General features: G+C 38.6%; 194 protein-coding genes, 1 other RNA gene, 2 pseudogenes and 2 riboswitches (2 of these 199 running past the window's edge). Of the genes and pseudogenes, 94 read left to right on the top strand and 103 right to left on the bottom strand.

All coding sequences use genetic code 11. The features are described 5' to 3' along the window. The 5 genes from ACMUMK_RS05305 to ACMUMK_RS05285 form a co-directional block, all read left to right on the top strand. Positions 1–505, top strand: the 3' portion of a protein-coding gene (locus tag ACMUMK_RS05305; protein WP_414700078.1) for a glycosyltransferase family 2 protein. Its footprint begins 434 nt before the window's first position; 505 of the gene's 939 nt are visible here — the last part of the coding sequence; its start codon lies off the left edge, out of view; its stop codon occupies positions 503–505. A 1-nt stretch (position 506) separates the two neighbouring features. Then, the gene (locus ACMUMK_RS05300; protein WP_414700077.1) at positions 507–1478 is read left to right on the top strand and encodes a glycosyltransferase family 2 protein; all 972 of its coding nucleotides are present in this window, start codon (positions 507–509) and stop codon (positions 1476–1478) included. Between the two features lie 122 nt (positions 1479–1600). Continuing rightward, positions 1601–2509, top strand: coding sequence for a sulfotransferase (locus ACMUMK_RS05295; RefSeq protein ID WP_414700076.1), 909 nt, complete (start codon positions 1601–1603; stop codon positions 2507–2509). 155 nt (positions 2510–2664) lie between these two features. Continuing rightward, positions 2665–3438 (top strand): hypothetical protein, encoded by a 774-nt coding sequence (locus tag ACMUMK_RS05290; RefSeq protein WP_414700075.1) that lies wholly within the window; start codon positions 2665–2667, stop codon positions 3436–3438. A gap of 72 nt (positions 3439–3510) precedes the next feature. Then, entirely contained in the window at positions 3511–4428 is a 918-nt protein-coding gene (locus tag ACMUMK_RS05285; protein ID WP_414700074.1) for a hypothetical protein, read from the top strand. A gap of 544 nt (positions 4429–4972) precedes the next feature. Here ACMUMK_RS05285 and ACMUMK_RS05280 read toward each other — a convergent pair. The 5 genes from ACMUMK_RS05280 to ACMUMK_RS05260 form a co-directional block, all read right to left on the bottom strand. Continuing rightward, a complete protein-coding gene (locus ACMUMK_RS05280) occupies positions 4973–6934 on the bottom strand; it encodes an acyltransferase family protein (RefSeq protein ID WP_414700073.1) in 1962 nt (653 codons plus the stop codon). A gap of 13 nt (positions 6935–6947) precedes the next feature. Next, entirely contained in the window at positions 6948–8003 is a 1056-nt protein-coding gene (locus tag ACMUMK_RS05275) for an acyltransferase family protein (RefSeq protein ID WP_414700072.1), read from the bottom strand. Positions 8004–8125: 122 nt separating this feature from the next. Then, complete coding sequence (locus ACMUMK_RS05270; protein WP_414700071.1) at positions 8126–9445, bottom strand: O-antigen ligase family protein; 1320 nt, start codon at positions 9443–9445, stop codon at positions 8126–8128. A 40-nt stretch (positions 9446–9485) separates the two neighbouring features. Then, positions 9486–10766, bottom strand: a complete 1281-nt coding sequence (locus ACMUMK_RS05265) for a hypothetical protein (RefSeq protein ID WP_414700070.1) — start codon at positions 10764–10766, stop codon at positions 9486–9488. Beyond that, positions 10766–13273 carry a PHP domain-containing protein gene (locus ACMUMK_RS05260; protein ID WP_414700069.1) on the bottom strand — a complete coding sequence of 836 codons (2508 nt, stop codon included), beginning with the start codon at positions 13271–13273 and terminating at the stop codon, positions 10766–10768. Before ACMUMK_RS05260 ends, ACMUMK_RS05265 begins: the two co-directional genes overlap by 1 nt. A gap of 106 nt (positions 13274–13379) precedes the next feature. Here ACMUMK_RS05260 and ACMUMK_RS05255 point away from each other — a divergent pair, with 106 nt between their 5' ends. Both ACMUMK_RS05255 and ACMUMK_RS05250 read left to right on the top strand, forming a co-directional pair. Beyond that, positions 13380–14594, top strand: a complete 1215-nt coding sequence (locus ACMUMK_RS05255) for a TIGR03087 family PEP-CTERM/XrtA system glycosyltransferase (RefSeq protein ID WP_414700068.1) — start codon at positions 13380–13382, stop codon at positions 14592–14594. 5 nt (positions 14595–14599) lie between these two features. Next, positions 14600–15169 carry an acyltransferase gene (locus ACMUMK_RS05250; protein WP_414700067.1) on the top strand — a complete coding sequence of 190 codons (570 nt, stop codon included), beginning with the start codon at positions 14600–14602 and terminating at the stop codon, positions 15167–15169. A gap of 20 nt (positions 15170–15189) precedes the next feature. Here ACMUMK_RS05250 and ACMUMK_RS05245 read toward each other — a convergent pair whose 3' ends face one another. From ACMUMK_RS05245 to ACMUMK_RS05225, 5 genes are all read right to left on the bottom strand, one after another. After that, positions 15190–16620 (bottom strand): oligosaccharide flippase family protein, encoded by a 1431-nt coding sequence (locus ACMUMK_RS05245; RefSeq protein WP_414700066.1) that lies wholly within the window; start codon positions 16618–16620, stop codon positions 15190–15192. Continuing rightward, on the bottom strand, positions 16617–17288 hold the full coding sequence (locus ACMUMK_RS05240) for an FkbM family methyltransferase (protein WP_414700065.1): 672 nt from the start codon (positions 17286–17288) through the stop codon (positions 16617–16619). Before ACMUMK_RS05240 ends, ACMUMK_RS05245 begins: the two co-directional genes overlap by 4 nt. Before the next feature lie 213 nt (positions 17289–17501). Beyond that, positions 17502–19028: an exosortase A gene (gene xrtA, locus ACMUMK_RS05235; protein ID WP_414700064.1), complete on the bottom strand. Its 1527-nt coding sequence runs from the start codon at positions 19026–19028 to the stop codon at positions 17502–17504. 11 nt (positions 19029–19039) lie between these two features. Further along, positions 19040–19882, bottom strand: a complete 843-nt coding sequence (locus ACMUMK_RS05230) for an XrtA system polysaccharide deacetylase (protein ID WP_414700063.1) — start codon at positions 19880–19882, stop codon at positions 19040–19042. 2 nt (positions 19883–19884) lie between these two features. Further along, entirely contained in the window at positions 19885–21303 is a 1419-nt protein-coding gene (locus ACMUMK_RS05225) for a TIGR03013 family XrtA/PEP-CTERM system glycosyltransferase (protein ID WP_414700062.1), read from the bottom strand. Positions 21304–21474: 171 nt separating this feature from the next. Between ACMUMK_RS05225 and ACMUMK_RS05220 the strand changes: the two genes are divergently transcribed. From ACMUMK_RS05220 to ACMUMK_RS05205, 4 genes are read left to right on the top strand one after another with little or no spacing between them, the layout of a single operon-like run. Further along, positions 21475–22110 carry an XrtA/PEP-CTERM system exopolysaccharide export protein gene (locus tag ACMUMK_RS05220; protein ID WP_414700061.1) on the top strand — a complete coding sequence of 212 codons (636 nt, stop codon included), beginning with the start codon at positions 21475–21477 and terminating at the stop codon, positions 22108–22110. A gap of 29 nt (positions 22111–22139) precedes the next feature. Continuing rightward, complete coding sequence (locus tag ACMUMK_RS05215) at positions 22140–23717, top strand: XrtA system polysaccharide chain length determinant (RefSeq protein WP_414700060.1); 1578 nt, start codon at positions 22140–22142, stop codon at positions 23715–23717. Then, on the top strand, positions 23714–24604 hold the full coding sequence (locus tag ACMUMK_RS05210) for an XrtA-associated tyrosine autokinase (protein ID WP_414700059.1): 891 nt from the start codon (positions 23714–23716) through the stop codon (positions 24602–24604). The genes ACMUMK_RS05215 and ACMUMK_RS05210 overlap by 4 nt, the downstream gene beginning before the upstream one ends. Beyond that, positions 24604–26208 (top strand): hypothetical protein, encoded by a 1605-nt coding sequence (locus ACMUMK_RS05205; RefSeq protein WP_414700058.1) that lies wholly within the window; start codon positions 24604–24606, stop codon positions 26206–26208. The genes ACMUMK_RS05210 and ACMUMK_RS05205 overlap by 1 nt, the downstream gene beginning before the upstream one ends. Positions 26209–26268: 60 nt before the next feature. Here the strand turns inward: ACMUMK_RS05205 and ACMUMK_RS05200 are convergent, their stop codons facing one another. The 4 genes from ACMUMK_RS05200 to ACMUMK_RS05185 are packed head-to-tail and all read right to left on the bottom strand — an operon-like array spanning position 26269 to position 32733. Then, entirely contained in the window at positions 26269–27153 is an 885-nt protein-coding gene (locus ACMUMK_RS05200) for a hypothetical protein (RefSeq protein ID WP_414700057.1), read from the bottom strand. Positions 27154–27158: 5 nt separating this feature from the next. After that, on the bottom strand, positions 27159–28433 hold the full coding sequence (locus ACMUMK_RS05195; RefSeq protein ID WP_414700056.1) for a hypothetical protein: 1275 nt from the start codon (positions 28431–28433) through the stop codon (positions 27159–27161). Further along, complete coding sequence (locus ACMUMK_RS05190; protein ID WP_289030427.1) at positions 28430–29050, bottom strand: hypothetical protein; 621 nt, start codon at positions 29048–29050, stop codon at positions 28430–28432. Before ACMUMK_RS05190 ends, ACMUMK_RS05195 begins: the two co-directional genes overlap by 4 nt. Then, positions 29047–32733, bottom strand: a complete 3687-nt coding sequence (locus ACMUMK_RS05185; protein WP_414700055.1) for an ATP-binding protein — start codon at positions 32731–32733, stop codon at positions 29047–29049. Before ACMUMK_RS05185 ends, ACMUMK_RS05190 begins: the two co-directional genes overlap by 4 nt. Positions 32734–32955: 222 nt before the next feature. Between ACMUMK_RS05185 and ACMUMK_RS05180 the strand changes: the two genes are divergently transcribed. Continuing rightward, positions 32956–33597: a peptidylprolyl isomerase gene (locus tag ACMUMK_RS05180; RefSeq protein WP_414700054.1), complete on the top strand. Its 642-nt coding sequence runs from the start codon at positions 32956–32958 to the stop codon at positions 33595–33597. A 56-nt stretch (positions 33598–33653) separates the two neighbouring features. Here ACMUMK_RS05180 and ACMUMK_RS05175 read toward each other — a convergent pair whose 3' ends face one another. The 3 genes from ACMUMK_RS05175 to ACMUMK_RS05165 form a co-directional block, all read right to left on the bottom strand. Further along, positions 33654–36011, bottom strand: coding sequence for a TonB-dependent receptor domain-containing protein (locus ACMUMK_RS05175; protein WP_414700053.1), 2358 nt, complete (start codon positions 36009–36011; stop codon positions 33654–33656). A gap of 169 nt (positions 36012–36180) precedes the next feature. Next, the gene (gene rraB / locus ACMUMK_RS05170) at positions 36181–36537 is read right to left on the bottom strand and encodes a ribonuclease E inhibitor RraB (protein WP_414700052.1); all 357 of its coding nucleotides are present in this window, start codon (positions 36535–36537) and stop codon (positions 36181–36183) included. Between the two features lie 28 nt (positions 36538–36565). After that, positions 36566–37285, bottom strand: coding sequence for a 1-acylglycerol-3-phosphate O-acyltransferase (locus ACMUMK_RS05165; RefSeq protein ID WP_414700051.1), 720 nt, complete (start codon positions 37283–37285; stop codon positions 36566–36568). A gap of 192 nt (positions 37286–37477) precedes the next feature. Between ACMUMK_RS05165 and ACMUMK_RS05160 the strand changes: the two genes are divergently transcribed. Then, positions 37478–38623: an HD domain-containing phosphohydrolase gene (locus ACMUMK_RS05160; RefSeq protein ID WP_414700050.1), complete on the top strand. Its 1146-nt coding sequence runs from the start codon at positions 37478–37480 to the stop codon at positions 38621–38623. A 69-nt stretch (positions 38624–38692) separates the two neighbouring features. Here the strand turns inward: ACMUMK_RS05160 and glnG are convergent, their stop codons facing one another. The 4 genes from glnG to glnA all read right to left on the bottom strand — a co-directional run bounded on the left by glnG (position 38693) and on the right by glnA (position 43330). Then, positions 38693–40099 (bottom strand): nitrogen regulation protein NR(I), encoded by a 1407-nt coding sequence (gene glnG / locus ACMUMK_RS05155; protein WP_414700049.1) that lies wholly within the window; start codon positions 40097–40099, stop codon positions 38693–38695. Continuing rightward, a complete protein-coding gene (gene glnL, locus ACMUMK_RS05150) occupies positions 40096–41175 on the bottom strand; it encodes a nitrogen regulation protein NR(II) (RefSeq protein WP_414700048.1) in 1080 nt (359 codons plus the stop codon). The genes glnG and glnL overlap by 4 nt, the downstream gene beginning before the upstream one ends. 93 nt (positions 41176–41268) lie before the next feature. Further along, positions 41269–41793, bottom strand: coding sequence for a DUF4124 domain-containing protein (locus tag ACMUMK_RS05145; RefSeq protein WP_414700047.1), 525 nt, complete (start codon positions 41791–41793; stop codon positions 41269–41271). 127 nt (positions 41794–41920) lie between these two features. Then, positions 41921–43330: a glutamate--ammonia ligase gene (glnA, locus tag ACMUMK_RS05140; RefSeq protein ID WP_414700046.1), complete on the bottom strand. Its 1410-nt coding sequence runs from the start codon at positions 43328–43330 to the stop codon at positions 41921–41923. 423 nt (positions 43331–43753) lie between these two features. On the opposite strand from glnA, the gene typA reads away from it, so the two are divergent. The 3 genes from typA to ACMUMK_RS05125 all read left to right on the top strand — a co-directional run bounded on the left by typA (position 43754) and on the right by ACMUMK_RS05125 (position 46835). Next, positions 43754–45592, top strand: coding sequence for a translational GTPase TypA (gene typA, locus ACMUMK_RS05135; RefSeq protein WP_414700045.1), 1839 nt, complete (start codon positions 43754–43756; stop codon positions 45590–45592). 254 nt (positions 45593–45846) lie between these two features. After that, a complete protein-coding gene (locus ACMUMK_RS05130; RefSeq protein WP_414700044.1) occupies positions 45847–46461 on the top strand; it encodes a MarC family protein in 615 nt (204 codons plus the stop codon). 206 nt (positions 46462–46667) lie between these two features. Further along, positions 46668–46835 (top strand): hypothetical protein, encoded by a 168-nt coding sequence (locus tag ACMUMK_RS05125; protein WP_414700043.1) that lies wholly within the window; start codon positions 46668–46670, stop codon positions 46833–46835. A gap of 233 nt (positions 46836–47068) precedes the next feature. Here ACMUMK_RS05125 and ACMUMK_RS05120 read toward each other — a convergent pair whose 3' ends face one another. The 6 genes from ACMUMK_RS05120 to ACMUMK_RS05095 form a co-directional block, all read right to left on the bottom strand. After that, on the bottom strand, positions 47069–47335 hold the full coding sequence (locus tag ACMUMK_RS05120; protein ID WP_414700329.1) for a hypothetical protein: 267 nt from the start codon (positions 47333–47335) through the stop codon (positions 47069–47071). 23 nt (positions 47336–47358) lie between these two features. Beyond that, complete coding sequence (sodN, locus tag ACMUMK_RS05115) at positions 47359–47859, bottom strand: superoxide dismutase, Ni (protein ID WP_414700042.1); 501 nt, start codon at positions 47857–47859, stop codon at positions 47359–47361. Beyond that, the gene (locus ACMUMK_RS05110) at positions 47859–48074 is read right to left on the bottom strand and encodes a hypothetical protein (protein WP_414700041.1); all 216 of its coding nucleotides are present in this window, start codon (positions 48072–48074) and stop codon (positions 47859–47861) included. The genes sodN and ACMUMK_RS05110 overlap by 1 nt, the downstream gene beginning before the upstream one ends. Positions 48075–48085: 11 nt before the next feature. Further along, entirely contained in the window at positions 48086–48526 is a 441-nt protein-coding gene (locus ACMUMK_RS05105) for a hypothetical protein (RefSeq protein ID WP_414700040.1), read from the bottom strand. Positions 48527–48587: 61 nt separating this feature from the next. Further along, positions 48588–48926, bottom strand: a complete 339-nt coding sequence (locus tag ACMUMK_RS05100) for a hypothetical protein (RefSeq protein WP_414700039.1) — start codon at positions 48924–48926, stop codon at positions 48588–48590. 374 nt (positions 48927–49300) lie between these two features. Next, positions 49301–49939 carry a LysE family translocator gene (locus ACMUMK_RS05095; protein ID WP_414700038.1) on the bottom strand — a complete coding sequence of 213 codons (639 nt, stop codon included), beginning with the start codon at positions 49937–49939 and terminating at the stop codon, positions 49301–49303. A gap of 162 nt (positions 49940–50101) precedes the next feature. Next, positions 50102–50272: riboswitch (cobalamin riboswitch) on the top strand. A 158-nt stretch (positions 50273–50430) separates the two neighbouring features. On the opposite strand from ACMUMK_RS05095, the gene ACMUMK_RS05090 reads away from it, so the two are divergent. From ACMUMK_RS05090 to ACMUMK_RS05020, 15 genes are all read left to right on the top strand, one after another. Further along, the gene (locus ACMUMK_RS05090; RefSeq protein WP_414700037.1) at positions 50431–51249 is read left to right on the top strand and encodes an ABC transporter ATP-binding protein; all 819 of its coding nucleotides are present in this window, start codon (positions 50431–50433) and stop codon (positions 51247–51249) included. Further along, complete coding sequence (locus ACMUMK_RS05085) at positions 51249–52271, top strand: FecCD family ABC transporter permease (RefSeq protein WP_414700036.1); 1023 nt, start codon at positions 51249–51251, stop codon at positions 52269–52271. The genes ACMUMK_RS05090 and ACMUMK_RS05085 overlap by 1 nt, the downstream gene beginning before the upstream one ends. Positions 52272–52317: 46 nt before the next feature. Next, positions 52318–53400 (top strand): nicotinate-nucleotide--dimethylbenzimidazole phosphoribosyltransferase, encoded by a 1083-nt coding sequence (cobT, locus tag ACMUMK_RS05080; protein ID WP_414700035.1) that lies wholly within the window; start codon positions 52318–52320, stop codon positions 53398–53400. A 10-nt stretch (positions 53401–53410) separates the two neighbouring features. Beyond that, positions 53411–54190, top strand: a complete 780-nt coding sequence (locus ACMUMK_RS05075) for an adenosylcobinamide-GDP ribazoletransferase (protein WP_414700034.1) — start codon at positions 53411–53413, stop codon at positions 54188–54190. A 41-nt stretch (positions 54191–54231) separates the two neighbouring features. Next, a complete protein-coding gene (cobU, locus tag ACMUMK_RS05070; protein WP_414700033.1) occupies positions 54232–54768 on the top strand; it encodes a bifunctional adenosylcobinamide kinase/adenosylcobinamide-phosphate guanylyltransferase in 537 nt (178 codons plus the stop codon). Continuing rightward, positions 54765–55415: a histidine phosphatase family protein gene (locus ACMUMK_RS05065; RefSeq protein WP_414700032.1), complete on the top strand. Its 651-nt coding sequence runs from the start codon at positions 54765–54767 to the stop codon at positions 55413–55415. The genes cobU and ACMUMK_RS05065 overlap by 4 nt, the downstream gene beginning before the upstream one ends. Continuing rightward, positions 55399–56934 carry a cobyric acid synthase gene (locus ACMUMK_RS05060; RefSeq protein WP_414700031.1) on the top strand — a complete coding sequence of 512 codons (1536 nt, stop codon included), beginning with the start codon at positions 55399–55401 and terminating at the stop codon, positions 56932–56934. The genes ACMUMK_RS05065 and ACMUMK_RS05060 overlap by 17 nt, the downstream gene beginning before the upstream one ends. Before the next feature lies 1 nt (position 56935). After that, on the top strand, positions 56936–57538 hold the full coding sequence (gene cobO / locus ACMUMK_RS05055) for a cob(I)yrinic acid a,c-diamide adenosyltransferase (protein WP_414700030.1): 603 nt from the start codon (positions 56936–56938) through the stop codon (positions 57536–57538). Then, positions 57535–58407, top strand: a complete 873-nt coding sequence (locus tag ACMUMK_RS05050) for a cobalamin-binding protein (RefSeq protein ID WP_414700029.1) — start codon at positions 57535–57537, stop codon at positions 58405–58407. The genes cobO and ACMUMK_RS05050 overlap by 4 nt, the downstream gene beginning before the upstream one ends. 242 nt (positions 58408–58649) lie before the next feature. Further along, on the top strand, positions 58650–59246 hold the full coding sequence (locus ACMUMK_RS05045; protein WP_414700028.1) for a PEP-CTERM sorting domain-containing protein: 597 nt from the start codon (positions 58650–58652) through the stop codon (positions 59244–59246). Between the two features lie 144 nt (positions 59247–59390). Next, a riboswitch (cobalamin riboswitch) is annotated at positions 59391–59551 on the top strand. Positions 59552–59702: 151 nt separating this feature from the next. Next, positions 59703–61583 carry a TonB-dependent receptor plug domain-containing protein gene (locus tag ACMUMK_RS05040; protein ID WP_414700027.1) on the top strand — a complete coding sequence of 627 codons (1881 nt, stop codon included), beginning with the start codon at positions 59703–59705 and terminating at the stop codon, positions 61581–61583. A gap of 123 nt (positions 61584–61706) precedes the next feature. Next, a complete protein-coding gene (locus tag ACMUMK_RS05035) occupies positions 61707–62354 on the top strand; it encodes an energy transducer TonB (protein ID WP_414700026.1) in 648 nt (215 codons plus the stop codon). Between the two features lie 68 nt (positions 62355–62422). After that, entirely contained in the window at positions 62423–63001 is a 579-nt protein-coding gene (locus ACMUMK_RS05030) for a sigma-70 family RNA polymerase sigma factor (RefSeq protein ID WP_414700025.1), read from the top strand. Then, positions 62994–63578, top strand: a complete 585-nt coding sequence (locus ACMUMK_RS05025; RefSeq protein ID WP_414700024.1) for a hypothetical protein — start codon at positions 62994–62996, stop codon at positions 63576–63578. The genes ACMUMK_RS05030 and ACMUMK_RS05025 overlap by 8 nt, the downstream gene beginning before the upstream one ends. A 330-nt stretch (positions 63579–63908) precedes the next feature. Next, complete coding sequence (locus ACMUMK_RS05020) at positions 63909–65339, top strand: TonB-dependent receptor (protein ID WP_414700023.1); 1431 nt, start codon at positions 63909–63911, stop codon at positions 65337–65339. Between the two features lie 66 nt (positions 65340–65405). Here the strand turns inward: ACMUMK_RS05020 and ACMUMK_RS05015 are convergent, their stop codons facing one another. The 3 genes from ACMUMK_RS05015 to ACMUMK_RS05005 all read right to left on the bottom strand — a co-directional run bounded on the left by ACMUMK_RS05015 (position 65406) and on the right by ACMUMK_RS05005 (position 69199). Further along, the gene (locus ACMUMK_RS05015; protein ID WP_414700022.1) at positions 65406–65927 is read right to left on the bottom strand and encodes an NUDIX hydrolase; all 522 of its coding nucleotides are present in this window, start codon (positions 65925–65927) and stop codon (positions 65406–65408) included. Between the two features lie 5 nt (positions 65928–65932). After that, positions 65933–68344 (bottom strand): zinc-dependent metalloprotease, encoded by a 2412-nt coding sequence (locus ACMUMK_RS05010; RefSeq protein WP_414700021.1) that lies wholly within the window; start codon positions 68342–68344, stop codon positions 65933–65935. 267 nt (positions 68345–68611) lie between these two features. Continuing rightward, positions 68612–69199, bottom strand: coding sequence for a chorismate--pyruvate lyase family protein (locus ACMUMK_RS05005; RefSeq protein WP_414700020.1), 588 nt, complete (start codon positions 69197–69199; stop codon positions 68612–68614). Positions 69200–69948: 749 nt separating this feature from the next. On the opposite strand from ACMUMK_RS05005, the gene ACMUMK_RS05000 reads away from it, so the two are divergent. The 5 genes and pseudogenes from ACMUMK_RS05000 to ACMUMK_RS04980 all read left to right on the top strand — a co-directional run. Beyond that, on the top strand, positions 69949–71352 hold the full coding sequence (locus ACMUMK_RS05000; protein ID WP_414700019.1) for an undecaprenyl-phosphate glucose phosphotransferase: 1404 nt from the start codon (positions 69949–69951) through the stop codon (positions 71350–71352). 96 nt (positions 71353–71448) lie between these two features. After that, a complete protein-coding gene (gene hppD, locus ACMUMK_RS04995; protein ID WP_414700018.1) occupies positions 71449–72474 on the top strand; it encodes a 4-hydroxyphenylpyruvate dioxygenase in 1026 nt (341 codons plus the stop codon). Between the two features lie 76 nt (positions 72475–72550). Then, positions 72551–73249, top strand: a complete 699-nt coding sequence (locus tag ACMUMK_RS04990) for a hypothetical protein (protein WP_414700017.1) — start codon at positions 72551–72553, stop codon at positions 73247–73249. A gap of 737 nt (positions 73250–73986) precedes the next feature. Continuing rightward, positions 73987–75537 carry a flavin-containing monooxygenase gene (locus tag ACMUMK_RS04985; protein ID WP_414700016.1) on the top strand — a complete coding sequence of 517 codons (1551 nt, stop codon included), beginning with the start codon at positions 73987–73989 and terminating at the stop codon, positions 75535–75537. 102 nt (positions 75538–75639) lie between these two features. Next, positions 75640–75872, top strand: a pseudogene (locus tag ACMUMK_RS04980) (integrase core domain-containing protein); the annotation flags it as partial. Positions 75873–76022: 150 nt separating this feature from the next. On the opposite strand, the gene ACMUMK_RS04975 reads toward ACMUMK_RS04980, so the two are convergent. From ACMUMK_RS04975 to ACMUMK_RS04960, 4 genes are all read right to left on the bottom strand, one after another. Further along, entirely contained in the window at positions 76023–78701 is a 2679-nt protein-coding gene (locus ACMUMK_RS04975) for an AMP-binding protein (protein WP_414700015.1), read from the bottom strand. A gap of 364 nt (positions 78702–79065) precedes the next feature. Continuing rightward, complete coding sequence (locus tag ACMUMK_RS04970) at positions 79066–80547, bottom strand: glycoside hydrolase family 71 protein (protein ID WP_414700014.1); 1482 nt, start codon at positions 80545–80547, stop codon at positions 79066–79068. Positions 80548–80728: 181 nt separating this feature from the next. After that, positions 80729–82780, bottom strand: coding sequence for a glycoside hydrolase family 71 protein (locus tag ACMUMK_RS04965; protein WP_414700013.1), 2052 nt, complete (start codon positions 82778–82780; stop codon positions 80729–80731). A 659-nt stretch (positions 82781–83439) separates the two neighbouring features. Further along, complete coding sequence (locus ACMUMK_RS04960; RefSeq protein ID WP_414700012.1) at positions 83440–86787, bottom strand: endo-1,3-alpha-glucanase family glycosylhydrolase; 3348 nt, start codon at positions 86785–86787, stop codon at positions 83440–83442. Between the two features lie 446 nt (positions 86788–87233). Between ACMUMK_RS04960 and ACMUMK_RS04955 the strand changes: the two are divergent. Beyond that, positions 87234–87377, top strand: a pseudogene (locus tag ACMUMK_RS04955) (IS3 family transposase); the annotation flags it as partial. Between the two features lie 174 nt (positions 87378–87551). Here ACMUMK_RS04955 and ACMUMK_RS04950 read toward each other — a convergent pair. From ACMUMK_RS04950 to phoB, 16 genes are all read right to left on the bottom strand, one after another. After that, a complete protein-coding gene (locus tag ACMUMK_RS04950) occupies positions 87552–88952 on the bottom strand; it encodes a hypothetical protein (protein ID WP_414700011.1) in 1401 nt (466 codons plus the stop codon). A 46-nt stretch (positions 88953–88998) separates the two neighbouring features. Then, the gene (locus ACMUMK_RS04945; protein WP_414700010.1) at positions 88999–89463 is read right to left on the bottom strand and encodes a GDP-mannose mannosyl hydrolase; all 465 of its coding nucleotides are present in this window, start codon (positions 89461–89463) and stop codon (positions 88999–89001) included. Between the two features lie 25 nt (positions 89464–89488). After that, positions 89489–90448: a GDP-L-fucose synthase gene (gene fcl / locus ACMUMK_RS04940; protein WP_414700009.1), complete on the bottom strand. Its 960-nt coding sequence runs from the start codon at positions 90446–90448 to the stop codon at positions 89489–89491. Between the two features lie 6 nt (positions 90449–90454). Further along, a complete protein-coding gene (gene gmd / locus ACMUMK_RS04935; RefSeq protein ID WP_414700008.1) occupies positions 90455–91570 on the bottom strand; it encodes a GDP-mannose 4,6-dehydratase in 1116 nt (371 codons plus the stop codon). A gap of 42 nt (positions 91571–91612) precedes the next feature. Continuing rightward, a complete protein-coding gene (locus ACMUMK_RS04930; RefSeq protein ID WP_414700007.1) occupies positions 91613–92842 on the bottom strand; it encodes a WcaI family glycosyltransferase in 1230 nt (409 codons plus the stop codon). Positions 92843–92845: 3 nt separating this feature from the next. After that, the gene (locus ACMUMK_RS04925; RefSeq protein WP_414700006.1) at positions 92846–93394 is read right to left on the bottom strand and encodes a putative colanic acid biosynthesis acetyltransferase; all 549 of its coding nucleotides are present in this window, start codon (positions 93392–93394) and stop codon (positions 92846–92848) included. After that, positions 93372–94472 (bottom strand): glycosyltransferase family 4 protein, encoded by a 1101-nt coding sequence (locus ACMUMK_RS04920; RefSeq protein WP_414700005.1) that lies wholly within the window; start codon positions 94470–94472, stop codon positions 93372–93374. The genes ACMUMK_RS04925 and ACMUMK_RS04920 overlap by 23 nt, the downstream gene beginning before the upstream one ends. Further along, complete coding sequence (locus tag ACMUMK_RS04915) at positions 94472–95527, bottom strand: glycosyltransferase (protein ID WP_414700004.1); 1056 nt, start codon at positions 95525–95527, stop codon at positions 94472–94474. Before ACMUMK_RS04915 ends, ACMUMK_RS04920 begins: the two co-directional genes overlap by 1 nt. 103 nt (positions 95528–95630) lie before the next feature. Further along, on the bottom strand, positions 95631–96497 hold the full coding sequence (locus ACMUMK_RS04910) for a glycosyltransferase family 8 protein (protein WP_414700003.1): 867 nt from the start codon (positions 96495–96497) through the stop codon (positions 95631–95633). Between the two features lie 5 nt (positions 96498–96502). After that, a complete protein-coding gene (locus ACMUMK_RS04905) occupies positions 96503–97960 on the bottom strand; it encodes an oligosaccharide flippase family protein (protein WP_414700002.1) in 1458 nt (485 codons plus the stop codon). Position 97961: 1 nt separating this feature from the next. Further along, positions 97962–99038 (bottom strand): polysaccharide pyruvyl transferase family protein, encoded by a 1077-nt coding sequence (locus ACMUMK_RS04900; protein WP_414700001.1) that lies wholly within the window; start codon positions 99036–99038, stop codon positions 97962–97964. Between the two features lie 465 nt (positions 99039–99503). Then, the gene (locus tag ACMUMK_RS04895; protein WP_414700000.1) at positions 99504–101714 is read right to left on the bottom strand and encodes a GumC family protein; all 2211 of its coding nucleotides are present in this window, start codon (positions 101712–101714) and stop codon (positions 99504–99506) included. 12 nt (positions 101715–101726) lie between these two features. Continuing rightward, positions 101727–102257, bottom strand: a complete 531-nt coding sequence (locus ACMUMK_RS04890; RefSeq protein WP_414699999.1) for a polysaccharide biosynthesis/export family protein — start codon at positions 102255–102257, stop codon at positions 101727–101729. A 29-nt stretch (positions 102258–102286) separates the two neighbouring features. Beyond that, complete coding sequence (locus tag ACMUMK_RS04885) at positions 102287–103381, bottom strand: outer membrane beta-barrel protein (protein ID WP_414699998.1); 1095 nt, start codon at positions 103379–103381, stop codon at positions 102287–102289. A 543-nt stretch (positions 103382–103924) separates the two neighbouring features. After that, positions 103925–105247, bottom strand: a complete 1323-nt coding sequence (gene phoR, locus ACMUMK_RS04880) for a phosphate regulon sensor histidine kinase PhoR (protein WP_414699997.1) — start codon at positions 105245–105247, stop codon at positions 103925–103927. A gap of 64 nt (positions 105248–105311) precedes the next feature. Beyond that, positions 105312–106001, bottom strand: coding sequence for a phosphate regulon transcriptional regulator PhoB (phoB, locus tag ACMUMK_RS04875; protein WP_414699996.1), 690 nt, complete (start codon positions 105999–106001; stop codon positions 105312–105314). Between the two features lie 218 nt (positions 106002–106219). Between phoB and ACMUMK_RS04870 the strand changes: the two genes are divergently transcribed. Together ACMUMK_RS04870 and rdgC are read left to right on the top strand one after the other, a co-directional pair. Then, the gene (locus tag ACMUMK_RS04870; RefSeq protein ID WP_414699995.1) at positions 106220–107941 is read left to right on the top strand and encodes a sensor histidine kinase; all 1722 of its coding nucleotides are present in this window, start codon (positions 106220–106222) and stop codon (positions 107939–107941) included. Positions 107942–108072: 131 nt separating this feature from the next. Next, the gene (gene rdgC, locus ACMUMK_RS04865; RefSeq protein ID WP_414699994.1) at positions 108073–108975 is read left to right on the top strand and encodes a recombination-associated protein RdgC; all 903 of its coding nucleotides are present in this window, start codon (positions 108073–108075) and stop codon (positions 108973–108975) included. 67 nt (positions 108976–109042) lie between these two features. On the opposite strand, the gene ACMUMK_RS04860 is transcribed toward rdgC, so the two are convergent. Next, on the bottom strand, positions 109043–109879 hold the full coding sequence (locus tag ACMUMK_RS04860; protein WP_414699993.1) for an HDOD domain-containing protein: 837 nt from the start codon (positions 109877–109879) through the stop codon (positions 109043–109045). A 270-nt stretch (positions 109880–110149) separates the two neighbouring features. Between ACMUMK_RS04860 and ACMUMK_RS04855 the strand changes: the two genes are divergently transcribed. Then, positions 110150–111832 carry a dipeptidyl-peptidase 3 family protein gene (locus ACMUMK_RS04855; RefSeq protein ID WP_414699992.1) on the top strand — a complete coding sequence of 561 codons (1683 nt, stop codon included), beginning with the start codon at positions 110150–110152 and terminating at the stop codon, positions 111830–111832. A 47-nt stretch (positions 111833–111879) separates the two neighbouring features. On the opposite strand, the gene ACMUMK_RS04850 is transcribed toward ACMUMK_RS04855, so the two are convergent. Genes ACMUMK_RS04850 through folB form a run of 4 tightly spaced genes read right to left on the bottom strand, consistent with a single transcriptional unit; the run spans position 111880 to position 113929 of the window. Then, positions 111880–112245: a histidine triad nucleotide-binding protein gene (locus tag ACMUMK_RS04850; RefSeq protein ID WP_414699991.1), complete on the bottom strand. Its 366-nt coding sequence runs from the start codon at positions 112243–112245 to the stop codon at positions 111880–111882. Between the two features lie 9 nt (positions 112246–112254). Beyond that, positions 112255–113055 (bottom strand): undecaprenyl-diphosphate phosphatase, encoded by an 801-nt coding sequence (locus tag ACMUMK_RS04845; RefSeq protein ID WP_414699990.1) that lies wholly within the window; start codon positions 113053–113055, stop codon positions 112255–112257. After that, positions 113052–113570 (bottom strand): 2-amino-4-hydroxy-6-hydroxymethyldihydropteridine diphosphokinase, encoded by a 519-nt coding sequence (folK, locus tag ACMUMK_RS04840; protein ID WP_414700328.1) that lies wholly within the window; start codon positions 113568–113570, stop codon positions 113052–113054. The genes ACMUMK_RS04845 and folK overlap by 4 nt, the downstream gene beginning before the upstream one ends. Further along, on the bottom strand, positions 113570–113929 hold the full coding sequence (gene folB / locus ACMUMK_RS04835) for a dihydroneopterin aldolase (protein WP_414699989.1): 360 nt from the start codon (positions 113927–113929) through the stop codon (positions 113570–113572). Before folB ends, folK begins: the two co-directional genes overlap by 1 nt. 76 nt (positions 113930–114005) lie before the next feature. On the opposite strand from folB, the gene plsY reads away from it, so the two are divergent. Next, the gene (plsY, locus tag ACMUMK_RS04830) at positions 114006–114608 is read left to right on the top strand and encodes a glycerol-3-phosphate 1-O-acyltransferase PlsY (RefSeq protein ID WP_414699988.1); all 603 of its coding nucleotides are present in this window, start codon (positions 114006–114008) and stop codon (positions 114606–114608) included. 20 nt (positions 114609–114628) lie between these two features. On the opposite strand, the gene ACMUMK_RS04825 is transcribed toward plsY, so the two are convergent. Next, a complete protein-coding gene (locus ACMUMK_RS04825; RefSeq protein WP_414699987.1) occupies positions 114629–116074 on the bottom strand; it encodes a hypothetical protein in 1446 nt (481 codons plus the stop codon). A gap of 135 nt (positions 116075–116209) precedes the next feature. Next, entirely contained in the window at positions 116210–117223 is a 1014-nt protein-coding gene (gene tsaD, locus ACMUMK_RS04820; RefSeq protein WP_414699986.1) for a tRNA (adenosine(37)-N6)-threonylcarbamoyltransferase complex transferase subunit TsaD, read from the bottom strand. A gap of 220 nt (positions 117224–117443) precedes the next feature. On the opposite strand from tsaD, the gene rpsU reads away from it, so the two are divergent. From rpsU to ACMUMK_RS04795, 5 genes are all read left to right on the top strand, one after another. Next, positions 117444–117659, top strand: coding sequence for a 30S ribosomal protein S21 (gene rpsU / locus ACMUMK_RS04815; protein WP_006991319.1), 216 nt, complete (start codon positions 117444–117446; stop codon positions 117657–117659). Between the two features lie 79 nt (positions 117660–117738). Further along, positions 117739–118200 (top strand): GatB/YqeY domain-containing protein, encoded by a 462-nt coding sequence (locus ACMUMK_RS04810; protein ID WP_414699985.1) that lies wholly within the window; start codon positions 117739–117741, stop codon positions 118198–118200. Between the two features lie 133 nt (positions 118201–118333). After that, a complete protein-coding gene (gene dnaG, locus ACMUMK_RS04805) occupies positions 118334–120100 on the top strand; it encodes a DNA primase (RefSeq protein WP_414699984.1) in 1767 nt (588 codons plus the stop codon). Positions 120101–120230: 130 nt separating this feature from the next. Continuing rightward, complete coding sequence (gene rpoD, locus ACMUMK_RS04800) at positions 120231–122096, top strand: RNA polymerase sigma factor RpoD (RefSeq protein ID WP_414700327.1); 1866 nt, start codon at positions 120231–120233, stop codon at positions 122094–122096. A 103-nt stretch (positions 122097–122199) separates the two neighbouring features. Next, complete coding sequence (locus tag ACMUMK_RS04795; protein WP_414699983.1) at positions 122200–123765, top strand: sodium:solute symporter family transporter; 1566 nt, start codon at positions 122200–122202, stop codon at positions 123763–123765. 23 nt (positions 123766–123788) lie between these two features. Here ACMUMK_RS04795 and ACMUMK_RS04790 read toward each other — a convergent pair whose 3' ends face one another. Both ACMUMK_RS04790 and ACMUMK_RS04785 read right to left on the bottom strand, forming a co-directional pair. Continuing rightward, entirely contained in the window at positions 123789–126899 is a 3111-nt protein-coding gene (locus ACMUMK_RS04790; RefSeq protein WP_414699982.1) for an efflux RND transporter permease subunit, read from the bottom strand. A 2-nt stretch (positions 126900–126901) separates the two neighbouring features. Then, the gene (locus tag ACMUMK_RS04785; RefSeq protein ID WP_414699981.1) at positions 126902–127960 is read right to left on the bottom strand and encodes an efflux RND transporter periplasmic adaptor subunit; all 1059 of its coding nucleotides are present in this window, start codon (positions 127958–127960) and stop codon (positions 126902–126904) included. 133 nt (positions 127961–128093) lie between these two features. Here ACMUMK_RS04785 and ACMUMK_RS04780 point away from each other — a divergent pair, with 133 nt between their 5' ends. Then, positions 128094–128627 carry an NUDIX domain-containing protein gene (locus tag ACMUMK_RS04780; RefSeq protein ID WP_414699980.1) on the top strand — a complete coding sequence of 178 codons (534 nt, stop codon included), beginning with the start codon at positions 128094–128096 and terminating at the stop codon, positions 128625–128627. Positions 128628–128759: 132 nt separating this feature from the next. Beyond that, on the top strand, positions 128760–130520 hold the full coding sequence (locus ACMUMK_RS04775; protein WP_414699979.1) for an acyl-CoA dehydrogenase family protein: 1761 nt from the start codon (positions 128760–128762) through the stop codon (positions 130518–130520). A 90-nt stretch (positions 130521–130610) separates the two neighbouring features. On the opposite strand, the gene ACMUMK_RS04770 is transcribed toward ACMUMK_RS04775, so the two are convergent. Together ACMUMK_RS04770 and ACMUMK_RS04765 are read right to left on the bottom strand one after the other, a co-directional pair. Further along, on the bottom strand, positions 130611–131135 hold the full coding sequence (locus ACMUMK_RS04770; protein ID WP_414699978.1) for a hypothetical protein: 525 nt from the start codon (positions 131133–131135) through the stop codon (positions 130611–130613). A 22-nt stretch (positions 131136–131157) separates the two neighbouring features. Next, positions 131158–135603, bottom strand: coding sequence for an ExeM/NucH family extracellular endonuclease (locus ACMUMK_RS04765; RefSeq protein ID WP_414699977.1), 4446 nt, complete (start codon positions 135601–135603; stop codon positions 131158–131160). A gap of 404 nt (positions 135604–136007) precedes the next feature. On the opposite strand from ACMUMK_RS04765, the gene ACMUMK_RS04760 reads away from it, so the two are divergent. From ACMUMK_RS04760 to ACMUMK_RS04750, 3 genes are read left to right on the top strand one after another with little or no spacing between them, the layout of a single operon-like run. Further along, positions 136008–136865 carry an SPFH domain-containing protein gene (locus tag ACMUMK_RS04760; protein WP_414699976.1) on the top strand — a complete coding sequence of 286 codons (858 nt, stop codon included), beginning with the start codon at positions 136008–136010 and terminating at the stop codon, positions 136863–136865. An 11-nt stretch (positions 136866–136876) separates the two neighbouring features. Further along, positions 136877–137074: a DUF4177 domain-containing protein gene (locus ACMUMK_RS04755; protein WP_414699975.1), complete on the top strand. Its 198-nt coding sequence runs from the start codon at positions 136877–136879 to the stop codon at positions 137072–137074. A gap of 5 nt (positions 137075–137079) precedes the next feature. Then, entirely contained in the window at positions 137080–137289 is a 210-nt protein-coding gene (locus tag ACMUMK_RS04750) for a hypothetical protein (protein WP_414700338.1), read from the top strand. 14 nt (positions 137290–137303) lie between these two features. Here the strand turns inward: ACMUMK_RS04750 and ACMUMK_RS04745 are convergent, their stop codons facing one another. The 6 genes from ACMUMK_RS04745 to ACMUMK_RS04720 all read right to left on the bottom strand — a co-directional run bounded on the left by ACMUMK_RS04745 (position 137304) and on the right by ACMUMK_RS04720 (position 143052). Continuing rightward, positions 137304–138041, bottom strand: a complete 738-nt coding sequence (locus ACMUMK_RS04745; protein WP_414699974.1) for a choice-of-anchor H family protein — start codon at positions 138039–138041, stop codon at positions 137304–137306. A gap of 84 nt (positions 138042–138125) precedes the next feature. Continuing rightward, entirely contained in the window at positions 138126–139391 is a 1266-nt protein-coding gene (locus ACMUMK_RS04740) for a serine hydrolase domain-containing protein (RefSeq protein ID WP_414699973.1), read from the bottom strand. Between the two features lie 74 nt (positions 139392–139465). Then, a complete protein-coding gene (locus tag ACMUMK_RS04735) occupies positions 139466–140428 on the bottom strand; it encodes a helix-turn-helix domain-containing protein (RefSeq protein ID WP_414699972.1) in 963 nt (320 codons plus the stop codon). Between the two features lie 108 nt (positions 140429–140536). Further along, entirely contained in the window at positions 140537–141370 is an 834-nt protein-coding gene (djlA, locus tag ACMUMK_RS04730) for a co-chaperone DjlA (RefSeq protein ID WP_414699971.1), read from the bottom strand. 13 nt (positions 141371–141383) lie between these two features. Next, positions 141384–142052 carry an N-acetylmuramate alpha-1-phosphate uridylyltransferase MurU gene (murU, locus tag ACMUMK_RS04725; RefSeq protein WP_414699970.1) on the bottom strand — a complete coding sequence of 223 codons (669 nt, stop codon included), beginning with the start codon at positions 142050–142052 and terminating at the stop codon, positions 141384–141386. Further along, positions 142045–143052: an aminoglycoside phosphotransferase family protein gene (locus ACMUMK_RS04720; protein WP_414699969.1), complete on the bottom strand. Its 1008-nt coding sequence runs from the start codon at positions 143050–143052 to the stop codon at positions 142045–142047. The genes murU and ACMUMK_RS04720 overlap by 8 nt, the downstream gene beginning before the upstream one ends. Positions 143053–143313: 261 nt before the next feature. Here ACMUMK_RS04720 and ACMUMK_RS04715 point away from each other — a divergent pair, with 261 nt between their 5' ends. The 10 genes from ACMUMK_RS04715 to ACMUMK_RS04670 all read left to right on the top strand — a co-directional run bounded on the left by ACMUMK_RS04715 (position 143314) and on the right by ACMUMK_RS04670 (position 154954). After that, positions 143314–145395 (top strand): LPS-assembly protein LptD, encoded by a 2082-nt coding sequence (locus ACMUMK_RS04715; RefSeq protein ID WP_414699968.1) that lies wholly within the window; start codon positions 143314–143316, stop codon positions 145393–145395. Positions 145396–145462: 67 nt separating this feature from the next. Beyond that, positions 145463–146779 carry a peptidylprolyl isomerase SurA gene (gene surA / locus ACMUMK_RS04710; protein WP_414700326.1) on the top strand — a complete coding sequence of 439 codons (1317 nt, stop codon included), beginning with the start codon at positions 145463–145465 and terminating at the stop codon, positions 146777–146779. 1 nt (position 146780) lies between these two features. Further along, a complete protein-coding gene (gene pdxA / locus ACMUMK_RS04705; protein WP_414699967.1) occupies positions 146781–147764 on the top strand; it encodes a 4-hydroxythreonine-4-phosphate dehydrogenase PdxA in 984 nt (327 codons plus the stop codon). Further along, on the top strand, positions 147761–148576 hold the full coding sequence (gene rsmA, locus ACMUMK_RS04700) for a 16S rRNA (adenine(1518)-N(6)/adenine(1519)-N(6))-dimethyltransferase RsmA (RefSeq protein ID WP_414699966.1): 816 nt from the start codon (positions 147761–147763) through the stop codon (positions 148574–148576). Before pdxA ends, rsmA begins: the two co-directional genes overlap by 4 nt. A gap of 34 nt (positions 148577–148610) precedes the next feature. After that, entirely contained in the window at positions 148611–148985 is a 375-nt protein-coding gene (gene apaG / locus ACMUMK_RS04695; RefSeq protein ID WP_414699965.1) for a Co2+/Mg2+ efflux protein ApaG, read from the top strand. A 3-nt stretch (positions 148986–148988) separates the two neighbouring features. Continuing rightward, positions 148989–149822, top strand: coding sequence for a symmetrical bis(5'-nucleosyl)-tetraphosphatase (locus ACMUMK_RS04690; RefSeq protein WP_414699964.1), 834 nt, complete (start codon positions 148989–148991; stop codon positions 149820–149822). A gap of 134 nt (positions 149823–149956) precedes the next feature. Beyond that, on the top strand, positions 149957–151981 hold the full coding sequence (locus tag ACMUMK_RS04685; protein ID WP_414699963.1) for a methyl-accepting chemotaxis protein: 2025 nt from the start codon (positions 149957–149959) through the stop codon (positions 151979–151981). 171 nt (positions 151982–152152) lie between these two features. Next, positions 152153–153400 (top strand): hypothetical protein, encoded by a 1248-nt coding sequence (locus ACMUMK_RS04680; protein ID WP_414699962.1) that lies wholly within the window; start codon positions 152153–152155, stop codon positions 153398–153400. A gap of 1 nt (position 153401) precedes the next feature. Then, positions 153402–154400, top strand: a complete 999-nt coding sequence (locus ACMUMK_RS04675) for a substrate-binding periplasmic protein (RefSeq protein WP_414699961.1) — start codon at positions 153402–153404, stop codon at positions 154398–154400. Continuing rightward, complete coding sequence (locus tag ACMUMK_RS04670) at positions 154397–154954, top strand: CBU_0592 family membrane protein (protein WP_414699960.1); 558 nt, start codon at positions 154397–154399, stop codon at positions 154952–154954. The genes ACMUMK_RS04675 and ACMUMK_RS04670 overlap by 4 nt, the downstream gene beginning before the upstream one ends. 86 nt (positions 154955–155040) lie before the next feature. Here the strand turns inward: ACMUMK_RS04670 and lysC are convergent, their stop codons facing one another. The 3 genes from lysC to ACMUMK_RS04655 form a co-directional block, all read right to left on the bottom strand. Beyond that, positions 155041–156402 (bottom strand): lysine-sensitive aspartokinase 3, encoded by a 1362-nt coding sequence (gene lysC / locus ACMUMK_RS04665; RefSeq protein WP_414699959.1) that lies wholly within the window; start codon positions 156400–156402, stop codon positions 155041–155043. Between the two features lie 219 nt (positions 156403–156621). After that, positions 156622–157515, bottom strand: coding sequence for a GGDEF domain-containing protein (locus ACMUMK_RS04660; protein ID WP_414699958.1), 894 nt, complete (start codon positions 157513–157515; stop codon positions 156622–156624). Further along, entirely contained in the window at positions 157508–158317 is an 810-nt protein-coding gene (locus ACMUMK_RS04655; protein WP_414699957.1) for an alpha/beta fold hydrolase, read from the bottom strand. The genes ACMUMK_RS04660 and ACMUMK_RS04655 overlap by 8 nt, the downstream gene beginning before the upstream one ends. A gap of 365 nt (positions 158318–158682) precedes the next feature. Here ACMUMK_RS04655 and mutS point away from each other — a divergent pair, with 365 nt between their 5' ends. The 10 genes from mutS (at position 158683) to ACMUMK_RS04605 (ending at position 172550) form a co-directional block, all read left to right on the top strand. Continuing rightward, positions 158683–161268 (top strand): DNA mismatch repair protein MutS, encoded by a 2586-nt coding sequence (mutS, locus tag ACMUMK_RS04650; protein ID WP_414699956.1) that lies wholly within the window; start codon positions 158683–158685, stop codon positions 161266–161268. Positions 161269–161292: 24 nt separating this feature from the next. Further along, a complete protein-coding gene (locus ACMUMK_RS04645) occupies positions 161293–161679 on the top strand; it encodes an MAPEG family protein (protein WP_414699955.1) in 387 nt (128 codons plus the stop codon). A gap of 197 nt (positions 161680–161876) precedes the next feature. Beyond that, on the top strand, positions 161877–163508 hold the full coding sequence (locus ACMUMK_RS04640) for a CTP synthase (RefSeq protein ID WP_414699954.1): 1632 nt from the start codon (positions 161877–161879) through the stop codon (positions 163506–163508). Positions 163509–163560: 52 nt separating this feature from the next. Beyond that, on the top strand, positions 163561–164853 hold the full coding sequence (gene eno, locus ACMUMK_RS04635) for a phosphopyruvate hydratase (protein WP_414699953.1): 1293 nt from the start codon (positions 163561–163563) through the stop codon (positions 164851–164853). Positions 164854–164956: 103 nt separating this feature from the next. Next, positions 164957–165601, top strand: a complete 645-nt coding sequence (locus tag ACMUMK_RS04630; RefSeq protein ID WP_414699952.1) for a hypothetical protein — start codon at positions 164957–164959, stop codon at positions 165599–165601. Between the two features lie 611 nt (positions 165602–166212). Continuing rightward, the gene (locus ACMUMK_RS04625; RefSeq protein WP_414699951.1) at positions 166213–168525 is read left to right on the top strand and encodes a TonB-dependent receptor; all 2313 of its coding nucleotides are present in this window, start codon (positions 166213–166215) and stop codon (positions 168523–168525) included. Between the two features lie 109 nt (positions 168526–168634). Further along, on the top strand, positions 168635–170104 hold the full coding sequence (locus ACMUMK_RS04620; protein ID WP_414699950.1) for an NCS1 family nucleobase:cation symporter-1: 1470 nt from the start codon (positions 168635–168637) through the stop codon (positions 170102–170104). Between the two features lie 94 nt (positions 170105–170198). After that, positions 170199–170801 carry a DUF4202 domain-containing protein gene (locus ACMUMK_RS04615; protein WP_414699949.1) on the top strand — a complete coding sequence of 201 codons (603 nt, stop codon included), beginning with the start codon at positions 170199–170201 and terminating at the stop codon, positions 170799–170801. A 175-nt stretch (positions 170802–170976) separates the two neighbouring features. Beyond that, a complete protein-coding gene (locus tag ACMUMK_RS04610) occupies positions 170977–172134 on the top strand; it encodes a hypothetical protein (protein ID WP_414699948.1) in 1158 nt (385 codons plus the stop codon). Then, positions 172134–172550, top strand: coding sequence for a hypothetical protein (locus ACMUMK_RS04605; protein WP_414699947.1), 417 nt, complete (start codon positions 172134–172136; stop codon positions 172548–172550). The genes ACMUMK_RS04610 and ACMUMK_RS04605 overlap by 1 nt, the downstream gene beginning before the upstream one ends. Before the next feature lie 66 nt (positions 172551–172616). On the opposite strand, the gene rlmD is transcribed toward ACMUMK_RS04605, so the two are convergent. Both rlmD and ACMUMK_RS04595 read right to left on the bottom strand, forming a co-directional pair. Further along, on the bottom strand, positions 172617–173996 hold the full coding sequence (gene rlmD / locus ACMUMK_RS04600) for a 23S rRNA (uracil(1939)-C(5))-methyltransferase RlmD (RefSeq protein ID WP_414699946.1): 1380 nt from the start codon (positions 173994–173996) through the stop codon (positions 172617–172619). Positions 173997–174125: 129 nt separating this feature from the next. After that, the gene (locus tag ACMUMK_RS04595; RefSeq protein ID WP_414699945.1) at positions 174126–175073 is read right to left on the bottom strand and encodes a beta-1,6-N-acetylglucosaminyltransferase; all 948 of its coding nucleotides are present in this window, start codon (positions 175071–175073) and stop codon (positions 174126–174128) included. Positions 175074–175483: 410 nt separating this feature from the next. Here ACMUMK_RS04595 and ACMUMK_RS04590 point away from each other — a divergent pair, with 410 nt between their 5' ends. From ACMUMK_RS04590 to ACMUMK_RS04555, 8 genes are all read left to right on the top strand, one after another. Further along, entirely contained in the window at positions 175484–177112 is a 1629-nt protein-coding gene (locus ACMUMK_RS04590; RefSeq protein WP_414699944.1) for a TldD/PmbA family protein, read from the top strand. Positions 177113–177140: 28 nt separating this feature from the next. Next, positions 177141–178484: a TldD/PmbA family protein gene (locus ACMUMK_RS04585; protein WP_414699943.1), complete on the top strand. Its 1344-nt coding sequence runs from the start codon at positions 177141–177143 to the stop codon at positions 178482–178484. A gap of 72 nt (positions 178485–178556) precedes the next feature. After that, positions 178557–179261 (top strand): DUF4159 domain-containing protein, encoded by a 705-nt coding sequence (locus ACMUMK_RS04580; RefSeq protein WP_414699942.1) that lies wholly within the window; start codon positions 178557–178559, stop codon positions 179259–179261. 58 nt (positions 179262–179319) lie between these two features. Further along, positions 179320–180342, top strand: a complete 1023-nt coding sequence (locus ACMUMK_RS04575; protein WP_414700325.1) for an AAA family ATPase — start codon at positions 179320–179322, stop codon at positions 180340–180342. A 3-nt stretch (positions 180343–180345) separates the two neighbouring features. Further along, positions 180346–181242: a DUF58 domain-containing protein gene (locus ACMUMK_RS04570; RefSeq protein ID WP_414699941.1), complete on the top strand. Its 897-nt coding sequence runs from the start codon at positions 180346–180348 to the stop codon at positions 181240–181242. Positions 181243–181272: 30 nt separating this feature from the next. Beyond that, a complete protein-coding gene (locus ACMUMK_RS04565; protein ID WP_414699940.1) occupies positions 181273–182460 on the top strand; it encodes a BatA domain-containing protein in 1188 nt (395 codons plus the stop codon). A 1-nt stretch (position 182461) separates the two neighbouring features. Then, positions 182462–184810: a hypothetical protein gene (locus ACMUMK_RS04560; protein ID WP_414699939.1), complete on the top strand. Its 2349-nt coding sequence runs from the start codon at positions 182462–182464 to the stop codon at positions 184808–184810. Continuing rightward, positions 184807–186729 (top strand): hypothetical protein, encoded by a 1923-nt coding sequence (locus ACMUMK_RS04555; protein WP_414699938.1) that lies wholly within the window; start codon positions 184807–184809, stop codon positions 186727–186729. Before ACMUMK_RS04560 ends, ACMUMK_RS04555 begins: the two co-directional genes overlap by 4 nt. Positions 186730–186763: 34 nt before the next feature. Here the strand turns inward: ACMUMK_RS04555 and ACMUMK_RS04550 are convergent, their stop codons facing one another. From ACMUMK_RS04550 to ACMUMK_RS04520, 7 genes are read right to left on the bottom strand one after another with little or no spacing between them, the layout of a single operon-like run. Beyond that, positions 186764–187516, bottom strand: a complete 753-nt coding sequence (locus tag ACMUMK_RS04550) for a sulfite exporter TauE/SafE family protein (protein ID WP_414699937.1) — start codon at positions 187514–187516, stop codon at positions 186764–186766. Positions 187517–187546: 30 nt separating this feature from the next. Next, a complete protein-coding gene (locus ACMUMK_RS04545; RefSeq protein WP_414699936.1) occupies positions 187547–188029 on the bottom strand; it encodes a GNAT family N-acetyltransferase in 483 nt (160 codons plus the stop codon). 35 nt (positions 188030–188064) lie between these two features. Next, complete coding sequence (ybaK, locus tag ACMUMK_RS04540) at positions 188065–188532, bottom strand: Cys-tRNA(Pro) deacylase (RefSeq protein ID WP_414699935.1); 468 nt, start codon at positions 188530–188532, stop codon at positions 188065–188067. A 6-nt stretch (positions 188533–188538) separates the two neighbouring features. Continuing rightward, positions 188539–188826: a hypothetical protein gene (locus ACMUMK_RS04535; protein ID WP_414699934.1), complete on the bottom strand. Its 288-nt coding sequence runs from the start codon at positions 188824–188826 to the stop codon at positions 188539–188541. Between the two features lie 41 nt (positions 188827–188867). Continuing rightward, positions 188868–190088, bottom strand: coding sequence for an FAD-dependent oxidoreductase (locus tag ACMUMK_RS04530; RefSeq protein WP_414699933.1), 1221 nt, complete (start codon positions 190086–190088; stop codon positions 188868–188870). A 23-nt stretch (positions 190089–190111) separates the two neighbouring features. Next, the gene (gene pepP / locus ACMUMK_RS04525; protein ID WP_414699932.1) at positions 190112–191428 is read right to left on the bottom strand and encodes a Xaa-Pro aminopeptidase; all 1317 of its coding nucleotides are present in this window, start codon (positions 191426–191428) and stop codon (positions 190112–190114) included. 46 nt (positions 191429–191474) lie between these two features. Continuing rightward, positions 191475–192044 (bottom strand): UPF0149 family protein, encoded by a 570-nt coding sequence (locus ACMUMK_RS04520; RefSeq protein ID WP_414699931.1) that lies wholly within the window; start codon positions 192042–192044, stop codon positions 191475–191477. 260 nt (positions 192045–192304) lie between these two features. Here ACMUMK_RS04520 and ssrS point away from each other — a divergent pair. The 7 genes from ssrS to ACMUMK_RS04485 all read left to right on the top strand — a co-directional run bounded on the left by ssrS (position 192305) and on the right by ACMUMK_RS04485 (position 197423). After that, positions 192305–192486: non-coding RNA, 6S RNA (gene ssrS, locus ACMUMK_RS04515), on the top strand. Between the two features lie 36 nt (positions 192487–192522). Beyond that, on the top strand, positions 192523–192933 hold the full coding sequence (locus ACMUMK_RS04510) for a hypothetical protein (RefSeq protein WP_414699930.1): 411 nt from the start codon (positions 192523–192525) through the stop codon (positions 192931–192933). A 147-nt stretch (positions 192934–193080) separates the two neighbouring features. Next, positions 193081–193971: a ribokinase gene (locus tag ACMUMK_RS04505; RefSeq protein WP_414699929.1), complete on the top strand. Its 891-nt coding sequence runs from the start codon at positions 193081–193083 to the stop codon at positions 193969–193971. Between the two features lie 44 nt (positions 193972–194015). After that, positions 194016–194957 (top strand): nucleoside hydrolase, encoded by a 942-nt coding sequence (locus tag ACMUMK_RS04500; RefSeq protein ID WP_414699928.1) that lies wholly within the window; start codon positions 194016–194018, stop codon positions 194955–194957. A gap of 44 nt (positions 194958–195001) precedes the next feature. Then, on the top strand, positions 195002–195628 hold the full coding sequence (locus ACMUMK_RS04495) for a 5-formyltetrahydrofolate cyclo-ligase (protein ID WP_414699927.1): 627 nt from the start codon (positions 195002–195004) through the stop codon (positions 195626–195628). A gap of 41 nt (positions 195629–195669) precedes the next feature. Next, the gene (gene rpiA / locus ACMUMK_RS04490) at positions 195670–196326 is read left to right on the top strand and encodes a ribose-5-phosphate isomerase RpiA (RefSeq protein ID WP_414699926.1); all 657 of its coding nucleotides are present in this window, start codon (positions 195670–195672) and stop codon (positions 196324–196326) included. Between the two features lie 209 nt (positions 196327–196535). Further along, on the top strand, positions 196536–197423 hold the full coding sequence (locus tag ACMUMK_RS04485; RefSeq protein ID WP_414699925.1) for an SDR family NAD(P)-dependent oxidoreductase: 888 nt from the start codon (positions 196536–196538) through the stop codon (positions 197421–197423). Between the two features lie 9 nt (positions 197424–197432). Here ACMUMK_RS04485 and mtnK read toward each other — a convergent pair whose 3' ends face one another. The 8 genes from mtnK to ACMUMK_RS04445 all read right to left on the bottom strand — a co-directional run bounded on the left by mtnK (position 197433) and on the right by ACMUMK_RS04445 (position 207523). After that, a complete protein-coding gene (mtnK, locus tag ACMUMK_RS04480) occupies positions 197433–198683 on the bottom strand; it encodes an S-methyl-5-thioribose kinase (protein WP_414699924.1) in 1251 nt (416 codons plus the stop codon). Positions 198684–198754: 71 nt separating this feature from the next. Continuing rightward, on the bottom strand, positions 198755–199201 hold the full coding sequence (locus tag ACMUMK_RS04475) for a DUF192 domain-containing protein (RefSeq protein WP_414699923.1): 447 nt from the start codon (positions 199199–199201) through the stop codon (positions 198755–198757). 35 nt (positions 199202–199236) lie between these two features. Next, positions 199237–199470 carry a hypothetical protein gene (locus tag ACMUMK_RS04470; protein ID WP_414699922.1) on the bottom strand — a complete coding sequence of 78 codons (234 nt, stop codon included), beginning with the start codon at positions 199468–199470 and terminating at the stop codon, positions 199237–199239. A 133-nt stretch (positions 199471–199603) separates the two neighbouring features. Beyond that, a complete protein-coding gene (locus ACMUMK_RS04465) occupies positions 199604–202417 on the bottom strand; it encodes a bifunctional aconitate hydratase 2/2-methylisocitrate dehydratase (protein WP_414699921.1) in 2814 nt (937 codons plus the stop codon). A gap of 212 nt (positions 202418–202629) precedes the next feature. After that, positions 202630–203424, bottom strand: coding sequence for a phytanoyl-CoA dioxygenase family protein (locus ACMUMK_RS04460; protein WP_414699920.1), 795 nt, complete (start codon positions 203422–203424; stop codon positions 202630–202632). A gap of 71 nt (positions 203425–203495) precedes the next feature. After that, on the bottom strand, positions 203496–205172 hold the full coding sequence (locus ACMUMK_RS04455) for a DUF3466 family protein (protein WP_414699919.1): 1677 nt from the start codon (positions 205170–205172) through the stop codon (positions 203496–203498). Positions 205173–205352: 180 nt separating this feature from the next. After that, a complete protein-coding gene (locus ACMUMK_RS04450; RefSeq protein ID WP_414699918.1) occupies positions 205353–206867 on the bottom strand; it encodes a hypothetical protein in 1515 nt (504 codons plus the stop codon). A gap of 362 nt (positions 206868–207229) precedes the next feature. Further along, positions 207230–207523, bottom strand: coding sequence for a high-potential iron-sulfur protein (locus ACMUMK_RS04445; RefSeq protein WP_414699917.1), 294 nt, complete (start codon positions 207521–207523; stop codon positions 207230–207232). A gap of 208 nt (positions 207524–207731) precedes the next feature. Here ACMUMK_RS04445 and ACMUMK_RS04440 point away from each other — a divergent pair, with 208 nt between their 5' ends. Continuing rightward, on the top strand, positions 207732–208553 hold the full coding sequence (locus ACMUMK_RS04440) for an HAD family hydrolase (RefSeq protein ID WP_414699916.1): 822 nt from the start codon (positions 207732–207734) through the stop codon (positions 208551–208553). 9 nt (positions 208554–208562) lie between these two features. On the opposite strand, the gene ACMUMK_RS04435 is transcribed toward ACMUMK_RS04440, so the two are convergent. The 6 genes from ACMUMK_RS04435 to ACMUMK_RS04410 all read right to left on the bottom strand — a co-directional run bounded on the left by ACMUMK_RS04435 (position 208563) and on the right by ACMUMK_RS04410 (position 216545). Beyond that, positions 208563–210845: a YgiQ family radical SAM protein gene (locus tag ACMUMK_RS04435; protein WP_414699915.1), complete on the bottom strand. Its 2283-nt coding sequence runs from the start codon at positions 210843–210845 to the stop codon at positions 208563–208565. Positions 210846–210994: 149 nt separating this feature from the next. Continuing rightward, positions 210995–211903 (bottom strand): DMT family transporter, encoded by a 909-nt coding sequence (locus ACMUMK_RS04430; protein WP_414699914.1) that lies wholly within the window; start codon positions 211901–211903, stop codon positions 210995–210997. A 428-nt stretch (positions 211904–212331) separates the two neighbouring features. Then, complete coding sequence (locus tag ACMUMK_RS04425) at positions 212332–212736, bottom strand: universal stress protein (protein WP_289029301.1); 405 nt, start codon at positions 212734–212736, stop codon at positions 212332–212334. 172 nt (positions 212737–212908) lie between these two features. After that, complete coding sequence (locus ACMUMK_RS04420) at positions 212909–214156, bottom strand: lytic murein transglycosylase (RefSeq protein WP_414699913.1); 1248 nt, start codon at positions 214154–214156, stop codon at positions 212909–212911. 69 nt (positions 214157–214225) lie between these two features. Next, the gene (def, locus tag ACMUMK_RS04415; RefSeq protein ID WP_414699912.1) at positions 214226–214744 is read right to left on the bottom strand and encodes a peptide deformylase; all 519 of its coding nucleotides are present in this window, start codon (positions 214742–214744) and stop codon (positions 214226–214228) included. A gap of 52 nt (positions 214745–214796) precedes the next feature. After that, the gene (locus tag ACMUMK_RS04410; protein ID WP_414699911.1) at positions 214797–216545 is read right to left on the bottom strand and encodes an ABC transporter transmembrane domain-containing protein; all 1749 of its coding nucleotides are present in this window, start codon (positions 216543–216545) and stop codon (positions 214797–214799) included. Between the two features lie 127 nt (positions 216546–216672). On the opposite strand from ACMUMK_RS04410, the gene ACMUMK_RS04405 reads away from it, so the two are divergent. Then, on the top strand, positions 216673–217383 hold the full coding sequence (locus ACMUMK_RS04405; protein WP_414699910.1) for an amino acid ABC transporter substrate-binding protein: 711 nt from the start codon (positions 216673–216675) through the stop codon (positions 217381–217383). A gap of 7 nt (positions 217384–217390) precedes the next feature. Here the strand turns inward: ACMUMK_RS04405 and ACMUMK_RS04400 are convergent, their stop codons facing one another. From ACMUMK_RS04400 to hpf, 3 genes are all read right to left on the bottom strand, one after another. After that, a complete protein-coding gene (locus ACMUMK_RS04400; protein WP_414699909.1) occupies positions 217391–218374 on the bottom strand; it encodes an oxidoreductase family protein in 984 nt (327 codons plus the stop codon). A gap of 117 nt (positions 218375–218491) precedes the next feature. Further along, positions 218492–218785 carry an EF-hand domain-containing protein gene (locus tag ACMUMK_RS04395; protein WP_414699908.1) on the bottom strand — a complete coding sequence of 98 codons (294 nt, stop codon included), beginning with the start codon at positions 218783–218785 and terminating at the stop codon, positions 218492–218494. 157 nt (positions 218786–218942) lie between these two features. After that, positions 218943–219299: a ribosome hibernation-promoting factor, HPF/YfiA family gene (gene hpf / locus ACMUMK_RS04390; RefSeq protein WP_414699907.1), complete on the bottom strand. Its 357-nt coding sequence runs from the start codon at positions 219297–219299 to the stop codon at positions 218943–218945. 180 nt (positions 219300–219479) lie between these two features. On the opposite strand from hpf, the gene ACMUMK_RS04385 reads away from it, so the two are divergent. Continuing rightward, positions 219480–220316, top strand: a complete 837-nt coding sequence (locus tag ACMUMK_RS04385) for a DUF2797 domain-containing protein (protein WP_414699906.1) — start codon at positions 219480–219482, stop codon at positions 220314–220316. Positions 220317–220455: 139 nt separating this feature from the next. Continuing rightward, positions 220456–221271, top strand: a complete 816-nt coding sequence (locus ACMUMK_RS04380) for a glycosyl transferase (protein WP_414699905.1) — start codon at positions 220456–220458, stop codon at positions 221269–221271. A 15-nt stretch (positions 221272–221286) separates the two neighbouring features. Here the strand turns inward: ACMUMK_RS04380 and ACMUMK_RS04375 are convergent, their stop codons facing one another. Beyond that, entirely contained in the window at positions 221287–221949 is a 663-nt protein-coding gene (locus ACMUMK_RS04375; RefSeq protein WP_414699904.1) for a sulfotransferase family 2 domain-containing protein, read from the bottom strand. Positions 221950–222247: 298 nt separating this feature from the next. Here ACMUMK_RS04375 and ACMUMK_RS04370 point away from each other — a divergent pair, with 298 nt between their 5' ends. Both ACMUMK_RS04370 and waaA read left to right on the top strand, forming a co-directional pair. Then, on the top strand, positions 222248–222979 hold the full coding sequence (locus ACMUMK_RS04370; protein ID WP_414699903.1) for a glycosyltransferase: 732 nt from the start codon (positions 222248–222250) through the stop codon (positions 222977–222979). Positions 222980–222995: 16 nt separating this feature from the next. After that, the gene (gene waaA, locus ACMUMK_RS04365; RefSeq protein ID WP_414699902.1) at positions 222996–224279 is read left to right on the top strand and encodes a lipid IV(A) 3-deoxy-D-manno-octulosonic acid transferase; all 1284 of its coding nucleotides are present in this window, start codon (positions 222996–222998) and stop codon (positions 224277–224279) included. Here the strand turns inward: waaA and lepB are convergent. From lepB to ACMUMK_RS04335, 6 genes are all read right to left on the bottom strand, one after another. After that, entirely contained in the window at positions 224276–224926 is a 651-nt protein-coding gene (gene lepB / locus ACMUMK_RS04360) for a signal peptidase I (RefSeq protein ID WP_414699901.1), read from the bottom strand. The two genes, waaA and lepB, sit on opposite strands and share 4 nt — an antisense overlap. Positions 224927–225069: 143 nt before the next feature. Further along, a complete protein-coding gene (locus ACMUMK_RS04355) occupies positions 225070–225285 on the bottom strand; it encodes a hypothetical protein (protein WP_414699900.1) in 216 nt (71 codons plus the stop codon). Between the two features lie 75 nt (positions 225286–225360). After that, positions 225361–225879, bottom strand: a complete 519-nt coding sequence (locus ACMUMK_RS04350) for a hypothetical protein (protein WP_414699899.1) — start codon at positions 225877–225879, stop codon at positions 225361–225363. Between the two features lie 71 nt (positions 225880–225950). After that, a complete protein-coding gene (locus ACMUMK_RS04345) occupies positions 225951–226865 on the bottom strand; it encodes a M14 family metallocarboxypeptidase (RefSeq protein WP_414699898.1) in 915 nt (304 codons plus the stop codon). Positions 226866–226933: 68 nt separating this feature from the next. Then, positions 226934–227425, bottom strand: coding sequence for a hypothetical protein (locus tag ACMUMK_RS04340; RefSeq protein ID WP_414699897.1), 492 nt, complete (start codon positions 227423–227425; stop codon positions 226934–226936). Positions 227426–227677: 252 nt separating this feature from the next. Continuing rightward, positions 227678–228364 (bottom strand): DNRLRE domain-containing protein, encoded by a 687-nt coding sequence (locus ACMUMK_RS04335; RefSeq protein WP_414699896.1) that lies wholly within the window; start codon positions 228362–228364, stop codon positions 227678–227680. Positions 228365–228679: 315 nt separating this feature from the next. Between ACMUMK_RS04335 and ACMUMK_RS04330 the strand changes: the two genes are divergently transcribed. Next, a complete protein-coding gene (locus tag ACMUMK_RS04330) occupies positions 228680–229621 on the top strand; it encodes an alpha/beta fold hydrolase (protein ID WP_414699895.1) in 942 nt (313 codons plus the stop codon). 168 nt (positions 229622–229789) lie between these two features. After that, on the top strand, positions 229790–230686 hold the start of the coding sequence (locus ACMUMK_RS04325) for a S41 family peptidase (RefSeq protein ID WP_414699894.1). The gene runs 2352 nt beyond the window's last position; 897 of the gene's 3249 nt are visible here — the first part of the coding sequence; it begins with the start codon at positions 229790–229792; the stop codon falls past the right edge of the window.

Genomic DNA, 230686 nt, shown 5'->3' with positions numbered 1-230686 from the left:
TGTTGTATTTGACAATCCATTAGAACACTTTTTTGGCAACTACTACCCATTAGCAAATGCAATGAATATTGCCATCAGACGCGATGTGGCACTATTCTCTGGGGCAGAGATGGAACATTTTAAAGCTGCAAATGACTACCAACTCCAGTTTAAAGCAGCAACTAAAGGAAAGTTTGTATGTGTTCCAGTAGTAACTCATGAATATCATGTTGGAGAGGGTATTAGTTCTAACTTTGGACAATATGTTCAAGAGGCTTTTTCATTAATCTCAATGTGGGATAATTTTGCTCTATTAAGCTCACCTGAAGAATTTAAACATCATGTTCAGCGACGTTCAGAAAATGACGGGCCGAGGATTATTCTAATGTTACTGACTAAAAAAAAGTTCTCTTTAGCTTGGCAAGTAATGATTAAGACCGTGAAATATGGAAGAACCCAAAAATTTCCAAGTAGAATATACTGGGCTCTTGAATATTATTTAAAAACAAAAAAAGCTCGAGGCTAACATGGCAACTTTAGTATCAGTCATTATCCCAACTTATAATCGCGTTTCATTACTTGCAAGAGCTTTAGAATCTGTAGTTGCTCAAACCATAGATAATATTGAAGTAATTGTTATCGATGATAATAGTACAGACGAAACCCAAACATTATTGATTGATTTTACCACTAAGTACCCATTTATAACGTCTTACATAAACCCGAATGAGCGTGGTGCATCATCCGCAAGAAATTATGGTATTTCTAAAGCTCAAGGGAAATACATCGCCTTTTTAGATAGTGACGATGAATGGATGGCTCATCACCTTAAGACATCCCTACACTACCTTGAAACCTACCCAGAACAAGTAGACTTAGTCACCGCAAATCCTCTCCGTGTAAATCAGTTAACCAATGAGGTTTATAGGTATGATGAAATCGAACTAGGTCTGTATGATTATTCAATATTAGAAAAAGGCTACCTTTTTAAGCGAGAAACACTACTTAATACAGCGTTATCTCGCCGCATAATGACAACTCAAACAATAGTAGCAAAGCGTCAATTGCTCCAACAAACTTCATTTAATACCGACATTATTTGGGGAGAAGATAACATGTACATTTTGGACCTTGCTGCGTTAAAACCCAATGTGCTGCATCTGCAAGATTACCATGTAAAATATTGGGCCCACGAAGACAATATCACCAATAACATTGGCCAAAAAGATCAAGACTATATAGATGAAGCCACTATTGGTATGAGTAAATTCTACTTTACTGTATTAGAAAAATTTTCAGCTGAAATTAAACACAACCAAGAAGCGAAAGATAGAATTGCTAATTTCATCTTTTGGCAACTCGGATACAGTGTTTACTGTCGCAGAAATGAATTTGAGTCAGCGATATCGTGCTTTCATAAAGCTATGCAGCTTTCTCCCTATAAACTTAGGTTTTATAAAACTTATATAGCAACTCAATTAAAGAGGCTCTTTAAATAAATCTAATAGGGTTTATTTAGAATCGGCATATGGTAATTGTTACCGTATAAGTATTAAAATTTTAATAGCCTCATTTGGGCGTTCCCTATAGAGTCATCGGGGCTTAGTAAAAGGAATATGCAGTGTCATTTTTATATTCAATTCGAAAAAGTCTATTTGGTAGTCACAATAGTAAAGTACTAAAAAATGAGGCCAAAGCTAAATTTTACAATCCTGTTTTGAGTTACCAAACCCTAGTTTCAAAAATTAAAGAAAAAGGTTACACCCAGAGTACAGAGGCACCAATTTTTATATTTTCGGCTGGATGGCGCTCTGGCTCAACACTTCTGCAGAGGTTAATAACCTCAGAAAACAAGCTGCTTATTTGGGGCGAACCATATGATAGATGTAATTTAATTCAAAATATGGCCAAAAGTATGAACGCTTTTGATAACTCTTGGCCCCCTGAAGGCTATTATATAAAAAATGAAACAAACGATTTGGCAAATCAATGGATCGCTAATTTATACCCATCTCTCGATAAATATCTGTCAGCTCAAACCTCTGTACTGTTAGAAATGTTTTCTATTCCAGCCCAAAGGATGGGTGCTAAAAATTGGGGAATAAAAGAAGTAAGATTCGGTTTATCAGAAGCCCTTTTTTTAAAGTTGTTGTTTCCAAATGCTAAGTTTTTATATTTAGAAAGAGAGCTACATACTGCGTTTTCTTCTTACAAATCATTCAATTCAGAAATGCCATGGTTCGCTGAATATCCAACAAAGCATGTATTTACTCCTTATAAGTTTGCATCCCACAGAAGAAAGATGATCACAGAAATGAAAGAAGCCCAAAAGATAGTTGGAGGGATACACATAAAATACGAAGAACTCATATCAAATCAAAGTGTTGTTTCTTCTATAGAAAACTATTGTGACTTAACGATAAGTAACGGCGTGTTAAATAATAAAGTGGGCTCTGGCGATCAAAAGTCGTCAATTAACATTTTAGATAAAGTTTTGCTTCATATGGGCAATAGATATCGAACAGCTTAAAAATTCGGCTACTTCACATGAAGAGTTGCAGCAATAAACTTAACGATCTGTATTCAATCTAAGCCTTCGATGGTTTATTATTATGATTAAAAGAACACCTCCTTAATCACATTGATATTATTTTGAAACCACTTTCTATTCTTGCATCAATTTTTATGACAACAGGCCTTATATTACTATCAATTAATATTTGGGGGCAGTTTCAAACTATAAGAAGCGAAGAGTTAGTTGATTTACAGACACGTTTTAAAAACGAAAAAAAAATAACCTTTGAAGATGCATTAGAACAAATACAAAAAGCCCCCAAAGAGTCAAATGAAGAGTTCACTAAAAGACTCACCCACGTAGTATCTGACAGCTTAGTTCATATTCATTGGTATAGAGAACCAGACAATAGTCGCTTTAATCAACTGGTGCCTATCTGGGAGAATTACTTTCTTTACTTTATGGGGCGCTTTTCAGGTATTCCTGAGTTTGAAAAATACCACTATACAGACTATCGTCGAAGTATTAAGCGAGGAATAGGAATTTGCGGTGATGCTTCCATAGTAATGTCACAAATTCTTAGTGATAATAATATAGAGAACAAGATAATATCTTTTCCAGAGCATGTGGTCGTTGCAGCACAAATATCATCTCAAGAAGCCTTGATATACGACCCTGATTACGGCGTCGTATTACAGCGCTCACTAAGTGAAATACGCGCACAACCAGAAATAATCAAAGACTTATACTTGAAAGCAGGTCATAGAATAGAAGACGCTGCATTATTACAACAACTCTATGATTCCCCTTCAAAAGAATGGGATGGCCCACAGCACTTCATGACTAAAAAGTACTATTTTGAAAGGGTGTCCTATGCACTAAAGTGGCCCCTGCCGATAGTGTTTATATTTATAGGGTTGTTAATAATAAAACGTAAAACTTAAAAAATAGTTATTTGTAAATAATCAATTACATATACAGGTTGTAAATTATGGATGAGACAAAAGGCTGTGAACATGAAGATAATTGAACAATTGCAAGGTAAATTAAACAAGAAGCGGTTTTCTATTGCTGCTCAAAAAATACGTAATACCGCTCCAATTGAACTACCAAGTGATGCAGCAGTGGTAGTAGTATCACAGGTGTATCACCGTGCTTTAGACATGACTTTGTTAGCCCTAAAGTCATTTGTAAAATATTTTAGTGAGGCAACGGTCGAACTTATAGACGACGGCAGCTTAACTAAAGAAGATTATGACTTACTTAAAGAACATTTACCTGGGGTAATTATTGTTCATATTAATAGTATTGAACTAGGTCAGCTCCCAAGTGGTGGCACCTGGGAAAGACTAACGTATATTATGAATCGAACTCAAGATAAGTATGTTATTCAAGTGGATACCGACACCATTACATGCGGACCAATAGATGATGTGTTTAACGCCGTGAAACATAATCAAGGGTTCTCTATTGGTAATCCTAGGTGGATTAATCGAGTCCCTACCGAATACACGTCTGCTTATGCAAAAAAGTTTGGTAATGATCACGTCCAGTTTTTAGGTGAGCAACATTTGCATTCGTTAAATTGTTTTGATTTACCAGAATACTTAAGAGTCTGTTCAGCTTTTACCGGTTTTCCTAGGGGGATGTTTTCAATGCAAGACTTGGTGAGTTTTTCAACCGAAATGATAGAAAAGCTAGGTAACGAAAAATGGAATGAGTGGGGATCAGAGCAGTTTTCTTCTAATGTTATGATATCTAAGCTCAGTAACTCATTTGCTTTGCCTTGGCCTAAATACCAAAACTTTATGCAACCCTCATATACAGGACCCGTTAAAGGAATTGTGTCGGTTTTTCACTTTATCGGATCTCATCGATACCATAAACGAATATATGAAAAACTAGCAGCACAAACTATAAAAAAGCTTTTGTAATATTATCACCTGTTTAAAATGCTTTACTTACAGAAGGTCTTTCCACATTTACACGCTTGTTCTTAAATATGTTTAAATGAACATAATTGAACGATCATCAGGGGACACTTCGATGAAACAGTGTTCAAATCCAATTCCCAGTCCACTTGACGTTTACTAGTCGTTTTTCAATTGTCGGGAAATAAGGTATTAATTATCTCGCAATGCTAAGCAAGTATTACCAAGAAACGGAAGCTGTAAAATAGAAAATGACGATATTGATTGGGCTATGTATGTAGTGACTTAGAGGAAAATGCTTTATGAAAATTAAGAAATATCGAACCATAGCAATACGATATGGAAAGTTAGCTTAAAATTACCATAGTACGGTGCCACAAGCTTTCATATTTATGTGATTACCTATGTAGATTAATTAAAATATACACAATCAAGATAAGCACGGTCTAGTTAAAACACAATTGACTCATTTGATTTACCCTATGTTATAGAAGTTGGCACTAAATGTGATTTTTTTACAATTAACTTTCTAAAATTAGGTAGTTCATCATTTTAGCTTTTCAAATAAATCCAATTGATGTTTTTTTAAATAATCTAACAAACGTTTACCCATAACCCTTTCCCCAAATTGATTTAAGTGCCGTTTATCAGAATAAATAAGTTGTCCATCGACCATAACACCATGAGGATAACGTATATCAAAAGCTTCCATTTTTGATACAAAACTAATATCTGTATGCTCTATTTTAGACTTGAATCTATCCTCAAGTAACTCAGACATTTTGATTGCGTTTATTGATACAAAACTCTCTACCTGTTCTTCTAATCCAATGGAGTAATCAAAAAACTCTGGGTCTGCCGTTAAAGGAGGGAACATCCCAATAATGTAAACAGGCAAATTAAACTTACTCTGTACATTAGCAAAATAAAGTACTATCTGATCAATTGCAGGCTCATGTAAATCAGCCTCTGTCGCAACATAAATAGCTCTAGTAAACAAGCGATCTGGTGTTTGTGTATACACTACACTCTCTATTGAATCTGAATGTGTATCCAAAAAAGTTAAAAAATCTTCATATTGACAACGATGAGGTGGCTGGCTACCGTTTATCATATTGTGAGCACGACAAAAGCCCCGTGAAACACTGACTACAAAATCCTTCTCTGTATTTTTAACTATTGAATTATATAAATCCATCCCATGACTACCACCAAGTACAATAGAAGCTTTACCATAAACCTGAGCACAATCCTCAAAACGCTGAATGAATGAAGGGCTAAATGTTTCATCCCAAATATGACATTCACTATTTATCATATTTTTAGGAGAATCATCATTCAATTTTTTTAGATGCATATATCTCGTCATATTTTCGGGAGAAACGATACTTTGAAATATTATATTAGCACTAAAACATGCACCAATTATCACAGTAGATATGGTACCAATTATGCTCAATTTAAATATTTTCGCTCGTGAAAATGCAGTTTTATCTCTGAGTGGGTTCTCAATAAATCTCCAACTCAAATAACTTAAAGTTCCAATTATAGGTAAAACAAAAGCTACATATAATAATGAAAGGTCTTCACCGAGCAGTATCCTCGACAAAGCCAAAACAGGTTGATGCCATAAATACAGACTGTAACTAATTAACCCAACACCTACAAAAGCCTTATTAGATAGAATACGTCCAGTTATGTTGTTCTGATCTGCAAATAAGATAATGAAAACAACTCCTATCACAGGTACAACTGTTAACAAACTAGGGTGAGGAGTATTGCTATCAAAAACAACATTACTAATAAGCACAAGAAGCAGGCCAGCTATGGACAATATACTTTTGCTTTCCCTTCTAAAAGAAGCAAGCCTACCACGCTGAAAAATCAAAGCTGACAAAGCTCCGAAAAGTAACTCCCACGCCCTAGTAAATATTAAATAGAAATTTGCAATACTTGAATTACGCCACCCCCACTCTGCAATAGCTAAACTAATTAATATACTTATAACAATGAGAACAATGAATGTTTTTCGGCCATACCGAAAAAACATAGCAACACAAAGTGGAAATACAATATAAAACTGCTCTTCTAAAGATAAACTCCAAGTATGTAGCATTGGGGTAGTTTCAGAAACACTTCCAAAATAACCTGATTGACTCCAAAACCAAAAATTTGACATAAAGACAGACACAGAAAGCAGGCTGTTGCCATAACGGCTTAAGATATCAGGATGCGATGTAATTAAAGGAATAACCGCTGATGTAACACCAATAACAACAAATAATGCGGGTAAAATTCTTCTAGCTCGTCTTTCATAAAAATTAATAATTGAAAATTTTTGCTGGTTAACATCCTCAATTAAAAGTGTTGTAATCAAATAACCGCTAATAACAAAGAATACGTCAACACCAATATACCCCCCACTTACCCCTGGTACACCAGCATGGAAAAACAAAACTGGTAATATCGCCAACGCTCTCAATCCATCAATTTCTGGTCTATATTGCATAATATATTAATCCTTATTTTGAACGGGTTGATGCTCTCAATGCCTTCAATTGAAATCGGTCAGCAAAATGTTGTAGACGAAAACTATTTTTATAAATATTACGACAATATCTAGAACCAGGAACCTCAATAAATTTGTTCAGCAAACTTGCAACAGTAATACAAAATAACAGAATAAAAGGAATGGCTATTATCATAGGAATATTCATCGAATATGCATAATTCAATAAAATATAACCAACATTTTGATGGATAAGATACAAAGAATATGAAATGGCACCTAAATAGGTAAATAGCTTAGAAGATAAAATCGTTAAGCGAGAAGTTACAGAAAAATAAAACAAGCAATATAAAACCAACAACCCTGTAGCGATATCACTTGGATACTCAGCAAACACAGCAATTATAGTTAAACTAATCAAAATATAGGTAATAAATTTAGCTTCTTTATTCCAAATTTTATAAAAACAAATACCGGCAACGAACATCTCTATATATTTCAATAAAAAGAAATTCGATACAAAGCTAGGGATAGTCAAACCTAATTTATAATAAGTCAATACCGTAGCTGTTCCGACCCACAACACTAACCAGTACTCGACTCTCTTGAGTTGACCTGTTATTAAAAAAATAAACATCCAAAAATAAAATGCCAGTTCTAGAGTAAGAGTCCAATAAACGCCATCAACATGGGGGACTCCAAAGAAACCTTGAAGCATTGTGAAATTAATTATTACATCACTCCAATAACTTTCTCTACCTTCTAACCCAAAAGCACTTACAAAAAAGAATGTAAACAAAACAGCGGACCAATAGACAGGGTAAAGACGGCTAAATCTAGACCATATAAAATCAAAAGGTCGCCCACAGTTACTCAATGACCAAAAAATGACAAAGCCACTCACCATGAAAAACAAATGGACACCGTAATAGCCATATTTAAAAAAATCGGGAATTAAAAACTCATGCTCATAAATTCGGTTGTACTGAAATAAAAAGTGAAAAAAGACAACAACAAGAGCTGCTATCCCACGAATTCCATCTAATTCAAGTAATCTAGACTTTGACATTTTTAGTTTTAAAACGCAGTCACTGCGCTCACCTTGCTGTTAATTTTTAGGTTTATCTAATCTAATAACACTCAATGTTCCTAATAACTTGCTATTAATTACTACACTTATTTATTGTACTTTTAACTATTTAATTCTTCCTGTTTTTCATTTATGGGTTTCATTACATAAACATTGTATATACACGCCGTATACAATAAGAGCCAATAGAGCACTTCACCACGCAACCTGTTCAGAAAAGTCATCGCCACTAAAAAAGAGACCAAAGCACATTGAATTGCAATAATTTTAAAATATACTTCAACATTTTTAGCTTCTTTGACTTTCTTTTTCGCTAGGTTAGTAGTTCTAAACGCTGCCCACAACATCATTATAAAAGCAAAAATTCCTGGATACCCTATTTCACTTAAGGTCTCAAACCAAGTGGAGTGAACAGAGCGATTTCGGCTACCACCAGTGTTAATATATGAAGGGATATAGACAGGAGAGTAGTAATTAAAGCCTGCAGCGCCTGCTCCAAAAGGATAATCTTTAGACATTTCATAAGCGGCAGCCCAATAAGCCATACGGGTAGCGCCTGACTCACTTTCTTCATTAACCTGGGTTTCAGTTTTCAACGTTTCCATCCGCTCTAGAAAACTCTTATCAACTAAAACTAGCGCCCCGGATAACCCACAGATTATTATGACTATAACCGTTAGTTTTTGGTTCTTCTTTTGAAATGAAGAAAAATACAAATTCCAGATGAAGATTGCCACACCTACTGCAGCCCCTAGAAAAGCCCCTCGACTATTAATTAAAACCAAAGCATTTGCGACAAACACTCCTGCAACAGCAAATATAAACTTATGAGTGATTTTAATTTTCGACCAAAAATAATAAAGGCATAGTACCAAAGAAGGGGCTAAAGCGGCTGCAACACCGTTAGAATCAGGGGCATCAACCATACCAACTCCTTCAACCCGATTCCCTTGATTACGGCCAAATTGAAAAATATAAAAGGACAAATAGAATGCACCATAAAGATATCCGTAAACTAAATAATCAATATCTTCTTCAGTTTCACAAAGAATATACCCAAGTGATACAACTACTGCTACAGTCAAGAAAGCATCCAAAGCAACTTGATGTGGTAAAGGTAATACAGCGTAAAATGAAGCGATAGAGTATAAGGCTACAACAATGTATAACCACCTTATTTGAGGCACCTTTAGTGGGTTATTAGTCTTAACCTTATCAAGTTTAAGCACTACGACTATAATCAAGGTTAATACGATGTAAAAAGAGTAACTTAAGTCAACAATACTGTATCGCCACCACTTAGTGGCGGGGTTGAAAAAGTATACACCTTGATAAAGTACAAATAATAATATTGCAGACTTTCTTACTGCTAAAATGCTGCAAGCAACAAAAGTCCCATAAAACATTAAAACACTAATCATTTAGTAATCATCTTTATTTACGTTAAAGAAAGAACCACACTTAATACTGTACTCTATATACTGTTGGATAATATTCGTTTCTATTACTAACATCAGTGCCCACCACATATAAATCACCATTATTATCTCGAGTAACACTGCCGTACAACAAGTAACCATTTGCTTTCAATTGAGGTAAAGAATAAGTTGCCGTTACACCCGATATATTTTCTCTAACAAACCACTCATAAGTATCATTTGTATTTCGCTTTGATAGCCCCATTAAAAACTCCTTTCCGTCAACCGAAAAAAGGCTAGGGATATAAGCATTGCCTTCTGGATATAATAACCCATGGGACTTAAGTTTCTCTGGACCTATCACATTGTTAACAAGCTGGTAAAGAGCCCCTTCACTTGTAATAAAAAAAATATCACCATTGCCCATGCCTGTATAACTAACTATTCCATGATGGCGCCACATTTCATGGTCACTATATGTAGGCAAACTATAGCGATTCACTTCAGTAAGGCGAGTGTCGTATTCTACTAAGAAGGTTTCAACTCCCCCCGACTCATCGAAACTAACCTTAGGAATGTAAACATGTTCATTTAAATCAACTAAAAAATTTCTTGATACATGCCCCTTCACAGACCCTACTGTTATTTTATCAAAATTACCTGACACCGTATCATACTGGTATAAAACATGCTCCCAATAGCCTAATGTATACACATACCGCCCAGTTGTATTTACTGCAATTAAAGCTTCTTCACTCGATAAAAGATGCTCCCATTCATCGCCACTAGGCAATTTACGCCATAGATGTCCTCCCCACTCTGGGTTGGTTTCACTAGTTTCTCCTGCTTCATCAAAACTACTGAAATACACGTAGCCATCGGCAGCTTGGTAAAATTTACTATGTAATTTGTTTTGCCCCATTCCTTGTTGAAATAAATTTAACCTTTTAAGTTGTGACAATACATCGCCCTGCAGCATAAATTTATCGGTATTAGGATTGTACTGGTACAAGTAGGCTGTACTATTAGCCTGTTGACCGGTAGTAGACACACCAAAATATATATTTCCTAGATCATCTCGACCTGTTGCCCCCCAGACTGATGCTCCTTTAAGCGTTTTTTCAAGGGCTAAAGGCTTAAACTCTGGTGCTTTAAAGTGCTTACGTGTCACATCCGAATATCGAGTACCAAACTTCTGAGCGGGAGAAACCTCAGCCTGACTTTTTACAACAACACTTTGCTCTGGTGTACAACCCAACATCAGGCTTAATATAGTGCATAAAAAGGTAGAATATCCCAAAGAAACACTGCTGCTGTTACTCATCAAGAACTTCCTTTTAAATTAAGATATATAGGATTTGTATAGAACATATAATGATGAAGTTCTGGTTGAATACTCTCTCCTCTAACCCTAATAGCTGTCAAATTTGCTCTTAGTATTTTAGGAATTTCAACTTTCAAAGTTTTATCATGCATATTTGATGATACATCAACAGGCACAATTGTAATCAAATTTTGCGCAATTAAAATGACCTCCAACTTGTCTAGGCTAGTTGAGCCTCCTCTCCAGTCACTATCACGTAAATTTACAGATAAGTTAATCTTACTAGGAGTATTTGCAAAGCTATCGCGTAACGTATCGCCAATTTCATATTCTTTTCCATTATGGATGATTGAAAATGATAGTGATTCAATAAAATTTCCATGCTGAGCCCACATTTTTCCGGCTTTGAGGGCCGTTAAGACGTCGTTTTGATAGTTACTTTTGCTAAATAGATGTGTTGACGAAAACTCACAGGGCCAATAATCCATTTTTAGATTATGAAAATCTGACGCAGCTCTAGCAGCAGTGACTCTATATCCTTTTTGCAATAGTCGATCCCATTCACCACCAATAGTTGCTACTGACGGATCCCAACCGTTAATGGTATAAAGTTTCGACTCGTACGAGCCATTATTCTTTTTCCTTTTACGTTGATGACCGGGAGCTCCAGAAAACCCTATAACAAGATCAGTTTTTTGTGACCAGCTCTCAAAGTCATATTGATTTTCCTGCATTTGAAAGTTTTTTCGGCTTGGGTGATTATAAATTAGTATCGGCTTCACATCAGCGCTTTCACTCAAATTGTTGAGCCACTCAAAAGCAGGTATAGCAGACAGGAATTGCTTTTTGTATTCTCTAAAGTGATCAAATTTTTCCTTGAAAGCACGCAAATCATGTTGCATAGAAACAGTTTTAGGAAAAAGGACAGTTACATGCTCCCTCCCACCAAATGGGGGGATATTCCATTCAAAACCAGGGATAACTGTCATATGCTTATGAAAAGAATTAACGTTTTCTATATCTGTAAAATAACTGTCCGATAATACTTTCTTAAAATCTTTATCACCATGATCTGTTATAGCTATAAAGTCACAACCAAACTCCGCTGCTTTGTTAGCGATTTCATGAACCGTTTTTTGACCGTCAGAGTACTTAGAATGTATGTGGGTATCAATTTTAAGCCACTCTCCGTTTGTAACTTTTGGCTGAAGTCGACTCTGCTCCGACTGATAAGTTACATCAAAGTTATTATAGCTTTCATTGTAAAGCTCAAGTAAAGCAATTCTTCGGCTAATCTTAGCCTCTAAATTTAAATACTCTTTTGAACCTACACCTCCAATAACATTTATAAAATTACGTTCACTAAAGCCTTCGGGAAGATCATGAGTAAAAGGAAAAAATGTTAACTCAGTACTCTTACCATACAAGACTTCTTGCGCTCTCAAGGCACTATTATTTCCTCGTGTAAGATAATCAGCAAACATAATTCCAGCTTTATCCGCAGCTAAATCTGCAAAACTAAAACCACTTCCTCCTTTTCCACTATCTAAAATCTCTTTAACCTCACCAATTTTAAATCCGATGTGCTCTCTACCTAATTGCTGAAGCATGGTTGAATACAAGAAATGCAAGGCTAAATCTTGTCTCCCTCTTAATGTAGTAGCAATACGCTTAGTATCCGTTCGAAAACCAGCTAAACGAGCAAAGCGTAGACTTCCAAATTTAATAGCAAGTGCCCATATTATCGCCGTATTTTCTTCTACCGCATTACCTTCAATAGAATTATTGATTGCGAATTTCATTAAAAAATTTACATAATTTGCCAAGGAGCTACTAGGAGGCTCGTACTCTTCGAGTTTTGAAAGATAAAACTGAACTTTATCAGAATCAACATTTTGATTTTGACTTACTGAAATTGCAATATCAGCAATATCCGCAATATGACTATTAACTCGACTTTTAAAATCAGTATTTTTTGTCGCTGTTAATATTATTTCTTGATCTGTGACTTCAATATGAGTCAATAACTCCTGTACAGTCTCACTTATCTCACTATCAAATATAAGCCAAGTTAATAGGTTTATTGAAGAATTAACAATTATACCTGGTACATATAAATCACCGATATGACACCCATCAAGCTTATAGAAGGTATTATCTAGGCTAAGGGTACAATGCACATTCAAATATACTGTTTTAAACTTAGAAGTAGATGCAAGTGTGACACCGTACTGATTAAACCCAATCGAGACTTCAGTATTGTCAAATATGAATGATGCTACTTGAGCTATCGAATCAACATCATCTGTCCCTAGCTTAATTGACACAAGAGTTTGTGAAGAGGAAAACTGCTTCCATATATGTTTCGCGTTATCTCTAGCCACTGCGACCTTTTTAGCATCAACTTGACTATCACTTATTACTAAAGGACTGAGCTGAAAAATAAAAAACGTCAAAATAATAAGCGTTAACGAAAACCAACTTAGCTTCCTAATAACTTTTTTCATAAATAACGCCTTATTTAAGGATTGTATTCAGCAGATCGTTTTATTAATAATCGATATGTTAACATACTGATTATTAATAAAGACATTAAACTCTGTGGCTACTTCTGTGAACATTTTACTACTTTCTCATCGCGTTCCTTTCCCCCCTAATAAAGGTGAAAAAATAAGAACATTTCACCAAGTGCAACATCTAAATGAACTTGGTCACCAAGTACACCTTATTGCACCATATGAAGACGAAACAGAATTAGTATACTTTAAGGCACTAGAAGACTCATTATGCAGTACCGTCACCACATCATTATTATCAAAAAAACTAGTACGCCTTCTAAAAGGCTTAATTAAAGGCAAAGCGTTAAGTGTGGCCAATTTTTATAACCTTAAATTACAAAAACAATTTGATGACTTTGTTACGAAAAATAATATAGATGCAATTATTTGCAGTGCATCCTCTGTGGCTGAATATGTTTTTAAGAGTGAAGCACTTGAGGCCATGAAACGTGCCCCTCTACTCATTATGGATTTTATGGATGTTGATTCAGATAAGTGGGGGCAGTACAAAGAAAGCAGTTCATTTCCTATGAGTTTAATCTACTCGAGAGAGCAACGTCTTTTAAAGGCTTACGAAAAGCAAATAGTAGAGCAGTTTGATACCTGCTATTTGATTGCAGAAGCAGAAGTAAACTTATTTAATGAAAAGGTTATTAAAAGTGACAAAGTTCAGGTTATGGGAAATGGCTTAGACACATCAGCTTACTACCCTAACCCATTAAAAAAGCAAAGTGGCGGTTCAACCTTTTTGTTTACTGGGGTTATGAACTACAAACCAAATGAAGATGCTGTTTTATGGTTTGTAAAAGAATGCTGGCCCTCAATACTGAAGACACACCCAGAAAGTAGGTTTATCATTGCGGGAATGAGCCCTAGCTCAGATATTCTGCAACTCAAAAATGAAGAAAGTATAGAAGTTACAGGTTTTGTCGATGATATTTTACCCTATTACCATCAAGCAGATATTTTTGTAGCGCCATTTCGTTTAGCTCGAGGAGTTCAAAATAAAGTACTACAAGCCTTTTCATGTGCCTTACCTGTTATATCTACGCCTATGGGAGCTGAAGGCATATTATGTACTCCAGGTAAAGATATACTCATTGCATCTACGCCAGCTGAGTTTATTCAACAAGCTAAAAAGTTAATTTCAAACACAAAGCTTGCTGAGTCTATTGCCCAAAATAGTGAAGAAATTATTAAACAAAATTATTCATGGCAAAGCCAATTAAAACCATTAGTTAGTTTACTTAGTAGAGAGACATCACATTGAAAAAAATGCTAAAAACAATACTATTTTCTTTATCAGCACTACTAATTAGCCCTATAACATTAGTTTACTTTGTGCTTACTTTGGTTTTAAACAAAGATTCAGTATTAACCAGCTTTAGCCAGCTATTAAGTTTAATACCGGGTAAACTAGGAGTGTATTTAAGAGCAGGATTTTATCGCTTCACTTTTACTCATTGTCATCCTAATGCTGTTATTTCTTTTATGGTTTTGTTTTCACAGGCTGATACTGAAATAGCTGAGGGGGTTTACCTCGGGCCGCAATGTAATATAGGGCGTTGCAGTATTGGTAAAAATACCCTGATCGGTAGTGCTGTAAATATTATGAGTGGTAAAGGCCAACATAACTTTAGCGACCTTGATACTCCCATAAAAGACCAAGGTGGAGTATTTGAAAAAGTATCAATTGGTGAAAATTGTTGGCTAGGTAACGGAGCTATGATAATGGCCAACATTGGCAAAGGATGTGTTATTGGCGCTGGTTCAGTAGTAATTAACGATATACCAGATTATGCGATAGTTGCAGGTAATCCCGCTAAAGTGATAAAAGGCAGATAATTCTATGCAGAAAGCACCACTTAGCGAAACTCTGCTAATATGCTCTTTGCAGTGGTGCCCATTAGTTTTGGCAATAAAGCAACCATAATGACTGCGTATAGAGTGCAAAACACTCCTCCAGAAACTAGGAACATCATAATATGACCCAACTCAAGTTTCATAGTTAGCCAATCACTTAAAAACAAAGAGGTAGCAGACAGACTAGCCGACAATAGCAGAGCACCACCCACTTGCATAAGTTTTAGTGGCACCAAATTATGTAAAGTTATAGTGATTAACAACGTAGAAATGATTCCAATCGATACCCTTAACCAAACAGCAAGACTTAAAACATTATATATTTGTAAATAGCTCAACAATGTAACCACCACCACAATCAAGCTGAAAATATCAAACCAAAATATAGTTTTTACCTTACCTATAGCCGTCAAGGCACTTTCAATCACCAACAAAAAGCAATAGTAAAAAAATAACAGGGACATAACACCAAGAAGATCGCCAGCTATTAACCATTGATCACCTAACAATACGTTAATAATCAATTTTGGATAAAAAGCTAAGTAGGCAGTAAGTGGAACAACAATAAATGCAACAACGCTTAATACCTTGCTTACTCTGTGACCTAATTTAACCGGATCGTTTTTATAATCCTTTAAATCGGCCAAGAGAGGCTCTATCGCTGGCCCAAGGATATTATGTCCAGGCAACATAGCCACATCTCTTGCCATATGGTAATTACCTAGTTGAATATTTCCGAAGAACTTAGCAACAAGGATAGTGTCAACTTGGGCACGTAAGTAACCAATAATACTCTTACCCAAAAGCCATTTAGAAAATAGCCATTGCTCACTTACTTTTAGTAAACTAAAAGAAGGGCGAAATACCTGTACTTTATAACTAGCAATCGTAAAAACAATTGCCCCAACTATATCAGCAATAACAAATGCCCAATAACTGCGAAAATTGACAGCCACTACAATCACTACAAAAAAGCTAACTATTCGCTGAATTAATGATAAGTAAAATATTTTCTTGTAATCTAAATCCCTCTTTAGCACTAATAAACCTGGATTTCTCAATGCATTGATAACTAAAGTAATAGAAGCTACTTGCATAGCACTAATGAGATTGTTTTTGTCAAAAAAGTTAGCTATGAGCGGAGCTAGAAAGATTAAGAATAAACACACCAAGCTCTTTAACAAAAGATCCAGAGACCAGGCGGTATTTAAGTCGTCTTTAACTAAGTGAGACTTCTGAACTATGTATTGCTCAGCTCCTGTATGAGACAAAATATCGAATAAGTGTATTACAATTGCAATAATGGCAATCATAGCGAAGTCTGAAGGAGTAAGAACTCTAGCTAGTATAAGTGTACTGGCTAAACCAATTATACGGCTTGTAAACTTAGCACCGCTAGAAAAGGCAGCACTAGTAATCAATTTGCGTTTCAAACATCACCACTTTGAGAAATACCAATCACATCATACTGTTTTAACTCAAATTGAGTGTAGAAAGGAATACTTCGTATTACTGGCAAGTTTCCTAATTCGGGTACATACCATTTGAAAGATGCTAATTTCTCTGCTGAAGTAAACAAATCTTCAGGTGTTTGGCCGACTCTATCGAGTACTTCGGGATGAATTTCTAATAGCACTATGCAAGACTCTGCATTTAAAATTAAACTTGAAGCACCTTCGAATGCAGCCAACTCTTGCCCCTCCACATCAATCTTAAAAACAAGGGTGCCTTCTAAACAACAGTTAGTTTGTTTTGAGTGCCATGTGTCTAATGTAAGTACCTCTGTTGAACCTTTCGCTTTTTCATCAATGTAGCCTTCGTGGTCATTTGCGCGTTTATGATTAAAGTGAAACTTAGCAGAACCGTCAAAATTAGAAACCGCAGCGTTTATACATACAACAGACTTATTTATTTGTTCTAAATTTGCTCTTAAAGTTTCAAATGAATGCGGGTTAGGTTCGAACGCTATAAAGTTATGAACTTTAGGACAGTGAGAAGCTATTAATGAAGACACGACTCCTATATCAGCCCCTAAATCAAAAAAAGTAAAAGAGCGGTTTAATTGATTAAGCACTTCACAAAAAGGTAAAAATTCATTCAAATAGTAATTTTCAGGTCCTTTTTCTAACCAGAAACACCATTCGCCCACGGGAACAACAAAATACCGACTGCTAATCTTATGTTCTATAACTTTATGGGGGTATTTATTAGATAACCATAAATAAAATTTGTGTTTGCCCCGCCAATCATGCTTCTGAAGAAAGACCAATATTTTGTTAATTACGCGTGGAAACTTTATATTAGATGTCACTTACTAATCATCACTAAAATCAAAATATTGACTTAGTGGTTGCATGTTTTCTTGAACCACTATTTTCATATTTACCTTATCTTCTAAAATAGAGACATTGTCTGTTTTTAGGGATACAGCTACTAACCCACTCCCCACATAGCTTCCCATTAAGATACGATAAATTTCATATAACTTTGCGTTGCGCTTATTTGTGAATATCTTGCCATCGATAAGATACCAATGCACTAACAAGCGTTTCGAGTCTGGGTTAACTATAGTATCGAGGGCGAGGTTTTGAACAGCTCCAGAATTAAAGTATTGAGCATTCTCTAATGACCACGACTTTTCTGAATACAACCGATTTAAAGAACTAATCAGCTCACCGTGCCCCTTGGGGTACCAAACTAAGTAGATTTCATAATGCCGTTCGTCAATAACGGATATAAATTGAGTTTCTTGAAACGGCTCTATAAATTCAGGCTGCCAATCAGCCCCGCCTATCCGTTTTACACCGACATTTTCTTGTGTAAAGTTTAACTTAGTCGGTGCAGACTCACCTTCAAGTTGAGATGTAATGCCTTTGTACCAGAACCAAAATAGAAACATAACCAGAACTATAGCGAGAGCTGAAGTGTAAACACTTTTACTTTTAAATACAGGAGTGCTTTTCACTTCACCTGCATCTAAATGAGTTTCTTTGTCATCTTTTTGCTTCTCTCTTATTAGCTCACCTATCGACAGCAAACAAACAATAACCAAAGAAAAGAATACCCAACCATAAACCAAATGATCCGCTCCTACAGCATGTTCCATATCGGTTAGATAGCCAGTTAAAATAATTCCAAACACCCGAATAGCGTTGGCAATGATTGGAAATACAATAGAGATACACATAAACACAATACGTCTTTTCGTACCGCGAATATTCAGATAAGAATACAGAGAGCCAATTACGATAGAAGCAATAAAGAAACTAATTCCTGAACATGCCTCTGCAACTAAAAATCGACCTTGGGGGATTTCGATATATAGGCCGCTTCTATAAACTGGAATATTAGTCCAGTTTAACATTACCATTGAGTAATCAGCTGTAACTTCTTGTAAGGTAGGAATTAATTCTTCCCCGACGGGAATACAAAACAAAATGAAGAATAGCGGGAACAATAACTGTAAAGCTATTTTATTACCTAGATATGCCCACAAGGCAAAGGGTAAAAATGTAAAGGTTGCTACATGCATGAACAGTTGCACATCACCCGCTAGGCCAATGGCATATAAAAACAAACTACCAAAGCACAATAGCAAAACCAGATAGTTTGGTTTTACTTGGTGTAAACTCAGCTTGTCTCTTTTCAGATAAATAAGGAAAACGGTGCCAGGTAAAACAAATAAGCAATGATTAAAAATCTCAGAGACTAACCATATATCAACCGCAGTTTTAATGCCTTCCCAATAAACAAAAACCCAGCAACCAATAATTAAGGCTAACCCAAAAAACATACTCTTAACTTGGGAAGCTTCAATATTACTTGCTACGCTACCATTCAAAATAAATATCCTTATTTTGAAGGTATGTTATAAACATCTTTCATAGTTCCCCATGAAAAATCTTGTAATAACCTATCTAACTTTCCATAGGTCTTATCCAAGTTAACATAGTGTCTGAATCTAGACTTAAGAGGCGCATTTTCGAACCTAGGTTGCTCACTGTCAATTTCCCAAGGGTGGAAATAAAATGAGTACGGCTGCCTTTCTTTTTTAAGGTAGCTAGATATAAGATATTTAGACAACGCATAGGGGTAAAGTCGAAAATATCCACCGCCGCCGATAGGAGTTTGCTTACCCATCAATTTTAAAGTGGGGATGGGGATTTCGATAATTCCTTCTTTACGTTTGTATGTGAACCTTGGCCAATCAGGGGTACCGTATAAATCATGTTTAACAGGGTAAGTACTTGAACTGTAGCCAAAATCTAGCTCAGATAACACTTCAAACGCCCATTCATTATCATACCCAATAGAAAAGCTTGGCGCTCTATAGCCAGTGACTTTTTCACCAAGAAGGTCTTCCAAATGTTCCTTTGAACGAACCACATCTTGCTTAAACTCCTCAAGAGTTTGAGAGGTAGCTCTTCTATGAGCATACCCATGACTGGCTATTTCATGACCTTGGGCATGGATCTCTTTGATTAACTCAGGAAAACGCTCAGCAACCCAACCAAGCACAAAAAATGTCGACTTAACATCATGCTTGGCGAATAAATCTAATAACCTGCGCGTACTTACATCAACTCTCGGTTGATAGTCTTTCCACTGAGATGGGTCTACAACTGACTCAAATGCAGACACATGAAAAAAGTCTTCAACATCAACAGTCATAGCGTTAAGAATAGGTATAGACACTATTATCTTCCTTTGCCGAACAGAACTACTTCAACAGTTCTTATTAAAATCAGAATATCTAACATCACACTTTGATGTTTAACATAGTAAAGGTCAAATTTAAGTTTCTCCATAGAGTCTTCAACGCTAGCTCCATATGGATAATTAAGTTGTGCCCACCCGGCAAGTCCCGGCTTAACATTGTGTCTTTGATTATAATAAGGGATCTCTCTGATTAGCTGCTCAACAAAGTGAGGTCGTTCAGGGCGAGGTCCAATAAATGACATTTCTCCGCGATAAACATTTAATAACTGGGGCAGCTCATCGATTCGATATTTACGGATGAAAGCACCGGTTTTTGTTACTCGTGAGTCATTAGTAGATGCCCACTTGGCGCCATCTTTTTCAGCATCTGGTCGCATACTTCTAAACTTAATGATTTTAAATAATTTGCCATTAAGCCCGACTCTCTCTTGCTTATAAAATACTGAAGCACCCTTTACTTTTATATCTTCAAAGTAAATGATAAGTGCAGTTATCAACATAAAAGGCCAAGTCATAGCTAAAATTATGGTAGCTAATATACAATTAACCGTGTAGTCCAAAGCATCTCTTAAGTAATTTTGAGAGTTAAAGCCATTTGAATAGATAACCCAGCTCGGATACATTAAATTGACTACTATTTGTCCCGTTTCTCGTTCCATAAAATCTAAGAGGTCTGTAACTTCAACGCCTCTTAATCGGCAATCAAACAAAATCTCAACGGGTAATGTTCCCCGCCTTTGGTCACAGGCAATTATGACTTCATCTATATCGTTATCAGTAATAAAGTTTCTGAAATTTTCATCAATTCTCACATGTATGAGTTTTTCATTCTGTATTCCTTCTTCCCTGTTATCACCGGGAATAGGTATAAATCCAACCAGTTCAAAGCCAAACCTATCAACTTCTCGCCTCATTCGCTTTTCTATAATTGACGCTCGTTCACCGGCACCAATAATAATAATTTTTGACTGACCAAGACCGAGTACGCCTAACCTATTTATAAAATACCGGAGTAATACCATAGCGACTATGGTAAAGCCTGCGTATATGGGTAAATAATACTGGCTCAACTCAGCACTTTTAAAAACACTGCTACTAACTACTGCGGTAACAAAATATCCAATTGCTACACTTACAAATATACGTCTAATTATCCCTCTAAAGGTTTCTCTAAGCTTTGATTCGTATAAACCGACCGAAAGTGCAGCAACAATAACTAAGATAGAAAAGAAGCCTATTTGTATAAAAAAGTCAGCTGTAGGAATGATGTTATAAGAATCTTCTAAAAAATATTTTATGAATAAAGAAGACAAATAGCCTATGTAGCCAATCATTAGAACTTCTAACGCCATCAATACATTTGAACGTCTTATTTCTTTTTTACTTCCAAAACTCATTTATCATTTCCAACTTTGTATTAAGATTCGCACATTTGTATATTGGGGGATAACCAAGACATTAATATTCAACTTTTTTTTGGCATATAATGTCATATTAAAGTTGTCTAGCAAGAGATAAACTTGTTACATTGCTCACTTTGATTCTAAACTAACGGGACAGTAATTTACATGAAGACTTGCCAAATAGCATTCTCAAAATTAATATTTTTAGTAATAATATTTATGCTGGGTTGTGCTAATAACTTAAGCAAATTACCCAGTGCTACCCAGTATTCTTCGGTTACCACCTCTGTAGATGACTACCAATACTTGATTGGCCCAGGCGATAATTTATCTATTTTTGTTTGGCGAAATCCTGACATATCTGGTTCTTTTATTGTTCGCCCTGACGGCAAAGTCACCACGTCTTTAGTTGAAGATATAGAAGTATCTGGAAAAACAGCCACTATGTTAGCCAGAGAAATAGAAGAACAACTTGGAAAATATATTAACAACCCAAGGGTGACTGTTAGCGTTACAAACTTTAAAGGTCCATTAAGTGAGCAAGTTAGAGTAATTGGTGAAGCCACCAATCCCAGCGCTATAAATTATACCGAAAGAATGACCCTGTTAGATTTAATGATTGCAGTTGGAGGATTAACCGAATTTGCGGATGGAAATAATGCTAAATTAGTAAGGATAATTGCAGGCGAACAGAAAAGTTTTAGTTTGCGAATTGGAGACCTTATTAAAAACGGAGATATAGAAGAAAATATTGATATGCTGCCAGGCGATATCATCATCATTCCTGAAGCTTGGTTTTAAACCTTAATTACATTTGGACTTTTAATTAAATGCAAGATCTTCAAAAAACACTCGAGCTTTTATTAGGTTATATAAAAGGGGTTTGGGTAAAAAAACGGTACATCATAATTTTTAGTTGGTTAATATGCCCTGTAGGCTTTTTTTACGTAGCCTCAATGCCAGATGTATATGAATCTCAAGCTCGTGTTTATGTTGATACACGTTCGGTTTTACAGCCTTTACTGCGAGGATTAGCTATTCAAACTAATCCTCAACAAGAAATTGCTATGATGGTGAAGACTCTATTAAGTAGACCTAACTTAGAAATCATTGCTAGAGAGTCAGATTTAGATATTACTACTTCCACCCCAACTCAATATGAAAATCTGATTAAGTCTCTATCAAATAACATCAAGTTAAGAGCTGCAGGAAGAGATAATTTATATACTATTGCATTCAGTCATAGAAGCCCTGAGATGGCGAAAACAGTTGTTCAAGAGACATTGGACTTATTTGTAGAAGGAACAAAGGGCAATAGTCGAAAAGATTCAGACTCAGCCAGCCAATTTATCGATGAGCAAATCGACGAATATGAAAGTCGACTAGCGTCAGCCGAACAGAGACTAGCAAATTTTAAAAGAAAGTATTCAACTCTATTACCTAACCAAGGAAGCTTCTACCAAAATTATTCACAGTTAGAATCTGAATTGGAAGAGATTAAGTTAAAAATAAAAGAAACTGAACAACAGATAGCGTCGTTATCGACACAAATTAATGTATCTAATAACACACTAGATGAATTTTCAGTAAGGCCTTCAGATAGAGAAACACAACTAACTACAAGATATGACGAAAGAATTAAAAGTCTCGAAGAAAAACTTGATCAACTATCGCTTAAGTATACTAAGCTGCACCCTGATGTCATTGAAGCAAACAGCTTGTTGAAGTCATTACAAGAGCTTAGAGAAAAAGAAATATCTGAGTATCTTTCAGGAAATGACGGTGAAGGCTCTGATCAAATAGGCTCAATTGCCAGCGAATTAAAATTAGAAATGACCCGACTTGAAAGCCAAATTGCATCAATGAAAGTCCGAGAATCGGATTATTCGAGTAAGATAGAAGCTCTCAAGCAAAAAATTGATTTGGTACCCCAAGTTGAAGCAGAAAGAACAGCTCTAAATAGAGATTACCAAATCACTAAGAAAAAGTATGAAGAATTACTAAGTAGGAAAGAATCAGCTGAGCTATCCCAAAAAGCAGATGTTTCTAATGAAAATGTGCAATTTAGGGTAATAGATCCCCCCATAGCGCCTAAAAATGCTGCTGGTCCAAATAGAGCACTATATTACACGTTTGTACTAGTTTTGGGGTTTGCCTCAGGGCTCGGCGTGGCATTCCTAGTAAGTCAAATAACCCCAGTGGTTATTAGAGCTAGTCAATTAACTGCTTTAACAAACTATCCTGTACTTGGAACAGTGAGCCATTTAAATAAGAGCCATATAAAGAAAGTTAATCGCTCGCGTTTATTGGTGTTTTTAGTCTCATCTTTATTAATTGTTGGCTTATATGGCTCATTAGTTATGGCTGATATAATGCAACTTGATTTATACGGGAGGGTTTTCTCTTGAACTCTATTGAAAAAGCGTTACAAAAGAAAAACCAACAAGTATCAGAGCAACCACAAAAAGAAAGTTCAGTTACAGCAAACAATGCTAACGATCTAAAGGAAAGCTCAGTCGAATCACCATCTGTTGTCGTTCCCCCCCCACCTAGTGGGAATAAGGTAAACATAGAGATTGATTTTCAATCTCTAGAAGCCAAAGGATTTGTTTCTACCAACTCTCAACGACAACTCATTAATGAAGAATATAGAGCAATAAAACGTAAACTTTTAGATAACGCTTTTGGGCCGCTATCAAAATCATTGAAGAATGGAAATATTATCATGGTTAGTAGCTCTAGGCCTGGAGAGGGTAAGACTTTCACGGCAATAAACCTAGCCTTAAGCATTGCCTTAGAGCAGGACAAAACTGTATTACTTGTCGACGCTGATGTACTCAAGCCAAATGTAATGAGAACTTTAGAGCAAAAAAACACAGTTGGTTTAATGGAATATTTGTTAGGCGAAAAAGACAATATTTCTGACGTTATGTGTACCACAAACTTAGACAACCTTCGAATTATACCAGCGGGTAAATCACACCACTTATCAACTGAGTTGCTAGCTAGTGAGAAAATGCAAGAGGCTATGCAAGAATTTGCGACCAGATATCCAGATCGTGTTGTTATTGTTGATACCCCCCCTCTTTTGGGCATTAACGAAACCGCAATATTAGCAAACCTTGCAGGTCAAGCATTAGTGGTGGTTGAAGAATCAAAAACCAAGTTAGCGGATGTATCTAAAGCTGTAGAGCAACTCAACCCTGAAATGGCCATAGGTTTTGTTGTGAACAAATCAGAAAAAGCCAACTCTGATGGTGCTGGTTATGGTTACTATTATGCGGGCGCTAATTAGTGTTAATTCGATATTTGCCTAAACTTGATAACATATTCAAAGTATACTTTTTTACGTTAATTTTCACCTCTATCCAATTAGAATCCAAAGAATTGGAAATTAAAGGTGAATTAACGACTACAGGATATGTTTATCAAACTGAAACAGATACTCAAAAATCAGAAGTTAACCAAGTTGCTGCTATCACTCCATCTGCCACAGCAATTTATTCTAGTAAACATATAAATATGTCAGCTACTGCTGAGCATGTAAAAGTTGAAAGATTTAGCGGTGATGTAGGTGTAAACGAAAGCTATACTGAGTTTTCATATAACGGCTCTTCCGCTTTTATAGACAATGCTTTAACGCTTTCTATTCGTGGTCAAGAAAGCTACCGAGTAATTAATCAAGAACAAGACTATGTAAGTGATAAAGTTTTAGCATCTGGTGATTTAACTAAGTTTAACAATACTGTGGCCACTCTAAATTTTATCACTCCAAACCCTGAATATATAGGCCTATCAACACAAACTAGGTACTCAGAAACAACATCCGAACAATCACTAGAAAGTGAGCTCGGCTTAGACAGCTCAAACAGATCAGTCACAGCTACCATATTTCAGGGTACAAAAGTTGAGAATATCAACTGGAATTTATCCACAATTTACAATGATATCTCCAGATCTAGCTTTCAAGACTACTCTTCCACTTTAATGAACGGATTCATAGGAATTCCAGTTAGTCAAAACATGAGCGTCATCTTTCAAGGAAGCTCATCTACATATGATGTTGATACTGATAGTTTAGTCGCGAGAACAAATTTAGATACAACTAGTTACGGTGCAGGCCTTGAATGGCAACCTATGGAAGATCGCAGTGTTTCTATAACCTACAATCAACTAAAAGAAGGTGACAATAATATAAGCTATTTAGGGTTAGGGCTGGACTGGGCATTTTCATCTAGAACTGCTCTTAACTTTAATTACGATAAAAAATTCTATGGTGACGCATACTCTATAGATTTTAGCCATAACTTAAAATTTTTTAGAAGTTCATTAGCATACTCAGAACAAGTTACCTCATTTTCACTCCTATCTACTGATGAAGGAACTACTGCACTATTTGTATGCCCATTTGGAAGTGTCGACTTAAGTGAGTGCTTTCAGCCAGACTCCCTCAATTACGAACTTCAGGCAGGAGAAGAGTTTATTTCTTCAACAGATATAGAAACGGACATTAGTGAGGAAATTATATTACGCAAGGCCGGAAGTTTTAAAATAGGCTATGACAAGCGTAGATTAAAAACTGCACTAACCCTTTCCTTTGGAGAGACAGAGTACCTTGAATCTGGACAGTTTCAAACAACACGTAGGGCACGACTTATTATTGCTTACGAACTTAGCCAAAAGACTGATGTAACCTTAAATACCCTCTATTCGATTAGTGATTTAAGATCATCAGATAATACGAATACAACTGTAACTTCGAGTATAGATATTACTCGAAAAGTTTCTCAACACTTAGAGTCTAACTTTGGTATGCGCTTGTTAGATAGAAACTCTAGCTCAGCTAACAATGATGTTAATGATAAACGTATCACTCTTGGTTTGACTTATATTTTTTGATTAATAACAGCAAGTGTGCTCCTCCTCCTTCCTGCTCTAAACTGAAGCTTTTTAGTAACGCTATCTAGAATGCAGTTTAAGTGGCGTATCATACATTCTCTGCTGCCGCAGCCCGGCTGTAGTTGATGACATCAAATTGAATAAACTTAACCACCCACTGGGGCACTTTTGTTCTACCCCATAGAAGTACTTTAATTGCTCATCAGGATAGTGCTGAGTGACTAACTGCTGTTGCAACCAGGTATTCTTTGGCAATAGAAGATGGGTACAGTTTCCTGCTAGGGCAAGCATTAAGCCTGATAAGTCAAAATCTCCAAAATACACAAGTGCTTTATCATGACAACTTGTTCCCCAGTTTTTAATGAGCAAGTTAGCCGCTTTTGAGTAGTGAGAATCACCTCGATAAATAGCTAGAACATTGCCTAAATGGTTTTCAACCATTCCTTGAAACTTATGCCAGTCGTTAAAACTATCTCTGTTTTCAATAAGTATCAAAGTATCGTAACTAGAGTAATTTATCCTTTTAATATCAAGCTCTACATTCACCTGTTCGCAAGAATAAAGTTGCTCTTGAAACCCTTCTAATACTCTATTATTAGTTAATGCTGCCAAAACCAGATGCTCTGTAGGCTTGATTTTCCCTTGTTTTTCGTCGGCACTTTTAAAAGCCGCGGTTTGATGAGTATCTGAACTAAAATCTTCGAAGATATCCTCACCCATGATTTGTAAATAGGCCTGTTGTATTTTATCTATGCCTTGTCGATTGAAACGGTATTTTTTGCCCTTTACCACCCACTTACCAGGAACAATATCTTCATTTTCACACCATTTAAGTATCTCTTTAACCGCTGCAACAGCAGTAGTGGCCGCCCTATCATCAAACATAAGCTTAGTACTTTGCTCTAACAACAAGACCTTAGCTTTTGGCGTGAGCGAGGCTACCATAGAGGTTATCCGACCGCCTGAAAGTCACCAAAAAAGCGCATCCCTACCCTTACGTCTTTAATAATATACAACTGATTAAACCGGCTTTTAGGAGTTCGCTCTTTTTCAAGCATAAAACTTTGTTTACTTTGCTGCGGTAAGCCTTCATATTCGGCTACCACTTGGAATAACCAAATTTCAGCATCCCAAGTTAGCCCCTGCTCAGCAAGATAATCAACACCGCTTAATGGCTCTGGGCTTTCTATTACCCTAATAAAGAAATCTTCAACATCTTTAGCAAGTTGCTTTTGCTCTGTTGCCACTAAGCTTTGTACTGCCACAGCAAACCCTTCGGTTTGGGTTTCTGATTGTGAGCCTTGCTCTGGCTCTCTGGGTACCGCTCTGGCGAGCTCAGCTAAAGCATAGCCATCTTGAGCTCTGTCTAAAGCAACAAAGGCTTGGGCTTTGATACTATGGGCTTGATTAACTACTGCGGGCACCTGACTGCGGTTTGGATAATCTCCCACTTGAAAATTCGGACGTTGCCGTAAAAAGGCACTCATGCGATTAATTAACAAGGCTCTGTCTTGTTGATGGCGAAAACGCGCCATTAAAAGTACTAAACGCTTTTGAACCTCTAGCAAGGAGCCAGAGTGTTCCGAAATACGGGCTTGTAACTGACTCACCAGTAACTTTCGCAAGGCACCGTCACTGCCTGCTAACTGAATTAAGTCATCAAAATTAATGATGCTAAACCCATCAAGTATGCGCCTTAACTGACGCTGGGCGAGTTCAATTTCTAGAATTTTGTCATCTAAACTGCTTACAAAGCCAAACTCAGTATTTAACCTATGCCACAAGCTTTCAATGGCATCACCAAATTGCCCTGTCATGTCGTATACACGTTCAGTTAACAGTTGCATATGATGCTCGGTGGCAGCGTAATCCCCTTTTTGCCGGGCCGCTTGTAATGACTGCACCCGAGTGTGAATTTGATCTAGATGCTCACCCACGTCAGAGTTAATTTGGCGCTTACGCTCATCTTGGGTCAAGCTAGCTATTAAATCATTTACATTAGGCCTTAAAGCTAAAGGCTGCTGCTCGTCTGGGCGCCATAAAATGCGCCCATTAATTAATCTATCTAATGCCTGCGCAGTAAATGCAGCTTCGTCTACATGACCTTGTAAATAGCCCTGCATTAAAGCATCAGCATGTTTACCAATAAGCTCTAACCGCTCTTTTCCTAATTCAAAAAGCGGGTTACTTTGTAAGGTATTGTTTAATTTTGAAGCTTGATTCAAAACATCGCCTCTTGCTCAGGTACATCATCAATGGGCAGGTTTTCTTCATCTTTGATAAAACGCACTAGCTCTATAAGATGCTCTATTTTCCCAGTCACAATATAAAACAGCCTATCTTTATGGGGTTGATGCAAGTAGCCCAATTCTTTAATACGTTTAAACACTTGTTTAATTTGCATATCAGCTTTATCACTGCTGGATTTAAATACCTTGTCTGCAGCAAGATGGGCTAAGCGCTGCATTAAAGATTGGTTGTCTACCACTTTAGACTCAAAGTCTTGTAGTTTAATAGTATCACCTGCACTTAAAGCCCCATCACGACCAAGGGCCTCTTGCACTAGTTGCATCCATTCAAGCATTGGCAACAAGGACTGTACCGTACTCGCAAACTGCCCGCTGAGGTGATGCCGCGCATTTTGATTTAAATCACAGTAAGCCAGAAAATAAACCGAGCCATCTTCACTTTTTGCCACGCGCCTATTTAAGGGCCGTAAAAAATGATTAAACTCTTCCACCAGCGCTTCATTTTGTAACTTATGAAAACTGTGTTCGTCTGTCACAGTACATATAAACTCACCTTCAAGTAGGCGTTCTAATAGTGGGCCGTGTTCGATCATGCTTTCACCTCTGTGGTTGCGGCTTTGTTTTGCTGTAAACGCTCAGCGATTCGACTCAATTTAGGTTCAATTTTTTCTAATTGCTGCTTTTGCTTATCAATCAAATATCTATGTTTAAACAACATTAAGACTTCAGACTCTGGATTCGGAAATGCCCCTAAAATATGAATATTATTGGTATCACAAGCTTTAAATAGTTTTTCAACATTGTGATAAGCCAAGGTACCAATTTCATCTATGGGCCAGTGGATATGAATATCAGCGTGATTTCGTAATAACCGAGTAAAAGCTAGTAAGAACTTACATAATATTAAGTAGGCCATCCCATGACTTGAAGACTCAAGTAATTGCCTGTCATTTTTAATAACTAAGTCAGAACCACCTTCATTTAGATGTAACTCTAAACGTAGTAAGGACTCGATACTGTAATTAGCATCATTGGGTAATACTTCAACCACATCAGCCAAGTTATCTAAGTAAGCTTCACTTGGAAGGTAATCATCAGATTTATTCCAATTATCGTATTGCTGTGCAAAGCGTTTTAATGGAGTCCAGAAATTCAGTTCATCCACTGTAGAAATAATTTTCACTTCAGAGCGAGCAATACCGTCCAAACTTAAATCATCAGACACTTCTTCAGTAAGGCGTTTACTTTGTTGCGCAATTTTTCGGTTAATATCACTAAACACAGTAAAGAAGCGATTTAAGTCGCCACCTATGGTTTCACCCTGCTCCACAATTTGACGCTGGCGAGACTCTAAAATACTCAATAAACGCTGTAAAATCGGCAAACGTTCACGAATATTAGCGTCTTCGTCTAGAACAGAAAAAGCTTGATGCATAGTATCAAGGAAGTCTTTACCTGCATCTTTCCCAAGTACTCCCTCAAATTCAGTGAGTGATTCCTTTAACTTTTTCTCACCGCGACTACGACTTTCCAACGCTTCATTAGCTCGGCTTATTCGCTCAGCCTGATCACCGAAGTTAATGTTTGCTTGTTCTGTTGGCTCAAATGAAAACACAATATGGTTTAATTGACGCACCATAGGTTCAATTTCAGTAATCAAAGAGCCACAACTAGAGAGTGTTTTTTCTGTCGTAGATAAGGCCGCCGATAATTCAGCACGTTTACTTTGATACTGGCTTACCAAACTAGACTGTTGCTGTTGCAACTGCTGACTCAAAGACTTTAATTCGGCTTCTTGCTCTAGAAGCTCAGGGCGCTGCTTTAACCAATCAGTTTGCACAAAAGTTTTGTATTCATTTAGCTCATCACGCCTTACCACAACACTTTGAATATGACTTTTTAGCCCCTCAATTTGTTGTTTTAGTTCTCGCAATGTATTGGGATCAATATCTTGATCAGCTAGCTCTTGGTTAAATGCGTGTTCTAGCTGTTTGATTTGCTCACGGTTTTGCTGCCTTTTAGCTTCAACCTGACTTTCCAACTCTTCAATTTGTTCATCTAAAATAGCTAGCTCATCTTGCCAACCACTTTTAAACTCCAGTAACTGCTCTTCATAATCAGACTTTAACAAATCAATAGCTGCTTGCTTTTGCTCAAGTATCTGAGTCTTATCATCTAAAAGTTTTTGAAGGGCTTGCTGCGCCTGTTGTTTACGTTTCGCCAAGGCGGCTTTTAATTCATCTGCAAAACGTTGCTTAGCGCTTTGAGCGTAGGCCACTTCTTGCTCAGCTTGTTCAAATAAACGATTCTGCTCAGCTACAGCTTCTCGCTTCAGCTCTGCTTCTTGGTGGGCTTGGTCTAATTCAGTCTCATGTTGTTTTTGCTGTTTTTCGGCAGCCAATAAATGCTTTTGAGCCTGCTCTAACGCCAAACTTAACGCAGCTTCGTCTTGGGCATAATCAGGTGCGTCAATTACACTAAGATTTAACTGCACACCTAATAAACTATTTAGTTCAGCTTCATTACTCTTGCTTGACGCTAGAAGCTGAGGTGACAAGTCTTTACGATCAAGTAAAGGCTCATTGATCAAGCGACCAATATCTTGTTCCCAGCCAGGCTTATTATCTCGCAGATATTGCCTTAAGCTGTCTTGTTCGGGTGAAACTTGTTTATTTATTTGACCTAAGCGCTCTTTAGCTTGCCTAGTAGTTTGTCTGGCTTGCTGCAGGGCTTTATCAGCCTTATCACGTATGCTGCGCTGCTGTTGGTATACACTCTCGGCTTGCTGTTTGGCGCTAGATGTTTGCTGCCAAACTCGCTGCGCTAGCTCTAAACGTTTATCCGCCAACGAGCCGTTTTCAACTTCTAGTTCAGTTGGAGTAGCCAGTTTCGCTTGGTGTTCTTGACGGACAATACTGCGTTCTAGCTCTAATAATTCTGAATCAAACTCAGCAGATTGTAGCTCTTTACGTTGTTCAAACTGGCCTCTTAATTCCAGCTCTTTTTCGTTATGGCTTTGCCGTTTCGCTTCTTTTTGTTGGCCAATGACTTTAACTTGCGCTTGGTTTTTACGAGACAAACGCTCTAATGATTCAGATAGCTTAAGCTTTTGCTGTTCAAGCTGACTCTGTAAATCCTTATGCTGTTCAATAAGTAAGTTATATTGCTCTAACTTTTGCTCGTACTCCTCTCGCTTCAGAGGTAAGGCATCAGTATCTTTTTGAAGCTGCTCAATATCTGAATCTTGATATTTTTCATATTGTTGCTGAATATGATCAAGCCTAGAAGATTTTGCTTTAAGGTTTTCAACGGTTTCGCTCACGCGACTATTTAGCGCACCTTCAGCAAGCTCAAAAGCACTTTTTTCACTACTTTGCTGACTTTTGATTTTGTTACGCTGTTCTTGGCTATCCGCTTTTTGAGTAATTAGAGCTTGTAAGTCTTTCTCTAAAACAGGCTTAAGCTGCAACAACTGAGTTTCAATTGCATTCAATTTATCGGTTTGAGCCTGAATGTTTTGATATTCACTCTGCATAGCCTGTAAGCGCATGGTTTGGCGCATTTGGGTGATCCATTCCCGGGCTTTGGTATTTTTAACTGTAGTAGTAGGTTGTACTAAACCATCTTCTTCAAAAATAGCAGCAAGCATAGTACGTAAGGTATCCATCTTGCCTTCTTTAGCATGAACCGCACTGACTAGCTTTTCCATATGCCGAATACGATGCTGGCTAGATACCAAACTATAACGGCTGGCCAACTGTCTAAGCTTAGTGTTTTCACGCCCAACCGCCCTGCCCACACTAGCATCATTTTGAATGATGCTACGAAACTCGCTAGTAGATTGAATTTTATGAGAAAAATCGATCCCCAATTGACGCAGCTGCTTGATCCACTGCTCAGGTAACATAGCTTGTACATTACCTTCTTCTGTATCGACTAACAGCTGCTCTTGATGATAAGGAGCCGCCACTAAACGATATTGGACACCGTCAGAGCCTTTACGAGTCAAAACAACTTGGCAGTCTTGTCCATCTTCTCTTTGATATTCATAAATTAGATAACTGTTAGCATGAGGTAAGTAAAAATCGTCAAACTTTTTACGGGTTTTAGGTACGACTTTACTAGGTAGTTCACCGTAAAAAACAGGGATCAAACGCTGTAAGGTGGTTTTCCCAGACGCGTTAGTACCACAAATATTGCTGTGTCCAGACACATCAAGTTCAACAAAACCAGGAAGGTGACAATTTATAAGAATAATGCGATGTAACCCAGGCATAGACTTCCTTTTTAAGGGTAAAAATACAATGAAGATATTGCGCAAAGAATAACAGATATTTATATGGGCATTACACAGTTAAACAATAGCTAAATACGCCATTTTTTATCATTCAAATAAGTAGCATCAAAACGCTTAGCAAACCTCAAATTTCAATTCCCTTTAACGGGAAATTATTATCTGGCAAACTCAAATACTAGCTAACAACTTACCGAGAAGAACATGGAAGCAATAAGACAATACTTACAACTACAACCCTGGCTGTTACGTGCGTATCTACTGTTCTTATTACCAACAGCAATAGCTCAAGACGCCACTTTAGATACCTCTCCAATAAAAAGTGCAACTATCATGACTACCCTAGGAAACATTGAGATTGAATTATACCCAGAACAAGCTCCCATCACTGTGGCTAATTTTAGTCGCTATATAAAAGCTGGTGCCTATAACAAAGGGAGGTTCTATAGAGTTGTGCGCTTTGACAATGATAACGGCTCGCCAAAGATTCAAGTCATACAAGGTGGGGCGGCCACGAATTTTACTGACTTTGAGCCTATTCCCCTAGAGAACACTGAAGCCACAAAAGTTAGACATCTAGACGGGGTATTATCAATGGCAAGAGGCACACCAAACTCTGCCACTTCAGAGTTTTTCATTTGTGTAGGAGCACAGCCCTCATTAGATTTTGGAGGTTCGCGTAATCCTGATGGTTTGGGGTTTGCAGCTTTTGGGCGAGTAACACTAGGAATGGATATAGTAAAAGCGATATTAAATATTACAGATACCTTGGCTGTTGAAGATGAATATGTAAAAGATCAAATGCTAACCCAGCCAATATCCATAACTCAGATAGTCACGAAATAATAAAAAAGACGAGCCTAAGCTCGTCCTAAAGTGACACACAGGGGAACTTTTACTATTTAGAAAGCCGCTTTTATATTAATCGCAGCTGTTCGTGGTGCTCCCAACCATGCTGCGTTTGTCGCTACCGTTCCTAGGTAGCTTTCATCAAATAAGTTATTTACCGTAAAGTTTATTTCTATGGACTCTACAGACTTACCTAAATCATCAATTTGAGTACTAAAATACAAATCGCTGACTGTGTAAGCATCTACTGCTGAGGTGTTCTCTTGATTCAACCAGCGCTCCCCAACATATTTAGTGCTTAAACCTGCAGAGTGATTACCACGTACCCAATCAAGGCTTAACACTCCCATTTGTTCAGCAGCACCAATCACACCATTGCCTAGTATTGATGTTTCACCTTCAGCAGCCTCATCTGTATATTCAGAGTTATTATTGGTGTAAGACACAAACACACTAAAGTTATCAGATACTTGATAGGTTAAAGAGGCTTCAATACCAGTAGATTCGATACCACCGTCATTAATGTAGCCACCGGCGGTCGACTCCAAGAAATCAATACCGTCTTCGCCATCTTCAACACTAACAAAAGTAATACGATTATCGAACTTAGTGGCATAGTAAGTCAGGTTAGCACTCAAGTTTTCTGAGGAGTAACGTAACCCCATATCAAAGTTATCAGCGGTTTCTGGCTCGACTAGCGTTAAATCTGCATCGTCTCGCTCCAATACAGCATCTTTAATGGCAGCGTAGTTTTGTGCAAAACCAGCAAACACCTCTAAACCATCAACTGGCAAGGGGGCAACAAAGCCCGCTGATAACAGCAGATCAGAGTCAGAAGATACCCCTTGGTCATTGGCTGAGTTAAACCTGTCATTTTTAGATACATCAACCAAGAATTGTTTGACACCCAGATGAGCTTTGGCAAAACCTAAGTCCAACTCATCTTCAAGGTAGAACATAGTGGTCTCTACTGGGAATTCACGGTCATATTGCACCCAGTAAGGGGTTTCATCAAAATAAAAACTAGTCGCTGAATCAATTATTTTGTGCCAATCACGGCTTTCGTCGCGGGTGTAATCTTCATACCAGAAACCACCTCGCAAGGTATTGTCCATATCTGCTATACGGGCATCCCAAATAAAATCACCATTAATACCTACACGTGTTTTTTCATAGTGAGTGTGACGATAAGAGCCTACAGGTATTGCACCTTGTTCATAACAACCCGGGTCATATTCTGCACCGGCACCACCGTATGGGAAGCTGATAGAGCTTTCACATCCATCAATTGGGCTCAATTGCACACCTGCACTATTAACAAAGTAAATCTGTCCCAGAATATCACCACCATAAACTGTAGTTCCTGACACCACTTCTGAATGACCAACACCTTCACCATCAGCAGTTACATCCACCAAATACGGTGGTACCCAATCACCACGGCCTTCATTGTTGTGGTAATAAACATTAGTACTAAAGGCGACATCCCCTATATCAAAATCTGCTTTTAAGTAAGTGAAAAAGTTTTCTCTTAAGGTAGACCAACCGCGGCGATAGGCTTGATCTTGATATGGAATACCAGTCCACTCACTGGTTAGTTGATCCCACTCTGAGTTTTGTTCAAATTGCGCTATGCCATAAATACGTTGGTAATTATCTTCATGGGTGTCGTCGTATGAGGCATATGCGGTTAAATCAACACTTCCAACAGTACTTATTACTTTAGCTGCAAAATGGTCACGTACATTCTCAGCAGCTTGATCCATCCAATCACTGCTTTCTTGGTTAGACATGCTAAACCAAGCAAAGGTGTCTTTAGCAATTTCACCTGTTTCGTAACGAGCAAAGAATTTTCTACCATCGAATTCAGCAAAAGTGGTACTTACAACTAAGCGCTCTTCTAGCCCAGGATCAATAGTGACAAAATTGAGTGTTCCGCCTAAGGCTTCATGGGAGCGAGAAGCTATGTCAGCAGTACCTTGTGACACATCTACTCTGGCTAAGTTTTCAGTGTCGATATAACGATTAGCTTTTGCGCCACCACCATAATTTGAATTACCGTTTGCGATGCCATCCACTGTCATCCCTATTTGTTGCTGCGATAAATCCACTTGAAAACCACGTATCGAAATACTCGTAGACCAATCATCGGCACCAAAAGTGTCGCCTTCATTTATTAGAACACCGGGCAAGTTATCAATAGTAGCTAGCACACTAGTCATTGCTGTTTGCTGCTTTATCATCTCTTCAGATGTTTGGTTGTTTGCGTAAGACACGCTTTTACCAATCACGGTAATGGCTTCAACTTCTTGTGCTTCGTTATCTTGAGCAAAAACGCTTTGTGACAGAGCGTATGAACTTAATGCTAATGCAATAGATAAAGCTAATTTCGTGGGGCTAGTAGTTTTCATGGTATCTCCCAATATGTTTTTTATAGTGGGCGATAATTTGAAGGGGTTACGTGAAGTTAAGATGTATATCTGATGACACTTGGATGACGTTTTAACTAGATATTTGCAATCTTAGTGACTCATTTATTTCACTAAGACTGCAGATGTAAGTATGAAAAGGGCAAATGACCTATTTTTCAATGAAGTATGTACCCCAGCCATCAAAGTCCACATGATGCTTTTGTGCTATTGCAAATAGCTTTTCGGTATCTTGGTTTATTAGATCTAGGTCTAACATACGCTCTACTACAGCATCAAAACAAAAAACTTCTTCACCGTCATCAAGCTCTAATTCTTCAGCATCGCCGACTTCAAAACCGGCTTTGAAAGCATCAACTGCTGCTTTTTCAAGGGCTTCAAAATCTGCACTGGCAAAATGATACTCAATAGTATGAGCCTGACTATCATCACTGCCATCTTCTACTAAAGCAGCAACAGTTTCTTGGTTAAACTCATACCATTCAGTTAATTCTTCTTCTAAATTCATACTAATGCCTTATATATGGAGTGATGTACTAAAGGTTTTGATTTTCAATTTCTGTATCTAAGGCTTGTATCATATCAGCCATTTTATTATGAAAGTATGTCATATTTTCTTTTAAAGATTTCTGCTCATCCATAAACTCGGGTTCTGATAAAGACATTAAAACGGTTCCATTGTTCCAACGGTTTAATCGAATTTTCTGATGTAAATTACTGGCGGCGACAACTACTATGGGCTCCTTGGTTTCATCAGCAATACGAAACGCTCCTGATTTAAAAGGTAACAAGCCTCGACCGTAACTTCTTGTACCTTCAGGAAAAAACCAAACAGACAGACCTTTATCTTTAATTTTTTCCACAGTACTTTGTAAAGTCCCTCTAGCCTTTCCAGAGTCTTTCCGGTCAATCATAATATTGCCAGTTAACCAATAAACCTGCCCAAAAATGGGGATCCATTTAAGACTTTTTTTACCAACTGTCACAGTGCCTTTCTGCGCTGCTTTGCAAATAGTCACCAAGTCATAGCTATTTTGATGATTAGCTATATACACAAAAGCACCGCCTTGCTTAAGTGTATCTGGCACTCTAACTTCTAGCTTCACCCCTAAAATAACAGAAATGGAGCTATACAGCTTACCTGCAATGTAAACGTTATCCCGATGAAAAGGTCTCACGAGACAAACAAGTAACAGCACAATATTTAGCAAAACAAAATAACAAAGTAACAGGACTATTCTAAGCAGAGCTAACATTCGCATATCCAGAAACAAAAATGGCTGCCGAGTATACGCATTTTTTACTTATACCCAAACCTCTAAACAGAGGTTTTTAATAATATTCAGAATTAGTTTAATGACACTATTTACTGTAAAAGAATGAAATAATTCACTATTCAGCCGATACTAAAATTAACGGCAAAATTTTACTGGAAGGTTACTGCTTACATGCAAATATTCAAACATGAAGATCTAGACGAAGATATTTTGACAGACCTATTAGAAGAGATAAATGAGCTCTATGAAGCGAGTGAACAAACTCTCATCGAGCTAGAGCTAAAGCCAACCGATAATGAATTACAACGATCTTTATTTCGCTCAATCCATACTATTAAAGGAGACTTAGGACTCGTTAACTTCACACCTCTGATCCCGTTACTACAGCATGGTGAAGATCTTTTAGACTATCTAAGAAAAGGCCAAATACACTACACCAGTAACATGAGTGATTTAGTTTTACTAATCATGGATAGAGTAAAAATGTTTGTGCAAAGTTGTATTCAAACAGGACAAGCAGAATACAATAAAACCATGTTTGATAAGCTTGTTACTGCAATCATTTGTATAAAACCAGAAAATAGTGCCGACCACGAACAACTGCTGGCGAAAGCAGTTCAAATATTGGATCCAAGTTTAGATCTTGGGGTCGACATAGCCAATGACACTAAAACTACCACAGCCGCCTCAGCTACACCCGCTAGTATTGCCACAACAGGTATCCCAAAGTCAGCTACAGAAAGCGAGCGAGAGGACTTACTATTTTTTAGGGAGGTAATGAAGCCAATCGAAAAACGTTCTAAATATTGGGAAGGAAGAGGCGATAGAATAGCCAAGTTGGCTGGCTATATAAACAAAATAGCAGGCTCACCTATAGATGAAGTACAACTAGCAGTAGCCTGTTATATGCATGATTTTGGCATGGCATTTATGCCAGTTGAGGTACTGCATAAACAAGAAAAGTTAGAAGAAGTAGAGTTCAATCTGATGCGTTCTCACGTATATAAAAGTGCTCGCCTGTTAGAAAATCTAAATCAATGGAACGAAGCTCGTAAAATAGTTATGCAACATCACGAACGAATTGATGGCAGTGGCTATCCGCTAGGAATAAAAGAAGACGACATTTGTGATGGTGCAAAGTTGCTCGGTATACTCGACACCTTTGATGCTATAACTCACGCCAGAGCCCATGAGTCTCATTTACAACGTCCTAAGAAAAAGGCAGTGATAGAAATCAACCGCATAGCTAAAGGGCAATTTTCTACCAAATGGATGCAAGCCTTTAATTCAGGTATGGCGGCGTTACTAACTAAGTAATTATGTTAGGCAATACAAAAAAACGCTAGGTTTTACCCTGGCGTTTTTATTTAGTATTTAGTTTAAGTGTTACATATTTAATTCTTTTAACTTACGGGTTAGCGTATTTCTCCCCCACCCTAAACGTTTAGCAGCATCTTGTTTGTGCCCATGGGTATAGTGTAGTGCCCGCTCGAGTAATATTTTTTCGAAACTAATAATAGCCTCATCTAGAATATTATTTTGTCCTGCTTGTAATTGGGCATCAGCCCAGCTTGCTAAAAGCGTTTGCCAATCACCAGACTGTGAACTTTTCTCAATAGAAACCGGCTGTTGATGGATTTCTGGTGGTAAATCATGGGGTAGCACTTCTTGTCCACTCGCCATAACAGTTAACCAACGACACATATTCTCCAACTGTCGAACATTACCAGGCCAAGGTAAGTTAGAGAGGATTTTTTTAGTTTCTTTAGATAACACCTTTACTTCAACATCTAACTCGTTTCCTGCTGTTTGCAGAAAATGGGCAGCTAATAAAGGAATGTCCTCTCGCCTTTCACTTAACTTAGGAATATGAATCCGAATAACATTCAAGCGGTGATATAAGTCTTCTCGAAACTTCCCTTGTGAAACACGCTCTTCTAAATTTTGGTGGGTTGCAGCAATAATACGTACATCCACACTAACAGGGTTATGTCCGCCTACTCGATAAAACTGCCCATCTGCTAATACCCTCAGCAAACGAGTTTGCACATCAAGAGGCATATCACCTATTTCATCTAAAAATAAGGTTCCACCATTAGCCTGCTCAAAGCGACCTTGCCTAGCTGCCTGAGCACCGGTAAAGGCTCCTTTTTCGTGACCAAACAATTCTGACTCAATCAAATCAGCTGGTATGGCTGCCATATTTAAGGCAATAAAGGTTTTGTCGGCTCGAGGGCTGTGTCTATGTAAAGCATGGGCAACTAATTCTTTACCTGTACCTGATTGGCCATTTATCAAGACACTTATACTGGAGCGAGATAATCGACCTACGGCTCTGAAAACCTCCTGCATAGCAGGCGCTTCACCTATTATTTCTGTAGCTTTTGCCACTTCAGGCACCTGACTTTGCTTAAGTTGTTCACGTGCATGAACTAAAGCCCTTTGTACCAGCCCCACGGCCTCATCAATGTCAAAAGGCTTAGGCAGATACTCAAAGGCCCCACTTTGATAGGCATTTACTGCACTGTCTAAGTCTGAATGGGCAGTCATAATAATGACAGGAATATTCGCAAAGCGTTTATGGACTTCCTCGAGTAATTTCATGCCATCCATTTGCGGCATACGTATATCAGAAACGATCACTTCTGGTGGCTGACCTGTTTCAAGTTGTAATAATAAATCTTCAGGATTTTCAAAACTGAAACAAGGAATATTGGCGGTTTGTAACGCCTTTTGTAATACCCAGCGAATCGAGCTATCGTCATCGACTATCCAAACTGGTTCTGCACTCATTTCTGGGTTTCCTTTTTATCAATGGGTAAATATATGGTGAATGCGGTTCTTCCGTGCCAACTCTCTACTTCAATTTTACCTCTGTGATGACCAATAAGGGTTTGTGATATCGAAAGTCCTAAACCACTCCCATCTTTCTTACTAGTTACCATAGGGTAGAACAAGGTGTTCTGAAGTTCGGCAGGAATACCAGGACCATTATCGATTATCTGTATTTTGGCGCATAATGGGAAGCAAGCCCCATGTACGATCACTTGTCGTTCAATGCGTGTAACAATCCTAATTTTACCAGGTATTTCTGGGAATTCAGATAAAGCCTGCAAGCTATTGCGGACGATATTGAGGGTCGCCTGCTGTATCATATCTTGGTCTATGTATACGTCAGGGATACTCGGGTCATAATCACGGGTTATAGCCACATTATGACTTAAATCTAAATCCACCAAAGCACATACTTTTTCTAAAATTTTATGAATATTATGAGAACTAAAGGTAGGCCTTAAATTTGGACCAAGTAACCTATCCACTAAATTAGTTAAGCGATCAGATTGCTCAACAATAATAGAGGTAAATTCTATTAACTCCGCCGACACTAACTGTTTAGACAACAATTGAGCGGCTCCTCTAATGCCCCCTAGAGGATTTTTAATTTCATGAGCTAAACCTCGCACCAACTCTCGCGCTGCTCTTTGCTGTGCTCGTTGCTGGTTTTCTTGACTTATTTTTTTCTGTTGCTCAACAGAGCGTATCTCTACCAAAAGTTGACTTTTGTTTTCATCTGCCATGTTAGTCACTGACACATCAGCCTGAGTGTACCTGCCGTCGGTAAACTTAAAGGTAACTTCGCTGTCAGAATAGACCTCTCCATAGTGACTGGAGTTTTTAAAACGACCAAAATCCAAACTTGAGGTGGCAACAACTTGATGAATTGGACAATTTACTAACAAATTTAAACTACGTTCAAATAAGGTTTGTGCATTATGGTTGGCATATTGAATGCGCAACTTATCATCAAGTAAAATGACTGCGGTAGACAAATTGTCTAACAAAATTTCAGGAGTGGTAAGTTCAGACATAAGCTCAGTATATTCACGCACAAATATAGTGCAAGGTAATTATTCGCTAGTCTGCAATTACTACTAACTTATATAAAATATACCTAATTGGCATTAGTTAGGAGTGATAAGTACAGATGTTTTGTGCAAATAAAATGTTTGTACTTCTGACGATGCAAGGATCTTGCCTGACTTGTTGAAAAACTTAACTTCAATATTATGAGCTCCTCGGTTAAGGTTTTCTAATGTAAATGCACCATTACTATTTGAGCTAACAAATTGATTATTAAGAAATAATTTAAACATGCCTGTGATTTTAGGTGTGACTTGAGCTTTAACAGAAACTTCACCGGCATTGTTGCGAATGGTTTGTTCTGCTGAAGGCTTGAGTATATTAACTAGGTACTTGATTTTTTTTTCTGGCTTGTTGATTGGCTGAACTGTTTGTGCACTTTGGTTCGAGTTGCCTAATGTTGGGATCACTGCACTATTAACGGCAGATAGGTTGACTGACGTTGCACCGTTTGTGGGTACATCCGTATAAACCACTGTTCCATCTTCTTTTACCGTTTTGTAGATCACATTAGCTGACGCTGTGATACACAAGAGCAATATCCCTAAAACAAATAATAATTTCACAACCCACCTCTATCAATTACTGCATCTGTTTAATAGCCTTTACTAGTGTAGCTTTATCGAGAACAAAAAAAAGCCCGTAAATACGGGCTTTGTTATCAAATGATATAACTATCAAATATTCTTAGCATTAAACACTGTAATACATATCAAACTCAACTGGGTGAGTTGTCATGTTAAGTGTTTGAACTTCTTCACGTTTTAATTCGATATATGCATCAATCATATCGTCTGACATTACGCCGCCAGCCGTTAAGAATTCACGGTCATTATCCAAAGCATCCAAAGCTTGTTCGAATGAACTTGCAACTTGAGGAATTGCAGCTGCTTCTTCAGCTGGTAAGTCGTATAAATCCTTATCCATAGAATCGCCAGGGTGAATTTTGTTTTTGATACCGTCAAGGCCAGCCATTAACATAGCTGAGAACGCTAGGTAAGGGTTACAAGTCGGGTCAGGGAAACGAACTTCAATACGACGAGCTCTATCGCTTGTTACAAACGGAATACGGATAGAAGCAGAACGGTTACGAGCTGAGTAAGCCAGCATAACAGGCGCTTCGAAGCCAGGTACTAAACGCTTGTAAGAGTTAGTAGAAGCGTTAGTGAAAGCATTGATTGCTTTAGCATGCTTAATGATACCGCCAATGTAGAATAAAGCTTCTTCAGACATACCTGCGTACTTATCACCAGCAAAGATATTTTTACCATCTTTGGCAATAGATTGGTGAACATGCATACCAGAACCATTGTCGCCAACTAGAGGCTTAGGCATAAAGGTAGCAGTTTGACCATAAGCGTGAGCAACGTTATGAACTACATACTTATAGATTTGAACTTCATCAGCTTTTTTAACTAAAGTATTGAAAAGGCAAGCGATTTCATTTTGTCCAGCAGTAGCAACTTCATGGTGATGTGCTTCTACTGTTAAGCCCATTTCTTCCATAACCATACACATAGCTGCACGTGTATCATTTGAAGAATCGACTGGAGGAACTGGGAAGTATCCGCCTTTAACACCTGGACGATGACCCATGTTGCCTTCTTCAAACTCAGCGCCTGAATTCCACTTAGCTTCAGCAGCATCTATCTTGTAGAAAGAGCCAGCCATGTCAGTGTGGAAACGTACATCGTCAAACAAGAAAAACTCTGGCTCAGGACCAAAGTAAGCTGTATCACCAATACCCGTTGATTGCATGTAAGCTTCAGCGCGATGAGCAACTGAACGAGGGTCACGGTCGTAACCTAGCATTGTGCTTGGCTCTAAAATATCGCAACGAATGTTAATTTGCGTCTCTTCAGCAAAAGGGTCAAGAACAGCTGTTTCTGCATCAGGCATCAATACCATGTCAGACTCATTTATGCCTTTCCAACCCGCAATTGACGAGCCATCAAACATTTTACCTTCTTCAAAGAACTCATCGTTCACTTGGTGGGTAGGGATAGCAACATGTTGCTCTTTACCTTTGGTATCTGTGAAACGTAAATCAATAAATTTAGCTTCGCTTTCTTTTATTAGGTCAAAAACCTTTTGTGCTGACATGAATGTCCTCCAGATTAAAAATACAATATTTGCTTATTAAGACTAAAATCCAAACAAACAATTGTGTTGCTCTCTAAAACCATCATCATGCCATATACTGGACATTTTGGAATGCCTAATATTTAGGTTTTATTGTTAAATTTAATGCTTAGTAAGTTATAACTAGCGCCCCAACTAAGTGCCAAGACGCACCAAAACAAAGCATTGGGTATTTTACGACATCAAAATCAGCTAAATTTGTTAATGCTAAGTTACTTAAATGCACAATCTATTTTTATTTATCCCAATATGCATTTGATGTTCGCTTAATGTCGGATAAAACTGTACAATCCGCGCCCATTAAATTTCAGTTAATTTTAGCCGTGTATTGCACTTTAATGTTTAGTCATACGACGCATACTTGGCCCCAACAGAGAAAAGACAATGAGCGCATCAGATACCTCTATACAAAACTTGAGGAACATAGCCATTATTGCCCACGTCGACCACGGCAAAACCACACTAGTTGATAAGTTGTTACAACAATCAGGAACCCTAGAGAATCGTGGTGAAGCTGAAGAGCGAGTAATGGATTCGAACGATATTGAAAAAGAACGTGGTATTACCATTCTTGCTAAAAACACAGCAATTAAATGGAACGACTACCGTATCAACATCGTAGATACTCCTGGACACGCCGACTTCGGTGGTGAAGTAGAACGTGTAATGTCTATGGCTGATTCAGTTCTATTATTAGTTGATGCACAAGAAGGCCCTATGCCACAAACACGTTTTGTGACACAAAAGGCATTTGCTCAAGGTTTAAAACCAATTGTTGTTATTAACAAAATAGACAAGCCTGGCGCGCGCCCTGATTGGGTAATGGATCAAGTATTTGATTTGTTTGACAACTTAGGTGCTACAGACGACCAGCTAGATTTTGAAGTTGTTTATGCCTCTGCATTAAATGGTTGGGCAACAACAGACGTTGACACGCCAAGTGAAGATATGACTCCTTTGTTTGAGACAATTGTTAAGCACGTAAGTGCGCCAGACGCTGATGCAGATGGCACATTCCAAATGCAAATATCTCAACTTGATTACAACTCTTATGTAGGTGTTATCGGCATAGGCCGAATCACACGTGGTTCTGTTAAACCTAACCAACAAGTAACAGTTGTTGGTGCTGATGGTAAAACTCGTAACGGTAAAGTAGGTCAAGTACAAGGTTACTTAGGTCTAGAGCGTCACGAAGTTCCTGCAGCTAACGCTGGTGACATTATTGCTATCACAGGTTTAGGTGAACTTAAAATCTCTGACACTATATGTGATCCAAATGCGGTTGAAGCACTTCCTCCACTTTCTGTTGACGAACCAACAGTAACTATGACCTTCCAAGTAAACAACTCACCGTTTGCAGGTAAAGAAGGTAAATACGTTACTTCACGTAACATTCTTGAACGTCTTGAAAACGAACTAGTGCACAACGTTGCCCTTAAAGTTGAAGAAATGCCTGATCCAGATAAGTTCCGTGTATCTGGTCGTGGTGAGCTTCACTTAGGTATATTGATTGAAAACATGCGTCGTGAAGGTTACGAACTTGCAGTATCTCGTCCAGAAGTAATTCTTCGTGACGTTGACGGCGTAACCCATGAACCTTTCGAAACAGTGACGATTGATGTTGAAGAAGCTCATCAAGGTTCAATCATGGAGCAACTTGGTACACGTAAAGGTGAACTAACAGATATGTCTCCAGATGGAAAAGGCCGTATTCGTATGGACTTTATCATTCCAAGCCGTGGCTTGATTGGTTTCCAAACAGACTTTATGACCATGACCTCAGGTTCTGGTTTGATGTACCACACATTCGATCATTATGGCCCTCATAAAGGTGGCGAAATTGGTCAACGTAAAAATGGTGTTTTGATTGCAAACGCAACTGGTAAAGCGCTAACTAACGCCTTATTTAACCTACAAGAACGTGGACGTTTATTTATTGGTCACGGTGTAGAAGTTTACGAAGGTATGGTTATCGGTATTCATAGCCGTGAAAACGACTTAACAGTTAATGCCCTTAAAGGTAAGCAGTTAACTAACGTTCGTGCATCAGGAACAGACGAAGCACAAACGCTAGTACCACCTGTAAAAATGTCTTTGGAACAAGCTTTAGAATTTATTGATAACGATGAATTAGTAGAAGTAACGCCTGAAAACATCCGTATACGTAAGAAGTTACTTACTGAAAACTTACGTAAACAAGCTGGCCGTGCGCCTAAATCATAAGGTGACTTGCTAGCTAAGCTAGCGGCTAACTCAGCAGTACTTAAAAAACCGGCGAAAGCCGGTTTTTTATTGAGCCCCTTTACATGCTCAGTATTCCACTCTCGGCTAAATATAAATCACTAGAGATAGCCCGACCGCCAATTGATTTTTGCAATATTTGTAAAGTCCCAAGTTAAAATGAGAAGTTACTTAACCCAAGTTTTCTTGATACTCTTATCATACAAAACCATTTTATATGACTAACTTGATGACTAATGACAGATAAAATATTGCATGATTTTTTAATTATTTGGGCCACGATTGATCCAATCGGAACTATGGCACTTTTTACAGCTTTAACGGCTAGCCTAAGCCCTAAAGATCGTCGTAAAACAGCATTTAAAACAATTGCTTATGCAGCATTAATTTTAGTAGGTTCTATTCTAGTCGGGCAGCTATTACTTGGTGCAATGGGGATTAGTTTGCTTTCTTTTCAAGTCTCAGGAGGCGTGATTCTTTTCTTATTTGGTTTAATGATGATTTTTTCAAAAGACTCTCCAGAAGGAACAGCAGAGCCACGCCATGATATTTCAGTGTTCCCCCTTGCGATCCCAGCTACAGCTTCTCCCGGCGCGATTTTAGCGGTGATCTTGATAACCGACAATCATGTTTACTCCATCGAAGAGCAACTGATAACCACGCTAAATATGCTCGCTGTTTTATGTATTACATTAATTCTACTTCTGTTTTCTGGCGGGATTATCAGAGTAATAGGCATAGGTGGAGCGTCACTCTTAACACGCTTGATGGGAATGATACTAGCAGCCTTATCTGTAGAGTTTATTATGGAAGCCTTAGGTATCGAAAAATGGGTAAATGCCATACATTAAAGACATCTACAAAGACCAAATCTTTTGTATTACAGCAATCACTAGCACTCTTACTGAATAAAGGTCTTATATATTATTTTCATTTAAAACAGAAAGATATCAATTAGATAGTCAATGCATATACATTTGCTATCTAATTGATATCTGCTATATTAGTGCCAACCGTGAATATTAGTCTGGTCTTTCGTTATTTTTTGGATGCTGAATTGGAAAATACAAAATCGAAGAAAAAAAACAGCCAGCTTATCGTTCGTATAAACGATATGGAACGTACTGAATTTGTAGAGCTCTGTGAAGAGTTAGACACTAGCGCAGCTAGAGAAGTACGACGCTTTATTCGCTGTTTTATTGCAGAGAACAAAAAACAAATCTAACTTGTTCACTCTGCTGACGATATTGAATATTACTAATTTTGGAGATGGCCCATGGCTAAAGCAAAAAAACTTAAAAAACAAATTAAAGTTAGCAAAGCTAAAATCGCAAAACAAAAAAGCAAACTTGTAAAACTTAAAAAGCAGCTTAAAAAAGCTAAGTAAGCTTTAACGTAAACACATAATAAAAATGGGACCTAGGTCCCATTTTTCATTTTATGCCAATAGAGCCAGGCTTAAGCAGAAATTCTAAATACGACTCTGCCCACTAAACACTCCTTGTCAATCCAGCCCATACTCTGTGAATCAACACTTAAAAGATTATCACCAGACAACTTTAACCGCCCTAGCTCATCAATAGCTTGAACACGCTTCACTATCACTTGGTAATAAGGGTGTGCCACTACCACTAAACAGCCTTCAACTGGCCGGTAGCCAGGCCATCGACCACAAATAACATAGTCATTATTTTCCAAAGTAGGGCTCATACTCTGCCCTACCACTCTATGGATTTTTAAATAAAACACTAAGCTAGTTTTGGATAAACAACCGTTTCACTTGGTGGATAAGGACAAGTAGCAGTATATACAGCCACACCTTTAGTAGACCAAAATGCTTCAGCAAACTCATTCACTAAGCTTAATAACAAAATAGCCTTGTCACGACTAATATGCTGCTTACATGCCGATCCTGTTAACATGATGTTGTGAACTAACTGACTAATATCTGGAAAGGCTTCAAACTGTGGTTGCTTAAAGTAATCTCCCCAAATCACTACTATCTCGTCTTTTACTTTTTTAGCATGTATCTCTTTCTCTCGTACTAAACGAGATAACTGAGCTTTCTCTGCTAAGCTCAAGCTGTCTTTTTCACCTAACTCATTAATTAAGTCTATAAAACGAATCACACTTAAAGCAGCAACTTGTGCGGTGCATGGATCATAGATTTTACAAGGAATATCACAGTGGGCAGAAGCTTGTTCAAATCCAAAAATATCATCTAATTTGGCGGTAAGAGAGTGAATCATTATAGCTCCTTATTCTTGCTGTTAGCTTTTGTACTTTTTAATTGCTTTACAACTAAAAAACTTATCGCAGCGGCAACCGCAGCAAGTGAGCTATAAAACAAAATGTGTAGCGCATCACTGCTCCAGTGAGAGTGATCGTGCCCTTCATGGGCTAAGACTGTGGCACTGATACTAGATAATGCTACGGCTGTAATAATAGATTTAATTGTACGCATTGATTTTCCTATTAATTGAGGGTGTTTTTAAATTTTGTTGCAAACATACTGGGCATGTCTGGCGGTGTAGTAATCACTTGGCTTGGATGATTTTTATGATGATGAATCAAGGCAATGTAAGTTTGACTTACTCCCCATATTAAAGCACTAGCTCTATAGGAGTTTGGCCTAGCATCACTCAAGCACATAGCTATTTTTTGATGCACTTTAGTTAACATTTGTTCAGCTAATAAAGGTTTGTTTTCTTTTAAATAAAGATCCGCTAGGTTGTGATAACTAATAACCACTGAAGCAACAGCAGCTTTAGGATCAAACCAATCCTGTAACAAGATTTCGGCTTGTGTAACTGCATTATTGTAATGGGCTAATGCTGATAATATTTGACACTTGTTAAAGCATTCATTACCTGCACAAATTTGCATTTTCCAGTTAGACATTTTATTCGATTGCATTATCCCTCCCCTGCTCAAGTTCAAACCTAACTTTCTACATCTATACCTTCTGAACAAAAACCTATAAAAAATATTGGGCTAGAGCGACAAACTGATTACGAAAACGTAAATTTTCAATCTTGTCATGCTCACTTTGACAATGGCGCTCTAAACAGAGCTGTAACTTACTCATATTATCAACGCATCCTCTACGCCAATGCTGGGCTATGTATGTATCACAAATGGTTTCTAGTAACAGATACATCGCATTTTCAAGTACTTGACGCTTCGCCATATTATTAGGCTGTTGCTCGACAAGCCCTTGAGTCATTTCAATATAAGTTTTAAGTAAGGGTGGATTATCTGGCTGAATGCCATTTCTAATACATTTTTCCACTTCAAAGTAATCAGTAACCAACACTTTAATGCAAATAGTAATTATTCTTATTTTTAATAATGACTTAAAAACAGACTTTGTCAATGGAGAAATAAAAAATGAATAAAACTTACAAAATACTATTGATAATAATTATCATTTAGATTAATGTGTAGTTGCTCTCGAGTTAAGTTTATTGGTCTTTACTTAACTCTATCTCGAACGGGGAAGTGAATAGGCGCTTTCCCGTTTTCCTTTTCTGGGGTTAGCGTTTCATCAAAAGTGCCCAATTAATGCTGTAGTTACATTAGCACTTGGCACTGATATTGGCGGTGTTATCCCTTTATAGGTTGATATTTAACTGTTTAATACTATTTATGCTTTGGTTTACAGAGCGTAATTAGATATTAACTTAAAGGTTAATTACGCTGCTCATCAAGTAACAGTTTTAAGCCTAGTAAAATCAAAACACTCCCAGTGATACCTTCCATGTACCTTAAGGTTGTACCTTGACTAAAAAAGCGTTTGGCCGAGCCCACCGCCCCAGCTATACCAGACTGCCATATCATGGCGATGATAAAGTGTATTGCCGCCATTGCCATAGCTTGTAAAAAGGGAGAGTAATCAGGGTTAATAAACTGGGGTAGAAATGCCAAATAAAACACAACTGTTTTAGGGTTCAAGACATTAGATAAAAAACCTTCTGTCAAAGAGCGTTTAATATTCATAGTGCTACTTTTACTAGTATTAACTGTGATGCCTATGTGCCCTTTGTAGGCAGCCTTAATTCCTGTAAAGCCCAACCAAATAAGATACGCGGCCCCTAAGTACTTAATAAAGCTAAAAAGCGCTGCAGACTGTAATAATATTGCTGATATACCAATCGCCGAAAGAGTAGCATGTACAAAAAGCCCCATGCATATTCCAAAACTTGTCACCACTCCATCTGCAACCCCAGAACGACTAGCGTTTTTAATCACCAATACTGTATCTATGCCAGGTGTAATAGTTAACAAGGTAATAGCGATTAAAAAAGCTTCGAAATTAAGAAGGTGCATAGGTTTAAGCTCAACGTTAAATACAAGAGTGTGGGTAAATACATATCATATTGTTCAGTAGGAGCAACTTAAAAAATACAAAAAGTACCTTGGCATAAACAAAATAAATGTTACATCATCTTGCTAATTAACCCTCGAATATCCATCACTTACTTGCTATATTTCGCGACTTCATTATAAGGTTTTGTTTTACATGTATTTATTATCGTAAGTACATAACTAAATGGGAAGTTGGTGAGAGTCCAACACTGTACCCGCAACTGTAAGCGTACTTAATCCTACAAAGGGGTTAACCACGTAAGTCAGATACCAGCCTTATGCATAACTACTTTTTATGGCTTTTTATTTCAATGCCTATTTGATTTTCGTGCGGGAATACACGGATAACATACCTTTTAATAGCTTTTGCTATTTTTCGATATGCTCTCCTGCTCGCTATTTTTAACATTATTCATTTAGATTAATCATATATTTCACGGGCTAAAAACCTTATGTCTCAGCAAGCGTCACTCATCGCAAAACAAGTTAGCTATAAGGTTGGCACCAAGCCGATTTTATCTAATATAGACCTAACTGTTTATCAAGGTGAAGTTCTCGGAGTACTAGGACCAAATGGCGCCGGTAAAACAAGCTTGCTAAAAATAGTATCCGGTCAGGTGGCGTGTCAAGGTGACGTACATTGGCAGCAAAAAACGCTAAAAGAATATGGCGCTATGGAGCGAGCACGGCAAATTGCTGTTGTTAATCAAATCAATGAATATGTATTTTCACTAGACTTACAACAAATCGTGCGTATGGGCTTACTCCCCCACTCTTCGTTACTTAGTAAGGAAGGTCCCGAAGACGCTCAGAATATAATTCAAGCAATGAAAAAAGTAGGCCTAGCAGATAAGGCCAAACAAACCTTTAGTTCGCTATCAGGGGGGGAACAACAACGTGGCCTGATTGCCAGAGCTTTAGTCCAAAAAGCAAAATTGATAGTACTGGATGAGCCAGTTAACCACCTTGATGTTTTCTATCAACATCAAGTGCTACAGCTACTAACCTCTTTAGCAAAAGATCTCAACGTGACCGTGATAATGAGCTTACATGATGTCAATCTAGCAGCTCATTACTGTGACAAAATTGCCTTATTAGAACAAGGTAAGTTAATTGCCAAAGGTACGCCAGAAACCGTACTGACTCCCAAATTGCTGACCCAAGTATTTCAATTACCCTGTGAGATTTCTAAAGGATTAGGAGCAGAAAACTTCCATATTAATTTTTATCCACCAGCACAAACAGCTAATGCTCAAAGTGGTGATTTTTGATGAACAAAAAACTTTGGCTCCTAGGCTTATTTGCCCTTATCTCCCCCTTTGCAGCCTTATTCTTTGGAGCTGCCAATTTAAGTGCAATAGAGCTAATGTCCTGTTTAACAGTAGGCTGCAGTTCAGATGTAAACCAAATGATATTTTGGGAAATTAGAGCCCCTAGAGTCTTTGTAGGCTTTTTAGTAGGGTCTGGATTAGCAGTGGCAGGTGCCACTTTACAAAACGTAACACGCAACGGGTTAGCAGACCCATACTTATTCGGGGTGGTGTCAGGAGCTGGCTTAGGTGCAAGTGTAGCCACCCTATTGTTTGACAGTAACTTAGCTGAAAACCTAGGGTTGCAACAAGTATTGCCTGAGATCAGCTTTTCTTTAGCTTTACCATTTGCCGCTTTTTTAGGCGCACTGTTTTCTGTCATCTTAGTGCAAATACTGGTTGCTCGTACTTTTGGCAGTAAAACCGAACATATGTTGCTGGCGGGTATAGCCGTGTCATTTATGTTAAGTGCCCTAAGTCACTTTATCTTATTCATGGCCGAGCCATTTGCTGCCAATAAAGTTATTTTTTGGCTTATGGGTAGCCTTGCCAGAATCGAAATTTGGTATGCATGGGTAATATTACCCGTACTCCTAGTAAGTGTCGCTTTGTTATATCTGTATGGTCGTCATTTAGATGCTTTATTAATAGGCGATGACAATGCTAAAACCTTAGGTGTACACGTACCGCAATTACGCATTTTATCACTGGCTATATGCGCAGCACTTACCGCATGTATCGTGGCCTATTGCGGAGGTATTGGCTTTGTTGGCCTGATGATACCCCATATCATTCGAAACTGGCTTGGGGTTACAAGCCGTATATTAATAACTGGTTGCATACTATTAGGAGGTTCATTTCTAGTATGGGTAGATGTCATGGCCCGTGTAACCCTTGCCAATCAAGAAATTCCAATTGGTATTATTACATCGGCTATCGGCAGTGTTTTTTTCCTGATAGCAATGCGCCAAAGAACCCCTTAAGTATTACCTATTATTCCATGACTCATTAACCATAAGCCTATTGTATATGACACAAACCACAGCTGCTGTTTTTACTGACCAATACTGGAATATCCCCATAGTGGATAATTCGAACATGGTAAAAATACAACAAAATATAGACAATAAAACCAAACCTGTAGGAGCCTTAGGGCAACTTGAGTCTTTGGCCGCGCAACTGGCTCTAATTCAAAGCCAAGAGCATAACGACTACCAAAAAATATCGGTCACATCACCAAGTATTATGGTCTTTGCGGGGGATCACGGCATAGCCAAACATGGTGTCAGCATTGCCCCTAGCGAAGTCACCAGCCAAATGGTAAGTAATTTTTTAGCAGGTGGCGCGGCTATAAACTGCCTATGTAATAGCTTTAATATCCAGTTAAAGATTATTGATGCGGGAGTGTTATTACCGGTACAAACTAGTCACCCTAATTTTATTGAACAGCGACTTGGTGATACAACTGCAGATTTATCCGAACACCCAGCCATGTCTCTTACTCAAGTAGAACAAGGTCTACTTTTCGGAGAAACAGCTGCAAAAAAACAGCTTGCAACTGGCACGAATATCATTGGCTTTGGTGAGATGGGTATAGGTAATAGTAGCGCAGCCGCTGCCCTTCTCTGCTTATTAGCAGTAAAGCCCGCCACAGAAACAGTAGGAATGGGTACAGGAATAAATCCTGAGCAACTGAAAACTAAAGTCAATTTAATTGAAAAAGCCCTATTACGTATCCCAAGCCATAAAATCACGCCCCATGATGCACTAGCAGAAGTTGGTGGGTTTGAAATTGTTCAAATTGTCGGCGCTATGTTGGCAACGGCCGCCGCGGGTAAAGTGATACTGGTAGACGGCTTCATTATTTCTGTTGCTGCACTAGTGGCAGTAAAAATTTCCCCTAAATCAAGACAGTTTATGATTTTTGCCCATTGTTCAGCAGAAAAAGGCCACCAGCTAGCATTGAATGAACTAGCAGCCCAGCCGCTGATAAATCTGGGGCTACGACTCGGAGAAGGCACAGGGGCCGCACTCGCCATACCACTGTTACAAGCAGCAGCCAGTTTTTACAACGATATGGCTACCTTCGACAGTGCCCAAATAAAGGTTTAATTCGCTCATAATGATTAAATGGTTACAGTATCAACTTAATTTATTCTTATTAGCACTAAGCTTTTTTAGCCGCTTGCCTATGGCTAAAAGCATTCAATACAGTCCGAGTAAAATGCGCCGCTCTAGCCGCTATTTTCCTATGGTAGGTTGGCTCTTGGCCTTAATGTTAAGTATCACTTATTGGCTACTGGTTCCCTATTTAGGTTCAGCACCAAGTTTATGCTTCATTATGGTACTGAGCCTATTGAGCACCGGAGCTCTCCATGAAGATGGTCTAGCCGATACCTGCGATGGCATATGGGGAGGACACACAACTGAACGAAAACTTGCCATCATGAAAGATAGCCGCATAGGAACCTATGGCAGCTGCGGCCTGATTATGGCTTTACTGAGTAAATTCACCTTACTCAGTTCACTTGCAGGGCACAATATACTGGAAATAGGTTTACTCATTGCCTATCCGTTATCACGCGCGATGGCCATTACCCTTGTCCAAGATATGCAATATGTATCTAACCAAATACCCACAACGGGCAGTAAAAGTGAACCTCTAGCTAAACCTTTTTCCTTTAAAACCTTATGTTTTGTCTTAGCGTCAGGGGCATTAGCCTGCTTATTTTTACCATTAACCACTAGCTTTTACATAATGTGTGGCTGCCTAGTTTTACGGTATTGGCTCAAGTACTGGCTGAACAAACACATTCAAGGGTATACAGGCGACAGCCTGGGAACGGCTCAACAATTACAAGAGCTTCTAATTTACACCATCATTTTGGCAAACGCCCACTGATGCAAATACCTATTCATAAATCTAGCAAACAAGGATAAACATTGATCCATTTAATACTGGGGGGAGCTCGTAGTGGAAAGTCTCGATTTGCTTTAAATGAAGCACTCAAGCTGAGTAATGCGTCTAACTTAGCCGTGACCTATGTGGCCACAGCCACAGCATTTGATACTGAAATGCAAACACGAATAGCACACCACAAAGCAGAACGCCCAAAAAAATGGGGCTTAGCCGAAGTACCTTTAGATTTAGAGGGGTTTCTTGCAAAAACCACTGAAGCTCCACCACAAGTATTACTTATAGATTGCTTAACATTATGGCTAAACAATCAACTATTTTCTAACCCAGAGCAGGACTTTAACGCCTTATTTAGCAACCTAATCATTGCTCTAAAAGCCAACCCAAGTGACATATTTTTAGTAGCAAATGAAGTTGGCTTAGGGGTTATTCCTATGGGAGAAGTTAGCCGTCAGTTTGTTGATCAAGCAGGCTGGTTAAACCAAGAATTAGCAAAGAAAGCCGACAAGGTGACCTTTGTCGCAGCAGGACTACCCATGGTACTTAAAGGAGCAGCACAATGACAGAACAGGCTAAGTCTGAACAGCCAACCCAAATCAACCTTTTACGCCATGGTGAAATTGACGGACCAGCCGCCTTATACGGCCGTACTGATGTGTTATTGAGTGAAAATGGCCAAAGGCAAATGCGACAACAAACAAGAAAACTGCTGTACCTAGACAACATAATTAGCTCACCACTGAGACGTTGCAGTGACTTTGCCACAGAAATAGCTCGTATCCATGAATTGGATGTAAAAATTGAACCAGACTTTCAGGAATGTGATTTTGGTGAATGGGATGGTATTCAATTTGATGATCAATCGCAGCACTGGCCCTTGATGACATCGTTCTGGCAAAGCCCTGAACAACACCCACCTCCTAAAGGAGAATCATTAGAAGGCTTCCATTCTCGAGTAATCAAGGCTTGGTCATCACTGCTACAGAGCGGCCAAAATCAATGTAACTTAGTGGTGTGCCATGGCGGAGTGATACGGCAAATTTTAGGTCATGTATTACCCGCTGATTGGCAAGATGGTGCTTGGTACAGCCAATTGCAAATAGGTTATGGCAGTTTAACAAGAATCACCATACCCGCTTATGAAGGAGCCCTACCAAGAGTAGACTTTATAGGCTTACCCGCAGACGTAGGACATGAAAACTTTGCCTAGTTCTAATCTAAAGCAAAATAGCAAAGGCGCAGCTGCCACCTTAATGATCCAAGGCACCACAACAGATGCAGGTAAAAGCCTACTCGTAGCGGGATTTTGTCGTTGTTTAAAACGCTTAGGTTATAAAGTGGCACCTTTTAAACCTCAGAATATGGCACTCAATAGTGCAGTTACAGCTGATGGCGGCGAGATAGGACGAGCTCAAGCCCTGCAAGCTCAGGCTGCAGGAGTTCTGCCCAATGTTGATATGAATCCAGTTTTACTCAAACCCAGTAGTGATACAGGCGCACAGGTAATCATTCACGGTAAAGCCATTAGTAATATGCAAGCCAAGGCATATCACGATTACAAAAAAGTGGCGATGCAAGCCGTTTTAGAATCTCATGAACGCTTGTCAAATGATTACCAAGTTATCATGGTTGAGGGGGCTGGCAGCCCAGCAGAAATAAATCTACGTGAAGGTGACATAGCCAACATGGGCTTCGCAGAAGCGGTAGACTGCCCTGTGATAATTGTGGCTGATATTGACAAAGGCGGGGTATTTGCTCACCTAGTCGGTACATTAGAATTATTATCAAAAAGTGAACAAAACCGTGTTGTAGGTTTTGTTATCAATAAATTCAGAGGGGACATAGCCTTATTACAAACAGGCTTAGACTGGCTAGAAAAATACACCAATAAACCAGTGTTAGGTGTTTTACCCTATTTGATGGACTTACAACTAGCTGAAGAAGATGCCATTCAAGCAAATCAAAATGTCCACAACCATGATATTCGCCTACGTATAGCTGTGCCTGTATTTGCACGAATTAGTAATCACACTGACTTTGATATGCTAAGGCTCCATCCACAGGTAGAATTACTATTCGTCCCACAGGGACAAGCCATCCCTAGCTGTGATCTAATTATTTTACCTGGCAGTAAAAATGTCAGAGGTGACTTAGCTTTACTCAAACAGCAAAAGTGGGACTGCGACATAGCAAAACACCTGCGGTACTCAGGCAAACTACTGGGGATATGCGGCGGCTACCAAATGCTGGGCGAGACCATTGACGATCCAAATGGTATCGAAGGTAAAAAAGGCGCATCACAGGCTTTAGGGTATTTACCTATAAACACCAAACTACAACCAGAAAAACAACTCGTTCAGAGTACCGGGGAGTTGTTACTAAATGCCCAAGCAGAGAAAAGGCTGACCATTAGAGGTTACCAAATCCATGTGGGCGAAAGTACCAGAGCAGCCGATGCTGCAGGATTTTGTCGCTTAGATAACGGCCAACTTGAAGGTTGTGTTAGCGACGACAATCAAGTGGCAGGAAGCTATTTACATGGCATGTTCGATAGCCCTGAAGTTCTCCAGCAAATACTGGCATGGGCTGGTGCGACAACAGATAAATTAGAAAGTTATGACATTCAACAAGACAATGAATTAGATCGCTTAGCAGACGCCTGTGAAGCCCATTTAGATTGGTCTAAAATCACAACTATTATCACATCACAAATGAAGAAGAATCACTAACATGAGTCAAGAAGAAGATAAATCTCGCCACAAAAAACGTATGCAACAGCAAAAAGCCAAAGTCGATGAACGTATTGCCGCTGCACAGCAAGATAAAGGGTTACTACTGGTTTTAACCGGTAATGGTAAAGGTAAGTCAACCTCTGGATTTGGCACTATTACCCGGGCAGTAGGACATGGTTTACATGCTAAAGTAGTGCAGTACGTAAAAGGTGGCTGGGAGTGCGGAGAGCGCGATCTACTAGAAAAAAATGGCGTAGAATTTCATGTAATGGGCACAGGCTTCACCTGGGAAACCCAAGACAAAGAAACTGACATTAAAGCCGCGCAAGCAGCTTGGAGCTATAGTAAAACTCTACTTCAAGACCCAAGTGTAGATGTGATTTTATTAGATGAAATCACCTATATGATCACCTACAAATACATAGACTTAGATGAGGTAATAGCGGCATTAACTGCAAGGCCAAAAGACCAGCATGTGGTAATCACTGGTCGAGCTTGTCATAGGGCGATTATCGAAATAGCCGATACAGTAAGCGAAGTACGCCCAGTTAAACATGCCTTCGACAAGGGTATAAAAGCCCAAAAGGGGATCGACTGGTGAAGTTACCCCAAGCTTTATTAGTGGTTTTATTTGTCATTATCAGCTTACCTAGCTTAGCTGAAACAAATTCCCCTTTAACTGATGAGCAAAAACAGCAAAGACGGATCATTGCACTGGCCCCACATTTGGTTGAATCTCTGTATGCCATTGGTGCAGCAGAGCAAATTATAGGTACCACTGCCCATGCAGATTACCCAGAGGATGCTAACAATATTCTGCGGGTAGGAAATTACGCTCGTTTGCAAATAGAGAAAATACTACAGCTTAATCCCGATGTTATTATTGCTTGGAAAACCGGTAACCCCTCAGATGACTTGGCCCGTTTAGAAAAATATAATCTCAAGGTCGTGTACACTGCCCCCACTCAACTTGAAGATGTGGCAGCTGAAATTCTCATGCTAGGTGAATTAACCGGACGTAATGAGGCCGCAAAAGCACTAGCAGCCAAATATTTAACAAGATTAACGTCCCTCAAAAAAACCTATAGCCAACTGACTCCCGTCAAAATATTTTACGAAATGTGGTCGCGACCACTTCGTACAGTGGCAAATAACGCCTTGTTACAACAGCAAGTAGAATTATGTGGGGGCTTCAACCCATTTGCTGACGCATTAGACGACTACCCCATTGTTGGGTTAGAACAAGTGCTCACCACACTCCCTGAAGTGGTAATACAACCCAATCCACACAGCAGTGATAGTCCAGACGGCTTGGATTGGCAGCAGTGGCAACATATTCCGGCGGCCAAAAACAACTTTATTTTACATCCTGATCCTGACAAAACTCACAGACTTACCACCCGAATGCTGGATGAAGTTAAAATTTTGTGTGAACAAATAGACTCAGCCCGTCAGTTTTACCAAGACTAAGAAAATAGAAAAGCGTTATTGACGAATGAACTGACTGCAAAGAAACAATTAGATTTGAACTAAATGCTAACGCCTTTATGTCAATTTATTTTACAAGCCCTTAGAATAAAAACCCAAAAAATCCATAACCAATTGAAAGAAAACAAATAAAAAATCTTGGCTCGAAAATCGCTTTATAAAATTGCTTTATATGGAGTGTAATAATAATTTAGTACCAACTAATTTAAACATAGGAATTCAATATGAACGTAAGAATGTTAAAAATGGCAGTTGCAGGTATAGCGTTATCAATTAGTAGTTTTGCCAATGCAGTACTCGTTTTACAAGTTGACCTTAGTGTTGAAAACTCTATTACCATTAGTGCTACATCAGGTACCTCACTTGCAACTGTCAGTGGCAGTGACTTTACAGGATTTTTACTAACTGATTTTTTTGACTCGTCGTTTGAAGTATTAGGTGGTACATATTTAACATCCGGCAATCTTAGCAGTGCAAACAATACAAGTAATGGCATCCCCTTGATTTATAGCCACCTTGCTGATACCGGCTTAAATATTTGGACATTTACTGATGACCCTTCAATGACATTTACCGCAGGAGAACTCGCCTTTAGTGGGCAAGGAAACTGGGCTGTTACGTCAGCTATGTATGTTAGTGCCCTTAACGGTGCACAAAGCGGAAACGTTTACGCCCCAGCAGACAGCATTGACGATATAGGAGGTGCTGGATTGATTGGTACTTGGGCAGTAGTTGGAGCAGAGGAAGTACCCGCACCTTCTACCCCCGCTATTTTAGGCTTAGCTTTGATGGGCCTAGCATTGCGTAGACTTAAAAAATAAGAACCAGTTTAGTCATCTCATTGGCTTGGCTTGGCTTGGCTTGGCTAGTTTAAAAAAGCTTATTAAACACCTGTCATTCGACAGGTGTTTTTTTATATATCAATGGTGTAAACCCCGTTGACAATATCCTTAACTAAACGTATCTTGCACGCCACTATTCTAGGTGCCTATCGCTTATTTACTTATTGACAAATAAACTGGATAGGGTAAACGGGAAGTGTGGTGAAATTCCACTGCTGCCCCCGCAACGGTAATATGCAAATTCGCATTAAAGCCCGACACCGGCCTAAGTAAATAGCTATTTTTACGTATGGAGCGGCGGGCTTCATTAGAATGCACATATTCTTAGGTGACCTTGTTTGATTACCTAAACATGGCGTTTGTTATACATCACAAACCACGCAATTCTTTACCCACCCCTCTCAATCGTTTTTTAAAGATAAGATTGAGGATTTTATGAAACTTACATCACTCGCGTTATCGGTCAGCGCAGCCCTAATTGCCAGCCCATTATTTGCACAAGAAAATATACAGCAGAATAACGAAGAACAAGACATAGAAAAAATGGTTGTGGTGTCTAGTCGTATTGCTATGCCACTTAGAGAAATTGCCACGTCTGTATCTGTCGTCACCAAAGAAGACATTGAACTTAGAGGTTACAACAACCTTGCCGATGTATTAAAAGTCCAACCAGCAATTGGCGTTACTGACACAGGTGGGGCTGGTTCTACCACCTCGTTACGTATTCGTGGTGAAGAAGGTTATCGTACATTAGTACGTATTGATGGGGTGGATATTTCCGATCCTACCGGTACTCAAGTTGGCCCTAAGCTTACCCATTTACAAAGTAGTAATATCGAGCGAGTAGAAATTTTACGAGGCTCACAAGGGCTAGCCTATGGCGCTGACGCAGGTGGCGTAATCAATATCTTAAGTGGCGCAGGAAGCGAAGATTTGTCTGGCAATATTAATGCTGAGTTTGGCCGTTACGGCACTAGCAACCTAGCTGCTGATGTAGGTGGTAGTACCGACACTGTTGATTATTACCTGTCAGCTTCTAACTATCAAACCGATGGTTTTAACTCTCGTACCGATGATGCCACTCTTGATGAAGACGGCTACGACAATACCAGTATACATTCTCGTTTAGGTTGGCAAGTCAAAGACAATCTAAAACTAGGAGTGGTACTGCGTAACACCACAGGCGACGGAGAGTTTGATAATTGTTTTTCAGCCATTGGGACAAACGATTGTGAAACCGAGTTCACTCAAAGTAATTTAAGACTGACAGCTAATTACACTACAAACCTTAGCTCCCATGAATTTGCATATGCTAAAACCATAGTAGAGCGAGAAAACTTCACTGATGGCCTTTCAAGCTTCTTTACAAAAGGTAACGTAGAACGTTTGGAGTATATTGGAAATACCGACTTTAACGATGACAATGGACTTGTTTATGGTCTAGATTGGGAAAAAGAGGTCATTAGCTCATCTGATCTTAGCCGTATAAGCAAAGGCTACTATTTAGAGTATCAAGGCCAATGGATTAATAACTTATATGTCACAGCAGGCGTGCGTCATGATGACAATGAAGATTTTGGTGAACATACCAGTGTTAGGTTAAGTGGTGCTTATATCTGGGAGTTTGGTGAAGATGAGCTAAAACTACGAACTGCCTATGGAACAGGTTTCCGGGCACCAAGTTTATCGGAAATTGACTACAATAATGGCCCCTTTGCCTTCTCGCCGGCTACTGATAGCCCGCTAAAAGAAGAGACAACTAAGGGTTATGAAGTCGCACTTGAGTACAATCTACAAAATGGCTCTCACTATGAAGTGGTGTATTTCGACCAAACTATTACCGACAGCTTAGAGTTTGATTTAGCTGGTTTTTCTGGTTACATACAAGAAACAGGAAAAGTGTTTTCTAAAGGTGTAGAAATCATTGCAGATCTTCCTTTAACAGAATCTTTGCGCCTTACCAGTAACTATACCTATAACGATACTGAGGACACGACTGGCGAGCAACGTATCAGGCGTCCCAAGCACTTAGCTAACATTGGACTTAATTACCAAATCGAAAAATTGATTGTCTCTGCCAATGTACGCTTTGTGAAAGATTTCACAGACTCTGTATATGACAGTACGATATTTCAATCGGTACGCGTACCTATGGATGATTACCAAGTTGTCGATTTAAGTGCTCGTTACGGAATTAACTCAGATCTTACTGTGTTTGCACGTGTTGAAAACTTGCTTGACGAAGACTATCAAGACTTAGCGACCTACTACACCAAAGGCCAAGCCTTGAGTGTAGGCGTTCAATATCAGTTTTAAGTAAAATACATCACAGCTTATAGAAAATGGAGTTTCTGTAAGCTGTGATAAATTTTTTTAAAATACTTTAACCCCTTTTCTGTTGCTGCTTCGTTACTCCAATGAAACCAACGGAGAAACACTATGCAAACAATCGCTTCATTTCATCCTAGTCAATCTAAAGTTGAACTTCCTAAATTAACCGCTGCCATAGCCCTTGCTGCGGGCCTTACCTTTGGAACATTTGCAGTCATGCACCTACTTATTTCCAATGACGAGATCACCCGGCCACCAGAGACCAAAACAACCATAGTAAATTTAAACCACAACTTTGATGATGAGCCTATAACCACTAAACCAAGAGAGCTACCTAAACCCAAAGTCAAACCAAAACCCGAACCTATCCCTAAGGTAGTAGAAACAATAACGCAGCAAAACCTCAACCCTGGGCTGTATGTAAATACCTTTAAAGGGCCAACAATTAACACGGCTATAACTCCCAACTTAGGTATGGACAATGGCGCCGCCAGACCTATTGTTAGGGTTGAGCCTAAATACCCTGCAGCCGCTGCTAGAGACGGCAAAGAAGGCTGGGTAAGACTTAGCTTTTCGATAACAAGCCAAGGCACAGTGGACAACATAAGTGTGTTAGATTCAGAGCCAAGAAGAGTATTTGACCAAGCCGCAAGACGCGCATTAGCAAAATGGAAATATAAGCCAAACATGGTGCAAGGCAAGCCACAAGCGCAAGATGGCATGGAAGTAATGTTAGACTTTAAATTAGATAGTTAAATCATTACTTTTCTGTGTATGGCTGTTACATTTCAGGTAGCAGCTATTTTATTCATTGAGGAACGTCTATGAGTATTGCGTTAACCTTAAAATCTTATATATCAAGCCGGCACAGCAATGAGCAAGTAATGTTACGCTATGCAGAGTCTGGTAATAAGGCGCTGTTAACTAAGCTGTACACTGCCTGTGGTAATGATCTGTATCATTTTATCTTAACCTTATCCGACCCAATTACAGCCCAAGATATCAGCCAAAAAACATGGTTAAAGGTTATTGAGAAAAAACACCTTTTTAAGGACTCTGGGCAATTTAAAGCTTGGCTATTTACCTTAGCTCGAAACCAATTAATAGACGAGTTACGACAAGGTAAATCAAGTTCGGGGGATATTGAGTCTTTAATTGATAACAAACCAACACTTGATAACAAGCATGAACGAGCAGATATGGATACCCTGTTTAATAACGCCTTACTCTCCTTGCCCTTTGAACAAAGAGAAGCATTTTGTTTACAGCAAGAGGGCTTTAGCTTAACGGATATAGCTAGAATTACTCACTGTGGCACTGAAACTGTCAAAAGTAGACTCAGATACGCCAAGCAGAGTCTTAGTAAACAACTAGAAACATGCCTAGAGATACCCCATGACTGACCATAAAGAACCAACAGAAGACACCCTATCAAAACTGTATAGTAAGCGTAAGTCCCAACACCCTGCGCCTGCTTCAATTAAACACAAGCTATTAAACGCACAAGCGGCTGATAAAAGTAATACGGCCATTTTTAATCGAATTAGCTATGTGGCAGTGGCAGCAAGTACCTTATTGTTAATAGGTGTTATGTTGCTTCGCAATCAACAATTCAACACACCAGCAGTGGCTTACCAAACCATAGAAATTCACTCATTAGAAACAGAAGCCTCTAACCCATTGTCTTCTGAGAGTATAAAAAATCGCTATGCACAGCATTATGAAGACTACTTAATGCAGCAGAAAACCTATGCACAGCACCATCAAAAACATGCAAAATTGACAGTGGCCGGAAATACTTGGGAATTAACAACCTGTGATAATCAAGTCATGCAAGTATCTGAAGAGCTCATCACTGCTTTAACAGAGATTCACCAAATTGGTAGCCAAGTAAACTCAGGTGACATAGTAGAAATCGCCTTCGACCAAAACGGTATAATTTTAGGGATACAAAGCACAAGTGTGCCGCTAACTTGCTAGCTTTGAACAAGCTAGTGGCAAAGGGTTAAAGCTGACGACCACTTTACTATCTCGGGCCCAGTAAACGTTTAGCCCGTTCCTAATTATGCTTATGATTGGGCGCAGTTTGAGGCCCGTAAAAATTACTATCTAAATAAGCTCTTGTAGACTAATGCCCCTTACCCCAACATGAACTCTCTCCCATCTTGGCTATTGTTTCTCAAAAATATTAATTATTGATAGGATTCAATGAATTAAGCACCTTTGAAGTCAAATTTTGATTTATCGGAAAGGATAAAAAAGGCTACAATAACCTAGAATATTTCATCTACGCCCTGTACTGGAGATCTCATGGAAAAAAATATAGCAACGAAGACAGGTGTGAGCAGTCGCACCACTAGCCAAAAAGCTTTACGCTTAAATTTAGATGAAAAAAAGTACGGTACCATAGTTGAAATTGGTGCAGGACAAGAAGTTGCCAGACAGTTTTTCTTAGCAGGTGCAGCAGCAGGTACCATAGCGAAAACCATGTCAGCTTACGATATGAAATTTTCTGATGCCATTTACGGCGTACAAGAAAATAGAAGGTACGTAAGTAAAGCTCGTGTACAAGCCATGATGGAACAAGAGTTTGATCTAGTCATAGATCGTGTTGCGAATATCCGTTCTAGATCATCTAGATTCTTTGCTTACGCGGCAACAGTGGCAGCAAAAAGTTTTAACAGAAATAATGAATGCCATGCTTGGTGTGGTGTGAGAGTGCAAATGTATCCTGGTGCTAAGCCATCTAACATTATCGTTCACGTAAGAATGCTAGATGATAACGCAGAGGCACAACAACAAGCTTTAGGAGTAATTGGTGTTAACTTGATATACGCAGCCTATCACTACTTTGAAGAGCCGAAAAAAATTATCGATTCGTTAACGGACGGTATGAAGGCAGGTAGAGTTGAAATCGATGCCATCGATTTTGAAGGCCCTTATTTTGAAGACTCTGATAACCGCGCCCAAAATATACATTTGATTCGAAGCTGGAAAACCCGTGCGGTTATGTTTAGGCCTGACGGTAGCGTTACTGTACCTGCAGAAATGCTCTACAAAAAGAATGTTATGACCATTAGGGGCTCATTTAGGCCAGTAACTAAACTCAATGTTGATATGATTGAGCAGGGGCAGCGATCATTCGCAAACCTACCTGGAGTCAACCCAGAAAACACCATAGCTATTGCAGAAATATCTCTAAATGATGCCCATGGCCATGATGCTAAAGTTCCCGAAAAAGACATAGTTGAAAGAGTTCAGCTGCTTAACTCTTTGGGCTATAACGTGATGATCTCCGATTACACCCGTTATTTCTCACTAAGAGCCTACTTTAGACAATTTACCAAATTACAAATAGGTATTGTGGTAGGAATGGTAAACCTTAAACAAATTTTTAATGAAGATTTTTACCGTGGGGTTGAAGGTGGAATATTAGAAGGTTTCGGAAAGTTATTTCCAGATAACACTCGCTTATTTGTCTACCCAGAACTAGATGAAAATGGGGAACTGAGTGAGTTTACCGACGTAAAAGTAGCGGAGCATTTACGCTTTTTGTATCGCCATTTGCTAGAAAATGGCTTTTTACATGGTATTGAATGCAGTGACTCAGAACTCTTCAGCATTTACTCAAGAGAAATATTAAAACAAATATCTAGCGGCAAAGACGGTTGGCAACAGAGCTTGCCTGACGGCATAGCAGAAGAGATTATGGAAAATAAGCTTTTTGGTTATAGGGGTTAACAGTCATTACCAAATCAGTTAGTTAATAAAAAAGGAGCTTAGGCTCCTTTTTTGTTGGCTCGGTAATCATCGCTTATTATAGTTTGTAAGTGCCTGCTTACATGAGTTGAAGGCTAAATCCTCTAAATTGAGGGTTTTAGGATCAACCCAACAATAATTACTAACTTCACTTTGCTGCAAGATCAGTTTAGGAGCCGTATCTAAGCAGACTTCAAAGAAGCAATCTAAGGTGTTATAGACTACATCCTTATACAAATATTGATTAGGAAAAGAGTATAGATAAGACATCTGTGACTCTTTAACAACTATCTGAAGCTCTTCATACAGTTCTCGGCTGAGGGCTTGCTCATTAGACTCTCCATAATCCACAAACCCACCGGGAATATCTAGCTTGCCTTTGGCGGGATCTAATGCTCGCTCTAACAAAAGTATTTTATTATTAAACTTAATAAAAGCCCCAGACGCCGCCGCAACATTATGAAAATAAGTGAACTCACAATGATTACAGCGGTAAGACTTTTCGTCATTTTTAGTTAAGCTGGCTTTGCCACACTTAACACAATATAAAGTTTCAGTAGAATTACTCATAAGTGCTAAATCGGTGAGCCAGGAGGCAAAGGTTTCACACTAAATTGCGATTTCCACTCTCCTAAATGCCAATACTGATCTAGCTGCCTAGCCATTACAGCATTGTCTGGATTGCGGGTATTATTTTTTAGCCACTTGTGAAGTATCACCAACTCAGCTTCTATAGCACCTCTTACCTCTGGGGCTAAACTTTCCTGAGAAAGCGCGTTAACCGTTTGATCAAGCACTAAGTAATTTATACGCTTACTAAGCTGTACATGTTTTTTATTCACTCCATTCTTAATAGTGTGTTTAAAAATGGTGGTAAATAAACCTTTTATATCTGGTGCACCTTTAGCGACTTCACTTTGAACTGACACTCGATTCAAACGCTCTGCTTTTAGCATTAGGCCTAGACTATATCCAGCCGCCGACTCCGCTGCTGAAATAGGATCGAATGTAATGCCAGTACGACCTTTAAAACTCTCTCTGTTGCGCCTATCGCCATAGGCCTTAGGGGTAATTAACTGGGTAATATGCTCAGGTATACTGAGAAAATCACTACTTAGGGTGGTGAGCATTGCTTCAATAGCATCCTCTTGGATACTAGGCATGACAATCTCGACTCCCTTAGCTTTGTTGTAATCGCCCTTAGTTTCATATTCGTAATTAATGCCACCAATTAGCTTAGCCACGGCGTCTAGCTGGTAACGATGTAGTAAATAGATAGGAGCTAAGGTTTCTTCTAAAGAAGATAATGTACTACCAGCCTCAATACTTTTGAGGCCAAAATTATTAAGAGCAAGCTTTCTAACCTCACTGAGTCTTGCAAGTTCTTTGATAGATGAACTACCACTATCCCAAAGATGACCTTGTGCATTAGCTGCATGTGAAGGTCGAGCATCGGGATCAGATTGATATTTAAACCCTTTACTACGAGCCTCTGCAACTAAGGATTTAAGTCCCTCTTGCTCTGCATCTTTAGAAAGGTATTGCTGATAACCATAGGCCACAACATATTTGTCCCACTCCCCTATGTCTACATCATAGGCATCAGATAAATCTATCTTGCCGTTTTTGATAGTCACAAAAGGATGGGGATAATCCATGACAGAAGCACGGCCATATTCACTGGCAGCAAAGTTATGGGATATTCCTAGGGTATGACCAACCTCGTGGGCAGATAACTGACGGATACGGGCTAATGCCATTTCCTTTTGTTTACTGATATCAGCGCTAGCATCGGATGAAGGGTCTTCACTAAATGGGCTAGTTAACCCTATAGCAATTAGAAAATCTTGCCTGACTCTCAAAGAACCTAGAGTCACGTGGCCTTTGATAATTTCTCCGCTACGAGGGTCAATCACTGAAGAGCCATATGACCAGCCTCTTGTTGCCCTATGTACCCATTGGATCACGTTATAACGCACATCCATTGAATCAGCCCCTTCAGGTAATACCTTAACTTGAAATGCATTTTTATATCCGATAGCAGAAAAAGCCTGATCCCACCACAGAGCGCCATCTTTAAGGGCGCTCATCACCGGCTCCGGAATACCTGGGTCTAGATAATAAATAATAGGCTCAACCGCCTCACTCACTGGAGCCTCTGGATACTTCTTAAATAACCTATGTCTGGGTATAAATTTCTGGGACATACTCTTTTCAATAGGCACAGAGTAATCCTGATACTCCATTGACCAAAATCCCGAAAAAGGTACAAACCTGCGAGCTTGATATTGATTATCCGGAAGCTCAATTAGTGAGTGATGAAGATGAACAGAAATACTTATAGGGTCTGGGGTAACCTGCTTAACGTACTGACCAGGATTAGTGCCACCAAAGGTTACAAGGGCTTCTAGCTCAGTGTTTTTAGGAAAAGCTTTACTCTTTTTAAGATAGACACCACTGCGGCTAGCATCAGCCTTGTAGTTACCCTGTTTTCTGGCAGATAAACGCTGCGATATTTGATGAATATCAGATAACAAAAATGCTGTATAATCGACTAATACAGACTTATTTGAAGCCGCTGCTATTTTAAATCCAGCTATCACTGAATCAGCAAATGCCTCATCTATACTGGCATTTTCTGCAGCGTTAGTTGAACTTGCACGGTATTCAGTATTCAACTGCTTTAACAAAACTTTATTGCCAAAGCGTTCAAATTTAACTAATCGAGTATCACCGAGTTGGCCCCGGTCTAAACCTATATCATTTGAACCTATTCCTTGAGGAAGGCTACTTTGAAACAGAAACTCCTTGTCGAGTTTATCTACTTCTAAATAAACCTTATCGGCTTTAGCATCATAATAGAAATCAAAAAATCCAGCTTGGTGCTTCATGTTTTCGGTGAAGTCACTGATTTCATCAAAACCATCATCAGCAAATGAAGGAAAAGCCAGCGAAATAAAAAATAAACTAACAACTAAAATACGCATTTTTACATCTCAAAAGTTAATGAACACCTGTTACTAACTGGCGACAGCTTTAAATTAAACGCCGTGAGTTATAACACCTTTGTTGATGCTGTAAATGTTTGAACATCAAAGACAATAAACCATCATTCTATAATATGAATTTACAAAATGAATGCTTATTCTTAAATTACTAACGGCTAACTGAACCTCTAGGCTAAATTAGCAATAAAACCCATTAGCTGTGTATTATTGCTCAATCTTACCCCTCTCTTTATAAACTTCAATAAACTATTTAGCTTTACTTTGAAATAAATGAATGGGGAAACGTTCGGTAATTTGCATCGCGGGCTTACCGCCAATATGAATGATATAAGTACGATAGATGGTTTCCACATACTCTGGTTCGCCATTTAATCTATTGTATGCTTGGAACGCTTCCTTCCCAAAATCGACAATCTCGCGGTAGGTTTCAAGGCCAATTTCTCGCAATAACTCTCCTATACCAATTTTCCCCTCTAGCATCTGGGTCTTGATATTTTCATCTAACAACTCTGTGCGTAAATATGAGGTTGCATAGGCGTATATATCATTAGTTGAAATACCTCTTAGTATTACTTCTCTTTTTAGGGCTAAATCTTCCTTCTTCGCCTGAATAAAAGGTAAATTTGTTGTAAGAACAACCTCTTCTTGCCAACGTTTTTCAACTTTAATATTTTCCCAAAAAAATGCTTCTAAGCTTTTAGTTACCGTACCATCAGTAACTAGCAATGTTCTTAAAAAAGGTGGGAGTGCCTCCATATCCATAGCATCTTCATTAATATTACGAACTATGCCGCCTTCAATAAATCCTCGACTTCTAAAATGCTCTTTTAACATAACTGTCTTTTATAAATCTCTCGTTGTTCTTGACCAATTACCTACTCCCTACAGTGGTACATATACTCTGTACTCCATTAGATTAAGGGGGTCAATCATGATAGTAGACAGGTTATAATATACGATTCCCCCTTAGAGTAATCAGCTCTAATACAACACAATTTATTTACTCAGGCCTTAACATAAACCACTCAAACAGTTTCGTTTTGCTAATGCCTCCTAACCATCCTATAAGTGTCGCAAAATGGTTACATATTTTTAAAGTACAATACTTTAAAAAGCACGAATTATTAATTTTGATAAAGGCAAGTAAAAAAACAAAGTCGCCATCTTGGTGCATCAATTTAGAGCATGCCCTAAATTAAAACAATAGTTTAAAATAATATTGAAAATAAAATACAATTGACAGTAACTGACAGGGGCCGATTTGGTTGTGGACTAAACAACTCTCGGATAGATATATTACATTAGTTTTAAGATTTTAAAGAGGCGTAGTAATAGAAAATTCATTTAAAATAAAACATCAAAGTACTTACTATAAATTCAGCATGGCGTAGTATATGCTTGAGCAAATCGGATAAAATTTTACTTTACTAAATACCTAGATCAGTTTTAGGAAGCATTGTAAATAAATGTAATAGTTATATAAACCTAAAGACTTGTAATTGAGTTTATTAGGGACAATATTTAGATAGTTGAAATAGTATTTGTTTCGCTAGTTTAAATTAGAGTTGGTAAGGAATAGAAGTATGGCTACTCAACATGGCATGGTAAAAAATAATATAAACAGATTGGCAGCAGCGTATAGGTTAGTTGATGTTATTGTCATTCAAGCTTTGTTGTATTTAGTTGTGATAGCATTCCAACAAGACTATGACGAGCATTATTTCACCGTATCGCTTATTAGTTCGGTTGGGTATGCATTAGCTGCTGAATCTTTTGCTCTATATCGTTCATGGAGAGCAGGCTTTTTTAAACAAATTATATTCTATACTGTTTGTTGTTGGTTATGCTCTGGAACATTAGCGCTAGCCTACGTTTTCTTCTCTAAAAGTGGGGCAGATATATCAAGAGTATCCCTAAGTGTATGGATGATACTCACATTAATGACACTTATCGCTTGGCGTTACGGCTTTCAGCTTTTCCTCAGAAGCATGCGCCGTAAAGGATACAACACTCGAAACATTGCAATCTTTGGCTTATCAGAAAAAGGTGGGCGTCTTGCAAATGAAGTTATTAACAACCCAGAAACAGGCTACAGGTTAAGTGCTTTTTACGACGATAGAAGCAAAGAAAGACTAGATAAAAATTACCATTATTACCTTAGAGGTAGCATTTCTGAAGGAATTGAAAATGCAAAAAATGGCAAATACGACGTGGTTTATATCTCTCTTCCCATGATTGCCAAAGCTAGAATCCAAGATATTCTACATGAATTAGGTGACTCAACGGCCAATGTACACGTTGTGCCAGACCTATTCATATACACCTTAATGCATGGCGAAATGGCACATGTGGGTAACATACAAACCATTAGCGTGTACGATAACCCCATGCAAGGAAGCTTAGGTGCATTGAAGCGCCTCGAAGATATGTTTTTAGCCTCGATAATTATGAGCATAATTGCACTACCTATGTTGTTTATCGCTATTGCAATAAAGTTAACTTCGAAGGGCCCAGTAATATTTAAACAAGATAGATATGGACTCAATGGTCGCAAAATAAAGATGTGGAAATTTAGATCCATGACGGTAACTGAAAACGCTGACGTTGTAACACAAGCAACTAAAGGCGATTCACGTATTACTAAGGTAGGTGGTTTTTTAAGACGCACTTCATTAGATGAACTACCTCAGTTCATCAATGTTTTGAAAGGTGACATGTCTGTTATTGGTCCTAGGCCTCATGCTGTTGCCCACAATGAGGAATACCGTAAGCTTGTTGACTTTTATATGTTAAGGCACAAGGTCAAACCTGGTATAACAGGGTGGGCGCAAGTTAACGGTGCACGGGGTGAAACAGATACCTTAGAGAAAATGCAAAAGCGTATTGAATTAGATTTAGAGTACATTAGAACTTGGTCTCTTTGGTTAGACTTTAAAATTATAATCTTTACTTTTTTAAGAAGCTTTAACGACAAAAATGCTTATTGATTTAGGTCAAGGCTCTTAATCGTAAATTACCATATAATTTATAGAAAAATAGCAACCTAATTAGGCGAGTCAATATTTATTATAGGGAAAATAAGTGTGGAAAATAGTTTTATAAATGTTGAAGGCATTAGCTTTATTGAGTTTACTGGCAGCAAACCAAATTTATTAATTGAACTGTTTGAGAGTATGGGATTAAAACTATCTCATCATAAAGAAGATAGTAAAATAACCCTGCACCAACATGGAAACATTAATTTTATCTCCAATCCATCTGATAGTGGTAATGTTAAAAAATTTAGAGCTGTGCACAATAGAGGCGCATCAGCCCTAGGCTTTAAAGTTGAAAACAGCGAAGTCGCTTTCAAACAAGCCATCGAATTAGGAGCTGAAGCGGCAGAGCTTGCAAATTATGATATTCCAGCTATCAAAGGGATCGGAACATCAATTGTTTACCTAGTAGACAAAGACTCTGAAGCACAACTTTTAGGACAATTTGAAAAAAGTACAGTTGAACCTTTATTTGATAACTGTCTTTGTGAAGTAGACCACTTAACTCACAACCTTTATTCTGGTGGTATAGAAAAACAAAAAGCCTTTTATGGCAAGATATTTGGTTTTGCCAGCCTCAGAACCTTTGATATAGAAGGTAAAAAAACAGGTCTTCTAAGTGAAGTCATCGCCAGCCCTAACGGCAAAGTTATTATTCCACTTAACGAAACTAAAGACGACAAATCTCAAATTGCTGAGTATTTACAAGAATATAACGGTGAAGGCATTCAGCATATTGCACTGCGCTCAACCAACCTGTTCAACACTGTAGATAACTTACATTCAGCTGGCATAGAGTTTCAAGATACTCCCGACACTTACTACGACTTATTGAATGATAGGCTTCCTGGCCATGGTGAATCAGTTGAAAAATTAAAAGAACGCCGAATACTTGTAGATGGCGGCGAAAAACAAGGTGGTGGATATCTACTACAAATCTTTACTAAAAATAGTATTGGCCCAATTTTCTTTGAATATATTCAACGTAAAGGTAACAAAGGATTTGGAGAAGGAAACTTTCAAGCACTATTTGAGTCGATTGAACTTGATCAAGAACAACGAGGTGTTATTTAACACCTACCTATCTATACGCGCAAAGGTATCTATAGCGTAATTTAAACCAAGTCAAGATGTCACTTAGGGCTAGCAAATGAAAAAAATTAGAAACCAACACAAAGTAAAATTTTACGTTTTTATATCTACCTTAATTTCAATTATTATTGTCTTAGGTTTTTCACAATACTTTTCTAGTTTATTTCGTCATGATCTTAAAAGTCCGTTATTTATACACATGCATGTTTTACTTTTCTTTTTCTGGGTGTTTTTTTATACCACCCAAGCTTTACTCCCCGCTTTTGGGCGAGTGGACCTTCATAAGAAGCTTGGGAAGTTTAGTATTCCAATTACGTTACTGATTGTAATTGATGGACTGTATGTAACTTTTGAGCGATTAAATATACGTGTAGAAAACGGCAATATTGAAGGTGCTAGACTCTTTTTGCTACAGCCTCTCACCGATATGATCATATTTCCGATGATTGTATTTACAGCTCTTTTGTATAGAAAGAAAAGAGAAATTCATAAACGTTTAATGCTTCTGGCTACATTATTCATTTCAATAGCCGCTGTAGTTCGGTTAGATTTTGGAATTCCTGGGCTAAATTTATTAACTTGGATATCACCAATAATGATCGCTATTATTTATGACTACTATACAAAAAAAGTAATTCATCCAGTATATATTATAGGGGCTGTTTTATTTGTTGCTGTATATTTAAGAACAAAACTTTTATGGCATACTCCCTTATGGAATAACATATCTAATTCAATTATAGAAATGACATCTTAATTTCAGTGCTGAATCCCAAGTAAGAAATGGAACTAAAAATCTCATTTAGCTCCATTTCTTTCAACATAAAAAACAGTTTACTATTGTATATAACTAGTTTTCGCAAGATATTGATTCATCAGACGCCTCTGGTTGAGTAGCATTTCTAATAGATGTCATAGGGAAGAACATAAAATAATCTGTAAAATTGTGATATTTGTCAAAAGAAAGTCCCATATTAGTGTGGTTTCAAATTTTTTAGACGATAATCGTATAGAAAGTGGTTACTACTGTAATAATGGCATAATTAAGACTCATAGCCTTGCTTTTAAAGCGGTAGATAATTGAAACGATAAACAATCAACTTAATAAAGTTATATCGAACATTTGAGGCATGGCGACCTTAGCCTAACCTAATGTCAGGTTATCCATTATAGAAGTGCTGCTATAAACACCCCCCTATCAAAGTACAACTATTTAACTATAAAATGAAATAAATCCGCTATTAGTTGGTTCTACTAGGTAACTTCTATTTATCTAATTTAGTGAGCCTGGTTAATATCAACCCCAACTACGTATAGCTTTTTTTACTAACATTAATCTAGACTGAAGTCGATAAGCGATAGCTATTGCAGAAAATGTTAGGACACGCTAAATTCCTTGAAGTTTATAATTACAAGTATTTTAAATTACCATTTAGCCTTGTATGATTTTTGTCTGAATTAAGATACACAAGTTCATTAGGAGCTATAGAACAAATGACTAGAAAAATCGGTGTAATAGGAGCTGGGTTATCCGGATTAGTTGCTATTAAGGAGTTACTTGAAGAAGGACATGACGTTATATGTTTTGAGAAAAACAACGATATAGGTGGTGTATTTTCAGAGCTAGGTTCTTATGACTCCGTAGAGTTGACTGTTTCAAATTATTTTATGGCATACTCTGATTTTATGCCGCACAACGAGCCTGTGAAATTTTGGACAAGACAAGAATACAAAAAATATCTAGACGACTATGCTAAACATTTTAATTTACATAAACATATTAAATTCAATTGCAAAGTAAATCATATTGAGGACACTAAAGATACGTTTGTAGTTACGGGCATCGATGAAAGCAATACTTCTTTTTCAGAAACAGTAGAAAAACTTGCTATTTGCTCAGGTCAATTTCAGGCTCCTAATATTCCAGTCATAAAAGGACTTGAATCTTTTGCTGGCCAAATAATGCACTCCTCTGCTTATAAGAATGCTGAAAGTTGTAAACATCTACATGGGAAAAAAGTTTTATGTTTAGGTGCAGGAGAATCTGCTGCTGACGTAGTAACTGAGATTAGTGAAGTAGCAGGAAAAACACTACTATCTTTACGAAGAAATCACTTATTTAGCCAAAAATATGTGGGAGATAACATTACTATAGATATGGTTCAAACAAGGTTTTGGCACAGTATTCCTTCAAGCAATAAAGCAAAAGCAGTAAGAAAAATATGGCAAGGGGTTAGTAAGTCAACAAAAAGCAAAGCTATGGCTCTACTAGCTGACCATGTTATTAATGCCCCCGATGAGCCAGGATCAGTGGCAACCAAAACTGAAAGAATCTTCGAAGCAGCTGCCAATGGAATGGAAATTGATATTGGTGGGATTAAGCAGATAATTGGCAATGAAGTAGAATTCGAATCAGGAAGGATTGAAAAATTTGATGCTATCGTCTTTTGTACAGGATTCAAATTTTCACTACCATTCATGGAAGAAATAAATCAATTTTCCGATATAAGAGATTGTTATTTACAAATCTTTCATGAAAATTACAGAGAAAGAGTTGGATTCATCGGATTTGCTCGCCCCCAACAAGGTGGAGTTCCCCTGATAGCAGAACTGCAGTCGAGGTATTTTGCACAATTAGCCTCAGAAAAAATAGAGTTACCACACAACTTATCTGAGCTTGCTCAAAAGGATAAGAAAATGTGGCAAGAAGAGTTTTATGAAACGCCCCACGTATTTGGACTTGTAAATGGGCAAAGATTCAATGAAAAAATAGCAGACCTTATAGGTTGTAGACTTCCAATGCCGAGCTTATTTCTCTCTCCCAAAGCTTTTCATGTTTATTGGTTTCATCATGTTTGGCCTTGTCAATTCAGAGTTGTAGGACCTGGCTCAAGAGACTTAGCAAAAAAACAATGGCTAACATCACCATCAATTTATAGCTGGAAAAAAAAGTATTTACTAACACTATCATTAATTTACAAATGGACCGTAGCTAAATTATCTAGGCATCAAGATAAAAAATGGCGACCTACCTTCAAAAGCTAATGAGTGAGCTGTTAACATTAATTAAGGATAATAAAGAGCTAAGGATGGCAAAAGAAATATTAGAAAGGCCGCTACCCTCCAACTAAAGAAAACCAAGTAACGTTAGCCAACTATGGCATTTTGGCTAGTATAGGCAATGTAGGTGCATGTGGGGATAACGCTGTTGTAAAACAATTATTTGGCAGGTTAAAGCATGATTATTTGTTTCAAGTACCACAACCAACGTGCAAACACATTAGAGCTAATGTAACTGCATACATGGTTATTACAACTTAGAGCGAATTCATACAGCTAATCATGAACTGTTACCAGTAGAGTATGAGCATACTCCTTAAGAAAAGTGTCCTGATTTAATTGAGAATAGTATTAGTTCCCTCGCCCCTAACACTACGAGCAACCTGATTTGATATAGAGGCCAAATTTTTAAATAAAAAAGAGAACTCCCTCGTTGCATACTAGTTTAACTAGCAATACTAACTAAGAGTCTACTCAACTTTTGATAAACCACTTTCAATTACATTTACTAATTCTCGATGATTATGCTTATTCATAACGATACTTACATGATCACCTGTAGACTCCAGAATAGTAACTAAATTTACATACTCACCAAGCCCATAATCATGCGGCCATTGGCGTAGCGCATCCCACCAAATACTATCCTTACTTTTAATTAACATAGCTTGAACATTACAGTGAGTAGTTCGATACTTTTGTAGTTGTTTTTTATTGAGGGTAAATGCACCTTTCAGTTTTTCTAACGTTAAGGACTCTTTGTGTTTAGCTCTTGTATCTTGGTGTAAGGAGTTTGCAAGGTACCGTTTGGTTTTTCGATTTAAAATATTATTTAGAATAATTTTAGGCTTATGCTTTAGGTATACCATTAAAATGTCTTTCAAAGGCTTGCGAGGAGCTTTCTCATAAAGCCTCGCTTCAACAAACACTAATACAGCCTTTTTGCCCATTTGAACCAACAGCCTAGCAATTTCAAGGCTAACAATTCCACCAGAAGAGTGACCACACAAGTAATAGGTACCTTGTTTTTGCACTTTTAATATTTCATTTAGCAATCTTTTAGCGATATCCTCAATTGTTTCATATACTTCACCTTCAAAATTAGGATAAAGGAGACCGAATACTTGCCACTTATCTGAGAACAACTCACCAAAATTATGAAAAGATACTATGTGCCCATCCATACCTGGTGTCACGTAAATTGATTCTGACGCATTTGGCCTAGTTTCATTTAAAGGGACAATTAATGTTTCTGGTAATATTGTATTATTAACTTTACCTGTTTTAATCGCTTCAACTTGTGTCGAAAAGCCTGGATTTGCATAAATAAACTCAAAATCACAATTTAAGTTAAACGTATTATTTATTGCATACACAAGTTGTACTGCACCTAGACTATCTCCACCTAAATCAAAAAAGTTACTATTGTCATAAATAGTTCCAGATGCACCACTATTGAACCAAATTTCCATTAGTTCTTTAGAGGTCTCATCATTGACAGAAATAGCCGAATGATTTTCTTTAAGTTTAGCTTCTGCAAGCTGAATTAATCTATTTCTGTCAAGTTTTCCATTTGTATTCAATGGTAGCTCTTCAATAAAGTAGATTTTACTAGGTACCATATAATCTGGTAACGTTTTATTTAATAGGCTCTTTACTATATTTTCATCTTGACGCACTGCATTTATCGTAGTCGTTACAAAAGCTACAATTTTAAGGTCCTCTTTTAAATCTCGAGCCCCAATGACACTTCCTTTATCTATACCCTCTAGTTTATTTAGCCAATACTCGATCTCTTCTGTTTCTATACGTATACCATTAATCTTTATTTGAAAATCCTTGCGCCCCTTTAGTTGTAATTCCCCTCTCTCATTCAAAACACCGAAATCACCAGTAGCATAATAACGCTCTTGACCAATTAAAATAAACTTTTCTTTATTTAAGTCTGGCCTATTCAAGTACCCAGAGCTAACCCCATCCCCACTAAAGAAAACCTCACCCAGCTCACCTTGCTTAACGGGAGTATAACCATCATCTAATAATAATAAAGAGGAGTGCTTAAATGTCTCCCCAACTAAAGTTTTTGTCGTTACTTCATTTCGATCCACTTGCCAAGTTGTACCCATACATGCCACTTCTGTACAACCGTAAATTACCCAAAGTTCTGCCTTTGGAAATAGTTTTTTAGCACGCTCCAATAACGTCGCAGGAATCATATCTCCACCACTAGAAACATGGGAGATATTAGGAAATACTAAATTATGGTCTTCAGCATATTTCACTAACGACTCAAGTAAAGCCGGCCCCATATGGAAACATGTTGAGGTATTAATAAATTGAACAAGTGTCTCACTATTTAAAAGGTGTTGACGCGGTTCTATTTTAAGGGTTCCACCACAGTAGAAAGGAAGTAGGAGATCAAACAAACTAATACTAAAAGAGTATTTAGCAATTGACAAATGAATGTCTGAGGGCGTGAACTTATAAGTTTCGGATGCACTCTCTAGGTAACTTAGAATATTTCCATACGTCAACTTTACCCCTTTAGGCTCACCAGTAGAACCTGAAGTATAAAAGATAATAGCAGTATCAGACAGACTAGTGGGAGTTAATTGGGAGAGTCCAGCTTTACTGTTATTTTTCTTGTGCTCTTCAATATCTATGACCAAAACATCTTGCAAATGTAAAAAATTACCAGTGTATTCAAGCTGTGTAAGTATAACCTTAGGTGTTATATCATTTATAATTGACTCTATTCGTTGTTGCGGCCATGAGGTATCGACAGGTACATATACTGCACTACTCATTAATATTGATAAAAGTGCTATTGGGATATTCTCAGATTGGTCTAAGAAAACTAAAACCTTATCTTCGGGCAATACATTATATAAACTTAAAGCCTGAGATAAATTAGATGCATAGTCAAAATACCCTCTGTAGGATATAGTTCTCCCTTCGAATTGAATTGCAATTTTTTCCGCATATTCCTTTGCAATAATTTCAATTTTTTTAAGAATTTTATCCCTTTCCTTCATCTTATGAGAATTCCAACTGCTGACTTTTTCTTTTTTTAATCGTGACATTATACGAATTGAATCACGATCAATCTCAGCTTGTATTAATTTAGATACAGAGGTATTGCTACTCATGTGCTTGCTCCATTTTACAAAAACACATCAAGAAATTATGAATTAAAAAAAATAGAACAGTTAGGTGACAATACCCTAAACTAAAGGAGTTTGGCAAGAAAATATCTAAATTTAGAGGGAGGTTAGGTAAAGTATTTTTTAACATTGCACGCTCTTTAATAGGAGTTAAGAGTAAAAGATTTCAAACTAATTGAAATGCTATCTTGTATTTAATGTTAAAAATAGTGGGGGCAATAATACATGTGTACCTAAATTGATACTAAATTAAAATTAAGACTAAAGTATGAATTTATTGGACTGGCGATTAATACTATATTTTGCTTTGTTAAATTGAGCATATATGCTTGCAAAAACTGTAGCTTGTCTAATTCAAAGGTTTAGGCTGCCTTAAACTACTTACTCCATGATATGTGAAGTCTTGAATGTCGATTGAGTTATCTATTTTTTGTTGGCCATTAGCAACTGCTACTAACTCTTTGTTCCTTATAATTTTAAATATTGGAATTCCTTCTTGCAAAGGAATTTTAAAACTTGTTACACCATAAGTTGCTTCTTGACGATATTGTTTGCCGTTAATTTCTATTTCTAAAATTCCGGGGGATGTTAGGAATGCCAATAACTCAATCTCGTTTTTGGGGCTGTTTCCGCCAACAACTTTGAATTCTTTAGTTTGCACCTTGCCAGATAAAACAGCCTCTGTATGGTGTTCTCGATAAAAACCAAATACGATATCTTTCTCAATTTTGGGAGGGCTCCCTGATTTAAACCAATTGATATAATATGATGTTAAATCATAAAAAGAATAACCAGTTTGTGTAGCCGGAGCTACTTGGCTAGATTCAGAATAATCATTCCAAGTAATAATTTGTACCCAATCAGCCTTTCCTTGAATTGCACTTTCCCACATTGACCTGTATGCATCACTATTACCAGCCTCAGTATAGATCGCAGATTTAGGCCTACTATCTTGAGGGGCAACTGGAGCCATCCAAATCAAGTTCTCCCCGTGAGCTTTATTTGGCTCAAACTTCTGACTAAAACCATATTGAGGGGTTCTATTTCCCCACTCAGAAGTACCGATTACGTATTTTTTAAAAGCTTCGGGTTCTTGGCTCTTAAATTTCTCAATATTTAGAGCCCAGCGATGATACAAAGGTAGTAAAGCTACTTCTATCCCTAAGCTACTTAATTCATCTAATGTTTCCCTCCACCACTTTGGAGATTGGTTTTCGGCAAGGTAAGGAGAAATAACTAAACGCCCATCCGGTAACCTATATGAAGCTTTTCTTTTAGCAAGCTCCTGAATCACAGGAACAAACCTCTCTGGGTAATTTTTAAAAACAGCATTCATGTCAGGCATAACCAAGATTTTAAAACCGCCTTGGTCTTCAGCCGCATCATACATTCGCAACACACGGTTCCAATTATAACCAGTTGTGCTTAATAAATTCATTGAAAAGCCATCAAGGCCAATTGCTAACGCCTGTAAAACCTCACTTCTAGCATCTTCTAATTTCCAATCTACATCTCTATCAATTGGTGGGCGATAAAGTGGACGAGAACGTAACAATCCACCTTTACTAAGAAATTTTTTTTTCTCACCTAAAGGGTTAAGATAATTAGCATCGTAATAGCTTTGCTTTTTTACCTTATTATTTATGGATCTTGGATATGGAGTAAAATAGTGAGCAAAAACCAATTTGGGGATCTGCATAGGTAGTTCTGTGCGATTCATATCCCTTTCGCTGGTTAAGGTGTTATTTTCTGTACTGTGAGCTATAGCTACTTCCAAGCAGCCTGTTAACACTGCACAATAAACTAACATTAATAAAGTTTGTTTTTTCACATCCAAGCCCGCAATTCTTCATGAAACTCTAAGTTTTAATACTATCGTAAAAATTTGTTGCTGTTTATTTAAACGTACTCGACATTCTTAACAAATGACAAAGTACGCTATAAATAAAAGCAACTAATGTAATATTAATTGTTAACTTCGCGATAAAGACAATAACTATTATACACGTTAACTAAAACGTGTGAGACGATGCAGATACAGTAATATTATCTATTACTATAGAAACAGATGCCCGTTGGGCGTAAGCCAAGTCAAATTTGATTGTATTGAATTCTTCTATTTTAGCTTTAGTAATTAATCCCTTATAGCCGACCGATGTTCCTTCTTCATTTAAAACTAAAACTTCATATTCATTTTTATATTGGCCCATAGGACTTAAAATTATTCTAATTTGTCGCCATGCATTTGAACTCATCGAAGTATTTGGTATTTGGAAATCTTTATTTATCTCTCGATTTTGCAGCTCTGTACTATTTTTATCATGATTACATAACTCTATTTCAACCCCGCTGACATCACCATCCCCAAGCTTCAACACTAATGTAGACTGCCCTACACAATAGCTTTTTAAATTAACATCAAAACTAATTATTGTTGGGGAATCACTAGAGACAGGCAAAAATTCATAGGTAAAACCATTATGAGCATATCCGTTTACAAAATTTAACTGTTCAGCAAACATATCACTATTTCTGCTAAATGGAGATTTTATATCAGCGTTTACAGCGTAACTACCACTTTGACTATTTGTTTTACGCGGCCATGACAGATATTGTTTATTTTGAAACAGTGAACTCCTAGCACTACTCTTACCCCAATATGTCATATCTTGCACATCAACTATACCGTCATTTTGTATAGAAGTTGGCCCTGTCATTTCTTGCAATATCTGGTCATCTCTGATAATTCTAAATACTGGTGTACCGTTTTCTAGTGGAACTTTAAAGCTAACAACCCCTTGTTCTGCACTTAATCTGTGTATTGAGTTATTGATTTCAATTTCTAAATTGGCAGACTCTTTTAAAAAAGCTAAAAGTTCAATTTCATTTCTGGGAACTTCACCATTAACTGATGACATCCCTTTACTTTGTACATCTCCTGAAATTGAAACCTCAGTATTTTGTTCCCTATAAAACGCATACATAACATCATCATCTATAACTGGTTGTTTACCACTTTTAAACCAATCTACATAGTACGCAGTTAAATCATAAAAAGAATAACCAACCTGTGTAGATGGCGCTATTTGACTAGATTCGGAATAATCATTCCAAGTGATTATTTTGACCCAATCAGCATTACCATTAATAGCACTTTCCCATAACGCCCTATATGCTTCACTGTTCCCTGACTCTGTATATATATAAGATCTAGGCCTGCTATCTTGTGGAGCGACAGGGGCCATCCACAACAAACCTTCTTTGTGAACTGATTCAGCGACACTAAGCATATTATAACCACCACTTGGAGACCTCGGGCCCCACTCAGAAACCCCAACAATGTATTCGGAGTATGTTTCAGGTTCTTGCTCTCTAAATTCAGTTAAATTTGAGTACCAGCCTTGATAAAGAGGGATAACAGCTACAGTAACTCCTTCTTTTTTTAATGCATCAAGTGCTTTTTTCCACCAACTAGGAGACTGTCTATCAAATAAATACGGGGATATAACTAAACGACCATCGTCTAATCTTAGTGAGGCTGATTGCTTTGATAATGCTAAAATTGTGGGGACAAAAGTATCGTAAGGGTCGTCAGACCGGAATGATGAAGACATATCTGTCACAATGAGAATGTTAAAATCTCTTACCGTCTTTGCGGCTTCAAAAATGTTTAATGCTCTAATCCAGGTATCACCTGTATTTCCAAACAAGTTTATAGCAAATCCGTCTAAACCGATGGCAGCGGCTTGTCTAACTTGAAATTTGGCATCTGCCATTAACCAGTCAGAGCTGTTATCAACATCCAAAGTAGTTCTTGCAATTGGTCGTTCTCTTAACAACCCCCCGACTTTAAAGTATTTGCCACTTTCACCATAAGGGTTTAGATAGCTAGTAGTATAATAGTCCTCTCCCGGTAATTTATTATTTATTTTTTGAGGAAAAGACGGTAAGTAATGGGCGAACACTTTTTTCGAACTTCCAATTAGTTCATTTCCAATACTAACTTTTGTTAAAAATAAAAATTGTGTAGTACATATTAAGCACATTAAAAGCAGGCGTTTCATTTTTTCTCTCTGTGTTGAGTGTTTTTTTGAGACAACAAGTTTCGAAAGAAATCTTTCTAATAAATTGATGTCGCTAGGCTAATTGCAATCCTGCTTATATGTTTGACCGGTTAATCAAACTTTAATCCATTTGAACTGTATGTTGACTAGGGCGTTTGTTTTAAAATAAACAAGCTATTTTATTAAAAACCACAGCAACGACCACCTTAAGCACGTACTGTGCCACAAACATTTAACCATATATATCAAAAGGTTAGAATAAAGATTGCAAAAGCAAATGTATTTTTGTTACTTATTAGAAACAGTAACACTGCTCTCCTCCTATATACGTCGACATTTATTAGTTAGTAATCAAAGTAAGATAAAAGATGTTTTGAGTTAAAAAATATTCTTATAAATTGAAACAAGAAACTATTACTTTAGTAACCGAGCATGGCTACTTATTGCATAAGGCAGCGGAGTCTTTAGGTATTACAGTTAGATAACTGTAACGCTTGGTTAAGATACGACAAAGTCGCTTAATGGTAACAAGCTTAGATTTACTAATTTTGGCTTGATCTGACAGTTACCCGTTTTTCAATCGGTAACTGTCAGTTTAGATTTGAGCTAAATTTTTCTTAGCTGTTAACTTAAAAGGCTAAACTCTAACAGAAACTTTATCAGAGTTTACTCACGCTAACATTGTCAACTAATATATTAAAAGTAGGGGTTACTACATTTTCTAACTTGAACTCAATTGCTCGTAATGTCTCTAAGCTATTTTGGAGTGGCAGATCATAATGAGTACTAGTTGAACCATCAGGCATTGTTAGAACTAAATTATATGAACTGTAATTATTTCCAATATAATTAGTCGTTATATCTATTTTATACCAGGTATTTGCTAGTAACTGAGTGCCAAATAGTACTTCTTCATTATTTCCGATGTTCACAAGTTCGGATGTATCGTAAGTACCGTTGCATAGTTGCAATACAATACCTGGTATATTTTCACTATCTGTCAGATTCATAGTCAAGTTGGATGTTTTTATGCAAGTATCCTCTAGGTTTATATCAAAACTAATTGTAGTTTGAGAGCCATCGTTAATCTCGATAAACTCATAGGTAAAGCCATCATCAGTATATTGATTGTCAAATGTAAACATCGATGCTGCAGCATTCCCATTGCGAACATATGGTGATGTAGACTCAGCATTCTTTATTTGACTACTACTCTCTGGAATAATTTTAGTTGGCCAGCTTAAATGTAGACTGTTTGACTCCAGTGCCGGTCGCAAACTACTACTACCTCTATAGGATAAGTCCTGAATGTCAATATTGTTATTGATTTCAAATTCTCCGAACATATGCTTGACAACAATGTCATTACGGATAATTTTAAACTCTGGAGTTCCTTCACTAAGTGGAACTTTGTAGCTGGCCATGCCAGCATTAAATGATTGTTGATAAACCTCACCAGCTATTGTTATTTCTAATGTGGCTTGTTCCTTTAAAAATGCTAATAACTCAATTTCATTTCTTGGGGTTTCACCATTGACAGATGTAAGTGTTCTGGTTTGAACCTCACCTGATAAAAGAGCTTCGGTACTATGCTCTCTATAAAAAGCATACATGGCATCTTGATTTACATCTGGTATTTCTTCTGTTTTAAACCATTCGATATAGAATGCAGTTAAATCATAGAATGCATACCCTGATTGTGTTGAAGGTTTTATTTCGGTAGTTTCTGAATAGTCATTCCAAGTAATTATCTGTACCCAATCTGAGTTTCCATTTATAGCACTTTCCCACATGGTCCTATATGTTTCACTATTACCTGCTTCTGTATAAATTAATGATTTTGGGCGGTGATCTTGTGGGGAAACAGGAGCCATCCAAATTTTACTCTCTTCGTGAGCTTTGTCTGCAACTGCTTCTAGGCCATAAGCTGACGTTGGCGACCTACTTCCCCAGTCAGACACGCCGTATACATACTCTTCATATGCTTCTGGTTCTTCTTCTTTAAAAGTAGCCAGATCACTAGACCAGCCTTGGTATAAGGGAACAAGAGCAACTTGAATACCTAGACCTTTCAATTCATCCAAGACCTCTTTCCACCACGTTGGTGATTGCTTCTCCGCTAAATATGGTGATATAACTAAACGTCCGTCATCCAACCTATATGAAGCGCTTCTTTCTGCAAGTAGCTGTATCATTGGAACAAATTCTTCAGGGTAATTTGAAAACCTTGCGCTCATATCTGGCATAATTAGCAGCTTAAAGTCACCTAACTCCTCAGCAGCATTATAAATTCTCTCAATTCGATCCCAATGAAAACCCGATGTAGCAAGAATATTCATTGAAAACCCATCAATACCTATCGCCGCTGCTTGTCTTACTTCATGAGTGGCGTCTGCTACTTTCCAATCTAGGTCGTCTGTAAACGGAGCCCGAGCAATAGGTCTTTCTCTTAATAACCCACCTTTTTCTAAAAACTTACTACTCTCACCATATGGGTTTAAGTAATGAAGATCATAGTAATCTTCGCCTGGAAGGCGGTTATTTATCATTGGTACATATGGCGTGAAGTAATGTGCAAATACTAACTTTTCATTACCTGCATTTGTAGTGCTTTGTATAGGAGTAAAACCTTTAAAATCGGCACTTTTTGTTGTAAAAGTTATCTCTTGAGTAGTGGCAATAGAATCAACAATAAAAGTCACATTATAAGTTGTATCAAATTGTAAAAAAGTATCAGTATTAACGAATAGACTTGTACCTGAAGTAGAAACCTTGTTAGAAATCACTTCTCCTAAGTTACTTTCAATTTTCACTGTAAATGTATAGCTTGATACATCTCTATCAAAGGTAAACATTAACTCCCGCCCATTGCTGTTGTCTAAACTATCATGTTGAGGAGTAGAAGATATTATTAACGGAAAGCCTTCTGTCTGCTCAGCGTCTTCAACTACATCATTCTCAGCGTCTTCAACTACATCATTCTCAGCGTCTTCAACTACATCACTCTCAGCGTCTTCAACTACATCATTCTCAGCGTCTTCAACTACATCATTCTCAGCGTCTTCAACTACATCATTCTCAGCGTCTTCAACTACATCATTCTCAGCGTTTTCAACTACACCACTCTCAGCGTCTTCAACTACATCATTCTCAGCGTCTTCAACTACACCACTCTCAGCGTCTTCAACTACATCATTCTCAGCGTCTTCAACTACATCATTCTCAGCGTCTTCAACTACATCATTCTCAGCGTCTTCAACTACATCACTCTCAGCGTCTTCAACTACATCACTCTCAGCGTCTTCAACTACATCACTCTCAGCATCTTCAACTACACCACTCTCAGCATCTTCAACTACATCACTGTCAGCGTCTTCAACTTCAGCATTCTCAGCATCTTCAACTACACCACTCTCAGCATCTTCAACTACATCACTCTCAGCGTCTTCAACTTCAGCATTCTCAGCGTCTTCAACTACAGCATTCTCAGCGTCTTCAACTACATCACTCTCAGCGTCTTCAACTACACCACTCTCAGCGTCTTCGACTACAGCATTCTCAGCGTCTTCGACTACAGCATTCTCAGCGTCTTCGACTACAGCATTCTCAGCGTCTTCGACCACATCATTGTCAGAAGAACCTTCTGTGCTATTATTAACAGAACCAATTACATCAGTAGAATCACGTTCTTCAATCGTTGCTTCTGTTTTTGGCACTTCAGGTGTTGCAACTATAACTGGGACCTGAGTTGTCGGTGATTCTAACTCTTGGCTTAAAGTATCATCGCTGACAGTAAGCTCTTCTGATTGTATATTTTCAACCTCTTCGATTTTTGATTCTGATTCAACAATAACTACTGGCTCAGCAACCCCACTGTCTTCGGCTAAAGAGTCTGCCCCCCCACCACAAGCACTAAACACAATTGTTGTTAAAATAAGACTCACAAGCTTAACTAAAGGCTTACAGAGTTTCGTATTGTGTACCTGATAAAAATCTAATAATTTCATTGCCGTCAACCTTTTATCTTCGAAAGTCCTTCGAAGTGAGAAACTTAATTAAGGTCATTAAATACGGGAATACGAGCTGGTTAAATATATAAGTAAATACCCTAGTATGTTGAAGCTGTGTATAGACAATTACTGTTACTAGTAAAGATAAAAGAATCGGTCGCAAGCGAGCAAGCTTAAAACAACCCCAACTGTTTGGCATGTTGTTCTTTGCGATCAAGCTCCACTAGTTGGTTCTGCACATACTTTCTTACTGTCTTTTCATGAATCGGCCAGACATTTCTAGACACTTATTTACTTTATATAATTATGTGTACTAAGTAGAAAAGAGGTCTCAGCGATTTACAGAAGAGTTTAAAATGTAAGCCGTAAGACAAGTTACCGAGCACGGCTATGCAGCGGCAAGTGTCATTGAGAGGCTGCTACTTAAAATGGGGGGATTACAAGATCAGGTAGGTCAATTCACAATTTATGAATGGAGTGACTTTTTAAATTAACATAATCTTAAGGCCAGTATGGGCCACCAAAGAAACGGCCACGATAATGCTGTAGCAGAGCGCTTCTTCCAGTTACTGAAACAAGAGCGAATAACATACCTCCATTGGCTTACGAAAAGCTAGAGGAATTTAAACGAAATTCTGTCTAGTAAAGTCTGGTCAATTCATGCCTTTCTCTTTACTAATTTAGATAGGTTTTAGTGAAAATATCCTACCTGGCAAAACTATTCAGTTCACATTGATTAAGCGATGTTTACATTAACCAAATTATATAGGTTTATAAAACAGCCTTTTAAATATATTAATTGCACTAAAAAGCAAAATAGCTACAAACAGAAAGCCCACAACAGCCATCAAACTGCCTCTTAAAAAATAGACTTGATAAGCACAAAAGAAACAATAAAAAATAGCAGGTAATGGAGTTTTTCGGTAAATATGCATAGTCTGCACCTTCCTGTAGAGTGCACCTAAAAGAAACATTCCCATACACACTCCAAAAAACCAACCATCCAAATAAAATTCAGTAAATAGCGGAGCTGATAGATTTTTAAAGTCGTATTCCATTAATTCAGCGATTACAACACCTGAAGCTAGAGATTTGTTACTCCAGACAGCTCTAGGTACGAAAAAAAATAATGACGATAATGTTTGATTACCCATAGAAAAATCACTGATATCTCTAACAACAATTGAATTAACCTGTTGCTGAAACGCATCAAAATCAGGACTGTCTGCCAATTCTCCCTCAGGATTTATATTGCTAACAGCTTCAATAAAGCTACTGTCTAAGCTTTTTCTATACACATCCATAATTGGAAATACCGCAACTAAAATAGCAACGTTCAACATAAACCAAGAGGCTGCTTTTAATTTGTTACAAGCTAATAAATAAAGAAGCACGGAACTAAGAAAAATAGCTCCCACCCAAAACCTAGGTGTTGATATAGGGTTATTTATAATAGCTATAATTAAAAATATAAATACCAACAACCATAAACTGAACTTAATATTTTTGGGATGGTCCTTGTACTTTATTTGAGAAATAAGATCATAAAGAAATAGTAAAAATATAATAACAGCAGGAACTCTAAAAATAGCACTTATGATTGGCCCTATACTAGTATTTGTAAATGTAGCACCTTCCACCACGGCATTTCTAGGTAGGAATAATTGTGCCCCCCCAAAAACAGCAAGGCCTACAATTGTACATACCACTGCCACCCCAACTAGAATGATTTTTCCTCTATTTGATAACAATGGCTCAATAACGTTTCCACTCTCTTTATTCTGAAATTTTCGAAAAAGCACGTATCCTACTTCAAAAAACAACAATGATAAAAACGTCATCCACCATGCTTCAACTATGTAAATGGTACTGTAAGGGCCTGCCCAGGGAGTCCCCCAAGGAAATGAACCATTACTGATTTGTATTAAAGGCGCGAGGAGTAAAAAAACGTAAAAGAAAACAAGTAAGGAAGCATATAAGAAGTCCTTTGCTCTAAGCCAAAACAATAAACCTAATAAGTATGTAAATAAAAAAAGGGATAACCAAGCAGGTAAAATGAAATCTTCTAACTTAACTAAAATATTTAATGGTATTAGCACAACTATTAAAAAAGATATCAAATACAAAATATTGAACTTTTCTATTGTAACTTGAATTTTCAATTTCTATTCCATTTTGACGAACATAAAAAATAAGTTTCAAACATGATCATCCGTTTAAATTAGATACATAGTTTTTAGTATAACTATGGACACTCTCATCTTGTAAAAGTGAATCTATATCACACCACCGATAACCTCCATGTTGAACTCCTTGAGGTAACTTAGTCAGTATTTTATTTACACGAAATTTGTAACCAATAGCTACATAATGAGTGGAAAAGTTGCTTCCAAAAACATTATCACTATAGAAGTGGTCATAAGCGCCAAGTAAATCCGCATTCTGGATATCAAACGCTTCACCAAGCTCAACAAAGGTAAGTCTCTTAAATGCTGAACTTAAGCTTTCATTCTTGAGTACCCTACCTCCTGGCACAAACCAACTACCTTTGGCTGGTTTATTTAACCTTTGCCCCAATAAAACTTGCTCTGCCTCATTCTCAACGACTAAATCCAATGATACCAAAGGGGCATTTTCAATTACAGTTGAAAAGGTTTTCTGACTCAAAAACATTAAAACTCCCCTTTCAATAAAAATACTATTTTCTAAAGGTGTCTTGGTTTTCGAGAAACCACTTATAAGCTTCTTTTAAACCGTCTTCTAAAGTATAAGTATAGGTCCACCCCAATGAAGTTAAACGATCAACATTCATGAGCTTCCTTGGAGCGCCATCTGGTTTAGTATCATCAAACTCAATATCTCCTCTATAACCTGTGACTTTAGCAATAGTTTCTACTAAGTTTCTAATTGTGCAATCAAGTCCAGTACCAACATTAATATGACTAAGCATAGGTTCCGTGTTGGCACCATAGGTTTCCCTATCTAAATTCATAACATGGATAGAAGCAGCAGCCATGTCATCTACATACAGGAACTCTCGCATTGGTTTGCCGCTTCCCCAAGCAACAACTTTAGAATCATTTTTTAGCTTAGCTTCATGGAATCTTCTCAATAACGCTGGTATTACATGAGAATTTTCGGGATGAAAATTATCATGAGGACCATATAGATTAGTTGGCATGACGCTCCTATAATCTACACCAAATTGTCGATTATATGACTCGCAAAGTTTTATACCAGCAATTTTGGCAATAGCATAAGGTTCATTAGTGGGCTCAAGTGTACCCGTTAAAAGTGCAGTCTCTTTCATTGGCTGTTCAGCAAGTTTTGGATAAATGCAACTTGAGCCAAGAAAAAGCAACTCTTTAACACCTGCCTTAAAGGCAGCATGAATAACATTACATTGAATCATTAAATTTTCATAAATGAAATCAGCAGGGTAGGTATTGTTAGCTACAATACCTCCTACCTTTGCCGCCGCCAAATATACTTGCTCGATCTTATTATCTTTAAAAAACTCTAGTACAGCCTGTTGATTTAATAAATCAAGCTCTCTCCGGCTACGTGTGACAACTTTGCAACCACCTTGCTTTTGCAATTGTCGAACGATAGCTGTGCCTACCATGCCATTATGGCCCGCTACAAAAACCTGCTTCATATAATTCTATTCCTTAGCTACAGAAACTTTATGTCCATGAGATTTAAGCAACGCAGTTTGCTTGGCTTTATCTAAGTCATTTAGAACCATTTCTTCACACATCTCTTCAACTGAAATTTCTGGAATCCAACCTAATTTAGCTTTTGCTTTAGAAGGGTCGCCTAATAAAGTCTCCACTTCTGCTGGACGGAAGTATCTAGGATCAACCTTAACGATAACATCACCAACGGTAACTCCTGGTGCATTATCCCCCGAAATAGAAACAACCTTCGCAATTTCATCTACACCTTCACCAGAAAACTCAAGTGTTATGCCAACATTTTCTGCAGACATTTTTACAAATTCTCTTACAGATATCTGTTTTCCTGTCGCAATAACAAAATCTTCAGGACTATCTTGCTGTAGCATCATCCATTGCATTCGAACATAATCTTTCGCATGTCCCCAATCACGAAGCGCATCCATATTGCCTAAATACAAGCAGCTCTCAAGACCTTGGGCGATATTTGCAATTGCCCTAGTAATCTTTCGAGTAACAAAAGTTTCACCTCGACGCGGAGACTCATGATTAAATAAAATCCCATTACAAGCATATATGCCATAAGACTCACGATAATTGACTGCAATCCAATAAGCATACATTTTAGCAACTGCATACGGTGAGCGAGGGTGAAATGGAGTAGTTTCAGACTGAGGAATCTCTTGAACTTCACCATATAATTCTGAAGTAGATGCTTGATAAAATTTTGTTTTCTTTTCGAGCCCTAAAAAGCGAATCGCCTCTAAGATTCTTAACGTTCCGATAGCATCAACATCAGCCGTATATTCTGGAGCTTCAAAAGAGACAGCAACGTGAGACTGTGCACCTAAATTATAAACTTCATCTGGCTCAACTTCTTTCATAATTCTGATTAAGTTAGATGAATCAGTCAGATCTCCATAATGTAACTTAAAACTTGCGTTTTCAATGTGGGGATCTTCATATATATGGTCTACCCGATCAGTGTTAAACAAAGAAGCTCTACGTTTAATTCCGTGTACTTCATAGCCTTTCTCAAGTAAAAATTCAGCTAAATACGAGCCATCTTGTCCTGTCACTCCAGTGATTAACGCTTTTTTCATTTGTTTTTCCTAATAAACGATTTAATTTGAAAGCCTACAAATTTATGCAAGTACCTTTCCAAGGTCTGCGATAAAGTTATCTATGATCTTATTTTTATCTAAATATTCTTCTGCAAATTGTCTAGCGACCTTATTATGCTCCCCGCCGTTGTTAGTTAATAGTTGCTCTAAGGTTTTTATGAGTAAATTTACTGACTCCGGTTCGATACAATTAAATATACCAGGAAAACGCTTAGGTAAGCAGCCAAGTTCAGTTTCCGATTCAGCAGTTACAATCGCATGCCCACCAGCTGACAAAATATTAGTCAATTTAGAAGGCAAAACAGCATCAGCAACACCTTTTTTCTGGATAACCAAGTGGATATCTGCCATAGCGAGCATTTCTGGAACTCTCACCCAAGGCAATAAAGGTTTAAAATATAAGTTAGACAATTTCATTTGAGTAGCCAATTCTTTTAAAACATCAACATGCCCTCCAGAACCAACGATCACAAAATAGATGCCTGATTTAGTTGTAAATTGAGCGGCAGCCTCTAAAACAATTTCTAAGCCTTGCTTTTTACCTATATTACCAGCGTATAAAATAATTTTATCTGACTCTTTGAATCCCCACTCACTCTTTAAAGTTCTACCGTCCGTTTCTGGTGTAACAAAATTAACATCAGACCAGTTAGGAAAATAAATTATACTGTCTTGATTTCCGCCTTTTGCCTTAGCTTTATCAATCATACTGTAGGAAATAGTTGAAATTGCATCAAATCTTTTAGTCAACCAACATTCTAATTTTTTTACTAAAGTTGTAACCCTTCCTTCTCCAACCATCCCTAAACCAAACATTGCATCTATCTCATAATCTTGAACATGCATGACTGTCTTTGCACCAACTAACTTTGAAAACAGCAAAACAAAAGGTGCACAAAATAACGTTGGTTGTACAAGCACTATTACATCAGGTCTAGTAAATACCTTACTCAATAATGCCAGCGTTGAAGTTAGGGCAAAGGAAGCTAAATGGAAAATACGTTTAATCGTCGAAAGGTTACTAGGGATGTATATTGGGCAACGCGTAACCAACACTCCGTCAATACATTCAGTTTTATAACTCCAAGCTGAATGACCACTATGTACTTTCCACTCAGGATAATAAGGAGGAGCGACAATTGCTGACACCTCTATGTTCTTTGACACCAACTCGGGACACATTTCACCATTATACTTACCGATCCCGGTTAATTCTGGGGAGTAATTTAAGCTCACTAACATTAATTTCATTTTTTAAATTCGCTGTTTTATTGGCTTAGCTGGATTTCCTTTGCAAATCATTCCCGCTTGCATATCTTTATATACCGAACTTCTGGCTGCTATAACTGCCCCCTTACCAATAGTTACCCCTGGCCCAATAAACACATCACTTGCTACCCAAGCCTGTGCCTCCACAACAATTGGTAGCGCGAATATATCAAAAAGCTCTGATTTGTAATCATGGCTGCCAGTACACAAATATGATTTTTGTGATACTACAGCATTCTCCCCTATAGTAATCTCTCCTAAAGTGTAGAGCTCAACATAATCACCAATCCAAGAGTTATCTTCAATAACTAATTTCCAAGGATAAGTCACTTTAACTGAAGGACGAATGATTACATTACACCCAATTTTTGCGCCAAAACATCTCAATAAAAAGCGCCGCCATCCGTAGGCAAACTGCGGTGAACAGGCAAATAATGTTCCTTGAACAATCCACCATAATTGCACAACAAACGCCCCTCTCCCCCGAAAACCAGTTGGAAGTGAAAACTGTTTAAGATTCTGGTAATTTTTCATGTCTTTTCATATCATCTATTAAAGTCGTTAAACGGGCTTTAAATCTTTGAGATTCTTGATGCAATGCGGTTTTTCTCATTTCACTACTTTTAATATCAAAACCACCTAAATTGATTTCCTCACAAATTTTATCGGCTATTCTAACCTCCATCTGCTCACTTTCAGGCACAGAAAAACCGTATAAATTTTTTATAACACTCTCCATACAGCCTCTCCGCGAGCCAATTAGGTAAGTACCATAAACTGCCGCTTCATAAAGAACTAGCGGCTCGGCTTCATTTACATATTTTGAAGGAAAAATAAAACAATCCAGCTCCCTATAAAAGCTTTCTTTATCATCACCATATAGAGGCCCTAAGTACTCTAGTTCTGGTATCAACTTTAATGCCTCAGACACGAATTTTTGAGTTTCCTCATCTACGAAAGGACCTGCAATTTTAGCATTAAAGGGGACGTTTAAATCGTGTAATTTTTGGCAAACGCCGATAAAAACATCAACACCTTTTTCCTTACACAAATTAGCTAGATGCCCTAAGGTTAGGTTTGACTTCGGCTTATTAATATCAATATCATGGGTTTCAAAAAATGCCAAGTTTGACAATACAACAATTCGCTTTGCATCGATATTGTACAAATCTACAAGCAACTCTTTCATCTTTTCACCTAGCACTATATGAATAGAGTGTTTGCCAGACAATTTATTTAAAGCATTAAATAAACGGCTATATTTATTAAGATAGGCAAATGAGTGGTGATGTATGTATATCTTCTTGGTAAAAATCCGAGCAATGCAAAAATAGATCAAATCAAATACCTGTCCACTTCCCCCATTAATTGGACGGTAGAGAGATTTTGATTCATCACTCAAAAAACTAACAACTAATTTTATTAGGCAGTAAATCGTGTGAATCAATTTAACTATCGTCCAGAAACTACCTGGGTAATATTTAACAGCATACGAAGGCACAGTATTAATTGTTGTATGTTTCAGGCCATTGTCACTAGAAAAGTCATTAATTGCCTTATTTACATTTGACATTCCATGAACAGGTGAAGGCAAATCCATCAAAAAAATCATTAAGTCAACCTCATGATTTTGCAAAATTTTTCAGACATTGATGGCCTAGATAAGTTATTAAAAGTAGCCAATGCCTCAAGGGCTAGCTTATATCGATACTTATCATCATTCACAAGTAACAATATTTTTCTAGTCAGCGATTCAACACTCTTACGTTCAAATAGCAATCCATTTATACCATCCTGCACATAGCTTGGCTCTGGCCCCATATGATGACCGATATCACTATGAACAATTACAGGTAACCCTAGAGCCATATAATGGACTACACTTAGGCCTGCGTCACCTCCATAAGCACCAGCAATACAACTTTTAGCAATATCTCTCTGCTTCATTTCATCAAACACAGGCCCGTAGAACGTTGCTACATCTGAATACTTACGCTTAAGCTCTTCCATATAATCCACGTCACCAAGACCGATAACTTTTACGTGCACCCCTGCAGATATAGCTGCATCTAATAAGATACCAATATCGCAACCTTGTCTCAATCTACCGATATAGAAAATCGACGGTTCAGTAGCATTTGCTAGCACTTCACTAACAGGGTCAATTACAAGAGTGTTTTCACAAACACTAACTTTATAGTGTTGTGAGCGTGGTATTTTTTTTAATAACTCAATTTTTGAGTAGTTCGTATAGCAGATATACCCATCAGACAGGTAAACACCCAAACTATATATTAATCTAACTAAAACCCCACTTCTCTTATAGCCACCTTGACCATGAAGAAAGATTTCTTTATTTGAAAATATATTAAGAAACAATATTAGCCATAAAGACAAAAATTTGAAATCTGCCACATGAAAAACAATGTCATTACTCTTGAAATACTTGAGAATATTTTTATCAAAAACGAACGTTGATAAGTACGTTTTCCACTTAGCTTTAACAAAATTAAACTTAACACCTTGATATTCATTGTCACCATAATCCGCACTTGCTCCTTCAGCAAAAATCGTGACATTACTATCTGTTAAGTTTGATATTCCACCGAACACAGGCACCCTGTATGATGGAAGTATCCTTTGAACTATTAAAACTTCCTTAACCATCTTACTTCACTCGAATTATATAATTAATGTTAGCGTGTTATTTTAAAGCTGATAGTGTCAAACATAAGTATCAGATAAACCAATTACGCTTTTACTTTTAGCCCTATCGAAGCCTACTTAAAAAAAAACGTATTTCCGATGAAAACCTCGAAAGTAAATCCAAAAACAAATTCCTCCTACTTATTGTGATAGATGATTCAAGTTTAAGATATTCTTTTCTATAGCGACTTGAGCAACTTAAATGCCAAGACTTATTTGGTGATGAGAAATGGACGATCACTGGATCCTCTAAAGCGATTTTATATTCCACATTCTCTCGAATAGCCTTACTAGGCTGAAGAAACATTGATGTTTGAGCATTAAACTTAGCAGGTATTTTTAGCCACTTATCATCAAATAGAATATTTAAGGCATCTTGATCTGGCATCTCTAAAACATCTGTCTTTTCACTAAGAATTAAGACCAATTTAGATAGAATATTATTGGACCGCCAATAATTACAATTAATCAGCATTAGTCCCGAATTAAAATATTCCGAACCAGTTAGCTCTAATGAATTTTTTCTAGTGAAAAATGGATTTAAACATGCTGCTAATGCAAATTCATCGTTAGCATAGTCAAAAATATGTGTAATTTCCTTTCTAACTAGCATGTCGCAATCCAAGTAAAGAGCCCAGTCTATACCCTGCAAAAGGTCTGGAATTTTATATCTATAATACATTGCCTTTGAAAAATGAGCACACTCTTTATACTTAGAAAACTCCGAGCTATCAATAACGTGAATTTCAAAATTGTTTTCATATATTAAACTTTCTATATGTTTTTTAACTTTTTTATCAAGTAACTCGTCGGTTATTAAATGAAATACTACCCCAGACTTATGAAACCTGGCCGCGGACTCAAAAAGAGCTGGCACAAACTTAATAAACATCTGGTCAGCACATGCACAAACATGTAATTCCTTTTCCATTTACTTTACCTTTTAAATAACAAACTTAAAGCTGTTCTGTAAAGTGACTTATATATATGTCTATTTACAACAAAACTAAAAGTTAAATACGATACAAATAAAATAATAAGTTTACTTGTAAATGAATATTGAACCAAAAAGCTTACTTTTGAGTTAACCAACCAGCACCCGATTATCACTACCACACAAAAAATCAAAATATCTTTCAATAAACTTAAAGAAGCACTATTACCAACTTTTTTGATAGCTAGGAAATGCGCTAAAACCAAAGACGCCAAACCAGCAGTTCCGCGTTGTATTGCGACAGCAATAGCAGCCCCCTGTAAACCCCAAAAAGCCCCCAAATAACAAGCTATACACACTGTTATTCCATCAAACGCGAGAGTGTAAGCTTTGAGTTTCCATTTTCCAAGACTCTCAAGATAAGAAAGAGAAACTGGTACTAATAACTTTAACGGTAGAGTGATTAAAAATAATTGACAAATTGGTATAGCTTCGTCCCACTTTCCCTCCCAAACCCAAGATACAAAAGGAGATATACACAGCATAGCAACAAAGCATATAATAATTGCTAGTAGTAGAATCTTCCGACAACCATTAACGTAATATGTTTCACTTCCGCCTTTCTTTGTTAAAGATGAAAATGCAGGCATTAAGACTGACGTCATAGCTTGAGATAAGACAACCCCAATATTTGCTGCTAGCATAAAACCAAAATAATAAATACCAAGAGAATAAGCGTCTAAAGTCAAACCAACTACAAAGTAATCACTCCTAAGGGAAAACCCTAATAAAAAAGCACCAATCAACGACCACTTTACTTTACTATAATAGCTAGGCTTATCAACATTGAGTTCAGTAGTTTCAATGTTTACATACTGCTTATTTCTTTTTACTAAAACATAAGAAGCGGTTGCAATAGCAGCCCCCAAAGTAGCCAACGCAAAACTAAACGCACCAAACCCTAAGAAAGCCGTCAGAACTACAGAACAATTAAAAACCAACGAAGAAATAAGTTGATAAGTTGCAATCGCTTTATAATTTTTAGCTACTTCTAAGCGTGCACTATATAAGGAGTAAAAACCAACAAGAGGAAAACTACATGCAATAATAAATGACATTATTATCAAGTCTTGTGTTGACTTATACATAGTGTTGGAAATAAATACTAAAACAAATGCACCAATTAAACTAAAAATTAAACTCAATTTAATGGATATATTCCAATATTTACCTTTAGTTGATTGAAATTGTGTATGTAATCGACCTAAACCTGGAGACTGAAAAGCTCCAGCAAAAGCCATACCGCCTAAAATCAATCCATATACTCCAAAATCATTTGGTTCAAGAAGAAAGCCTAAAATCCATTGACTAGATAAAGACATCATTTTAGAAAAAACCACAACAAATGCTGCTAGAGCCAAACCAATGGCGGTCTTCTTCTTAAAGTTGGCGTCTAGCATTTTACTTGCCTAAAGCCATTTTCAAAGCAGTCTTAGATTTTGTTATAGCGTCAACGGCCGCTTTTTCAAAATCTTCATCGAAACTAACATTTAAAGCACGAATTAACTCATCCTCACTAAACTCAACGTCTAGAGCTCTATTAGTTTGTTTAAACAATGATAATAAAGAAGTTATTTTTTGAGTCTTATCACTCGGAACAACTACGGCAAATTGAGTCCTATGTTTCATAGAAAAAATTGAACCGTGAAATAATGAAGTAATATGATAATTTGCATATTTTATGTACCCGATCCACTCCTCAGGGGTTGGGACAACAACAGTATGCTCTAAACCTTGTGGTGTAGCTCCAATCGTAACAATATCTAAATTTTCCAGCTCAGCTAATTTCTTTGCATGACTAATTACATTAGCTTGTAGTGCAGCACCTCCAGTCAATAAAATATATTTTTTACTAATTTGGGGTTTAATATCTTTAAAATCCCATAAAAAAGTAGGGTCAACTACACGCTCTGCCGTTTTATTACTCTGACTATCAACAAATTGCTTCGTGTATGGGTCTCGCACCATTACAGTACTAAATTTAGAGATGGCATCCACCATACTTTTTTTCAATAAACCATCTGGTTTACAGTACCCCATTGAGGCAGCATAGCTAATTTTTTTTGTTGACTCGGTTACAGGGAAATCCAAAATATATGGTGTTTGATACCCTAAGTAATTATCAAAATTCCATAATTCATCACTACCACAGACCAAATAATCATATTTGGAAGCACATATTTTTGACACTGCCTGTTGTGTGTACACTTTGAAATTGTCAACATTTGCTAATCTGCTAATGGATGAAGTAAACATCTGCCGTTTTGTTAATTCTCTTTTAAAAGATTTAAAATCTAGCCTAGCTAACAGACGTATATAGACCATCGCGATTCTTATTCTACTTCTTAATGGTCTATAATCTAGCAAATGAACATTGATACCTTGTGCTTCAATAAACCTTTGGAGCGAAGCAGCTTGGAGTTGCGCTCCGTAATTATTTATATCATGGTAAGTTATGACTGCAGCTCTAATTTTCAACTTTTTTATCCTCTTAATTCCTTGAACACTTCTTGCACTTTTAGTTAATCAAAAAAAATTAACATTCAACAATTATCACAATCTACTTTCAACCATATCATCATGTAGAAAGTAGCTATCCCAATAAGATATTTTCATCAATGAACTAAGAAAAGTTATTAATGGAATTAGTTTTAAATATATATTCAGACTCTGAACGCGCCCTTATATTAGAAGTCTTAAGCACCAAGCCAAATCATTTTAAGCATTGACAGTTAGGCAACTTGGATTAATTACAGATACTTCAATTATGGGTTAAATTAACTTCTTAAATTACCTAACTTATAGCCACAGCTCCACGTACGAGAGACAAAGAACATTCCATGTCTTTACAATGGCATTAAGAATAGAGTTTACCTGTAGACTATTTAAAACAATTGAATATGTATTTAAGAGTACTTCTATTTCAACTAATTTTTAAAATTTCTATACTCTAGTTGGTCTTTCACCATAATATTCATCAGAATAAAAATGCTCTCCATAATTTCGCATTTTCTTAGAATCAGCTACTGTCAGCACTGCACCAATTAAATTCGCATTCAAATTACTAAGCCTTGAAACAGCCTCTTTTGCTACCTTAACTTTTGTGTATTGCGATTTAACAGCAAAAATCACTCCATCTACTTTATTGGCCAAAATACATGAGTCACTGACAGGTAGAGTTGGAGGCCCATCTAAAATGATATAGTCATAATGTAACTTAAAGTCTTGTAAGACTTCTTCAAACTTGTTAGAAGACAATAAATCAATTGGGTTACGAACCATTCCACCACTTGCTAACACACTTAGATTACCTTCATTCTTTATTAAATGGTTAGCTTCATCAAATATACTTGAGCCAGACAATACATCGGTAAGCCCTAACTTCTTATTGCTAGAAAATGACTTAGCTATGCTCGGTTTCCGTAAGTCCACCTCTAGAAGTAATGTTCTTCCTAAATGACTAAATGCTGTAGCTAAATTAATAGCTAACGTTGACTTACCTTCATTACTATTTGCTGAGGTTACTAGAATAGTTTTTGGTGGATTATCAGTGTTTGAGAACACTAAACCAGTTCTAATCGTGTTAATGTTCTCAGCAAAAGGAGTCAATGAATCAGTAATATATTGCAATTCTGGCGCCCCTACCTTCTTAATAAGAGATGGGGTAATACCGAGTACGGTTAATGGTAACTTTTGCTCTACGTCGTCAGGAGTTTTAAACGTATTATCCATTGCCTCCCTTAAAAAGGCTAACGCGATACCTAACAGTAACCCAAAGGATAGCGAAATCATTAAAATTAGCTTTGGGTTAGGTTGAAAAGGTAACTTCGGGATTGATGCCTTATCAATAATATGGATATTAGACGCACTATAATTTCGAATAACATTAGACTCCAATAAGCTGACTTGGAAGTTATCATAAATCCTGCGGTTGTTCTCAACCTCTCTCTCTAAACTAATTAAAGAATAGTTCTTTTCTTGAGCTGATTGAACATCATCTTTCGTTCCTTTAATTAGCTTCTGAATATTTGATACTTGTACCTGCGCGAGGCGATACTCTTTTTGTATATTTTCAACGACTTTGTTGACTTCAATCGCTAAATTTTCAGTAACACTTTTTAACTCTGATCTCGCAGCAATCATATTAGGGTGTTTTTCACCATAGCGTTCAAATAGTTCGTTAACCCTTTGTAATAAACGACCTTGCTCAATAACCAAAGAGTTAGCAGAGCCGTTTTGTAAAACAGGTCCAGAAGAGTATAGTTCTTCAGGATTACTCTTAGCTTTTTCAAGCGCAAAATACTGTTCCTCAATTTCACTTAGTCTTGTCTGAGCATTGATTAACTCAGAGTTGAGTGATTGCAATTGACTGTTTACCAAATTCTGCTGTTGGGTTGTATCAACAAGTCCTTCTTGTATACGATATTGACTAAGCTTTTGCTCAGACTCTTGAAGAGCCGATTTTAACACCCTAGATTGTTCGACCAACCAATTTTCAGTGTCTTGCACTTCCCCCTGCCTTGAACTCAATCCATATTGTATATAGGATTCTGATATCGCATTTGCAATTAGCGCTGCTTCTTCAGGATCTTTAGATTGATAAGTCAAATTTATAATCTGACTTTGTCTACCACCACTAACCTCTAGGCTTTGCTGTATTCTCTTAGCCAAATAAATAACTAAGTCTTCATCTGAATAATCTTTTGAAGAGTCACTATTAGATGAGAATAAAAAATCAAAAATCGTTTTATCTTCTTCTTTTTGATCAGTAGACCTTTGTTGATTTCTGTACAGTTCTACCATATCCAATTTTTCTACCACAGATTCAGCAATCTTACGGGAAGTAATTAGTTCATACTGAGTTTGATAAAAAAGTGACACTAAGTTTGGAGTTAAATTTGCCGGCTCTAAATTTGTTGTAGGTTTTTGAGGGTCGGCCAAGATTCTCACTGACGCCTTGTACATTGGAGTCATTTTCTTAATACTTAGAACACCGGCCAACACACAAGATAAGGCGATAATAACTATCAACCATTTAGCTCTCATTATGGTTCGCCAATATTCTCCCAAATCAATTACATCTTCATCAACTCTATTTACACTTCCCGACATTTCTAATTTCTCTTGTCCATTCTCAACCAATACTTCTTTCATGTATGAATATCCCTAAAAAAAACTTTCATTCACTGTAATCACATCACCAGGCATGATTTTAGTGGTAAAGGGAACTTGTAAAAGCTCTCGGCTTTCTTCTTCATTTACTATCGAAATAGATGATTCTGAAGCCCTACTAGTAAACCCACCTGCAATAGTAATTGCCTTTTGAATGGTTAAATCCTTTCTATAGGGATAGCTTCCAGGCCTATTGACTTCACCACCTATGTAAAATGGACGGTACTCAGTTATAGTAATTGTTACATTAGGTTTTTTTAAATAACCATCGAGTAGCAATTTTGATAACTTTAGTTCTGCCTGACTTACTGTCAGATTATGAATATCTACCTGTCCTAAAAGGGGCATGGCTATAGTGCCATTCGTACTAATTTTTACATTTTGAATTGTAAGTTCTGGTTCATTAAAAACTCTAATGGAAATTTGATCATCAGTAGACAACCTATAATTTTGTGCATCTTGCGAAATCACTAAAAACGAAATGCAACACATAGCCCCCAACAAACACTTTATGATCAACTTCATAAAATTTCTCCTCTAAATGCAGTAATTAATTAGTTAAACGACAACTTAACGCCAACACTTATAATGTTTGCATCGAAATTAAATTGTTGAATACTAGAATCCCGTTTATTGACGGTATACTCAGCATAAATCAACAACCAATCTTTTGAATTATAAGCCAATCTGGTAGTTAACCCTTGAGTCTCATCCTTACGAAATAGACTATCCTTAAAATCATTATCAGTATAACTATACCTAAAGGACATGGTCGTGTTATCAGTAATATCATGTGTTAGATTGAAGGTGAAAATACTACTAATATATCCTCCAAGAAATTGTTCAGCACTTTCTTGAGCAGCTCGACGAGCGTCAACCCTAACTATTGAGTTAGGTGTAGCCTGCCAAGTTAGGTTTACAAAATAAGATAGACCAGAAAGGTCGCTTCTATTATTGTCATCGAAATCAACATCTTGATATCCAATTTTAAACACGCTCGTGATCAAATCTGTATTATTCCATTGTACGCCTAATGAATAAACACTTTGAATACTAGATAAGTCAATAACCTGAGTATTTTGGTAACTTAAATTAGATAGACTCCCTTCTAACAACAACCTTGTTCTTGGAGCTACTCGATAAAAAAAAGTCCCCTTAAACATATTACTAATGTAATCTCTGAACTCTTGACCATTGTTACTATAGTTAAGATCCCTGTATGTATATTGTAAAACGAACTGACCCGAACTTTGTTGACTACCATAAAGGAATCTAGCCACAAAATTTGAATCTTCTCTTTGATTAAATTCAGTGAACTGCGTTGCTAGCGCATTATTTGTTCCTGGGGCTTCAATTTCATTCAAATAAGTTAAATCCAGTTCAGTTTTAAACCTAGCGCTAAAATCAAACAAACTACTCAGGCTCAAGTTATGTTCATCGTAATTTAAATCTTTATTAGAGAAGAAAGTTGCATAGTTTCCTACATAACTACCTTCAAAGACATTTTTACCATTCTGGATTGCGTAGCTAAACGTAGGATTTACTAATAAGATATTGTCGTCAACTTTCGAGGTAGTTCGAAAAACGTTGCTATCACTAACTAGGTTCACCCAGACTTCAGGTCGAAACCCAAGCTCTTGCGAATTCACTTCGTTTCCGAATATGATAAAAAACACGAACAGATGAACAAATTTTTTACTCACTCCTTTCCCCTTTACCATTTCCGTAGACTTGTATATAAAAATAAGAACTTTATTTTTTGTTAATAAACCTAAAACTTTGTAAATCACATGTATTTTTTAGTGAATTATTTAATAAACAAATACTTAAATTTAAATACTTTTTCAAAAACAGACTATTTTCACGCTCTAAGTGTCCACTTTACCATGATATCTAAGCTTAGTTTACATATTTAAATATTATCTTTTACCAAATATAATGCAATATTTTAAAGTTACTTTAACCACTAGTAAGAAAAATAAAATTAGTATTTTATGGCTTAATTTGAGCACCAAACTATACACAATATTAAACTTATCACTTGTTGAAGTATAAATTATTGGCTAGACCTAAACTGATAATATAAACACCGTATAACATAAGTAGCTAATGTTAATTATACAGGAACAATACTGTCGCCCTTGTAAAACAAAGCTCTCAAGCTAAAAATTACATTAAATCGATTATTCGGTTCAATTGCGAGCATTTAATTCATCCGACAGATAGGTAAGCTCTTCTGAAAAATGACATGAAAACAGCGCGCCTGTCCCTACAGAGCTACTTATATTCAATTTTGAATTATGGTGAGATAGCACATGTTTAACTATTGATAATCCTAATCCTGAGCCACCTGTTTTACGTGATCTGGCTTTATCTACTCTATAGAATCGCTCTGTTAATCTATCAATATGCTCTGCAGAAATCCCATCTCCATTATCCTTAACACTAAAGGTGGCTCTAGCGCCCTCTAACCGCCATTTTAATTCAATTACTCCACCATTAGGGGTGTAATTAATTGCATTGAAAAGCAAGTTCGAGAAGGCACTGCGCAGCTCTGTTTCTATACCATAAACATATAATATGGGTGATATATCAAAAAATATTTTATGCCCACGTTCTCTGTTTAGGGCGTCTGCTTCTACCTGAATTTGCCATAACATTTGGGGCACATTAACGAGCTTGTCAAACGCCCTTTCTGTACTGGCTTCAATCCTCGACAAAACTAACAGCTCTTCAATTAAGCTTTGCATTCTAAGTGATTGGGAGCGCATTTCAGAAATAGCTTTTTTCATCATAGGAGGGGGCACTTCCCCTTCTTCAGGAAGCATTTCTAAATAGCCATTTATAACTGTAAGAGGTGTTTTTAACTCATGGGAAACATTCGCCACAAAATCTTTTCGCATGTTCTCAATTTGAGTAAGACGGGTCACATCACGTACTAGCAGCATCAGATGCTCTTCTTCGTAAGGAACACCTCTAAATTCAAGAACTTTATTAGAATTAATAGGTGAGGTTATTTCAATTGGGTATTCAAATCGCTTGGCGTCATAGAATGCTTCTAATTTAGGATCAGTTAGTATGCTGTTTAACTGCTTCCCCATATCATCGGGATATCTTAAGCCTAACTCTATTCTTGCCAATCTGTTACACCAGGTAATTTTACCGCTTTTATCTATCACTACTGCAGCATCTGGCAAGGCCTCTGAACCTTGACGAAACCTTCGTACTATTTCCCCTAACGTTTTTCGCTTTTTTCTATTTTTTACGTTGGAATTATATATGCCTTCATAAATATGTGCCCATACCCCTCTGCTTGTTGGGGGCGACATTTTTTTACTATGCCATAACCAGTAATCCAGCCTATATAAACGAAAATAGCTCCAGCCAAGCAAAACTAGAGTACCAATTAAAGATATGAGCAAAACTTGCCCAAAGTAAACCCCAATAGAGACAATCATTATTATATATATAAGAAATTTTAAAATACTTCTTAGCCAGGGATGTGGCTTAAACATAATTGTCTCATTCCTTTAGGGATCTGAATTCAAAATAAGCTTTAATAATTAAGGTAGTGCAATATTAAATTTTGCTTGAAAAACGATAACCAGCACCACGAACTGTTTGGATCATATTGTCATGTTCAAAAACAGATAAAGCTTTACGTAACCTTCTTATATGCACATCTACAGTTCTGTCTTCCACATACACATTTGTGCCCCAAACATTATCGAGTAATTGCTCTCTACTATAAACTCTCTCTACATGGGTCATAAAAAAGTGTAATAACTTAAATTCGGTAGGCCCCATATCTATTGGGGTATCATTAGACGTAACCCTATGTGACACTGGGTCAAGTTTCAAACCTTGAAATTCGATAGCATCTTCACTAGAGGTTGGGGTAACCCTTCTAATTACGGCTTTTACCCTTGCGACTAACTCTTTAGGAGAGAAAGGCTTAGTAACATAGTCATCGGCACCTGCTTCTAACCCTCTAATTTTATCTTCTTCTTCGCCTCTAGCGGTTAACATAATGATGGGTATGTCTCGAGCATACTCATGCTGCTTAAGCTTTTTAGCTAATTGTACACCTGTGCCTCCTGGCAGCATCCAATCCAAAAGAATTAAATCTGGGTACGGCTCAACAATCTTATCTAAAGCCACGTCATAATCTTCGGCTTCAATTGCTTCATAACCCGACTGTTCAAGTACAAACTTCAACATATCTCGGATAGGCGCTTCATCCTCTACTAATAATATTCGCTTTGCCATTCTGGAGTTCCTTAGCACATCAACAACGCGGACGATTATTCATACTATTTATGACACTTTTATTAAGGTTTGTATTTAAGTTTATATAAACTACATAATAAATATAGAAAAGATTGGTATGATTATACTCTTAAGTCGGACTACAGGACCGCTTGTGTATTTTTATAATTCCGCATATTCTTCATTTGCCAATTGATTTTAGGGAATAAAAATTCAAAATGACTAGTGCCAAACAGGGGTTATCAAAAAAGCTATTAGCAAGAGTATTATCTGTATATTTTGTACTAACTTTGATTGTAACCGCCGGTCAAGTTTTTACCGAATACCTAAACGCTAAAAGTCATATTGAAAGTGAACTGCAAACTCTTAAAAACACATTTAGTACTAGTCTTACCCGAGCAATATGGGAGCTTAACACCCCACAGGCAAAATCCATCGCAGTGGGTTTAATGGAGCTCCCAATAGTTGAAGGGGTTCAAATCAGAGATGAAAACGGCAACTATATTTCTAACCTAGGACGTACCTCTGAATTAAGTAACGAATCTATAACCAAAGGGGTAGTAAGGGACCATTCAGGTGGCACATTCGGTTATAGTTTTCCATTAATATTTGAGTTTTCAGGAAGAACCTCATTGGTTGGCGATGTTACTTTGTATTCAAGTTCAGACATAATATTTGGCCGTATAGAAGTAGGCATATTTTTTCTCCTAGGAAACGCTATTGTTAAGACTGCTTTTCTAGTATTTCTATTTATGAGTGCCTTTCGCACTATGCTCACAAATCCTTTAAATGAACTTACCCAACAAATTACAGACTTTAACTTAAATGATCCTAATTCATCTAAATTAGATTTGAGTATTAATGAAGACAACGAGTTAAAAGTATTAGAAACCTCATATAACCAGCTCATTGATGAAATTATCGAATATCAATCCAAATTAGCAGGCACGCAAAATGAGTTGCGCCAAGCTAATCGGAGACTAGATGACCAAAATATATCACTCGAAGAAGACGTAGCTAAAAAAACAGCGACCTTGAGTAGGATCATGCTCGACCTTGAACAACAAAAAGATGAACTGCTAATAAACCAAAGAGAGCTGCGTCAAGAAAACGAGAATAGACAATTTATAGAAGACGAACTTCGTAAACGTAACTCAGAACTTGCTGCATCAATGGAAACCATTCAACTTGCCAAAGACCAACTAGTTGAGTCAGCTAAAATGGCTTCATTAGGGGGGCTAGTAGCTGGGATAGCCCACGATGTGAACACACCTTTAGGTGTCGGTGTAACCGCTACTAGTTTCTTACAAGACAGATTAGACAAATTGAAATTAGCCTATGAAGATAAAAAGTTAACAGGCAGCACTATGTCTAATTTTATATCTGAAGCACAACAAACAATTACACTGCTAACCAATAACCTTAATAGAGCATCGGATTTAATTTCAAGCTTTAAGCAAGTAGCTGTTGACCAAACCAGTGAGGCAGAAAGAGAAATTAATGTTAGTGAATACCTAATTGAAGTTATCCAATCCTTAGCACCTAGCATTAAAAAAACGCAGCATACAATTGACGTACACTGCCCTGATAACTTAACTATTAAGTGTGCCCCCGGAGTATTAGCACAAATACTCACTAATATGATAATGAACTCCTTAATCCATGGCTTTGAAAATAAACCCAAAGGTTCCATCGAAATCAATATCAGCCAAGAAAATAATAACCTACTGATAAATTACTCAGATGATGGCAAAGGCTTAGACGAAATTAACCTTAAGCAACACTTCGATGCATTTTTTACAACTAAGCGTGGGCAAGGTGGAAGCGGTTTAGGCACAAATATTATGTTTAATCTTGTCACTCAAACGCTAAAAGGCGATATCCAAGCTTCTAGCAAAGTAGGAGAAGGGTTACATTACAAAATATCTATTCCAATGTAGTTTAAGTAATTGCTTTAGCCTAAGAGTAATACCTTAATCCCAATAGCGAATATGCCAAATTCCTGTTAGTCTCTACGACCTTTTTTACTTACATCTTTTTCTTAGATGTTAACTTTATTAGTGGTTACTTTATGTGGTTTAAAAACCTAAAACTTTATGCAATTACACAAGAAATAGACTTTCAAGAGCAAGACATTGAAGACAAGCTAGGAGAGTTTATATTTCGACCTTGTGGCAGCCAAGAGTTAGCTACCATGGGTTGGGCCTCACCATTTAATCAAGGAGACAGCTTACTACATGCTGCATCAGGCCGAGTATGGTTAACCTTGAAAAAACAAGAACGAATTTTACCCGCAGCTGTTGTCAATGCAGAGTTAGCAGATAAAGTGGCATTAGTTGAAGCTGAAACTGGCTCCCCTGTTGGCAAAAAAGCCCAGCAAGATATGAAGCAAGAAATCATCCACCGCCTTCTTCCTCAGGCTTTTACTAAAAACAGTTTCACCCATGGTTTTATATCAATGGCTGATAAATTAGTCGTGGTTGATGCGTCTTCAGATGGTAAGGCAGAGGCATTTTTAGCTATGTTACGCAAAGCCTTAGGTTCATTGCCAGTTATGCCTTTAGCTAGACAATCGGTTCAGGCAGAACTCACTTCTTGGTTAAGTGAAGACAAAGCACCAAATGATATCAGTGTTTTAGAAGAAGCCGAGTTTAAAGCCCTAGAAGAGGATGGCGCTATTGTTCGATGCAAAAATCAAGATTTGTACAGTGATGAAATTGCCCAACACTTAGAAGCTGGCAAGTCGGTACAAAAAATTGCTATCGAATGGGATGAAACCTTTAGTGCAATTATCCAAGAAGACTTGAGTATTAAACGCCTTAAATTTAGCGACCTAATAAGGGAGCAAAATGATGATATTCCTAAAGATGAAATGCTTGCAAGAATGGATGCAAACTTCGCATTAATGTCTGGTGAAATAGTACGATTTACAAAGAGATTAAAAGAAATATTTCCTTTGAGTGAAGAGGAATAAGGATAAGTTAGTGCAGTCGTTATAAATGTTATTAATCACGACTGCACCTTCCCCTGAGTAGCCTAATTTATTCGAAAATTAACTTGGCACTCGCTTTAAACTCTTCGAAGTCATCCGTTAATAACTCGGACAGGTCATCTATTACACCTTTCTCAATAGCTGCTTTAAACACATCTTCTTTGTTTTCTTCTAACTTACCGCAAAATGCCGCCCCTAAACGAACAATGTCCAAATAGGAAATACCTTCTGACTGTACAGACATGTTTGCCCAATATTCGGCTACCTCAACAAACTCTGGCTCAAACCCCCATTCTTTCATTATGCTTGCGCCAATGCGACCAGATAGCTTATTGATAGCGACGTCTAAAAATGAAGCGTTAGCAAACACCTCTGTATGACGCTCCGCTTCAGTCAAAATCGGCAATATCCCTATGTTATGCACTAATGCGGCTAACATAACAGAATCGATATTTAGGCTTCTATTCTTAGTTTTTTTAATATGAACTTGTAACACGGCTAAAGAATTGGCAACAACGTCAACAGTATTAGACCAAGCTGCTTCCATATGCTCTTTTACAACTGGATTTTTAGATACAAAAAGTTGCTCCATTGCTAATGCAGTTGAAATATTCTTTATTTGGCGTAACCCGATACGAGTGACCGCTTGCTGCGTTGAAGTAACTTTCACCGCTCGTCCCAAATAAGCACTATTGGAGATTTTAATCATACGAGCACTCAATGATGGGTCTTGGGCAATAACATCAGACATTGCATTGAGGTTGATATCAGGATCATCTGCAGCACGTCTTACTTTTAAGGCGATTGCAGGCAAGGTGGGAAGAACTAAAGTGTCGTTATTGATTTTGTCAGCCAATATTGTCAATAAAGCATTTTCTGTAGCCATATATTTTCCTTTCTTACACATTATGGTATTTAAAATACGCAACTACTTGGAAAAATTAAGTAGCCTTGTAACCAGCAGCCTGTTACTACAATTAAACAGCTTAACTAGCGTTAAATTCGAGTTAAACAATAAAATATTTAGGTTAAGCAAATGCTAGCATATTTTTAAGGGCTATCTAGCGATGACAAGCACTTTAGAAGCTAAAATTTTTGTTATATTTTAGTTAAAACAATCTAAATCAATAAAAACAATACTAAAAAAGGTAAATAAGTGAAAAAACTATCAAAATCATATATTTCTATTGCAATCCTGGGTGTTTTTTCAACTATATTAAGTGGCTGTGGTCCATCTTCAAATGAGAGCACAAGTGCCCCTAGTCAAACCACAGAACAAACCTTAATTGCAGAACAAAAGTCTCGATTGAATATATATTATCCAGTTTCTTTAACAGCAGATACGAGCCACCTAAGCGCAAACCAAAAAGAAATGTTAGGAGTACTAATTGAAGCCGCTAAAATCATGGATGATTTATTTTGGCAACAAGCATACTCGGGTAATAAAGATATCTTTTTAAATAGTATTAAAGACCCTAGTGTTAAAGATTTTAGCAGAATTAATTACGGCCCTTGGGATCGCCTAAATGGCGATACACCTTTTTTAAGCAACACCTCCCCTAAAGCATTAGGAGCGCAATTTTACCCAGAAGATATGACCAAAGCCGAGTTTGAAGCAACTAACTTTGCTGACAAAAAAGGCCTTTACTCCATGGTTCGCCGGGATAAAAAGGGGAAATTAATTAGTATTCCTTATTCAGAGTACTTTGCCACTGAGTTGTCAGAAGCGGCAAGCTTATTAGAAAAAGCAGCAACATTAGCGGATGACACAAGCTTCGCTAACTATCTAAAACTTAGAGCAAAAGCCCTATTAAATGATGACTACCAAACTTCTGACTTTGCGTGGATGGATATGAAATCCAATCCTATTGAGCTAGTTTACGGGCCTATAGAAACCTATGAAGACCAATTATTTGGCTACCGCGCTGCTTTTGAAGCCTATGTACTATTGAAAGACCTATCTTGGAGTGAAAAATTAAGTAAATACGCTGCGTTTTTACCTGAGTTACAACAAGGGCTTCCAGTACCTCCAAAATACAAGGCCCAAATGCCCGGAGCAAATGCAGATCTGAATGCCTATGATGTAATTTATTATGCCGGGCACTCAAACGCAGGCAGCAAAACTATTGCTATAAATTTACCAAATGATGAAGAGGTACAATTACAAAAAGGGACCCGCAGATTACAACTCAAAAATGCCATGCAAGCTAAGTTCGATAATATACTGGTGCCGATATCTGAACAGCTAATTGCCCCAGAACAACGTAAAAATATAACCTTCAATGCTTTCTTTGCAAATACTATGTTTCATGAGGTTGCTCATGGCTTAGGAGTAAAATCTGTTTTAGGTACGCAACAAACGGTTAGGCAAGCTCTTAAAGAACATGCCTCAGCTTTAGAAGAGGGCAAAGCCGATATCTTAGGTTTATACATGGTAGAGCAGTTACTAACGAAAGGCGCAATCACAGAAGGTGTTCTCAAAGATTATTATGTCACCTTTATGGCAAGTATCTTTCGCTCGGTACGTTTTGGCGCATCTAGTGCTCACGGGAAAGCAAATATGATCCGTTTTAACTATTTTAAGGAACATCAAGCATTCAGTAGAGATGAAAATGGGTTTTACAAAATAGATATGGAGAAGATGTCCAAGGCGGTAAACTCTTTATCTAATAAAATCTTAACGTTGCAAGGCGATGGAAACTATACAGGTGTCGCCAAGTTAGTTACTGAAATGGGCACTATTAAACCGCAACTACAACAAGATCTTGATAGGCTAACTAAGGCTGATATTCCTGTTGATATCCACTTTGAACAAGGAACAAGTGTTTTAGGGCTATAAGCCCACATCTAAAATAAAAATAGCAGCTAAGCGCTGCTATTTTTATTTTAGATACTTTTAAGCTTTTCTTGATAGGGCGGCCAGCCTAAAGGTTTACCGGCTAATACGTGTAAATGAATATGATAAACAGTTTGGCCTCCGTCCTCATTACAATTCATGACAGCACGATATCCCTGCTCTGCAAATCCTTTTTCTTTCGCAATATGAGCCGCTACCCAATATAAATGACCGAGTAAAGCCTTATCGTCTGGCTCTAAATCGTTAACAGTTGCTATCGGCTTTTTAGGGATCACCAGAAAATGAATTGGGGCTTGAGGACTAATGTCGTTAAAGGCAAGGGCTAGCTCATCTTCGTACAATACCTCTGCTGGTATTTCCTTATTAATGATTTTTGTAAAAATAGTTTCACTCATACCTAACCTCTATGAAAAAACGAACAACAGTAACAATGCACCTAATATCAAACGATAAATAACGAAGGGCAACATACCTAATTTAGAAATCCAAGCTAAGAATAAATAAATACAAGCATAGGCACTAATAAACGAGAACAGGGCACCAAATAGTAATGCGTTCCAATCTACTGCATCAGAGGCCTCTAAAAGATCCAAGGTGGCTAATAGTCCTGCTCCCAGTATTACAGGGATAGACAACAGGAATGAAAAACGTGCCGCACTTTCTCTATTGAGGCCAATAAGTAACCCTGCAGTCATGGTGATCCCCGAGCGAGAAGTCCCTGGGATAATTGCGACAGCTTGTGCAAGGCCTATAAAAATTGCATTTTTCCAAGTAATACCATCAATAGTTTTAACTTGTTTAGCCTTGCTATCTGCATACCAAAGCAATAGTCCAAAACCAATTGTGGTACATGCAATGACTAAAGCAGAGCGACCATATACTTCTATAAAATCTTTGAAAGCCACACCAAACAATACCGCTGGCACAGTCCCTATAATCACCCACCATGCTAAGCGACTGTCATTAGTTTGTTCTTTAGTAAGACCATGACTTAACCATGCGCATATTAAACGCCAAATGTCTTTACGAAAGTAAATCATAACGGCTAACAAGCTACCAACATGTACCGCAACATCATAGGCTAAACCCTGATCACTCCACCCCAAAACCTCTGAAGGCAAAATTAAGTGTGCAGAGCTGGATATAGGTAGAAACTCGGTCAATCCTTGAATAATTGCCAAGATAATAATTTCAAAAATAGTCATATACTAGTTGGACTCCATTCAAAGTTTATCGCCCACAAACGTTGCAAGCTTTTATCATAATCATGCCATAATTCAGCATAGGTTTTGTTTACAATTGGGTGCTTAACTTCTGGCGCAATTTCTGCCAGTGGCTTTAAAACAAAGGCATTATATAATACCTCTGGACGAGGCAACTCTACCGGCTCTTCTAAAATAACTTGGTCGTATAACAATAAATCTAGATCTAGGGTTCTTGGTGAGAACTTTTGTTCACTTCGTTTTCGTCCATGTTGTTTCTCAATACTTTTTAAGGTTCTGCATACTTCTTCAACAGCTAATGAAGTTTTAGCTTTTACAACTAGGTTATAAAAATTACTCCCTTCAAAGCCAACCGCTTCACTTTCATAAACAGCAGACAAAACAAGGTCATCGAAAGTCAAAGAAAGGCTGTTCAGTCCTGCTTTGGTGTTTATCTCTTTATCAACGTTACTCCCAATACTAATAAAAATAGTATGGGAAGGCTTAATCTTGGGGATCAATGTGATTGCTCTCTTGAAAACTCTACGGCAACGTTTTTTGCGTTAGCTAAAATATCAGGCTTACTTAATTTCAGTTGTGCTTTTTGCAAGGTTGGAAATGAACTTAATAACCAATCGAGCATATGGCTAGCCAAGGCTTCAATTAGTTTAAACTCACTTTTTAGTGCGACATCAATTAGCCCTTGTGCAATTACAGCATAGTTAAGTGTAAAATTAACATCATCGGTTTCTGCAGCTTTTGCTAAGTCAACATCTAGTATCACATCAATAAGCAGTCTTTGCTTATTTTGCCTTTCCCAATCGTACACACCTATAAGCGAGAAGACCTCAAGCCCTTCGATATAAATTTTATCCATCAATGATCCGCGCTGTATTTTTTGGGAGATTGTTATATTCTTCAATGATTGTAACTTATTTATTTAATACAAGTACATGACAGCGTTAACTATATTAATGTTTGCTTCAGCATATTTATTGGGTTCAGTATCCAGTGCTATTTTGGTGAGCCGATTGTTCGGACTACCAGATCCCAGAACTAGTGGCTCTAGAAACCCAGGAGCAACGAATATCCTTAGGATTGGGGGAAAATTTCCAGCGAGCTTAGTATTAGTTTTCGATATTTTAAAAGGTACTGTCCCCGTTTATGCGAGTTATCACCTGTCCATAGAACCAATATACCTAGCTTTTATTGCGGTATTTGCATGTTTAGGGCATATGTTCCCACTGTTTTTTAATTTCTCTGGGGGGAAAGCCGTTGCAACAGCTTTTGGTGCCATATTACCTTTGGGGTTAGACTTAGCAGCGTTAGTAATTATTACTTGGTGTGGGATATTATATTTAACTAAATATTCATCGTTAGCAGCAATACTGTCCGTTAGTCTTGCGCCATTTTTTACTATGTTGTTTAAACCTGAATTTGCCTTACCTGTTGGGATCTTAAGTGCGCTAATAATATTTCGTCATAAAGACAATATCGTCAGGTTAATCGAAGGGCAAGAAAGTAAAGTTACCGATAAAAAGCCCCCACACAGCTAAAGTGCTTCATAAAATACACCTTATTTTTTCCATAAACTCTGATTTTTCACATCTGAAAAATACTCATATGGTTCCCAAAGAGAGGGAATTAGGTTGTCTACATCGTCTGCTTTAAATGAATAAGACAAAGTCTGCATAATATTCCTAAGCCGTGCGGCGTCAACTTTTGATAATTTATTACGGGCAACATTAAAATGTAAATTACAATCTTTTTTGATACTGGTGGTGGCGCCGGATGTAATGTAAGTTAAATTTCGTGTGACTATTTTGCAGATAGGTTCGTCTGGGTTCGAAGGATTTAACCGAGTTACAATACCGTACTCATAATTATTTAATTCAACACCCTGCAAGTTCTTAGGAATTAAGGTTACACCATACCCCTGAGGAAAGTGCCCTACAATGCTAATAAATGCCTCAGCAGCCTTCAGGTTAACCGACGAATTTAGTGCTAATTGTGAAATAATTTTAGCTGCCTTTGGCAGGTCTTTTTTTATAAAATTGCGCTTAGTGGATAATACTACTGATGTGTAAACTTGAGGTATTTTTATAATATCGCCGATACCAATTTTTGAGCTAAGCGCATCTTTTAACAGCTCCAATTGAAATTTAACTCGTGACTTTTCTAAAACAGTAAAACGTTCTTTTTCAAGCTTTGAATTCCCCGTGTATTCCTGCAAACCTAAACCATTTTGTAGGTAATCAATTGCGTATTTGTAGCCCAATTTTAACATTAGATTACGCTCTTCTGGCTGTAGAGGCCTAAATTCGTCGAGACTGCCATCTCCCTTCATTATGGCAATGACATCAGGATGCTGAAACCCTATATCTTGAAACAAAGCAGTAAGCATTATGGGTAAAACCACACTTTGAGAATAAGGGCTGCTGAAACTAGATTGTTTTTCGTATCGAGTATTTACATCGTAATGTTTAAGGGTATAACTATGTCTTAGGTTTCCGTCTTTTATCAACTTATCAAGCAAACGTATGCTTAAAACAGCTTTATAGGCAGGCTTAAATCGCTGGTGTAATTCGGATAACTTTTTACCTCTACCTGGGGAGAGCAATAAAATCGTGCCTAGAAATTTAGCACTTTTTAGCTGCGTACCTTCGAAATTGTGACTCTCTGTCATCTCAAGTATTTTGCTACACACTGAAATAGCACTATCAAGTCGTAGTAAACGCTTACTTTCAAATTCTGATTTGATGTTATCTAATCGCTGCTGAATAACGCTAATACTCTCAATCAACCTAGCTTTGTCTATAGCTGAAACGGTTAACAATTGCCGCTGCTTTTGCTCCAAGCGTGTTTCTAGCTCTGATACTAAGGTTTTATATTTATCAACTCCTGCAAAATAACTAGCCGCTTGTTGATATAAAGAGGTGGCTTGTTTGCTGACCGAGTGTATTTGTCTATTCAACTCAACCACTGATTCAGTATAGCTAATACGGCTTAGTCTACTTGGCACAAGCTTCCCTTTAAATTACTAGTAAAATCAATATATTGTATAATAGAACCAAAGTTAATGAGGTAATTTTTTATACATACTTTAGTAGAGAAAAGCCACCAAAAGCGTCACTCCGCTGCTTATAAATGAAAAACTTCAGATCTTTGAAAGCTCTTCTAAAGACCATCTAGGTCTAGCTTTAGTAGCCAAATTTTCAGTTTCGCCAGCCTTTAATCTTTGTAACCCAGCATAAGCAATCATGGCACCATTATCCGTACAAAACTCTAATCTGGGATAAAAGACCTCCCCTTTAATATTCTTCATCATAATGGCAAGCTGTTGACGTAATTGAGTATTTGCACTCACTCCACCAGCAATGACCAAACGTTTAATTCCTGTTTGTTTTAGAGCTCGTTTGCACTTAATGGCTAAGGTATCAACAACAGCCTCTTGAAAAGCATAGGCAATATTTGCTTTGGATTGCTCTGAACCATCGGAATCTCGAATAGTATTGGCTGTAAATGTTTTTAAGCCACTGAAACTAAAATCTAACCCAGGTTTTGTGGTCATTGGCCGAGGAAAGGCATAATGCCCAGCTTCACCTTTTTCAGCTAATTTTGCCAATAGCGGGCCCCCTGGATAATCTAGGCCTAATAACTTTGCTGTCTTATCAAAGGCTTCACCAGCTGCGTCATCAACTGACTCCCCTAGCACTTCATAATCGCCAATTCCTTCTACTTTCACCATCATTGAGTGCCCGCCTGAAACCAGTAAGGCAATAAATGGGAACTCTGGAATTGGTTCATCTAACATAGGAGCGAGTAAGTGGCCTTCCATATGATGTACACCTACAGCCGGTAAACCCCAAGCATAAGCTAAACTTCGAGCGACTGATGAACCTACTAATAAAGCACCTACTAAGCCTGGCCCCTTTGTAAAAGCGATACCATCAAGCTCTTGTGCTGAACAATTAGCTTCTTTTAAAGCCTCTTTAATCAAAGGTATTAACTTACGCACATGATCTCTTGAGGCCAACTCAGGCACAACACCGCCATAATCAGCGTGCAGCTTTACTTGACTATATAATTGATGGGACAATAACCCTTGGTGCTCATCATAAATAGCCACACCAGTTTCATCACATGAAGTTTCAATTCCTAAAACGCGCATATTCTCTGAGTCGGTAACATATAATTTGCTGGCATTTTACTGATTGCAGCCAAAAGCGCCAATTTAATGTGGGTTTGTTTGAATAAATTCGCACTTTAACAAAGCTAAGGCTTTACAAAAGCTGTGGATATGATTAGAATTCCGCACCATTTTTAACCGAGCTGGCTAATATTTGTGCCGGTCCGATAAAGTTTATATTATTTTTTGAGGTGAGATTTTAATGCCAATCGTTAAAGTTAGAGAGAACGAACCTTTTGATGTTGCATTGCGTCGTTTTAAACGTTCATGTGAAAAAGCAGGTGTACTTTCTGAAGTTCGTCGTCGCGAATTTTTTGAAAAACCTACTTGGGAACGTAAGCGTAAGAAAGCTGCCGCTAAGAAACGTCTTTTGAAGAAGTTATCTCGCGAAAACGCTCGTCGTATCAGATTGTACTAGATCTCTTCTAATGCGCGCTGTATTTATCTAGCGCGCATCTAGTTGTTTTGTCACATACCTTTTTTCATTGAGTCATTACATGTCTTTACTAGATGATTTAAAACTTGCCCAAAAAGAAGCAATGCGCGCCAAAGACAAAGTTCGTCTTGGTACGGTTCGTATGGCTCTAGCAGGCATAAAACAACATGAGATTGATGGTCGTACCGATCCAAATTATGTTGCCTTAGATGATGAAGGTGTCTTAGCCATCTTAATTAAGATGGTAAAACAACGAAAAGATGCAGCAAGTCAATATGAGACTGCTGGTCGTCAAGATTTACTTGATGTTGAACTGGCAGAGATTGCTATATTGCAAGAGTTTTTACCTAAAGCCCTTAGCGACGAAGAACTAGACACGCTAATTGTTGAGGCAATGGCAGAGTCTGGCGCTTCTGGCATGAAGGATATGGGTAAAGTTATGGCATGGCTCAAACCAAAAGTTCAAGGTAGAGCCGACATGGGCAAGCTAAGCGGTAAAATTAAAGCAAAGCTTACAGCCTAGTATCTAGCAATCTAAAATGAAGTTCCAAGAAGCCGCATTAATTGCGGTTTTTTTATTTTGCCAAGAAATTATGTCTCAGTTTACTAAGGTCTATGGCATTATAATAAACCATTTTTTCTATTAAGAAGGTCCCATGTCTGGTCGTATTCCCCGTGAGTTTATAGATGATATTATTGCTCGCACAGACATAGTTGAGATTGTAGATAGCCGAGTTTCGTTAAAAAAAGCAGGGCGAAACCATCAAGCCTGTTGCCCATTTCATAACGAGAAAAGCCCTTCATTTACGGTTAGTCAGGATAAACAGTTTTATCACTGTTTTGGGTGCGGAGCTCACGGTAATGTCATTACATTTTTAATGGAATTTGACCGCTTAGAGTTTCCCGAGGCCATAGAAGAGTTAGCTCAATACCACAGTATTGAAGTTCCAAGAGAAAAAGGTAGCTCTCCTGCACCTAGCGCCGCTCAAAAGCAGCAAAAAGAGAACGACTATGAGCTAATGGAGAAAGTGGCAAAATACTTTTCTCAACAACTTAGAGTCCACCCAGAGAAAACGAAAGCTGTCAGTTACCTAAAAAATCGAGGCTTAAGCGGTGAGATTGTTAAAGCATTCGACATGGGATATGCCCCTTCAGAATGGGACTCCGTACTCAGAACATTTGGAGCCACCCCAGAATCACAGCAACAGTTACTCGACTTAAAACTCATTACTGAGAACGATAATAGACGCCGGTTTGATTTTTTCCGCGACCGTATTATGTTTCCGATACGGGATAAACGCGGCCGTGTAATTGGTTTTGGAGGAAGAGTACTGGAAGATGGAGGGCCTAAATACCTTAACTCTCCTGAAACTCGTATATTTCATAAAGGCCATGAGTTATATGGGTTTTATCAAGCTAAACAAGCTCACCGTAACTTAGACAAAGTCATCATAGTTGAAGGCTACATGGATGTTGTAGCACTAGGTCAATTTGGTATTAACTATGCTGTGGCATCGTTAGGAACAGCTACAACAGCTGAACACATTCAAATGTTATTTAGGGCAACGAGCGAAGTAATTTGTTGTTACGATGGAGACCGAGCTGGTCGAGAAGCCGCTTGGCGAGCACTAGAAAGCGCTCTCCCCTATTTAAAAGACGGCGTTGAAATGAAGTTTTTATTCTTACCAGATGGCGAAGACCCAGACACCTTAGTTCGCCAAATAGGTAAAGAAGCATTTGAAAGTAAGCTAAATACTGACGCCGTTCCCTTGTCTAAGTTTTTCTTCGATAACCTATTAAAAAGGCACCATATTGGAAGCCTAGAAGGAAAAGCAGCTCTCAAAACTGAAGCAACACCGCTTATAGAGCAAATTGCTGGTGACAATATTCGAGATATTCTTATGTCTGACCTCAGTAACTATATGGGGGATCAAAATAAGCACAGGTTAGAGCGAGATATTGCAAAAGCCAATCAGCATCAAGGTCCAAAGAAACTAGACTTTAACAAGTTAAATAAAAGTACCATTTCCCCAGTACGTATGATGTTGCGATTACTGCTAGATGAACCTAGTCTCGCCTCAGTATGTCCAGCTGCAGACCCAAGTGTGTTATCAGCGGTTAATATTCCAGGCCTTAGCTTACTCAACGAGCTTTATCGATATTGCTTGGAACATCCCACTGCAAAAACAGCAAATGTATTAGAGTATTTTAGAGAGCATCCACATGGCCCCCATTTATCTAAATTATTGGCATGGGAATATGCAGATCAAAACCAGCAAAAAGTATTTGAAGATAGCTTTTCTAAACTACTAGATTGGCATCTTCAAAGTAGAATGGATGAGTTATTTACCAAGTCTAGGGTAAGCAAATTAAGCGAAGATGAAAAACAAGAGCTAAACCTACTTGTAAAAGAACAAAAATGACCCAACATATAGCCCAATGCATAGTGAGTCTGCTATACTGGCCAATTCGCTAAGGCCGAAGTAACTGAAGTTATTATTACTGGGTAAATGCAACAAGATACTGTAAAAATCTCCCATCAAAGAGATTTTTATAAATGTTAAACCAAATTCGAGAAGTGTAAGTTATATGGTGCAAAGCAAGCAGTCGCAGATTAAACTCCTCATTGCTAAAGGTAAAGAACAGGGCTATTTGACTTTCGCGGAAGTTAACGACCACCTACCACAAGACATTGTTGATTCAGACCAAATTGAAGACATTATTCGTATGATCAACGATATGGGGATCAAGGTCTTCGAAACAGCCCCTGATTCAGATGAACTTTTAATGCAAGAAAGTGATACTGATGAAGAAGCGGCAGAAGCGGCAGCAGCTGCATTAGCAACAGTTGAAAGTGAAATTGGTCGAACTACCGATCCAGTCCGTATGTATATGCGTGAAATGGGTACAGTAGAGCTACTAACCCGTGAAGGCGAAATTGTAATCGCCAAGCGTATAGAAGAAGGGATTAATCAAGTTCAATGCTCAGTAGCTGAGTATCCTGAAGCGATTACTCATTTGCTAGACCAATGGGATTTATTTGAAGCTGAAGAAATACGTCTAAGTGACATAATCATTGGCTTTGTTGATCCAAACGAACAAGACGTTGCTCCAACGGCAACCCATATTGGTTCTGAGTTATCAGAAGAAGAGCTAGATGACGAAGATGGCGATCCTGACGACGAAGAAGAGGAAGAGGAAGATACAGGACCAGATCCTGAGCTAGCCCGTGAAAAATTCACAGCCCTTCGTATTCAATATGAAAAAGTACGAGATATCATTGCGACTAAAGGTCGTTCTCACAAAGAATCACGTATTCAAATAAATGAGTTAAGCGAAGTATTTAAAGAGTTTAGGCTCACACCTAAGCAGTTTGATCGCATGGTTAAAAATATGCGCGGCATGATGAACCGAATCCGTGTTCAAGAGCGCATAGTAATGAAACACTGTGTTATGACGGCAAAAATGCCTAAGAAAGACTTTATAAAAGCTTTCTCTGGCAACGAAACGTCAACTGACTGGTTATTCGAGATACTTGACTCTGCGCTACCTTATGCAGAAGAAATGCGCGCTCATCAAGAAGAGCTTGAAAGAGCTATTAGCAAAATGAATTCGGTAGAAGAAGAAACCGGCCTCATTATCGCTGACATTAAAGATATCAATCGTCGTATGTCAATCGGCGAAGCAAAAGCTCGTCGCGCTAAAAAGGAAATGGTTGAAGCAAACTTACGTTTGGTAATATCAATCGCCAAAAAATACACTAACCGAGGCTTACAATTCTTGGATCTTATTCAAGAAGGTAACATCGGACTAATGAAAGCTGTAGATAAGTTTGAATATCGCCGTGGTTATAAGTTCTCAACCTATGCAACATGGTGGATACGTCAAGCTATTACCCGTTCAATTGCGGATCAAGCCAGAACTATCCGTATCCCTGTACATATGATAGAAACGATCAATAAATTGAATCGTATCTCACGTCAAATGCTACAAGAAATGGGAAGAGAGCCTTCTCCTGAAGAGTTATCAGAACGTATGTTAATGCCGGAAGATAAAGTACGTAAGGTATTAAAAATAGCCAAAGAGCCAATCTCAATGGAAACGCCAATAGGCGATGATGAAGATTCGCACTTAGGTGATTTTATCGAAGACAGTACTATTATTCAGCCTTTAGACTCTGCCACCGGCGGTAGCTTAAAAGATGCTACTCAAGAAGTGTTAGCTGGCTTAACTGCGAGAGAAGCTAAAGTATTGAGAATGCGTTTTGGTATTGATATGAACACTGACCATACCTTAGAAGAAGTAGGTAAGCAGTTTGATGTAACCAGGGAGCGTATTCGTCAAATTGAAGCGAAAGCGTTACGTAAATTACGTCACCCTAGTCGCTCAGAGCAACTAAAAAGTTTCTTAGACGAGTAAGTGTTACTAAGTTAATAGAAAGCCCCAGTTGATACTGGGGCTTTTTTTTATGCGTTATTTTTTGTAAGGTAAATCAATAAATTAGCAAATAAAGTACGGTTTGATGAACATTTTAGATTATTTAATCATTGCCACTTATCTAGCAGGCCTTTTAATCATGGGGTTTGTGTTTAGAAAACAAGTGAGTTCACAAGACTACTTTTTGGCTAATCGCCAGCTGGGCTGGAAACCACTATCCTTGTCTATTATGGCGACCCAGTTGTCAGCAGTAAGCTTTATTTCAGCGCCCGCATTTGTGGGCCTTCGAGAAGGCGGAGGCTTAATTTGGTTATCTTACGAACTAGCACTGCCTTTGGCTATGTTGGCACTACTGTATTTTGTACTCCCTACCCTGTATCGCGCTGGCGTCATTACTGTCTATGACTATTTAGAAAAACGTTTTGGACGCTCATCACGACTACTAATAAGTATGGTATTTCAAATTAGCCGCTCTTTCGCTACCGCTATTATGATCTACGCCATTTCTATCATTCTCCAAAGCACATTGGGACTCGCGTTTTGGCAAAGCGTGCTCATAATTGGTGTGATTACTATTATTTATTCTCTCCAGGGTGGCATGAAAGCTGTGGTCTATGGTGATGCCATACAGATGATACTTATCATTGCAGGTGCCTTAACATGTTTAGCATTCGGCCTTTATCACATAGGAGGATGGTCAAACTTCTCAGCACTGGTAGACACACAAAGGCTCAATACGGTTAACCTTTCATCTTATGGTTTTGACGGCCAAGGCTTTGGATTATTGCCCATGATTTTCGGTGGTATCGTTCTGTACGCTTCATATTACGGATGTGATCAATCAGAGGCGCAACGCTCCTTAGCAGCTAGAAGCCTTACCGACTTAAAAAAAATAATCATAACTGCTAGCTTTTTACGTTTCCCTATTACACTAATATATTGTACCGCAGGGTTAATAATAGGAACCTTGGCATTAACCACACCTGATTTCATATCGCAGATCCCAGCAGAACATCCTGACTGGATGATGCCAATATTCATGATTAACTACCTTCCTAATGGAGTGTTAGGGCTGCTGCTAGTGGCCGTATTGGCTGCAGCCATGTCTTCTTTAAGTTCAGCTATTAATAGTTTATCTGCTGTCAGTGTTGAAGATTTCAGTCGTATCACAGGGAAAGTTCTATCTAGTAAGAACTCATTAAAAGTGGCTAGATATGCCGGCATTTTTTGGGGCGGAGTAACCTTAACCTTATCATTTTATGCTGGCGATATAGCGCCTACCATAATTGAAGCTATCAATAAAATTGGTTCTGTATGTTTCGGTCCAATCTTAGCGACTTTTATATTGGGGATCTGTACTTCAAGAATTAATGCTCAGCAGGTGAACACAGGACTAATTTTAGGTGTTTTATCTAACATTTATTTGTGGCTTTATCAGCCTCATATTTTTTGGTTTTGGTGGAACCTCAGCGGCTTCCTTTGTACCTTAGGGCTGGCTTGTATGCTTAATGCTCTATCTCCGAAGACTTCAAACACTGCATTTTTTACCCGTCCAGTAAAAATTATGTCTGCTTTTAACACTACAGCACTAGTTGTTTGGTTTGGTATTTTGTTAGGGGGATGTTTGATATTTGAAAGCCTGCTTTTGTAACCCTACAAAAGCAGGCTTTTAACTTATTCTAATTCGCCCTTGCGATAAGGTATGTCCTTTTCTAACTGCGCAATGGTGTTAGCCCGCTCGTTAGGAGAGCCAGTATGTCTTGCGAACAAATAATAAGCTGTCGGCACGATATACAGTGTTAAGAACGCTGAAATCAATACACCAGCACATATCACAACACCTATAACAGTGCGGCTTTCTGCCCCCGCGCCTGTCGCTAAAACCAAAGGTAAGGAGCTAAAAACAGTCGTAAAGCCTGTCATCACAATTGGTCTTAACCTTTGCGATGCAGCGGTTCTCAGTGCTTTTTCAAACTCCATACCAGCATCCCGTAACTGATTGGCAAACTCTACTATTAAAATACCATTTTTAGCGGCTAAACCTATCAACATGACTAATCCAATCTGACTATAAATATTCAAAGTCATATTGGAGAAGTACAGGCCAACAAAGGCTCCAACTAAGGCCAAGGGCACAGTTAACATTATCACTAATGGATGGATCCAGCTTTCAAACTGAGCCGCCAGAATTAAATAAGTCACGATAAGTGCCAAAGCAAATATAAATAGAATTGAGTTGCCCGACTCTTTGTATAACTGAGACTCACCTTTGTAATCAATTGACACAGGATCAGATATTTCTGTTTTCACTATATCATTTAGATAATCAAGGGCTTCACCTACTGTATAGCCTTCAGCTAAATTTGCGCTAATAGTAATACTGCGCATGCGGTTATAACGATTCAAACGAGACGATGTAGCTCTTTCTTCTATTGTAAGCAAGTTATCTAAAGGAATAAGCTGATTACTTTGAGAAGAGCGCACATAGATATTTTCTATACTCTGCGGACTTCTATAGTCTAGCTTCTCACCTTCCATTATAACATCGTACTCTTGGCCTTTATCCAGGTAGGTAGAAACGACCCTTTGTCCTAACATTGTTTCTAATGTACGACCAATATCGCTAATAGATACACCTAAGTCCGCAGCCCTATTTTTATCAATATTAACTAATAATTGTGGCCAAGTTTCTTTGTAATCAGAATCCACACGAACTAAGTTTGGATTACTTCTGGCTTTTTCTAAAACTATGTCGCGCCAACGCACTAGGTCTTCATAGGTATTACCTTGAAGCACAAACTGTACTGGCCTGGTTAGTCCGCCGCCACCAATACCACTACGCATAATGGCGAAAGCGCGTACATCAGGGATCTCAGCCAACCTTTTACTCATCTCTTCCATTAGCTCAAACGTAGATCGTTTCCGCTCTCTGTCAAAAGGCATACCTACTATGCCGACCCCGGCAGAGCCCCCAAACCCAGGAGCACGTACTAAAACACGATCCACTTCTCCACTTGCTGAGTACTCCAACATTATCTTTTCAATTTTCTTCATGTTGGCTGAGTTGCTTTCAAAGCTTGAGCCTTCTGCCGTTTGTACACGAATGAAGAAGTTTCCTCTGTCTTCCTTAGGAACAAATTCAGCGGGTAGTACTTGGCTCAATTTGACCAAAGCAATCATGCTAACAACCACCAGCAATACCATTAGCCATGGTTGATGAATTGTTACTCCTAACCCGTTGTAATACCCTTTTTCTATTCGAGTAAATTTACGATCAACCCAGTATGAAAAACCACTTTTCTTTTGACGTTTTTTAAGCAACAAAGAACACATCATAGGTGAAAGGGTTAATGCTGTAACACTTGAGAAAGCTACAGCTGCAGCAATTGCTAATGCAAACTCTGTAAACAGCCGCCCTATATTCCCTTGTAAGAACACTAAGGGAACAAATACAGCAATGAGTACTAATGTGGTAGCGACTACGGCAAATCCTACTTCTCTAGCCCCTCTGTAAGACGCTAAAATTGGTGGCTCGCCCAGCTCAATTCTTCTTGAGATATTTTCTAGTACAACTATGGCGTCATCTACCACCAAACCTATGCCTAATACTAAGGCAAGTAAGGTTAGCAAGTTTATAGAAAAGCCTAATGCATACATCACAATGAATGCTGCCACCAATGAAACCGGAACGGTAACAGCTGGAATCAAGGTCGCTCGGATGTTCCCCAAGAAAATGTAGATAACCAAAATAACCATTAACATAGCTATGGCTAGGGTTTCGTATACTTCGTTTATTGATGCTTCAATGAAAACAGAAGAATCATAACTTGGCACAATAAAAATATTATCTGGGAGAGTTTCTTCAATTTCTTGTATGGCTTTTTTCGCAGCTCTGGCGACTTCAAGTGTGTTGGCTTTAGATTGCTTTATAATCCCAAGACCAATCATATTTACGCCGCCACCACGAAACTCTGTTTCGTCATCTTCGGCACCTAATTCAACTCTTGCTATTTCACCCAGTTTAACTAAATAACCATCTGCGCTGGCTTTTACAGTCAAATTTGCAAAGTCTTCTGGAGTTAAAAAACTTCTCGCTACACGAACTTCAAAATCACGATTAACAGACTCAATTTCACCCGCTGGCAACTCAACATTTTCTGAACGAATCACGTTCTCAACATCTGTAACAGTTATCTGCCTAGCAGCCATAGCGTTACGATCAAGCCACACTTTCATAGCATAACTTCGGCCACCACCAATACGAATTCGTGCGACTCCTTCTGCTACCGACAAACGATCAACAATAAAGCGATCAGCATAATCAGTCAGTTCCATCACAGACAAGTTATCGCTACGTAAGTTATACCAAACTATTACGTCATCATCTGATGTTGACTTAGAAACCTCTGGAGGCTCAGCTTGGTCTGGTAAGTTATTCAATGCTCGACTAACTCGCTCTCTAACGTCATTAGAAGCCGCATCTATGTCTCTTGATAGGTTAAACTCAATACTAATTTGCGAACGACCATTACTACTAGTCGAGGTAATACTTTTTATACCCTCAATACCGCTTATTCTATCTTCTAATAATTGCGTAATTCGAGTTTCAACTATGGATGATGAAGCACCAGGATAGTTGGTATTTATGGAGACTATAGGAGGATCAACATCCGGATACTCCCTTAAACTTAAAAAGGTGATAGAAACAATCCCAAAAACCACCAAAACTAAATTAATTACAGAAGCAAAAACTGGACGCTTAACAGATACATCAGATAAAAACATGTTTAAGCCTCACTACTGTTAACGGCTTTGATGCTCGAACCATCTCGAAGCTTTAATGTACCTTCAGTCACAACAACATCACCTGCTTTAAGGCCTTTGGTGATTTCAACTATTCCGGGCTTCCTACTACCTACTTCAACTTCTACCTTAGACACTTTGTTATCTTCTACTTTAAATACAAATTGCTTATCTTCAACTGGTACTAGAGCCGATTCTGGCAACACTAAGGTGTTGAGCACCTGCTTTTGCAATAGAATTTGCAACAACATCCCTGGGCGTAACTTAAGGTCTTTGTTATCAATAACTGCGCGCACTTTTACTGAACGGGTTGAAGAATCGATTCGAGAGCCAATGCTTGCAATTTTCCCTTCAAAAGTTTCATCGGCATAAGCAATAGAGGTAGAACGAATATTTTGACCGATTGCAATACTTGATAAGTGGACCTCAGCCACATCAAAGTCAACTTTTATGGTACTTAAATCATCTAATGTTGTAATGGTGTCACCGGGTTCAACATATGCACCGATACTAACTTCCCTAACTCCCAGTAATCCATCAAAGGGGGCTCTAATCTGTAACTCTTTAAGTTGAGTCTCTGATACAACATACTGGGCAGTAAGCGTTTTAACCTTTGCCTCTTGTTCATCAAGTAGTTGCTCGGATGCAACATTGTTCTTCGCCAAATCACTAATACGCTTAAGCTGACGCTCTGCTTCTTTTAAACTGACATCAAGTTCGGCAATGCGAGCTTTTTCTACCTTGTTATTTAACTCAACTAATAACTGCCCTTTTTTAACAAAATCACTGTCTTCAAAATGAAGTTTTTGGATAACGTCTGAGGTTTGCGCGGTGATCATTACAGACTCATTCGCTGTAGCTGTACCTAAAGCCTCAACTAAAATTTCAAACTCTTCTTTTTTAACAACATGAGTAACCACGCTAGCTGCAAACTCAGTTTGTGATTTTTCTTCTGTTTCCTTTGGTAAATATAAATACACAACCAAAGCTACACATACCACTAGGCCAATTAATAATGGAGAAAATTTAAGTCCTTTAGACATTGATATTACCTTTAAAAGTATCGAGTAAGTTAACAACCCGAAAAACGTACCGTAAATGGCACAAACAAATAATTATGGGGAAGGATAGTTTAGTGTGATAATGACCTAAACGAGTTACGTCATTATAGTTAACATGTTGCAAAATAGATCACTCATAACTTTACTGTTTAATTTAATAGTCATCACTGGATGTAGCAAAGAAATCCCAGCGAACCCTGCATGCAGAATTAAACCTTCTCTAAACGAATTAGCCCCAGCTCCGGCAGTGTGCCTAGTTTCGAAAGATAACAAATTATTAGTTTTACAGTACGAAGATAGCGATGACTGGTATATCCCACAAGGCAAAGCGCAGAAATCTCAAAGCGCTCAGTGCACGGCTCACCAAGCAGTATGGAAAAACACCGGATTAAACGTAGAAGTTGCTGAGCTTTTAGTAATTGCCTCTGACAATACTCATTATTTTACTTGCCATCTAACCGATGAACTTTCTCAACAAATTGAAAGGCTTAGTGTTCCTGAATGGGCCAATATAAAAGTAAAAAATATAGAATATGTTGATCCTTTTGAACTCACGAAAAACAATTTTACCGCAGCCATAGAACTTCCGAAGATAAGAGAAGCCTTTATAGAAATGGAAAAGACTGAAACTAGCAAACCTGAGAATTAGAACAATTGCCAATCATTCATAAACATTCTGCAGAACTATAAATAAAATCAATATTTACCCCACACTTTTATTCACCCAAACTATTTCTTTCTATTTATAATGGTCCGATGACTTCATTTGTAGAGAATTATTATGCCTCAATATAACGCCCCACTAAATGATATGCAGTTTGTACTTCATGAATGGTTAAAGCTTTCAGCTCATTATCAAACTCTAGGTCTTCAAGACTTTGATACCGAATTGGTAAATGAAATATTAAATCAAGGAGCTAAGTTTGCAGAAGATGTCATTGCTCCACTTAATCGTGAAGGAGATGAACAAGGTGCCAAGCTTATCAATGGAAGTGTCATTACTCCTGACGGCTTTGCTTCAGCCTATAAAGAATATATAGCCAACGGTTGGAACGCCATGTTAGGCGACGTCAATTACGACGGACAAGATTTACCAAACACTATGGCCGTACCTGTTCATGAAATGCTCGACTCTGCAAATGTGAGTTGGCGTTTAACGGGTATGCTTAACGAAAGTGCCATACTCGCTGTTACTAAGCATGCTAGTGACGCACTTAAACAAACCTATTTAACCAAAATGATATCAGGCGAGTGGGCAGGCACTATGTGCTTAACCGAGCCACAGGCTGGCACAGATCTGAGTTTGCTTAGTACTAAAGCTGTACCTTCGGATGAAGGTAATTATCGCTTAACAGGTAGTAAGATTTTTATATCATCTGGTGATCAAGATTGGACCGACAATATAGTCCATCTGGTATTAGCACGCCTGCCAGAGGCTCCAGAAGGAGTAAAAGGCATTAGTTTGTTTTTGGTACCTAAATTTATGCCTCAAAATGACGGTACTTTAGGAGCCAGAAATACGGTCACAGTTGGCAGTATAGAGAAAAAAATGGGATTAAAAGGAAGCCCAACTTGTGTCATGAACTTTGACAATGCAACTGGGTTTCTAGTGGGTGAAGCCAACAACGGCTTAGCTTGTATGTTTACTATGATGAATGACGCTAGATTTCAAGTTGGCCTACAAGGATTAGGCATTATAGAAGCCTCATATCAAGGGGCATTAACCTATGCTAGAGAGCGCCTTCAATCTCGAGCTCCACAAGGAATACAAGAGCAAAGTAAAAAAGCCGATCCTATCTTACATCAACCAGATGTACGCAAAATGTTACTTACTCAGAAGTCAATTTCAGAAGGCTGTCGCGCATTAGCATTACTTTATGCACAACAAATGGATATTGAGAGATTCGGAACTGACTCGGATAAGAGCAAAGCTAAAAATGTTATTTCTTTCTTAACTCCTATAGTCAAAGGCTTTATGACAGATATGGCTACTGAAATGAGTAACTTAGGTATACAAGTATACGGCGGCCATGGATACATACGTGAATGGGGCATGGAGCAATTAGTCAGAGACGCCAGAATAACTCAGCTATATGAAGGCACTAACGGCATTCAAGCTTTAGACCTTATATCCAGAAAGCTCGCCCGCGACAAAAACAATATGTTGCAAGATACCTATGACTTATTTAGCAATAAAATAGCAGAAATGTCAGACTCACCGAACAAAACACAAGCCTTAGAAATTTTGAATGAATGGCAACAAACCGCTGTTCAAACTAAACAGTTAAATGTTGTTGATTTAGCAGCCAGTGCCTACGACTTTATGAATTATAGCGCCTATAGTTTATTAGGGGTCATCTGGTTAAGCATGGCAGATGCCGCGACACAATCAGCTAATAGTAAAATTAAGTTAGGCAAAACAAATACCTGTGCATTTTTTATAAAACGAATATTACCAAGAAGAGACTTATATAAAACCAATTTACTAGACAGCGCAGCCGATTTAATGGCATTAGCAGATAACGAGTTCGATTATTTATAAGCGCTCATACACTCACTGATAGTCAGTAAACAAAAAGGCAGTTGATTTTACAATCAACTGCCTTTTTTAATGAATGTTGCTTATTCAGATTTACGCTTTACGGCGAAAACCGAATAAAGCTAATGCAACTACACCAAACAAACTTAATGTTGCCGGAGCAGAAACATTTACTGTCGTTGAAGTAACTGGGTCTACCGTATATGAAGCACCACCGAAAAAGTCTTGAAACGTATTCACGTCTAAGCCGAACTCACTTGAGCCAGTCAGTAAACCAACTAATTGAAATGTAATTGAATATGTACCTTGAACAGCAGTTTCAAAATTAATGTAACCAAGACCTAAGCCCACAAGATTTTCGCTGGCAGCGAATACTGACAAGTAACCCTCTGTCAAATCTGTTTGCTCAGAGTCAGATACAAAACCAAAAACACTATTATCAAAAGTAAAATCAAAATCAAACTCATCAATGGCATCCTCAATATTTGCCAGCAAAGTTACATTCACAACCTCACCAACATTAACTGCATTTTTGTCCACTTGAATTTCAATCATATTCGCATTAGCTTGAAAGCCTATTAATAAGGTAAAAACGGCTATTAGTTTGTTAATTTTCATATTTATTACTCCAGTTTAAAAATTAATTAGTTGCGCAACGAGTGCGCGTGCATAAAGTGTTTTGTACTCGGATATCACTTGAATTAACGACACCGTCATTATTTAAATCAAAAGCAAGATCTATTGACTGTCTTGATAATATAGCTCTGAACAACCCACTAATATCGTCCATATCAACATCTCCATCATTATCCCAATCACCAGTTACCGCAGCAGCACCTTCTAATTGCAGCGCGATAATTACTGGGTCGTGATCTGACATTCGGTATGCATCATCAGCATAGTAGTTAATGATTTGCGTATCTGACTTAAAGTCGACGTTGTAATCAAGAGCGATTGGCTCATCAGCATTGATATGCCACTCAGTTACATCAACTACTTTCTCCAGTGCAACCTCATTACCTAGAGCATGGTCTAAGTAACCAACAAAGCCATCAAAGCTATAAGAATAAGCTTCATCACCATTGAAATAGTTAATTAGGTTAGTGTAACCCGCATCTTCTAATGCAACGATTGGATCTTCTTTAGCATAAGAGTTTAAGTCACCTATGATTAGCGTAGCTTTCTCTGGGTACTGCTCTTCTAAGAAAGCACTTAAAGCTTGCGCTGCACGTGTTCTTGTAAGATTACAATTACCTTGGCCTGTGGTAGCGTCGTCATCACCTGTACCACAGCTAGAGCCTTTAGATTTTAAGTGGTTAACACTTACTACAATCGACTCATTATTTTCAAGTAAAGCAAACTCCTGAACAATAGCTGGACGGTTCCTAGTATCAACAAACAATACACCATCATCATCAGAGATTGAGTTATCACTATTTAAAATCTGAGTAGCACCGTTTAAAGATACAACGCTAGATTTGTAAATAAGTGCAACTGTAATCGCATCAGTACCCACAGTTGTACCTGGGTCAACGATTGAGTATGTATCTTCACCCATAATGGCATTGATTGCAGACACTAAATCATCAATTGCTGAGCCTTCAGAGAAACCATTATTTTCGATTTCCATCAAGCCAACGATATCAGCATCCATAGCAACAATAGCTGCCACTGTTTTAGCTTTCTGACGCTCAAACTCAACCTCACTATCAGCACCACGGCAATCAGCATTGCCATCTGGTCCACAGATATCCGGGCCACTGTCTATGTTGTTAAAGTAGTTAAGTACATTTAAGCTCGCTACTTTCAAGTTACCTAGATTAAGTTCAGGCTCTGCAGTTCGGGCATTTGTTGCAACGAAGGTTGGATCTATTGTAGGAATAACTCTGTAGTCACTAAAGGCATAATCAAGCACACCAGTAAGTGAAGATACAGTATCACCACCACGTAAAGTATTTGAAGCAGACAATCCGCCAGTTGGGAAAATTACTACTTCGGGATTGCTTAAATCATTACCATCATCTAACAATAAACGATTTAAAGCGTTAGATGCTTCAAGAGCTATTGCTTCCTCAGAACCCGGAGCAAACACATTAGTAGGCGTGAATAAACGCTCTGTAGATAAAGTAGCTTGTCCAAATTGACCAAGAGTATAGTTGTCAGTAACAATTAACTCTTGTGCAGTTGTAACTAACATACCCTCTAATGCTTCAGCTTCTGAAAAATCAGTAAACGGTAAGCTTAGAGAAAATACCTGTGCTGTATCAGTACCACAAATTAATGGAGCTTCAGTAGCTGCTAACTGGGTACGAGCGAAGTTTTCAGCAACAACACCTAACACACGTACTACATCACCGACACTTGGCAATTCAGCTGCATAAGAAACAAAAATTCCTTCTGAAGTTGAGCTATCTGCATCCATATCTGCATTTTCTTCTTGCACAAAGAAAGCGTTTTGCCCTGGAACAGACGCAGTGACTATACCTTCAATAACAACTGTTTCACCAACCAACGGAGAAACATCCCCGCTACCTTGAACAGCACTTATTAATGTAGCATCTTCAAAGCAAAGTCCTAAAGCAGGATCAACAACAGTATCGTCATCATCATCGCCACCATCAGTAACGCCATGACTTCCTAAGAAAGTAAAAGTATCAGATGCATATCCATCCCATTCAACAGCAGGATCAAACTCATCTGAGCTGATTGTATCTCCACTAGAAATAGTACTTTTGCGAACTAAGGTATTATTTTGTGTGCTTTGGTCACCGGTACCCCACTGTGAACCTGGATCAAATCCTACTTGTCCAAATGAGTCGATAACAACACCATCAGAATATAATTCATAAGCATCATCACCGTTATGGCTTAGACTACCGCTTGTTTGGTTTGCAACATCCAATATTTCTTGAGTAGATGAGGTATGCGCAACAACATAAACACCTTTTGCAGGAATAGTTCCCGTTAAGTCGATTAACGTAGCGCTAGTGCCACCATTCGAGAAACGACCTAATTGATAGTTGCCAGCACTCAAATCAATATCACTGCTTGAAGGGTTATAAAGCTCAATAGCTTTATTATTACTGCTTCCTTCAATGTATTCAGAAATAAAGATTTCTCTCGCTTCTATTGTGTGACTACCAAGATCAGTAAATACATCTTGACCTAAACCAGTCCACTCAACAGCTGGGTCAAACTCATCAGAGCTATCAGTATCACCGCCATATACATTGGCATTTCTGATTAGGGTGTTATTTTGAGTATCAGTTGGTGCTGTACCCCATTCTGATCCAGGATCTGTACCTACTTGTCCAAATGAATCAATTACGATCCCATCTGCATACAACTCATAAGCATCGTCACCATTGTGGTTAAGGCTTCCGCTTGTTTGGTCAGCTACATCTAGGATATCTTGAGCTGAAGATGTATTGGCAATAACAAATACACCGCCAGCTTCTAGTGTACCTTCCAAACTAATTAAGGTTGCGCTAGTGCCACCATTTGAAAAGCGCCCTAACTGATAGTTACTTGCGCTCAAATCAATATCAGCACCAGTTGAGTTATAAAGCTCAATGGCTTTATTATTACTGCTTCCTTCTATGTATTCTGAAATAAATACACTATCTAAAGATGAGCTAGAGTCACTATCATCTTCACTGCTGTCATCTGAATCATCTTCACTAGATGAACAAGCATCTGTGGTGTAAAACAGCGCCGCCCACTCAGAATGATCGATATAAGGGTTTCGGTTACCTTGATACTCATAAATAGCATCATTACGTGCCATTTCAGACGCATCAACTGGATCTTCTAAATGCCACTCCCAAAGGCGACATAAACGACCTATTTGTTCAGAACTAGTATCAGTAAAGTCATCAACAACTTGTAAATCAGGGGTAATATCAGCACCTTCATAACGAGTGTCCATGTAGAACATCATTCGTGCTACATCACCTTTAATCTCGTCTCTAGGCTCAAATGAGTCGCCATCAACGTAATTACCTGGCGCAGCTGACACTTCAGAGTCACTGTCATCGAAATCTAGGTTGCCACGAATTGAATTGACTGATACATCAGCAGGTCTTAAGTGATGAATATCTGTATAAGCTTCAAAGCCTTGGTCACCGAAGCCATGGCTACTTGGCCAGCTATGCTCACGGTTCCAATCACCAATATCACCACCATTTAGGTTTTTCGCTCTTGGTGTTCCCGTATACCACAAAATAATATTATCTGAATCAGCTGGATCTTCGTCAGTCGCCGTTAAAGCCGTCCATACTTGTGAATAGGTAAGAACAGTTGTGTTTGCACTGATAGTTTCAGAAAGTAGTTGCTTAATAATATCGGTAGGTGAACCGGCATCAACTTCTTCTTGTACAGTGGCATAGTAACTTGAGGCATCAAAGGTTGCAGCATCCGCAACTTTATCTGCAGCTTCACAATTAACACATGCACCAGCTGTATCATCTTCACCAGTACCGTCATCGCCACCACCGCCAACACTGGTTTCTTCAGCATAAGACTTTAGAGGAAAAACAGAAGCTGCTGTATCATTAGATGTTTCACCATCTAAAGCATTAGTGCCACTAAATGACCAACTAGCTAATGAAAAGTTAGCACCATCAGGGCCAGTACCAGCGGTACGATAAGCCCAACCGTCTAAATGATCCCAGGCCTCACCAGTACCATCAACGTTTATATCACCAAAGGTATCAACAACAGCACCATTACAGAATAACTCAACTGCGTCATCACCGTTTATACCCATTGCACCAGCGGTATCGGTAGGAGCAAACCCTAGATAACTTTCAAAACCTGCACTTTCAGACGCAATATAAATATAACTGCCGGCAGTAGCTGGGCCACTATTAAATGTATACTCTTGGCCGTCACTACCGCCACCGTTATTTGCAGAACCTAAACCACACACCGAAAGGTCGGCAATATCATTAAGAACAAAAATTTCTACAGCTTTTGGTGTTCCACCGGATAAGGGGCCATCTATCACCCCTGTTATAACCAAATCGTTTGCTTGTACTGTTGAGGCACATAAAGCGGCCAACAGCGCAGGATATTTCAATTTCATATTTTCTCCCAGAAAATTTACTACCGATTAGTCGGCTTATTATCATTTATTAAATTGAAGGCGATGTTCTGATACTTCTGTGACATCCTTATGACAGATTGATAGTATTTTTTGCTAGTACACCCAAAATCATTCCTGACTTTTTGGTCAGCATGCAAAGCAATAATCGCACCTAAATATTTAATTAATAAAAACAGCAACTTAAAAAAATTTACCGAATCATATTTTTATAGGTGTAAAAAAAACAGACACCCATAAAATAGGCATAGGTTAGATCTTCTCGGGCTCAATTATCGACTATTCATAAAATCTCTAGTTATCAAGGACTAGTGAACAACTTGCATTTACAAACAAGATTAAATAAACTCAATTAGATATCAATGTGATATCATTTAGGAGTGTTTATGATTGTAGAAAAAAAAGGGTTTTCTATTAATGGTTATTTAGCATTCTTTGCTATTTTACCTTTATTACAACTTACCTTTGGCTATATGGCTTTCCATCAAATATTGCTTCCCTTTAGTCTAATTTGCACAGTGCTTGTGCTAATTTGTTGGATGGGCTTTTTTATGGTGCAACCTAATCAAGCTAAGGTTATGACCTTGTTTGGCAGTTATGTAGGCACAGAAAAACGCAATGGCTTACGCTGGACCATACCCTTTTTTATGCGCAAGACTGTTTCGCTACGTATTCGAAATTTTGAATCAGCAAAAATTAAAGTAAACGATAACCTAGGCAACCCTATCGAAATTGCCACCATAGTAGTGTGGTCGGTCACCGATTCAGCAGAGGCTATGTTTGAAGTAGATGATTACGAAAGCTATGTCACTATTCAAAGTGAATCCGCATTACGTAACTTGGCTAGTAGTTACTCTTATGATCCTCAAAATGAGGACAGTTCTGACATAGCACTACGAAGCCACCCTAAGCAAATATCTGAAAAGCTAAAAGAAGAAATTCAAGAACGTTTAGGTAAAGCTGGCTTAACAGTACATGAGTCAAAAATAAGTCACCTTGCCTATGCCCAGGAAATCGCCAGCGCCATGTTACAACGTCAACAAGCCACAGCAATTATTGCAGCTCGCAGTAAAATAGTTGAAGGCGCTGTCGGAATGGTAGAAATGGCACTCGATAGGCTACAAGCTAAAGGTGTAGTAGAGCTAGATGAAGAGCGGAAAGCTATGATGGTGAGTAATCTTTTAGTGGTTTTATGCGGTGATAAAAACGCTCAACCTATAGTCAACAGCGGCAGCTTGTATTAAGGAGAATAACTATGCAATGGGAATACAAAGTAGTGAACATAAAAGCAAAAGCTAAAGGTTTTATTACCCAAGTGCCCGATACACATGAGCTAGAGGTAGTACTAAATGATCTAGGCAGGCAAAACTGGGAGTTAGTCAGTTGCAATTTGGGCTCAGCCACTAGTATGGCTAGTAGTCATTCTCAAGCGGTCTTAAAAAGGCCAAGGTAGTAAAATTGTCTAAAAAAGCCTTTCCATTACGAATAAACCCAGATGTTCTAGCAGCTATGCAGCGCTGGGCAGATGACGAATTGCGCAGTGTTAATGCGCAAATTGAATATGTACTAAGAGAGTCATTGGTTAAACAAGGTAGAGTAAAACTCATTCAAAAAGTTGTCACTGAAGTCGTCGAACCAACGAATAAAGGAAACTCAAACAAGGATTAGAAACGGTAAGCCGATTAGCGGCTTACCCTAATTTTTCTTAATAAAACGAGTAGAAATAAACTTAAAGTCCACCACCCCAAACTCCCTCCATGTTCAGTCACAATAATGACATTTGGCTCCTCATACAGATATTCATAATCTTGGCTTTCTAGAGGAAGCAAATACAAGTCTGCATCATTGTAACCATCAATAACCGCCACTAACTCATCGGTGTATTCATCGTATAACTCGATTAAAACCTCATAGTCGTCTGGGGTAAAGCCCGTTAGTAGCTCGCTTTCCACGACAAAGCTGTCATTACTGCTGTCTCCATATATAGTGAAAGTATTAGTGACGTGATACTCCCTAAATATTTCGTCTTTGCCTAAATATAATCTGGCATAAACTTGCGCTTCATTAAACTCAGTATCAGCATCTAAGCCAACTGAAAAATGATTAAAATATCCATCCCTGTCTTCATCTCCATAAAATTCAACCCATGCATCATAAATCCAAAAAACAGCTTGGGTACTTTTAGGGACAGGACGGGTTTCTAGGGTTTTAGCTGCTGCTATTTGTCTTGCTTGAGCGGAAATAGATAATGAACCTTTAGAAGGGGTGATACTGTCAGTATTTACATCAGTCCCCTTATAGATCACACCACTGGTATTGTTAAACTGCACCTCTGATGAAGCAGCGCTCCAATTTTCACTGGCAAATGTAAATGAACTGAACGATAAACTTGCGAATACAATTAATAATAAACGTTTCATGTGGTGCTCCTTTCAAACCTAGGCTTAGTTTGCAGAAAACCACATGAACAAAAACTGAAGCGAGCCTTAACTAAAGCATTACGATCAAGAGCCTAAATCAGCATTAGCTTGCTCATAGGTATCAATAAACGTTAAAGCAAGCGCCTTCCATATCGTAGAAAAAGTATGAAACTCCTGAGTTTTAGCATTTATATTTATGGCTATGGAAAATTTATATTCAGGTATTACAATCAAAAGACTTTGCGCCCCTCTTGAAACGCCTCCATGATGCATGAATTTTATAGACCTCCCCTTTCGGTTTAATTCACTAACTCTCCATCCAATAGCGTAATTTTGTGGATTAACTTCACCATTAGAAAGTAATTGGGGCGTCCAGAGTAGTCGCTTTGTTGGCCGGCTAATAAACTGGTCATCAAAATAACTATTCCCTAACTTAACAAGAGCGGTTGAGGTAGCAACAAACCCTCCTCCCGCTAGCCTGTGACTGAGATCAACATCTCTCCACTCTCTAACTCTTGGACTTTTACCACCATCATTCCAGTAAAATTTAGCTAAGGTCCCATTATCTAAAAACTGCCCCTCAGCACCAATATCAAGCAAATTTAAAGGGGTAAATACCTGTTGCTGCATCAACTCTAAAAAAGGTAATTGAGCCGCTTCCTGCATAACCGCACTCAATAAGACGGTACCATAGCTCGAATAACTAAATTGGCTACCTGGGTCAAACATTAACTTTGTGCCATCGAACAACCCGAGCGCATCGTTTACATCATTATAATAGGTGTTCAAGGTTATGCTTTTATACAGTCCTCGTTTATCTTCGAATTGCTTGTAATGTGTTAAGCCCGATGAATGTGAAGCTAAATGCTTAACTTTGATATTACGCCATGAAGCATTAGGCAAACTTCTATGGTACTGAGATATTGGTTTTTCTAAATCAATTTTTTTAGTATCGATTAACCTTGCCAAGCCAGTAGCAGTGATGGCTTTTGAGGTGCTTCCAACTCTGAATAGCGTTTTTGAGGTAACGGGTTCATCTTTGCTAAGGTCTGCCCAACCAGCAGTACCCACCCAAACTATCTTGCCGCCAATACTAACGGCTGCAGAGATACCTGGTGCATTTATTTTTTCTCGATGCTTATCAAGTAAGTCTAACGATGATTTTGCTACGCCATCGTATATAGGCGAATTGACAATTTGACTTTTAGGAGCTTGGTTGGGGATCTCAGTCCATCCCCAAGGAGTGAAGGGTACATCCCCCTTGTGTGCATAAAACTGATACACAGGCCAAGTCAGCCAAGTAATAAGTAAAATAACCCCAAACGTAATACCAAAGCGTTTCTTTAACATAGTAAGCATCCTTAATTTATATAGGTGCTAAGCCTATGAAATACATAACTTAAGTACTCACCGATTTTGAAAAACTATGTTCGATTTTGAAATTGTTTACGATATTCGCTAGGTGTGAGCCCTGTTTCTTGTTTGAAAACCCGATTAAATGGACCAATAGAACCATATCCCAACTCTAAGGCAATAGTTAAAATAGGGACCCTTGTTAAAGCTTGGTCTTGTAATTTATTTTTTGCAGCTAAGAGTCTGTAACTATTCAAAAAGCCAGAAAAATTTTGAAACCCCATATACTTATTAATCATTAACCTTAGTCTATGCTCTGGCATATTAAGTTCTTTTGCTAATACGCCAATAGTTAAATTTGACTGAGTATAAAACTCTTGCTCCATCAATAATTTCAAATTTTTAATATCACTTCGAAAAATTATCGGGACGAGCGTGTTTTCAGACTCATAGAGAGCAGTTTCTTTAAGTGGATCAGCTTGTAGTAAATGATTATTTTTGGTCTTTTCTAAAAAATAGATAAACAACAAAATCAATAGAAAAATGGTTCCAGAATTAATAACGCCAAACAAAGTACTACCACGGAATGTAATATCAAAAATCTCTAATGTTGCTAAAAAGGAGCTATAAGCCCCCAGAAATACAGCTATAGCCACCCTGATCTTACGGCGATTGAGTATTAGATCATCATTGAAATCATAAATCGCCATAAAGGCAATATGAGCAAATATCAATATGCCCAAAATATGATTTACTCGATGAAATGAACCTCGGCCTTGCAAAACAGTGAAAAAATATATGAACCAAATAAAGCCAGCTAAGGCGGCTAATTTCATCAACCAGGAAATATTTTTACTACTTATGTCAGGTTTAAATAAAACAAACACATACGCCCATAAAAAATAGGGCAGGAGTTCAGTGAGTAATAAAAATATTCCTCTGGTAATTCCATAAGCTGAATTATCAATAGGAGCGGTTAGCAGTAAGTAGCCAGACAAACAAAGCAATAATGAACGTATAATCCATAATTGCAATGGAGCACGCTTTTCTAGCCAAACTATACTAATAAAAAGTAAGATTCCTACTGATGCAAACCTAAAGAATAAATCAATTATTTGAATTTCAGTAAAATACAACACGCCTTACCTAAACCCGCGCTTTTCCTTAATTAGCTCATATGCAGCTTGAATGTCTTGAGCTTTATTTTTTGCCATTTCCAAAGCTTGTTTAGGCAAGCCTTTTGAAACTAGCTTATCCGGGTGGTGTTCACTCATTAATTTACGATAAGCCTTTTTAATACTCTTATCGTCGTCTGAGCTAGTCACACCTAAGATTTTATAGGCATCAGCTAAGGATTGTTGCGAGGAATATGATGCTGAATGACCTCCAGAACGTTGCTGCCCTCCCCCTTGTCTAAACCGAATTTCAGCTTCGAATGCAGAAAGCAAATATAATAAATCACGTTTAGGGAAGCCAAGGTACTCAGCAACAGTCTCTAAAATAACCTGTTCTGCTTTATCAAGTTTTCCATCAACATAAGCAGACTGAATTAAAATTTCTAAATAGACTTGCATAATGTCTCTACGACCATGGCAAGACTCTTTAAACTCTTTTACTGTTTGCTTTAATGGGAAATTAGCGGCCTTTCCATCTCTGAAAGCTTGTTGCGCCTCACTGCGCATTTCTCCTTCTAATTTCATTTGATCCATCAAGGTGCTTGCCATGCGAATTTCTGAATCGCTAACCTTGCCATCAGCTTTTGCTATGTGTCCCATGACAGAGAAAAGGCAATGAAAAAATATCGCTTGAGACTTTAATGCTTCTTCACTACTAAAAAAGCGGCTGAAACCGCCATTTTGATTAAAATCTTGGCTATAGCCTTTATCAAAAAGGTGACCGACCATAAAACCTAATATGGCACCAGGAATACCACCAAACATAGAACCAAATATGGTTCCTAAAAATTTACCAATCATTTATTCGCTATACCTATGTGTTTAACTGAGCCAAACGCTCTGGCGTCCCAACGTCAGTCCAATTGCCCAAAAAGTATTGAGCACTAACTTGATTATTTTTAATTCCATCTTTTAACATGGGGGCTAAAGGCTGAATTTCAGGTCTAAGCGTATCAAAAAAAGATTTGTGATAAATGGCAATGCCACTAAATGTCAGTTTTTTACCTTGGCTGACATTAAGCCTATTTTTATCTAAGTAAAAATCCCCATCAGGATTATGGCCTGGGTTATCTACCATCACCAAATGCGCGGTAGCGTTTAATGGGGGCTCTTGCAAATTGGCAAAATCAAAATCAGTGAACACATCGCCATTTACCACAGTAAAATAACAGTCTTGAGCTGTTTGGCACAAAAGTGGAAGCGCTTTCACTATACCGCCGGCTGTTTCCAGTGCTTTAGCTTCTGGAGAATAGATAACCTCTAGGCCATACCTGCTGCCATTACCAATTTTCGCTTCAATTAATTGCCCTAACCATGCATGATTAATAACTACCCTTTCATAACCTGCTAACTTCAAGGCTTCTAGGTGATATTCAATAAGGGCTTTTTGATGAATAGATAATAGAGGTTTAGGTAAGGTGTCGGTTAGTGGCCGCATTCTTTCCCCCCTACCCGCAGCTAAAATCATCGCTGTCTTATGCATCGATACAACCTTGTTGCTTCGCCAAGACAGCAGGCAAAATATTATCACAAATAACAGTGGCAAACTTTTTGTATTCTGGGTAATCGTTAGCCGCTTCAATTAAGTATTCTAAGGTTCGGGGGATATCAGCTAGATACCCTGATTTACCGTCGCGAATATATAACCTTGCAAAAATACCCGCGACTTTAATATGACGTTGCATCCCCGTTACATCAAACCAATATTTAAAATCAGCCCACGCATATTTAGCGTAATATTCTTGATGCAAATCTTTTAACCAAGCTTCAACCCATTGACTAGGCCACCTTTGATAGCAGTCTCTCAATAGGGATACAGCATCATAGGTCACTGGGCCTACCACAGCATCTTGAAAGTCTATTACGCCAATTTCGTCATCTAATATCATAAGGTTTCTAGAATGGTAATCTCTATGTACACCAACCTTAGGTTGAGCTAGAAACTTTTCAGAAATACTCTTAAGGGCATTATCTAAGACCCCTAACTCTGTATTAGACAAGTCTAGCTCTAAATATTGTTCGACTAACCAATCCTTCATCATGGCTAACTCCCTATCCACCAGGGCTCTGTCGTATTCAGGAAGAGGACCATTTTCTGTGGAGGTACATTTTTGTAACAAAGGGATAACCCCTAAGGCTTGCTTGTACAGTTGTTGGCAGTTTTGCTGATTCAACTGCCCTGAAAACAATGTATTTCCAAAATCTTGCTGACAGTAAAATCCTAAGTCAAGATCATAGGCATACACCTTGGGGACATTAATGCCTGCTGCGCTGTAGCTAGAAGCTACATTCAAAAACGCAGCTATATTCTCGTATTGTGGAGGCGCATCTACTGCAATAATCCACTTGTCACCCGATAAAAAACGGAAATATCGACGAAAGCTAGCATCTGCCGACACCATAACAAGGGATTGGCAGCTAAATTCAGTATTAAGGTTAATCCAACTTAACAGTTGTTGTTCACGTGTGCTCTGTGTATTCAAAGAATGTCTCTGGTTGAGAATGATATTTAAGTATTTTTATGAGAGAATGGCGAAATATCTCTTTTTTTGCAAGTCTACTGGTAAATCCGTTCGAAACCCTTAAAATTAACACTCTATTTCATTATGCACTTTTCAATTTAGGCTATTTTTTACTTGCTAACTTCTCTTCACATGCCCCGTAAACTTCTTTGTCTGATAACAATGTGCACCTGCTTTGCAAATGCTCAAGAAGTTTGTTTTGTCCCTTTAGCAGGCCCAAACTTGAATAACTCTTTGATTGATGGACAAATTCAAGTGTCGTCATTGCAAAGTGAAATCAAACAAAACACCTATGCAGAATTTAATGGAAATGTTGAAATCAATAGTTCTGAGGTCAAGATAAAAGCAGAAACAGCTAAGCTTGACAGGGTTAGCGAGACTTTAGTTGCAAATGGTGATGTAAATTTTCAAGACAAAAACATCACAGTTTCTAGCGATAAAGTATCTTTAAATAGAGTTTCAAACGAATTATTAATAGAAGAATCCACATATCAACTTAATCGAGTGCCAGGTCACGGACAAGCAGAAGAAATAGCAATTAACGAAGTAACGGGTATTAATTTAATTGAAGCCAGTTACAGTAGTTGCCCTGTAGACGATGAAGTATGGAGAATTCAAGCCAGCCAAATTGAAATCACTCCCAACCAAGCTAGGGGGGTTGTACGAAACGCTCGTTTCTATATCAAAGACATCCCTGTTATGTATTTACCGTACTTTTCATTTCCAGTAAATGATGAACGTCAATCAGGTGTCTTGTATCCAAGTATCACAAACAGTAGTACAGCTGGCATTAGTGTTGAGCAACCAATTTATTGGAACATAGCACCAAACTACGACCTAACATTTAGTCCAAGATTGATGACAGACAGAGGTGTGCAACTCAAAACTGAATTTCGCTACCTTACAGAACAACATAAAGGCCAACTTAACTTTGAATATCTTCCTAATGATTTGGCAGAAGATGATAATGCAGAGCGTTATTTTTACCGATATATTCACAACGGCTCAATCAATGAAAACTGGCGTATTAACGCTGAAATCAATGGTTTAAGTGACGACAATTATATAAACGAATTAGGGTCTGATTATTATAGCCAATCAGATACTCACTTATATAAAACGCTCGGAGTGAATTACTTCTCAGAAAATTTAGACATAAGTGCACAATTCAGGGATTTTGAAGTCCTTGGAGATCACCCGGATAGCTATCGAGCCCTACCAGAAATCAGGCTGAATTACTTAAGTAACTTAGGGGCTGGACTCGAATTTAAGTTAAATTCGGAGCTTGCCTACTTTGAAAGTGGTGATGAAGATACTCCAACGGCTACCCGTTTTCACATAGCCCCAACCATTAGCTACCCATTTCAAAACCAATGGAGTGAGCTTTTAGCTGAAGTCTCTGTGCTTCACACTCACTATGTTCAAGAGAATATTGCAGACTCTAGCCTAGACGAAGAGGTTACCAGAACATTAGGGCAAGCTAAGTTATACGGTAGTCTAGCCTTTGAAAGAAACATCACATGGTTTGGAAAGAATTTAACACAAACGTTAGAGCCCAAAGCCCAATACTTGTACACCAGTTATGAAGACCAAACCAACATTGGGTTATATGATACCACTAGACTATACAATGATTTTGCTGGGTTATTTAGAGGCCAGGAATTTACTGGCCTAGATAGAATTAGTGATAACAATCAAATTACCTTGGGTGCCACTACTCGTATTATTGATAGCAATAACCAAGAAAAATTCAAGCTCAGTGTAGGGCAAATATTCTACCTTAAAGACAACCAGGTTCTAGACGCAACAAAAGAAGATAGTAAATCAGCTTTAGCAGCTGAACTAGATTGGCAAATAGGTAGTAAATGGTATGCTCATACTTTAGCTCAAGTTTCTAGTATCACAGACAAAGTTGAACGCAGTAGTGTTTCCCTTGAGTACCAATTATCGGACAATAAATTAGTCCAGATTAACCATAGATTTGTTAGAGACCTGTCATCAGAGAAAATTGATCAAGTAGGTATTACAGCCACATGGCCTATTTCTAAAAATTGGCAATGGATTGGTCGGTGGTATTATGACCGCTCATTAAGCAGAACAGTAGAAACGTACAACGGTGTGCAGTATAGCTCATGTTGTTGGAGTGTAAGCTTTGTGGCTGAAAGGTATTTAAGCAACAATTTTGAAACAACAGGAGTGCAAAGTACCAATGATTTCGAATCCGGATTTCATGTATACTTCACCAATCGGAATTTATTACGTGAAGGGCTATTTGGATATAGACGCCCTTATCTGTTGAACTAATTAACGTTTGAAATAACTAACCTTTTCAAACAACCCAATTTCTATTTGATGTTTATTGAAAAACGTCATTAAACTTAAAAGTAAAAAAATCATGAAAGTATTAGTAGTTGCTCTTTTATTCAGTTCCTTTTTAACCCTAAAGTCATACGGGGCCCCAGAATCCCTTGATAAAGTCGCAGTCATTGTAGATCAAAGCGTAGTATTAGAAAGCGAAGTGCAAGAGCTTGTAACCGTAGTTAAACGCAATGCTGCCCTGAACAACCAAACATTACCTTCAGACAGAGCATTACGCACCCAAGCCATTGAAAAATTAATTGTTGATAACCTGCAAATGCAACTAGCAGAGCGTATGGGAATTCAAATTAGTGATCCGCAGTTAGAACAAACCATTGCGAATATCGCCCAAGGTGAAAACCTTAGCTTACAGCAGTTTCGTAATAAAATAGCCCAAGAGGGAATAGCCTACGACACATACAGAGAAGAAGTTCGTAAAGAAATTATTTTAGGTGAAGTCCGCAGAGCAAACGTCAGACGCCGTGTTTATATTACAGACCAAGAAGTTGAGAACCTTGTTAAACTCATAGATGAGCAAGGCAATCAACAAGCAGAATACCAACTTGGTCATATCTTAATTGAATTTCCACCAGAGCCAACAGATGCGGATATAGAAGCTGCGAAAAACCGTGCCTCTAAAGTATTAGAGTTACTCAACAATGGCTCTGACTTTGCAAAAATTGCAACGGCTTCATCAGGTGGCGCTCGAGCTCTAGAAGGTGGAGACCTAGGCTGGATGAATATCAACTCAATGCCGACACTTTTTGCCGAAGCCGTTCAAAATAAAAGCAAAAACACTTTAGTAGGCCCTATTCGTAGTGGTGCTGGTTTTCATATTTTGAAGGTAAAAGATCTCCGAGGCATTGAAAAAGTAGAGATATCGGAAGTAAACGCTAGGCACATACTCATTACCCCTTCGGTTATTTTAAGTGATGATAAAGCCGAAAAAATGTTACAAGATTTTCGTGCTCAGATTTTGGCTGGCGAAGCCGATTTTGGCGAGTTAGCCAAAGAGCATTCAGCTGACCCAGGCTCTGCTTTAAAAGGTGGTGAATTAGGTTGGTCAGATCCAAGCGTTTATGTACCTGAGTTCCAAGCAACGTTAGGCAAGCTAGAAGTAGATGAAATCAGCCAACCTGTGCGCTCTCAATTTGGTTGGCACCTCATGCAATTACTTGGTAAACGAGTAGGCGACATAACAGAACAACGTAAAGAAGAAAAAGCGTATCAATTGTTATTTCAGCGTAAGTTTGCTGAAGAATCTGATACTTGGTTAAGAGAAATACGCGCAGGCGCCTACGTTGAACTTATAAGTGATTCTGCGAGTTAATATGAAACCATTAAAGCTTGCAATTACCCCGGGAGAGCCAGCCGGAATAGGCCCCGACTTACTGATTCAAATTGCTCAAAAAACGTGGCAAGCGCAACTAGTAGTCTTTGCTGATGGCGATATGCTAACCCAAAGAGCTAAGCAGTTAGGCCTATCCATCACTTTTGTAGAGTATGACGAAAGCTGCACCAGCCTTCTTCCTGCAGGCCAAGTATATTTGGTCGATATAGCCAGTAAGACACCAACCCAAAGTGGTGTTTTAAATAGTGATAATGGTCCTTACGTTGTTGAAACACTTCGTCAAGCCTGTAAGAAAAATCTAGACGGTGAATTTGACGCAGTGGTAACCGGTCCTGTTCACAAAGGTATTATTAATGAAGGCGGGATTTCATTCAGTGGCCATACTGAATTTTTTGCCCATGAGTCTAATACTAATGATGTTGTCATGATGCTGGCCACAGAAGGGTTAAGAGTCGTATTAGCGACGACACATATTCCATTAGCTTATGTGTCAAAAGCCATCACCTTTGAACGCTTACATAAAGTACTGCACATTGTTAATACCGATTTAATGCTTAAATTTGGAATTAAGCAGCCCCATATTTTCGTATGTGGTCTGAACCCACATGCGGGAGAAGATGGGCATATAGGCAAAGAAGAAATATTGGTTATCAACCCAGCTTTAGATGCTTTAAGAGAGGAAGGGCTTAAAATTACAGGTCCCTTACCTGCTGATACTATTTTTAACCCTAAATATCTTGAGCAAGCCGATGCGGTACTAGCCATGTACCATGACCAAGGCTTACCGGTTTTAAAATATAAAGGTTTTGGCGCTTCTATTAACATTACTTTAGGCTTACCTTTTATTCGAACATCGGTAGACCATGGTACTGCGTTAGATTTAGCAGGCACAGGACAAGCAGACTCAGGTAGCTTTGAGTTAGCTATCGAGAAAGCCATTGAAATAGCAGCGAAAAAACAATGAGTAAACAGCATTTAGGACACACAGCTAGAAAACGTTTTGGTCAAAATTTCTTGCATGATAATTACGTAATTGACCAAATTGTATCTGCCATTAACCCTCAAAAAGGGCAGCATATGGTAGAGATAGGCCCTGGCCTTGGGGCCCTCACCGAGCCTGTTTGCGAATTACTAGACCAATTAACTGTAGTGGAGCTAGATAGAGACTTAGCTGCGCGATTACGAACCCATCCGTTTATCGCCAGTAAACTAAATATTGTCGAAACCGACGCCTTAAAGTATGACTTCAGTGAATTAATATCCGAAGACACGCCACTAAGAATATTTGGAAATCTTCCTTACAATATTTCGACCCCTTTAATGTTCCATCTATTTTCTTTTGCCAATAAAGTGCAAGACATGCACTTTATGCTTCAGAAAGAAGTAGTTAACCGATTAGCGGCCTCACCCGGTAATAAAAACTATGGTAGGTTATCGGTAATGGCACAATACCACTGCCAAGTAATACCTGTTATTCAGGTGCCCCCGGGAGCCTTCAATCCACCACCTAAAGTTGACTCAGCAGTGGTTAGACTAATTCCACATCAACAAAAGCCTGTTTCACTCATAGATGAAGATACTCTACACACAGTATGCGCACAGGCATTTAATCAAAGGCGAAAAACAATACGTAACAGTCTTAAAAATAGCTTAACGGAACAACAAATCGTAGACTTAGATATCAATCCAGAGCTAAGGGCTGAGAACTTATCACTACAAGATTTTGCAAAAATAGCCAATGCCGTTGCAAGCTTTACGCTAGAATCTAAATCCTAACGAATTACTACAATTTTAAACACTGAGTCCTGTGATGAATCAAGAAACGCCTATTGTTATTGATGTGCAGACACAATATCTGCCAGATAGACTTCCAGAGAAAGACAAGTTTCCTTTTAGCTATACCATTACCATTACCAACCAAAGCGATGTAAGCGTTCAATTAATGAGCAGATATTGGTTAATTACTGATGGTAATGGTAAAAATACTGAAGTAAAAGGCCCTGGAGTAATAGGAGAGCAACCTCATATAAAACAAGGGGAATCATTCCAATACAGTAGCGGTGCTATATTAGATACACCCATTGGCACCATGCAAGGCTTTTACGAAATGATAACCTCTGAGGGTCATGTATTCAAAGCACCCATTGATGTATTCAGACTTGCCGTTCCTAACATTTTGAATTAAACCATGGCGACTTACATTGTAGGTGATATTCAAGGGTGTTTAAGTGGGTTGCTAAGACTCTTATCTGCAGTGGGTTTTAAAGCCGAGCAAGATAAGTTAATCGCTGTAGGGGATCTAATTGGACGAGGCCCACAAGCCCTTGAAACAATAGAATACTTATACTCATTGGGAAGTAGCTTTGACACGGTTCTTGGAAACCATGACCTACACTTGTTAGCTATACATGCAGGTATAAGGAAAGCCAAGCCCAATGATAAACTAGACACCTTACTTGCTGATAAAAATATTGGCATTTATATTGATTGGCTGCGACGTAAACCCTTAGCACTCAAGCCTAATGAAGGTTCATTGATTACCCATGCAGGTCTCTACCCAGACTGGTCAATAAAACAAGCCTTAGCTTATAGCAATGAGGTGAGTGAGTATTTGGCTGGAGACCAGTGGCAGTTATTTTTAGCTAACATGTATGGCAATCAACCAAATGTATGGCATGAAAGCTTATCTGGATTTGAACGACTGCGATTTATTGTCAATGCTTTAACAAGAATGCGCTTCATTAAACACTCTCACACATTGGACTTTGATTGTAAGTCTGCACCAGAGCATACAGACTCAGATTTGACCCCTTGGTTTGCTTGTGAAAACCATCAACTCAAAAGTACACAACAAATTATCTTTGGCCATTGGGCCGCACTAAATGGAGTCACGGAAAATTCTCAAATAATTGGCCTAGATACCGGGTACATTTGGGGTAACAATATGACCCTACTGGATTTATCAAAGAGTATAAAACACTCAGTTAAGTATAAAGATATCCCAGAATCGACCGATACCTAATAATAATTATACCCTTTATAACTGTAAATTTACGCTCAGTCGGTTATAGTTTTAAGAATGTTGTCAATTAGACTAATGGATTAAAGCTGACAATAAAAATATTGGGTACTTCTAACAAAGCTTAAGGTCATTACATGAAAATTAAAGTTGCAACTCGAGTAATTGGTGGTTTCGCAGTCATCACCATTCTTATGTTTTTATTAGGAGTAGTTGCTTATACAAGTTTAAGTAAAATTGATAGCGCTACAGAAAAAGTAAACACCCTTGCATTACCTACGGTAAACGGCAGCAACCTCCTGAAAATCTCATTTTTAAACATGAGTAAGCTCACCACTGAAGCCCTTTACGAAACAGAATCAAATATTTTACAAGACAAACAAACTGCATTTGAAGCCAGTCAGAAAAAATTTGAAGATGAAATACGCACACTAACAGGCGTAGTCAATAAAGAACCAGCTCTTCGCAAATCGCTAGTAGCAACTGAAACAATCTTTCGTGAATATATTGAAAACGTAAATACAATTTTTACCAACAAAAAGAGCCAATTAAAGTATGCCGATACTCTGATTGATATAATTGGCGATGTAGAAGACAACGCTGATGATACCTCAACCTTAATCGTAGATTTTGCTGATTTAGATGAAGTGTCTGATAACCAGCGTTTACAGCGCACGTCAGACTTAGCTAATGGCCTAGAATCAAACCTAATGACCTTACTTACAGCAAGTGCTGAGTATATTAAAACTGAAACTTTACTCCGAGCCGACATCAATGGTAGCGAAGTTAAATTTGCTGTAGAACAAATTCAAAGTAAAGTCACAGAAATGCAAAATCAAGCGGGCAACTTAGATGACTCTGGAACCTTAAGTGAAATATATTCACTCGTTGATGACGTTATAGACTCTATCAGCTCTTCTCAAGGCCTTTTACAATCGCAAGTTAAACTCTTAGAAAGTAAAAAGCAGGCGAGTGTTGCATACGCAGCATCAGAGCAAAATATCATTCAAGCCTCACAGCAACTTGACGGATTGAAAACATTGGCTGACGCTGAGGCTAAAAGTGCAAAAGGTGAAGTGAATGCATCTGTATCCCAGGGAAAAATGATTACTATTGTAATTGGATTGTTATCCTTAGCAATTGCAACAGCTATAGCCTACAGAACTATCCAGGCTATTATCAAGCCACTTCACAAAGTGAACGAAATATTAAATGTGGTTTCTACGGGCGATTTAACTCGCAAGCTTGATGACTCTTCAAATGATGAATTTGGTGAATTAGCCACAAATTGCAACAATCTAATCGACAACTTAAAGTCTCTAATTTCAAGTATTAGCTCTAGAGCAACGCAATTGGCAGCCGCAGCAGAAGAAACATCAGCAGTCACTAGCCAAACAACACACTCGATTCAAGATCAAAAATCACAAGTATCTCAAGTTGCTACTGCAACAGCAGAAATGCACAGCACATCGCAATTAGTTACACAAAACGCAGAAGATACCCTTAACCAAATCAAAAATGCCGACAACGAAGCAGAAAAAGTAAAAGCAATATCTGAAGAAAATAAAAACACTATTTTGGTTCTTGCAAAAGATGTTGAAGAAGCAGCTCAAGTTATCAATAAATTAAATCAAGATAGCGCCAGTATTGGTGGGATTTTAGAGGTTATTAGAGGGGTCGCCGACCAAACAAATTTACTGGCACTAAATGCAGCTATAGAAGCAGCCCGCGCTGGTGAACATGGACGCGGGTTCGCAGTTGTTGCCGATGAAGTTAGAACATTGGCTAGCCGTACCCAACAATCAACCCAAGAAATTAACTCTATGATTGAGGTTTTACAGGCGGGGGCTGAAAAGGCCGTATCTGTAATGAACCAAGGAAAAGACCAAACAACTTTATGTGTGCAACAAGCAGAGAACGCAACTGTGGCCCTAGAATCTATTACTAGTGCTGTACACAAAGCTTATGATGTCAGTAGTCAAATTGAGCAATCTGCCCGTGAGCAAAATATTGTGTCACAAGAAATAAGTGAAAAGCTCGAAAACATAGTTACAATTGCAGAAGAAACCACTACGGGTGCACATCAAACTGCTGAGTCTAGCCATGAAGTCGCAAAATTAGCAGAAGAATTACAAAACTCGGTACAGGCCTTTAAAGTTTAATATTGCCATAACACTTTCCTCAAAGGTCTAGCTGTAAAAGCAGATCATTGAGGAAAGTTAGTGTTTTTCTCTATCCATATCTGCTTAAAAATACTGACAGTTATGACCGCGCGACCACTTGTTCACATTACTTTGAACCACTTTTTAAAATAAGCAACATAAGTACCCCATATGGAATCACCATCTCTAAAAGCCTGTACAATATCCCCTATTTATTCTCCCCTAGGAATAGCATTAGGCGTTAACCAATCCTCACCAGAATATTATGAGCTACTCAATAAACTAGCAGATCACAACGACTTCAGTAGTGGCATACACAAAGCACATCAGCAGCAAGATTATAATAATATAACTGCAGATGCCCGAGATAACAGGCTCATGCTTTGGCAAGATCCAACTAAGCCAGAATTGAAAATTCATGTATTTGCAAACAATATTGCCGTTGTTGAATATGAATTAAAGTTAGATCAAAACCTAAGTGCACTGCAGTTAGCAAATGAATGCCAAGTAAAAACAACCCAAGCTATTGCAGACATCTACCCTAGTTTTATCGCTTCATTTACCGAGTCAGTGGCCAAACTAAACTCTAACCGGGTAACACTGACCAAACAGCATGTGGATAAGCCTAAAATATACTGGACCACTCAAACATTATTATTTGCTAGGCATGAAGTGCAGCACAAGGCGCACCAAGCACTCATTAAAAATTGGTTAAAGTATACGGACTGCCCAGACGATGCAGATAAAATAATTAGTGGTACTCAGAGTTATTCCTTAACTTGGCTTAACTATGTCGTAATTGATGAACCACTAGCGCCAGATGACGAACACCAACCTACAGGTTACGCCCCCTATTTAGAGACTATGATATTGGCCCAGTATTTTTATACTGCTCAAGAAAACTGTAACACCATTCTAAAGCAGGCGATTGATGGCGCTTATAACAGTAAGAAGCTTAATGAAGTCAGTAAAAACCTTGCCAAAAGCCGAGTGCTAGCGCGCCTGCACCAGGTCGACTACAACGAACATTTAAAATATCTAAAGCGTTTTAAACGCAAACTTTTAGCAAAAATTCTTTCTGGCTGGGACTTTGAGAACTTAATTGAAAATGGTCAGAGGATGATAGAAATATGTTCCAGTAGACTCCAAGAGGAAGATAATAAAAGACGAGAGCGCAGTACAGTGATGACAGACCTTCTGCTAGTCACCCTGAGTTTCTTCACAGTCTTTGAATTATCACTTTACCTAACTGAATTTAGTAGAGAAATGATGTCTAGGCCTGCTTTAGATTACAACGATGAAACACCTTCGTTTTTTCTAAAGTTCATAGCAGAAGTAGATGCGGATTTTATGTTCGGATTTGGTTTTTTATTGACCTTCCTACTGATAGTTTTATACAAGTTTATAAAGGCCAAGTGATATGCAACTAAAAACTATAATAGCAGTACTGATGCTCACTATTAGTTGTTCCACTGCCAGTCTAGCAAGTGATATGACTTCAGTGTCAATTAGTACTAAAGATTGGCAACCTTATATCAATGCACAAGACCAAGAGTTAGGAAGCGCAGCAGAACTGCTACGTCAATTATTCAGCCAGGATGACACTAATGTACAATGGCAGTATCAAAACTTTGATTTGGCTTATAAACAAGTCCAAGACAAACAAAAGTTAGCCGCTTATCCCTATTTTTACACCTCGACTCGTAGTAAAGAGGTTTTGTTTTCAAATCCAATTTTTACTGTTACTAGCCATATTTATTACAACCGTCAATACAATCAAGATATTGATATACAAAATTTAAATAACTACAGAGTCGGAAAGGTAGCTGGATATAGTTACGGTACAGAAATAGATAAACTTGTAAGTGAAGGCAAGCCTTTTGCTACTGAAAAACAAGCTTTAATAGCTCTCTTAAATAACGATATTGATTATCTTCCCATGACAGAAAGTGTCATGAACTTTATGTTAATCAACACCTTTCCAGAGCGAATGTTACTTCTAAAGCCACTAGAAAACGTAACAGGTACTGCAAGCTTACATTTAATTGCCTCTAAAACTGACTCAGGAAAAGTTTTGATAGAGAAATTAAATCAACTTATAGAACAAGCCAAGGGAATACAAAGCTTACAAGCCACACCATTACAATTACCAAACAAACCAGATATCGCAAGACTAATAGCAGCTGAAGGTTACCCGGTGATTTTAGGACAAAGTGAAAAAGAGGCGTCTCCAGAGTATTACACCTTACCGCAAGGTACGCACGTTTTAGTTATTCAATGGAGTAGCAAAATTTTGGCAGCGTCTAAATCCGATAGATTGTATAAAAACATGATGGATCTGAGCAAGGTGGTTGTTTTAAATGGCCCACATGTAGGCAAAGAGTTGTACGTTAGAAATATGTATATCGAGTTACAATGATTTTTATAATTTTAGGATGGTTTGGAACCATCACCTATTTAGTCAACCATGGATACATTTCATTTTCTAAGGATAAAAGTAACCTAATTTACTACGGCGGCAACTTCTTAGCCGCCCTATCTTTAGTGATAAGCTCTATCGTTAGCCAGTCCTATCAAGCGGTAGTCATTAATGGTTTTTGGGCAATAATAAGCATTTTAGTGTTGGCCAATATCAACTTAAAACGCCTGCCTATTAATGTCATGTTTTTTAATATTATTTTAGGTATCTTTGCTATCGGGGTAGCCTATCAAGGGATAATGCTGAATAAGTTAGATACGCAACTTTTAGGGTGGTCATCAGCTTTTGTATTTTCTGCAAGCTACCTATTATTCACAATAGGTAAAATGCCTATAATTAACTATCTAATATTTAATGCTTATGCTGCATTTGTGATCTTGCCACAAGTATGGATAGACCAAAACTGGCCAGTATTTGCATTAGAGATATGTTGGGGAACCATTTCTTTATATGGTGCTTTTCGTAAGATTAATGAAGTACACCTTATCGATTGATAAAGGTTATTGCCATGTGAGTTAGCCATATAAAAAAGCCGACAAGAGTCGGCTTTTGTTTCGCTAATTTTTAAGATTGATTGATATTAGTCAAACAATGCGTCGTGAAGCGCACACACCACATCGCTACTGTCAGCGTCACTTACCAATACGGATAGGTTATGTGGATTAGCACCATAACAAATCATACGTAAGTTATAGTCAGAAACCGCTGCAAATATTTTGCTAGATACTCCGGCTTCACTATGCATATTGTTACCAACAACTGTTACTAAGTCGTAGTTTTCTTCCACTTGTACTTCACAAAATTGCCCTAACTCTTCAATAGTCGCCTGATTAAGACGCTTTAGCACTGAATTAGCTGGGTTATCTAAAGTAAAGGATACACAAATTTCTGATGTTGTTATTAAATCAACACTCAATTTATGCTTTGCAATAATAGTAAACACTTTTTGTAAAAAGCCTTGTGCATACATCATTTTAGGTGTTTTCACTGTCACCATAACCTGCTCTTTACGACGGGTTATTGCGCGATATGCGGGTTCAGTTTCACAATCCTTAACTATCCAAGTACCGCCTTTTTCTGGCTCTCTGCTGGAACCAACAAACACTTTAATATTTTGACGTAACGCGGGCTCCATAGTCGCCGGGTGAAGTACTTTTGCGCCAAAGGTAGCCATTTCTGCCGCTTCTTCAAAACTAAGCTCTGGCAAAGGCCTTGCAGCGTCAGTAATTCGAGGATCAGTGGTGTACACACCTATTACATCAGTCCATATTTCACAGGTGGCCGCATCTAAGGCTTCTGCCAATAATGCAGCTGTAAAATCTGAGCCACCACGACCAAGGGTAGTAGTATTACCCTCACTATCTGAGCCAATAAAGCCTTGGGTAACAAACACTGTGCTAGCTAAAGAAGCTTGCATGATATTTTGAGTAGCAGCTTTTATTTGCTCTAAGTCTGGTGTTGCTTTTCCAAATTGGCTGTCGGTTTTAAGCACGTTACGCACATCAAAGTTCTCAGCTACCACACCAATTTGTTTCAGCACTTGAGTAAATAACAAAGATGACATTCTCTCACCATGAGACAAAAGCGCATCTTTTAAATCTGCTCGATGAATAATCTCTTCATGCAAAGCCAAATCGGTTAAAGACGTTAACAACTGCTCAAGCTTTTCAGTCACACCATCTTTATCATCCAAGTCCGACACTATCGCATATTGAATGGTTTCGATTTCAGCTAACTTTTGCTTAATTTGATCTTTTGACATTGCTGTATTAGCAATATCAACTAACAAATTGGTGACACCCGCGGACGCACTTACTACTACCACACGAGTTTCGGGATTATTTTTAATAATATGGGCGCAATTTTCCATCGCACCAAAATTTGCCACACTAGTGCCGCCAAACTTAGCGACGTTGATATTTTTCAGGTCTAGATTACTCACAATCGGCTTATACTATCTAACAATGTTACATGGCGCAGAAAATAGCAGTTTTACTTATAATTACAAAGTAAAAATAGTCTAAAAGTTCAGCTATTTTGGAATAGTATATTCAGATCACCAGACAACCTTATACCAAGGTTTAAATTTGACGCTTAGATGAGAGGTTTCTCAAGGTGTTTTTATAAATAGGTCTGCACTTTTATTGCTTGAATATCGAGGCTAACTAAAGACAGTTTTGTTTCGTCCAGAGTTTTTTGCTTGGTATAAAGCATCATCTGCTAGTTGCGTGACTTCATGTAAACTCTGACTAGCATCACTCAACACGGCGCCTATACTAACAGTGATAGGAGTGTGATTAACCTGTATTTTACTTATCAAGCTATGTAATCGTGAAGCTAGGACTTTTGCATCTTCAATATTGATATTAGGCAACAATACAATAAACTCTTCTCCTCCAAAGCGGGCAACTAAATCTGTCTCACGACCAAAAGACTGCAGCTGGGCGCCGAACTCTTTTAGCACACGGTCTCCTTCTAAATGTCCAAATGAATCATTTATTTTCTTAAAAAAATCTATATCTACAATGAACAGCACGTAAGAATGACCGTTTCGCTTTGCTTGATTTATCAATTCTGGGGCGCGTAAATTAAATTCCCGTCTATTGGTAAGTCCTGTTAGCTCATCCGTTGACGAAAGGGACTGTAATATTTTGGTCTGTGCCTCTAATTCCTTACGAGTTTCTATTAATTCATCATAAAGTTGGTCTCGCTTACTAGCATTAAAAAAGCTCCAATAAATACGCTTTTCCTTATCCATTCTGGCGCTAACAATAATAGAGATACGCTTGTTATTTCCATCTAACAAAGCCAACTGCATTTCTTCACACCTTCCCTCATGAATTAACAATGGCATTAAATAGCTTTCACAAAAAATTCTCGATGAATGTGTAAATATATTGTCCGAACATGTCCCAACAATTTTGTCGGTTGAGAGTTGAAATTCATCAAAAAAATAACGATTAGCGTAAAGGATTTGACGATTTTCATCGGTAATTAAAAACCCAGCTTGAAACATATCGGGAGAAACGTTTTCAAAAACTTTATCTTTAATCACCAATATAGTCTCTTATATGCTGATTGATAACTTCCGGCTGAGTCATATGTAGACAATGCCCTTCAGCATCAACTATACATAATTTAGCTTCCGGCAGTTCCTTCTGCATATAGTGACCAATCTCCACTGAAGCCAAGGCGTCGCGAGTACTTTGAAAAATAAGCACAGGATGCTTAGCTTCCTTTAATAAATGACGATAATCAGAAAAGAAAGTGGCCTCAGCAAATGATTTTGCAATGATGGGATCCGTTGAACAAAAGCTCCCAGATAATTCGCCTATAAGCTCTTCTGAATGGCTTGCTCCCATAACAAGTGGAGCCAAATAATTTGCCCAACCTAAATAGTTTTTATCCATTAAACTTAATAATTCTTCTAAGTCTACTTTTTCAAAACCACCAAAATAATCAGGCTTGATATTTAAAAAGCATGGAGACGGACAAACCATGACGAGCTGCTTAAAATACTCAGGTTGTGTTACAGAGGCAATTAAACCTATGATACTACTTACAGAGTGACCAACAAACACAACATCAGTTAGGTTCAGAGCTTCACATATGTCTAACACATCTTGCGCATAACCTTCCAATGACTTGTAACGCCCTTGGTTGTAGTAGGATAACTGCGAATTGCCAGAGCCTACATAATCAAAGAGGATCACAGTGTAATCATTTTTTAACGCTGGAAGAATAAAACGCCACATATTTTGATCGCAGCCAAAACCATGTGCCAAAAACAAGGTTGTTTTCCCGTTTCCGTATATATTTACGTTATTTCTAGCGATTATTTCTTGACGGGTGTCCAAGCTTAATGCCCATGTTATTATAAATATTATGGGAGATAATAAGGCAATTCTATCGAAAGAACCACATCAGGAAGTAAATGTTAGTTTACATGCAAATTTCAGGACCTTTACACAATCCCAAACTTCAAATAGTCGTTAATGGATAGGCAAATTGTTAATATTAAAGATTGCTACTAGGCTAGCTCTAATTCTTTAAGCAAAGTATTATTAAAGGCAAAATATCGCAGCTAGATAAAACTCATGTATGTATTTATGAGACAAAGTCTCTAACATCATTCAATATTCAATTACGAAAACAACCGAACATTCTCTGGCTACAACACCATAAATGAAAACTCAACTCTCAAAGAATCCATATTAAAGACATGACAAAATCCACCACACACACTCCCATGATGCAGCAATATTTAAAAATTAAAGCTGAACATCCAGATATATTATTGTTTTATCGCATGGGGGATTTTTATGAGTTGTTTTTTGATGACGCGAAAAAAGCAGCAGAGCTCTTAGATATTTCTTTAACGGCCCGTGGCAAGTCCGGTGGTAATGCCATTCCAATGGCAGGTGTGCCTTATCATGCAGTAGAAAACTACTTAGCTCGCTTAGTTAAAATGGGGCAATCTGTAGCAATTGTTGAACAGGTGGGCGATCCCGCCACTAGCAAGGGCCCTGTTGAGCGAAAAGTACAAAGAATAGTAACCCCAGGAACAGTATCGGACGAGGCCTTACTAGAAGATAAACAAGACAATATCCTTGCTGCCGTTAGCTGCGTAAAAAAGCAAAATCAACTACATTTTGGCTACGCCACTTTAGACGTTTCCACTGGCCGATTCGCTTTAAGCGAGCCTGTTGATGTGGACGCCTTAGTGGCAGAGATTCAACGCACCGAGCCTGCAGAACTATTATATCCAGAAGATTTTGAATTTTTTCATTTAATTGAGCAACGTAAAGGGTTAAGACGCCGGCCACAATGGGAGTTTGACTTTGATACCGCATGTAAACAATTAAACCAACAATTTGGCACCAAAGAACTAGATGGTTTTGGGGTGGCCAATAGTAAAATGGGACTTTGCGCTGCAGGTTGCGTAATGCAATACGTAAAAGATACACAAAGAAGCGCCCTGCCCCATATACGCAGTATATTATTAGAGACTGAATCAGACACAGTTCTCATGGATGCAGCCACTAGACGTAATCTAGAGCTCACCCAAAATTTAAGCGGAGGCAAAGAGCACACCCTTGCCAGCGTTTTAGATAGAACCTCTACACCTATGGGGAGCAGACTATTACAAAGATGGTTACATCGCCCATTAACAGATAGTAAGGTTCTAAAACAGCGCCAAGCAAATATTAAATCTATACTCAATAGCGATTATCCGCAATTACAAAGCTATTTAAAACAAGTGGGCGATATGCAAAGAGTTATCGCACGCTTAGCACTGCGCTCTGCCCGTCCGCGAGATTTCGTTAGACTACGCCAAGCCTTTATCTTACTTCCAGATATTCAAGATTTTGTAACAGAGCAATCTGCAGATTCTGCCAATACAGGTTTAATGCAGCTAGCCAACGATATAAGTCAATTTCCAGCTTTTGCAGACTTGTTAACTCAAGCAATCGAAGAAACACCACCAGTATTAATACGTGATGGCGGTGTAATCAAAGCAGGCTATAACGCTGAGTTAGATGAACTAAGAGCACTATCCAAAGGTGCGACTGATTACCTAGAAGAGCTAGAACAAAGAGAAAAAGAACGTACTGGTATTGCTACCTTAAAGGTAGGTTACAACCGAGTTCATGGCTATTTTATTGAAGTAGGACGTAACTACGCAGACCAAGTTCCTGCAGAATATGTAAGACGTCAAACCCTCAAAAACAATGAAAGATACATAATACAAGAGTTAAAAGAACACGAAGACAAGGTGCTAACCAGCCAGAGTAAATCCTTAGCATTAGAAAAACGCTTATATGAAGAACTATTCGACCTATTATTACCGGAGTTGTCACAACTCATGCTAAGTGCCGATGCACTCTCAGAGTTAGATGTATTGACTAACCTGGCAGAGCGAGCAGAAACGCTAAACTATCACTGTCCAGAGTTAACAAATCAACACGGTATTCATTTTGGTCAAGGTCGTCACCCTGTTGTAGAAAATGTCATGAGTACGCCATTTATAGCCAATCCTATAGCCATTAACCCTCAACGGAGAATGTTAGTGATAACCGGGCCTAATATGGGGGGGAAATCAACTTATATGCGGCAAACTGCTTTAATCGTGCTAATGGCATACATTGGTAGTTTCATACCGGCCGAAAATGCTCAAATAGGCCCCATTGATCGTATTTTCACAAGAATAGGCGCATCAGACGACTTAGCTTCTGGTCGCTCAACCTTTATGGTAGAAATGACAGAAACCGCCAATATACTCAACAATGCCACATGCAATAGTTTAGTTTTAATGGATGAAATTGGACGAGGTACGAGTACTTACGACGGATTGTCATTAGCTTGGGCATGTGCAGAGTATTTAGCGAGTAAAATACAAGCGTACACCCTATTTGCGACCCATTATTTTGAATTGACTCAACTTGCCGATACACTACCAGAGCTTGCTAATGTCCACTTAGACGCCGTTGAACATGACGAAACCATTCGCTTTATGCACGCAGTGCAAGAAGGGGCAGCAAACAAAAGCTATGGTCTTCAAGTCGCACAGCTCGCTGGCGTACCCAAAAGCGTTATTCAGCATGCAAAACATAAATTACTAGAATTAGAAGAACATACTCAAGATCACCCTGTTGTGCCGCAAAAAACAGAGCGACAACTTGATCTATTGAATTCAGTAGACGAGCTACGATTAAATTTAAAACAAATTAATCCAGATGATTTAAGCCCTAAGCAGGCTTTAGAATACCTTTATCAACTGAAACAATTAGCAAGCGAAGACATTTAAACTTAAATTAATGGGGAATGAACCTTGGAATTACCAGCAATTGTCACCTTATTAGCACTATTAGAGTATTTATTTTTCACCTTTAAAGTAGGTATGGGCCGAGAAGAATACAAGGTAGAAGCGCCAGCAATCACTGGCAACCCTATTTGGGAGCGCATGTACCGAGTACAACAAAATACCTTAGAGCAGCTAATTGTCTTTATTCCAGCTTTATGGATATTTTCTTACTTTGCTAGCCCGTTAATTGGCTCTGTAATTGGTACGCTCTTCATTATAGGAAGGCCAATTTATTACTATAGTTATGTGAAGAATCCCAATACACGTACTTGGGGCTTTCTCTTAGGTTTTTTCGCAAACGTTATACTACTGATAGGTGGGTTAGGTAGAGCCATATATTCATTAATCGGTTAAATTTTATTATACAACTAAGTAATCGTAAAATTTGACATACCATATGTCTTTTATTTCAGATTAATCTTTGTCTGTGAATGGAGTTTTGTTTATACTACGCCCCCGTCCGGTAATGGTTTATTCTATGCTTAAAGCATAAAACTCAAACCAACTTTACAGAAATCTATTCAATTCAAAACGCCTATATTAGGGTTCTTATGACAAATTATATTTTCGTCACAGGTGGTGTGGTTTCATCACTTGGAAAAGGTATTGCAGCAGCCTCTCTTGCTGCAATTCTAGAAGCGAGGGGCCTCAAGGTTACCATGCTAAAGCTTGACCCCTATATTAATGTTGATCCCGGGACAATGAGCCCAATTCAACATGGTGAAGTATTTGTAACTGACGATGGCGCTGAAACAGACCTAGACTTAGGTCACTACGAACGCTTCATACGAACCCGTATGACTAAGGGCAATAACTTCACCACTGGCCGTGTATACGAAGAAGTATTAAAACGCGAACGACGTGGTGATTATTTAGGGGCAACCATTCAGGTTATTCCCCACATTACAAACGAAATTAAACGCCGTGTTATAGCCGGTGCTGAAGGAGTCGATGTAGCTATTGTTGAAATCGGCGGTACGGTCGGTGATATAGAATCACAACCTTTCATTGAAGCTGTGCGTCAACTAGGAGTTGAAGTTGGCCGAAACCGTGCCATGTTTATGCATCTTACTTTAGTTCCTTACCTAGCCGCATCTGGTGAAGTAAAGACTAAGCCGACTCAGCACTCTGTTAAAGAGTTACGTTCAGTTGGGGTTCAACCTGACATTCTAGTTTGTCGCTCAGAAGTCCCTTTACCTTCAAACGAACGTTCTAAGATAGCGCTGTTTACTAACGTTATCGACAAAGCTGTTATTTCGTTACGTGATGCAGACAGTATTTACAAAATACCAGCCATGCTAAAAGCGCAAGGTATGGATGAGCTAGTCACTGAGCGCTTCGGTTTAGAGTGCCCTGAAGCTGACCTATCTGAGTGGGAACAAGTACTTTACGCAGAGTCCAACCCAACTAACGAAATAACCGTAGGTATGGTGGGTAAATATGTAGAGCTTCCCGATGCCTATAAATCTGTAAATGAAGCTTTAAAACATGCGGGCTTAAAAAATCGCTTAGCAGTGAACATCAAGTATGTAGACTCACAAGATATTGAAAGTAAAGGTGAGCACATTCTTGAGGGCCTAGATGCCATACTTGTTCCTGGCGGCTTTGGTGAGCGAGGTGTTGAAGGTAAAATTGCAGCCGCGAAGTATGCCCGAGAAAATAAAATACCTTATTTAGGTATTTGTTTAGGTATGCAAGTCGCCCTTATTGAATACGCAAGAAATGTTGCAGGCATGGAAAACGCCAACAGTACCGAGTTTGATCCTGAGTCTCCCTACCCTGTTGTGGGTTTGATTACTGAATGGCTAGATGCAGATGGCACCACAGAGTCAAGAAGCGAGTCTTCAGATCTTGGTGGCACCATGCGTTTAGGGAGTCAACTATGTCACCTAATTCCAGGCAGTAAAGTACATGAAATGTACGGTTCAACTGAAATCTATGAACGTCACAGACACAGATATGAAGTTAACAACAATCTACGAAAAGAAATCGAAGCTGCGGGCTTGAAAGTTACAGGCTTGTCTACAGATAAACGTTTAGTAGAAGTAATAGAAGTACCCGATCACCCTTGGTTTGTTGCAGGGCAATTTCACCCTGAGTTCAACTCAACCCCAAGAGATGGTCACCCACTGTTTGAAGGCTTTGTAAAAGCCGCAGGGGAATATTTTAAGAGTCACAATTAGTTGGGTCGATTTAATCGACCTTTTCATTTTTTAATAATGTAAGGCAACAACCATGTCAAAGATAAGCAAAATTATTGGCCGTGAAGTAATGGACTCACGTGGTAACCCAACCGTAGAAGCAGATGTATATTTAGAATCTGGCGCAATGGGACGCGCTTGTGCACCATCAGGTGCATCAACTGGCTCACGTGAAGCATTAGAATTAAGAGATGGCGATAAAGGCCGTTATTTAGGTAAAGGTGTACTTAAAGCGGTTGCCGCCATTAATAATGATATTCAATCAGCTCTTATCGGTGTCGATGCTTTAGATCAAGCTGGCCTTGATAAAATCATGATCGACCTAGACGGTACAGAAAACAAAGAAAAATATGGTGCAAACGCAATATTAGCTGTTTCTCTAGCTGCTGCTAAAGCGGCCGCTATATTCAAAGGAATTCCTTTGTATCAACACATTGCTGACTTAAACGGCACACCAGGCGTTTACAGCATGCCAGTACCTATGATGAACATCATCAATGGTGGTGAGCACGCAGACAACAACGTTGATATTCAAGAGTTTATGGTTCAGCCAGTTGGCGCGCCTAGCTTTACAGAAGCACTACGTATGGGTGCAGAAATCTTCCACTCATTGAAAAAAGTATTAAATGCTAAGGGCTTAAATACAGCTGTTGGTGATGAAGGTGGTTTTGCTCCAGATTTAGGATCTAACGAAGAAGCTCTTTCTGTAATCGTTGAAGCAGTTGAAAAAGCAGGCTATGTGATGGACAAAGACGTTACACTTGCAATGGACTGTGCTGCATCAGAATTCTATGTTGATGGAAAGTATGATCTTAAAGGTGAAGGAAAAGTATTCGATTCTGAAGGATTCGGTGACTTCCTAGCTGATTTAAGTAAAAAATACCCAATCGTTTCTATCGAAGACGGTCTTGACGAAAGTGACTGGGATGGCTGGGCAAGCTTAACTAAGAAGATTGGTGACAGCGTGCAATTAGTTGGTGATGACTTGTTCGTAACCAACACCAAGATCCTTAAACGTGGTATCGATAATGGCATTGGTAACTCTATCTTAATCAAATTTAACCAAATCGGTTCTTTGACTGAGACTTTAGAAGCTATCCGTATGGCTCAAGCAGCTGGTTTCACAGTCGTTATCTCTCACCGTAGTGGTGAAACTGAAGACGCTACTATTGCTGATTTAGCAGTAGGTACAGCAGCCGGTCAAATCAAAACTGGTTCTCTATGTCGTTCAGATCGTGTTGCTAAGTACAACCAATTACTACGTATTGAGCAAGAGCTTGGTGACGCAGTAAAATACAATGGCCGTACTGAAATCAAAGGTCAGTAAATCTTAGATTTGCTTTTTACTGCAAAAAAACTGCATTTAAAGCTCGTAAGAGTATAAAATGGCCGGCTATTGCTGGCCATTTTTTTATTTACACCTTTAAAACATGCTTACCCCCTCATCAAAACAGGTAGATATATTTTCTGACGACAAGCGTCAGCAGCATTTTGCCGAGTTGTGTAATGCCCTTTACGAACGTGAATTAGCTAGCCTGTCCCAGCAAAAATTCAATAACATCAGTCTATTACAACGTAAAATAGCAGGCCTTAGACATCACATTAAGCGAGCAGCCTATAGCTTGTTACAGCATGACTCTCCTTTAGAAGTGGATTTACACAATGCGAGTTGGCAAGCCAAGCAAGCCGCAAAGTGTATGGCAGGTAAAGCAGACGCAGATAAAACAGAACAGTGGTATTTTGACAATGTTCAAATAGGCCGTTGCATTCCAATCCATGTGGATACATTGGGTGCCGAACATATTGAGCTAGATTCAGTAGACAGAATTGATTTAGAGAATGCCAAATTACACGCCAATAAATTTGGTTGGTTCGCTTTTAACGGGACTTTTCTTGAAGACAGCCCCCGTCAAATCGAAGTGCTAGATGCCAAGTTACTCAAGCCTAACAAAGCCATCCTAACTGCGGCCTGCTGTGGCCACCACTGGAATCACAAAGGCCGTTCTCAGCAAAGAGCACTATCCCTAAGAGAGTTGTTGTTGTCTTTATCAATAAACTGGAAAACGTTTAAATAGGTTTGTTTTTTAGAAATATTAGCTCTATTTACGTGCTGGCCCAGCTGGCGAAACTTCGCTCCTAAAGACACAGCTTTCACCGAACCATAGAAGATTACCTTGTTAGAGCATTCTTGCTCGAACACTCAACAAGCCAATTGTTTGGCTTTGAAATTAGAATCGCAGGAGATCAAAAAGATGTATCCACAAAGTAGGTATTAGAGCTACTGACTAAAGCCTAAATGTTAGTCAATTCAAAACTCCCATACACATTTCACAATCGCCAGTCTAAATAATTAATAGAACCTTTGTTGCGGTATTTATTTCCCACTCCTTTGCTAATCACTAAATATACTCTCTGTAATCGCCGAAAAATGCACCAGTACCGTTCATTATCATTATTGCAATGAACTAAATTGGACCAAAAGGTCCGATTTAAACTAACGGAATTAATCTAACTGTTTGTTTTTAATTAACTTTTACGCCTTGGCCTAGTTGATGCTGTAGCTAGACTTCGCGTTGATGAATCGGTTTATAGCAGTACGTTTTGTTCAAATGACGAACACATAAAAAACTATGTACAACTAAATGCCCGTTGGGGTTTTTCTAAAAACTATAAATGAGAGGAACAGATGGAATATTGGCGATTTAGTAAAAGTGCAATTGCGATAGCAGTAACTGGATTATTGAGTACCACTTTGGCTCATAGTGCTGAGAATGTTATAGAAAAAATCGAAATCACAGCACAAAAGCGCTCACAAAATATAAGTGATGTAGGTATTGCCGTTACCGCTTTTAGTGGTGAACAGTTAAAAGCCTTAGGATTAGATGAAAGCACTGAAATTATTGCCTATACCCCAGGGGTCTCGTTAGCCGGTGACATAGGTGGTCAAAGGGCCATTTTTAATATTCGCGGCGTAGTGCAAAACGATTACGCAGATATGGCCGAAGCGCCAGTGGCAGTTTATGTAGACGGCGGTTATTTAGCCAGTACCCAAGCACAAACCTTTGGTTTATTTGATGTGGCTCGTATAGAAGTTTTAAAAGGCCCTCAAGGTACCCTATTTGGTCGTAACGCTACCGGCGGTTTAGTCAATACTATTACAGCTAAGCCCACCGATGACTTTGAGGGTTACGCAAATTTTACTGCGGCTAGTTTTGAACAGTTTCGCTTAGAAGCAGCTGTATCTGGTACCTTAACCGACGGCATAGCTGGACGCCTTTCTGTATATAGCAATGTTCAAGGAGAAATTCTTGAGAACATTTATGAAGATACCGCAGAGCCCGACACTCGAGCAGGCTCAGTAGGTGGAGGTCAAGATGGTTACAACGACGATACCCAAGCCATTCGTGGCCAATTAGACTTTACATTAGGGGAAAACGGTAGCTTACTTCTAAGTGCTAATTTTGCCGATACAGTTAAAAGTGAAGGCCCCTACCAAGTTATCAATACCACAGAAATTAAAGACGCTAACGGCAACGTAATTGATGTTATTTATGCAGCTGATGATCCGCTAGGTTGTGACACTATTCAATTAGGAGAGTGTATTGATGGAAACTTTAATGGCGACCCTTTCAGACCTGTCCAGGGAGGTGACTTTAACGGAAACTTTGATCCAGACGGCTCAGGAGAAAAAGTAAATAAAGACTTTGCTTTTGATGATCAAAATAAAATTACCTCTCAAGGATTAGCGGCAACTATAGATTACACTTTCGACAGTTTTGATTTCTTTTCCATGAGTGACTACAAATATTTTGAACGAAAAATTGGACTAGATTCTGATCAAACAGCCTCCCCTGAACTTATTTTTCAATCTTATAGTGAAATTTCTCAATTTAGCCAAGAGCTGCGTTTCTCAGGAGAGACTGACGATATTCAATGGGTGGCTGGACTTTATTATTTAGGTATAGACACTGACTACAGTCAGGGCTTAGCCGCATCACCGACTGCTTATTTCTTAGGGGGCGAGGAAAACAATACCTTAGTAGACCTCAGCACCGACTCTTATTCAATATTTGGTCAATTTGATTACGCCATTAACGATAACTATGTACTTGTGGGCGGCTTACGTCTGATGCAAGAAAACAAAAATATGCATGGGGATGTCTATCAAAATACCAATACAGATGATCGCGTTATTGAAATAGATACAAGTAGCAGTTCTCTTGAAGTGTACGATGAAGATAACGACCAAGATTTATGGTCAGCAAAATTACAACTTGAATACTCAGTAGCAAACAACCTCTATTATGTGGGCATAAACCGTGGTGTTAAAGCCGGTAGCTTCAATGCGCCTTTGTTTGGTGGTTTTAGTAGCTATGATCCGGAAGTTTTAATATCAATAGAAGCAGGCATGAAACTTGAGTTATGGGATGGCTTAGGTGTGTTTAACGCCAGTATATATAACTATGATTATACTGATTACCAATCATTTTCTTGGGTCAACAACTCTGGGGTTGTATCAAATGAAGAAGCTAGCTTCAAAGGACTGGAAGCCGAACTTTTCTTGACCCCAAGTAAGAGCCTAGATGTGGTCCTAAGTGCATCCTATACAGACGCAACTGTTGAGAATTTAGAGGTAGCCGATGGCGTATTTAAGGATACTAAACCCGCCTTTACCCCAGAATACCAAGCAGCTGTCATACTCAGATATAACTGGGATTTAGACACTGGAAATATAGCCGCTCAAATTAGCGCCTCATATCAATCAGAGACCTTCCACAATGCTCGTAATTTCACAGCCCACGAAATTGAATCCCATGTTAAAGCAGACTCCCGTGTGACTTGGACCAAGGATCTATGGAGCTTAGTGGCCTACGTCGATAACCTGTTTGATTCTGACCATGAAATTATCGGGTTTGACGTGACAGGCTTCTATGGCACAAGCCAAATATCCTATGCCAAACCTCGTACTTTTGGCTTAACGGTTGAGCGTAAATTTTAGCCCTAACACAAACTGCAAGCCGATTAGATAACCTAATCGGCTTCTATAGTTAAGGTGCTGTTTTTAACAGTTCCAATATAAAAGAAAACGTTTATACAAAGGTTAAATAATGCAGCAACAAGATAAAACCATTTTCAACACAAGCCATGATATAGACCTATGGAATCCTGATTTAGCGCCAACAACCCACGCTAGCCGCACCTGGAACTGGCTTCACTTCGCTTCATTATGGGTAGCTATGGTGATATGTGTCCCCGCTTATATGTTGGCCTCTGGTTTGGTATCTGAAGGGATGAATTGGTGGCAAGCTGTCATTACTGTGATGTTAGGTAATGTCATTGTTTTGGTACCTATGGTCTTAGTAGGCCATGCAGGAGCAAAATATGGCGTGCCTTTTCCAGTGCTATTACGTAGTGCATTTGGCACTAAAGGAGCGCGAATTCCGGCTATAGCCAGAGGGTTAGTTGCCTGTGGTTGGTTTGGCATTCAGAGTTGGATGGGAGGCTCCGCCATTTATGTGATTGTAAATAGCCTGACCGCCGACGCTCTAATAGGCGAGGCCTTACCCTTTTTCGGAATAAACCTGTTGCAGCTAGGATGTTTCATAACATTTTGGGCCATGCACCTTTATTTTATCAGTCGTGGCACAGAATCAATTCGTTGGCTCGAAAGTTTTGCCGCCCCATTTCTCATCGCTATGGGATTAGCATTGCTGTACTGGGCTTATTCTAAAGCAGGCGGGTTTGGCCAAATGCTTTCTGTACCTTCTAAGTTTGGCCCTGGTGCCGAAAAAGAAGGTCAGTTTATTCCTGTATTTATCGCTGGCGTAACTGCCATGGTGAGCTTTTGGGCAACCATGGCCTTAAACATCCCTGATTTCACCCGTTTTGCTAAATCTCAAAAAGACCAAATACTTGGCCAAGCCGTCGGCTTACCTATTCCAATGGCATTATTTGCTTTTATCGGCGTAGCGGTTACCTCTGCCTCTGTGGTGATTTACGGCGAGCCTATTTGGGATCCAATAGCTCTAGCCGGTAAAATGGGGGGAATGGGCGTAGTGTTTGCTATGGCTGTGCTAGTTTTAGCAACACTTACTACTAACCTAGCAGCAAACTTAGTCGCACCCGCTTATGGATTTTCGAATCTTAGTCCTAAAACCATCAACTTCAAATTAGGCGGCTACATAGCAGCAGGGATTGGACTCGCTATTTTTCCTTGGAAACTACTCGAAACTGCTGGAGGTTACTTATTTGTTTGGCTAGTGGGCTATTCAGCATTACTTGGCCCAATTGCAGGTATTCTGCTAGCAGACTATTTTTTACTGAGAAAGTGCCAATTAAATGTTGCAGATTTGTTCCGCCACAATGGTGAATATGGCGCATCTAACGGCTGGAACTGGGCGGGACTGAGCGCTTTAGTTCTGGGTATATTACCTAACCTACCAGGTTTTTTACATGCCGCAGGTATACTAAGCTCAGTGCCAACGGTATTTGACACTATATATGGTTATGCTTGGTTTGTGGGATTGTTCTTAGCAGCCGGATTGTATTTAATACTAAGCAAATTAATTTATCGCTAATGATTACAATCCAAATTATTTAGCCTAGGATTTTGCTTCAAGTTAAACTAGTGCCTAACCAAAATCATACAGCCCTTAGTTACGGAGAAACATTATGACTCAAACAGCTTATGAACAAGCCGTTATGCTTATTGATAAGGCTAACAGTGAAGATCCTAATGTTGAAATTGCTAACGGTAAAGCACTGCCAAAGGAGTTATTATACGGCCAGCGTATGTCTGACATGCTAAACCGCTACAAAGGTGACGCCGACCATGTAATGCAACTAGCTGTGCGCGGCCAGCATATCCAACGCTGGCAATCACCCCGTAGTGATTACCCTATGAACCGTCAGGGATATCATAAATGGCGCAGCGACCTTTATATTTTTCATGGAAATAAAGTAGCTGCCATCATGACTCAAGTAGGCTTTGCTGAAGAGGCCATACAAAGGGCTAAAAATGCCGTGGCAAAAGTAGCGATAAAATCCAATCCAGATGCACAGTTACTTGAAGATGTAGCCAGCTTAGTGTTTATAGAACACTACATGTTAGGTTTTGCAGAAAAACACCCAGAATATAGCGAAGAAAAATGGATAAGCATTATTCAAAAAACGTGGCGAAAAATGTCTGAACAAGCCCATGCTTTTGTTCTTGCAGGTAAAATTACTTTACCAAATGAGCTCACCCCCGTTATTTTAAAAGCAGTCAGCCCTTAAAGTATACATTACTAAAGACTGACCCATATCAATAAATCAGCAAAGAATTTTGCAAAACCTAGGGTTATGAGCCATATTCACGGAGTCTGTAACCTTTGGCATTTCAAGCTTATAGGAGCTTAACATCATCTCAAGAATTAGTAGTTTTAGTGCATTAGGGTTATTAATCTACTTCATGTCTGTACATTCCCACGCCACTACAGAGCTTAGTGAACGTGTCAGTATCAGTGGTTTTACACGTATTGTAGCTGGCTACCTTGATGAGTCAGATGCTACCTATGGTAATTACTCAAATAGCTTAAGTATTTCTGAGCAATCTTTGTTTGCTATCCAAGGTGACGTAATCATCACTGATACGCTTAGCGCATCAGGTCAATTGTTAGCTCATTCCAGTGAAGAGCGGGATTCAGGTGTAGAATGGTTATATCTTACCTACGAACCCAACTACAATTGGCAATTTAAACTTGGAAAGTTAAGAACGCCCTTTTTTCGTTATACCGATGTCATAGATGTTGGGTTTTCTTACCCTTGGATATCTCCCCCGCAGCAAGTTTACAGTGGCTTTTTATTTTCAAACTATGAAGGCGCCAGCGGTACCTATAAATTTAATATTGCAGAGCTTAATTTTGATGTAGAAGCCTATTACGGCACATACAGCGGAGACTTTTCTAGAGCGGGAGAAGAAATTGCGATTGATGTGGATGAAATTAAGGGCCTTATATTTACACTCAATAGAGGCAACCTAACGGCTAGAGCATCGGTGACCCAGTCTTCAGATTTTTACGCCGACTTTCCTGGTTTTAATGATTTTGCCGATATTCTAGAAGCGGCTGGCTATCCAGAAAACGCTGAGTCCTTAAGGTTTAATGGTAAAGCAACCGGTTACCAAGCGAATATTAACTATGATACTTTGGATTACTTTATTGCATCTGAATGGGTAAAGATTGAATCAGACCTTCTGGTGGTCCCCCAATTAGAATCAATGTATCTAACTCTAGGATATAATTTCGACCAATTTCAACTACACCTAACTTTTGCCACTTCTGATAGTTCATACAATATTCCCGAGAATTTAATTCCCAAATTCATTGATGACCAATTAACAGAGCTGTCTTTTATCTATGATGGGATAACTAATAATCTACCTTTGTATTCCCTAGACTCACTAACTGCTGGGTTGCGCTGGGATATTAGATTTAATTTGTCTGCCAAAGCTGAAATCACATTTTTAAAAGGTAAATCAAACGAGAATTCATTTTTTGAAGATATAACCAATCCTAACTTTGACCGTAAAGCGACCCTTTACCAAATTGGTTTAGAGTGGGTATTCTGATGAAAAAAATAACGACTCAACTATTGCTAGCACTATCTTTTATAAGTTTTTATGCATCCTCAAATAGCATAGTGATAGTAGCAAATACCGACCAAGTTGACTTGTCCGTACAAAAACGTCATGTCAGAGATATTTTTATGGGAAGTAGTTCTCAGTACCACCTTAAACCAGTGATTTTGCCTCCCAACACCGAGGCTAGATTGATTTTTAACACTAAAGTTGTGGGGCTAACCGAGTCGAGGATCCAATCTTATTGGGCACAAATGCAATTTGGTGGACGAAAGAAACCACCTATTGAGTTTGAGTCCCCAGATTCAATGCTTGAGTATGTAAAGAACAACAAGAATACAGTCACCTATGTTCCGGCACATATGGAGATCCCTCAAGGCCTTACAATCATTTACAGAGTCGATTAGTGTCTGCGTGCTTGACCTCAGAATTAGAGCGCAGTAATCAAAAGAAAACCTTTAGATGCATAAAAGCTACTTTGAAAACAACAGCATAGTTTCAACATGGGCAGTTTGCGGGAACATATCCATCATAGCCCCACGCATGACTTTGTAACCTTTACTAACTAAGTATTCAGCATCTCTAGCTAACGTGGCTGCATCACAAGATACATACAAGATGCTCTTTGGTTTGAGTTTTACAATAGTTGGTAAAAACTCGAAAGCGCCAGCCCGAGGAGGGTCTAGCAAGACCTTTGTTACCCCTAGCGAACTAATCTCCTTGTTTGCAGCTTTAGTTAAATCTGCAGCAATAAAGGATAAGTTATCCAAATTATTGGTCTTAGCGTTAGCAATGCCGGCTGCAACCATACTCTCTTGAACTTCTACCCCCACCACCTTTTTAGCTCGACTTGCCAACGGCAAAGAAAAATTTCCTACTCCACAGAATAAATCAACTATGGTGTCATCTTTATTTGGAGCCAGCCAATCCATAGCTTGAGCAATCATTTTTTGATTCATATCCCCATTAACCTGGATAAAATCTTGGGGGTGGTAGTTAAGCTTTAAGCCCTCTACATTAAAATATCTCTTTGCTTCAGGCGCGACTAGTGCACTGTCTTGTTCCGCAAATTGCCAATACAAGTCAATGTTTTGAGGCTGGGCCCATTGCGCCCAACGTTCTTGATAATCAGATGATAAATTAGCAGTTAGTCGAAACAAGATAGAGGCACCTTTATCATCTTCCAGCAATTCTATATGACCTATCTTGTCAGCAAGGCCAGCCAAACTATCATCATGAACTAATGCAGTTTTTAAAGCGCCCAATAGCTGCTGCAATCTCGGTGTTAATACTATGCAATTATCAATTGAAACGATTTTATTTGAGCCTAGGGCACGAAACCCCAGCGCTAACTGGCCTTGGTTCACTCGAACCGACAATCTAGCCCTACGCCTATATCCTAATGCTGCATCGGCTAGTAAGGAAATATCGTCGGGTTCACATACTTTTCGCAACTGGCCTTGTAACCAAAGCTTTTTAGACACTCTTTGCTGCTTTATTTCTAAATGTTGAAAACTGCAGCCCCCACAGGTTTCATAATGAGCACAGGGTGGGTTTACCCTGTATTCACTCGCTTCAACTACTGCGACTAATTTGGCTTCATCAAACCTACGATTTGACTTAAACACCTGCGCTTGAACCGTTTCTTTAGGTAAAGCCCCGGCGATAAAAGTCACTTTACCTGAAGCCCTTGCCACACCTTTACCATCATGAGTTAGCCCATCTATATAAAAGGAATTCACAGGACCAATGGGCTGAGAGTTTTTTTTACGACGAGAATTTTTAGTGGTATACCGAGCACTTCTAGAAGTAGACTTGGTAGCTTTCGTTATTTTAGAAAAAGCTTTAATCAAAAGAGACTCTGACGCTGCAAACAAACTAGAACGGTATCATACCACTACTATATGTAAGGCGCTTAACTAAGTGTTAAAACAAATGACAATCTAAAGTTTGCTGTACACCTTCTCACTTTTTGCAAATATTCAAATCAAACTACCTAATTTCTGGACATACTCTTGATATTCATTTGGTGAAGCACTTTCAAAGTCATCAATTAAGTTTAGTAATTCGTTGGATTTATCCGAAGTAACTTTTCTAATGAATACATAACCTGTTTCATAAATTCTCGAAAAATCAGTAGATTCAAATACCTTCACACTATCGTTATATTCAAAGTATTCAAGGTTCATCCAATTAACAAGGTTTCTTTGTTCAGGTTCAGGCCCCTTTTTTGTTGTTTTTTCTTTAAAAGTAGAATTAAAAACAACTGTATGTATATAAAGCTCATCACTAGACATAGTTGAGGTAAAAAAGTTATTTATTTCTAGTTCCCTTAAATAAAAATCATATATGTACTGAACACACGCTTGTGTTAAAGCCCAAGTTGCGTGACCAAAATATACATCTAAATCTCTATCATCACTGCTTATGATTCGCCCAGAACGAGTGGGTAACTTAAATAGCTTGTTAAATTTATGCCATAGTTTAAATACTTTAGAAACTCTCGAGAAAAACCAAGCTTGCTTTATACGGCACCAGAAATAGTAATCCTTGGATTTCGATACATTGCAAGCCCGAATAAACTCAACGTCTGAGTGTGATTCGAAAAATTTTGATAATGTGGAGTTTGAATAAAGGGGGTAATCAAGCCCTTGTAACAGTATAAATCTATCACTGTTAGCAGATAAACTTTCTTTAATTAATTCCATAGTAGCTTGAATGGCAGTAAAACTTCCCCATTTCGCATCGTATCTATTTTTACAAAAATGAACATTATCCAAATCACCTATCGCATTTCTGAAAAGATTAATATCTGATTTGATGTCTACATGAATATAAACTTTATTGTGCTCGTCACTCGCTAACTTTTTAACCAACCTCGCTATATGAATCGGGTCCGTATGGCATAATATTAGATACGCTAATTCCATTAAAAATAACCTTCTGCTGGCTTCCTTGACTTATTTTAGATTTATATTACCAGTTAATTTTTTGTTTATCAGTAGTTTATCTTTAATAAAAGATAATAGCTTCATAGTTTATTTTCCTTAAATATATCTTGAAAAAGTCACGTTCAGGAAAAAGCAAATTAATTCACCTAACTTACAATAAAAAATATCCATTATACTGGTGCCAATTAATTTTAAATATTCCTTTATGGTGAATTCTTACTCACTTACATAGGAAAATGTAACGCTTTGTTACGTATTTGGGAGCAATAATGTCAAATCATGTCTTGAGTGTAATTCAAGCTTTACAATACACTGTCCAAGAAAGCATCCCCAATAAAAATAAAAGATTATGGATGTAATAATTATAATTAACGGCAGAGGAACAAATAATGGAAAGACGCGATTTTATTAAAATCGGCGGCGCGGGTATGGGTGCACTAATGCTACCAGTATCAGGTATTGCAATATCCGCAGAGCAATTGTTAGACAAACCAATGGATGTGGCTTACAAGAAAAAATTAGCAGATATCGCGCTAAATGCAGCTAAAGCAAAAGGTGCCACCTACGCAGATGCCCGCATCGGACGCTATTTAAACCAATTTGTGACTACACGAGAAACTCGGGTAGACAATATAGTCAATACAGAGTCAGCAGGTATTGGCGTGCGAGTTATCGCAAACGGGACCTGGGGCTTTGCGTCTACTTCTAATATGACACCAGATAGCGTAGCTAAGACAGCTGAACGAGCAGTCGCGGTGGCAATGGCCAACTCAAAATTTCAAACATCACCTGTTAAATTAGCACCTGTAAAAGGTGTAGGTGAAGTTAGCTGGCAAACGCCAATCAAAAAAAATGCTATGGAAGTCCCCATTAAAGACAAAGTAGATCTTTTACTTTCTGTTAATGATGCAGCTATGTCTAACGGTGCTAACTACATTACTTCTACTTTATTTTTAGTTAATGAACAAAAATATTTCGCTTCTACAGATGGCTCTTATATCGACCAAGACGTACACCGTTTATGGGCCCCTTTCTCCGCAACCGCTATTGGTAAAAACGGATTTAAACAGCGAAGAGCCTTGGGTAATCCAGTAGGAATGGGCTTTGAGTATTTAGACGGCCTTGAGAAAGACAAAGTAAGAATAACCGGCGCTAACGTAGGTTATAACAATTCTTACGATATGGTTGAAGATGCTGCCGCCGCAGGTAAACAACTTAAAAACAAGCTGAAAGCTAAAACCGTTGAGCCAGGTAAATATGACTTAGTGCTCGACCCTGCTCACCTAATGTTAACTATCCATGAGTCTGTTGGCCATCCATTAGAATTAGACCGAGTATTAGGCTACGAAGCCAACTATGCAGGTACCAGCTTTGCTACTCTAGATAAGTGGAAAAGCGGTAAATTTCAATATGGCTCAGATATCGTTAATCTATTCGCAGATAAAACCCAGCCTTACTCATTAGGTAATGTTGCTTACGATGATGAAGGTGTAAAAACCAAACAATGGGATTTAGTAAAAGACGGTATCCTTGTTAACTATCAAGCTACCCGTGACCAAGTCCATATGATTGACCAAAACGAATCCCATGGTTGTAGTTATTCTCAAAGCTGGCGTGACGTGCAATTCCAACGAATGTCTAATGTGTCTTTGAAACCAAACGAAAAAGATATTTCAGCAGAAGATGTGATCAAGGATGTAGAAAAGGGTATTTATATTGCGGGCCGTGGTTCATTCTCTATCGACCAGCAACGTTATAACTTCCAGTTCGGTGGGCAACTTTTCTACGAAATAAAGGATGGAAAGATTGTTGACCAAATTGAAGATGTGGCGTACCAATCGAATACCCAAGAGTTTTGGAATAGCTGCACCCAATTAGCAGGTAAATCAGACTACAGAGTAGGTGGTTCATTCTTCGATGGAAAAGGCCAACCCTCACAGGTTAGTGCTGTGTCTCATGGTTGTCCAACAACCAGATTCAACAACATAAACGTCATTAACACTGCACGTAATGTTTAAGTCAGCAACTAATTAGAGGAAAACCACTATGACTATATTATCCGAACAACAATCAAAAACCTTGCTGGCAAAAGTACTTAAATACTCTAAAGCAGATGAAATCGAATGCAATCTAGAAGGAAAGGTAGGCGGTAACATTCGCTATGCTCGTAATACGGTTTCAACAGCCGGCGAAGAAAGTGATCTAGAGCTAATCGTGCAATCCACATTTGGAAAACGAATGGGCGTTGCCACTATCAATGAATTTGATGATGCTTCATTAGAAAAAGTCGTTCGCCGCTCTGAAGAACTCGCCAAACTTGCTCCTGAAAACAAAGAACAAATGCCAGTTTTTGGCAAGCAAAAATACACTGACTCAAAAACCTTCTTTGAATCTACTGCTAAAGTAACACCTAGCGACAGAGCCGAAGATGCCGCGAGCAGTATCATGCCATCTAAAAAGAATAAATTAGTGGCAGCAGGCTTTTTAGAAGAAGCAGTAACCTTTACCGCTATTATGAACAACAAGGGCTTGTTTGCTTATAACAAAGCTACCGACGTGGACTTCTCAGTTACAATACGTACTGAAGATGGCAAAGGCTCAGGCTGGGCTAGTCAAAACTATAGTGACTACTCTTTACTTGATACTGCAAAAGCGTCCAACATAGCCATTCAAAAATCTAAAGGCTCGGTTGATGCTAAAGCTATGGAGCCTGGAAAATACACAGTTATCTTAGAGCCCGCTGCAAGTGTTGGTTTAATACGCAACATGATGCGAAGCTTTGACCAACGTAGTGCTGATGAGGGACGTAGCTTCTTAAGCTACAAGCCGGATGAAGATGAAGACCAAGCAACTGCTCCTAAAAATAAACTAGGTCAAAAAATGTTTGATGGCCAAGTTAATATCTATTCTGACCCTCAGCATCCAATTGCGCCAACAGCGCCTTTTAGCGGTAACGGTTATCCATTAACTAAAACTGACTGGATTAAAGACGGTACGATTGCCAATATGCCAAATACCCCCTATTGGGCAAAGAAAACCGGAGTGCCTTATATTCCAAGAGGTGAAAACATCATAATGATGGGTGGTGACCAGTCATTGCAAGATATGATTAAAAGCACCCGCAGAGGCGTTTTAGTAACGCGCCTTTGGTATATCCGAGCGCTAGACCCACAAACCTTGCTATACACTGGATTAACCCGTGATGGCACCTTTTATATTGAAAACGGAAAGATTAAATATCCAATCAAGAACTTCCGTTTCAATGAAAGCCCAATTGTTATGTTGAATAATATTGAAGCTTTAGGTAAGCCAGAAAGGATCAATGGGAATATGATCCCTCCCATGAAAATAAGAGACTTTACCTTTAGTAGCTTATCTGACGCGGTATAGAAAACGTTACCCAAGGCGCTTTGTGCTGCCTTGGGTATTTTAATGTCCTTTCATTGATGATTGTTAGTCCTTATGCAAAAAGACCGTCGGCAATTTGTATCTTCTGCTTGTGCCTTGGCAGTAACCTTGGTGTTACCGAAGATTTCATATAGTCAAAATAGTGAATACGACTTTTACTTCACACGCTTGAGCTACGAATCTGGCGATTGGGAGGTAGATGAACGAATGCCAGCAAATGTGCTCAACTCACTAATTGAATACACGAGTATCAGGGTTGATATTCAAGAAAGAATCATTCCTCTATCAGATCCAAGCATGCTAAGTGCACCTTTTTGCTATATGGCTGGACACAGGTTAGTGCAGTTTAACCAGCAAGAAAAAAAGAACTTTAAGCAGTACGTAGAAAATGGTGGGTTTGTTTTTGTAGACGACTGTAATCATGATATTGACGGTATGTTTGCTAGGTCGTTTGAAGCTGAAATGCTGGATATTTTTGGCCCAGACGCCTTAAATAAAATCCCCAATGATCATGCTATTTATTCGTCATTTTTTGAGTTTGATGGACCACCTAAAACGTCCATAGAGCTAAATGGCTGGGGTGATGATTTAGTTCATGATTACTTAAAAGCCATTGAGATAAACGGACGGATAGCCGTTTTGTATAGTAACAAAGACTTAGGTTGTGAATGGGACTATGACTTTAGAAACAAACGCTGGCTAAGAGAAGATAACACCAAATTTGCTGTCAATATTGTCGTATACGCAATGACAGCTTAATGGGCCTAGATGTGGCGTTAAACCAATTTTTCAAATCAAATATAAGAATAAACTAATGATGAACAAAGAAGCTTTAACCCAAGAAGACATTGAGCTATTACTCAGCAAACTTAACAATGTTGGTGCTGAAATAGGTAAAGTGATAGTTGGTCAGCAGCAAGTTATTCAACAATTACTGGTGAGTATTCTAGCTGGTGGGCACTGCCTACTTGAAGGTGTACCAGGGCTGGCTAAAACCTTAATGGTGCACACCTTAGCGCAAACCTTAGAGCTAGAATTCAAGCGGGTACAATTTACGCCAGATTTAATGCCAAGTGATATAGTGGGTACTGAAATACTTGAGACTGACCATGAAAGTGGAGACCGTTTTTTCAAATTTCAAAAGGGACCAGTATTCACCAATATTTTATTAGCAGACGAAATAAACCGTACGCCTCCAAAAACTCAGGCAGCCCTGCTTGAAGCCATGCAAGAGAAAATAGTCAGTTATGGCGGCACAAGTTACCCGCTACCTAAACCGTTTTTTGTTTTAGCAACACAAAACCCTGTAGAACAAGCAGGGACTTACCCTTTACCTGAAGCCCAATTAGACAGGTTTCTGATGTTTATCAGTGTGGACTACCCTAGCGAACAAGAAGAAATGGAAGTGCTCCGTCGTACCACAGGCACAAGTTCAGAGCAGCCCAACGCCATGCTAAATGCTCAAGATATAGTGCAATTGCAACAGCTAGTAAGAGACATAGACATTTCCGACACTTTGCTCGCTTATGTCAATCAACTGACCCGTAATACCCGCCCTAATAACAGTGTATCTGAATCGGTCAAAAAATATGTGCGCTGGGGAGCAGGCCCTCGAGCTGGACAAGCTTTAGTCTTGTGCGCCAAAGCGAATGCCCTAATGAATAGACGCTTTGCAGTTACCTTAGATGATATTCATGGGGTTACCCATGGGATACTAAGGCATCGCTTACTATTGAATTTTCAAGCTGAAGCTCAAAACGTCACTACAGAACAGGTTATAAACGCGTTAATCAAAGAGCTGCCTTTACCTAAAGGCCCTTTTACTAAGTCAGCCAAATAACATATGGACCAGTTTCTCGACCCTTTGGTACTCGCCCGCATAAAAAACATGCCCTTAGTTGCCAAAACTGTCGCTCAGGGCTTTTTGCACGGCTTACACAATAGTGTAAAACGAGGGACAGGCATCGAGTTTAGTCAGTATCGTGCCTACGAGCCTGGAGATGCACTGTCTAACATTGATTGGAAGTTATATGCGCGCTCGGACAAATATTTTGTTCGTGAGTCAGAAAGAGAAAGTAATATCAATATTTGGCTAGTACTAGATGCCAGTGCCTCTATGTTACAACAGGGGGCAGACTCTAAAGAAGGCTGGAATAAGTTTGACTATGCACGCCATCTTTTAGCCACTATTGGTTATATAGCCCACCAGCAAGGCGACGGATTAGGTTTACTGGGATTATCTAGCCAAAATTTACACTTTTTACCTGCCTTACCCGGTAAACAGCAGTGGCAAAAGTGCTTGTTGCAACTCAGCAATATGGAAGCAGGCGAAACCTTTCCAAGCAGTGGGCTTATTCAAAACTATCTAGCTAAAATGCAACAAAATGCCCTGGTATTTGTTGTTAGCGACTTCTACGAGCATAACAATGAAATCTTCGATTTTATGGCAAATTTATCTAGCCATAAAACAGAAGTTGTAGCGCTGCAACTTGAAACTGATGAAGAAATCACATTTCCATACAAGGGGCATATTCACTTTGAGGACAGAGAAACCAAGCAGCAAGTTTTAGTGTCAGCTAAAGATGTAAGAGCGGATTACCTTGCCAATAGAGCCAGTTTAAATCAAAAAATTCAGCAGCGACTCACCGCTAACAATATTCAACATATAAAAGGCAACATAGATAAAGCTTTAGATGAAACCCTGCATCAATTTCTACTGGCTAGAGGCAAATTGTTATGAGCCTGAGTCTGCATACTTTGGATTTACGCCATGGATAAGTTAGCCCTTACTTTTCAGTCACCTATTTATTTATGGGGGCTTTTAAGTTTACTCATCCCTATTGCCATTCATTTTTTAAGTAAACACAAAGGTAAGCTTGTCCCCTTCGCCCATATTGCTTTAATTACGGTAAAAAATACTGCACAACTCAATCAGGCCCGCTTAACACAGTGGTTATTACTCATATTGCGCCTACTCATTTTACTGATGCTATGTGGATTACTCACGCAAGCATTTTGGAAGCATTCAACCCCATCAGATAACCAAGCGATATTAATTACAGCAGACTGGATCAGTCAAAGCGATGACTCCGAAAAGCAGCAGCTAGTGGACAGTTATGCTGCTAACGTATCTGGTAATACTTGGCTAGTGGTAGACTCAGCAAAACAAGTTACCCCACTAGAACCATTTAATTTTGTTGAACTAAAACGACTTTCTGAGGAATATAATCAGCAACAAAGCGCACACATAAAACCTTTAAATTTGTGGGCAAGCGTTGCTGCTATCTCCCATACACTTTCTAATAAACAAAACTTCACTGTATTCACCACCAATAGATTGAATCAATTTAGCGGTGCTAAACCCCTAATACAAAACCCGATAAACTGGAAAATAAAACCTTTGCCAGTATCAAATATTGCTGCAACTCTTAGGGCTAATGTCACGGTGGTAAGTGATAATAACCATCAAGAACAAGTGACATATCTCAAGGGCGCTGTAAACGCCTTAACAGATACCTTGCCTGTTGATTTATCGGTAGATTACTTTAACAGCCAGCAAATTCCTGAAAATTTTATTACTAATTTAAAAAGTGATAGTGGGCATCCATACATCATTTATCTTGCTGATTCTGCTGTACCTGATAGCTGGACAACTAGCAACCTAACAATAATAAACAGCCAACAGCTTGAAGACTATAAGACCCTAGCCTTTCCTTTAACGCTAGCGTCTTTAATATTTGAAAATCAAACACAGGCTTGGTTTGCAGACAATGCCAGGCTATCTGACACGCAAATATCCCAACTACCTAAAGTAGGCCAGCAAGATTCACAAACAGCCGTCACTACTGGTACTAACCTACATATTTATTTACTTTTATTATTGGTACTACTGCTTATGGCAGAGCGCCTGATAAGTGAGTGGCCTGCAATCAAGGAAAATGCAGGTGAGGGTAACTAATATGACACACTCATCACGCAATGAAATGGATACCTCAGATACTATTAAGGGGCTAGTTAAACGCATACAAAAACGCTTAGTCATTCAGCGCGCCTTACAATCCTTGGCAGTCATTCTTCTTATTTGGGCATGCTTTTACTTATCAATTGGCGCAAACTATCTTGTCTATATAGCGTTAACTTGCAGCTTTATTTTGCTTTGCTGGCAAGTAACAAAAACAGCTAAATACAAAGCAGTGTCTGCTGACTCCCTATTACAGCACCTTAATAGAGAGTTTCCCGAATGTGAAGAAAGTGCGCACCTTGTTATTGCACCACAAGCGGCTTTAACCTTACTTCAAAGGTTACAAAGTAAACGGATAACCCCCAAAGTACAAAGCATACTGGCTAAGGATCTATCAGCTCACCTCCCCCAGTACCCTGCAACCTTAGCCATTGCAGTCATAATTATAACTTTATTGCTGACACTGACCCTCAAACTAGTAGATATAGAGAGCTCTCAAAACACCCCGCAGAGACAAAAGCAAGTAGATAACATACATAAAACCCCAAAAGCCGTGACAATCGAGCAAGTTCTAATATCAATAGAGCCTCCCAGGTACACTCGGCTAGCCAAGCGCGACGTTTCGGATTTCAACTTAGAGATAGTCACAGGCTCCAAAGTTAGTTGGCAATTAATACTATCTAACCCGCCCAAAGACTCCCCACTAGCTATTATGCTTGGCGAGCAAGTTATCCCTTTGATTGAAGATGAACAAGGCAATTACCTAGCTAGCGCTTTGATAGATACCACTTCTGTTTACTTTGTTTCGGACAATCACACTGCTATTTCCGATATTTACACAATTGCAGTCACCCCTGACAGTGCTCCGCAAATCCGTTTTATCGAGCCAACACAAACCATCACCGAAATTCCTAACAATGCGACACCTAAATTTGTCACTAAAGTCGAAATCTATGATGACTTTGGTTTAGAAAAAGTAGAAATTTTAGCCTCTATTGCCAGTGGCTCTGGAGAATCAGTTAAGTTCAGAGACCAGACGTTTGCATTTGATTCGCAACGAGATAACCAGGGTAAATCAGAGTTTCTAAAAGAGTGGGATTTATCAGCACTGAAGATGCAACCAGGAGATGAACTCTACTTTAGTGTGCGGGCTTTTGATAATAGGCAGAAAAACAGTTTGCCAGCACCACAACTGAGTCGCTCCGCCAACAAAATTGTAAGATGGCTGGAAGATGAGGAAGAAGGCATACAAAGCGACGGTATTTTGCTTGATTTCGTTCCTGAGTATTTCAAAAGCCAACGACAAATCATCATTGAAACCCAAGAGTTGATTGCTAACAAAGCAAACATGGAAAATACAGACTTCATTGAAACCTCTCGGGATCTTGGCGTTGCTCAAAGTGCACTTAAAAAGAAGTACGGCCAATTTTTAGGAGATGAGTTTGAAAGTGGCACCCTACACACAATGGAGTCATGGCCTAGTCATCATCACGAAGAAAATGAAAAAAGCAAGGCTTTAGCCCACCCTCTACTTGAAGCTCATGCCAAACAAGATGAGCATGAAGAAGCACTACGCACAGAGTCTGCATCCCATGAACACGATAACAGCGAGCTTGATGCCACTGAGGATGACAAATCAGGATATAGCCAAGTCATAGCGCAATTTGGGCACGCACATGGGGCCAGTGACGATGGAAACTTTGTAAAAAAAGGGATACCTAGTCCAATTACCTTGATGAAAAATTCTATCGCTAATATGTGGCAAGCAGAATTACATTTACAATTAGCAGAGCCTGAAAAAGCCCTACCCTATGAAAACCTAGCTTTGGAATTTTTAAACCGCGCTAAAAAAGCAGAACGTATTTATGTAAAACGACTCGGTTTTGAGCCTCCGCCGGTTTCTGAAAAAAGAAGGTACGAAGGTAAACTTTCCAAGATACTAAGCTATCAACGCAACGAACAAATAGAAATCAGCAAGCCTAAGGTAGATGCCATGAAAAGGCTACTTGTTTTACTAAACCACACATCAACAACAAGCGTCACACCAATAAATGCCAAACAACTTGAAGATATTGCATTAATCAAAGGGCATTTTAGCGAGCAACTTGACACATCCCCCACGGATATTGCATTTATAGCCACCTTAGAAAAAATGAACCTAGCCAAAGCCTTACCTCTATCAAACTGTGAACAATGCTTAAAAACTTTGGCTGCTAAGTTATGGCAAGCATTACCTCAGGCCACGGCAGAACCAGCCAATCAATTAACTCATTACTCAATCGCTAACCCAAGCCTTAAAAAATATGCTGAGTTTCTACAACTGAATCAGCAAGGGATGACACCATGATTTTTTCTTTAGGGGAGTTATCAGCACACCCGATTATGGCTGTGATATTACTAACCTTAGTATTACTTACGTTTGCTATCAGTAGTTATTTAGCGGCGAAGCGACTTAGCGCACATAAAGCCCGATTAACCTTAGTTGTACTTAGCTCGGTTATGGCTGGTCTATCCCTTGTAGGGCTGGCCATAGATATAAAACTTAGTACTGAGTCCCCCCATCCCACAGTGCTTATAACGCAAGGTGCCACGAGTTCTCAATTAGAGCAACTTTACTCATCTAATCAAATCCTAGCGTTAGAGCCAATTGATAACACACTTCGCAGCCATAAAATATTTAAAAACGCCGCAGTAATTCAAGACTCAGCACAAATATTTACCTCAGGTATAGACTTGCAAGCATTACAAATAGTTGGGGCGGGTGTATCAAAGCAGCAATGGCAAAACTTACACGCAATTTTATCTCCAGATGAAATATCAAAGCTAGATATTTCATTTACCCCAAGCCCTCCGTCTTTAGGTTTGGTAGATATCACCTTTTCAAAAAGTGTAGTGGTTGGGCAGTATCTAGAAATTACTGGGCGTTTACAGGGGCGTTTTAACGGCCAAGATAAAGACACTATATATGAGTTGTCTTTACTAAACCCCATCGATGAAGTGATTGAAACTCAGCGAATAAAATCAGGCGAATCCTTTAAATTTACGGCGGCAACTAAGGCACCAGGACAATGGCTTTATAGTTTGCAATTAAGTATATCAAACTCTTTAAAACCAATTATTGATGAAACTCTTGCAGTGTCTGTACGTAATAACCCTCCTTTGAGAATACAAATAAAACAATCAGCTCCCTCTTTTGAAACTCGGCATTTTTCAAATTGGGCAAGCCAGTTTGGCACTAAGTTGTTTATCAGCACTAAAATAAGTAAAAGCAAAGATATTACCCAAGTCATTAATTTTTCCGATGAAGAGCTCTCTCAACTAAGCTCCCCACTAAACCTAGAAGCCTTACATACTTTTGATACCTTAATACTTGATGGGCGAACCCTACTAGAGCTAACACCGGAACAAATTGCAGCCACTTCAAAAGCGAGCAAACAAGGATTAGGGGTATTAGTTTTAGTAGATAATGAGTTGCTAGCAGCATGGGCTAGTATCAAGGTAGATTGGCTGCGTAACTTCTCCATTCAAGCTTTAGATGTCGCATCATATTCTCGTATTCCAGTTTGGGAAAACAGTAAAATTGAAGAGGCCATAGACGTTATCAGAGCAGATTTACAAGCAATTAGTGGTGAAGTATTAGTTTCAGGTAATCAGCTTTCAACCTTAGTTGCCATGGAAAAATATGGATTTGGGAATATCGCACTATCTTTAATAAATAATAGCCATATGTGGCAAACGTCTGGAAAAACAGCAGATTATAGCCATTATTGGCAAACTCTTATTCACAAAATAAGTAGGCCCAACCAAGGTAATTATTGGCTACCAGAGGACGACAAAAACATTACATTCGTAGGGACACCTACTAGTAGATGCTTCATAGGAAATAACACTACAGCATCCTATCTGGCGTTATCTGCACCAAAGTCAGACTTAAACCACTCGGTATACCTGAATCGTGATCCTCTACAAGAGGATAAAAACTGCGTGCAACTATGGCCTGAATATCAAGCTTGGTATCAACTAAGTACTGCCCTCACCGACAAAGACCTTTCAAAAAATTTAGCAGTATCTTTTGGCTACGTATACGGACAAAACCAGTGGGTAGCCCACAGGCTATCGCAAAACACAGAAGCCACAAAGCAAGTATTATCAAAGCACCCAAGAACAACTAGTAATCACTATTACCAAGATATTAATAAGCTTTGGCTTTGGGTAATATTGCTTTTATCTTTAAGTGTTTTATGGGTAGAAAGAAAGCTATTTTAAGCTATGAACGACGATAGATTGATTGCCTAAACAATCACACTAACATCAAGACAGCAGCACAAGCAGTCATGCCTATCACTAACCATCGATAGCTTTGCTCTGCAATTCGTTTCACTACCCAGACTCCACACCAAGCTCCTAGTGCAATAAAGGGTAGGCAACTAAGGTTTAACAAGAAGGAGTTAACCGTGATGCTATGCCAGCTAAATATATGAAACGGCACCTTAAACAAGTTTATACCTAAAAAGAACCAAGCAGCGGTACCTATAAACTCATTCTTAGGTAAACGCATACTAAGAAGATACAACGCCATAATTGAGCCAGCTAGGTTACCAATCATAGTGGTTATCCCACCTAATAACCCCATTAACAGCGCAAACCATAAGTAGTCTGGAATACGCTCTTTATTGGCTTTTTCCATCCATACCATCATGGCCAAACTTACAAAGATGATCACACTCATTATGGCTCTAAAAGCTTGATCATCAATCACTTGTCCCAACCAGGTGCCAATTATTACGCCTATGGCTGCCGACGGAAACAATTTACCAAGGTAACCCCAGTTAGCATGCCTGTGGTAATAAAATACCGCAAAAACATCCGCCATTATCATCATAGGTAACATTAAACCCGTGGATCCTTTACCACCAAAAATCAGTGCCAGTAAAGGTACAGCTAGCATCACAATTCCATGAACACCTACTTTAGCCATACCTACAAAAAACGCGACTAAACATAGCAATGCCGCATCTTGAAAGCTTAATGTATAACCAAATAGTTCAATCATTGATTAGCTGTAATCACCTTGATTTAACACTTACAATGCCTTTTCCCAAAACATAGCCTTACCCATTTTAGGGTCTAGTTCATATCCTGAAAATCCAAATTTTTGATACGCTTTTTGAGCAATAACATTACCTTCAAGTACCTCAAGAGTAACTTTACAGCATCCTTTTTTCATCGCAATAGACTCTATTTTTTGCAACAAGTACTGACTGACACCGCGTCCGCGAAACTCGCTACTTACAACTAGATCATGAATATTAATTAGCGGTTTACACTTAAACGTCGAAAACCCAATAAAGCAATTAGCTAATCCAGCGGGCTTACCACCTAAATAACAAATAATGCTAAATGCGTTAGGTACTTTTGATAAAGCATCGGTAAGGCTATCTTTCACATTTTCACCCAAAGGAGCATTACCGCCCATTGGATCAAGGGCGTATTGATTAAGCAGGTAAATCATATCTTGCGCTTGTTTTGGTTCAAGATAGTCAATAATTTGAACATCAACTGTCATATTCAGGTTTCCCATGTCAAATAATCTAAATACAGTTATTGGCTAATGGCAGAAAATGTTGCCCTAGTTAAAGACTGTAAATCAGCAGCACTAAGTTCAATTTCTAAACCTCTGCGCCCTGCACTGACAAAAATAGTCGTAAAGTGTTTAGCGGACTCATCAATAACAGTTTTTAACGCTTTCTTTTGACCTAAAGGACTTACACCACCTAATACATAACCCGTTGACCGTTGTACTTCTTGTTTGTCTGCCATTTCAGCTTTCTTTCCGCCACAGGCTTTAGCAAGGCTTTTCATACTTAACATTGAGTCTACAGGTAAAATAGCCACCACTAAGTTCGCGCCATCAAGTTTAGCTACTAGAGTTTTGAATACTTGCTTGGTAGGTAAGTTAAGCTTTTCAGCTGCTTCTAAACCATAAGATTGACTACTAGCATCATGTTCATATTCGTGAATGGTATAAGCTACCTTGGCTTTTTTGGCTTGATTAATTCCAGGTGTCATAAAACATTATTCGTCAGCAATGCAGTATTTCTGTAGTCGAGCTTTAACTAAGCGAATTTCACCTTCATCACGCTTAGATTCGGCATCCACCATATCCATTCTAGCTTCTTGACACTTAACCTTATTAGTTCGACGGAGCACAACAGCAGGGTCTGTTTCATACTCTTTAATACCGTTCTCACCTAAATAATCTTCACTACCTTTTTCGGCCTTTTTACCATGAGATGGCTCATGGTGTGCGGCACATCCAGCAAATAGAATAACAAAAGCTAGAATAGTCGTTTTTATATACATAGTAATTCCTTCGTATGGCTCTAATATTAAAATCTTAATTTTTAAGATTTTTGTACTTTATGTTGCGCTATTATTGGCAACTCTCCACTTAAGCCCATTGCATGTCGAATAATTTTATCTTTTGCAAATGGTGTATGCTCCGCCAAACTTAAGCCCATACCTCGAAGTATTTTTTTGACGGGCTGCTCTTTAGCAAACAAACGTTTAAAACCTTCCATTGAGGCGACCATCTTAGCGGCTTCTGTTTTACGCCAACGCTCAAAAGGTCGCAAATTTTTTGCTAATGAAAAATCTTTATCATCTGCGACTAATTTTAAAATATGCTCAGCTAGCGCAGCAGCATCTAAGATACCAAGATTGGCGCCTTGCCCAGCTAAAGGATGAATAGTGTGGGCCGCATCACCAATGATGACCACTCTATCTTTTACCCATTGCCTTGTATAGCGCATTTTAAGTGGGTAAGACTGCCTGTTACTTACAAGCTCGCATAAACCTAATGTCATATCAAAGTTTACACTCAAGGCTTGGTTGAACTCAGAATAATCCATAGACAAAAGCTCCTTAGCACGAGCGTCATCCTGAGACCAAACAATAGAACAAAGATGCTCATCCCATAGAGGTAAAAAAGCTAAAGGCCCGGAGGGTGTAAAAACTTGCCTGGCAACATTATTGTGAGGCAAGGCTGTTTTTACTGTTGCCACAATTGCATGCTGATCATAATCCCAAAAAGTTTGTGGAAAGCCAGCCAACTTTTTAACGAGTGAATTAGCCCCATCAGCACCAATAACTAAGCTCGCACTTAACTGGGAATTATCATCAAGGCTAATAAAGCTCTCCTGCTTACCAAATACAAGTTGACTGATTTTGTTTGGAGCGAATATTTCAATATTCTGGCTTTGGGAAGCTTGCTGCCACAAGCTATGTTTTACCCCTTGATTTTCAACTATGTAACCTAATTGAGGTTGTTGAACCTGCTTGGCATCAAAGTGTATTTTTCCAAAACTATCCTTATCCCACACCGCCATTTCTTTATAAGATGTTAATCTGTCACGGCTAATATGTTGCCAGGCTCCAAGTGACGCTAGGACATTTTGGGATGCCAAGGTTAATGCACTAACCCTGAGTTCTGGCTCACCACTTGGTGCGCCTTCACTTGAACTTGCATCAATCACAGCGATAGATAACCCAGACTTTTGTAAGGCTAGTGCTTGGGTTAACCCCACAACACCTGCCCCTATTATGGCAATATCAAAATGTAACATTTGTTCACTTAGCCTTACGTATATTATTTACCATTAGCCATGATATCTTCTATTTCTGCAATGGTTTTAGGAGCAGCTTGAGTTAAGTTTTCATAACCATTTTCGGTAATAAGTAAATTGTCTTCAATACGAATACCTATGCCTTGCCATTTTCGATCAACCTTTGCATCAGGGGCAATGTAAATACCTGGCTCAACGGTTAAAACCATCCCAGGTTTAAGGGCCCTGTCTTGGCCATCAACTTTATGATGACCAACATCATGCACATCTAGCCCTAACCAATGACTTAATCCATGCATGTAATACTCACGATAAGTCTGCTGTTCAATATTTTCAGCTAACTCACCTTTTAAAATGCCTAAATCTATTAGACCTTGAGTAATGACTTCTTTCACTAAATCATTGGCCTGTTGAATCGTATTATTCGGCTTAATCAGGGTAAACGCTTGTAACTGGGCCTCTAGTACTATCTCATACAATTGGCGCTGTTCTTTTGAAAAAGTTCCCGAAACTGGAAATGTCCGGGTGATATCCGCAGCATAACCTTGTAGTTCACAACCTGCATCAATCAGCACTAGATCACCTTGGCGCAACGCTTGATTATTTTCGGTGTAGTGTAAAATGCAGGCATTGCCACCACTTCCCACTATGGTCCCATAAGCAGGGTGTTTAGCACCATGCATAGCGAACTCATGATGAATTTCTGCCTCTAAATGATATTCGTTTTTCCCAGCTTGAGAAAACGTCATGGCGCGAATGTGTGCTTTACATGCAATGTCAGCAGCTTTACGTATGATTTGGATTTCAGCGTCAGATTTTATCAAACGCATTTCATCTAAAATAACACGGATATCAATAATACAACTCGGAGCTCGTCTGCCCTGTTTATGAGCACAGCGTAACCCTTCTAAAATCTCAAATACTAGCTCATCGGTACTAGGATTATGCCCTTGGGCAAAATATAAGTGTTGATGACAATCAATTAAATCGAATAACAGTCCGTCCAACTCTTCCAATGGAAACGCCATATCAAGCTTAAAATGTTTTTTAGCTTGCTTGGGACCATAGCGTCTGCCATGCCAAATCTCTTGCTCTGGGTCTTTATCTAAACAAAATAAAACAGACAGGCCATTAGCATACTCAGTGTGATTAGATAGAACTAAGTAAGCATCAGGCTCTGGAAATCCCGTAAGATATTGAAAGTAACTATCTTGCCTAAAGGGGAAGTGGGTATCTCTACTTCGAGTAACTAAGCTAGCAGCAGGGACAATAGCAATGCTGTTTGGCAACATGGCTTGTAACAAGCCCTGTCGAGCTTGACTAAAATCAGCGGTGTTCATATATGGATAAAATCACTCTTTCTTAAACAGCGGGAGCTACAGCAGCTTAGTGTACCGTTTTAGGCTCACCTTGTTGTTGTTCCGGTGACTTACCCAATTCGTTGAAACATAACATAGCGGTAACGCGAATATATTCCATCACTTCAAACAAAGCTTGTTCCGACTCTTCGTCTTCACTCATTTCTTCATCCATGCGGGCTATTTCTGCAAAGTCTTCTAATCCTTCTTTAACATCGTCAGAACAACCGGTTAAATCGGCTTGATGCAATCCAAAACCTAACATAAACCCTTGCACCCAAGTGAGCAGTGCTTGGCCTCTTTCATTTATTGGTGCTGAGTCTTCGGGCAAACATAAACTTAATGCAAAATCACTTTCAATTAATTGCTGACAGGTATCGTCATAGAGTTTTTTAAACGCATTTTGCACCTCTGGAGAAAAAGACTCGCCCTGATTGATAAAATCAGCCAAAGGCTCCATCCAATCTAAACACTCTAAAGGCATACCACCGCCTAACATGCCACATATCATTCCTTGTACTTCTGCAGCGCTGGTTAAAATATCGTTTCGCTCTAAAAGTGCACAGAGCGTATCAAAAAGGTTAGTTGACGTATTCAAGATAATTTCTCAGTATTTCTCTGGGGGAACAGTGTTTTTAACACACTCCATTAACAAGTCTCTATGCTATCACTGTCAATAAATTAAACCCAGACAGTCAGGGGTGTAAATCATATTTAATCAAGCAACTCAACTAAAACTCTAGGGCCTAAAAAGTATAAGAAAGCTCATCTAGCCCTAGTATATTCGGATAGTTACCGATTATAATATCGGTGTTAATGCTGTCGCATCGCCTGAACAGCATATCAATCATTTTTCTAAGCCTCCTGGAATGTTAGCCAGTTTAGTAATGTCCCTGGCCGATGCTTTTTACCTAGGAAGTTGATTCCACTACTATTGTGCAAGCTTGGCTCGTACCGAGAAGCCTGAGGTAATGATGATACTTCCGCCCTGAACTTTCGGTTCACGGGCGAACACTAGACAGCGGCATTTTGGGAGGCACCCATTTCGACAACACAATGGATTATACGGTGGTCAAATGAACCAAGAAGAGCAATTGAAACTACATGGAAAAAGTGCGTTAGACGCCCTAACTCCTATCGTAAAGTGGAAATACGATAATTTTCACAAAGTGATGCTTGCAGAGTTTTCGGTAGACAAAGAAGAGCAAGTTTTAATTACGCTTCAGCAAATATTTCCAGATTCTTGGGATGCAAAAAGTATTAAAAAAGCCCCCCCTAAGGTCAAACACTATGCGGGACCTTTTGCAAAATTAGTGAAGAAACAGAAATTACTAAGTGCCAATCCAGATAACCATCCCCGAGTTATGGCGGCTTGGTGGCCTTGGGGACATGGAGCAACGGTTTCTGTCCGGTTATTTTTAACGAATACAGAACCCTACGTCGAAGAAACAAGTTTATTTAGTAAATTACGTAACCTCTTTGCCTAAAATAAACACAAGGCAAAGCTTGACCAGATGGTCAAGTATAAACTAAGATTTTAGCTTTATAAGAGTTGCGTTTATTTCTAGTCTAAAAAGATTCAGTTAGAATAAGGCCATTGCTCAATAATATTAAATAACAACTAAGGCAGCTTTATGGCCATAATTAACTTTGGTTCCATCAATATTGATCACGTTTATCAAGTGGAGCATTTCGTACAACCCGGTGAAACTCTTGCATCAAACGGATACCAATGTTTATTGGGTGGTAAAGGAGCAAACCAATCCATTGCATTAGCCAGAGCTGGAGCAGATGTTCGCCACGTTGGTAAAATTAACGAAACAGATGCCGCTTTCAAGCAAAGCATGATCCGTGATGGCATTAACTGCAAACACATCTCTTGCACTGACACCCCATCAGGCCACGCAATAATTCAAGTCACACCATCTGCCGAGAATGCCATTGTATTGTTTGGTGGTGCAAACCAAGAACTAACACCGAAAGACGTAATGCACGCACTCGATGAAGTAAAATCAAGTGATTGGGTATTAACTCAAAATGAAACCAGCTGTATTGATGAAGTATTACGACAAGCTAAAGACAAAGGTCTAAAAGTTGCCTTTAACCCAGCTCCGATGACTGAGTCAGTGAAACATTTACCCCATGAATGTATCGACTTGTTAATAGTCAATGAAGTAGAAGCAGAAGAGATTTCCGGAAAAAACAACTTAGATGAAATCGAAGCGTATTTTCGCGAGAACTGGTCACATGCTGAGATACTCATCACCTTAGGTAAAGCGGGGGTAAGAATGCTTAAAAAAGATAAAAGCATTGATGTGCCCGCATTTTTAGTGGACGCAATAGATACCACAGCCGCTGGTGACACATTTATTGGTTACTTTTTATCTGCATACAGTGAGCATGCAGAAACCAAGGCTGCTTTGTTAAGAGCTTGTGCCGCTTCAGCCTTAGCAGTAATGAAAGCAGGTGCAGCCCAATCTATTCCTACCGAGAAAGACGTTGACCGCTTTCTTGCTAAACAATAATACCAAACTATTACCCCAAAGATTTTCAACGGAGAATTGTTCTTATGAGTCACAAAATTATTCTTGATACCGATCCTGGTATTGATGATGCCATGGCAATCTTTTTTGCCTTTCAACATCCTGACATTGATGTTTTGGGGTTAACCACTGTTTATGGAAATGTTCCAGTTGAAATGGCAGCTAAAAATGCAATTACCTTATGTGACCTAGCAGGTAAAAACATCCCCGTTTGTAAAGGTGTTGGTATGCCTTGGGTTGGGCCAGAATCCAGCTATGCACATTTTGTACATGGTGATGATGGCTTTGGAAACATTAATTTTCCAGCTGCAAAAGGCGAGCTCGATCCTCGTAGCTCAGCGCAATTTATCGTAGATATGGCACGTAAGTATCCGGGCGAAATAACCATTGTTGCCATCGGCCCTTTAGGCAACTTAGCCCTAGCCTTGCGCTTAGAGCCTGAGTTACCAAAACTAGTTAAAGCCGTCTCCATAATGGGCGGTGCAGCCTTTGTAAGAGGTAATGTTACCCCTGTCGCTGAAGCCAATATTTGGAATGATGCCCACGCTGCTGAAATTGTATTTGGGGCATCTTGGGAATTAAACATGTTTGGCTTAGATGTAACGAATGCCTGTCCATTTAGTCCTGAATTTTTGACACAACTAAAAGAAAACAACCAAAAACTAGGTGGCTTTGTCCATGATGCAGCACAGTTCTACGTTAAGTTTTATTCACAAAACCGTGATGAAGATGTGTGCTTCTTCCATGATGCTATGCCCATTGCGCACCTAATAGATCCTAGTTTATTTGAATTGCAAACTGGCCACGGCAGAGTCTCTACAGACCCTCTCAATAGAGGCCAAACCTCTATTGCACTACCTAATACTACTGCTAGCCCAGATTGGCTAAATGCAGAATTAGTCAATGTTGCAACTAAAGTGGATAACGAGCGTTTAACCAAGTTATATTTAGATACTTACAAACTATAACCATACTAAATGGCTGCGTTTAATAAGTTAAACGCAGCCATGCCATGTTGGATATTGTCGATATGTCTCACCAAGCATTACGGTCACAAATACGCCAAGAACGACAAAACCTTTCCCTCCAGCAGCAACAGCACGCAGCTATTCAAGTGCTTGATATATGTCAAAAACAACTGCACCTAGAGAAAGTGAATACTATCGCTGTTTACCTAGCGAACGATGGCGAAATTAACCCCAGTGAAATAATTAAATATTGTTGGCAAAGTAACAAACGTGTTTTACTGCCAGCTATGCATCCTTTTTCAAAAGGTCATTTAGTTTTTGTTGAGTACCTTGCCAACAGCCCAATGAAAACTAATCAATATGGTATTAAAGAACCAATCGTCACAACTAACAATATTATCCCCCTTGCAGAAATAGAGCTAATTATGACCCCATTAGTTGCATTTGATGCGAAAGGAAACAGGCTAGGTATGGGCGGAGGCTACTATGATCGCACCCTAGCCCCGATAAAGCGATACAACTTAAACACACAACTTATTGGCTTAGCACATAGCTGCCAACAAGTTGATACTTTAGATGCAAACTACTGGGATATTCCATTGCATGGTATCGCAACACCAAAACAATTCTTCAAGACCCCAAATTGCGTTAGGGATTCGTCACTCTGCTAGGTTAGAATATTGTTAATATTCGCTTTTAAGCTAAACAAGTCATGACACAAGATCAAAAGAAACAAGCGGCGGCTCAAGCTGCTATTAAATATGTTCAACCCGAATCCATAGTAGGTGTTGGTACCGGATCCACTGTAAATTATTTTATTGATGGGCTAGCCGAGATTAAACACGACATCATAGGTGCAGTTTCTAGTTCAGAGGCCTCAACAAAGCGTCTCAAAGCTCTAGGAATTGAAATATTTGAACTTAACTCAGTTGATAAGCTTGATGTTTACGTAGACGGTGCTGATGAAATCACTGAGCATAAACATATGATTAAAGGCGGTGGAGCAGCACTCACCCAAGAAAAGGTCGTAGCGGCAGTTGCAAAGCAATTTATTTGCATCATAGATGATTCAAAGAAGGTGCCTATTTTAGGAAAATTTCCACTGCCAATAGAAGTCATACCTATGGCTCGCTCGTACGTTGCCCGTGAAATAGTAAAGTTAGGGGGAGATCCACAGTACAGGGAAGGTGTTATCACAGATAACGGCAATGTCATTATAGATGTCTTTAATTTAACCATACTAAACCCAGTAGAGCTTGAAGAAAAACTCAACGCCATAGTAGGAGTGGTAACAAATGGGTTGTTTGCCAAACGCGGCGCAGACACTGTAATAGTAGGCACAGAAAACGGCGTTCATACCATCAATTAATGCCACTGCATCACAACATTTAAATTCGAAGGCCATCATTAAATAATAGTTACTCACCTATAATTTAAGGCCTTCTATCCCCAATATTAATCTATTTATTCATACCATGAAGCCATATCAATTAGCCAAATAAAGTTTGCTAGGCAAAGCTATCAACATACAGTTGTTGCTAACAAATTATCAGCCGTTAAAGGTACAGGAACAAATAAATGTCGAATCAATTTACAGGTAAAACAGCTGTGATTTCTGGCGGAGCTGGCGGTATTGGGTTAGCTCTAGCCTTAGAATTTGGTCAGCTAGGTATGAATATTGTTATTGGTGATATAGACACTAAGCAGCTAGCAGAAGCTGAGCAGCAATTAAAAACTCTAGGTATCAATACACTGACCTGCCCATTAGATGTGACTCAATACCAGCAATGGTTACAATTGCTTGACTCTGCAGAAGCTGAGTTTGGTGATATTCATATGCTAATTAACAATGCGGGAGTTGGTGGCCTACCAGGCTCTATAGATGATACCAAAATCGACACTTGGAAATGGGTATTAGACGTAAACGTGATGGGTGTTGTTAATGGCACCCAAACTGTCGGCTCTAAAATTAAAGCTCATGGTCAAGGTGGTTGGATAATCAATGTTGCTTCTATGGCTGGTATGAATGGTGTCGCCTACTCTGGTGCCTACGCTGCATCTAAAGCGGCAGTGGTTTCTATGTCAGAAAGTTGGGCCGCTGAACTTAAAAAAGACAAGATTATGGTGTCTGTCCTTTGCCCTGCATTTGTTAAAACCCGTATCCATGAGTCACTTAGAAATCTGCAACCTGAGTACCAAAGCGTTAAACAACAAGGGGCCACTAAAGCGCAATCTAAAGGGGGGATGGGTCAAGCTGCTGCATTAGTGGAATCAGGAATTCCTGCTAATATGTTAGCTAAACGAGTTGTAGAAGCACTTGACTCAAAGCAAGCTTATATTTTTACTCACCCCAACTATAGACAAGGTGTGGGTTACCGTTCTCACCTACTTGATAAAGCATTTGCAGATGCCGAAAACAGCCCTATCGTTGGCCACCTTAAAGACGATGAAATTGTTATCTTGTAAGTTTGATATTTAGATATGGTCGTTTGTCATCTGACTTACGACTTTATTTAACTCGTTAAAGCTAGCAAACTCATTGCGTTTTAATAACATTTTTTTGGCAAAAAGAAGTCCATGAGCTTCCAACTTAGCCCTAAAAGCTAAGTCATCAAATTGCATAAAATCCGCCACTTTAGCAATCCCTAAAATTCTACGAATAATTTTACACGCCGCAAAGCCCAAGGTATCTTGAAATATCTGCTGCAAAAACATCTGCCTGTAGCGGTTATGACACTCACCAGTAAGGTCTTTCCCCATAAATACATTATCAGAGGCCTTATCTGAGTCGTACCAATATTCACTAAACTTAGCTTCGAATCCTTTCCATATTAACTCTATTTGCTGTAGTAACCACTTACTATACTTTTGGGCCTCTACACTTTCTCGATGAACATGGGAGAAATAGCTTAAATACAAGTTTGCTATCAGCGCACCAATATCAAATCCCATTGGCCCAACAAAGGCAAACTCTGCATCAATCACATAGGTTTGTTGTTGATTGAGCATGATAGAGCCGGTGTGTAAGTCCCCATGAAGTAAAGCTTGTTTACTAGTAGAAAAAAGGTATTTCATTTGGGCAACATGGGCTCGCACAAGAGGGTCTTTCTGGATCTCATCTATGTATTTCTGAGGTAATACAGGATTGTAATCATTCATATCATGATGTTCAAAGGGATAGGTAAAGATAAAATCCTCTGAGATCATACACATGTCAGGGTTATCTGCTTTAGATACCAAAGCCTTTTTTGCCTGACTATCTAGACCAAAGTCACTCGAAAAAAATAAAGTCGCCCCAAGATAATTTGCTATGTCTTCGGCAAGCTTTGGAAAGTATTCCCCTCTGATTAGGCCGTCACGCAAAATGCTATGGCATTGTAAATTTTCCATTATCACAACAGATAAATCTTCAGACTGATAATACATCTTTGGTGCTGTGCTAGGTGAGACCTTTGCCTGATAAGCTAAAGCATGAATTTCTGCCGACATGCGGTTGCGGGTTAAGGGCCAATCTTCACCCATTACTTTGATAAATGGGGGCGATTGCTTGCAGAATATAGACTCTGTGGGGTTTTGTTGGTTAGTCACCACAAACGCAAAGTTCATATTACCGTTTGTGATCTCCTCCACCTTCAAATACTCAAAACCGGAAAAGCGATTTTGCATTTCTGGTAGTGAACTCAAAAAGCTCACTAAGTTGTTGGCATTTAACTGAAAATAGGACATGTGAACCTTGCTTTACAACTACAACTGAAACTTACTGATAATGATTAGACGAGTATTGGAAAACTTACAAATTAATTGAAAGCACAAATAACAACAGTGTCTCCCACTTTAATGTTGTTTTTTGCAAACCAACCTTTATTCATTTCCCACGCGTACAGTACTGTATCAGAGGAGTTTGTAGAGTTTAGGTCAAGGGCTTTCATACTCTTAACATCAGTAATAGTCCCATCAGCTTTAACAAATGCGATATCCAAAGGAATTAAGGTATCTTTCATCCAAAATCCTGCGACTTTAGGTTGCTCAAACTTAAACAACATGCCACAAGTTTCACATAAAGAATCTCTATTCATCAAACCTTGAGCTCGCTTTTCAAAGGTATCAGCATATTCTAACTTATATGCTTTCCCATTAACTTTTACTTGGATTTCTCCAAAACTAATGGTTTGTGCGTGCAGATTAAAAGAACTAAAAAGAACAAAACAGGAAAGCAGAACAAACACATTAAACACAACACGCATAACTAATCACACCAATAATAAAATGACAGTGTAGCCTACAACTTTTTACAAGAACAGCCCATCTCTTTATCACTGGTTTCCCATTCTTGAAAATCTCCCTGGGTACATTGGGCAAGCAAAGTCCGACATTGATACTGCCCATACCGAACTTCTGTATCAGCAGAATTAGCTAAAGCATGACCTACTAAATGCTGAGCTTGTTTAGTAGTACAAGCTTGAAAGGTCAACACACTTATAATCACAATAATCTTGTTTATCTTAGTATCCATCACTATTCCACAAAAGAGAGTACCAAGTGTCAGAGGCAGCAGCCCTAAAAAAGTTCAAACACAAGTAACGAAAAAGGGCTAGTTGTTTGCACAACTAGCCCTTTTAAAAAAGCTTAATAGCGTTATTGCTACATTAGCCAACCACTTTTACTGGAACAGCTTGTTCTGAATCATACTTAGTCGTCATCGACTCTGTAGGTGGTGCGAAACGAGTAAGGTCGATGCCTTCAACTGCTGCTTTGTATTCATCCATAGTTGGGAAGCGACCCAATACAGTTGAAAGAACAACTAGTGGCGTCGAACCTAACAAAGACTCACCTTTCTTCTCAGCAGTATCTGCTACAACACGGCCTTGGAATAAACGGGTTGAAGTCGCAATAACTGTATCACCAGGTTCTGCTTTTTCTTGGTTACCCATACATAAGTTACATCCAGGACGTTCTAGATACAAAATATTGTCGTACTTAGTTCGCGCAGCAGCTTTTGGATTAGCATCGTCAAATACGAAACCAGAGTACTTCTCTAGTACTTCCCAATCCCCTTCAGCTTTAAGCTCATCAACAATGTTATAAGTAGGTGGCGCAACAACTAATGGCGCTTTAAACTCTACCTTACCGTTTTGCTTTTCAATGTTACGTAACATTTGAGCGATGATTTGCATGTCACCTTTGTGAACCATACAAGATCCAACAAAGCCTAAATCAACTGCTTTATCACCATAATATGATACTGGGCGAATAACGTCATGGGTATAACGCTTAGATACATCTTCGTTGTTTACATCTGGATCAGCAATCATAGGCTCTGAGATTGAATCAAGATCAATCAATACTTCAGCGTAGTACTTAGCGTTATCATCTGGTGCAAGAGCCGGTTGTTCACCAGACTGGATACCTGCGATACGTGCATCAGCTAACTCGATAAGTCCGGCCAACATACCTGCTTCGTTGTCCATCCCCTTGTTAATCATAATTTGGATGCGACTCTTAGCAAGTTCGATTGACTTAATTAACGTCTCGTTATTAGAAATACAGATAGACGCTTTTGCTTTCATTTCTGCAGACCAATCTGTAAATGTAAAGGCTTGGTCAGCCATTAAAGTACCGATATGTACTTCAATAATGCGGCCTTGGAACACGTTCTCACCGCCAAACTGCTTAAGCATTTGTGCTTGAGTGGCGTGAACTACGTCACGGAAATCCATGTGGCCTTGCATATTACCTTTAAAGGTTACCTTAACTGATTCTGGAATTGGCATTGCCGACTCCCCAGTAGCTAATGCAATGGCTACCGTTCCTGAGTCTGCACCAAACGCTACACCTTTAGACATACGAGTATGTGAGTCACCACCAATGATAATTGCGCGGTCATCAACAGTAATGTCATTCAATACTTTGTGAATAACGTCAGTCATAGCGTGATAAACGCCTTTAGGATCACGAGCTGTGATTAGACCAAACTTATTCATGAAAGCCATAAGCTTAGGAATGTTCGCTTGCGCTTTACTGTCCCAAACTGATGCTGTGTGACAACCTGATTGATAGGCACCATCAACACTTGGAGAAATAACAGAAGCAGCCATAGCTTCTAATTCTTGGCAAGTCATAGGTCCAGTTGTATCTTGTGAACCAACAATGTTTACCTTAACGCGAACGTTAGAACCTGCATGAAGAGGTGTTTCTGAAGCAACACCTACAGCATTACGATTAAAGATTTTTTCAACTGCAGTTAAGCCTTGTCCTTCATGTGAGATTTCTTTAGACGCAGCATAAACGCTTGCTGGTTTTACACCTAAGGTTTCTGCAGCAAAAGTTTGTAGCTTTTTACCGAAGGTCACAGCATATGAACCACCAGCTTTCATAAACTCAACTTTTTGAGCAGTAAAGGCCGATGATACGTCAACTAACTCTTTGTCGCCGTTACATAACTTCTTAGCTTTAGTATCGATAGTTAATACCGTACCAGTTGCTACTGAGTAAGCTTCTTCTAATACAGGGTCGCCGTTTTCATCGGTGACAACATTACCATCTGCATCTAATTTCTTAACCCAGTTTTTAAGGTCAAGACCAATACCACCCGTTACATCTACTGTAGTTAGGAAGATAGGTGCAATACCATTAGTACCAGCAACAACTGGCGCAATGTTAATAAATGGAACATAAGGGCTTGCTTGTTTACCTGCCCAAAGTGCTACGTTATTTACACCGGACATACGAGAAGAACCCACCCCCATAGTACCTTTTTCAGCGATAAGCATAACTTTGGCAGTTGGATGTTTCTTTTGAAGCTCAACGATTTCTTGTTGTGCTTCAGGCGTGATCATACATTGGCCGTGTAACTCACGGTCTGCACGAGAGTGGGCTTGATGACCTGGAGAAAGTAAGTCAGTTGAGATATCGCCTTCACCTGCAATATAGGTGACAACTTCGATTTTCTCTTCAATATCAGGCAGCTTGGTAAAGAACTCTGCATTTGCGTAGCTTTCTAAAATTTCTTTAGCTATTGCGTTGCCGTCTTTAAAGGCAGCTTCTAAGCGGTCTGTATCAGCTTCATATAAGAATACTTGTGTTTTTAAGACTTCAGCTGCAGGAACCGCAACTGCGGCATCATCACTAAGGGCTAAATCAAGAAGCACCTCAACAGATGGGCCACCTTTCATATGAGACAACAATTCAAAGGCAAACTCTGCAGAAATCTCTGCTACCGTTTCTTCACCTAAGATAATCTCTTTTAAGAATTTAGCTTTTTCACCAGCTGCACTGGTTGTGCCTGGTAAAGTGTTGTAAATGAAAAAGTTAAGAGAATCTTCTCTGTATGCATGTGAAGTATCTTTGATTTGCTCGATAATTTCGGCTAATAAATCAGCACTATCAATGGGTTTAGGCGCTAGCCCTAGGTCTTTTTTACGGCTTTCAATTTCTTCAACGTATTTTAAATATAGGCTCATACGACTTACTCTCTTCCTTCTCTCTAGCTACAAAATGCTAATAACATCATAATTAGCAGGGACAAAATTTGATGTAGTTTACCTGATTTTTTAATTATTTTTCATAATTTGGTCATATAGGTATTATTTATATAAATTATAATCTATGCCATATAATTTCCCCATCGTTATAATAGGGTGATTTTTACACAAAAACACCCCATACACCTCACTCAGCGGGCAAATACTACAGGAAACCAATCTTCTCTAAGCCTCTGTCCTGAGCTCATATTATGATTGGGAAATGGCGGAGAAGTAGGTCCAGGGCGTTCAATATATCTAGCGTCATCACCTACAAATCGAATTGAAAAAGCTCTACGGCGAATACCTGTGGTGTTACCTCTTGCTCCATGGAGTATTCCAAAGTTAAAAGCTATGGCATCACCAGCTGCCATTTTCCACTCTTTAATATCCATTCCTTGAGCATCAGGATCGGGAACCGCCATATAATCATTAGTATTGGGATAAAAATTCGATTCAGTGAGCCATCGAGTCGGCAAAACTTGTTTTTCCCAAAGATGACTACCAGCTACACATCTAAGGCCATTGGTTGTAACGGGATCCATAGGAGACCAAAAGCTTACATTTTGAATACCATTCACAAAATAATAAGGGCCATCTTGATGCCAAGGCGTGGCTTTAGATGTTCCAGCTTCTTTGACTAATACGTGATCGTGAAAAACCTGAACTTGGTTTGACTTCATCAGGTCCGCTGCTACTTCTGCGGCAGCTGAATGACGGATCACCTCTTCAAATTCGGGAATGCGGGTCCAATTGCAGTAATCATCAAAAAACCGCCCCGAGTCACCAGGGTTAAGGTTTTCTGCGGCATAGGGCCCTGGGGATTGCATATTGGTATCAATACCAGAACGAATAATATCAATTTGGCCTTCAAACAGGCCCTTGATTAAAACCACACCATCTTGTTGAAAGGTATTGATGTGAGCTTGCGTGATAAGTGGGTGCATTATTTGTAGGCCTACTTAAAAACCGACCATTAAGTTAAAACAAGAACTACAAATAATACTCTTCTATCATCTCAAGCTATGCAAGTAAAAACTCTTCGTCTTAACAAGACTAAACCAAATAACATCCCCGAAAAAACAACAGGAAAACTAGCTCCTTGGCGTACGGGCTCATCTTCATAGGCATCACAATTATCAATCGACCCACCTGAAATTGGTGTAAGCTTAACCGCTACAACAGTGTCAACTAAGGTTTGAGCGCCGTATTCATCAAGGATAATCTCACCTCTAATGTTTGTTTCAGGCTTTAGTACTAAGGCAGTCGCAGCAATTTCATTGTCATCGTTAATTCCATTGGCTTGTACTATATCGTACTCAGAATTACATTCGATAAGCGAGTTAAGCCCTTGAAAAATATCATTTTTGTAATCGTATAAGAAACCTTCGGTCCTACGAGTTGTGAGGGTTGCTTCTGATTCACCATATCCTACTGCATACCCTTCGTTATTAATGGAGGTCGCAATGCTTGAAGAGCCTTCAAAAAAGTCATCAGGATAAATAGTTAAGTCGTTATCAATATCATGCAAAAAGAATTTTGTACGGGTATTACCGTTAACGTCTTTAGTGATATTCCCTACAACCAGATTGTCATTGTTAATATCGTAGGCAATACTGCTGTAGACATCTTCATCGTAATTAATGGTGGTAACTTCATCGCCTATATAAATCGCTGCTGCTGTTGTTAGAGAGCTGGTATCTTGATAATAACTAGGCGACTCACCCACAGCTATCCCATAATCATTAATGGCTACAGCCGAACTAGCATAAACTGAACTTGAATCATCAGGCTCATCTATCAACATACCTAAACTGTAGGTATCTATTAAGTCACCATCTTCATCAAGCTGCCAAATAACACCCCTTTGCTGAGCGGCTGTGGTAACGCCTGAACTCAGACTTATGCTTAATGCTCTTAAACAGGACGATTCTGGAATATCCCCTCTAGCAGTAGAGTCGGCACAGTTTTCAACGGCAGTTTCATAGGTATCATCTACGAATTCAATGGTACCGATACCAACTACCTGATTACTGTTGTTAATATCGTAAGCTTCACTGAGTCCGCCCGCTGTTACATCTGGCGGCGGTAATTCCGTGGTATGATCGTCAACTATTGCAAAACCTCTTTGATAAAAGTCATTAACCACATAGGTGATATCTTCAACATCCTCGGTCACATAGTCTTCTGTGTAAAAGCCATCATGACTAGTGCCTACCGAATAACCAAAATCATTGATAGAGCGAATTTGGGTTCTGACACTATTTCTATAGTCGTCAGTATTTGGATCGATAGTATCGAAAACTCGAAGTAATTCGCTGTCATTCTCTGTTGCCACATAACTATTTAAACTAGCTATTTGCTGAAAGGTCTGACTCTCGGCATTTGTCATTATGTAGTTGTACAAGAAGGTATAGTCATCATCACTAAAATCACCGCCACGTACACCATCTAAATTTTCTAATCCAAGTATGATGGCTGATGATTCAAAATCGATAAGCGTAGTATCAATAACAGGGTTATATTGGGTTTCTAGGTTAACCGCTACTTGCCCTACATCATTTATGGCTGCAGGGTAAGAATTAACACCCAGATCAGCTACTGGCAATTCAACCACCTCATACTGGGCTCCATAGGCTACAGACATATACAAACCACAAAGAGGGAATACGGTGGCAATTACTGCTTTTTTCATTAGACATCCTGCTGACTGCTATTTTGCTTTGTACAACTGACATTAAAGTGCAACAACATAAAATACCTAAGGGACAAACCAAGGTATTCAATCTGCGTAAAATCACGCTACAAAGTTACAAATAATAAAAGGTGGCTGGATAGGTGTGTTGCAACCTCCTATCCAGCCTTTTGGATTGATTTACTCTACTGGGGTAACTTGATTAACTAACAACATTTTGTAACCAGACGAAGCGTAAATATCCTGCTCAAAAATTAGATATGATTCTTGGCTAGACTCATCTAACACCAGCTCCATAGTATCCAGAACAGTCTCAGTTCCATCTATAGTAGCCACTGCGAAAATATCGTAAGTGTTATTTAATAACGTCAGTGAGCCTGAGTTTTCCTGTAGCACAGATAACAAGTTATCAGCGGTATCAATATTTTCATCATTTAATACAAAGTAAAATGTCACTCTACTAAAATCATCCGAATCCGCTAAGTTAACAACCTGCACACCGTGACTATAAATACTCGAGCTACTACTTTTAGCTAAAGTTAATGCCTTGATGACGATTTCATAATCATCAACAATTCCATCTTCGTTTTCATCAGTAACACCATCTTCATCATCATCAATAGCGTCTTTTCTGCCATACAAGAATATTGTGGTATCACCGTTCTCTTCTAAGCTGAGTAGGGCATCACTGATGTAAACTTCGCCATCTGCCGAGTTACTCACATCAAAAGAGTAATCACCATTGGCTGTAATTGTCGAAACACTAAACTCACCCTTTGCTAAGTTATCAATAGTCACTTCGCTATCATCATCCAAGGTTACAGCTATATCTATTTGCCCTTGATACTCAGGGAGGTAATCATTTGTTGATATTGCATTGTAAAAACCAAACTCTGCTTCAGAGTCCACATCATTCAGTTCTGTGATGCCATTGGTACCTATGCTATCAATGGTGAAATCGGAGGAGCCCACACCAGTGTTATCACGGATAACAAGTACATATTGGCTTACAACTGAGTAAGACTGATCTACCGAGGTATACAGGATTTCAGTTTCACCAGGGTTAGTGATATAGAAAATGTACTGGTCTTGGTCTAATTTAATATTGTCTGATAACTCGTGATAATTAACAGTCCCTAAAAATACTGCTTCATTAAATGTTTCATTATCAAGAGATGCATATAGATCAACAGATTGATATTCATCATGTAAATTTAGAAGACGAATGTTGAATAGATCATCATCATCGTCATCGTCGTCATCAATCACTTCTATATCAAACATCAACACATCTGGGTCTGTGATATTGCCACTTAAGGTAATAAACTTGATATCATCATTGGTAATTTTAACACTATCTTCATAGATTATTTCTAAGTCAGAACGATCACTACTTTCCTCATCCTGCCAAGCAAGTTCAATGTAGTAGTTACCAGTGTCTAATGAGTTGTTACCGCTAACTTCTGTGTATTCAACTGAACTGTACGTCACCTCAACTTCATCATCATCGTCGTCGTCAAGGTTTTCATCAACTGTAAGAAAAATGCCAGGAGCATTAGGAGAGGCATTATAAAACTTTATATAGCCAGTCTTGTTATCACTACCACTTGAGCATGATGACAGCACACACACAGCAACGCCTATCCCTACAAATAAACGTAGAGCATCGACCACACTCGTATTAATCCACTTCATTATTTCTCCAAAACATTATGTTACGTATTGCGATATTTTATGCTGATGGGACTGGGCAAAATAGCTAAAGTTCTGAGCTGAGGTGCTGTTACACATTGCTTGCACATTAGTTACACATTGTTTGCACATTTGAGCTGAGGAAGATTTTATTTGTTCAATTAGCAAGCGTTCACAACAGCAGTGATCACTAATAGGAAGGATAAAAATACTATGGAGCTTGATATCAAATCGAGTTGATTACGCCTTAATACTGTTTAGGTTCAGGGCCTAAAGTCAAATAGTAAGGACACTACAGGTTAAAGGGTAGCGTGATAAATCCTAAAGTACCCAAACTTGTAATGCCCTTTTTTTGAACTAAATTATCAAGCTAGTCTGTTAGCCCATCCGGCACACCAGCCTTTGGCACTGACAACTTTTCCAGGGAAAAACGCACATGGCCGCCATTCCTCGCCTTCTTCTCCTTGTAGATATTTACAATTTGCACAGTTTTTTCCTTCTAACTCTGACTCATGTACATACTTTAGTGCTTTTGCTGTCGGGTCATCTAAGCTAATACGCTCTCGAGCTAAGGCATTTATAGATACCCCACCAAAAGTCACAGCAATTAAAGATGAACTAGATAGCTTCATAAAGTCACGACGATTAAGTTTGTTCATTGAAAAGACTCCGATTTGTTTTCGAAAATAATAATGATTCTTTTTTAGTTACACCTTAAAACGCAAAAACTCGCCAAATTGGCGAGTTTTAGGTTGTAGCAACACTGTTGCTATGTTCTTTGATACTGATATTGTAAGCGCTTAGATCAACTTCTTATCGTAAGATAGTTAACCTTTACTAACCTCAACAATAAGTGACTTATAAAATATGCAGTTAATCTTTTTCGACTTAGATGGCACCTTATTAAATAATGCGTCAGAGATATCAGCTTTTACCAAAGAAACACTTATGTTACTAAGTGAAAAAGACATAGCTTATACAGTTGCAACTGGCCGTACCATGTTGTCAGCACAACGAATAATCGAAGGTCACAATTTTACCTTACCTCATATATTCAATAACGGTGTCACTATTTGGGACCCTAACTCTCAACAAGTCACCTTAGAAAACTTACTAAAAGGGGACGAGGTATCGGAAATCATTGAAATTGCCTTGGCACATGGGATCACGCCATTTGTCAATGTTATCGATCAACAGCACAATCACTTTATTTTTCACTCAAAAACCCACAAAGCAATCGAAAAAGAGTTAATTGAAACATACTTTGCTGCCAGCAAAGCCACCCTATTACCCATAGAAACATTATCCAAAGACAGCCAAGTCACGAACATTAGTATGATTGGGGCAGCTGGCGACATTAAGAAAATGTGGCACTTTTTTAATACCCATAGCAATCTTATTGCCTATTCTGGGCCTGCAATAGAAGGTAATAATTATTGGTGGATGGATGTTCACCACAGGCAAGCAAATAAAGGCAGTGCGGTGACTGCCCTTAAAAGCAAATTAGGAGCGACTAAGGTTATTTGTTTTGGAGACGGTGACAATGACCTGAGTATGTTTGCATTAGCTGACGAATGCTATGCGCCAGAGAACGCCAAACCAGAAATCAAAAACTCAGCTCATGGCGTTGTGGGTCACAACCATGAAGATGGCATAGCGCACTTTTTAAGAGAGCGCTTTTCTCTGTAACCAACAGGCTTATTTGCGCTTTTTACCAGAGCTTTTTGAGCGACTAGCTTTTGCTGCTTCATTATGAGGCTGATTATCACTAAATCGTGTTAAGCCTTTTTGCGCACGGGCAGCATTAGTCGACTTGCCCTTAGCATACGCTTTATTAACAGAGCGTTTAGCGTGTTGTTTTTGTTCTTTTCCACGCAACTCGTGCCTACTTTCAGCCGGAACTAAACATTTAGGACCGTTACCTATTAGGTTCGCTTTGCCCATCTCTTTTAACGCTTTTCTTAACATTGGCCAGTTAGCTTGATCATGGTAGCGCAAAAATGCCCGGTGTAATCTACGATGAATTTCCCCTTTAGGCACTTCAACCACTTCACTTTTATGGCTAACCTTATGTATCGGGTTTTTATTGGTGTGATACATAGTCGTAGCATTTGCCATTGGAGACGGATAAAAATTTTGTACTTGGTCTAACTTAAAGTTTCGCTCTTTTAACCATAAAGCCAAGTTCAACATATCTTCATCTTCAGTGCCCGGATGGGCGGAGATAAAATACGGAATTAGATACTGGTCTTTGCCTGCTTCTTTGGTGTATTTATCAAACAATTCTTTAAATCTATCGTATGTCCCCATTCCTGGTTTCATCATTTTATCTAGTGGCGCTTTCTCAGTGTGCTCTGGGGCAATTTTTAAGTAGCCACCCACATGATGGGTCACCAATTCTTTTACATACTCAGGATCTTCAATAGCTAGATCGTAACGCACACCCGACGCTATCAAGACTTTTTTAACCCCCTCTACATCCCGAGCTTTACGATATAAGTTTGTTGTAGGTGATTGGTCAGTATCTAAATGTCCACAAATTTCAGGCCAAACGCATGACAAACGCCTGCAAGCTTGCTCTGCCTTAGGACTTTTACAACGTAACTTGTACATATTTGCGGTTGGTCCACCAAGATCAGAAATAACCCCGGTAAAACCTGGCACTTTATCTCGGATCTCTTCGATTTCTCGAATAATAGACTCTTCGGAACGGCTTTGAATAACCCTGCCTTCATGCTCTGTAATCGAGCAGAATGTACATCCACCAAAACATCCTCGCATAATATTCACAGATGTCTTAATCATGTCATAAGCTGGTATCTTAGCTTTTCCATAACTAGGATGGGGAACACGGGCATAAGGTAAATCAAACACCGCATCCATTTCTTCAGTTTCTAATGGGTAAGCTGGCGGGTTAATCCACACTATTCTGTCACCGTGGCGCTGTACAAGGGCACGGGCACAGCCAGGATTTGTTTCTTTATGAAGAATACGCGAGGTATGAGCGTAATGGGTTTTCTCGGCTCGCACCACATCATAGGGCGGCAGCAAAACATAGGTTTTATTCCAGGGTTTTACTCGTTTAGTTTTAGAGGTAAAGGGCTGCACCACTATAGGTTGCGCTTTTTGTTCTGCTATGGCCGCTTGTTTATCAGCATCAGAAGAAACCGCACATTTATCTTCTATGATTTCATAAGGGCTAACAATTGGGTCAATTTTACCAATAGTATCTAGGTGAGTAGAATCAACACCCTGCCATCCTGGTAATGGCTCCTTACGTATCACAGCAGTACCACGGATATCCTGCATCTGCTCAATGGTTTCACCAGCGGCAAAACGATGGGCCATCTCCAATAAAGGTCTTTCAGCATTACCAAACATCAGCATATCGGCTTTAGAGTCAAACAATACGCTGCGACGCACTTTGTCTGACCAATAATCATAATGGGCAATACGCCTTAAACTGGCTTCAATGCCTCCTATAATCACAGGTTTCTTATAAGCTTCTTTACAACGTTGAGTGTAAACGGTGACAGCTCGGTCTGGTCGCTTACCCCCCTCGTTATTTGGAGTGTAAGCATCATCGTGGCGTAATTTTCGGTCAGCGGTATACCGGTTAATCATGGAGTCCATATTGCCCGCGGTGACGCCAAAGAATAAATTAGGCTCACCTAATTGCATAAAGTCATCTTTACTATGCCAATTAGGCTGTGAAATGATGCCAACTCGAAACCCTTGAGCCTCTAAAGTTCGGCCAATTACCGCCATACCAAAGCTTGGGTGATCAATGTATGCATCCCCTGTCACAATAATAATGTCACAGCTATCCCAGCCTAATTGATCCATTTCCTTACGTGACATAGGTAAAAATGGAGCGGGATCAAAACATTCAGCCCAATATTTGGGAAACGAAAATAAACCTCGCTCTGCTTTCATACGAGCGACGGGTTTTGAGCGTGAAGCGGGTTGAATGCTTGGCATGGTACTCTCTAAAAAATATGCTAGAACTTACGATTATAGCTGGTCAAAAAATCGGCGGGATTATATCAGAATACAAAATACAATGCCGAATAGTTCTCGTATTATTCACCTAGCCAATACTAATAATCTAAGTATGGCTAGGTAATTGATTATTTTCGTGGGCTTAAGGCAAGCATCCATATTGTCTTATTACCAAAAAAGTACAAAAATAATCCTAAAATAATCAAGGATGCGCCGATCATTAAGCTATCTGTTACTGCTTCATTATTTAACTGATTTCCTAAGAAAATAGCCATAACAGGTGTGATTAAGGTGACCAAAGATACAGTACTTGCAGACAACCTTTTTAAAATATAAAAGTAACCAACAAAACCTAGCAAAGAGCCAAACACTCCCAAATATACAATGCTCCACATTGACCTAGCTTCAAAGTCTACTGGCATACCAGAGCCATCAAAGATTAACCAAGACAGTAAAAATATGGGCATACTCACAATCAAGGTACCTACTGTACTGGCTACTGGATTGATATTAAGCTCTACTTTTTTGATCAAGACACCGCTTAATGAAAACAAATTAACAGCACACAACACATATAAAAAATCAATTAGCCTAATATTTAATTCGCCTTGGGTTGCAAATAACTTGTCATAGCAAACAATGACTAAACCACTAAATGCTAGAACCAGAGCCAATTTTTTGGACACGCTAAAAGGTTTTTCGCCCAATAACTTTTGAGCAAACACCCCTGATAATAACGGAGCGAGCCCAAAAATAAGTGACAATATCCCAGAAGGCATAGTGGGTGCAGCTAAATAAGTGAAAAACATTCCTCCAGCTACCCCCACAGTAGAAACACCATAAAAGTACACTGCTCTTTTGTGCCATGGGAACTCAATTTTAAATAGCTTAATAATCACAGCTCCTAGCACCAAAGCTATGCTCATTCGTAGCAATAACGCTAAACTTGGACTAACAGACTCAGCACTCCAAACAATACCTAAAGGCGTGGTTGACCAAATCAATAATACTGTGATGTAAACTGCAATTAATTGCATGTTTGTAAACTCCTTTGCTTCTTTCTGATTAAAGCCAGAGAGTCAAACTGGGGGATGCTTTTGAATAAATTAGATTTTATCGACACCACAGGTTTGAAACTCTGTGGTGATTGGGTTTTAACAGTGAAAAAAGAATACTTTACGGTTAATACATTGCCCACAGAAAACAACTAGACAGACTTTGACACAGCGGCGGTGCCATAGCCAAAAGCTAGGTTTAATTCGTTTACTGGGGAATAAGCTAAACACGTTATTTTAGGTTCTCATTTAGTTAATAATATTTCTGCTAGTTGAAGTATTACTCTCCAAGCTAGCAGAATACTGATATTGACCAGATAGTGTACTTAAGTCAATCTAATTGATTGAAAAAAAAGTCACTAAGACTAACCGTTTATAAAAACCTCAGTGATATCTACTTTTTTTGTACGCTATTTTTTAACTATTCTCACTAAGGTAACATCACAGTGCGCATGATTTGCCACGCCATTGGCAGTTGAACCAATTAACGCTTGAATCCCCTTTTTCGAATGGGTACCTAACATGATTAACTCTGCTTTTCTTTTGATAGCTTCATTACAAATAAGCTCATAAGGCTTACCTACTTTAACCAAACGTTGTTTTTTGGGGATATTAAAGTTGGAGCAAAGCTCTTCGATTTTAGGATAGACTTTGTCTTTTAACTCTTTTTGATAATCCTTTGGCAACACCTTATAGGGCAATACATGTATCACATACAGCTTGCTTTCGTAGAGTTTCGCCATCTCTACTGCTTTAGCTAGCACTAGTTTACCTTCGGATGTTGCTTCAATAGCGCAAATAATAGTTTTGTACATAATCACTCCCTTATTAAAAAAACTAACAAGGTTATTATTGCTTATTTATTCAACATTTTGGCAGTTATTTTATGACTAAGATCAACTTCAAATGGGATAGTTGCGAACCTGACTCAGAAAATGGCAAACAGCTTAAAGCCACTCGCCATAATCTAATCGTTTCTATAGTAGGTTAAGAGTTCCCATCTACTGTATCAGCCTTGAGAGACTTACTCATAGCGGCATCAACAGTGTTTTTTGAAGGATACCCATCAGCTATTAGCCCTACTGAAATTTGAAAGTCACGGATGCCTTTTCGCGTAGCGGGGCCTAGAATGCCATCGGCCACTCCAACTTCAAAACCAAGTTCATTGAGTTTTTCTTGAAACGCCTGCATTTCTAAAATGGTGTACTTTGGTAAATCTGGTAACGGTTTAGATAGGTTCCCTTGGCCAGCAATGCGATCAGCTAGATGCCCCACCGCTATCCCATAATACTCAGAGTTATTCCAACGCAAAATCACATCAAAATTAGCATAAACTAAAAATGCTGAACCTGTGTATCCTGCGGGGATCAGCAATGCAGATTTAAGATCACTATCGCCAAGGCCTTTACCTGACACTTGGGTAACCTGTTGCTCATTCCAAAACGAAAGTGTTTGCGGGTGTGATTTGCCCGCTAGTTGATAATCAAAGGACTCGGGTAACTGTACTTCCCTACCCCAACGAAACCCAGCTTTCCACCCTAAATTTTTTAAAAAGTTAGCAGCTGACGCTAAGGCATCTTTTTCACTATTCCATAAATCAATTTTACCGTCGCCATCACCATCTCTGGCATATTTAAGGTAAGCGGTTGGCATAAATTGAGTATGTCCCATGGCACCAGCCCAAGAGCCGATCATCTGCTCTGGCGCAAGGTTTTCTCTTTCCAGCAAGATTAGAGCTTGGACTAATTCACTTGAAAAATAGCGACTACGCCTTTGATCACAAGCCAAAGTAGTCAATGCCCGTAAGGTAGGTATTTTACCTTTGTAATTACCAAAGTTTGTCTCTAATCCCCAAAAAGCCAATAAATAATGGGCAGGGACCCCATACTCCTGAGTTAACTTTGCCAAAAACTCTCTGTGCTCTGCTAGCTTCTCTCGCCCCTTTTCTACTCGCCAGTTAGTCACACGTTTCGAAAAATACCCAGTAAAAGTTTGCACAAATTCTGGCTGGTTACGGTCATAATCCAATAACTTAGGCATGGCCTCAATGTTTCCGAGTATATTAGTGGTGGTAGCTTCTGACACACCACTTGCTAAAGCTTGTTGCTGCAATCGACTAATGCACTGTGGAAACGTTTCTTGGTTTGTGGTGACGTCTTGAGCTGTGCTTAAAAAGCTAACAAGGCTCAAACTAACGGCTGACAATATGACTTTGTATGATGAAAAAGAAACCAATCTGAAAATTCCTAAATTTGAGTAAACCTAATGCTAACTGACCAAGTGATATCTTGATAACTAAATTTATTAAGTGAATGTTTCAATCCACAGGTCGTTAGCCATAATATTGTCTGTGCTATTGATATGATCAAGCCATGTTTTACCAATCAAATGGTCAAATTCGTGCAAAAATATGCGGGCTACAAAGCCTTCAAATTTAACCTGCTTTTGTAAACCTTGCCTGTCTTGATATTTCACCTCTACCCAATCGGGCCGTTCAATACGCCCTCGTAAACCAGGTACAGATAAACACCCTTCCCATTCCCACACCTGATTATCACTATTAGCAATAATTTGCGGATTAATTAAAAACATGGGCTGCATGTCTGGTGCATCTGGATATCTAGCATTAGCCCGAGACGCAATAATCATAATGGCTCTTGGGTCAAACACTTGTGGGGCTGCTATACCAATGCCTTCGGCATCTAACATAGTAGTTAATAGAGCATCACAAAAGTGATTAAAGTTATCCGTGGTAAATTCATCGATAGCCACGCTGCGGGCTGGGCTTTTTAATATAGCTTCACCTACTTGAGCAATCTTCATGGTTTTAGCCCCATGGTGTGTAATGTCTGGTTGTTATAATACAAAATTAACGTCAATTCATTAACTGTAATTGTGCGAACTCACGGTACAAGTCATTAGTTTCCATTAGGTTTTCATGGGTTCCGATAGCCACTATTTGACCTTTATCCATCACAATAATGCGGTCAGAATTAATAACCGTTGCTAATCTGTGAGCAATAACAACAGATGTTCGGTTTTCCATAAGTACATCAAGGGCTAATTTTACTTGTTGTTCGTTACCAGCATCTAACGAACTAGTTGCCTCATCTAATAACAATATTGGGCGGTCAGCTAAAATAGCTCTGGCTATTGCGATTCTTTGTTTTTGGCCACCAGATAATCTAACACCCCGCTCCCCAAGATTAGTTTGATACCCGTTTGGTAACGCTTCAATAAAGCTATGAGCTCGTGCTGCTTTTGCTGCTTCTTGTATCTCTGCTTGCGACGCATCTGGTCTACCGTAACTAATGTTATCTGCAACACTAGTGGCAAAAATCACTGATTCTTGGGGGACAAGGGCATACTGTTGACGTAGGTGTGGCACATCTAACGCACTAATATCGATACCATCTAAAGTTATTCTTCCTGCGGTGACGTCGTAAAAACGCAGTAATAACTGAAACATGGTTGATTTCCCTGCTCCACTTGGCCCTACTAACGCTATGCGTTCACCACTTTTAATATGTAAATTTATATCTGTAAGCACTTGATTGGCAATACTTTGAGGATAAGCAAAGGCGACATTAGTCAATTGAATTTCACCGCTAACATTAACAGGTAAGGCAACAGGCTTTGAGGGTGAAGCAATAGAGGTTTTAGTATGTAGTAGCTCCATCAAGCGCTCACTTGCGCCTGCTGCTTTTTGAATTTCCCCAATGACTTCACTGATAGTGGCCACTGCTCCGCCAGCCATCACGGCATAAAACATAAAGGCAGTGAGCTCACCGGCTGTTAAATCACCATCTAGAACACTTTGAGCCCCAATCCAAGCGACAACCACAATAGCTGATACACTAATGGCCATAATACATGCCACCAGCAAGGCTCTGAATTTAATTCTAAAGTGAGCCGCCTCCATCACGCTTTCTATTCTATTTTGGAACAAGTCTGTATCTATGGCTTCGTGGGAGTAGGCTTGAACCGTATGGATCTCATGTAATGTTTCATCAACATAAGCCCCAACGTCAGCGACTCTGTCTTGACTTGCTTTGGAGTACAAACGTACTTTTGCGCCTAACACTCGGATAGGTAACAAAACCAAAGGAACGGCTAACAGCACGTATAAAGTTAACATAGGGCTAGAAAACAACATCAAGAACAAGGCACCTATAAAGGTGATCGCGCTACGCAGCCCCATAGACAACCCCATACCCACTACAGATTGCAATAATGTTGTGTCTGCAGTAAAACGAGATATCACCTCCCCGGTACGCGTGGTCGCAAAAAAGTCTGGGGCCAAGGTTAATAAATGGCTGTAAACCTGCTGCCTAATGTCTGCACTGACTCTTTCTCCTAGCCATATCATCCAATAAAACCGAAAGTACGCAGCCACACTGCCAACTAATGCGATCCCTAAAACCATCAACATATAGCGCGTGATGTTATCTGCACTATTGGCAATAAAGCCATCGTCTACCACAGCTTTTACTCCTTGGCCGAGCAATAACCAACAGGCAGCTGCGATGACAAGTGCAATAATCGCAATGGCGACTATAGAGCCATAAGGCTTAAGCTGACCAAACAGCCAACTCATTAGGGTAGAGGTTTTTACCTTTTGCAAAATCTGATTCTCTTAATTAATAAATATTGACTGTTATTTCTAAACTCAAATGCAATTTTGATGTATTTATGAGTAGAATGGCTAGATTACACTGAAATTATATTGGGTCAGAGGATTAAATAAAAACATGAAAGCCAAAGTTATTTTATGCCTATTCTGTTTAAGCTTTATGTATAAAGCTAATGCAGCAGAAGTGGTAGACTTACAAATAGTAACTGAGCTTTCACCGCCCCATCAGTTATGGGAGAACAATCAGGTAGCAGGGGCTGCCACTGAAAAGGTTAAAGCCTTTATTCAAAAAGCTGGATTAACAGCTACCTATGACATATTTCCATGGGCTAGAGCCTATAACAAAGCAGTTAAAGGCCCAGATACCCTTATTTATTCCATAGCCAAAACCGCTGAAAGAACCAACTTATTCCACTGGCTAATACCAGTAGTTGAGTATAAGTTCGGATTTGTCGCCTTAAGTAGCAACAAGCCCATTGACCTTTCAACAAAAGAGCAATTATCTAAATACGTTATCGCCCTACAACGCCATGACTACGCCCATGACTGGATGTTAAGCCAAGGATTTGAGGAAGGAAAAAACTTCATGGTTTGTGCGGATATTGATTGCTCGTGGAACTTACTACTCAATAAAAATGTAGATTTAATTATAGACAGCCAACAATTCATCGAGGTGATGTTAGAGCGCTTTAACAAACCTTATGATTTTGCCTATTTAGTTAAAGAGTTGCCCGAATTAAGTACCACAGGGTATTTAGCTGTAAGTAAAAACATAGCACCAGAAAAATTAGCGAAATTACTCGCCGCCAAAACGACTGCCCCAAAGTAGAATTGAGTTAGGCCAACCTAGAAAGAGCTAAATCAGTCTGGCGTTGCATATAGGTGTTAATTTTAAAATGCTCAGGGGCCCATCCCAATAAAAACCGGTGAAAATCAGCCCAAGCCAAAGGGTAAAGCTCACGCCACTGAGCTTCTACTGCACTTATATCAACGGCTACTTGATAATGTAAACAAGCCTTACCCAGTTCTTCAAAATACAATGCCAGTAGCTTATTTTCATACTTCAGCAGCTCCTGTTGATCCAAGCATCCACCTAAGAAATATGCTAAGTCTTTCACCCCAATCCCACGACCAACATATTGAAAATCCACGGCAGCCAAGGTATTAGATTGCCCATCATCGGGAAAACAAAAATTAGCGACTTTAGCATCGCCATGGACTAAGGTCTGAAACTCAGCCTGATTCAATAAATTATCAATTTGTTGTGCCTTTTGTTTTAACTTACCTTCCTCCATTTTAATGAACTCATCTTTTCGTGTACCTAAATGCCAATAGCAACCGATAGGCCACAACCCATGACCAGAATTTCCTAAGAAACGCCCATGAAAATGGGCTAACCATTTCACCCCCAAGTACACATCTTGGAGAGTTACACTTGCCTTTCTAATTGAAAAGTATGCCGCATCTAAATCTTCTAGCACGATAACGTGCTCAGCCCCTAGATTAAAACCCGTTAAAAACTGAGGCACTCTGCATAAATCATCACATTGGGATTGGTAATCTCGATAAAAATGAGATTCTATTTGATAGGACTGGAGCTTACGATTATGGCTACTTTGAGTATTCCAGCCTCTGGGGTGCTCCAACTGTGCTGGAGGAGAGATACATTTTACTATCAGTGAAATACGCTTTTTAGGACTGTAAAAACGGGTTATTTCACCATACCCGCTCCACAAAGTTTGCACGACTTCTGTTTTTACAAGTCCATCGTCTGCAAAGTACTGTTGCAGCTTATCTAAAAGAGGGGAGTTGGATAGCATTAAATTTTCACGCTTAATAAGTCAGATAGACCTATCCTAATCCCATTCTAAGCAAAGGTAAAAAAGCCATCAAAAATTGATGGCCAAAAAGAGCTGAGAGAAGGGTTCAGCTAAACTTTAGTTTCTTCTAGGAGGCTTATGGCTAGTGAATTCCTCTTCAGTAATTTCACCGTCACCATCTGCATCAATATGGCCAAAAATAGTAGCGTGCTCGTCGTTAGGTACTTCACTTTGTTCAAACTCTGCAAATGTAACAACGCCATCACCATCTAGATCAAGGGAAGAAAAACTCGGGCGCTCTGGGCGCTGCATATCTCTGTTACCACGTTCTTGGGCAGTAGCACTAAAGGTTAAAGCCAGTGCAACAGAAGCAATAAATAACTTAGAAAAAGTAGACTTGACTGAAAACATAATATCACCTGTGTCTGTATTAAAATTCAGGTGTAGCTTACGGTATTTAGAATAAGATTGTGTGCAACAAACTGGTAAAAATTGTGCAATGAATGTGTAAGATAAAGCTGGGGAAGGTAAGTGTGCCAAACCTAAGTCTGGCACCTTCATTATTCTTTTAGGTTAAATCCATCTCTTGAATGATTTCGTGGGCAATTTCTGGTGTGGTACAGCTAGGTTTAGCGTGTAAGTCACTCTTCAGTTGGCCTTTGCGGTGCTTAAGGGCGGCATCTAGTTTTTTACTCGCCTGGGTTATAGCAGGGTACATGACCTCTCCTTTTCCTTTGACTGCTATACTTGACCCCTCATACTTGGTGGAAATCTCAGCACTGTATTCACCATGCTCTTTGGTCACAATGATATCTAATGCTATTAGGGTGGGAAAATGACTGGCTACTTTTGAAAGCTTTTGATTAATACTTTCTTTAACCGCTTCTGTTATATCGCAATGATGACCTGAAACATTTATTTTCATAGATTTTCCTCTTTGCTTTGATTACATTTTTTTTGTCTTCAATATATAGCTTGGGACATCATGCACAGAAAACAAGGAATAACCAATATAAATAATCATACTGTTTGATTTTTTTCGCCATGTAACCTGTCACATGTTAAATTTACCGGATATTTTGACCCATTACTTTTGGAACAACCCATGACCCAACTTCAGGGTAACATTCGCAAAATGCGAGTATCCACAAACTCAGATCATTTAGCCCAATACGCTTTGCCAATAGGTGACGAAAACCTGAACATGAATGCCCTTATTGGCCATTCCATAAAAGTCAGCTACGAAGGAGAAATTCACTGCGTAAACTGTGGAACAAAAACCAAAAAAAGCTTTAACCAAGGCCACTGTTATCGCTGCTTAATGACATTAGCACAGTGTGATACCTGCATCATTAAACCAGAATTATGTCATTACGAAGCGGGGACCTGTCGCGATCCTAAATGGGGCGAAGCAAACTGCTTATCTGATCATTTTGTATATTTAGCCAACACAGGTACGGTAAAAGTGGGGATCACACGCCACGTTACTGATGGCGTGTCTAGCCGCTGGATAGACCAAGGGGCGACTCAAGCCATTGCCATTATGCGAGTACAAAACAGATTAACCAGTGGTTTGGTTGAAATGGCATTTAAAGAACATATTGCCGATAAAACCAATTGGCGTACTATGCTAAAAAGCCAACCAGAACAAGTTGACCTTGAAGCACTTAAAGAATCATTGCTGACAGAAGTTGAAGGCGAGCTTGACGAAATTATTGAAGAGTACGGCTTTCAAGCAATTGATATAGTTGATGCGCCAGCCATAGATATCCATTATCCAGTGCAACAATACCCAGAAAAGGTAAAGTCTATTAATTTAGATAAAGAACTTAGCTTTGAAGGCACCTTATTAGGCATTAAAGGCCAATATTTGCTACTTGATGGCGATAGAGTGATCAACATGCGAAAGTATTCGGGGTACGCATTGACCATAGATGTGTAGCGATTAATTTAAGTAATCAGAGAAGGCAGTTTTGCCTTCTTCCTTAACTTAGTCGATTGCCACTCCCTAGGTTTTGTCATAAATAATTAACCATAACTCGATAATCTAAAGCCTAGGTTTACGGCTATGGCTTACTACTTTGAACAGGATAAACAAACAATTCATTTGTATAAACTGGGGAACAAAATACGGCGCTGAATATGTTAATCGCCTTTATGCCATGGTTGCCCGTAATACTAGCCCGCCCTTTAGCTTCACTTGCTTTACAGATAATAACCAAGGTTTAAATCCAGAGATAAATGCCCTTGATTTACCAACATTAAACTTTGCGTTACCCGTTACTAAAAAAGGAATTTGGCCCAAATGCAGACTCTGGTCAGAAAACCTTGGAGGGTTAAGCGGTCCTGTTCTATTTCTAGATTTAGATGTAGTCATATCTGGAAACCTAGATGACTTTTTTACCTATGGCGAACCTGAAGATGTAATCCTCGCCAGAAACCCCAGTAATCCATTGGAGAAACTAGGACAAACCTCTGTGTATCGTTTTCCCGTTGGGAAACTCAAACCCTTACTTCAAAAGTTTGCATTAAATCCACTAGACATAGCTGAGACCTACAAATATGAACAAAGGTACGTAACCCGAAATGCCCCTGGCGGAGTCAAGTTTTGGCCTAAACCTTGGGTACTCCATTTTCGGCAACAATGCCGGCGCAGTTTCCCAATAAATTACTTCAAAGAAGCTAAACTTCCTTCCAATAGCAAAATCGTTATATTTCCAGGAGACTTAAACCCAATCGATGCAATTGAAGGACGTTACCATTCAAAAGAGAGCATCAACACTCCTTTAGAGCATATAAAATTAGGGTTGAAAGGTGTTAGAAACCGTTCACTAACCGCCCATCTTAGGCATTACATTTTACCTACTTCTTGGGTAAAAAACCTGTGGAAAGAATAAACAACACAAGCGATGCTAATTAATGGTTTCGTAGCCAAAATTAGTAAAATCTTCAGCATAAATCTGATTCAGAATAACCCGTTGTTTAGCATTTATTTGATACTGCTGCTTAACAGTACTGGTGCTATTCGCTTTTTGATTAACATCAAAATTTGTAACTGAAGAGAGGCGCTGCATGTGCTCAAGGTTTTCAATGTGTAAAATTTGAACCTCTGCTAAAGACACACCTAAGGACTTAAATGCACCATAATTTGGGTGATTCAAAATCCACGATTGCGGATTAATATGCTCATCCAAGTGATATACCTTAGCCAACATATCAACATATTCATCAAACGAAGTATCAAGTAAACCTTGTTTGATTTCAGCTGTACTACTAGTGCGGCTATCTAGCCCTAAAAGTGGAAAGAACACCCTTTGGGGCTTTTCCCATTTAAAGTATTGAGAGCTATCAACTTGGCTTGGTATTTTTTGAAACTTATCTTTGTAAAATGAAACAGCCTTAGCGTAAGGATCTCTTACTGTAAAATAAATGTCTGGACTAGTTAACTTAAGATAGAAATAAGCTCGATAACGCTTTAGTTTTTGTAAATTTCCAGTGGCCTTAAAAGAGGTAAACATCACTTTAAAATTAGTAATAATTATACGACTTTCACCTCGGACTTTAAAAAAAGGCATAAATATTTTTGACAATTGTAATTGCAAGACACCAAGATTTTAGCTCACCTAAGCTAACGTAAAATATGAAGTTTTCATGAAATATAAGTTAAAGGAAATCGGTTAGCCGATAGTTGCAAAGAGTAAAAATGTACACATGCATCTGATTTCTTTAGGTTTATTGAGATAATTACGGCAATTCCTTTTTCTTAAAAAAGAGTGAGTTTGAAACACAAGTTTGTGGCACAGATATTGGTAATAAATTTGTCATTATTATCTTCTACTTTTAAAAAAGTGATAATTTTTTTGGAAAGTAGCAGTGAAGGGATCCGAGCAAACCGTAAATGTTATATGCATGAAGTGGGGAACTAAGTATCAAGCAAATTATGTGAACACCCTATACCGTATGGTGAATCGTCACTTAACGCGGCCTTTTCGATTTATTTGTCTAACCGACAACAATAAAAATCTATTACCTGAAATAGAAACCTTCCCCATACCTGAATTAGATATACCAGACGGCCCAGAGAGAGGGTGGAACAAATTAGTGACCTTTAGTAGTCCCTTGTATGATTTAGAAGGCCAAGCTTTATTTTTAGACTTAGATGTGGTGATTATCGACGAAATTGACTGCTTTTTTGAACATGAAGCAGAATTTCCGATCATCAAGGACTGGGTAAAAACTGATGTGACAGGAAATTCATCTGTATATCGATTTACTGTGGGTAAACACGCTAAAATTCTAGAAAATTTTCGTAAAAACCATAACACTATTCGCCAAAAATTCCGCAACGAACAAGAGTACTTATCTCAATATGTTTCCCAAATGGGCGAGCTAAGTTATTGGCCCAACACTTGGTGTAAAAGCTTCAAATACAATTGCATTCATAAGGGGGTAATAGCTTGGTTCAAAGTCCCCAAAAAGCCCAAAAACTGCAAAATTGTAGTGTTTCATGGTAACCCTAACCCGCCAGACGCTATATATGGGAAAAGCGGTAAGTGGTATAGAAAAGTGCTTCCCACTCCTTGGGTAGCAGAGCACTGGCGTTAAAAGGTGGTGAGCTAAAATGAGAAAATATCTTTATAACTCCTTGATTCGCATATTGTTACCGTTACTTTTATTGCGGCTATGGATTAAAGGTAAACAAGCCCCCGACTATCGGCTTCGTTGGCGTGAACGCCTTGGCTACTTTAAAACATCAGAAGCTAATCGCCATGGCATATGTTTCCACTGTGTTTCAGTGGGAGAGGCAAATGCCGCAGCACCACTAATTAAACAGCTACAACAACAATTCCCCTACTTCCCAATCACTATTACCACCACTACCCCAACAGGCTCTGATCAAGTAAGAAGAATGTTTGGAGAATCTGTATTTCATATTTATTTACCCTTTGATACTCCAGGAGCAATCAAACGCTTTTATCAACAAACCCAACCTAAATTGTTGGTAATTTTTGAAACAGAACTCTGGCCTAACTTATTACATTTTGCCCAAAAATTTAGAATAAAAACCTTGTTAGCTAATGCGCGACTATCTGAAAAATCCGCACTTGGCTATCAAAAAGCACCTACTCTTAGCCGTAAGATGATGGCCGATATATCTTTAATCGCGGCCCACGCTCAACAAGATGCAAACCGCTTTTTAAAGTTAGGTCTTACGCCAAATAAGCTTGCCATTACTGGAAGTATCAAGTTTGATATAAGTATAGATAAACACCTCAAACAGCAAAGCCAGCATCTAAAACAACAATGGTTAGCACCAAGTAGCTATCAGCGACCTATTTGGGTAGCGGGCAGTACCCATGAAGGTGAAGAAGAGTTAATACTCAGTAGTTACAAACAAGCTTTACAAACCCAGCCTCACTTGCTTTTAGTATTAGTGCCAAGGCATCAAGAGCGTTTTGAACAGGTGGCCGAGCTAGTACATTTATCAGGGTTAAATTACATCAAACGCAGTGATAAAAGCCTCCCAGATGCAAGTACACAGGTGATTTTAGGGGATACCATGGGCGAGCTTTTACTATTTTGGGCATTAGCAGACATAGCGTTTGTGGGCGGCTCACTTGTACAACATGGCGGCCATAACCCCTTAGAGCCTAGTGCCCTAGATGTGCCTGTAATTAGTGGTAAGCATGTATTCAACTTTAAACAGATATATCAATCACTGCAGACTAGTAATGCAGTATTAATGGTTGAAAACCCAGTTCAGCTAACTAATGCTGTATTGCAGCTATTAGCTGAAAAGCTTATGAGGCAAAACATGTGTAAAAATGCCACCTTAGTTATTTCTGAAAACCAAGGGGCAACCGGTCGTTTAAATCAACATATTTGCCAAATGCTGGCTGCTTAAATTAACGGAGTCAGCAGGCGTTCTTTGCGAGGTAAATAGTAGTTATCTGGGTTTAAAGACAATAACACTTTTGTAGCCTTACCTTGAATCTCAATGGCAGGTACAAAACCATAGTACCGTGAATCTGCACTATTATTACGGTTATCGCCCAAAACCAAATATTGACCTTCGGGTACTGTTACTGACTCAAAACTGTCTCGAGGATTTGCAACTGGGGTAAATTGCACAAAATGAGCAGTATCGTCTAGATACTCAGTTTGTAAAAAAGTTTGTTCCCTTTGTTCGTAATGCACTGGTGTACCATTAATAATAAGCTTATTGTTTTCCATGGCCACAGTATCACCGGGCTCAGCAATCAAGCGCTTTACTAAACGGTTATCAGCCTTTACAGAATTAAAGACTACAATATCGCCTCGCTTTGGTTTAGCAATCTCCATCACAGTAATATCGGTAAAAGGAATTTCTAATCGATAAGCCATCTTATTAACAAGAATTCGGTCACCTTCAACTATGGTTGGCAACATTGAGCCTGTAGGCACATGATACCAATCAGCTAAGCTACTGCGAGACGCAAACATTAGTAGCATCACCAATATAAAAACCGAGTTTTGCTTGATGGTGTTTAGGATTTGAGATTTTAGTTGCATAGTTTACGTCCCTTCAAAATAGTATTAGCCGTGATTTGACCATAACATCAAGCATCAGGTTCACCACTAAAATGTAAACCTATATTTCAAAAAGCAGCAGCGCATAGCGAACAACAATAAAATAATGGGCTTTAAGGTAGTTGCTACACCTCTTCACCGTCGTATTTTCTGGCTAAGTCGTCAAGCTCAGAACAAGTGTAATCAAATCCTTTGCCATCAAACTCGTAACTCACTTTTACTGACTCAGAGCTATTAAACAACTTTGCTTTTACATCAGCCACAGACCAATGTTTAAGTTCGTTTAAAAAACGATTCGCCAATATTGCAGAGTCAAAGCGGTAACAAATTTCAGTTTGCATGAGTTTTAAAGTATTGAATTAAAGTGAAAGCAGTGTGATTGCTTTAATATTTTAGTCAAGCATCTCGGCTAAAAATCACCTTTCTAGTTTGCTTTTCAAAGCATTTAAAGCCGAAACAGCAAAGCCTGCATCATAGAAATAAACAATACGCCCCTGAGGATCGAGTAGAATAACTCGAGCATTATTTGGATTTTGGTTGCCAGTAAAGCGTTGTAATTTATCACCATCCTCGTAAACAGTCACGACCCCTTTCCATAGGTCTTTAGGAATACCTTTGCGCATACCATTATTGATTACCGTGCTAAACATACGAGGAAACATCCCTTGGATGGAAGGTATTTCATAGGCTGCCACTTGCGTGTTCGTCATATCAAGGCCAATCAACCAGCGATCGATATCAAACTGAGAGTCTTGTTTGTAACCTAGCAATAACAAAGTTGGCTCACCTTTAAAATCATCCGGTATGTTGACGCTTTCACCTTCTAAAGACTGTCCAGAGGCTGACGGAAAGGCATCTCCAATATTAACCTTACTAGGGTAATCATAGTTAGCGCAGCCAACCAAAGCGGTAAGGCAACACAATATCACTAACATTCTGCTCTTCATGTTTTATGTATCTCGTTTATCTGTGGATGCTTTAAATACGCTCTACCATTAGAAATAGTTTAATCTAACTGAGACAAAACAAAGTCCAAGGCACCTTTTACAGCAGCTACTTGCGCTAATATACAATTTTCACCATCCACTTTAGGGCTATCAGGATACACTTCCGTTGTGCTCACAAACTTAGCGTTACTAACGCTTGCACATAAGCCCAGCGGCTTAACATCATAATTAATCACGCCTTTTTGTTGGATCTTCTCCCCAATAATGCGCCCTGTTTCATCCGCTGGCGCTATGTGTGTGACTTTTTCTACCGCCTCAATAATCGCCCTTTGAAAATCAGCACAAGGGTTAGCGCTGTCACCCACAGTGTAAAATCCATCTGGTATTGCCCACTCTTTGTGCTCAACTGCGTCTCTTGCTGAAAGCGCTGGGCGAAACTCTGAGTTATCAGTATCAGTGGTTTCATGTAAGTCTATATGCATAATAAAATCTAAACCTGCCACTAACTTCATTAACGCGGCCGACTCTTGTGCTGGACTATTGCTGTAAAAGGAGCGATTGGGATCAATAGCGTCTGGGTTCCATCGATTGATAGTTTCATATCCCCAAGGGCTAACACAAGGCACTATCATTAAATTGAATTTGTCTTGATAATGTTTAGCTTCAGTCTCGGCAAATCTAAGGGCCCCTAAAACACCGCTTGTTTCATAGCCATGGACACCACCTGTAATTAATACGTTAGGCTTATTCTTATCCCAACTTAGACTTCCTAAGGCATAAAGCGGGAACTCCCCAGCTTCGTAATGCAAAGTGCCATGCTGCTCAATATCAAACTGCGTAGCCAAGGAACTTAATTGACTCACCACATCATCTTGATAGGAACGCTTTTTAGTTTGACTCGCTAACCAAAGACGCTTATGTTCCTCGCCCCACTTTTGTCCTGGCTTGCCAATTGGATAAATATAAGATGGCATGAATTTTCTCCCGAATAATTTTTAAACGTGTTTGCTTTAAGCAGCCCCAATGGGATAAGAGTAAGCAATCAAATGCCACCTTGCTTTAACAAAACCTGAATTTCAGATCTGATTTTTTGCTCCCATTCTGCTTTTTTCTCAGCAACTAACTGCTGTAAAAAAGGCTGAATAGGTAACTTTAAGCCATCGCAAAATAGAAATACCTCTGGGATAGGAACCGATATTTGTACATTCGCTGTGGAGCTCGGAGGATTGAGTAACAAGGTTACGTCTAGAAAGGTGTCTGTTTTAAAATTACTTTTGCAATTCAATAAGACCTTTTGACCTAAAAAATCTTTATTTACTTCTCCTTGCATTATTACTTCTATGGGTAAGGTTAATCTAATACCGTTTTCTGCGTTCGAAAAGCTCACTACCCCAGCTTTGTTAACTAGAAAGTCATAGGTACCAAAATCCCAAGTTTGCTTAGTTTCTTCGTATAAAACCTTTGGAGTATTTTGCTCGATTAAAGCGACTATCAATTTATCTGTTATAGTTTCTGCTTGAACACTGGAACACAAAACGAATAAAAAGACAGCCAAAGCTTTAAAAATTTTAACGTTAATAATACCTAAATCCTGTAATTACTGAACTGGTGTAATAATCTATGATTAACAGTTAAAAGGCTAGATAATTAAAACGTAACACTGTGTGTAAGCAAGGAGCTTTAGTTGTACATTGAGTCAACTAACAAACTAATAGGCATAAAAAAGGCCAGACAATACTACTAACTGGCCCTAACTTGTTGGGAGGTAACGCTATTTTTAGAATTATTATTTAAGTTTTCTGAACCCAACAAAACCTAAAGCTATTAAAAATATGCCTATGGCAGCTGGAGCTGGTACTTCAACCTGTAATCCTATATCACTGAAACCAGCTCCTTGGAATTCAGCTGTTGCACCGTAAAGTACAAATCCATTGTTTTCTGAACCTGAAGTCACCCAACTACGCACAATCTCTGTTACATCAATAGTTTGTAAACCAAAACTATCTGTTCTTACATTATTAACAAGCACGCTTGAATTTAGTGAGGTTGCTGCCCACTCAAATAATGGCACTGTGTCAGGATCTAAAGAATCATCCCAAGTGTTGCCATCTTCAACTTGGCCTAGTAAAACGCTTAAGTTTCTACTGGTATTAATACGAGAATCAAAGGTTGCTTCAAATACAGCTGAAAAAGCAGAAGAGTTAACAATAGAGGTACTTAAAGAGCTTAAATCGAAAGAGATAAAAGAAACGATCTTTAAGCTTTCTTCCCTATTATTCCCACGTTCACGCAAAAATGCATCACTCGCAGTGAGTGTTCCACCATTAACGGTACCAGCATTACTACTATCACCGTCTAATGAAACATTCATAATTGCTTCTGGTGATAAAGATACTAAAGAAGCATTGGCACTTACTGAACAAATTAATATTGCGCTAAGTGTTACGGCTTTTATACATTTACAAAGAGTCATTAATTATTCCTATAACATCAAGTTGATGCTCTCCACTAAAACATACACCCACATAGCAAGCAGCATGCCACTATAACAACCAAATAAAAATCAATAACTTATACTAAAAACCAAAAGAAAATCATTAATAGTGTAAAAAAAACAGACAAAAAATTCTTTTATGTTCCTCCAGATAAAACAGTCTAAAGCTATAATTTTTATAAGAGATAAATCAGAGTAAAACCAATTAAAAACAAGCAGCTTTAGTCATTTTTTCTTCATATTGCTATGCAACTCTAATGAGTCTAATAATTTTTATTACATAAACCGTTACCTATGCATTCAGTCTCCTTTTCTTCAGGTATTTCAATTAACTATCAAGACACAGGTAAAAAATCAGCACCTGTCATTATTCTAATTATGGGACTTGGCGCGCAAATGACAGTCTGGCCCGAGGAACTCTATCTAGGATTAGTAGAGAAAGGGTTTAGAGTAATTAGGTTTGATAATCGTGACGTAGGTTTATCCAGTCAATTGGATGAATTGGGGCAACCAAGCCTAATAAGAAGCTGGTTAAGCAAGCGGCTACCATTAAAGGCGAATATTCCCTATAAGCTAGAGGATATGGCAAATGACGTGATACAACTAATGGCGGCTTTAAAGATTAAAAAGGCTCATTTAGTGGGAGCCTCAATGGGAGGCATGATCGCGCAAATATTAGCCGCCAAACATAAAAAAAAGGTAATAAGCCTAACTTCCATTATGTCATCCCCTTCAGCTGCCACATCTACACCTAGACTTGGCTTACTGTTAAAACTGGCAAGGCCGCCATTTAAAACCAATAGAGAAGCCGCCATTCGCTACAATATTAAAATGAACCGCCTAATAAGTGGTAGAAACTACCCAATAGATGAGTCCATATTACGCAACCATGCAGCCCTCAATATTGATAGAGCTCACAACCCAGCAGGCGTAAAAAGACAACTTGTCGCTATTACCAGTAGCGGTGATAGGCGCAGATTATTAAAAAAAATAAAAGCGCCTACCCTAGTTATTCATGGTTCGGATGATCCAATAATCTCAGTAGCTGGCGGTCAAGATACTGCTGCACGCATTCGCAAATCAAAGCTCAAAGTTATCGATGGAATGGGACATAACTTTCCGCCAATACTAATGAAAAAAATGACAAAGTGGATTGCTAAGCATGCCACCAAAGCTGAGAAAAAACGGCTAATTAAAAAGAAGCCCAAAGCCTTAAAATCACCTAAAAATCGATAGCCACCTAAGCATAAAGCTACACTCCCATCAATTATCCACATCAAACATGAGTTGGGTGATTTCATAGCTGGATGAGTATTGTACAATGCAGATAGACAATGGAGTGGCCCTACATAGAAAAAATGGGCATATTACAAATAGAAAATAATAGTAAAACAAGGAATATTCATGAAAGTTTTAACCTATCTACTACTCAGTGTTCTAATTTTTATCTCTCAATATGGCTTTGCAACCCAGCTATTACGTGAGCCTTCTTTAAAGAATGATCTGCTAGTGTTTGCTTATGCAAACGATATTTGGAAAGTTACGATAAAAGGAGGGACCGCCACTCGAATAACAAGTTTTCAAGGGCAAGAGTCGTCTCCAAAAATTTCACCTAACGGCAAGTGGATTGCTTTTACCGGCGAATATAACGGCAATAATGATGTTTACATAGTGAGTAGTTTAGGGGGTGAACCTAAGCGGCTGACTTATCACCCTACAAACGACCAGGTAGTAGGCTGGTCACCAGATGGTAAAACTGTGTTATTTAATTCTCGAAGAGATAACGCACCTCGAAGCTGGCAACGCCTTTATACAATAGATATTAACGGCGGAAATCCAAGTTTGCTCCCCATGAATAGGGCTTTTAGTGGCAGTTATTCGCCAGACGCTAAACAGTTAGTGTTTCGCCGTGCAGCATTTTGGGATAAAGGCTGGCGTAATTACCGAGGTGGTCAAAACCAAGCCTTACGAGTAATAAAATTAGATGACCTAGAAGAGTACGACTTGCCGTTCAATAATGACTTAGACTTCGATCCTATTTGGCAAGGTGATGATATTTATTATCTATCTAATCATTCAAAAGTCACTAACGTATTCAAATACTCCACAAGCACTAGGCAAGTTTCACAAATTACCCACTCTACAAAATTTGACGTTATGGGCTACGCCATTGACGGCGATAATCTAGTGTATGAATATCACGGCGATCTGTATTTACAAACCGCAACTGCCAAACCCCAGAAGATAACAATTGATATTAAAGGGGATTTTCATTGGGCCGCTGATAAATATGTAAAAGCC

The organism is Paraglaciecola sp. 2405UD69-4, assembly GCF_047525415.1.
Lineage (GTDB): Bacteria > Pseudomonadota > Gammaproteobacteria > Enterobacterales > Alteromonadaceae > Paraglaciecola.
The sequence above is the reverse complement of the archived record's forward strand: the minus strand, read 5'-3'. Positions and strand labels throughout refer to the sequence as shown.

What these genes read in the sequence shown, in the direction of transcription:
- ACMUMK_RS04355 (WP_414699900.1), bottom strand. Translation starts at nt 225,285, where the DNA reads ATGCAAACTGAAATTTGTTACCGCTTTGACTCTGCAATATTGGCGAAT.
- fcl (WP_414700009.1), bottom strand. Translation starts at nt 90,448, where the DNA reads ATGAAGCAGGTTTTTGTAGCGGGCCATAATGGCATGGTAGGCACAGCT.
- ACMUMK_RS04630 (WP_414699952.1), top strand. Translation starts at nt 164,957, where the DNA reads ATGCTTACCCCCTCATCAAAACAGGTAGATATATTTTCTGACGACAAG.
- ACMUMK_RS04385 (WP_414699906.1), top strand. Translation starts at nt 219,480, where the DNA reads ATGACCCAACTTCAGGGTAACATTCGCAAAATGCGAGTATCCACAAAC.
- ACMUMK_RS05090 (WP_414700037.1), top strand. Translation starts at nt 50,431, where the DNA reads ATGTCTCAGCAAGCGTCACTCATCGCAAAACAAGTTAGCTATAAGGTT.
- ACMUMK_RS04745 (WP_414699974.1), bottom strand. Translation starts at nt 138,041, where the DNA reads ATGAAACGTTTATTATTAATTGTATTCGCAAGTTTATCGTTCAGTTCA.
- phoB (WP_414699996.1), bottom strand. Translation starts at nt 106,001, where the DNA reads ATGGCAAAGCGAATATTATTAGTAGAGGATGAAGCGCCTATCCGAGAT.
- ACMUMK_RS04615 (WP_414699949.1), top strand. Translation starts at nt 170,199, where the DNA reads ATGACTCAAACAGCTTATGAACAAGCCGTTATGCTTATTGATAAGGCT.
- ACMUMK_RS04330 (WP_414699895.1), top strand. Translation starts at nt 228,680, where the DNA reads ATGCATTCAGTCTCCTTTTCTTCAGGTATTTCAATTAACTATCAAGAC.
- ACMUMK_RS04485 (WP_414699925.1), top strand. Translation starts at nt 196,536, where the DNA reads ATGTCGAATCAATTTACAGGTAAAACAGCTGTGATTTCTGGCGGAGCT.
- ACMUMK_RS04810 (WP_414699985.1), top strand. Translation starts at nt 117,739, where the DNA reads ATGTCTTTACTAGATGATTTAAAACTTGCCCAAAAAGAAGCAATGCGC.
- ybaK (WP_414699935.1), bottom strand. Translation starts at nt 188,532, where the DNA reads ATGACACCTGGAATTAATCAAGCCAAAAAAGCCAAGGTAGCTTATACC.
- ACMUMK_RS04460 (WP_414699920.1), bottom strand. Translation starts at nt 203,424, where the DNA reads ATGCACCCACTTATCACGCAAGCTCACATCAATACCTTTCAACAAGAT.
- ACMUMK_RS04495 (WP_414699927.1), top strand. Translation starts at nt 195,002, where the DNA reads ATGTTGGATATTGTCGATATGTCTCACCAAGCATTACGGTCACAAATA.
- pdxA (WP_414699967.1), top strand. Translation starts at nt 146,781, where the DNA reads ATGAAACCATTAAAGCTTGCAATTACCCCGGGAGAGCCAGCCGGAATA.
- ACMUMK_RS05275 (WP_414700072.1), bottom strand. Translation starts at nt 8,003, where the DNA reads ATGTCAAAGTCTAGATTACTTGAATTAGATGGAATTCGTGGGATAGCA.
- ACMUMK_RS04925 (WP_414700006.1), bottom strand. Translation starts at nt 93,394, where the DNA reads ATGAAAAATTACCAGAATCTTAAACAGTTTTCACTTCCAACTGGTTTT.
- rpsU (WP_006991319.1), top strand. Translation starts at nt 117,444, where the DNA reads ATGCCAATCGTTAAAGTTAGAGAGAACGAACCTTTTGATGTTGCATTG.
- ACMUMK_RS04580 (WP_414699942.1), top strand. Translation starts at nt 178,557, where the DNA reads ATGCAAAAAGACCGTCGGCAATTTGTATCTTCTGCTTGTGCCTTGGCA.
- eno (WP_414699953.1), top strand. Translation starts at nt 163,561, where the DNA reads ATGTCAAAGATAAGCAAAATTATTGGCCGTGAAGTAATGGACTCACGT.
- glnG (WP_414700049.1), bottom strand. Translation starts at nt 40,099, where the DNA reads ATGAGTGCAGAACCAGTTTGGATAGTCGATGACGATAGCTCGATTCGC.
- ACMUMK_RS05250 (WP_414700067.1), top strand. Translation starts at nt 14,600, where the DNA reads ATGCTAAAAACAATACTATTTTCTTTATCAGCACTACTAATTAGCCCT.
- ACMUMK_RS05290 (WP_414700075.1), top strand. Translation starts at nt 2,665, where the DNA reads ATGACAACAGGCCTTATATTACTATCAATTAATATTTGGGGGCAGTTT.
- def (WP_414699912.1), bottom strand. Translation starts at nt 214,744, where the DNA reads ATGAAGATTGCTCAAGTAGGTGAAGCTATATTAAAAAGCCCAGCCCGC.
- ACMUMK_RS04620 (WP_414699950.1), top strand. Translation starts at nt 168,635, where the DNA reads ATGCAGCAACAAGATAAAACCATTTTCAACACAAGCCATGATATAGAC.
- ACMUMK_RS05110 (WP_414700041.1), bottom strand. Translation starts at nt 48,074, where the DNA reads ATGCGTACAATTAAATCTATTATTACAGCCGTAGCATTATCTAGTATC.
- ACMUMK_RS05010 (WP_414700021.1), bottom strand. Translation starts at nt 68,344, where the DNA reads ATGCGTATTTTAGTTGTTAGTTTATTTTTTATTTCGCTGGCTTTTCCT.
- ACMUMK_RS04595 (WP_414699945.1), bottom strand. Translation starts at nt 175,073, where the DNA reads ATGGAATTAGCGTATCTAATATTATGCCATACGGACCCGATTCATATA.
- ACMUMK_RS04440 (WP_414699916.1), top strand. Translation starts at nt 207,732, where the DNA reads ATGCAGTTAATCTTTTTCGACTTAGATGGCACCTTATTAAATAATGCG.
- ACMUMK_RS04400 (WP_414699909.1), bottom strand. Translation starts at nt 218,374, where the DNA reads ATGCTATCCAACTCCCCTCTTTTAGATAAGCTGCAACAGTACTTTGCA.
- ACMUMK_RS04405 (WP_414699910.1), top strand. Translation starts at nt 216,673, where the DNA reads ATGAAAGCCAAAGTTATTTTATGCCTATTCTGTTTAAGCTTTATGTAT.
- typA (WP_414700045.1), top strand. Translation starts at nt 43,754, where the DNA reads ATGAGCGCATCAGATACCTCTATACAAAACTTGAGGAACATAGCCATT.
- ACMUMK_RS05075 (WP_414700034.1), top strand. Translation starts at nt 53,411, where the DNA reads ATGATTAAATGGTTACAGTATCAACTTAATTTATTCTTATTAGCACTA.
- ACMUMK_RS04510 (WP_414699930.1), top strand. Translation starts at nt 192,523, where the DNA reads ATGAACCAAGAAGAGCAATTGAAACTACATGGAAAAAGTGCGTTAGAC.
- ACMUMK_RS05040 (WP_414700027.1), top strand. Translation starts at nt 59,703, where the DNA reads ATGAAACTTACATCACTCGCGTTATCGGTCAGCGCAGCCCTAATTGCC.
- ACMUMK_RS05175 (WP_414700053.1), bottom strand. Translation starts at nt 36,011, where the DNA reads ATGAAAACTACTAGCCCCACGAAATTAGCTTTATCTATTGCATTAGCA.
- ACMUMK_RS05200 (WP_414700057.1), bottom strand. Translation starts at nt 27,153, where the DNA reads ATGGTAGCCTCGCTCACGCCAAAAGCTAAGGTCTTGTTGTTAGAGCAA.
- ACMUMK_RS04765 (WP_414699977.1), bottom strand. Translation starts at nt 135,603, where the DNA reads ATGAAATTGAAATATCCTGCGCTGTTGGCCGCTTTATGTGCCTCAACA.
- ACMUMK_RS04760 (WP_414699976.1), top strand. Translation starts at nt 136,008, where the DNA reads ATGATTGTAGAAAAAAAAGGGTTTTCTATTAATGGTTATTTAGCATTC.
- ACMUMK_RS04565 (WP_414699940.1), top strand. Translation starts at nt 181,273, where the DNA reads ATGGATAAGTTAGCCCTTACTTTTCAGTCACCTATTTATTTATGGGGG.
- ACMUMK_RS04915 (WP_414700004.1), bottom strand. Translation starts at nt 95,527, where the DNA reads ATGGTTAAGGAAGTTTTAATAGTTCAAAGGATACTTCCATCATACAGG.
- ACMUMK_RS04585 (WP_414699943.1), top strand. Translation starts at nt 177,141, where the DNA reads ATGACTATATTATCCGAACAACAATCAAAAACCTTGCTGGCAAAAGTA.
- ACMUMK_RS04625 (WP_414699951.1), top strand. Translation starts at nt 166,213, where the DNA reads ATGGAATATTGGCGATTTAGTAAAAGTGCAATTGCGATAGCAGTAACT.
- ACMUMK_RS04550 (WP_414699937.1), bottom strand. Translation starts at nt 187,516, where the DNA reads ATGATTGAACTATTTGGTTATACATTAAGCTTTCAAGATGCGGCATTG.
- ACMUMK_RS04740 (WP_414699973.1), bottom strand. Translation starts at nt 139,391, where the DNA reads ATGTTAAAGAAACGCTTTGGTATTACGTTTGGGGTTATTTTACTTATT.
- ACMUMK_RS04755 (WP_414699975.1), top strand. Translation starts at nt 136,877, where the DNA reads ATGCAATGGGAATACAAAGTAGTGAACATAAAAGCAAAAGCTAAAGGT.
- ACMUMK_RS04780 (WP_414699980.1), top strand. Translation starts at nt 128,094, where the DNA reads ATGTTGCAAAATAGATCACTCATAACTTTACTGTTTAATTTAATAGTC.
- ACMUMK_RS04960 (WP_414700012.1), bottom strand. Translation starts at nt 86,787, where the DNA reads ATGAAATTATTAGATTTTTATCAGGTACACAATACGAAACTCTGTAAG.
- mtnK (WP_414699924.1), bottom strand. Translation starts at nt 198,683, where the DNA reads ATGTCCTATTTTCAGTTAAATGCCAACAACTTAGTGAGCTTTTTGAGT.
- ACMUMK_RS04870 (WP_414699995.1), top strand. Translation starts at nt 106,220, where the DNA reads ATGACTAGTGCCAAACAGGGGTTATCAAAAAAGCTATTAGCAAGAGTA.
- rdgC (WP_414699994.1), top strand. Translation starts at nt 108,073, where the DNA reads ATGTGGTTTAAAAACCTAAAACTTTATGCAATTACACAAGAAATAGAC.
- ACMUMK_RS04450 (WP_414699918.1), bottom strand. Translation starts at nt 206,867, where the DNA reads ATGAAGTGGATTAATACGAGTGTGGTCGATGCTCTACGTTTATTTGTA.
- lepB (WP_414699901.1), bottom strand. Translation starts at nt 224,926, where the DNA reads ATGCAACTAAAATCTCAAATCCTAAACACCATCAAGCAAAACTCGGTT.
- ACMUMK_RS05220 (WP_414700061.1), top strand. Translation starts at nt 21,475, where the DNA reads ATGAAGACTTGCCAAATAGCATTCTCAAAATTAATATTTTTAGTAATA.
- ACMUMK_RS04990 (WP_414700017.1), top strand. Translation starts at nt 72,551, where the DNA reads ATGAAAAAAATTAGAAACCAACACAAAGTAAAATTTTACGTTTTTATA.
- rsmA (WP_414699966.1), top strand. Translation starts at nt 147,761, where the DNA reads ATGAGTAAACAGCATTTAGGACACACAGCTAGAAAACGTTTTGGTCAA.
- gmd (WP_414700008.1), bottom strand. Translation starts at nt 91,570, where the DNA reads ATGAAAAAAGCGTTAATCACTGGAGTGACAGGACAAGATGGCTCGTAT.
- waaA (WP_414699902.1), top strand. Translation starts at nt 222,996, where the DNA reads ATGAGAAAATATCTTTATAACTCCTTGATTCGCATATTGTTACCGTTA.
- ACMUMK_RS04930 (WP_414700007.1), bottom strand. Translation starts at nt 92,842, where the DNA reads ATGAAATTAATGTTAGTGAGCTTAAATTACTCCCCAGAATTAACCGGG.
- ACMUMK_RS04335 (WP_414699896.1), bottom strand. Translation starts at nt 228,364, where the DNA reads ATGACTCTTTGTAAATGTATAAAAGCCGTAACACTTAGCGCAATATTA.
- ACMUMK_RS05095 (WP_414700038.1), bottom strand. Translation starts at nt 49,939, where the DNA reads ATGCACCTTCTTAATTTCGAAGCTTTTTTAATCGCTATTACCTTGTTA.
- ACMUMK_RS04500 (WP_414699928.1), top strand. Translation starts at nt 194,016, where the DNA reads ATGAGTCACAAAATTATTCTTGATACCGATCCTGGTATTGATGATGCC.
- ACMUMK_RS05225 (WP_414700062.1), bottom strand. Translation starts at nt 21,303, where the DNA reads ATGAGTTTTGGAAGTAAAAAAGAAATAAGACGTTCAAATGTATTGATG.
- ACMUMK_RS04610 (WP_414699948.1), top strand. Translation starts at nt 170,977, where the DNA reads ATGTCTGTACATTCCCACGCCACTACAGAGCTTAGTGAACGTGTCAGT.
- ACMUMK_RS04685 (WP_414699963.1), top strand. Translation starts at nt 149,957, where the DNA reads ATGAAAATTAAAGTTGCAACTCGAGTAATTGGTGGTTTCGCAGTCATC.
- sodN (WP_414700042.1), bottom strand. Translation starts at nt 47,859, where the DNA reads ATGATTCACTCTCTTACCGCCAAATTAGATGATATTTTTGGATTTGAA.
- ACMUMK_RS04455 (WP_414699919.1), bottom strand. Translation starts at nt 205,172, where the DNA reads ATGAAAAAAGCAGTAATTGCCACCGTATTCCCTCTTTGTGGTTTGTAT.
- ACMUMK_RS05215 (WP_414700060.1), top strand. Translation starts at nt 22,140, where the DNA reads ATGCAAGATCTTCAAAAAACACTCGAGCTTTTATTAGGTTATATAAAA.
- cobO (WP_414700030.1), top strand. Translation starts at nt 56,936, where the DNA reads ATGAGTCAAGAAGAAGATAAATCTCGCCACAAAAAACGTATGCAACAG.
- ACMUMK_RS04535 (WP_414699934.1), bottom strand. Translation starts at nt 188,826, where the DNA reads ATGTATATAAAAACGACTATTCTAGCTTTTGTTATTCTATTTGCTGGA.
- ACMUMK_RS04850 (WP_414699991.1), bottom strand. Translation starts at nt 112,245, where the DNA reads ATGAGTGAAACTATTTTTACAAAAATCATTAATAAGGAAATACCAGCA.
- ACMUMK_RS05015 (WP_414700022.1), bottom strand. Translation starts at nt 65,927, where the DNA reads ATGAGTAATTCTACTGAAACTTTATATTGTGTTAAGTGTGGCAAAGCC.
- ACMUMK_RS05065 (WP_414700032.1), top strand. Translation starts at nt 54,765, where the DNA reads ATGACAGAACAGGCTAAGTCTGAACAGCCAACCCAAATCAACCTTTTA.
- ACMUMK_RS04920 (WP_414700005.1), bottom strand. Translation starts at nt 94,472, where the DNA reads ATGATTTTTTTGATGGATTTGCCTTCACCTGTTCATGGAATGTCAAAT.
- ACMUMK_RS04985 (WP_414700016.1), top strand. Translation starts at nt 73,987, where the DNA reads ATGACTAGAAAAATCGGTGTAATAGGAGCTGGGTTATCCGGATTAGTT.
- plsY (WP_414699988.1), top strand. Translation starts at nt 114,006, where the DNA reads ATGACAGCGTTAACTATATTAATGTTTGCTTCAGCATATTTATTGGGT.
- ACMUMK_RS04395 (WP_414699908.1), bottom strand. Translation starts at nt 218,785, where the DNA reads ATGTTTTCAGTCAAGTCTACTTTTTCTAAGTTATTTATTGCTTCTGTT.
- ACMUMK_RS05025 (WP_414700024.1), top strand. Translation starts at nt 62,994, where the DNA reads ATGACTGACCATAAAGAACCAACAGAAGACACCCTATCAAAACTGTAT.
- ACMUMK_RS05190 (WP_289030427.1), bottom strand. Translation starts at nt 29,050, where the DNA reads ATGATCGAACACGGCCCACTATTAGAACGCCTACTTGAAGGTGAGTTT.
- ACMUMK_RS04905 (WP_414700002.1), bottom strand. Translation starts at nt 97,960, where the DNA reads ATGCTAGACGCCAACTTTAAGAAGAAGACCGCCATTGGTTTGGCTCTA.
- ACMUMK_RS04345 (WP_414699898.1), bottom strand. Translation starts at nt 226,865, where the DNA reads ATGCCATCTTATATTTATCCAATTGGCAAGCCAGGACAAAAGTGGGGC.
- phoR (WP_414699997.1), bottom strand. Translation starts at nt 105,247, where the DNA reads ATGTTTAAGCCACATCCCTGGCTAAGAAGTATTTTAAAATTTCTTATA.
- ACMUMK_RS05060 (WP_414700031.1), top strand. Translation starts at nt 55,399, where the DNA reads ATGAAAACTTTGCCTAGTTCTAATCTAAAGCAAAATAGCAAAGGCGCA.
- ACMUMK_RS05260 (WP_414700069.1), bottom strand. Translation starts at nt 13,273, where the DNA reads ATGAAAAAAGTTATTAGGAAGCTAAGTTGGTTTTCGTTAACGCTTATT.
- ACMUMK_RS05035 (WP_414700026.1), top strand. Translation starts at nt 61,707, where the DNA reads ATGCAAACAATCGCTTCATTTCATCCTAGTCAATCTAAAGTTGAACTT.
- ACMUMK_RS04435 (WP_414699915.1), bottom strand. Translation starts at nt 210,845, where the DNA reads ATGCCAAGCATTCAACCCGCTTCACGCTCAAAACCCGTCGCTCGTATG.
- ACMUMK_RS04570 (WP_414699941.1), top strand. Translation starts at nt 180,346, where the DNA reads ATGGACCAGTTTCTCGACCCTTTGGTACTCGCCCGCATAAAAAACATG.
- ACMUMK_RS04775 (WP_414699979.1), top strand. Translation starts at nt 128,760, where the DNA reads ATGCCTCAATATAACGCCCCACTAAATGATATGCAGTTTGTACTTCAT.
- ACMUMK_RS04530 (WP_414699933.1), bottom strand. Translation starts at nt 190,088, where the DNA reads ATGTTACATTTTGATATTGCCATAATAGGGGCAGGTGTTGTGGGGTTA.
- ACMUMK_RS05105 (WP_414700040.1), bottom strand. Translation starts at nt 48,526, where the DNA reads ATGCAATCGAATAAAATGTCTAACTGGAAAATGCAAATTTGTGCAGGT.
- ACMUMK_RS04575 (WP_414700325.1), top strand. Translation starts at nt 179,320, where the DNA reads ATGAACAAAGAAGCTTTAACCCAAGAAGACATTGAGCTATTACTCAGC.
- ACMUMK_RS04470 (WP_414699922.1), bottom strand. Translation starts at nt 199,470, where the DNA reads ATGGATACTAAGATAAACAAGATTATTGTGATTATAAGTGTGTTGACC.
- ACMUMK_RS04845 (WP_414699990.1), bottom strand. Translation starts at nt 113,055, where the DNA reads ATGACTATTTTTGAAATTATTATCTTGGCAATTATTCAAGGATTGACC.
- hpf (WP_414699907.1), bottom strand. Translation starts at nt 219,299, where the DNA reads ATGAAAATAAATGTTTCAGGTCATCATTGCGATATAACAGAAGCGGTT.
- ACMUMK_RS04555 (WP_414699938.1), top strand. Translation starts at nt 184,807, where the DNA reads ATGATTTTTTCTTTAGGGGAGTTATCAGCACACCCGATTATGGCTGTG.
- ACMUMK_RS04690 (WP_414699964.1), top strand. Translation starts at nt 148,989, where the DNA reads ATGGCGACTTACATTGTAGGTGATATTCAAGGGTGTTTAAGTGGGTTG.
- ACMUMK_RS04545 (WP_414699936.1), bottom strand. Translation starts at nt 188,029, where the DNA reads ATGACAGTTGATGTTCAAATTATTGACTATCTTGAACCAAAACAAGCG.
- apaG (WP_414699965.1), top strand. Translation starts at nt 148,611, where the DNA reads ATGAATCAAGAAACGCCTATTGTTATTGATGTGCAGACACAATATCTG.
- ACMUMK_RS05165 (WP_414700051.1), bottom strand. Translation starts at nt 37,285, where the DNA reads ATGTTAGCTCTGCTTAGAATAGTCCTGTTACTTTGTTATTTTGTTTTG.
- murU (WP_414699970.1), bottom strand. Translation starts at nt 142,052, where the DNA reads ATGCATAAGACAGCGATGATTTTAGCTGCGGGTAGGGGGGAAAGAATG.
- ACMUMK_RS05130 (WP_414700044.1), top strand. Translation starts at nt 45,847, where the DNA reads ATGACAGATAAAATATTGCATGATTTTTTAATTATTTGGGCCACGATT.
- ACMUMK_RS04590 (WP_414699944.1), top strand. Translation starts at nt 175,484, where the DNA reads ATGGAAAGACGCGATTTTATTAAAATCGGCGGCGCGGGTATGGGTGCA.
- ACMUMK_RS05160 (WP_414700050.1), top strand. Translation starts at nt 37,478, where the DNA reads ATGCAAATATTCAAACATGAAGATCTAGACGAAGATATTTTGACAGAC.
- ACMUMK_RS04975 (WP_414700015.1), bottom strand. Translation starts at nt 78,701, where the DNA reads ATGAGTAGCAATACCTCTGTATCTAAATTAATACAAGCTGAGATTGAT.
- ACMUMK_RS04860 (WP_414699993.1), bottom strand. Translation starts at nt 109,879, where the DNA reads ATGGCTACAGAAAATGCTTTATTGACAATATTGGCTGACAAAATCAAT.
- djlA (WP_414699971.1), bottom strand. Translation starts at nt 141,370, where the DNA reads ATGATTGGTAAATTTTTAGGAACCATATTTGGTTCTATGTTTGGTGGT.
- ACMUMK_RS04670 (WP_414699960.1), top strand. Translation starts at nt 154,397, where the DNA reads ATGATTTTTATAATTTTAGGATGGTTTGGAACCATCACCTATTTAGTC.
- ACMUMK_RS05180 (WP_414700054.1), top strand. Translation starts at nt 32,956, where the DNA reads ATGGAAGCAATAAGACAATACTTACAACTACAACCCTGGCTGTTACGT.
- ACMUMK_RS04445 (WP_414699917.1), bottom strand. Translation starts at nt 207,523, where the DNA reads ATGAACAAACTTAATCGTCGTGACTTTATGAAGCTATCTAGTTCATCT.
- ACMUMK_RS05030 (WP_414700025.1), top strand. Translation starts at nt 62,423, where the DNA reads ATGAGTATTGCGTTAACCTTAAAATCTTATATATCAAGCCGGCACAGC.
- pepP (WP_414699932.1), bottom strand. Translation starts at nt 191,428, where the DNA reads ATGAACACCGCTGATTTTAGTCAAGCTCGACAGGGCTTGTTACAAGCC.
- tsaD (WP_414699986.1), bottom strand. Translation starts at nt 117,223, where the DNA reads ATGCGCGTTTTAGGAATTGAAACTTCATGTGATGAAACTGGTGTGGCT.
- ACMUMK_RS04425 (WP_289029301.1), bottom strand. Translation starts at nt 212,736, where the DNA reads ATGTACAAAACTATTATTTGCGCTATTGAAGCAACATCCGAAGGTAAA.
- mutS (WP_414699956.1), top strand. Translation starts at nt 158,683, where the DNA reads ATGACAAAATCCACCACACACACTCCCATGATGCAGCAATATTTAAAA.
- ACMUMK_RS04890 (WP_414699999.1), bottom strand. Translation starts at nt 102,257, where the DNA reads ATGAAGTTGATCATAAAGTGTTTGTTGGGGGCTATGTGTTGCATTTCG.
- ACMUMK_RS04430 (WP_414699914.1), bottom strand. Translation starts at nt 211,903, where the DNA reads ATGCAATTAATTGCAGTTTACATCACAGTATTATTGATTTGGTCAACC.
- ACMUMK_RS05270 (WP_414700071.1), bottom strand. Translation starts at nt 9,445, where the DNA reads ATGATTAGTGTTTTAATGTTTTATGGGACTTTTGTTGCTTGCAGCATT.
- ACMUMK_RS04680 (WP_414699962.1), top strand. Translation starts at nt 152,153, where the DNA reads ATGGAATCACCATCTCTAAAAGCCTGTACAATATCCCCTATTTATTCT.
- ACMUMK_RS05005 (WP_414700020.1), bottom strand. Translation starts at nt 69,199, where the DNA reads ATGTTAAAAGAGCATTTTAGAAGTCGAGGATTTATTGAAGGCGGCATA.
- ACMUMK_RS05300 (WP_414700077.1), top strand. Translation starts at nt 507, where the DNA reads ATGGCAACTTTAGTATCAGTCATTATCCCAACTTATAATCGCGTTTCA.
- ACMUMK_RS04465 (WP_414699921.1), bottom strand. Translation starts at nt 202,417, where the DNA reads ATGAGCCTATATTTAAAATACGTTGAAGAAATTGAAAGCCGTAAAAAA.
- ACMUMK_RS04965 (WP_414700013.1), bottom strand. Translation starts at nt 82,780, where the DNA reads ATGAAACGCCTGCTTTTAATGTGCTTAATATGTACTACACAATTTTTA.
- ACMUMK_RS05000 (WP_414700019.1), top strand. Translation starts at nt 69,949, where the DNA reads ATGGCTACTCAACATGGCATGGTAAAAAATAATATAAACAGATTGGCA.
- ACMUMK_RS04375 (WP_414699904.1), bottom strand. Translation starts at nt 221,949, where the DNA reads ATGCCTTTTTTTAAAGTCCGAGGTGAAAGTCGTATAATTATTACTAAT.
- ACMUMK_RS04350 (WP_414699899.1), bottom strand. Translation starts at nt 225,879, where the DNA reads ATGTTAGTGATATTGTGTTGCCTTACCGCTTTGGTTGGCTGCGCTAAC.
- ACMUMK_RS05185 (WP_414700055.1), bottom strand. Translation starts at nt 32,733, where the DNA reads ATGCCTGGGTTACATCGCATTATTCTTATAAATTGTCACCTTCCTGGT.
- ACMUMK_RS04795 (WP_414699983.1), top strand. Translation starts at nt 122,200, where the DNA reads ATGAACATTTTAGATTATTTAATCATTGCCACTTATCTAGCAGGCCTT.
- ACMUMK_RS04895 (WP_414700000.1), bottom strand. Translation starts at nt 101,714, where the DNA reads ATGAAAGAAGTATTGGTTGAGAATGGACAAGAGAAATTAGAAATGTCG.
- glnA (WP_414700046.1), bottom strand. Translation starts at nt 43,330, where the DNA reads ATGTCAGCACAAAAGGTTTTTGACCTAATAAAAGAAAGCGAAGCTAAA.
- dnaG (WP_414699984.1), top strand. Translation starts at nt 118,334, where the DNA reads ATGTCTGGTCGTATTCCCCGTGAGTTTATAGATGATATTATTGCTCGC.
- ACMUMK_RS05280 (WP_414700073.1), bottom strand. Translation starts at nt 6,934, where the DNA reads ATGCAATATAGACCAGAAATTGATGGATTGAGAGCGTTGGCGATATTA.
- cobT (WP_414700035.1), top strand. Translation starts at nt 52,318, where the DNA reads ATGACACAAACCACAGCTGCTGTTTTTACTGACCAATACTGGAATATC.
- rraB (WP_414700052.1), bottom strand. Translation starts at nt 36,537, where the DNA reads ATGAATTTAGAAGAAGAATTAACTGAATGGTATGAGTTTAACCAAGAA.
- ACMUMK_RS05085 (WP_414700036.1), top strand. Translation starts at nt 51,249, where the DNA reads ATGAACAAAAAACTTTGGCTCCTAGGCTTATTTGCCCTTATCTCCCCC.
- ACMUMK_RS04605 (WP_414699947.1), top strand. Translation starts at nt 172,134, where the DNA reads ATGAAAAAAATAACGACTCAACTATTGCTAGCACTATCTTTTATAAGT.
- ACMUMK_RS04475 (WP_414699923.1), bottom strand. Translation starts at nt 199,201, where the DNA reads ATGCGTGTTGTGTTTAATGTGTTTGTTCTGCTTTCCTGTTTTGTTCTT.
- ACMUMK_RS05265 (WP_414700070.1), bottom strand. Translation starts at nt 10,766, where the DNA reads ATGAGTAACAGCAGCAGTGTTTCTTTGGGATATTCTACCTTTTTATGC.
- glnL (WP_414700048.1), bottom strand. Translation starts at nt 41,175, where the DNA reads ATGTCTGAACTTACCACTCCTGAAATTTTGTTAGACAATTTGTCTACC.
- ACMUMK_RS04675 (WP_414699961.1), top strand. Translation starts at nt 153,402, where the DNA reads ATGCAACTAAAAACTATAATAGCAGTACTGATGCTCACTATTAGTTGT.
- ACMUMK_RS04560 (WP_414699939.1), top strand. Translation starts at nt 182,462, where the DNA reads ATGACACACTCATCACGCAATGAAATGGATACCTCAGATACTATTAAG.
- folB (WP_414699989.1), bottom strand. Translation starts at nt 113,929, where the DNA reads ATGGATAAAATTTATATCGAAGGGCTTGAGGTCTTCTCGCTTATAGGT.
- ACMUMK_RS04790 (WP_414699982.1), bottom strand. Translation starts at nt 126,899, where the DNA reads ATGTTTTTATCTGATGTATCTGTTAAGCGTCCAGTTTTTGCTTCTGTA.
- ACMUMK_RS05045 (WP_414700028.1), top strand. Translation starts at nt 58,650, where the DNA reads ATGAACGTAAGAATGTTAAAAATGGCAGTTGCAGGTATAGCGTTATCA.
- ACMUMK_RS04505 (WP_414699929.1), top strand. Translation starts at nt 193,081, where the DNA reads ATGGCCATAATTAACTTTGGTTCCATCAATATTGATCACGTTTATCAA.
- ACMUMK_RS04910 (WP_414700003.1), bottom strand. Translation starts at nt 96,497, where the DNA reads ATGGAAAAGGAATTACATGTTTGTGCATGTGCTGACCAGATGTTTATT.
- ACMUMK_RS04785 (WP_414699981.1), bottom strand. Translation starts at nt 127,960, where the DNA reads ATGTCTAAAGGACTTAAATTTTCTCCATTATTAATTGGCCTAGTGGTA.
- rpiA (WP_414699926.1), top strand. Translation starts at nt 195,670, where the DNA reads ATGACACAAGATCAAAAGAAACAAGCGGCGGCTCAAGCTGCTATTAAA.
- ACMUMK_RS04640 (WP_414699954.1), top strand. Translation starts at nt 161,877, where the DNA reads ATGACAAATTATATTTTCGTCACAGGTGGTGTGGTTTCATCACTTGGA.
- ACMUMK_RS05020 (WP_414700023.1), top strand. Translation starts at nt 63,909, where the DNA reads ATGGAAAAAAATATAGCAACGAAGACAGGTGTGAGCAGTCGCACCACT.
- ACMUMK_RS05285 (WP_414700074.1), top strand. Translation starts at nt 3,511, where the DNA reads ATGAAGATAATTGAACAATTGCAAGGTAAATTAAACAAGAAGCGGTTT.
- ACMUMK_RS04945 (WP_414700010.1), bottom strand. Translation starts at nt 89,463, where the DNA reads ATGTTTTTGAGTCAGAAAACCTTTTCAACTGTAATTGAAAATGCCCCT.
- ACMUMK_RS04770 (WP_414699978.1), bottom strand. Translation starts at nt 131,135, where the DNA reads ATGAAAATTAACAAACTAATAGCCGTTTTTACCTTATTAATAGGCTTT.